Origin of the sequence: Caballeronia sp. LjRoot31, from assembly GCF_964253885.1 — a bacterium.
Taxonomy (GTDB): domain Bacteria; phylum Pseudomonadota; class Gammaproteobacteria; order Burkholderiales; family Burkholderiaceae; genus Caballeronia.
Genome location: NZ_CAXURX020000001.1, coordinates 1,373,779 through 1,603,246, shown reverse-complemented (window position 1 = coordinate 1,603,246; position 229,468 = coordinate 1,373,779). Strand labels below are relative to the sequence as shown.

At 60.0% G+C, this 229,468-nt stretch carries 216 protein-coding genes, 4 tRNA genes and 4 pseudogenes (1 of these 224 cut by a window edge); 79 read left to right on the top strand and 145 right to left on the bottom strand.

Features of this window, described 5'->3' with window-relative positions; translation table 11 throughout:
- The 11 genes and pseudogenes from ACSQ8V_RS07035 to ACSQ8V_RS06985 all read right to left on the bottom strand — a co-directional run.
- On the bottom strand, positions 1–20 hold the beginning of the coding sequence (locus ACSQ8V_RS07035) for a hypothetical protein (RefSeq protein WP_408149109.1). 1,711 nt of this gene lie to the left of the window's left edge; the window shows 20 of its 1,731 coding nt (coding positions 1–20); it begins with the start codon at positions 18–20; its stop codon lies beyond the left edge, outside the window.
- Positions 21–114: 94 nt separating this feature from the next.
- Positions 115–246, bottom strand: a pseudogene (locus tag ACSQ8V_RS07030) (DUF2274 domain-containing protein); the annotation flags it as partial.
- A gap of 238 nt (positions 247–484) precedes the next feature.
- Positions 485–7,060: a hypothetical protein gene (locus ACSQ8V_RS07025; RefSeq protein ID WP_436205286.1), complete on the bottom strand. Its 6,576-nt coding sequence runs from the start codon at positions 7,058–7,060 to the stop codon at positions 485–487.
- 141 nt (positions 7,061–7,201) lie between these two features.
- Positions 7,202–8,152 (bottom strand): nucleotidyl transferase AbiEii/AbiGii toxin family protein, encoded by a 951-nt coding sequence (locus ACSQ8V_RS07020; protein ID WP_436205285.1) that lies wholly within the window; start codon positions 8,150–8,152, stop codon positions 7,202–7,204.
- Entirely contained in the window at positions 8,136–8,957 is an 822-nt protein-coding gene (locus ACSQ8V_RS07015) for a type IV toxin-antitoxin system AbiEi family antitoxin domain-containing protein (RefSeq protein WP_436205284.1), read from the bottom strand. Before ACSQ8V_RS07015 ends, ACSQ8V_RS07020 begins: the two co-directional genes overlap by 17 nt.
- 174 nt (positions 8,958–9,131) lie before the next feature.
- Positions 9,132–10,388, bottom strand: coding sequence for a tyrosine-type recombinase/integrase (locus ACSQ8V_RS07010; RefSeq protein ID WP_436205283.1), 1,257 nt, complete (start codon positions 10,386–10,388; stop codon positions 9,132–9,134).
- A 327-nt stretch (positions 10,389–10,715) separates the two neighbouring features.
- The gene (gene guaA, locus ACSQ8V_RS07005) at positions 10,716–12,296 is read right to left on the bottom strand and encodes a glutamine-hydrolyzing GMP synthase (protein WP_436205282.1); all 1,581 of its coding nucleotides are present in this window, start codon (positions 12,294–12,296) and stop codon (positions 10,716–10,718) included.
- A gap of 238 nt (positions 12,297–12,534) precedes the next feature.
- On the bottom strand, positions 12,535–13,365 hold the full coding sequence (locus ACSQ8V_RS07000) for a hypothetical protein (protein ID WP_436205281.1): 831 nt from the start codon (positions 13,363–13,365) through the stop codon (positions 12,535–12,537).
- A 2-nt stretch (positions 13,366–13,367) separates the two neighbouring features.
- Complete coding sequence (gene guaB, locus ACSQ8V_RS06995; protein ID WP_213764118.1) at positions 13,368–14,828, bottom strand: IMP dehydrogenase; 1,461 nt, start codon at positions 14,826–14,828, stop codon at positions 13,368–13,370.
- Between the two features lie 234 nt (positions 14,829–15,062).
- Positions 15,063–15,392 (bottom strand): RnfH family protein, encoded by a 330-nt coding sequence (locus ACSQ8V_RS06990; protein ID WP_436205280.1) that lies wholly within the window; start codon positions 15,390–15,392, stop codon positions 15,063–15,065.
- Entirely contained in the window at positions 15,392–15,826 is a 435-nt protein-coding gene (locus tag ACSQ8V_RS06985) for a type II toxin-antitoxin system RatA family toxin (protein WP_031364028.1), read from the bottom strand. The genes ACSQ8V_RS06990 and ACSQ8V_RS06985 overlap by 1 nt, the downstream gene beginning before the upstream one ends.
- A 99-nt stretch (positions 15,827–15,925) precedes the next feature.
- Between ACSQ8V_RS06985 and smpB the strand changes: the two genes are divergently transcribed.
- Entirely contained in the window at positions 15,926–16,375 is a 450-nt protein-coding gene (gene smpB, locus ACSQ8V_RS06980) for an SsrA-binding protein SmpB (protein WP_031364027.1), read from the top strand.
- An 87-nt stretch (positions 16,376–16,462) separates the two neighbouring features.
- Here the strand turns inward: smpB and ACSQ8V_RS06975 are convergent, their stop codons facing one another.
- From ACSQ8V_RS06975 to ppsA, 3 genes are all read right to left on the bottom strand, one after another.
- Positions 16,463–17,404 (bottom strand): SPFH domain-containing protein, encoded by a 942-nt coding sequence (locus tag ACSQ8V_RS06975; protein ID WP_213764120.1) that lies wholly within the window; start codon positions 17,402–17,404, stop codon positions 16,463–16,465.
- A gap of 82 nt (positions 17,405–17,486) precedes the next feature.
- Positions 17,487–17,915, bottom strand: a complete 429-nt coding sequence (locus ACSQ8V_RS06970) for an NfeD family protein (protein ID WP_436181281.1) — start codon at positions 17,913–17,915, stop codon at positions 17,487–17,489.
- A 96-nt stretch (positions 17,916–18,011) separates the two neighbouring features.
- Positions 18,012–20,417 carry a phosphoenolpyruvate synthase gene (ppsA, locus tag ACSQ8V_RS06965; RefSeq protein ID WP_436205279.1) on the bottom strand — a complete coding sequence of 802 codons (2,406 nt, stop codon included), beginning with the start codon at positions 20,415–20,417 and terminating at the stop codon, positions 18,012–18,014.
- Positions 20,418–21,022: 605 nt separating this feature from the next.
- Here ppsA and ppsR point away from each other — a divergent pair.
- Positions 21,023–21,841, top strand: a complete 819-nt coding sequence (gene ppsR, locus ACSQ8V_RS06960) for a posphoenolpyruvate synthetase regulatory kinase/phosphorylase PpsR (protein ID WP_213764123.1) — start codon at positions 21,023–21,025, stop codon at positions 21,839–21,841.
- A 1,087-nt stretch (positions 21,842–22,928) separates the two neighbouring features.
- Here the strand turns inward: ppsR and ACSQ8V_RS06955 are convergent.
- The 16 genes from ACSQ8V_RS06955 to rpsB all read right to left on the bottom strand — a co-directional run bounded on the left by ACSQ8V_RS06955 (position 22,929) and on the right by rpsB (position 39,346).
- Positions 22,929–23,720, bottom strand: coding sequence for a TrmH family RNA methyltransferase (locus ACSQ8V_RS06955; RefSeq protein WP_436205278.1), 792 nt, complete (start codon positions 23,718–23,720; stop codon positions 22,929–22,931).
- Positions 23,721–23,731: 11 nt separating this feature from the next.
- On the bottom strand, positions 23,732–24,457 hold the full coding sequence (rnhB, locus tag ACSQ8V_RS06950; RefSeq protein ID WP_436181280.1) for a ribonuclease HII: 726 nt from the start codon (positions 24,455–24,457) through the stop codon (positions 23,732–23,734).
- The gene (gene lpxB, locus ACSQ8V_RS06945) at positions 24,457–25,623 is read right to left on the bottom strand and encodes a lipid-A-disaccharide synthase (protein WP_213763086.1); all 1,167 of its coding nucleotides are present in this window, start codon (positions 25,621–25,623) and stop codon (positions 24,457–24,459) included. Before lpxB ends, rnhB begins: the two co-directional genes overlap by 1 nt.
- Positions 25,624–25,634: 11 nt before the next feature.
- Complete coding sequence (gene lpxA, locus ACSQ8V_RS06940; RefSeq protein WP_213763087.1) at positions 25,635–26,423, bottom strand: acyl-ACP--UDP-N-acetylglucosamine O-acyltransferase; 789 nt, start codon at positions 26,421–26,423, stop codon at positions 25,635–25,637.
- Positions 26,424–26,485: 62 nt separating this feature from the next.
- Positions 26,486–26,974 (bottom strand): 3-hydroxyacyl-ACP dehydratase FabZ, encoded by a 489-nt coding sequence (fabZ, locus tag ACSQ8V_RS06935; RefSeq protein WP_213763089.1) that lies wholly within the window; start codon positions 26,972–26,974, stop codon positions 26,486–26,488.
- A 154-nt stretch (positions 26,975–27,128) separates the two neighbouring features.
- Positions 27,129–28,256 (bottom strand): UDP-3-O-(3-hydroxymyristoyl)glucosamine N-acyltransferase, encoded by a 1,128-nt coding sequence (gene lpxD / locus ACSQ8V_RS06930; protein WP_213763091.1) that lies wholly within the window; start codon positions 28,254–28,256, stop codon positions 27,129–27,131.
- Between the two features lie 16 nt (positions 28,257–28,272).
- The gene (locus tag ACSQ8V_RS06925) at positions 28,273–28,791 is read right to left on the bottom strand and encodes an OmpH family outer membrane protein (RefSeq protein WP_213763093.1); all 519 of its coding nucleotides are present in this window, start codon (positions 28,789–28,791) and stop codon (positions 28,273–28,275) included.
- Positions 28,792–28,988: 197 nt separating this feature from the next.
- Positions 28,989–31,301 (bottom strand): outer membrane protein assembly factor BamA, encoded by a 2,313-nt coding sequence (gene bamA, locus ACSQ8V_RS06920; protein WP_213763094.1) that lies wholly within the window; start codon positions 31,299–31,301, stop codon positions 28,989–28,991.
- 99 nt (positions 31,302–31,400) lie between these two features.
- A complete protein-coding gene (gene rseP, locus ACSQ8V_RS06915) occupies positions 31,401–32,786 on the bottom strand; it encodes an RIP metalloprotease RseP (protein WP_213763095.1) in 1,386 nt (461 codons plus the stop codon).
- 7 nt (positions 32,787–32,793) lie between these two features.
- Positions 32,794–33,999 (bottom strand): 1-deoxy-D-xylulose-5-phosphate reductoisomerase, encoded by a 1,206-nt coding sequence (locus tag ACSQ8V_RS06910; RefSeq protein WP_436205277.1) that lies wholly within the window; start codon positions 33,997–33,999, stop codon positions 32,794–32,796.
- A gap of 18 nt (positions 34,000–34,017) precedes the next feature.
- On the bottom strand, positions 34,018–34,851 hold the full coding sequence (locus ACSQ8V_RS06905; protein WP_436181276.1) for a phosphatidate cytidylyltransferase: 834 nt from the start codon (positions 34,849–34,851) through the stop codon (positions 34,018–34,020).
- Positions 34,845–35,627 carry a polyprenyl diphosphate synthase gene (uppS, locus tag ACSQ8V_RS06900; protein WP_213763101.1) on the bottom strand — a complete coding sequence of 261 codons (783 nt, stop codon included), beginning with the start codon at positions 35,625–35,627 and terminating at the stop codon, positions 34,845–34,847. The genes ACSQ8V_RS06905 and uppS overlap by 7 nt, the downstream gene beginning before the upstream one ends.
- A 64-nt stretch (positions 35,628–35,691) precedes the next feature.
- Positions 35,692–36,252: a ribosome recycling factor gene (gene frr, locus ACSQ8V_RS06895; protein WP_213763102.1), complete on the bottom strand. Its 561-nt coding sequence runs from the start codon at positions 36,250–36,252 to the stop codon at positions 35,692–35,694.
- Positions 36,253–36,346: 94 nt separating this feature from the next.
- A complete protein-coding gene (gene pyrH / locus ACSQ8V_RS06890) occupies positions 36,347–37,060 on the bottom strand; it encodes a UMP kinase (RefSeq protein ID WP_158936770.1) in 714 nt (237 codons plus the stop codon).
- A 378-nt stretch (positions 37,061–37,438) separates the two neighbouring features.
- Positions 37,439–38,320 carry a translation elongation factor Ts gene (gene tsf / locus ACSQ8V_RS06885; protein ID WP_213763103.1) on the bottom strand — a complete coding sequence of 294 codons (882 nt, stop codon included), beginning with the start codon at positions 38,318–38,320 and terminating at the stop codon, positions 37,439–37,441.
- Positions 38,321–38,593: 273 nt separating this feature from the next.
- Entirely contained in the window at positions 38,594–39,346 is a 753-nt protein-coding gene (gene rpsB / locus ACSQ8V_RS06880; protein ID WP_213763105.1) for a 30S ribosomal protein S2, read from the bottom strand.
- 474 nt (positions 39,347–39,820) lie between these two features.
- On the opposite strand from rpsB, the gene map reads away from it, so the two are divergent.
- From map to ACSQ8V_RS06860, 4 genes are all read left to right on the top strand, one after another.
- On the top strand, positions 39,821–40,630 hold the full coding sequence (gene map, locus ACSQ8V_RS06875) for a type I methionyl aminopeptidase (RefSeq protein ID WP_213763106.1): 810 nt from the start codon (positions 39,821–39,823) through the stop codon (positions 40,628–40,630).
- Between the two features lie 484 nt (positions 40,631–41,114).
- Positions 41,115–43,700, top strand: a complete 2,586-nt coding sequence (locus ACSQ8V_RS06870; protein WP_436181274.1) for a [protein-PII] uridylyltransferase — start codon at positions 41,115–41,117, stop codon at positions 43,698–43,700.
- A gap of 6 nt (positions 43,701–43,706) precedes the next feature.
- On the top strand, positions 43,707–45,908 hold the full coding sequence (locus tag ACSQ8V_RS06865) for a pseudouridine synthase (protein WP_436205276.1): 2,202 nt from the start codon (positions 43,707–43,709) through the stop codon (positions 45,906–45,908).
- A gap of 225 nt (positions 45,909–46,133) precedes the next feature.
- A complete protein-coding gene (locus ACSQ8V_RS06860) occupies positions 46,134–46,373 on the top strand; it encodes a hypothetical protein (RefSeq protein ID WP_213763111.1) in 240 nt (79 codons plus the stop codon).
- Between the two features lie 235 nt (positions 46,374–46,608).
- Here ACSQ8V_RS06860 and def read toward each other — a convergent pair whose 3' ends face one another.
- The 4 genes from def to smc all read right to left on the bottom strand — a co-directional run bounded on the left by def (position 46,609) and on the right by smc (position 54,379).
- Positions 46,609–47,142 (bottom strand): peptide deformylase, encoded by a 534-nt coding sequence (gene def, locus ACSQ8V_RS06855; RefSeq protein ID WP_213763113.1) that lies wholly within the window; start codon positions 47,140–47,142, stop codon positions 46,609–46,611.
- Positions 47,139–49,256: an NAD-dependent DNA ligase LigA gene (gene ligA, locus ACSQ8V_RS06850; protein WP_436205275.1), complete on the bottom strand. Its 2,118-nt coding sequence runs from the start codon at positions 49,254–49,256 to the stop codon at positions 47,139–47,141. Before ligA ends, def begins: the two co-directional genes overlap by 4 nt.
- 134 nt (positions 49,257–49,390) lie before the next feature.
- Positions 49,391–50,626: a cell division protein ZipA C-terminal FtsZ-binding domain-containing protein gene (locus tag ACSQ8V_RS06845; RefSeq protein ID WP_436205274.1), complete on the bottom strand. Its 1,236-nt coding sequence runs from the start codon at positions 50,624–50,626 to the stop codon at positions 49,391–49,393.
- Between the two features lie 237 nt (positions 50,627–50,863).
- On the bottom strand, positions 50,864–54,379 hold the full coding sequence (smc, locus tag ACSQ8V_RS06840) for a chromosome segregation protein SMC (protein ID WP_436205273.1): 3,516 nt from the start codon (positions 54,377–54,379) through the stop codon (positions 50,864–50,866).
- Positions 54,380–54,872: 493 nt separating this feature from the next.
- Here smc and dapC point away from each other — a divergent pair, with 493 nt between their 5' ends.
- The 6 genes from dapC (at position 54,873) to cls (ending at position 61,010) form a co-directional block, all read left to right on the top strand.
- Positions 54,873–56,123 carry a succinyldiaminopimelate transaminase gene (gene dapC, locus ACSQ8V_RS06835; RefSeq protein ID WP_436205272.1) on the top strand — a complete coding sequence of 417 codons (1,251 nt, stop codon included), beginning with the start codon at positions 54,873–54,875 and terminating at the stop codon, positions 56,121–56,123.
- 28 nt (positions 56,124–56,151) lie between these two features.
- Positions 56,152–56,979 (top strand): 2,3,4,5-tetrahydropyridine-2,6-dicarboxylate N-succinyltransferase, encoded by an 828-nt coding sequence (dapD, locus tag ACSQ8V_RS06830; protein WP_213763121.1) that lies wholly within the window; start codon positions 56,152–56,154, stop codon positions 56,977–56,979.
- 3 nt (positions 56,980–56,982) lie between these two features.
- Positions 56,983–57,345, top strand: coding sequence for an ArsC family reductase (locus ACSQ8V_RS06825; protein ID WP_436205271.1), 363 nt, complete (start codon positions 56,983–56,985; stop codon positions 57,343–57,345).
- Between the two features lie 115 nt (positions 57,346–57,460).
- Positions 57,461–58,600: a succinyl-diaminopimelate desuccinylase gene (gene dapE, locus ACSQ8V_RS06820; RefSeq protein WP_436205270.1), complete on the top strand. Its 1,140-nt coding sequence runs from the start codon at positions 57,461–57,463 to the stop codon at positions 58,598–58,600.
- A 28-nt stretch (positions 58,601–58,628) separates the two neighbouring features.
- Positions 58,629–59,513 carry a 50S ribosomal protein L3 N(5)-glutamine methyltransferase gene (gene prmB, locus ACSQ8V_RS06815; protein ID WP_436205269.1) on the top strand — a complete coding sequence of 295 codons (885 nt, stop codon included), beginning with the start codon at positions 58,629–58,631 and terminating at the stop codon, positions 59,511–59,513.
- A gap of 33 nt (positions 59,514–59,546) precedes the next feature.
- Entirely contained in the window at positions 59,547–61,010 is a 1,464-nt protein-coding gene (cls, locus tag ACSQ8V_RS06810; RefSeq protein WP_436205268.1) for a cardiolipin synthase, read from the top strand.
- Positions 61,011–61,052: 42 nt separating this feature from the next.
- Here cls and ACSQ8V_RS06805 read toward each other — a convergent pair whose 3' ends face one another.
- On the bottom strand, positions 61,053–61,532 hold the full coding sequence (locus ACSQ8V_RS06805; protein ID WP_213763128.1) for a glutathione peroxidase: 480 nt from the start codon (positions 61,530–61,532) through the stop codon (positions 61,053–61,055).
- A 169-nt stretch (positions 61,533–61,701) separates the two neighbouring features.
- Here ACSQ8V_RS06805 and ACSQ8V_RS06800 point away from each other — a divergent pair, with 169 nt between their 5' ends.
- A complete protein-coding gene (locus ACSQ8V_RS06800) occupies positions 61,702–63,639 on the top strand; it encodes an ATP-binding cassette domain-containing protein (protein ID WP_436205267.1) in 1,938 nt (645 codons plus the stop codon).
- 11 nt (positions 63,640–63,650) lie between these two features.
- Here ACSQ8V_RS06800 and ACSQ8V_RS06795 read toward each other — a convergent pair whose 3' ends face one another.
- The 3 genes from ACSQ8V_RS06795 to alr form a co-directional block, all read right to left on the bottom strand.
- A complete protein-coding gene (locus ACSQ8V_RS06795) occupies positions 63,651–63,914 on the bottom strand; it encodes a DUF2866 domain-containing protein (protein WP_213763131.1) in 264 nt (87 codons plus the stop codon).
- A gap of 169 nt (positions 63,915–64,083) precedes the next feature.
- Positions 64,084–65,472, bottom strand: a complete 1,389-nt coding sequence (radA, locus tag ACSQ8V_RS06790; protein WP_436181263.1) for a DNA repair protein RadA — start codon at positions 65,470–65,472, stop codon at positions 64,084–64,086.
- Positions 65,473–65,533: 61 nt separating this feature from the next.
- On the bottom strand, positions 65,534–66,604 hold the full coding sequence (gene alr, locus ACSQ8V_RS06785; protein ID WP_436205266.1) for an alanine racemase: 1,071 nt from the start codon (positions 66,602–66,604) through the stop codon (positions 65,534–65,536).
- A 525-nt stretch (positions 66,605–67,129) separates the two neighbouring features.
- Here alr and lplT (ACSQ8V_RS06780) point away from each other — a divergent pair.
- The 4 genes from lplT (ACSQ8V_RS06780) (at position 67,130) to thiD (ending at position 70,826) form a co-directional block, all read left to right on the top strand.
- On the top strand, positions 67,130–68,437 hold the full coding sequence (gene lplT, locus ACSQ8V_RS06780; RefSeq protein ID WP_213763135.1) for a lysophospholipid transporter LplT: 1,308 nt from the start codon (positions 67,130–67,132) through the stop codon (positions 68,435–68,437).
- A 133-nt stretch (positions 68,438–68,570) separates the two neighbouring features.
- On the top strand, positions 68,571–69,386 hold the full coding sequence (gene thiM, locus ACSQ8V_RS06775; protein ID WP_436205265.1) for a hydroxyethylthiazole kinase: 816 nt from the start codon (positions 68,571–68,573) through the stop codon (positions 69,384–69,386).
- Positions 69,386–70,012 (top strand): thiamine phosphate synthase, encoded by a 627-nt coding sequence (gene thiE / locus ACSQ8V_RS06770; RefSeq protein WP_436205264.1) that lies wholly within the window; start codon positions 69,386–69,388, stop codon positions 70,010–70,012. The genes thiM and thiE overlap by 1 nt, the downstream gene beginning before the upstream one ends.
- Before the next feature lie 7 nt (positions 70,013–70,019).
- On the top strand, positions 70,020–70,826 hold the full coding sequence (thiD, locus tag ACSQ8V_RS06765) for a bifunctional hydroxymethylpyrimidine kinase/phosphomethylpyrimidine kinase (RefSeq protein WP_213763140.1): 807 nt from the start codon (positions 70,020–70,022) through the stop codon (positions 70,824–70,826).
- A 53-nt stretch (positions 70,827–70,879) separates the two neighbouring features.
- Here thiD and ACSQ8V_RS06760 read toward each other — a convergent pair whose 3' ends face one another.
- From ACSQ8V_RS06760 to tsaB, 4 genes are read right to left on the bottom strand one after another with little or no spacing between them, the layout of a single operon-like run.
- Positions 70,880–71,848: a DUF1853 family protein gene (locus ACSQ8V_RS06760; RefSeq protein ID WP_346730466.1), complete on the bottom strand. Its 969-nt coding sequence runs from the start codon at positions 71,846–71,848 to the stop codon at positions 70,880–70,882.
- Positions 71,845–72,831, bottom strand: coding sequence for a uracil-DNA glycosylase (locus ACSQ8V_RS06755; RefSeq protein WP_213763144.1), 987 nt, complete (start codon positions 72,829–72,831; stop codon positions 71,845–71,847). Before ACSQ8V_RS06755 ends, ACSQ8V_RS06760 begins: the two co-directional genes overlap by 4 nt.
- On the bottom strand, positions 72,818–73,312 hold the full coding sequence (gene rimI, locus ACSQ8V_RS06750; protein WP_213763146.1) for a ribosomal protein S18-alanine N-acetyltransferase: 495 nt from the start codon (positions 73,310–73,312) through the stop codon (positions 72,818–72,820). The genes ACSQ8V_RS06755 and rimI overlap by 14 nt, the downstream gene beginning before the upstream one ends.
- A complete protein-coding gene (gene tsaB / locus ACSQ8V_RS06745) occupies positions 73,309–74,178 on the bottom strand; it encodes a tRNA (adenosine(37)-N6)-threonylcarbamoyltransferase complex dimerization subunit type 1 TsaB (protein ID WP_436205263.1) in 870 nt (289 codons plus the stop codon). The genes rimI and tsaB overlap by 4 nt, the downstream gene beginning before the upstream one ends.
- Positions 74,179–74,370: 192 nt before the next feature.
- On the opposite strand from tsaB, the gene ACSQ8V_RS06740 reads away from it, so the two are divergent.
- The 3 genes from ACSQ8V_RS06740 (at position 74,371) to aceA (ending at position 78,537) form a co-directional block, all read left to right on the top strand.
- Positions 74,371–74,649 carry an acyl-CoA-binding protein gene (locus ACSQ8V_RS06740; protein ID WP_218627207.1) on the top strand — a complete coding sequence of 93 codons (279 nt, stop codon included), beginning with the start codon at positions 74,371–74,373 and terminating at the stop codon, positions 74,647–74,649.
- Positions 74,650–75,157: 508 nt separating this feature from the next.
- The gene (locus tag ACSQ8V_RS06735) at positions 75,158–76,858 is read left to right on the top strand and encodes a DEAD/DEAH box helicase (RefSeq protein WP_436181254.1); all 1,701 of its coding nucleotides are present in this window, start codon (positions 75,158–75,160) and stop codon (positions 76,856–76,858) included.
- Between the two features lie 374 nt (positions 76,859–77,232).
- Entirely contained in the window at positions 77,233–78,537 is a 1,305-nt protein-coding gene (gene aceA / locus ACSQ8V_RS06730; RefSeq protein ID WP_436181253.1) for an isocitrate lyase, read from the top strand.
- 274 nt (positions 78,538–78,811) lie between these two features.
- Here aceA and ACSQ8V_RS06725 read toward each other — a convergent pair whose 3' ends face one another.
- Entirely contained in the window at positions 78,812–79,246 is a 435-nt protein-coding gene (locus ACSQ8V_RS06725) for a universal stress protein (protein ID WP_436181251.1), read from the bottom strand.
- A 72-nt stretch (positions 79,247–79,318) separates the two neighbouring features.
- Positions 79,319–80,221, bottom strand: a complete 903-nt coding sequence (locus ACSQ8V_RS06720) for a LysR family transcriptional regulator (RefSeq protein WP_436205262.1) — start codon at positions 80,219–80,221, stop codon at positions 79,319–79,321.
- Positions 80,222–80,365: 144 nt separating this feature from the next.
- Between ACSQ8V_RS06720 and ACSQ8V_RS06715 the strand changes: the two genes are divergently transcribed.
- Together ACSQ8V_RS06715 and aceB are read left to right on the top strand one after the other, a co-directional pair.
- On the top strand, positions 80,366–81,145 hold the full coding sequence (locus ACSQ8V_RS06715; protein ID WP_436205261.1) for a haloacid dehalogenase type II: 780 nt from the start codon (positions 80,366–80,368) through the stop codon (positions 81,143–81,145).
- Positions 81,146–81,204: 59 nt separating this feature from the next.
- Positions 81,205–82,800, top strand: coding sequence for a malate synthase A (aceB, locus tag ACSQ8V_RS06710; RefSeq protein ID WP_436205260.1), 1,596 nt, complete (start codon positions 81,205–81,207; stop codon positions 82,798–82,800).
- A 75-nt stretch (positions 82,801–82,875) separates the two neighbouring features.
- Here the strand turns inward: aceB and ACSQ8V_RS06705 are convergent, their stop codons facing one another.
- On the bottom strand, positions 82,876–83,292 hold the full coding sequence (locus tag ACSQ8V_RS06705) for a gamma-glutamylcyclotransferase family protein (RefSeq protein ID WP_436181247.1): 417 nt from the start codon (positions 83,290–83,292) through the stop codon (positions 82,876–82,878).
- Between the two features lie 127 nt (positions 83,293–83,419).
- Between ACSQ8V_RS06705 and ACSQ8V_RS06700 the strand changes: the two genes are divergently transcribed.
- The gene (locus tag ACSQ8V_RS06700) at positions 83,420–84,280 is read left to right on the top strand and encodes an AraC family transcriptional regulator (RefSeq protein ID WP_436181246.1); all 861 of its coding nucleotides are present in this window, start codon (positions 83,420–83,422) and stop codon (positions 84,278–84,280) included.
- On the opposite strand, the gene ACSQ8V_RS06695 is transcribed toward ACSQ8V_RS06700, so the two are convergent.
- The 5 genes from ACSQ8V_RS06695 to gltX form a co-directional block, all read right to left on the bottom strand.
- Positions 84,277–84,741 carry a GNAT family N-acetyltransferase gene (locus tag ACSQ8V_RS06695; protein WP_213763174.1) on the bottom strand — a complete coding sequence of 155 codons (465 nt, stop codon included), beginning with the start codon at positions 84,739–84,741 and terminating at the stop codon, positions 84,277–84,279. The genes ACSQ8V_RS06700 and ACSQ8V_RS06695 overlap by 4 nt on opposite strands.
- 264 nt (positions 84,742–85,005) lie before the next feature.
- A tRNA-Asp gene (locus ACSQ8V_RS06690) sits at positions 85,006–85,082 on the bottom strand.
- 72 nt (positions 85,083–85,154) lie between these two features.
- Positions 85,155–85,230 (bottom strand) — tRNA-Glu (locus ACSQ8V_RS06685).
- Between the two features lie 222 nt (positions 85,231–85,452).
- A tRNA-Ala gene (locus ACSQ8V_RS06680) sits at positions 85,453–85,528 on the bottom strand.
- Between the two features lie 167 nt (positions 85,529–85,695).
- Positions 85,696–87,102 (bottom strand): glutamate--tRNA ligase, encoded by a 1,407-nt coding sequence (gene gltX / locus ACSQ8V_RS06675; protein WP_213763176.1) that lies wholly within the window; start codon positions 87,100–87,102, stop codon positions 85,696–85,698.
- Between the two features lie 260 nt (positions 87,103–87,362).
- Here gltX and ACSQ8V_RS06670 point away from each other — a divergent pair, with 260 nt between their 5' ends.
- Entirely contained in the window at positions 87,363–88,334 is a 972-nt protein-coding gene (locus tag ACSQ8V_RS06670; protein ID WP_436183106.1) for a patatin-like phospholipase family protein, read from the top strand.
- Between the two features lie 40 nt (positions 88,335–88,374).
- On the opposite strand, the gene ACSQ8V_RS06665 is transcribed toward ACSQ8V_RS06670, so the two are convergent.
- From ACSQ8V_RS06665 to ACSQ8V_RS06630, 8 genes are all read right to left on the bottom strand, one after another.
- A complete protein-coding gene (locus tag ACSQ8V_RS06665; protein ID WP_436205259.1) occupies positions 88,375–89,622 on the bottom strand; it encodes a c-type cytochrome in 1,248 nt (415 codons plus the stop codon).
- A complete protein-coding gene (locus ACSQ8V_RS06660) occupies positions 89,619–90,191 on the bottom strand; it encodes a (2Fe-2S)-binding protein (RefSeq protein ID WP_436206605.1) in 573 nt (190 codons plus the stop codon). Before ACSQ8V_RS06660 ends, ACSQ8V_RS06665 begins: the two co-directional genes overlap by 4 nt.
- A gap of 29 nt (positions 90,192–90,220) precedes the next feature.
- Positions 90,221–93,052: a xanthine dehydrogenase family protein molybdopterin-binding subunit gene (locus ACSQ8V_RS06655; protein ID WP_436205258.1), complete on the bottom strand. Its 2,832-nt coding sequence runs from the start codon at positions 93,050–93,052 to the stop codon at positions 90,221–90,223.
- 626 nt (positions 93,053–93,678) lie between these two features.
- Positions 93,679–94,374, bottom strand: a complete 696-nt coding sequence (locus ACSQ8V_RS06650; RefSeq protein WP_436181242.1) for a C40 family peptidase — start codon at positions 94,372–94,374, stop codon at positions 93,679–93,681.
- Between the two features lie 136 nt (positions 94,375–94,510).
- Positions 94,511–96,109, bottom strand: a complete 1,599-nt coding sequence (locus ACSQ8V_RS06645; RefSeq protein ID WP_436205257.1) for an ABC transporter ATP-binding protein — start codon at positions 96,107–96,109, stop codon at positions 94,511–94,513.
- Positions 96,106–97,212: an ABC transporter permease gene (locus ACSQ8V_RS06640; RefSeq protein WP_436205256.1), complete on the bottom strand. Its 1,107-nt coding sequence runs from the start codon at positions 97,210–97,212 to the stop codon at positions 96,106–96,108. Before ACSQ8V_RS06640 ends, ACSQ8V_RS06645 begins: the two co-directional genes overlap by 4 nt.
- A 1-nt stretch (position 97,213) precedes the next feature.
- Complete coding sequence (locus ACSQ8V_RS06635; RefSeq protein ID WP_213763185.1) at positions 97,214–98,248, bottom strand: microcin C ABC transporter permease YejB; 1,035 nt, start codon at positions 98,246–98,248, stop codon at positions 97,214–97,216.
- A 34-nt stretch (positions 98,249–98,282) separates the two neighbouring features.
- Positions 98,283–100,172 carry an extracellular solute-binding protein gene (locus ACSQ8V_RS06630; protein ID WP_436205255.1) on the bottom strand — a complete coding sequence of 630 codons (1,890 nt, stop codon included), beginning with the start codon at positions 100,170–100,172 and terminating at the stop codon, positions 98,283–98,285.
- A gap of 229 nt (positions 100,173–100,401) precedes the next feature.
- Between ACSQ8V_RS06630 and fabI the strand changes: the two genes are divergently transcribed.
- Positions 100,402–101,199 (top strand): enoyl-ACP reductase FabI, encoded by a 798-nt coding sequence (fabI, locus tag ACSQ8V_RS06625; protein WP_213763187.1) that lies wholly within the window; start codon positions 100,402–100,404, stop codon positions 101,197–101,199.
- A gap of 105 nt (positions 101,200–101,304) precedes the next feature.
- Here fabI and ACSQ8V_RS06620 read toward each other — a convergent pair whose 3' ends face one another.
- Positions 101,305–101,700: a hypothetical protein gene (locus ACSQ8V_RS06620; RefSeq protein WP_346730469.1), complete on the bottom strand. Its 396-nt coding sequence runs from the start codon at positions 101,698–101,700 to the stop codon at positions 101,305–101,307.
- A 273-nt stretch (positions 101,701–101,973) separates the two neighbouring features.
- Complete coding sequence (locus tag ACSQ8V_RS06615; protein ID WP_213763190.1) at positions 101,974–102,294, bottom strand: hypothetical protein; 321 nt, start codon at positions 102,292–102,294, stop codon at positions 101,974–101,976.
- A 370-nt stretch (positions 102,295–102,664) separates the two neighbouring features.
- Between ACSQ8V_RS06615 and ACSQ8V_RS06610 the strand changes: the two genes are divergently transcribed.
- On the top strand, positions 102,665–103,045 hold the full coding sequence (locus tag ACSQ8V_RS06610) for a single-stranded DNA-binding protein (RefSeq protein WP_213763192.1): 381 nt from the start codon (positions 102,665–102,667) through the stop codon (positions 103,043–103,045).
- 81 nt (positions 103,046–103,126) lie between these two features.
- Here the strand turns inward: ACSQ8V_RS06610 and ACSQ8V_RS06605 are convergent, their stop codons facing one another.
- Positions 103,127–103,852, bottom strand: coding sequence for a nuclear transport factor 2 family protein (locus ACSQ8V_RS06605; protein WP_213763193.1), 726 nt, complete (start codon positions 103,850–103,852; stop codon positions 103,127–103,129).
- A gap of 142 nt (positions 103,853–103,994) precedes the next feature.
- Here ACSQ8V_RS06605 and ACSQ8V_RS06600 point away from each other — a divergent pair, with 142 nt between their 5' ends.
- Positions 103,995–104,783, top strand: coding sequence for a helix-turn-helix domain-containing protein (locus ACSQ8V_RS06600; RefSeq protein WP_436205254.1), 789 nt, complete (start codon positions 103,995–103,997; stop codon positions 104,781–104,783).
- 378 nt (positions 104,784–105,161) lie between these two features.
- Here ACSQ8V_RS06600 and ACSQ8V_RS06595 read toward each other — a convergent pair whose 3' ends face one another.
- The 4 genes from ACSQ8V_RS06595 to ACSQ8V_RS06580 all read right to left on the bottom strand — a co-directional run bounded on the left by ACSQ8V_RS06595 (position 105,162) and on the right by ACSQ8V_RS06580 (position 108,785).
- The gene (locus tag ACSQ8V_RS06595) at positions 105,162–105,512 is read right to left on the bottom strand and encodes a hypothetical protein (RefSeq protein WP_436181238.1); all 351 of its coding nucleotides are present in this window, start codon (positions 105,510–105,512) and stop codon (positions 105,162–105,164) included.
- Positions 105,513–105,524: 12 nt separating this feature from the next.
- A complete protein-coding gene (locus tag ACSQ8V_RS06590) occupies positions 105,525–105,665 on the bottom strand; it encodes a hypothetical protein (protein ID WP_436205253.1) in 141 nt (46 codons plus the stop codon).
- A 196-nt stretch (positions 105,666–105,861) separates the two neighbouring features.
- Positions 105,862–106,503 (bottom strand): hypothetical protein, encoded by a 642-nt coding sequence (locus ACSQ8V_RS06585; RefSeq protein ID WP_436205252.1) that lies wholly within the window; start codon positions 106,501–106,503, stop codon positions 105,862–105,864.
- Positions 106,504–107,528: 1,025 nt separating this feature from the next.
- Positions 107,529–108,785: a Shedu immune nuclease family protein gene (locus ACSQ8V_RS06580; RefSeq protein WP_436205251.1), complete on the bottom strand. Its 1,257-nt coding sequence runs from the start codon at positions 108,783–108,785 to the stop codon at positions 107,529–107,531.
- A gap of 183 nt (positions 108,786–108,968) precedes the next feature.
- Here ACSQ8V_RS06580 and ACSQ8V_RS06575 point away from each other — a divergent pair, with 183 nt between their 5' ends.
- Complete coding sequence (locus ACSQ8V_RS06575; protein WP_436205250.1) at positions 108,969–109,199, top strand: hypothetical protein; 231 nt, start codon at positions 108,969–108,971, stop codon at positions 109,197–109,199.
- A 126-nt stretch (positions 109,200–109,325) separates the two neighbouring features.
- On the opposite strand, the gene ACSQ8V_RS06570 is transcribed toward ACSQ8V_RS06575, so the two are convergent.
- Together ACSQ8V_RS06570 and ACSQ8V_RS06565 are read right to left on the bottom strand one after the other, a co-directional pair.
- Positions 109,326–110,240, bottom strand: a complete 915-nt coding sequence (locus tag ACSQ8V_RS06570; protein WP_213763201.1) for an NADP-dependent oxidoreductase — start codon at positions 110,238–110,240, stop codon at positions 109,326–109,328.
- A 9-nt stretch (positions 110,241–110,249) separates the two neighbouring features.
- Entirely contained in the window at positions 110,250–110,717 is a 468-nt protein-coding gene (locus ACSQ8V_RS06565) for a nuclear transport factor 2 family protein (protein WP_436181233.1), read from the bottom strand.
- A 107-nt stretch (positions 110,718–110,824) separates the two neighbouring features.
- Here ACSQ8V_RS06565 and ACSQ8V_RS06560 point away from each other — a divergent pair, with 107 nt between their 5' ends.
- Positions 110,825–111,283, top strand: coding sequence for an RrF2 family transcriptional regulator (locus tag ACSQ8V_RS06560; protein WP_213763204.1), 459 nt, complete (start codon positions 110,825–110,827; stop codon positions 111,281–111,283).
- Positions 111,284–111,347: 64 nt separating this feature from the next.
- On the opposite strand, the gene ACSQ8V_RS06555 is transcribed toward ACSQ8V_RS06560, so the two are convergent.
- Positions 111,348–112,301 (bottom strand): LysR family transcriptional regulator, encoded by a 954-nt coding sequence (locus tag ACSQ8V_RS06555; RefSeq protein WP_213763206.1) that lies wholly within the window; start codon positions 112,299–112,301, stop codon positions 111,348–111,350.
- 99 nt (positions 112,302–112,400) lie between these two features.
- On the opposite strand from ACSQ8V_RS06555, the gene ACSQ8V_RS06550 reads away from it, so the two are divergent.
- The 3 genes and pseudogenes from ACSQ8V_RS06550 to ACSQ8V_RS06540 all read left to right on the top strand — a co-directional run.
- Positions 112,401–113,834, top strand: a complete 1,434-nt coding sequence (locus ACSQ8V_RS06550) for an aldehyde dehydrogenase family protein (RefSeq protein WP_436205249.1) — start codon at positions 112,401–112,403, stop codon at positions 113,832–113,834.
- A complete protein-coding gene (locus ACSQ8V_RS06545; protein ID WP_436205248.1) occupies positions 113,831–114,238 on the top strand; it encodes a carboxymuconolactone decarboxylase family protein in 408 nt (135 codons plus the stop codon). The genes ACSQ8V_RS06550 and ACSQ8V_RS06545 overlap by 4 nt, the downstream gene beginning before the upstream one ends.
- A gap of 157 nt (positions 114,239–114,395) precedes the next feature.
- Positions 114,396–114,554, top strand: a pseudogene (locus tag ACSQ8V_RS06540) (IS630 family transposase); the annotation flags it as partial.
- Between the two features lie 95 nt (positions 114,555–114,649).
- On the opposite strand, the gene ACSQ8V_RS06535 reads toward ACSQ8V_RS06540, so the two are convergent.
- Entirely contained in the window at positions 114,650–115,264 is a 615-nt protein-coding gene (locus ACSQ8V_RS06535; RefSeq protein ID WP_436205247.1) for a TetR/AcrR family transcriptional regulator, read from the bottom strand.
- A gap of 150 nt (positions 115,265–115,414) precedes the next feature.
- On the opposite strand from ACSQ8V_RS06535, the gene ACSQ8V_RS06530 reads away from it, so the two are divergent.
- Positions 115,415–116,137: an SDR family oxidoreductase gene (locus ACSQ8V_RS06530; RefSeq protein ID WP_213763213.1), complete on the top strand. Its 723-nt coding sequence runs from the start codon at positions 115,415–115,417 to the stop codon at positions 116,135–116,137.
- A 57-nt stretch (positions 116,138–116,194) separates the two neighbouring features.
- On the opposite strand, the gene ACSQ8V_RS06525 is transcribed toward ACSQ8V_RS06530, so the two are convergent.
- The 6 genes from ACSQ8V_RS06525 to ACSQ8V_RS06500 all read right to left on the bottom strand — a co-directional run bounded on the left by ACSQ8V_RS06525 (position 116,195) and on the right by ACSQ8V_RS06500 (position 123,762).
- Entirely contained in the window at positions 116,195–116,665 is a 471-nt protein-coding gene (locus ACSQ8V_RS06525) for a hypothetical protein (RefSeq protein ID WP_436205246.1), read from the bottom strand.
- A gap of 275 nt (positions 116,666–116,940) precedes the next feature.
- Entirely contained in the window at positions 116,941–117,852 is a 912-nt protein-coding gene (locus ACSQ8V_RS06520) for a bestrophin family protein (protein ID WP_436205245.1), read from the bottom strand.
- A 56-nt stretch (positions 117,853–117,908) separates the two neighbouring features.
- Entirely contained in the window at positions 117,909–120,194 is a 2,286-nt protein-coding gene (locus ACSQ8V_RS06515; protein WP_436205244.1) for an FdhF/YdeP family oxidoreductase, read from the bottom strand.
- Positions 120,195–120,348: 154 nt separating this feature from the next.
- Complete coding sequence (cydB, locus tag ACSQ8V_RS06510) at positions 120,349–121,347, bottom strand: cytochrome d ubiquinol oxidase subunit II (protein WP_436206604.1); 999 nt, start codon at positions 121,345–121,347, stop codon at positions 120,349–120,351.
- A 17-nt stretch (positions 121,348–121,364) separates the two neighbouring features.
- The gene (locus tag ACSQ8V_RS06505) at positions 121,365–122,753 is read right to left on the bottom strand and encodes a cytochrome ubiquinol oxidase subunit I (RefSeq protein ID WP_213763220.1); all 1,389 of its coding nucleotides are present in this window, start codon (positions 122,751–122,753) and stop codon (positions 121,365–121,367) included.
- A 187-nt stretch (positions 122,754–122,940) separates the two neighbouring features.
- A complete protein-coding gene (locus ACSQ8V_RS06500; protein WP_436206603.1) occupies positions 122,941–123,762 on the bottom strand; it encodes an alpha/beta fold hydrolase in 822 nt (273 codons plus the stop codon).
- A gap of 807 nt (positions 123,763–124,569) precedes the next feature.
- Between ACSQ8V_RS06500 and ACSQ8V_RS06495 the strand changes: the two genes are divergently transcribed.
- Positions 124,570–125,043, top strand: a complete 474-nt coding sequence (locus ACSQ8V_RS06495) for a DUF1348 family protein (RefSeq protein WP_436181228.1) — start codon at positions 124,570–124,572, stop codon at positions 125,041–125,043.
- On the opposite strand, the gene ACSQ8V_RS06490 is transcribed toward ACSQ8V_RS06495, so the two are convergent.
- The gene (locus ACSQ8V_RS06490) at positions 124,967–125,923 is read right to left on the bottom strand and encodes a helix-turn-helix transcriptional regulator (RefSeq protein WP_213763223.1); all 957 of its coding nucleotides are present in this window, start codon (positions 125,921–125,923) and stop codon (positions 124,967–124,969) included. The genes ACSQ8V_RS06495 and ACSQ8V_RS06490 overlap by 77 nt on opposite strands.
- A gap of 416 nt (positions 125,924–126,339) precedes the next feature.
- Between ACSQ8V_RS06490 and ACSQ8V_RS06485 the strand changes: the two genes are divergently transcribed.
- Positions 126,340–126,486, top strand: a complete 147-nt coding sequence (locus tag ACSQ8V_RS06485) for a hypothetical protein (RefSeq protein WP_213763225.1) — start codon at positions 126,340–126,342, stop codon at positions 126,484–126,486.
- Between the two features lie 12 nt (positions 126,487–126,498).
- Positions 126,499–126,873, top strand: a pseudogene (locus ACSQ8V_RS06480) (LysR substrate-binding domain-containing protein); the annotation flags it as partial.
- 19 nt (positions 126,874–126,892) lie between these two features.
- Here the strand turns inward: ACSQ8V_RS06480 and ACSQ8V_RS06475 are convergent.
- On the bottom strand, positions 126,893–127,792 hold the full coding sequence (locus tag ACSQ8V_RS06475) for an AraC family transcriptional regulator (RefSeq protein WP_213763226.1): 900 nt from the start codon (positions 127,790–127,792) through the stop codon (positions 126,893–126,895).
- 165 nt (positions 127,793–127,957) lie between these two features.
- Between ACSQ8V_RS06475 and ACSQ8V_RS06470 the strand changes: the two genes are divergently transcribed.
- On the top strand, positions 127,958–128,713 hold the full coding sequence (locus ACSQ8V_RS06470) for an alpha/beta fold hydrolase (RefSeq protein WP_436181226.1): 756 nt from the start codon (positions 127,958–127,960) through the stop codon (positions 128,711–128,713).
- Between the two features lie 41 nt (positions 128,714–128,754).
- Positions 128,755–129,141, top strand: a complete 387-nt coding sequence (locus ACSQ8V_RS06465) for an MAPEG family protein (RefSeq protein ID WP_213763230.1) — start codon at positions 128,755–128,757, stop codon at positions 129,139–129,141.
- Positions 129,142–130,025: 884 nt separating this feature from the next.
- Here the strand turns inward: ACSQ8V_RS06465 and ACSQ8V_RS06460 are convergent.
- The 7 genes from ACSQ8V_RS06460 to ACSQ8V_RS06430 all read right to left on the bottom strand — a co-directional run bounded on the left by ACSQ8V_RS06460 (position 130,026) and on the right by ACSQ8V_RS06430 (position 137,562).
- Positions 130,026–130,119 (bottom strand) — tRNA-Ser (locus tag ACSQ8V_RS06460).
- 202 nt (positions 130,120–130,321) lie between these two features.
- Positions 130,322–131,572, bottom strand: a complete 1,251-nt coding sequence (locus tag ACSQ8V_RS06455) for an aspartate kinase (protein ID WP_213763232.1) — start codon at positions 131,570–131,572, stop codon at positions 130,322–130,324.
- Between the two features lie 487 nt (positions 131,573–132,059).
- The gene (gene tilS / locus ACSQ8V_RS06450; protein WP_436205243.1) at positions 132,060–133,499 is read right to left on the bottom strand and encodes a tRNA lysidine(34) synthetase TilS; all 1,440 of its coding nucleotides are present in this window, start codon (positions 133,497–133,499) and stop codon (positions 132,060–132,062) included.
- An 86-nt stretch (positions 133,500–133,585) separates the two neighbouring features.
- Complete coding sequence (locus ACSQ8V_RS06445) at positions 133,586–134,557, bottom strand: acetyl-CoA carboxylase carboxyltransferase subunit alpha (protein ID WP_213763236.1); 972 nt, start codon at positions 134,555–134,557, stop codon at positions 133,586–133,588.
- Positions 134,558–134,676: 119 nt separating this feature from the next.
- Positions 134,677–135,786: a DNA-3-methyladenine glycosylase family protein gene (locus tag ACSQ8V_RS06440; protein WP_436206602.1), complete on the bottom strand. Its 1,110-nt coding sequence runs from the start codon at positions 135,784–135,786 to the stop codon at positions 134,677–134,679.
- Positions 135,787–135,830: 44 nt separating this feature from the next.
- A complete protein-coding gene (cysS, locus tag ACSQ8V_RS06435) occupies positions 135,831–137,249 on the bottom strand; it encodes a cysteine--tRNA ligase (RefSeq protein ID WP_436205242.1) in 1,419 nt (472 codons plus the stop codon).
- Entirely contained in the window at positions 137,212–137,562 is a 351-nt protein-coding gene (locus ACSQ8V_RS06430; RefSeq protein WP_436205241.1) for a hypothetical protein, read from the bottom strand. Before ACSQ8V_RS06430 ends, cysS begins: the two co-directional genes overlap by 38 nt.
- Before the next feature lie 155 nt (positions 137,563–137,717).
- On the opposite strand from ACSQ8V_RS06430, the gene ACSQ8V_RS06425 reads away from it, so the two are divergent.
- From ACSQ8V_RS06425 to ACSQ8V_RS06410, 4 genes are all read left to right on the top strand, one after another.
- On the top strand, positions 137,718–138,584 hold the full coding sequence (locus tag ACSQ8V_RS06425) for a tetratricopeptide repeat protein (RefSeq protein ID WP_436205240.1): 867 nt from the start codon (positions 137,718–137,720) through the stop codon (positions 138,582–138,584).
- A gap of 108 nt (positions 138,585–138,692) precedes the next feature.
- The gene (locus tag ACSQ8V_RS06420; protein WP_031363942.1) at positions 138,693–139,274 is read left to right on the top strand and encodes a peptidylprolyl isomerase; all 582 of its coding nucleotides are present in this window, start codon (positions 138,693–138,695) and stop codon (positions 139,272–139,274) included.
- A gap of 152 nt (positions 139,275–139,426) precedes the next feature.
- The gene (locus tag ACSQ8V_RS06415; protein ID WP_213763243.1) at positions 139,427–139,924 is read left to right on the top strand and encodes a peptidylprolyl isomerase; all 498 of its coding nucleotides are present in this window, start codon (positions 139,427–139,429) and stop codon (positions 139,922–139,924) included.
- Entirely contained in the window at positions 139,921–140,730 is an 810-nt protein-coding gene (locus ACSQ8V_RS06410) for a UDP-2,3-diacylglucosamine diphosphatase (RefSeq protein ID WP_436205239.1), read from the top strand. The genes ACSQ8V_RS06415 and ACSQ8V_RS06410 overlap by 4 nt, the downstream gene beginning before the upstream one ends.
- A gap of 69 nt (positions 140,731–140,799) precedes the next feature.
- Here ACSQ8V_RS06410 and cysE read toward each other — a convergent pair whose 3' ends face one another.
- A complete protein-coding gene (gene cysE / locus ACSQ8V_RS06405) occupies positions 140,800–141,588 on the bottom strand; it encodes a serine O-acetyltransferase (RefSeq protein WP_436205238.1) in 789 nt (262 codons plus the stop codon).
- A gap of 240 nt (positions 141,589–141,828) precedes the next feature.
- Positions 141,829–142,644, bottom strand: a complete 816-nt coding sequence (locus tag ACSQ8V_RS06400) for an RNA methyltransferase (RefSeq protein ID WP_436205237.1) — start codon at positions 142,642–142,644, stop codon at positions 141,829–141,831.
- A 339-nt stretch (positions 142,645–142,983) separates the two neighbouring features.
- Between ACSQ8V_RS06400 and ACSQ8V_RS06395 the strand changes: the two genes are divergently transcribed.
- From ACSQ8V_RS06395 to ACSQ8V_RS06365, 7 genes are all read left to right on the top strand, one after another.
- A complete protein-coding gene (locus tag ACSQ8V_RS06395; RefSeq protein ID WP_213763250.1) occupies positions 142,984–143,784 on the top strand; it encodes an inositol monophosphatase family protein in 801 nt (266 codons plus the stop codon).
- A gap of 257 nt (positions 143,785–144,041) precedes the next feature.
- Positions 144,042–145,340: a lysophospholipid transporter LplT gene (lplT, locus tag ACSQ8V_RS06390; protein ID WP_213763252.1), complete on the top strand. Its 1,299-nt coding sequence runs from the start codon at positions 144,042–144,044 to the stop codon at positions 145,338–145,340.
- Positions 145,341–145,488: 148 nt separating this feature from the next.
- Positions 145,489–145,857, top strand: coding sequence for a DUF883 family protein (locus ACSQ8V_RS06385; RefSeq protein ID WP_089165653.1), 369 nt, complete (start codon positions 145,489–145,491; stop codon positions 145,855–145,857).
- Positions 145,858–146,245: 388 nt separating this feature from the next.
- Positions 146,246–147,013, top strand: a complete 768-nt coding sequence (locus ACSQ8V_RS06380) for a hypothetical protein (RefSeq protein ID WP_436205236.1) — start codon at positions 146,246–146,248, stop codon at positions 147,011–147,013.
- A 76-nt stretch (positions 147,014–147,089) separates the two neighbouring features.
- Positions 147,090–147,392, top strand: a complete 303-nt coding sequence (locus ACSQ8V_RS06375; protein WP_436205235.1) for a hypothetical protein — start codon at positions 147,090–147,092, stop codon at positions 147,390–147,392.
- A 306-nt stretch (positions 147,393–147,698) separates the two neighbouring features.
- On the top strand, positions 147,699–150,416 hold the full coding sequence (gene mutS / locus ACSQ8V_RS06370) for a DNA mismatch repair protein MutS (protein WP_436206601.1): 2,718 nt from the start codon (positions 147,699–147,701) through the stop codon (positions 150,414–150,416).
- The gene (locus ACSQ8V_RS06365; protein WP_436205234.1) at positions 150,403–151,812 is read left to right on the top strand and encodes a hypothetical protein; all 1,410 of its coding nucleotides are present in this window, start codon (positions 150,403–150,405) and stop codon (positions 151,810–151,812) included. The genes mutS and ACSQ8V_RS06365 overlap by 14 nt, the downstream gene beginning before the upstream one ends.
- 98 nt (positions 151,813–151,910) lie before the next feature.
- On the opposite strand, the gene ACSQ8V_RS06360 is transcribed toward ACSQ8V_RS06365, so the two are convergent.
- Positions 151,911–152,450, bottom strand: a complete 540-nt coding sequence (locus tag ACSQ8V_RS06360) for an FKBP-type peptidyl-prolyl cis-trans isomerase (protein WP_031363930.1) — start codon at positions 152,448–152,450, stop codon at positions 151,911–151,913.
- Positions 152,451–152,483: 33 nt separating this feature from the next.
- Here ACSQ8V_RS06360 and ACSQ8V_RS06355 point away from each other — a divergent pair, with 33 nt between their 5' ends.
- Together ACSQ8V_RS06355 and ACSQ8V_RS06350 are read left to right on the top strand one after the other, a co-directional pair.
- Entirely contained in the window at positions 152,484–153,716 is a 1,233-nt protein-coding gene (locus tag ACSQ8V_RS06355) for a JmjC domain-containing protein (protein ID WP_436205233.1), read from the top strand.
- A gap of 228 nt (positions 153,717–153,944) precedes the next feature.
- Entirely contained in the window at positions 153,945–154,229 is a 285-nt protein-coding gene (locus tag ACSQ8V_RS06350) for a hypothetical protein (protein ID WP_255631249.1), read from the top strand.
- A 228-nt stretch (positions 154,230–154,457) separates the two neighbouring features.
- Here the strand turns inward: ACSQ8V_RS06350 and ACSQ8V_RS06345 are convergent, their stop codons facing one another.
- From ACSQ8V_RS06345 to ACSQ8V_RS06300, 10 genes are all read right to left on the bottom strand, one after another.
- Positions 154,458–155,231, bottom strand: coding sequence for an MBL fold metallo-hydrolase (locus tag ACSQ8V_RS06345; RefSeq protein WP_436205232.1), 774 nt, complete (start codon positions 155,229–155,231; stop codon positions 154,458–154,460).
- A gap of 10 nt (positions 155,232–155,241) precedes the next feature.
- The gene (gene bamC / locus ACSQ8V_RS06340) at positions 155,242–156,384 is read right to left on the bottom strand and encodes an outer membrane protein assembly factor BamC (RefSeq protein WP_436205231.1); all 1,143 of its coding nucleotides are present in this window, start codon (positions 156,382–156,384) and stop codon (positions 155,242–155,244) included.
- A gap of 163 nt (positions 156,385–156,547) precedes the next feature.
- Positions 156,548–157,453, bottom strand: coding sequence for a 4-hydroxy-tetrahydrodipicolinate synthase (gene dapA, locus ACSQ8V_RS06335; RefSeq protein ID WP_436205230.1), 906 nt, complete (start codon positions 157,451–157,453; stop codon positions 156,548–156,550).
- 42 nt (positions 157,454–157,495) lie between these two features.
- Complete coding sequence (locus tag ACSQ8V_RS06330; RefSeq protein ID WP_436205229.1) at positions 157,496–158,131, bottom strand: class I SAM-dependent methyltransferase; 636 nt, start codon at positions 158,129–158,131, stop codon at positions 157,496–157,498.
- Complete coding sequence (locus ACSQ8V_RS06325; RefSeq protein WP_213763267.1) at positions 158,131–159,333, bottom strand: tryptophan--tRNA ligase; 1,203 nt, start codon at positions 159,331–159,333, stop codon at positions 158,131–158,133. Before ACSQ8V_RS06325 ends, ACSQ8V_RS06330 begins: the two co-directional genes overlap by 1 nt.
- A 4-nt stretch (positions 159,334–159,337) precedes the next feature.
- On the bottom strand, positions 159,338–160,003 hold the full coding sequence (locus tag ACSQ8V_RS06320) for a site-2 protease family protein (RefSeq protein ID WP_213763269.1): 666 nt from the start codon (positions 160,001–160,003) through the stop codon (positions 159,338–159,340).
- Positions 160,004–160,162: 159 nt separating this feature from the next.
- A complete protein-coding gene (locus tag ACSQ8V_RS06315; protein WP_213763271.1) occupies positions 160,163–160,801 on the bottom strand; it encodes an L-threonylcarbamoyladenylate synthase in 639 nt (212 codons plus the stop codon).
- 319 nt (positions 160,802–161,120) lie between these two features.
- On the bottom strand, positions 161,121–161,951 hold the full coding sequence (locus ACSQ8V_RS06310; RefSeq protein WP_213763529.1) for a 3',5'-nucleoside bisphosphate phosphatase: 831 nt from the start codon (positions 161,949–161,951) through the stop codon (positions 161,121–161,123).
- Between the two features lie 99 nt (positions 161,952–162,050).
- Positions 162,051–162,965: an alpha/beta fold hydrolase gene (locus ACSQ8V_RS06305; RefSeq protein WP_436205228.1), complete on the bottom strand. Its 915-nt coding sequence runs from the start codon at positions 162,963–162,965 to the stop codon at positions 162,051–162,053.
- Positions 162,962–163,825 carry a ferritin-like domain-containing protein gene (locus ACSQ8V_RS06300; RefSeq protein ID WP_436205227.1) on the bottom strand — a complete coding sequence of 288 codons (864 nt, stop codon included), beginning with the start codon at positions 163,823–163,825 and terminating at the stop codon, positions 162,962–162,964. The genes ACSQ8V_RS06305 and ACSQ8V_RS06300 overlap by 4 nt, the downstream gene beginning before the upstream one ends.
- A 330-nt stretch (positions 163,826–164,155) precedes the next feature.
- Between ACSQ8V_RS06300 and ACSQ8V_RS06295 the strand changes: the two genes are divergently transcribed.
- The 3 genes from ACSQ8V_RS06295 to ACSQ8V_RS06285 all read left to right on the top strand — a co-directional run bounded on the left by ACSQ8V_RS06295 (position 164,156) and on the right by ACSQ8V_RS06285 (position 166,169).
- Positions 164,156–164,680, top strand: a complete 525-nt coding sequence (locus ACSQ8V_RS06295) for a gamma carbonic anhydrase family protein (RefSeq protein ID WP_158936688.1) — start codon at positions 164,156–164,158, stop codon at positions 164,678–164,680.
- Positions 164,681–164,724: 44 nt separating this feature from the next.
- Positions 164,725–165,696: an Hsp33 family molecular chaperone HslO gene (locus tag ACSQ8V_RS06290; RefSeq protein WP_256983812.1), complete on the top strand. Its 972-nt coding sequence runs from the start codon at positions 164,725–164,727 to the stop codon at positions 165,694–165,696.
- Positions 165,697–165,809: 113 nt separating this feature from the next.
- The gene (locus ACSQ8V_RS06285; RefSeq protein WP_436205226.1) at positions 165,810–166,169 is read left to right on the top strand and encodes a hypothetical protein; all 360 of its coding nucleotides are present in this window, start codon (positions 165,810–165,812) and stop codon (positions 166,167–166,169) included.
- 125 nt (positions 166,170–166,294) lie between these two features.
- On the opposite strand, the gene ftsB is transcribed toward ACSQ8V_RS06285, so the two are convergent.
- The 7 genes from ftsB to ACSQ8V_RS06250 all read right to left on the bottom strand — a co-directional run bounded on the left by ftsB (position 166,295) and on the right by ACSQ8V_RS06250 (position 172,253).
- A complete protein-coding gene (gene ftsB, locus ACSQ8V_RS06280; protein WP_213763279.1) occupies positions 166,295–166,750 on the bottom strand; it encodes a cell division protein FtsB in 456 nt (151 codons plus the stop codon).
- A gap of 131 nt (positions 166,751–166,881) precedes the next feature.
- Positions 166,882–168,165: a phosphopyruvate hydratase gene (eno, locus tag ACSQ8V_RS06275; protein ID WP_213763281.1), complete on the bottom strand. Its 1,284-nt coding sequence runs from the start codon at positions 168,163–168,165 to the stop codon at positions 166,882–166,884.
- An 81-nt stretch (positions 168,166–168,246) separates the two neighbouring features.
- Positions 168,247–168,450, bottom strand: a complete 204-nt coding sequence (locus ACSQ8V_RS06270) for a DUF1330 domain-containing protein (RefSeq protein WP_436205225.1) — start codon at positions 168,448–168,450, stop codon at positions 168,247–168,249.
- Positions 168,353–168,553, bottom strand: a complete 201-nt coding sequence (locus ACSQ8V_RS06265) for a DUF1330 domain-containing protein (RefSeq protein WP_436205224.1) — start codon at positions 168,551–168,553, stop codon at positions 168,353–168,355. The genes ACSQ8V_RS06270 and ACSQ8V_RS06265 overlap by 98 nt, the downstream gene beginning before the upstream one ends.
- 77 nt (positions 168,554–168,630) lie before the next feature.
- Positions 168,631–169,485: a 3-deoxy-8-phosphooctulonate synthase gene (gene kdsA, locus ACSQ8V_RS06260; protein WP_031363912.1), complete on the bottom strand. Its 855-nt coding sequence runs from the start codon at positions 169,483–169,485 to the stop codon at positions 168,631–168,633.
- A complete protein-coding gene (locus tag ACSQ8V_RS06255; RefSeq protein WP_436205223.1) occupies positions 169,482–171,206 on the bottom strand; it encodes a CTP synthase in 1,725 nt (574 codons plus the stop codon). The genes kdsA and ACSQ8V_RS06255 overlap by 4 nt, the downstream gene beginning before the upstream one ends.
- Positions 171,207–171,404: 198 nt before the next feature.
- Positions 171,405–172,253: an alpha/beta fold hydrolase gene (locus ACSQ8V_RS06250; protein WP_436205222.1), complete on the bottom strand. Its 849-nt coding sequence runs from the start codon at positions 172,251–172,253 to the stop codon at positions 171,405–171,407.
- A gap of 541 nt (positions 172,254–172,794) precedes the next feature.
- On the opposite strand from ACSQ8V_RS06250, the gene ACSQ8V_RS06245 reads away from it, so the two are divergent.
- The 7 genes and pseudogenes from ACSQ8V_RS06245 to ACSQ8V_RS06215 all read left to right on the top strand — a co-directional run bounded on the left by ACSQ8V_RS06245 (position 172,795) and on the right by ACSQ8V_RS06215 (position 178,560).
- Positions 172,795–173,013 carry a hypothetical protein gene (locus ACSQ8V_RS06245; protein WP_436205221.1) on the top strand — a complete coding sequence of 73 codons (219 nt, stop codon included), beginning with the start codon at positions 172,795–172,797 and terminating at the stop codon, positions 173,011–173,013.
- A gap of 316 nt (positions 173,014–173,329) precedes the next feature.
- Positions 173,330–174,307: a DUF2971 domain-containing protein gene (locus tag ACSQ8V_RS06240; protein WP_436205220.1), complete on the top strand. Its 978-nt coding sequence runs from the start codon at positions 173,330–173,332 to the stop codon at positions 174,305–174,307.
- Between the two features lie 94 nt (positions 174,308–174,401).
- The gene (locus ACSQ8V_RS06235) at positions 174,402–174,680 is read left to right on the top strand and encodes a hypothetical protein (protein WP_436205219.1); all 279 of its coding nucleotides are present in this window, start codon (positions 174,402–174,404) and stop codon (positions 174,678–174,680) included.
- A 406-nt stretch (positions 174,681–175,086) separates the two neighbouring features.
- Positions 175,087–175,830: a hypothetical protein gene (locus tag ACSQ8V_RS06230; RefSeq protein WP_436205218.1), complete on the top strand. Its 744-nt coding sequence runs from the start codon at positions 175,087–175,089 to the stop codon at positions 175,828–175,830.
- Complete coding sequence (locus ACSQ8V_RS06225; RefSeq protein ID WP_436205217.1) at positions 175,805–176,266, top strand: hypothetical protein; 462 nt, start codon at positions 175,805–175,807, stop codon at positions 176,264–176,266. The genes ACSQ8V_RS06230 and ACSQ8V_RS06225 overlap by 26 nt, the downstream gene beginning before the upstream one ends.
- Entirely contained in the window at positions 176,263–177,054 is a 792-nt protein-coding gene (locus ACSQ8V_RS06220; protein ID WP_436205216.1) for an HNH endonuclease, read from the top strand. Before ACSQ8V_RS06225 ends, ACSQ8V_RS06220 begins: the two co-directional genes overlap by 4 nt.
- A 315-nt stretch (positions 177,055–177,369) precedes the next feature.
- Positions 177,370–178,560 (top strand): annotated as a pseudogene (locus ACSQ8V_RS06215) (PIN domain-containing protein).
- Positions 178,561–178,642: 82 nt separating this feature from the next.
- Here ACSQ8V_RS06215 and ACSQ8V_RS06210 read toward each other — a convergent pair.
- From ACSQ8V_RS06210 to ACSQ8V_RS06200, 3 genes are all read right to left on the bottom strand, one after another.
- Positions 178,643–178,933 carry a type II toxin-antitoxin system RelE family toxin gene (locus ACSQ8V_RS06210; RefSeq protein ID WP_436205215.1) on the bottom strand — a complete coding sequence of 97 codons (291 nt, stop codon included), beginning with the start codon at positions 178,931–178,933 and terminating at the stop codon, positions 178,643–178,645.
- Positions 178,920–179,162, bottom strand: a complete 243-nt coding sequence (locus ACSQ8V_RS06205; RefSeq protein WP_436205214.1) for a type II toxin-antitoxin system Phd/YefM family antitoxin — start codon at positions 179,160–179,162, stop codon at positions 178,920–178,922. The genes ACSQ8V_RS06210 and ACSQ8V_RS06205 overlap by 14 nt, the downstream gene beginning before the upstream one ends.
- A gap of 462 nt (positions 179,163–179,624) precedes the next feature.
- On the bottom strand, positions 179,625–180,125 hold the full coding sequence (locus ACSQ8V_RS06200) for a hypothetical protein (protein WP_436205213.1): 501 nt from the start codon (positions 180,123–180,125) through the stop codon (positions 179,625–179,627).
- Between the two features lie 314 nt (positions 180,126–180,439).
- On the opposite strand from ACSQ8V_RS06200, the gene ACSQ8V_RS06195 reads away from it, so the two are divergent.
- Positions 180,440–182,023, top strand: a complete 1,584-nt coding sequence (locus ACSQ8V_RS06195) for a GmrSD restriction endonuclease domain-containing protein (protein WP_436205212.1) — start codon at positions 180,440–180,442, stop codon at positions 182,021–182,023.
- Between the two features lie 183 nt (positions 182,024–182,206).
- On the opposite strand, the gene ACSQ8V_RS06190 is transcribed toward ACSQ8V_RS06195, so the two are convergent.
- Positions 182,207–183,166: an SOS response-associated peptidase family protein gene (locus ACSQ8V_RS06190; RefSeq protein ID WP_436205211.1), complete on the bottom strand. Its 960-nt coding sequence runs from the start codon at positions 183,164–183,166 to the stop codon at positions 182,207–182,209.
- A 573-nt stretch (positions 183,167–183,739) separates the two neighbouring features.
- On the opposite strand from ACSQ8V_RS06190, the gene ACSQ8V_RS06185 reads away from it, so the two are divergent.
- Positions 183,740–184,195: a hypothetical protein gene (locus ACSQ8V_RS06185; protein ID WP_436205210.1), complete on the top strand. Its 456-nt coding sequence runs from the start codon at positions 183,740–183,742 to the stop codon at positions 184,193–184,195.
- A 269-nt stretch (positions 184,196–184,464) separates the two neighbouring features.
- Here ACSQ8V_RS06185 and ACSQ8V_RS06180 read toward each other — a convergent pair whose 3' ends face one another.
- From ACSQ8V_RS06180 to ACSQ8V_RS06025, 32 genes are all read right to left on the bottom strand, one after another.
- Positions 184,465–184,839, bottom strand: a complete 375-nt coding sequence (locus ACSQ8V_RS06180) for a hypothetical protein (protein ID WP_436205209.1) — start codon at positions 184,837–184,839, stop codon at positions 184,465–184,467.
- A 117-nt stretch (positions 184,840–184,956) separates the two neighbouring features.
- Complete coding sequence (locus ACSQ8V_RS06175; RefSeq protein ID WP_436205208.1) at positions 184,957–185,361, bottom strand: hypothetical protein; 405 nt, start codon at positions 185,359–185,361, stop codon at positions 184,957–184,959.
- Positions 185,362–185,389: 28 nt separating this feature from the next.
- On the bottom strand, positions 185,390–185,950 hold the full coding sequence (locus ACSQ8V_RS06170) for a glycoside hydrolase family 108 protein (protein WP_436205207.1): 561 nt from the start codon (positions 185,948–185,950) through the stop codon (positions 185,390–185,392).
- Positions 185,950–186,216: a hypothetical protein gene (locus ACSQ8V_RS06165; RefSeq protein WP_436205206.1), complete on the bottom strand. Its 267-nt coding sequence runs from the start codon at positions 186,214–186,216 to the stop codon at positions 185,950–185,952. Before ACSQ8V_RS06165 ends, ACSQ8V_RS06170 begins: the two co-directional genes overlap by 1 nt.
- A gap of 123 nt (positions 186,217–186,339) precedes the next feature.
- On the bottom strand, positions 186,340–187,116 hold the full coding sequence (locus ACSQ8V_RS06160; protein WP_436205205.1) for a hypothetical protein: 777 nt from the start codon (positions 187,114–187,116) through the stop codon (positions 186,340–186,342).
- Between the two features lie 9 nt (positions 187,117–187,125).
- Positions 187,126–189,519, bottom strand: a complete 2,394-nt coding sequence (locus ACSQ8V_RS06155; protein ID WP_436205204.1) for a hypothetical protein — start codon at positions 189,517–189,519, stop codon at positions 187,126–187,128.
- 6 nt (positions 189,520–189,525) lie between these two features.
- Positions 189,526–190,242: a hypothetical protein gene (locus ACSQ8V_RS06150; protein ID WP_436205203.1), complete on the bottom strand. Its 717-nt coding sequence runs from the start codon at positions 190,240–190,242 to the stop codon at positions 189,526–189,528.
- A 94-nt stretch (positions 190,243–190,336) separates the two neighbouring features.
- Positions 190,337–190,759 carry a tail fiber assembly protein gene (locus ACSQ8V_RS06145; RefSeq protein ID WP_436205202.1) on the bottom strand — a complete coding sequence of 141 codons (423 nt, stop codon included), beginning with the start codon at positions 190,757–190,759 and terminating at the stop codon, positions 190,337–190,339.
- A gap of 30 nt (positions 190,760–190,789) precedes the next feature.
- Entirely contained in the window at positions 190,790–191,662 is an 873-nt protein-coding gene (locus tag ACSQ8V_RS06140; protein WP_436205201.1) for a hypothetical protein, read from the bottom strand.
- Positions 191,659–192,579 carry a hypothetical protein gene (locus ACSQ8V_RS06135; protein ID WP_436205200.1) on the bottom strand — a complete coding sequence of 307 codons (921 nt, stop codon included), beginning with the start codon at positions 192,577–192,579 and terminating at the stop codon, positions 191,659–191,661. The genes ACSQ8V_RS06140 and ACSQ8V_RS06135 overlap by 4 nt, the downstream gene beginning before the upstream one ends.
- Before the next feature lie 18 nt (positions 192,580–192,597).
- Entirely contained in the window at positions 192,598–194,076 is a 1,479-nt protein-coding gene (locus ACSQ8V_RS06130; RefSeq protein WP_436205199.1) for a hypothetical protein, read from the bottom strand.
- Positions 194,073–196,394: a hypothetical protein gene (locus ACSQ8V_RS06125; protein ID WP_436205198.1), complete on the bottom strand. Its 2,322-nt coding sequence runs from the start codon at positions 196,392–196,394 to the stop codon at positions 194,073–194,075. Before ACSQ8V_RS06125 ends, ACSQ8V_RS06130 begins: the two co-directional genes overlap by 4 nt.
- Positions 196,395–196,598: 204 nt before the next feature.
- Positions 196,599–199,475 carry a phage tail length tape measure family protein gene (locus ACSQ8V_RS06120; RefSeq protein WP_436205197.1) on the bottom strand — a complete coding sequence of 959 codons (2,877 nt, stop codon included), beginning with the start codon at positions 199,473–199,475 and terminating at the stop codon, positions 196,599–196,601.
- Positions 199,476–199,498: 23 nt separating this feature from the next.
- The gene (locus tag ACSQ8V_RS06115) at positions 199,499–199,915 is read right to left on the bottom strand and encodes a DUF1799 domain-containing protein (protein ID WP_436205196.1); all 417 of its coding nucleotides are present in this window, start codon (positions 199,913–199,915) and stop codon (positions 199,499–199,501) included.
- Positions 199,879–200,217 (bottom strand): hypothetical protein, encoded by a 339-nt coding sequence (locus ACSQ8V_RS06110; RefSeq protein ID WP_436205195.1) that lies wholly within the window; start codon positions 200,215–200,217, stop codon positions 199,879–199,881. The genes ACSQ8V_RS06115 and ACSQ8V_RS06110 overlap by 37 nt, the downstream gene beginning before the upstream one ends.
- Positions 200,218–200,332: 115 nt before the next feature.
- Positions 200,333–201,262 (bottom strand): phage tail tube protein, encoded by a 930-nt coding sequence (locus tag ACSQ8V_RS06105; RefSeq protein ID WP_436205194.1) that lies wholly within the window; start codon positions 201,260–201,262, stop codon positions 200,333–200,335.
- Positions 201,243–201,473: a hypothetical protein gene (locus ACSQ8V_RS06100; RefSeq protein WP_436205193.1), complete on the bottom strand. Its 231-nt coding sequence runs from the start codon at positions 201,471–201,473 to the stop codon at positions 201,243–201,245. The genes ACSQ8V_RS06105 and ACSQ8V_RS06100 overlap by 20 nt, the downstream gene beginning before the upstream one ends.
- 8 nt (positions 201,474–201,481) lie before the next feature.
- Complete coding sequence (locus tag ACSQ8V_RS06095; RefSeq protein WP_436205192.1) at positions 201,482–201,913, bottom strand: hypothetical protein; 432 nt, start codon at positions 201,911–201,913, stop codon at positions 201,482–201,484.
- Positions 201,910–202,212 carry a head-tail joining protein gene (locus ACSQ8V_RS06090; RefSeq protein WP_436205191.1) on the bottom strand — a complete coding sequence of 101 codons (303 nt, stop codon included), beginning with the start codon at positions 202,210–202,212 and terminating at the stop codon, positions 201,910–201,912. The genes ACSQ8V_RS06095 and ACSQ8V_RS06090 overlap by 4 nt, the downstream gene beginning before the upstream one ends.
- A gap of 4 nt (positions 202,213–202,216) precedes the next feature.
- Positions 202,217–203,221 carry a major capsid protein gene (locus ACSQ8V_RS06085; protein ID WP_436205190.1) on the bottom strand — a complete coding sequence of 335 codons (1,005 nt, stop codon included), beginning with the start codon at positions 203,219–203,221 and terminating at the stop codon, positions 202,217–202,219.
- Positions 203,222–203,326: 105 nt separating this feature from the next.
- Positions 203,327–203,665: a head decoration protein gene (locus ACSQ8V_RS06080; RefSeq protein WP_436205189.1), complete on the bottom strand. Its 339-nt coding sequence runs from the start codon at positions 203,663–203,665 to the stop codon at positions 203,327–203,329.
- Between the two features lie 3 nt (positions 203,666–203,668).
- Complete coding sequence (locus ACSQ8V_RS06075) at positions 203,669–204,790, bottom strand: head maturation protease, ClpP-related (RefSeq protein WP_436205188.1); 1,122 nt, start codon at positions 204,788–204,790, stop codon at positions 203,669–203,671.
- Positions 204,787–206,304, bottom strand: a complete 1,518-nt coding sequence (locus ACSQ8V_RS06070) for a phage portal protein (RefSeq protein ID WP_436205187.1) — start codon at positions 206,302–206,304, stop codon at positions 204,787–204,789. Before ACSQ8V_RS06070 ends, ACSQ8V_RS06075 begins: the two co-directional genes overlap by 4 nt.
- Positions 206,304–206,516, bottom strand: coding sequence for a phage head-tail joining protein (locus ACSQ8V_RS06065; RefSeq protein WP_436205186.1), 213 nt, complete (start codon positions 206,514–206,516; stop codon positions 206,304–206,306). Before ACSQ8V_RS06065 ends, ACSQ8V_RS06070 begins: the two co-directional genes overlap by 1 nt.
- 8 nt (positions 206,517–206,524) lie before the next feature.
- Positions 206,525–208,606 (bottom strand): phage terminase large subunit family protein, encoded by a 2,082-nt coding sequence (locus ACSQ8V_RS06060; RefSeq protein WP_436205185.1) that lies wholly within the window; start codon positions 208,604–208,606, stop codon positions 206,525–206,527.
- Positions 208,539–209,081, bottom strand: a complete 543-nt coding sequence (locus ACSQ8V_RS06055) for a terminase small subunit (protein WP_436205184.1) — start codon at positions 209,079–209,081, stop codon at positions 208,539–208,541. Before ACSQ8V_RS06055 ends, ACSQ8V_RS06060 begins: the two co-directional genes overlap by 68 nt.
- 146 nt (positions 209,082–209,227) lie before the next feature.
- Positions 209,228–210,031, bottom strand: coding sequence for a hypothetical protein (locus tag ACSQ8V_RS06050; RefSeq protein ID WP_436205183.1), 804 nt, complete (start codon positions 210,029–210,031; stop codon positions 209,228–209,230).
- Between the two features lie 187 nt (positions 210,032–210,218).
- Entirely contained in the window at positions 210,219–211,079 is an 861-nt protein-coding gene (locus ACSQ8V_RS06045; protein ID WP_436205182.1) for a hypothetical protein, read from the bottom strand.
- Positions 211,080–211,098: 19 nt separating this feature from the next.
- The gene (locus ACSQ8V_RS06040) at positions 211,099–212,163 is read right to left on the bottom strand and encodes a helix-turn-helix domain-containing protein (RefSeq protein WP_436205181.1); all 1,065 of its coding nucleotides are present in this window, start codon (positions 212,161–212,163) and stop codon (positions 211,099–211,101) included.
- Positions 212,160–213,533: a replicative DNA helicase gene (dnaB, locus tag ACSQ8V_RS06035; protein ID WP_436205180.1), complete on the bottom strand. Its 1,374-nt coding sequence runs from the start codon at positions 213,531–213,533 to the stop codon at positions 212,160–212,162. Before dnaB ends, ACSQ8V_RS06040 begins: the two co-directional genes overlap by 4 nt.
- A gap of 26 nt (positions 213,534–213,559) precedes the next feature.
- Positions 213,560–214,039 (bottom strand): phage regulatory CII family protein, encoded by a 480-nt coding sequence (locus tag ACSQ8V_RS06030; RefSeq protein WP_436205179.1) that lies wholly within the window; start codon positions 214,037–214,039, stop codon positions 213,560–213,562.
- A 327-nt stretch (positions 214,040–214,366) separates the two neighbouring features.
- Positions 214,367–214,702, bottom strand: a complete 336-nt coding sequence (locus ACSQ8V_RS06025) for a carph-isopro domain-containing protein (protein ID WP_436205178.1) — start codon at positions 214,700–214,702, stop codon at positions 214,367–214,369.
- A 49-nt stretch (positions 214,703–214,751) separates the two neighbouring features.
- On the opposite strand from ACSQ8V_RS06025, the gene ACSQ8V_RS06020 reads away from it, so the two are divergent.
- From ACSQ8V_RS06020 to ACSQ8V_RS05960, 13 genes are all read left to right on the top strand, one after another.
- Positions 214,752–215,510, top strand: a complete 759-nt coding sequence (locus ACSQ8V_RS06020; protein ID WP_436205177.1) for an XRE family transcriptional regulator — start codon at positions 214,752–214,754, stop codon at positions 215,508–215,510.
- A gap of 344 nt (positions 215,511–215,854) precedes the next feature.
- Positions 215,855–215,980: a hypothetical protein gene (locus ACSQ8V_RS06015; RefSeq protein ID WP_436205176.1), complete on the top strand. Its 126-nt coding sequence runs from the start codon at positions 215,855–215,857 to the stop codon at positions 215,978–215,980.
- A gap of 11 nt (positions 215,981–215,991) precedes the next feature.
- Entirely contained in the window at positions 215,992–216,126 is a 135-nt protein-coding gene (locus ACSQ8V_RS06010; protein ID WP_436205175.1) for a hypothetical protein, read from the top strand.
- Positions 216,127–216,134: 8 nt separating this feature from the next.
- A complete protein-coding gene (locus ACSQ8V_RS06005) occupies positions 216,135–216,338 on the top strand; it encodes a hypothetical protein (protein WP_436205174.1) in 204 nt (67 codons plus the stop codon).
- A 132-nt stretch (positions 216,339–216,470) separates the two neighbouring features.
- Positions 216,471–216,632, top strand: a complete 162-nt coding sequence (locus tag ACSQ8V_RS06000; protein ID WP_436205173.1) for a hypothetical protein — start codon at positions 216,471–216,473, stop codon at positions 216,630–216,632.
- 28 nt (positions 216,633–216,660) lie between these two features.
- Complete coding sequence (locus ACSQ8V_RS05995; protein ID WP_436205172.1) at positions 216,661–217,203, top strand: PRTRC system protein E; 543 nt, start codon at positions 216,661–216,663, stop codon at positions 217,201–217,203.
- A gap of 9 nt (positions 217,204–217,212) precedes the next feature.
- The gene (locus tag ACSQ8V_RS05990) at positions 217,213–217,608 is read left to right on the top strand and encodes a PRTRC system protein C (RefSeq protein WP_436205171.1); all 396 of its coding nucleotides are present in this window, start codon (positions 217,213–217,215) and stop codon (positions 217,606–217,608) included.
- Positions 217,605–217,784, top strand: coding sequence for a hypothetical protein (locus tag ACSQ8V_RS05985; RefSeq protein ID WP_436205170.1), 180 nt, complete (start codon positions 217,605–217,607; stop codon positions 217,782–217,784). The genes ACSQ8V_RS05990 and ACSQ8V_RS05985 overlap by 4 nt, the downstream gene beginning before the upstream one ends.
- The gene (locus ACSQ8V_RS05980) at positions 217,781–218,860 is read left to right on the top strand and encodes a PRTRC system protein F (RefSeq protein WP_436205169.1); all 1,080 of its coding nucleotides are present in this window, start codon (positions 217,781–217,783) and stop codon (positions 218,858–218,860) included. The genes ACSQ8V_RS05985 and ACSQ8V_RS05980 overlap by 4 nt, the downstream gene beginning before the upstream one ends.
- A gap of 14 nt (positions 218,861–218,874) precedes the next feature.
- The gene (locus ACSQ8V_RS05975; protein ID WP_436205168.1) at positions 218,875–219,591 is read left to right on the top strand and encodes a PRTRC system protein B; all 717 of its coding nucleotides are present in this window, start codon (positions 218,875–218,877) and stop codon (positions 219,589–219,591) included.
- Positions 219,592–219,599: 8 nt separating this feature from the next.
- Positions 219,600–220,391, top strand: a complete 792-nt coding sequence (locus tag ACSQ8V_RS05970) for a PRTRC system protein A (RefSeq protein WP_436205167.1) — start codon at positions 219,600–219,602, stop codon at positions 220,389–220,391.
- Complete coding sequence (locus tag ACSQ8V_RS05965; protein ID WP_436205166.1) at positions 220,388–220,525, top strand: hypothetical protein; 138 nt, start codon at positions 220,388–220,390, stop codon at positions 220,523–220,525. Before ACSQ8V_RS05970 ends, ACSQ8V_RS05965 begins: the two co-directional genes overlap by 4 nt.
- A 26-nt stretch (positions 220,526–220,551) precedes the next feature.
- Positions 220,552–221,244: a PRTRC system ThiF family protein gene (locus ACSQ8V_RS05960; RefSeq protein WP_436205165.1), complete on the top strand. Its 693-nt coding sequence runs from the start codon at positions 220,552–220,554 to the stop codon at positions 221,242–221,244.
- 67 nt (positions 221,245–221,311) lie between these two features.
- On the opposite strand, the gene ACSQ8V_RS05955 is transcribed toward ACSQ8V_RS05960, so the two are convergent.
- Positions 221,312–221,524 carry a hypothetical protein gene (locus ACSQ8V_RS05955; RefSeq protein ID WP_436205164.1) on the bottom strand — a complete coding sequence of 71 codons (213 nt, stop codon included), beginning with the start codon at positions 221,522–221,524 and terminating at the stop codon, positions 221,312–221,314.
- A 72-nt stretch (positions 221,525–221,596) separates the two neighbouring features.
- On the opposite strand from ACSQ8V_RS05955, the gene ACSQ8V_RS05950 reads away from it, so the two are divergent.
- The 3 genes from ACSQ8V_RS05950 to ACSQ8V_RS05940 all read left to right on the top strand — a co-directional run bounded on the left by ACSQ8V_RS05950 (position 221,597) and on the right by ACSQ8V_RS05940 (position 223,822).
- A complete protein-coding gene (locus ACSQ8V_RS05950; protein WP_436205163.1) occupies positions 221,597–222,283 on the top strand; it encodes a hypothetical protein in 687 nt (228 codons plus the stop codon).
- Positions 222,277–222,540 (top strand): DUF7446 family protein, encoded by a 264-nt coding sequence (locus ACSQ8V_RS05945; RefSeq protein WP_436205162.1) that lies wholly within the window; start codon positions 222,277–222,279, stop codon positions 222,538–222,540. Before ACSQ8V_RS05950 ends, ACSQ8V_RS05945 begins: the two co-directional genes overlap by 7 nt.
- A gap of 214 nt (positions 222,541–222,754) precedes the next feature.
- Positions 222,755–223,822 (top strand): tyrosine-type recombinase/integrase, encoded by a 1,068-nt coding sequence (locus tag ACSQ8V_RS05940; RefSeq protein WP_436205161.1) that lies wholly within the window; start codon positions 222,755–222,757, stop codon positions 223,820–223,822.
- Between the two features lie 41 nt (positions 223,823–223,863).
- Here ACSQ8V_RS05940 and ACSQ8V_RS05935 read toward each other — a convergent pair whose 3' ends face one another.
- The 4 genes from ACSQ8V_RS05935 to ACSQ8V_RS05920 all read right to left on the bottom strand — a co-directional run bounded on the left by ACSQ8V_RS05935 (position 223,864) and on the right by ACSQ8V_RS05920 (position 229,184).
- Positions 223,864–226,314 (bottom strand): ComEC/Rec2 family competence protein, encoded by a 2,451-nt coding sequence (locus tag ACSQ8V_RS05935; RefSeq protein ID WP_436205160.1) that lies wholly within the window; start codon positions 226,312–226,314, stop codon positions 223,864–223,866.
- Between the two features lie 92 nt (positions 226,315–226,406).
- Complete coding sequence (locus ACSQ8V_RS05930; protein WP_436205159.1) at positions 226,407–227,195, bottom strand: TatD family hydrolase; 789 nt, start codon at positions 227,193–227,195, stop codon at positions 226,407–226,409.
- Positions 227,196–227,230: 35 nt separating this feature from the next.
- Positions 227,231–227,938 carry a lipoprotein-releasing ABC transporter ATP-binding protein LolD gene (gene lolD, locus ACSQ8V_RS05925; RefSeq protein WP_213763293.1) on the bottom strand — a complete coding sequence of 236 codons (708 nt, stop codon included), beginning with the start codon at positions 227,936–227,938 and terminating at the stop codon, positions 227,231–227,233.
- The gene (locus ACSQ8V_RS05920; protein WP_213763295.1) at positions 227,931–229,184 is read right to left on the bottom strand and encodes a lipoprotein-releasing ABC transporter permease subunit; all 1,254 of its coding nucleotides are present in this window, start codon (positions 229,182–229,184) and stop codon (positions 227,931–227,933) included. Before ACSQ8V_RS05920 ends, lolD begins: the two co-directional genes overlap by 8 nt.
- Between the last annotated feature and the right edge of the window lie 284 nt (positions 229,185–229,468).

Here is a 229,468-nt window from a genome sequence, read left to right as displayed (position 1 = left end):
CCTGTCGCGATTTGAAGCACATGCCCTCCATATTTTTGGCGGATTCACAGCGGCAATTGTAACTTTTTGGATACCCGCCTTTACTTTCCTATTTTCCGTCGCAACAGCCCTCCCTCCCCGTCTGAATCCCCGATCGCCTGCCATGAATGCTTCCAGCATGTGCGGAATCAGTGTTGTCGCATCGACTGCCTCGCCGTAGGTCTGCGTGCGCAACATGGCGTAGCGGTCGAGGACGGCATGCTTTGACACAACCGGCTGCGGCAAGTCGGGGCGTAGCCCACCCCGCCGCCCATGGCGGTGGAGCGTCATTGATACCTCGCCCGCGCCAGCGGCGACCGATCGGCGTGCCGCGCCCAGACGCGTGGCGCGCGCGTCCCCTCGACGCGCGCAAGCACCCGCGCGCGGCGGCATTTCAAAACCGGATGTCCACCTACGAAAATCCCGCCCTGTTGGGCGGGCTCGCGTGAGGGGTGACGCCGCCCTCTTAGTCAGACGACAAACGTTCGATGATGATTCGATACTGCTCTTCGCTCATCGGTGGATCATTGCGCCGAGCTAGCCATTCATCGGGCAGGCCAGCGATCGCGCGGAACCGCGGATATAAATCGCGCCGCCGATCGGGATCGAGCGTCGCAAGCGCTTCCTTAGCTTGTCGAGAAAGGCCTCGTGGCGACCAAATCTGGCCGCGTTCATCGATGACGATCACCAGCGACCGATGGGTAAAGCCGCCGGTGTCTCCGGCACGTCCGCTCGACTTCCCTCGATGGTATTTCTGGAGCGTCAATGCAACGACAAGACGACGCTCGGAAACCTTGAGCAGGGCAAGCAATGTGCCAGGACTGACGAGCAAGCGGTATCCAGTCTCGCTCCACGCGTACTCACCCCGCCCGCCCTCCGCACCCCAGGCTTCGGCACGATAGGTGGTCCTACCGTCGACTGACCAGCGGCGGACCACCTCATCATCCGCGACCGTCCCCAACAGCTCTCGCGTCCAATCCGCTGGGAAAGGCCGATCGAGTGCGGTGGCGGCGCCATAAGGATCATACCGATCGAGTTGGCGCTCGGTGTTCGGTGTCTTCACGACCCACGGCTGAACCGTGTGACCGTCATCGCCGAACTGACGAGCGATCTCATCTTCATCGTCAGGCAACCATCGAAAGAAGGCTTCCGCTGACAGCACGGCCATAGTCGCCGCTCGCGCATCACCGGGGTTCGCCAACACGCTTTGCAGCGTGACCGTTATGTCTCGCCCGATCGACCAACGTCCTGCGACCGGAAGCCAATCCGCCGCCTCGCCGTCCTGCAAGCCGAGCAACGGTGCGAGCAGATTACTGTCTTCGCGGACGGTGCTTCGCTCACCGCTCTCCGGCATAGGCATGTTCGCCTCCGGGGTAAGGTCGAGCGGGAACGGATCGGTGAGATCGGCCAGCCAGAGACCGTCGTTTCTTGACAGGGTGTATTCCCTCAGGAACGCGGCCCAAGCATCACCGTTCCAGTCCTCGCCGACCACCGCCCTTGTCGCGAGCAACTCTCCCGCCACCAGCATGAGCGCGTGCCATCCGAGGTATCCACCGTATCGATCTCGGTCCGGAACATAGCCCGACGACCAAGACTCGTCATGGCTCCTGCTACGTGGGCAATCGTGCATTCCGCGAACAGTGGTGTCCCAACGTCGCACCCATGCGCTAATACGGTCTTCCACCTCCCACCCTGGACAAGCGAAGACGCGGCACAAGCGTTCGATCTGATATTTATTGAAGTCGTAGTCGAGATGGAAGCTATCCTCTGGTCGCGACGAGGCGTCTGGCCTGGAGGCATACCGGAACTCGCGACAATCGGCTCGGGGGGCCGCTGGAAAGGGCGACTGATTGGCGGAACCGAGCTTGGCGATAAGCGCTTCGCGCTCCTCGGGTACCAATGCATGCGCAAGCGCGCGCAGTATGTCTATCGCAAAGGCACGCATGACGACGTGCGGAAACTCCGCGGAAAAGGCGATTTGCTCGAAGAAGGCACGATGTGGGGCCAATGCCGGAGCAGCGTCTTTCACTACGCGAGCGAGCGCAATCAACAGCCAGAGCTGCGCGTGCATCGCATAGAAAGGCAGCTTCGCATCGCCGAATGGCACGCTCGATGCAGACCCAAAGCGCTGCATTAGTCGCTCAACCACATCGGAGCGTCCAGCCACCACCAGGCGCCTCACCGCATGGGCTGCGCGCCAGCGCATCGCGGCGATGGGATGGCCAAGCCTCGCCCACACGAGTCCCGCTACGAATGTCGCCTCGTCAACTGGAACGACAAAACTCGCGTCCCACGGTCCATCCCCAACTTCGGACGGCAGCTTCTCACCGGTATTGGCCAGAAACCGTTCGAGGCCTTCTGCCAGGGCGCTGGCACTGACGTCAGGCGCCAGTCTCGCGGCGAGGGCGAGCCAGGCATTACCACCAAGGCTATCCGCCGTGCTCCGGAGCGCTGCGACAACGTGCTCGACAAGGGTGGCGCGATCGGCATGAAAATGCTGCGCCAGCCCCCGCCAGCCGCCCCACGCGTCGGTGCTTGAACTGGCGAGCTCGGCGGCATGCTTGGTCGCCAGGCGCAGTCCCAAGGCAGGCAGCGCATCACGCATAGCCGCCGATGACTTACCCCACTCCTCCAAGTAGTCGTCCAACGCGTGGATCTTGTCGGCAAGCGTGGCAGCCGTTGCTTCCACGACGGCACGGACGAATCCAAGACGCTCGGCAGGGGAGTTGGCTTGCTTGGCCAAGTCGGTCAGTGTCCGAACTGGCCAGCGCCGCCCCGACTGGTCGATCTCCTGGTAGAGTATTTGACGGTCGATGTTGTCTGAGTCCGTGAGGTCCACCGGGAAGACGGGAGGTGGCTCTGTCGCCGAGGAAGGAAACATGACCGCTCGCGATTCAGATTTGGGCCCAAGGCGAGCGAGCAGACCCTCGATGCGCATTCGGGCACGAGAGGCGGCAGGCAGGCTGCGCTCAGCGAGGTTATGTAGCCTTTCGATTGTCTCCCGCGCGGGCGACAGTTGATCCTCGCGATCCATCTCGACCAGAAGGAGATCGAAGAGCCATTCCCGTCGCTCTTGAGGTAACCGGTCTATGACCTCCGACGCGAAACCCGCGATACGCCACGTCCACGTTTCGATTGGAGCAGCCAAGCCAAACAGAGCGACGGCCGCTTCAACAGAAAGCTTCGAATCGCGAACGAGGACCGTTAACGCGGGACCGAGTGACAGTCCGAGGCGCGCCGCGTCGCGATCGTCCAGCCGTGCCAGCGTCGCCAATGTCGCCCGACCAGCAATCGGCACCATCGATTCCGCGTATTCCGTCCAGGGGAATTTGCCGTCCTCGTTCTGATTCAGTTCGAGGATACGTGCCAGAGTGTGCGCCGCCGCCGGCGAAAGTTCGGGACCCGAATAGTGGCCGGTCAGCTCCAGCAAGTGATTGGTACGATCGAAGTCATCCGATCCAATGGCCTCGGCAAGATCGAGCGCACGGCGAAAATAGGCCGCCGCCTCTTCGGTGCTCACTCGCCAAGCTGCGCGAGCTAGATCACCGTACGATGAAATTCGGGATCCGACATCGGTATCGAGTTGGATCTTGCGCTCGATCTGGCCAGCAAGGAGGAGCGCAGCATCATGGCACGTGGGGTGACACGATAGTCGTGCAACCGCGTGGGTAAGTTCCGGCGTGAACAGTCCCGGCGCATTCGCTGCCCACTCGGCCATGCGCTTCGCAAGCTCGGCATTGATCGCACCTAGCGCGTCGGCAAGGTCAAAAATCACCCGGAATCCGGTTCGCGCGAGATAAGCCTTCTCATCCCGATACGGATAGTTGGATGCCTGCTCGACATCACGGACCAGTCGGTCAAAGGCGGCGGCCACCATCTCGTCCCGTGTCTTTCCACTCGGCGGAAGAATGATGTCGGCGACATCCTGCGCATAGTTCAGCATCGGCAGGATCCGGCCGTCGAGCGCGCGCTCGTAGTCCGATCGTCTGTCCTCGTCGAGGTCGCCGCGCCTCTTGCGTCGGCGCCGAGCTCCATCGAACTTAGGAGCCGCCAGCTTCTGCGTAAGCACCCGACTGAACGTCGCTGCGCCCCGCGATCGCGCGCTGGCAGGCACCAACCCGATGAATTCCGCCGGCGCCATGTCCATCAAGGCGGCGCGCTTCCGGCTCAAGGCGGCTCGAACCCCGGCAGCCAGTACAGCCACGAGGATCGCGTGGTCGCTCGGATACTGACTGGAATAGTCATAAACGCTAGGCGGTGTAAGTGCCGCTCCAGCGAGGATGCTTGCTGCCTCGCTCTCCATGCCGAGCTCTATCGCCCGTGCCGATGCCAGTACGCTGGCCATCGCCAAGCCTTCGCTTTTGCCATTCGCAGAAGATGCCGCAGCAAGTGCCGCGACAAGTCCTCTGGCGTGGGCTGCGTCACGGCCGACAAATGGAAGCGCGGCGGCGTAGAGTGCGCGAGATGGCAGTCGGCAGCGCAACAGCCGCGTTGCGATGCGCGTCTGGGGCGGATGCGCCGAACGCTGGTGTCGATCCAGAAGCTCGAACAAGTCCCGAAACTTGGCGAAGGCCATACCGTCGTTCCGACGGGCGAAGAACTCCGCAACGCGCACGTCATTGCCCGCCAGCATCTCGACATAGGCGAAGCCAATATCGTCCCACTGCCTTGAGGTGCTCGATTCGCTAAAGCGCGTGCTGCGTTTGGCATGCGCGGCCCAATTGTGCCAATCGATTGAGCGCCGAGCGTGACGACGGGCCTCATCTCGGTCGCCTGCGAAGGCGTTGGCCAGTGCTAGCGCGGCGTGTTTTCCCCCAGGCCAGCCAACCGTGGTTGCGGAAAGCCGTCGCAAGGCTTCGGGATCCCCTGCCACGGCGGCAAGATCAGGATGCTCGTATAGGAAGCGATCGGATCGCTCATGACCTGCGGCAACGAGCGACGCTTCCAGCAGCAGGCGCAGAAGATCGTCGCGCCGGTTCAGCTCGCCCACCAGGGCGATCGCGGCCGTGATCCGCGATAGCCGGATGTCGCGTGTGCTTACCTGTGAAGCGCCCCGGGGAACGCGCAGGTCGTAGGCCAGTTGGATGAGTTGGTCGGCATCGCGTAGCGAGGTAAGCAACGCGGGCAGTGCCCTGGCGGCATAGTTTGAGGTGAGCTGACGTTCTTGGAGCGCGGCGATAACGCGATCTCGACCGGCCTGACTCGCGCCGTAGCTCGATCGGATCAGGGTCTCGGTCGGTTCATCGCGGAACATCAGGCCGTGTGGCGTTCGCTCAAGCAAGGGAGCGAGGTCAGCCGCGAAGCTCTCCACCTGCTCCGCGATCAAGCCGTGAGCCGCAGCAAGCTCTTCAATGGGAACGGGCGGCGCCAGCAAGGCGATGCCCGTGAGCAGGAGGTCAATGTCCGCATCGCTAGCACCACGCGCGCGTGCCGTTTCGCGCGCGTCGGCAAGACGCTTGCGAAGCAACGCGTCGAGCAGATCGTGCGGCTCTTCCGGGGCGTCCGGGAAAGACACGGGATCAAACGGCCGTCCGGTCGCAATCAGGTTGTCGAGACAGCGTGGATTGCGACCGGACCGCGTCAGCAGCGCGGCGATCTCGTCGGCCGATGCATCCGGCACGCGTCGTTCAACGAGGGAACGTACTTCCGCGTCAGTGAACAGTGGAACCGTAAAAAGACGGTGTGAGGCATTGCCGGTCGCCAGCGCGAGCCGTTCAGTCCGGCACGATGCAACGACACGAACGCCATCGATGGGATCAACGCTTAGGCTGCGCATGAGCAGGTGTGCGAACGATGATGTCACCGTTTCCCGCGCGGCAAGCCCGGCGTGATCGATCGCATCGAGCACCAGTGAAACACAGGCATCGCCGCGAGTTCGCCGAGCCGTTTCCACCGATTGCGCGAGCCGTCGGCGGAATGCCCTCAGCAAGCCCGTGACATCCGCCAGAGGCAACAGAATGTCGCACAGTCCTTGCCCGGCCATGAGATTGGCAAGGTGGACAAGTGTCCTTTCCGGGAGGTGCCGACCGTCGGCGGGATCCCGCCAGCGACCGGCGCCGAAGCCATCGAAGAGCACCACGGGTCCATCGGCTCGCAATCGATCCGCGAGGCCTTGCATCAAAACGGTCTTACCCATGCCTCCTGCGGCGTGGACGATGAGAGGAAGACCCGCTTCACGGGCGAGGATTGCAAGGTCGTCGAGCGCGTCGCGCTGAATGACGACCTCAACCTCGGGGAACGCGTCCGGCGTGGGATACAGGCGGTCCTCATGCTCCACTTCCAGCTCAGCCAAAACCGCTACGCGATCAATGCGTTTGTCCGTCTCGCTACCGGGACCGGCCTTGATCCTGATGAGATTCCGCAACTTGAGCAGGCGTTTCTCCGCATCCGGATCCCCTGGTTCGCTCCATGCGGCGAGGATGGTTGAAATCGCTCGCTCCGCCTCGGTCAAGCTCCCCTTGCTGCCGACCAATTCCAATCGCCGCAGCAGATCAGAAAAGGGATGGGGATAGTCTTTCAGCGCTTCTGCGATCTGGCCGGCTTGACGGGCTACATCACCGGCTTCTTGCGTGCCCGCGATAACCGCGGTGATCGCCTTCCCAAGGTTCTGGTGGATGGGCCTGTTCGTCGCAAACTCATAGCGCACCACGGCGAGAACATGATCGTCGCCATGCGTCGCCCGAAGCTCGGCATCGGTCACGGCAAACTTGGCAAGCGTGGATGCAAGGTCCGCCGCTCGAACGGCCGTGTCGGCGCTTGCGATCGAGTACTTGAACTGAACGACCGAGACTCGATGCGCTCGAGCAACATCGGTGGCACCGTGGTACCGAACGAGATCGGCAATCTCGACCGCACCGGTTCCCAAGCTCTGCTCGTCTCGTTCATCGAATCCCTCGAGCGTGATCGCGGTAAGGTCGGTCGACGGCGGCAAGAGCTCAAGAGCGGTACGCGCGGCCCAAGCTTCATGAAAGGCATGGCCCGCCTTGGATGCGCGAACTTTGTCGATTTCTATCGGCGCTGTGCCCGTCTCGTTGTCATTCATGATCGGCTCCGTTCCCAGCCCACCAGGGCGACGGTGCACGCGCTGTCTGCCTGTCGGCACAGAGCATCATCGTGCAATCCATGCGTTTGCCTAACCCATAGGCCAATGTAAAATCATGAACCATCGCGCCGATCTCACTCGTCATCTGGTACCAGCGATCCGCGCCAGCGTTTCTTCAAGCGCCTGGCGATCCGCCGCACGCTTGCCTGCCGTGCGCTGCGCAAGGTTGTGCAGCTTACGCCGCACACCCGGCAACTCCGCCGCATGCGCAAGCCCGATCAGGCCAAAGTCCGGCTGCTCGCTCTCCACGGACCGCAGGAACGCGCACGACGGCTCATCCAGCCACGATGCCACGCGCGACACCAAACGCTCGCGACTCTGCAGCAAGGCCCCGACCTCAATGGGCTCGGTCGTCATGCCCTTAAAATGAGCCTCGAAGGTGGCCTCGAAATCCGCTGGTATCCGGGGCGCCAACATTTCCCAGGCTGGTTTGGGGCTGCACGTCAGGTATACGAGGAAGGTGCGCCAGAGCGCTTCGTCCGCCCGCTCGTCCTGCAGCAGTAGACCCACATCAAAGAGATCGCGCGGATGCTGCCGCGACAGTGCCGCCGCGATCTTGCCGGCATACAGGTCGGCGAAGTCCATCACCTGCACTTCGGCGAAGCCGAATGCCTCCTCTACCTTGGGGCGCACTACCATGCGACGCACCGGATGCACGGTGCCGCGCATTACCGGCGTCGTCTCGATCTGCACGCGCGCGCGGCCGCGGCTAGCCACCAGCCGAGTGACCGTTCCTGCACCTTCGCCTGCCGAAGTCTGGACCTGCAGTTGCAACGGACGGGCGCGCAGCACATCGGCCAATCGCCCAAGGGCTTCAGCAATCAGCCTCGCATCCTCGGCATAGTCGTGCACCGGCAGCCAAGCCAAATCGATGTCCACGGACAGACGTGGCAGATCGTGCTCGAACAGATTGATGGCCGTGCCGCCCTTGAGCGCGAAACGTGGCTCCTGCGCGAGCACCGGCAGGATCTCGACCAGCAACCGCACCCGGTCGACGTAGCGCCGATCCCAATGGTCAAACCAGGTGCTCATCGAGGTCTCCTGGCAAGGTGATCTGGTAGGTCGGATGCAGGCGACCGCCAGGCACGAGCGCGCGCTTGCCCCGGCCCAGATCGACGTCCTCCAGCGGCACGTGCGCCAGCCACGCATGCCGATGGCGATCGGCCAGCGCCAAGAACAGCCGCTTCGCCTTGATGCTGCGGCAGTGGCGCAGCAGCAGGCCGACGCGCTGCGGGCGCAATGTGGTCATGGCCTGCATCAGCGCGTCGGCCTCGTAGACCAACGCCGCGTCCGACACGCCGTCGCACAGCTCCAGCATGGCCCGCTCCGGGGTCGAGCACACCAGCGCATCGGTGCCGGGGCCGACCTGATACCACGCCAGCCCCTGCCCAGACAGCGCGGACTCCGACACCTCGGCCGTGAACGGCACGGCAGGCAGATCGAATGGCCCCTTGCCCAGGAACGCAAAGCGCTCCTGCAACGGTAGCTTGCTCACCCAGCCTGGCGGCCGCTCCGACCCATAGAGCGTGATTGTCCCGGCGTCGCCCAAGCGCAGGTAATGCTCGTGTCCCTGCAAGGTCAGCGCGAAGCGCCCCCCCACATGGAGCGGCATCCCCTCCCCGGCCTGCAGGCTGCGCACCACCCCATTCCACTGCAGGCGCCCGCCCTTGCGCATGTACACGCCACGAGACGGCGACACGAGCCAGCCGCTGCCCACATAGCGCGCGACGAGGCTATTGGAATAGCCATGCGCCCGTAGCCAGCGACTGGACACCAAGCGCGTATCACCTAGCTCAGCTAGCAGACGGTTTAATTTCCCTGAATTTTGGTCACCCATAGTGCTCAAAATATAACTTTCTCGAACTTCTGCCAAGACTCAACGGTTTGATAAATGAAGAATTAGATCACTTTAAGTGATCTTTTTGTTGAAAATATAAACCATTCGCCTTCCATCGCCAGTACCACGCGCCCTGGGATCTTCACGCTATCCCCCTCTCACACGGTCACACGGTCACACGGTCACACGCAGCACCGGTAGCACCACGTTCTCCGGCATAAGCTTCGGCACGTAGGTTTGCTCGTTGATCCAAGCATCAACCATGTCTGCCCATTCTTGCAGCATGTGGCGTCGTTGCTCGGCATACTCGGCTTTGTTGTAGATCGAACGCGAGGAGCGCCCTTCTTCATGAGCCAGGCACTTTTCGATCCAGTCCCGGTTGAAGCCCACTTCGTTCAGCAGCGTTGATCCGGTGCGGCGCAGATCATGGACGGTGAACGGTTCTAGAGCTAAGCCCGCGATTTTGGCTCGCTCCACCACAAGCTGTGTGACCCGGTTCAAGGTCGCATTCGACATGCAGCGATCGGCGTTGTAGCGCGATGGCAACACGAACTTGGAGCCCGCCGCACAGATATTGAGCGCAACGAAGATATCGAGAACTTGCCGCGACAGATAGATCATATGGGGCTTTCGCCCCTTCATCCGCTGCTTCGGAATCGTCCAGGTCGCCGCCTCGAAATCGACCTCATCCCAAGTGGCTTGAATCAGCTCGCTCTTGCGCACCATCGTCAGCAGGATCAGGCGTAGTGCCAGTCGGATCGTCGGATAAGTGGCCACAGAGTCCAATTGAATGGACATCAGGCGAATTTCTAGCGGCGACAAGGCACGATCCTTCGGCACGAACGTCGCAATGGACGCCGCACCCACGCTATCAGCAGGGTTTGCTACCTTCTCCCCATGTGTATTCGCGTAGCCATAGATCTGCTTCACGATGTCGCGAATTTGAACGGCGGTCGCTGGAGCATCTCGCGCTTTTACCCGCATACACAGTGAACGTAGATCCTCTCCGTGTATCTCGCTCAAAAGGCGTTTTTCGAAAGCCGGCAGGATGTCGCGATCCAATACGCTCTTGCGCATCGAGCGCGTCGACTCAGCCATCGTGGCCCCATAAAGCCATCGATTCGCATGATCGCTGAACGTCTGGGTCTCAGGCCCGCGAGCTTTCTCCCGCTGCTTCTGTAGCGCTGGCGAGATGCCCTCACCTACCAACCGCCTGGCATTCCGGAGCTTTTCCCGAGCAGCAGCGAGAGAGATGCCATCGAAACCATAGCGGCCAATGGTCAACGTCTCGCGTCGGCCATTGAGGCGATAGTCGTAGCGAAAGGAAATAGCTCCTGACGGAGAAATAGCCGCGTACATGCCGTCGCGGTCTGCAACTTTGTAAAGGGCGGCGCGTGGTTTGAGGTTCCGTAAGGCAAGGTCCGTAAGCATGTAACAGGTCTCCTAGTAGAGACGGCCGATTGCCGTCACCTACCAAGAGGCCTACATATCTCCGCGAACCCGCATGAAACCTATGCTTCTGAGATCAATCACTACCGTCACGGACGGTATTGCCATGTCGACAACAGTCGAGCCTAGCCAAAGGAGCTCACACGTCCCGTCAGTTTTACCGTCAAATTCTCCGCCTGGGGGCGCTAAAAAGCGGGAACTCATTCACGACGATCTTCAAAATCAACAACTTAAAGTAGCTACGCTCCAATCAACTATTCTTTGAGCATCATTCTAAGTTGATGATTTATATAGAAAAACAACTCACCCTTACTCCCACTCAATCGTAGCCGGCGGTTTCCCCGAAATATCATAAACAACGCGATTAATCCCGCGAACCTCATTAATAATCCGGTTCGAAACATGCCCTAACAGCTCATGCGGCAGATGTGCCCACTGTGCGGTCATGAAGTCCAGCGTTTGCACGGCTCTAAGAGCAACCACATACTCATAAGTCCGCCCATCGCCCATCACGCCGACGCTTTTCACCGGCAGAAACACCGCAAAAGCCTGACTCGTCAGTTCATACCACGACTTACCTGATTCCTTATCAAACGTATTCCTCAACGTTTCGATAAAAATCGCATCCGCATGACGCAGCAATTCAGCGAACTCCTTCTTCACCTCGCCCAAAATCCGCACACCCAAACCCGGCCCCGGGAACGGATGCCGATAAACCATCGCGGGCGGCAGCCCCAGCTTCACGCCCAACTCCCGCACTTCGTCCTTGAACAATTCGCGCAACGGCTCAAGCAACTTCAAATTCAGCGTCTCGGGCAAACCACCCACGTTGTGATGGCTCTTGATCGTGTGGCCCTTCTTTCCCTTGCCCGCCGACTCAATCACATCCGGATAAATCGTCCCTTGCGCGAGCCACTTCGCGTCCTTCAGCTTGTTGGCTTCCGTCTGGAACACTTCAACGAACTCGGCACCAATAATCTTCCGCTTCGCTTCAGGATCGGTCACCCCGGCAAGCTTCGACAAAAACACGTCGCTGGCGTCAACATGAATCACCTTCACGCCGAGGTGATCGGCGAAGGTCGTCATGACCTGCTCGGCTTCATTCAACCGCAGCAAACCATGGTCAACAAAAACACACGTCAATTGCGCCCCGATCGCACGATGCAAAAGCGCCGCCGCCACCGACGAATCCACACCACCCGACAACCCCAGAATCACGTGCTCATCGCCGACTTGCGAACGAATCTTCTCCACCGCTTCATCGATGTAATGCCCCATCTCCCAGTCCGGCCGCGCACCGCACAACTCGAGCACGAAGCGGTCGAGCATCGCGCGTCCCTGCACGGTGTGCGTGACTTCCGGATGCCACTGGAGGCCGTAGAAATGGCGCTCGTCGTCGGCCATCGCGGCGATCGGGCAAGACGGCGTCGATGCCATCAGCTTGAATCCGACCGGCATGTCAGACACCTTGTCGCCGTGGCTCATCCACACTTTCAGCATGCCGTGACCTTCGGCCGTCTGGAAGTCTTCGATGCCGTTCAGGAAGCTCGTATGGTTATGCGCCCGCACTTCGGCATAACCGAATTCGCGGACATTGCCGAGTTCAACCTTGCCGCCGAGTTGTTCGGCCATCGTCTGCATGCCGTAGCAGATGCCGAGCACCGGCACGCCGAGATCGAAGACAACATGCGGCGCACGCGGCGACCCGAGTTCGGTGACCGAGTTCGGGCCGCCCGACAAGATGATGCCCTTCGGCGCGAACTCGCGGATGAACGCGTCGTCGACGTCGTACGGATGGATCTCCGAATACACATGTGATTCGCGGATGCGTCGTGCGATCAACTGGGTGACTTGGGAGCCGAAATCGAGAATCAGGATCTTGTCGTGCATGGCAGCGGCCGGAAGGCGAGTGAACGGAAAATGGTTGGCAAAGGCGCAAAAACGATAACGCAAGCAGCAGGAACGAGGTCCCGCGCATCGCATCGCGTCACGCAGAAAGTTCAACGGCCGGCGCTGGTTGCCGACCGCAGCAAGACAGATTCATCGATACAACGAAACGCGATGCTCCGTTCCTCGATAGGTGTTCGACCAAACCGGCACAGTCGCGAGGAGCTATGCGCGCAAGCCGTCAGCGCGGATCGCGGCGAACCGGATCGATAAACTGGCCGGTAATCGGATCCACCGTTCGACCGGTGACCGGGTCGATCGCGCGACCGGTTTCAGGATCGAGCTTGTGACCGCTGACGGGGTCGAACGCGCGGCCAGTGGCGGGATCCAGCGAGCGCCCCGTGGCAGAATCGACGACATGTCCGGTCGCCGGATCAAACGCAGTAGCCGATGGCGCCGGCGCAGCGGGACGTGCGGGCGCGAGCGGCGGGATAGCCTCGCCCACGACGGGCTCGATCAGCTCACTATCCCAGCGAGGATTGGCCGGTGCGACGGGGTCCGACGACAAAGGCCGCGGCGGCGGAGTCACACGCTCTACACGCTCCTCCACCTTGGTCTTCGCCGCACGTTTCTCGGCACGCTCGGCCGCAGCAGCCCCGGCCAGCGCCGCGCGCTCACGCCGCCGCACCGCACCTGACAGCCGCACGCTGCCCAGCCCCAGCACCAGCATGGCCACGCCGACCAACGCCGCAATCACCTGACCAAACCCCGTCAACTCGGGCGTATGCAGCCCGAGCAGCCATACCATCATCACCAGGCCCGACAACCACTCCACATGTCCCGCCACCTTGGCGGCCGTCGCGGTCAAAGCGCCGTCGATAGCAGCATGAACCGCGAGCCACGCAATACCGATCAGCGCGATCCCGAACAACTGTCCGACAAACGGCGGCTGCACGGTCACGAGATGCATCGATGCCCACAAAGCTGTCCATGGCGTGAGCAGGAACAACACGCCAAACGCCAGGAAAATCAGTGCATTGATGACAAGAACAGCGCGCAGCAGCGGTTTCATGGTCATTCCACGTGGTAGTTGGGCGCTTCCTTCGTGATCTGCACGTCGTGCACGTGCGACTCGCGCATGCCGGCGCCCGTGATCTGGACGAATTCGGCCTTGTCGTGCATTTCAGCAATATTGCGGCAGCCGCAATATCCCATGCTCGCCCGGACACCACCGACCACCTGGAACAGGATCGCGTTGACCGAACCCTTATAGGCGACCTGCCCTTCGATGCCTTCAGGCACGAGCTTGTCGATATTCGCCGAGTTGTCCTGGAAATACCGGTCCGCGGCACCGTCCTTCATCGCGCCGACCGAACCCATACCGCGATACGCCTTGAACTGGCGGCCCTGGAACAGGAACACGTCGCCGGGGGATTCTTCCGTGCCAGCAAGCATACTGCCCATCATCACTGCATCGGCGCCGGCTGCAAGCGCCTTGCTGACATCGCCGGAAAAACGCACGCCGCCGTCAGAGATCACCGGTACGCCCGAACCGCGCAGAGCGTCCGATACGTTAGCCACTGCGGTAATTTGCGGAACGCCAACCCCCGCCACGATCCGCGTCGTACAAATAGAACCCGGGCCGATACCGACCTTCACGCCGTCCGCGCCGTATTCCACGAGCGCCTTGGCGGCCGCAGCCGTGGCGATATTCCCGCCAATCACTTCAATGTGCGGATAGTTCTGCTTCACCCAGCGCACGCGTTCAAGCACGCCCTGGCTGTGTCCGTGCGCCGTATCCACCACGATGATGTCCACACCCGCCGCCGACAGCAGCTCAACACGCTCTTCGTTCTCCGGACCCACGCCGACTGCCGCGCCAGCGCGCAGCTTGCCGTGTTCGTCCTTGCAGGCGTCCGGGTGTTCGGTTTGCTTGGTGATGTCCTTGACGGTCATGAGCCCGCGCAATTCGAACGCGTCGTTGACGACCAGCACGCGTTCCAGCCGATGGCTATGCATCAGCGCCTTCGCTTCGGCGAGCGGCGTGCCTTCCTTGACCGTCACGAGACGTTCACGCGGCGTCATGATCTTGCGCACTTCGTCGTCGAGACGTTCTTCGAAGCGCAAGTCCCGGTTCGTGACGATACCGATCAGCTGCTGCCCTTCGACCACCGGAAAACCGGAAATGCCGTGCTGTTGCGTGAGAGCGATCACGTCGCGCACTTTCATTTGCGGCGGAACGGTGATCGGATCGCGTACCACGCCCGATTCGAAGCGCTTTACTTTCGCGACTTCGCGGGCCTGTTCGGCAGCGGTCAGGTTCTTGTGGATGATGCCGACACCGCCGAGCTGGGCCATCGCAATAGCGAGCCGGCCTTCGGTGACTGTGTCCATGGCGGCGGACAACAGGGGCATGTTCAGCGAGATCTTGCGGGTAACCTGTGTTTTCAGGCTGGTGTCGCGCGGGAGAACGTTGGAAAACGCGGGCACGAGGAGCACGTCATCGAACGTGAGTGCTTTCTGGATCAGACGCATGGCAAATCCTATGGGCGCAAAACCGAATTATACCGATAGTTCCCCGGATTTTCACTGCCCGAACAGCAGGTTAGGTGGCGTTCCTCGTTTTCCGCCGCAATTTTCGGGCCTCGGCCGTGTAGGAGATTTATCTCGCCGTTTCGGTTTTTCGCTCGATTTGCGTTCGATACAAGTTCGGTTTTGCGGATGCCGGCAGGGATGCCGGCAACGAAGCGGATCGGCTTTGGATCGCCCTTACCGCGCTTCCTTGCGCGTCCACCGCCGCCCTTCAATGGACCCGCCGCGCCGCGTCTTCTCAACCCGCCTTTGCCGCGCCACCTTCGGATCAACCTTCAGCGGCCGATAAATCTCCACCCGATCGTGATCGGCAAGCACTGCATCCAGCGCCTGGATCTTTCCAAAAACGCCCACTTTCTGCACGTTCAGATCGATCTCGGGAAACTGTACGAGCAATCCACTCGCCTCAATAGCTTCCCGCAGAGTCACACCATCGCCCAGGGAAAGCGCACACACCGCGCTTTTCCCCTCCGGCAACGCATAACAAACCTCAACGGAGACCGTCATCACTTTCCATACCGCTGATCGGCGCGCTTCACGAACGAATCCACGAACGTATGCGCAATGTGACTGAAAACCGGCCCGATGATCTTCTCGAGAATGATGTTCGAAAACTCGTAGTGCAACGCGAACTCGATCTTGCAGGCATCGGCTCGCAGCGGCGTGAACCGCCAGTATCCGGTGAACTTCTTGAAAGGACCGTCCATGAACTCCATATCGATGGTGGTCGGCCGCGTATGCACGTTACGCGTGGCGAAATGCTGCTTGATGCCCTTGAAATTGATGTGGATCTTCGCTTCCATGCTGTGTTCGTCGTGCCGGCCTACTTCCACGCCTCCACACCACGGCAAAAAATTCGGGTAATCGGCGACATCGGTGACGAGGTCGAACATCTGCTCTGCAGAATGACGAATCAATACAGTTTTCTGGACATCTGCCATAAAGGGCGCAACGCGTGGCAAGAGTGGGAAGCTTTGCGGGCTTTACCTCGCCCGCGCTGCTAAAATCAGGATTTTAAACGAGTTAGGCACTTTTCATTCATGAGCATCATCGACAACAGAAAAGCCTTCTTCGATTACTTCATCGAAGATCGCTACGAGGCGGGGCTCGTGCTGGAAGGGTGGGAAGTCAAGGCGCTCCGGGCCGGCCGCGGCCAGATCAAGGAAGGCTACGTCATCATTCGCGACGGAGAATTGTTCCTGATCGGCGCGCACATCAGCCCGTTGCCGGAAGCATCGACCCACATCCATCCGGACCCGGTCCGCACGCGCAAACTGCTGCTGCACAGCGAAGAGATCTCGAAGCTCATCAGCAAGGTCGAGCAGAAGGGTCATACGCTTGTCCCGCTGAACTTCCACTACAAGGGCGGCCGCGTGAAATGCGAGATCGGCCTTGCGAAGGGCAAGAAGCTCCACGACAAACGCGAAACCGAGAAAAAGCGCGACTGGGAGCGCGAAAAAGCGCAAATCATGCGCGGTGCCAAGCATTGAGCACCACCAGCATGATAGTGAGCATATCCAAGCAAAAAAAGGGCGTCGACCATGTAGTCGACGCCCTTTTTTATATGGCTAGCTGAATCAGCTCTTACGAATCACGCCACCACCCGTTCCATCGCCCTTGATGATGCTCAGCGCCGACGCGATCATCGAACTCATCTCCGACAAATTCCCCGGCACGATCAGCGTATTACCCTGCTTCGCGATGTTCCCGAACGCAGTGACATATTGCTCTGCAACCTTCAGGTTCACCGCTTCCATGCCGCCGGCTGTTTGTATCGCCGCACCAATCTTCTCAATTGCCTGAGCATTCGCGACAGCCACCGCCAGAATGGCCGACGCCTCGCCTTCGGCCTGATTGATCTGCGCCTGACGCTCGCCTTCCGACTTGTGGATGGCCGCCTCACGCGCGCCCCACGCAATATTGATCTGCTCCTGCTTGCGACCTTCCGACGCAGCAATCACCGCCCGCTTCTCGCGCTCGGCCGTGATTTGCGCCTGCATCGCGTGCAGGATCTCCTTCGGCGGCGTCAAATCCTTGATTTCATAGCGCAGCACCTTCACGCCCCAGTTCGCCGCAGCCTGATCGAGTGACGTCACAATGCTGTGATTGATGTAGTCGCGTTCTTCGAAGGTCTTGTCGAGTTCGAGCTTGCCGATCACCGAACGCAGCGTGGTCTGCGACAACTGCGTGATGGCGTAGATGAAGTTGCTTGACCCATACGACGCCTTCATGGCGTCGGTCACCTGAAAGTACAGCACGCCGTCCACCTGCAACTGCGTGTTGTCGCGCGTGATACAGACCTGGCTCGGCACTTCCAGTGGAATTTCCTTCAGCACGTGCTTGTAGGCCACGCGATCGACAAACGGCACGACGATGGTCAGCCCCGGCGTGAGGGTCGCGTGATAGCGCCCGAGCCGTTCCAGCACCCATGCGTGTTGCTGCGGCACGATCTTGATCGTCTGCGCGGCAATCGCAATGACGATAATCAACAAAATTGCCCCGATGATAGTCACGTCCATCTCTACTCCTTGTTATGCGTGTCTTACTTGTCGACCGGCTTATGAAAACTTAAGCCCGGCCTTAAGCCCAATTTCCATCTTCTCAGCGGGTTGCCGCAACGACCAGCGTGTTGCCGGAAAACGCCGTGATCCTGTACATATGCGCGCCTTCAGTCTCCCCCGGCGCCAGTTCAATGTCCCATTCCGCCCCGCGATACAACGCCCGCGCGCGGCCCTCGTGCCACTCGTTCACCTTCAGCGTCTCGCCAATGTCCAGGTTCACGCCCGGATCATGCGATGCATCGCGCCGGGTAACGTGACCCAGCTTCGAGCGCCGCAATACGGTGACGGCGATCATCGCGACCAACGCGGCTATGAGCAGCTCGATCTCCAGTCCCGCTCCAAACAAATGCGCGATCCCGCCCGCGACAAAACCCACCGCCACCATCAACAGATAAAACGTGCCGGACATCAACTCGAGCAACACGAGCACCCCGGCGCCGATCCACCAGAAAAGTCCGTTAGCAGCCATGCGATTCTCCAAACAAAAACACCCCGGAACGTCCGGGGTGTTATAGCACGCTTACTGTTTTGAAAGCTTGATACTCTTTCGATACAGCCGCATGTTTTACTTATTCAAAGCTTTGGCCAGCGTCTTCCATGTGTCGATAATCGTGTCCGGATTCAGCGACATCGACTCAATGCCTTCCTTCGCAAGCCATTCGGCGAGATCCGGATGGTCCGACGGACCCTGACCGCAAATGCCCACGTACTTGTTCAGCCGCAGACAGGTTTCGATCGCGCGCTTCAGCATGAACTTCACAGCCGGGTCGCGTTCGTCAAAGTCGATTGCAAGCAACTCCATGCCCGAATCACGGTCCAGACCCAGTGTGAGCTGTGTCAGATCGTTCGATCCGATTGAGAAACCGTCGAAGAATTGCAGGAACTCTTCGGCAAGAATCGCGTTCGACGGAATCTCGCACATCATGATCAACCGCAGACCGTTCACGCCGCGTTTCAGGCCGAACTTCTCGAGCAGGCCAACCACTTTCTCAGCCTGCGCCAGCGTACGCACGAACGGCACCATGATCTCGACGTTATCCAGACCCATCTCTTCGCGCACCTTCTTCAACGCGACACATTCCATCTGGAAGGCTTCGGCGAAGTCCTCCGAGATGTAACGCGATGCGCCACGGAAGCCGAGCATTGGATTCTCTTCGTCCGGCTCGTAACGCGAACCGCCGATCAGCTTCTTGTACTCGTTCGACTTGAAGTCGGACAGGCGCACGATCACCGGCTTCGGATAGAACGCCGCCGCGATCGTCGCGATACCTTCGGTCAGCTTGTCGACGTAGAACGCACGCGGCGATGCATGACCACGCGCCACGCTTTCCACTGCCTTCTTCAGGTCGGCATCAATGTTCGGGTACTCGAGAATCGCCCTCGGATGCACGCCGATGTTGTTATTGATAATGAACTCGAGCCGCGCCAGACCCACGCCTGCATTCGGCAGATGCGAGAAGTCGAACGCGAGTTGCGGATTGCCGACGTTCATCATGATCTTGACCGGGATCTCGGGCAGTTCGCCGCGCTCGACTTCGGTCACTTCGGTTTCGAGCAGGCCGTCGTAGATCTTGCCTTCGTCGCCTTCCGCGCACGACACCGTCACCAACTGGCCTTCCTTCAGCACGTCGGTTGCGTCGCCGCAACCCACCACAGCCGGCACGCCCAGTTCGCGCGCGATGATGGCCGCGTGGCAGGTGCGTCCGCCGCGATTGGTCACGATAGCCGATGCACGCTTCATCACCGGCTCCCAGTTCGGGTCGGTCATGTCGGCCACCAGCACGTCGCCGGGCTGAACACGATCCATCTCTGACGGATCGTGAATCACGCGCACCGGACCTGCGCCAATCTTCTGGCCGATAGCACGGCCCGTGGCCAGCACGTTCGACTGGCCCTTGAGCTTGAAGCGCATTTCCGCCTTGCCCGCAGCCTGGCTCTTCACCGTTTCAGGACGTGCCTGAAGAATGAAGATCTTGCCGTCGCGGCCGTCCTTGCCCCACTCGATATCCATCGGACGCTGATAATGCTTTTCGATGATCACCGCGTACTTCGCGAGCTGGATCACGTCTGCGTCGGTGATGGAAAAGCGGTTACGCTGCTCGTGCGACACGTCGACGGTCTTCACGCGGCCGGCTTCGCCAGCGTTCGTGAATTCCATCTTGATGAGCTTCGAGCCGATCGAGCGGCGGATGATCGGGTACTTGCCTTGTTCGAGCGTGGTTTTGAAGACGTAGAACTCGTCCGGATTCACGGCGCCCTGCACGACCGTTTCGCCCAGGCCGTAGCTCGACGTAATGAACACGGCGTCCTTGAAACCAGATTCGGTATCGAGCGTGAACATCACGCCGGCCGCGCCCACGTCCGAGCGGACCATGCGCTGCACGCCCGCCGACAACGCGACTTCAGCGTGCGTAAAACCCTTATGCACCCGATACGAAATAGCGCGGTCGTTATACAGCGACGCGAACACGTGCTTCATGCGATCGAGCACTTCGTCGATGCCGACCACGTTCAGATAGCTTTCCTGCTGACCCGCGAACGATGCGTCCGGCAAGTCTTCAGCAGTCGCCGAAGACCGCACGGCGAATGACAGCTCTTCCGGCGAACTGGCCTGAAGCGTATCGAAGCCTTTGCGAATCAGTTCTTCGAGGCGCGGTTGCATCGGCGCGTCGACGATCCATTGGCGGATCTCCTTGCCAGCTTCGGCCAAGGCTTTCACGTCGTCGACGTCGAAGAGTTCCAGACGTTTGGCGATGCGATCGGTCAGGTTATTGTGATGCAGGAAATCGCGAAATGCCTGTGCCGTGGTCGCAAAACCAGTGGGCACCTGAACGCCGGCTTCGGCGAGCTGGCTGATCATCTCGCCGAGCGACGCATTCTTGCCGCCGACAATGTCGACGTCGGTCATTCGCAACTGCTCGAATGGAACTACATACGCTTGGTCCTTTGCAACGTTAGCTTCGTTAGTCATGTAAGCCCCTAAGGTGGATGGAATTCACGATCATGCAAGTGGGCTCGCAGCGGCGGCGCTCATTGGGGGCGCGTACCGCAACCTGCATAACCTGTTTGATAAGCACATGCCGCATGTTTCGATCCACGCGCCGTTTGGGGGCGGGACGTGTCGTGTAGCCATCGAACGTGAGCCCTTCCAAAACCGCGTTGCGATGCTGGAAAACACGACTTCGAAACACATCGATATCGGTTAAAACTGCCCATAAAATCTACGTTTTGTCTCGAAAACGCACGAATGGGCGGTAACTTCCGTGAATCGATGATTAATCGTCCGCAATTGCTTATCGAACAGGTTGCCGCTATTCTACCGTGCTACCTCTGGGAAATGTTTCATCGCGGGGCATAAAAGCGCTGCGTAATGAGACCCTTCACACGTGGATGGTGTGGCGGCGCACATCAGGTGTTTTAGTGGATGCTTAGTTTGGAGTTATTAGCCTGACGCCGCGCCCGGTGCGACGTAGATAAGTGTTCATGCCCAGGCCTTTTGCGTCAATCCGTCCGACCCATTAATCGACCATAATCAGCGTCAATTCATTTCACAACATTTCACGACCCTCAACGCCGATGCCGCCTACCGTATTCATCGTTTCCGATGGCACCGGGATCACTGCCGAGACCTTCGCGCATTCGATCCTGTCCCAGTTCGACCAGAAATTCCGGCTCGTGCGCGTGCCGTTTGTTGACTCGACCGAGAAGGCGCATGCGACCATCGCGAAGATCAACGAGGCGGTGTCACTCGATGGGCGTCGGCCGATTGTGTTCACCACGCTGGTGGACAGCGCGTCGAACGAGATCGTGCGGCGGTCGAACGCGCTGGTGCTGAACATGTTCCAGACGTTTATCGAGCCATTGGAACTGGAACTCGACATCAAGTCGACGCACGCGATGGGCCGGGTCCACCAGAACGCGGATACGGACGAATACAAGAACCGGATCGAGGCGATCAATTTTTCGCTGGCGCATGACGACGGCCAGTCGAATCGGAATCTTTCCGATGCCGATGTGATCCTGGTCGGTGTGTCGCGTAGCGGCAAGACGCCGACGTCGCTTTATCTGGCGATGCAGTACGGTGTGAAAGCGGCGAATTATCCGTTGATTCCCGAGGACTTTGAACGTGGGCGGTTGCCTACGCCGTTGCTTCCGTATCGGGAAAAGATGTTTGGCTTGTCGATCGATCCGCAGCGGCTGGCGGAGATTCGCAACGAACGGCGGCCAGGGAGCAAGTATGCGGCGCTGGAGAATTGCCGCTATGAGATCAACGAAGCCGAAGCGATGATGAAACGCGAAGGGGTCAAGTGGTTATCGTCGACGCATAAGTCGATTGAGGAAATCGCTACGACCATCTTGCAGGAAATCCGCTTGGAACGACCTTCGTACTACTAGTTTTCGCTCGCGCCGGTGGACGGGTTTTGGGGGCGGGTGGGTTTGGAGTTGGCGGTCGGGGTTGGTGCTGGGGTGGTCGGTTCTGGGGTTAGCGGTCGGGGTCTATGCCGGGTTGCTGCTTTCAGCGTTAGTGGTCTGCGAGAGTCGGATTTTCTCTTTATCACTATTAGCCACTGTGCGTGGCGGCACGTCATTTCTTTGTCCAAAGCGACAAAGAAACGAAGCAAAGAAAACGCTTTCAAACACGCTACCCTAAGTGTCCACAGCGTGCAGTTTCTATTCATAGGTGCCCCAAAAGCACGGTGCTCGCCAGAGCGGAGGATGTTTGAACCCCTCCTTCTCGCGAATCCTGACACGAACACGCTTCGCCCCCAACGCTCTCGGGCAAGCACCATTGCTAAGGAACCCGCACGGCCTTAAGGGTATTTGCTTCTGCGGTTCTTCGTGGATTAGCTACCTGGTCTGTGCGACCGAATTCATTGGCCACAGCTTCATGCGTGTTTGTGTTTACTGCTTCAGTTTTTTGTGAATTGGCTGCGCGTTCTGTACAGCTATTTTCGTCGGTTACGGCCACCCGCATCTTCGCGGCTTCGTTTCTTGGCGGGTTGGCGACGAGGTTCGAGGCGCGTACACATTGGAGGGAGGTTGTCCGCGGATAGCGCGGGGTGCTCCTTGGGCAGGTTCAATCACTGGTGGCGAAGCGTGTGGTTCCTTGACAATGGTGCTTGCCCGAGAGCGTACGGGGCGAAGCGTGTTCATGTCAGGATTCGCGAGAAGGAGGGGTTCACACATCCGGCGCTCTGGCGAGCACCGTGCTTTTGGGGCACCTATGAATGGAAACTGCACGCTGTGGACACTTAGGGTAGCGTGGTTTAAAAGCGCTTTCTTTGCTTCGTTTCTTTGTCGCTTTGGACAAAGAAATGACGTGCCGCCACGCACAGTGGCTAATAGTGATAAAGAGAATATCCGACTCTCGCAGACCACTAACATTGAAAGCAGCAACCCGGCATCAACCCCGACCACTAACCCCAAAACCGACCACCCCAGCACCGACCCCAACCACTACACCCCAAACCACCGCCACCCCCTAGCGCGAGCGAAATCCCTGCCGACATTGCTCAAAAAGGCAAACCGCGGCGGCGGCCGCCACATTCAGCGATTCCATGCCGCCCGGCTGGGGAATGGTCACCCGAAGCGTCGCGTGGTCGCGCCAAAATGGCGAAACACCCGCACCCTCATTGCCCATGATCCAAGCCACAGGCCCCGACAAATCCACATCGTAGATCGCCTTCGCACCGTGCGAATCAGTGATAGTCACCCGCACCTCGGGAGAAAACCGCGACAACAATTCCGCCGGTTCAACATCCTCGTAAATGCCGAGCAGGAAATGCGCGCCCATGCCAGCCCGCAGCACCTTCGATGACCACGCAAACACCGTCCCGGGCATGCAAAACACATGCTGAATCCCAGCCGCCGCGGCACTCCGCAAAATAGATCCAACATTGCCGGCGTCCTGGATGCCATCGAGAACCAGACACGTCCCGGTAATGCGCTCGGGCAACAATGGCGCAACCTTCTCGACCAGCAACACCATCCCCACACCATGCACGACACTCGATAGCTGTCCGAACAAAGCATCGGGTAACGTATAAACATGCGCAGGATCGATTCGCCCGACAATCTGCCGCGCTTCATCGTGCTGAAGCGCACCCTCGGTGACAACGCACGTCTCAGGCTGCCCACCCACATCAAGATAAGCACTGGCGAGATGCAGCCCTTCGAGCAACGCGTGACCGCTGCGGCGCTGCTGCGCGGTCGATCCGGCGAGCGCCTTCAGGCGCTTGTAAAGCGGGTTATCCCGCGAGGTAATGGCTTTCACTTGGGGAAAATTCAGAACGGAGGAGCGTCGATGCCCTGCTCCGCGGCAGCCGCTTCCAGCACCCCGGCTGCAACGACCGGCAGCGCCGTGCCCAATCGCGCATGCGCCTCGCGCACGGGCGCAAACGAACGCCGATGATGCTCGCAAGGCCCATGTTCAAGCAACGCCCTAAGATGCTGTGGCGTGCCGTAACCGGCGTGGGCATCGAAACCATAAACGGGGTGGACTTCGTGCAATTGCAACAGCATGCGGTCGCGCGTGACTTTAGCCAGAATCGACGCAGCCGAAATCTGCGCGATCAACGCGTCGCCACCAATAATAGCCACCGAACGCATCGACAATTGAGGACACCGGTTACCATCAATCTTCGCCACCGTCGGCGTAACCGACAGCCCTTCCACTGCGCGTTTCATCGCGAGCATGGTGGCGTGGAGAATGTTGATTGTGTCGATTTCCTCAACCGTCGCCGAAGCCACGCAATAAGCCAGCGCACGGTCGATAATCTTCTCGTACAACTCCTCGCGCTTCCTGGCGCTCAATACCTTCGAGTCGTCAAGTCCGCGAATCCTGGGTTTCGATGGATCGAAGATCACCGCAGCCGCAACCACAGGACCCGCCAGCGGGCCACGGCCAGCTTCGTCCACGCCGCAAATGACGTCGGACGGCGTATCGACATCGAAGTCGAACGCAGGCTGCCCCGCGCGCCGTACCACGCCTTTCGCGACGATCTTCGCCATTACCGCGGCCTCCTCGTTTCCAGAACCTGCGCCACGGCCTCGGCCGCGCGTTGTGCAGTGTTCTGACGCAGCGCGTGGTGCATTTCCGTGAAGATTTCCGTCAGTGTCGCGCGGTTCGCTTCGTCGTTCAACTGTTTGAGCGTGGCGTCGGCGAGCGCTTCCGGCGTGGCGAAATGCTGGAGAATCTCCGGCACGACAAACCGCCCGGCCAGAATGTTCGGCAAGCCGACATACGGCAAATAACCCTGCCGCTGCATGATCTGACCCGTCAGCCAGGGCACCTTGTACGAGATGACCATCGGCTTCTTAAGCAACGCCGCTTCCAGCGTCACCGTGCCGCTCTTGACCAGGATGGCGTCGGCGGCGGTCATCGCGACCTGGGCCTTGCCTTCAGTAATAGTCAGGGCCAGATTCGGATGGGCGGCCACCAGCGGCTGCAACAATTCGCGCAACGCGGCAGTCGCTGCCGGCATCACGAAACGCACACCGGGTTCGCGACGCTGCATCAATTCCATCGCGTCGAAAAAGGTCGGGCCGATCAGCGCGATCTCCGAACGCCGGCTACCCGGCAGCACGGCGATAATCGGTCCGCCTTCCGGCAAGCCCAATGCGCGCCGCGCGCCTTCAACGTCAGGCACGAGCGGGATTTCATCGGCGAGCGGATGGCCCACGTACGTGGACGCAATACCCGCCTTCTCCATCAACGCCGGCTCGAACGGGAACACGCACAGCATGTGATCGACGGCTTTGACGATCTTCTTGATCCGCCCGCCACGCCACGCCCAGATCGACGGACACACGAAATGCACCGTCGGAATACCGGCGTCGCGCAACGCATGTTCAAGACCGAAATTGAAATCGGGCGCATCCACGCCGATAAACACCGACGGCGGCTCCGCCAGCAGTTGCCGCTTAAGCTCGTTGCGAATGCCCAGGATCTCGGGAATATGCTTCAGCGCTTCGACATAACCGCGCACCGTGAGCTTGTCCATCGGCCAGTGCGCGTCGAAACCAACGGCCGTCATGCGTGGGCCGCCAATACCATTGAACTGCGTACCGGCCGGCAAGCGCTCATTCAGGCCGCCCAGCAGGGAAGCCGCGAGCAGATCGCCCGACGGCTCACCCGCCACCATCGCAACGCGCAGGGGGGCGGGGGCCAGCGTCATTGGGCGCTCGGTCAACGGATGATGCCGCGCTGCGACGCGTCGATAAAATCGGCCAGCGCCGTCACAGGCGCATCACCATCACCGCCTGCGGACGCGAGTTCGCGCAATTGCACCTTCGCTTCTTCAAGCGTCGCGCCGCTCTTGTACACCACGCGATACGCCGAACGCAGCGCCGAAATAGCCTCAGCCGAAAAGCCGCGCCGGCGTAGCCCTTCCACGTTGATACCGTGCGGTTCAGCCTTGTTACCGGCGGCAATCACGAATGGCGGAATGTCCTGCACGAGCGCCGAAGCGCCGCCCAGCATGGAATGCGCGCCAATGCGCACGAACTGATGCACGCCCGACATACCGCCGACAATGGCATGGTCGCCAATGATCACGTGCCCCGCCAGTTGCGCGTTGCTCGACATGACGATGTTGCTGCCGAGCTGGCAGTCATGGCCCACGTGCACGTATGCCATGATCCAGTTGTCGTCGCCGATGGTGGTCACGCCCGTATCCTGCACCGTGCCGGTATGAATGGTGGTGAATTCGCGGATGGTGTTGCGGTCGCCGATCACGAGCCGGGTGGGCTCGTCCTTGTACTTCATGTCCTGCGGCCGGCCGCCGACGGATGCGTAGTGGCCGATGCGGTTGTCGCTGCCGAGGACCGTATGGCCTTCGATTACGCTGTGCGAGCCGATAGTCGTGCGCGCGCCAATCTGCACGTGCTGGCCGACGATCGCGTACGGACCGACTTCGACGGATTCGTCGAGCTGCGCGCCCGGCTCGATGATCGCGGTAGGGTGAATCTTGCTCATGCGCCCTCGCTTGGTGTTCTGTTGCTGAGTTTGCTCTGCTCTGCCCTGATCAGCCGCGCCGGTTAAGGCGTGCCTGGCGTCTTCGTGTCGGCGGCCGTGTTCTTCACGGTGCACATCAACTCGGCTTCGGCTGCCACCGCACCGTCCACTTCGGCACGTGCGCTGAATTTCCAGATGCCGCGCATATAGCGCTCGAAGTTCACGTTCAGGATCAGCTGGTCGCCGGGTTCGACCACGCGCTTGAAACGCGCCTTGTCGATGCCCACGAAGTAATACAGGGTCGTTTCCGGATCGTGCGGTTCCTTTTCCTCGGCGAACGTCAGCAGCGCGGCCGCCTGCGCAAGCGCTTCGAGAATCAGCACGCCGGGCATCACCGGCCGTGTCGGGAAGTGACCCTGAAAATACGGCTCGTTGACCGTCACGTTCTTCAGCGCTTTGATGCTCTGATGCGGCGTGAGTTCGAGTACACGGTCGACAAGCAGGATCGGATACCGATGCGGCAGCAACGTGAGAATCTTGTGGATGTCTAGATTGATTTTTTCGGTGCTCATAGTCGTTCTGCTCGCGCGCTTCACAGCGCGGGTGTTGACTGCGAAACCGCTCGTCAGGAAACTTATAAGCTAACAAGCCTGCCAAGCGGCTTCGCGTGGGATGCCGGTTTTTACCGCGGGTTTTACCGCGGGTTTTACCGCGGGTTTTACCGTCTTAATGCTTGCCTGAAGTGCTGTCCGGGGTGTTATTCGCGGTGGTATCCGGGTTAATGCCTGCGGCTACCGCCGCTTCGAGCGTCTTGATGCGTTCCCGCAACTTGTCCAGATTACGCACAATGGCCGCGCTTTTGTTCCAGTCCGCGTGATTCACGGCGGGAAATGCGCTGGTGTACATGCCCGGCTTCAGCAGCGACTTCGACACGCCGGACTGTGCCGTGACAATCACGTAATCCGCCAGCGTTACGTGGCCCGCAATGCCCACCGCGCCGCCGATCATGCAATGCCGCCCGATATTCGTGCTGCCCGCAATGCCCGCACAGCCTGCAATCACCGTATAGGCGCCGATCCGGCAGTTATGCCCGATCTGGACCAGATTATCGATCTTTACGCCTTCCTCGATCACCGTGTCGGCCATTGCACCCCGGTCGATCGTGGTGTTCGCGCCAATCTCCACGTCCTGCGCCACGACCACGGCGCCGACTTGCGGGATCTTGACCCAGCTGCCGGTGCGCGCGTCGCCGTCGCCGGCAAAATCCGGCGCAAAACCAAAACCGTCAGCACCGATCACCGCACCCGCATGCACGATCACGCGCGCGCCGAGCTTACAGTCATGATAGACGGTCACGTGGGGATAAAGATGGACGTCGTCAGCCAGCTTCACGCCCCGACCGATAGTCACGCCCGCATCCAGCTTCACGCGCTCGCCAATCTCGGCACCGGCTTCCACGCTCACGTGCGGCCCGATCACGGCACTGGCGGCCACCTTCGCACGGGGATGGATAAACGCCGTGGGATGCACGCCGGGTTCGACCGGCGGCGTCGCGAGGTCGATGAAAACCTGCGCGACACGCGCAAAATAAGCGTAGGGATTCGCCGTGACAATAAAGTTACGCCCTTGCCGCGACGTCACTTTCTCCAGGTCCGCCGGCGAAATCAACACCGCACCGGCCTGCGTGCTTTCCACTTGAGACAAATACTTCAGGTTCGCGAGAAAGGCGAGTTGCGTGGGGCCGGCCTGGTCGAGCGGCGCGAGGCCGTTCACGCGATGCGCTGCATCGCCTGCTATGTCTCCACCGAACCGTTGTGTCAGTTCACCAAGCGTGATCGCGCTGTCTGATGCCATCCGGTACCGCTCCCGATCAGTTCGAACTACTAGCTGGATTGGCCGACAGGCTCGCCTGATTCGCGGCCAGCGCCTTCAGCACCTGATCGGTGATATCGATGCGCGGACTGACGTACACCGCTTCCTGCACGATCAGGTCGTAGTGCTGCGCCTCGGCAATCTGCTTGATGACCTTGTTGGCCCTGTCCAGCACGGCAGCAAGCTCTTCGTTGCGGCGCTGGTTCAGGTCTTCGCGAAATTCGCGCTGTTTGCGTTGGAAGTCCTGGTCGAGCTGCGACAAATCGCGTTGCTTGGAGGCACGGTCGGCAGGCGCCATGGCGGCGCCGTTCTTGTCCATTGCGTCCGACATGGTCTTCAGCCGCGCCGCCATGTCCTGCAACGCCTTGTCCCGCTTCGAAAACTCTTGTTCGAGCTTCGTCTGCGCCGCCTTGGCCGCTGCGGACTCACGCAAGATGCGATCGGAGTTGACGGCTGCAATCCGGGTCTCCTGCGCCTCTGCCTTGGCGGCACCCATCAGGCCGAGCGTCACCGACATAACAAGCGCCAACGCTACATGTTTCGAAAGCTTACCGGTTCGCAAAGTCTTCCTCACGTTACTTATTTACACCACTGACTGATGATGCCACCCAATCAGGTCACAGAATCAGATCACTAAGCCAAGCCTCTGCGTCAGGCGTCCCGGTTCCGCGACAAGAGCGGAAAACCGGGCCACCGACACATCCCGATCGCGGCTTAGAACGCCGTACCGATCTGGAACTGGAACTTCTGATACTGGTCGCCGGCATGCTTCGTCACAGGGAAGCCCAAGCTCAACTTGAGCGGACCAATTGGCGAAATCCACGCCAGACCGAAACCGTAACCATACCGCAGGCCGTTCGCACCCGTGCTGGTGCCGCCCTGACCCGGATCGCCCCAGACGTTACCGCCGTCAAGGAAGGTGAAGACGCGCAGCGTGCGGTCATAACCCGTACCCGGCAACGGGAAGGTCAGCTCGATGTTACCCACTGCCATGCGCGAACCGCCGATCGGGTCTCCCGTGGTCGTGTCACGCGGACCCAGTGAGCTCGGTTCATAACCGCGAACCGAGCCGATACCGCCAGCATAGTAGTTCTTGAAAATCGGGTACGTCTGGCCGTCCAGGCCCTTACCGTAGCCGCCCTGCAAGTTCAGGCCGAGCACGAAGCCGCGCGCGAACGAGTAGTAATACTGAACCTGGGCATCTGCCTTGATGTAGGTGGTGTTACCCGCCGGCGTACCGTATTCGAAGTTCGTCTGCGTGTAATACCCGCGGCTCGGGACCAATGCACTGTCACGATTGTCACGCGACCAGCCAACCGTCACCGGCACGTTGTTCACTACGCGGCCGAACTCGTTGACGTAGTCCTTGTAGCTCTGCGGCGTGTTGGCATCGACGTCGAGCGTGTTCTGCTCGAGGCCCGCGCCGAAGTACACCGTGTCCTGCTCCGAGAACGGAATGCCGAACTTCAGGTCACCACCAATGGTAACGATCTTGAAGCTCGAATCGGTCGAGTAATACAGCGGCTGATACGTGCGGTAGTACAGGTCGGTAATACGCTTGATGCCGTCGATGGTGAAATACGGATCGACTTGCGTCACCGTCAACGTCCGGTACGTCTTGGCCGTGTTGACATTGACCGAAAGGCTGGTACCCGAACCGAACACGTTGTCCTGCGACACGCCCGCTGACAGCACGACCTTGTCCGTCGACGAAAAACCCGCACCGAGCGTAATCGCGCCGGTCGGCTTTTCCGTGACTTTCACGTCCACGTCCACCTGGTCGTTCGTCCCTTCGACCGGAACCGTGGTCACATCGACATCGGTAAAGTACCCGAGACGATTCACGCGATCCTTCGACAGCGCCAGCCGGCTCGAATCGAACCATGAGCTTTCGAGCTGACGCATTTCCCGGCGCACGACTTCGTCACGTGTACGCGTATTGCCGGCGATGTTCACGCGCCGCACATACACGCGGCGGCTCGGATCCACATTCAGCGTCAGGTCGACGGAGTGATCGGCTTGATTGATCTGCGGCTGTGCGTTGACCTGCGCGAACGCGTAGCCATATTCGCCGAGCTTGTCGACGATGGACTTCGTGGTCGCCTGCAGCTTTTCGGCCGAGAAACGGTCACCCGGTTTGATCTTGATGAGCTTGGTCAGCTCCGCCTCGCGGTCAAGCAGATTGCCCGAAAGCTTGATCGCGCTGATCTTGTACGGCTCGCCTTCGTGCAGCGCGATCGTCAGGTACATGTCCTTCTTGTCGGGCGAGATGGACACCTGCGTCGAGTCGATGTTGAACTCGAGATAACCGCGATTCAGGTAGTACGAGCGCACGTTTTCAAGGTCGCCCGAGAGCTTGTCCTTCGCGTACAGGTCGTTCTTCGTGTACCACGAGAACCAGTTCGGCGTGGACAACTGCATCTCGTCGCGCAGCGTGCTCGTGCTGACCGCCTTGTTGCCGATGAAGTTGATCTGGCGGATCTTCGCGCTCGGACCTTCCGCCACCGAGAACAGGATCTGCACGCGGTTGCGGTCGACCGGCGTCACGGTAGTCGTGACTTCGGCAGCATAGAACCCGCGCGTCAGATACTGACGCTTGAGTTCCTGTTCTGCCTTGTCGACGAGCGCCTTGTCGTACGAGCGCCCTTGCGACAAGCCTACCGCGCGCAACGCCTTCGCCAGGTTGTCCTTTTCGAACTCGTGGATCCCGGAGAAATCGATTTGCGAAATGGCCGGACGTTCCTGCACCTGCACCACCACCACGTTGCCCTGTGTGGCGATCTGGACGTCATTGAAGAAGCCCGTTGCATAAAGCGCGCGAATTGCCTCGGAGGCTTTGTCGTCGGTGAACGTGTCGCCCTGCTTGATAGGCAAATAGGCGAATACCGAACCGGGTTCAATGCGCTGCAGGCCGTCAATCCGGATGTCCTGCACGACAAACGGCGTTGTCGCGTGCGCCGCCATTCCGGTTGCGGCCAATGCTGCGGCCACAGCCGACTTAGGAACAAAGCGATGAGGTTTGAACAACGTGCTTCCCCAGTGTGTATAGCTGCATCGAGCCGGACGGCGTTCGTTCAAGCGCCGCCAGACAAGATGAAAAAGGATCAAGGTTACGGCCAAGCCAGATCAAAAGCGGATCAGGCGGGCAAGGTCATTAAAGAGCGCGATCATCGACAAGGCGACGATGCAAACAAGACCCGCCCGCTGCAAAACCAACTGCCAGCGATCTGACACGGCTTTGCCGGTTGCGGCTTCAACCAAATAATATAACAGATGCCCACCGTCAAGAACCGGAATCGGTAACAAGTTCAATACGCCGAGGCTGATACTCACGAGCGCGAGGAACGACAGAAACGCCGACAATCCAAGCCGCGCGCTCTTGCCGGCGTAATCAGCGATCGTCACCGGCCCAGAAAGATTTTTCAGCGACGCTTCGCCCGTGATCATCCGCCCGAACATGCGCAGCGAATAAATGCTGATGTCCCAGGTCCGCCTGACGCCCAGCTGCAAGCTTTCGACCGGCCCGTAACGCACGTCCACCGCCGGAATCCGGGTCGCGAGCGACGCGCCGATCCGGCCGACATCGCGATGCGTGGCAGCGTCCTGCTTGAGCTCCGGCACGATCTGCACGGCGCGCTGCGCACCGTTGCGCTCGATTGTCAGCGAAACCGGCGTACCCGGACGATGCTGCACATAGTCGATAAAACCCATCGCGTTATCGATCTTTTTACCGTCGATAGCGCGCAACACGTCACCCGCCTGCAAGCCCGCTTTCGCCGCCGCGCTGCCCGCTTCCACGCCGGCCACCGCCAGCGTGCCGCCACCCGGCTCGAAGCCGAGTTTATCCATGAAATCCTGGTCGACGTCCTGATCGTCGATCTTGCCCACGCTCACCGGGAAATCGAACGTGCCCTCGTTCGTCTTGGCCGTCAGCACCACAGGGCGGTGATCGAATGAAGCATCGAGCAGTTTCCAGCGCAGATCGGACCACGAGCGCACCTTGTGCGTCTCGCCACTCGCGTCGCTGCTGCCCTGCACATCGCGCATTGAAACGATCGTCTCGCCGCCCTCGAAGCCCGCCTTGGCGGCGACGGTGTTAGGCGCGGGCGTCGCAAGAATCGCCGCCGGCTCAGACACACCCCCGGCAAACACGCCGGCGAACAACAAAATGGCGAGAATGAAGTTCGCCACCGGACCCGCTGCAACAATCGCGATCCGCTTGAACACCGGTTGACGATTGAATGCGCGCGGCAAATCGGCTTCGGGAATGCTCGCTTCCGCTTCCCGTTCGTCGAGCATCTTCACGTAGCCGCCCAGCGGCAGCGCGGAGATCGTCCACTCGGTGCCGGTGCTCTTGCTGACCCACTTCACGAGCGGCTTGCCGAATCCGACCGAAAATCGCAGGACCTTCACACCGCACAGTCGCGCGACGCTGTAATGGCCGAATTCGTGGACGACGACCAGCACGCCGATAGCCACCACAAACGCAACGATTTCAATCAGGAAGTTCATGGCGACCTCAGTGCAGGACGCGTTCGGCGTGCGGCGCGTCGGCTGTCAGCAAAGCGGCGAACTCGCCTGCCAGGCGACGCGCTTCGGCATCGGCGGCGAGCACTTCATCGAGCGTGGAGGCACTGCCGTTCGGCAACGCATCCAGCACGCGCTCGACCACTTCCCCGATCGCCATGAAGCCGATCCGGCGAGCAAGGAACGCCTCCACCGCGACCTCGTTGGCCGCGTTGAGCGCCGCGCTCGCGGTGCCGCCGGCTTCCAGCGCCTTCAGCGCGAGCGCGAGGCAAGGGAAACGTTTCAGGTCAGGCTTCTCGAAGGTGAGCGACACAATTTGTGCGAGATCAAGTTGAGCGACACCTGAATCCACACGTTCCGGAAACGCCAGCGCATAGGCGATCGGCGTGCGCATGTCGGGGTTGCCGAGTTGTGCGAGTACCGAACCGTCCGCGTAAGAAACAAGCGAATGAATCACGCTTTGTGGATGGATCAGCACTTCGATGCGCGATCCCGGCACGTTGAAAAGCCAATGCGCCTCGATCACTTCGAGACCCTTGTTCATCATCGTGGCGGAATCGACGGAAATCTTGCGGCCCATCGCCCAGTTCGGATGCTTGCAGGCTTCGTCGGGCGTGACGTGGCGCAGCGTTGACGGCTCGCGGGTGCGGAACGGGCCGCCGGATGCCGTCAAAATAATCTTCGATACCCCCCCGTGCAGCGCTATTTCACGCGGCATGCACTGGAACACCGCGTTGTGCTCGCTATCGACCGGGAGGAGCACCGCGCCATTGTCGTGCACCGCGTCGATGAAAATCTTGCCCGACATGACCAGCGCTTCCTTGTTGGCCAGCAGGATGCGCTTGCCCGCACGGGCGGCAGCCAACGTGGGCGCGAGCCCCGCAGCGCCGACAATAGCAGCCACCACCGTGTCGCAACCGGCGCTCGCCGAAGCGTCTACAAGCGCTTGCGGGCCGTAGCTCACCTCGGTCTTGCAGCCTTGGGCGCGCAGTGCGGCGGCGACCTTCGCGGCGGTATCGGCGTCACCGACCACCGCCACTTCCGGCTGGAACCGCACACATTGATCGACGAGCTTGTCGCCGTTGCGATGCGCGCTCAGCGCGTAGACCTTGAAACGGTCCGGGTGCCGCGCCACGACGTCGAGCGTGCTTTCGCCGATCGAGCCCGTGGAGCCGAGCAGAGTCAGACGTTTTTGCATAAATCCTTCTTTAGCCGATTAGCCGATTGACTGGGCAACAGGACCGAGCAACAGGAGTGCGATCGGCAATACAGGCAACAATGCGTCGATCCGGTCAAGGACGCCACCGTGCCCGGGCAGCAATCCGCTCGAATCCTTGACGCCCGCCTGGCGTTTCAGCAGAGACTCGAACAGGTCGCCAATTACGCTGAATACGGTCAGCACCGTCAACGAGAGGAGCGCCCCGGCCCAGCCGAGATGCGCCACCAGCGCCGAAAAAAGTGTCGGCGCAAAAACCAGCGTGGCCGCGCCCGCCGAACCTACGATCATCACCGCCAGCCAGCCACCCAACGCGCCTTCGCGGGTTTTGCCGGGGCTGATGGACGGTGCAAGTTTATGCCGGCCGAACGCTTTTCCGGCGAAGTATGCGCCAATGTCGGCCAGCCATACGACTAGGAGAAGCGATAGCACGAACGCCACCCCGACCGTACGGGCCGTAACCAGCGCGTGCCAGCAGGCCACGAACGTCACAATGCCGGCGAACAGCAGGAACACGCGCCACGCGCCGTCGGCAAGAGCGGGCTTGCGCGCAAGCGCGAACGGGCCGGCCAGCACCCAGAATATGGCCGCCATCTGATACAGCGGTTTGTAACCCAGCCCGAGTCGCGTACTGGCGATCAGCGCCATGCCGGCAATCACCGCGTACACCACCGGCGACCCGCCGGTCAGCTTGAGCAGCCGCCCCCATTCCCAGGCAGCGAAGATGACCACAACCGCGATCAATGCCGCGAAAACGCCCACCGGCGCGAACAACGTGATTGGCAGAAGCACTGCCAGCAGGACGATTGCCGTGATGACACGGGTCTTTAGCATGAAAGGGTGTCGGCCTTCTGCGATTGCGGTTCGAGTTGCGCACTGGTCCGCCCGAACCGCCGTTCGCGCTCAGCATACGATTCGATCGCGCGAGCCAGTGCTTCGGCGTCGAAATCGGGCCAGTAGGTATCGGTGAAATAGAGTTCTGTGTACGCCATCTGCCACAGCAGGAAATTGCTGATGCGCTGCTCCCCGCCCGTCCGGATGAACAGGTCCGGCTCCGGCGCATAGGCCATGGCCAGGTGCTGCTCGAACGCCGCTTCGTCGACCGGAACAACGCGGCCTTCCAGAACCGACTGCTCCGCCAGCTTTTTCGCCGCCTGCATGACGTCCCAGCGGCCGCCGTAATTTGCCGCGATGGTCAGTGTCAGGCGCGTATTGCGCGCCGTCTTGGTTTCGGCGCGCTGGATCAGCGCACGGATGCGCTCGTCGAACATGGAGGTGTCGCCGACCACGCGCAAACGGATGCCGTTCGCGTGCAGCTTGCCGACTTCCCGCTCCAGCGCCGTCACGAACAGGCGCATGAGGAACGAGACTTCGTCAGTCGGACGACGCCAGTTTTCGGAACTGAAAGCGAACAGCGTCACGAATTCGACGCCCTGGCGCGCACAGCTTTCGACCGTTGCCCGCACGGCGTCAACGCCGCGCGTGTGGCCGGCCACGCGCGGCAGGCGCCGCTGCGTCGCCCAACGGCCGTTGCCGTCCATGATGATCGCGATATGACGCGGGACAGCCGCGACATCGGGTACGCGAACGGTAGAGCTGGTATAGGTCATGGCCGCTGAATCTAAGTATCGACAGAGTGACGCGCCGGCACGACGCAAGAGACCGGAAACGGCCTCAAACCGTCATGATTTCGGCTTCTTTCGACACAACCAGCTTGTCGATTTCCGCGACGTTTTTATCGGTGAGCTTCTGGACGTCATCGCTTGCACGACGTTCGTCGTCCTCGGAGATTTCCTTGTCCTTCACGAGTTTCTTGAGTTGCTCGTTGGCGTCGCGACGCAGATTGCGCACGGCAATCTTGGCGTTTTCGCCTTCGCTTTTTACAACCTTCACGAGCTCGCGGCGGCGTTCTTCGGTCAGCGCGGGCATTGGGACGCGGATCTGATCGCCCTGGTTGGAGGGGTTCAGGCCCAGATCCGAATCACGAATCGCCTTTTCCACCACCGGCACCATCTTCTTTTCCCACGCCTGCACGCCAATTGTCCGGGCGTCGATCAGCGTCATGTTCGCTACTTGCGAAATGGGTACGCTCGAGCCGTAGTAATCCACCTGGATATGGTCCAGCAAGCCCGTGTGGGCGCGGCCCGTACGGATCTTTGCGAGATCGTTCTTGAACGCTTCGATCGATTTTTGCATCTTCTGATCGACGCTCTTCCTAATGTCAGCCAAACTCATGTGAGCCTCCGTACTTTTATTGCATGCAGTGCTGGCGGTGGCGGCGCGGTTCCTTGGGAGCGCGCCCGCCCTCACCTTTTGTCACCGCGAGAGTTTACACGTGGACGAGCGTACCTTCGTCGTCGCCTTGAACGATGCGCTTGAGCGCGCCCGGCTTATTGATCGCAAACACGCGAATAGGCAGCTTCTGGTCGCGGCACAGCGCAAACGCCGTCGCGTCCATGACCTGCAGATTCTTGCCGATCGCTTCGTCGAAACTGATCGTGCTGTAGCGGGTGGCGGTCGGGTCTTTCTTGGGATCGGCGGAATATACGCCGTCCACTTTCGTCGCTTTCAACACGACTTCCGCGCCAATCTCCGAACCGCGCAGTGCAGCGGCCGTATCGGTGGTGAAAAACGGGTTGCCCGTACCCGCCGCGAAAATGACCACTTTGCCTTCTTCGAGCTGGCGAATGGCGCGCGGGCGGATGTATGGCTCGACCACCTGGTCCATGCGCAGCGCGGATTGCACGCGCGCCTCGATACCGGCGTGGCGCATGGCGTCCTGCAACGCGAGCGCGTTCATCATGGTCGCGAGCATGCCCATGTAGTCGGCCGTTGCACGGTCCATGCCGGCCGCACCGCCCGCCACGCCGCGAAAAATATTACCGCCGCCGATAACAACCGCGAGTTGCGTACCCATGCGCACCACTTCCGCAACGTCTGCCACCATCCTTTCGATTGTCGCGCGATTGATGCCAAAGGCATCGTCGCCCATTAGTGCTTCGCCGGAGAGTTTGAGGAGTACGCGTTTGTAGGCTGTGGGCATATGAGGGTTCCGATCGCGCCGAGAGGGAGTGCAACAACGTAGAACTGTAGGGGTGAAACGATATTTCCGGCAAGCATCCCATATTGGACAAGCCGCGGCGGCGCAACGGATTCACCCGGGGGTTAACCTGAATCAACCCCGGTTTGCCCGTCCAGCGCGGTCTTGACCGCCATGAGGGCGCGAGACGGACGTTCCGCGTTGGGGAACGCCCGTCTCACATTTAGCTGCATTTAGCTGCTTTTCACTGCATTTTTGACTCGGAGGCCAGTGCGTCTGCGTCGAGCGGCCCGGTTGAACGGGCCGGCTGATGCTGCGCCGACTGCTACGCGCGACTGCTGTATCTAGCCAGCTGCGCAGTCCTGACCGCCGTTTGACGCTTTAGCCTTGCTTGGCGGCGGCAACTTGTGCGGCCACTTCGGCAGCGAAGTCATCCGACCGCTTTTCGATGCCTTCGCCGACCACGAACAGCGCAAACTTCTGCACCGACGCGCCTGCCGCCTTCAACATCTGTTCGATCGTCTGCTTGTCGTTCTTAACGAACGTCTGGTTCAGCAACGAAACTTCCTTCAGGTACTTCTGGACGCTGCCGTCGACCATCTTGGCGACGATCTCAGCCGGCTTGCCCGATTCCGCGGCCTTTTGCTCGGCGATGCTGCGTTCCTTCGCGATCAGTTCCGCCGGAACGTCGTCCGACGACAGCGAGACCGGCTTCATGGCAGCGATGTGCATGGCAACGTCCTTGCCGACCTGCTCGTCCGCGCCCGTGAACTCGACCAGCACGCCGATGCGCGTGCCGTGGAGATACGAAGCCAGCTTGTTGGCGGATTCAAAACGCACGAAACGGCGAATCGACACGTTTTCACCGATCTTGCCGACCAGCGCGAGACGCACGGCGTCGACCGTCGAGCTTTCCAGCGGCAGCGCGCCGAGGGCGGCGACATCGGCCGGGTTGCTCTTCGCCACGATCTCGGCGACGGTTTTGCCGAATGCCAGGAAGTCGTCGTTCTTGCCGACGAAGTCGGTTTCGCAATTCAGTTCGACGAGCGAGCCCACGCCGCCGTCGATGTGCGCCGTGATGATGCCTTCAGCCGTCACCCGCGACGCAGCCTTGCTCGCCTTGTTGCCCAGCTTCACGCGCAGCAGCTCTTCAGCGCGCTCCATGTCGCCTTCGGCTTCCGTCAGCGCCTTCTTGCATTCCATCATGGGCGCGTCGGTCTTTGCGCGCAGTTCTGCCACCATGCTTGCGGTAATTGCCGCCATCATTTGCTCCTTGAGTCTGTGCCGTGCTTTCACACGTTCGCACTATTGACACGCGCCGCCGGCGAGAAATGCCCGCGGCCAGAATGGGGGTGCTGCCTGATACTTCGATAACTTCGATACTTAACAGATACTTCACGACTGTTTCGCGCTCTGCTGCCCACGAATAGTGCCGTTGTTACTTTACGTTGCAGTAGCTGCCGGTTAAAAAAAGGGGGCCTTTCGCAAAGCCCCCTTTTTTGCCGAAACCATCATGTCGGCGTCTTCTGCAGAGACTTACGCTTCTGCGTTGACTTCCACGAACTCGTCGCCTTCGCCGCTGCGAACTGCCTGAACCACTTCGTTCACCGCGCTCGAACGGCCTTCCAGGATCGCGTCGGCCACGCCCTTCGTGTACAACATGACTGCCTTGCTGGCGTCGTCGTTACCCGGGATCACGTAGTCGATGCCTTCCGGCGAGTGGTTCGTATCAACCACGGCAATAACCGGAATGCCCAGCTTCTTGGCTTCAGTCACGGCAATCTTGTGGTAACCAACGTCAACCACGAAAATTGCGTCCGGAATGCCGCCCATGTCCTTCACGCCGCCAATCGACTTGATCAGCTTGGCCATTTCACGTTCAAACAGGAGCGCTTCCTTCTTGCTCATGCGTTCCGTTTCACCGGCTTCCAGCGCTGCTTCCATGTCCTTCAGGCGCTTGATCGATACTTTCAGCGTCTTGAAGTTGGTCAGCATGCCGCCGAGCCAGCGTGCGTTCACGAAAGGCATACCAGCGCGTTGCGCTTCTTCCGCCACCGTGTCACGCGATTGGCGCTTCGTGCCAACGAACAAAATCGTGCCGCGATTCGCTGCCAGCTGACGCACGTACTTCAGCGCGTCGTTGTACATCGGCAGCGTTTTTTCGAGGTTGATAATGTGAATCTTGTTGCGATGACCGAAAATGAACGGAGCCATTTTCGGGTTCCAGAAGCGAGTTTGGTGACCGAAGTGGACACCGGCTTCCAGCATTTCACGCATTGTTACTGCCATGAGAGTTCTCCGCGAGGGTTAGGTCTTAAGCCGGCTGCCGCATCGGGCGCCCCGTGTTTCTTAACTTTTCGGGGCGCCGGACACCCTGGGTGCGCCGGCTTGCGATTCAAGTCCACTCTTCCCCGCACCTTCTCTCCATGTGCTTTTCAGAAAACATAATTTTCAGAAAAAACGCATTGAGAAGACGATTACAAAGTAGATGCAGACTTAGCCAGCGAGTATATCACGCTCAAATGGCACGACTCAAGATGCCCGTTCATCCGGATGCGGGCCCGGGCGCCGTTGCTTGCTGTCCCGCCAAGCGCCGCGGACGGGACAGCAAGCAACAAAACGTCGGCAAAACAATCGCAGAATTCATGTGCCGGCTGCTCTAAAACCGCCGCGCCGGCCCGCCCCGGGTGCGGCGAGCCCTCTAAGGTGCGATAATGACCGATTGGCGCCCGCCGCCGCTTACACGCATTCTCGATACAAGTCATGTCCATTACGCTGAAAACCGACCACGATATCGCGCAAATGCGCGTCGCCTGCCGACTTGCCAGCGAAGTGCTCGACTTCATCACGCCTCATATTGTCGCTGGCGTGACGACGGGCGAACTCGATCGGCTTTGCCACGAGTACATGCTGAAAGAACAAGGCACGGTGCCCGCGCCGCTGAATTACCAGCCGCCCGGCTATCCGCCGTACCCGAAAGCAACCTGTATCTCGGTCAACGACGTGATTTGCCACGGCATTCCCGGCGACAAGGCGCTGAAAAACGGCGACGCGCTGAATATTGACATCACCGTGATCAAGGAAGGCTATTTCGGCGATACCAGCCGGATGTTCCTGGTCGGCGAAGGATCGATTCTGGCGAAACGCCTGGTGCAAACCACGTTCGACTGCATGTGGCTCGGAATCGACCAGATCAAGCCGGGCGCGCATCTCGGCGATATCGGGCACGCCATCCAGAAATATGCCGAAGCGCAAGGCTACAGCGTGGTGCGCGAGTACTGCGGCCACGGCGTGGGCCAGGTTTTTCACGAAGATCCGCAAGTGCTGCACTACGGCCGGCCCGGCACGGGCATCGAATTGCAGGCGGGCATGATCTTTACGGTCGAACCCATGATCAATGCCGGCCGCCGCGATATCCGCACCATGCCCGACCAGTGGACTGTCAAGACGCGCGACCGCAGCTTGTCCGCGCAATGGGAGCATACGGTGCTGGTTACGCCGACAGGCTATGAAGTGCTGACCGTGTCGGCGGGCACGCAAGCGCCTTCGGAATTGATCGCCGCAGCGGCTTGAAGCGGCTTGACCGAGAACCCGGCGCATGTGGTTCTACCGTTGACCGGCCGGGTTTTTTGACGCTGCAGGTTGTGGCCGAGTCGTGCACGTATCGTGTTTCGGCCTATATCAACCGGGGCGAATCTCGCTATTTGGGTTGTGCTCGGCCCGTCAGGCGCTTTTCGCGCCATGAATTGTTGTCGTTGAGTCGCGCCGGATCTTGAGTTGTGCCCGATCAAGCCAGAGTTATTTCGCCCGGTTTAAAGACGGCTTAAGCTTGCTGTATAGCGTGGCATAGGAAGCTTACGGCATCTCGCCTTGGTCCGCGTCCAACAACTCGGGCTCGTGGTCAAGACTGGTCAGACAGCACCTGCGTTGCCACGCCGCATCCAGCCCATGTCCGGGGTGCGCACTGACCGCATCGCGCGTGACCTGATTTAAAACCGGCGAACCGCCTGTTCGCCACGATCAATTTTCATCCACAGACTTGACGACCCGCCTGCCCATGAGCGTACCTGCCGACGCCCCGCCCCAAGCCGATTCGTTGAAAGCCTCGTACAAGACGGCCAAGGCCGCCCTGCTCGAGCGCTTCCAAAGCGCAACCAACGTCGATGGCCTGATGCATGCTCTCGCACGCGCCACCGACGAAGCGCTCCAAGGCGCCTGGGAAGCCTGCGCGATGCCGAAATCAGCGGCGCTGATTGCGGTCGGCGGTTACGGGCGCGGCGAACTTGCGCCCTATTCGGACGTCGATATCCTCGTCCTCCTGCCCGATGACGAAACGCCCGACCACACCGCTTCACTGGCCGCGCGTATCGAGCGGCTGATTGGCATGGCGTGGGATCTTGGCCTGGAGATCGGCAGCAGCGTGCGGTCGGTGACGCAGTGCATAGATGAAGCAAGCAACGACATCACCATCCAGACCTCGCTGCTGGAAGCGCGCCGCATCGTAGGCAACGAAACGCTGTTCGAGACATTCGAGGGGCGATATCGGCAGACGCTCGATCCGCGTGCGTTCTTCCAGGCGAAAGTCCTGGAGATGCGCCAGCGGCACGCCAAGTATCAGGACACGCCGTACAGCCTCGAGCCGAATATCAAGGAAAGCCCGGGCGGATTGCGTGACCTGCAGCTTATTTTATGGATCTCGCGCGCGGCCGGTTTCGGCAGCAGCTGGCGTGAACTGGATTCGCGCGGGCTGATTACCGAGCGCGAAGCCAGCGAACTGCGCCGCAACGAAGGTTTTCTGAAGACCCTGCGCGCGCGGCTGCATGTGATTGCCCGGCGGCGCCAGGACATTCTCGTCTTCGACTTGCAGACGGCGCTGGCCGAAAGCCTCGGCTACAAAGCGACATCGTCCAAGCGCGCGAGCGAACAGCTCATGCGCCGCTATTACTGGGCCGCTAAAGCCGTCACGCAGCTTGCCACCATCCTGATCCAGAACGTGGAAGCGCAACTGTTTCCATCGACGAGCGGTATTACCCGCGTGCTCAACGAGCGTTTCGTCGAGAAGCAGGGCATGCTGGAAATTGCCAGCGACGACGTTTTCGAACGCGAACCCAACGCCATTCTCGAAGCGTTCCTGCTGTACGAACAAACGCGCGGCGTGAAGGGTTTATCCGCCCGAACGCTGCGGGCAATCTATAACGCACGTGACCTGATGGGCCGCGACTGGCGGCGTGACCCCGAGAACCGGCGCCTGTTCATGGAGATCCTGAAGCAGCCTGAAGGCATCACGCACGCGCTGCGGCTGATGAACCAGACGAGCGTGCTGGGACGTTATCTGCTCAACTTCCGGCGCATTGTCGGCCAGATGCAGCATGACCTGTATCACGTCTATACCGTCGATCAGCACATCCTGATGGTGTTGCGCAACATCCGGCGCTTCGCGATGGCCGAACACGCGCATGAATACCCGTTCTGCAGCCAGCTGATGGGTAATTTCGAGCGCTCGTGGGTGCTGTACATCGCGGCACTTTTTCACGATATCGCCAAGGGCCGCGGCGGCGATCACTCCGTGCTCGGCATGGCGGATGCACGGCGTTTTTGCCGTGAACACGATGTTGGCGCGGACGACAGCGACCTGGTCGTTTGGCTCGTGGAACAGCATCTGACCATGAGCCAGGTCGCGCAAAAGCAGGACACGAGCGATCCGGAAGTCATCAAGCAATTTGCATCGATGGTCAAGACCGAGCGCCGGTTGACCGCGCTGTATCTGCTGACCGTCGCCGATATCCGCGGCACCAGCCCCAAGGTCTGGAACGCATGGAAAGGCAAGCTGCTCGAGGATTTGTACCGCGCCACGCGCGCCGTGCTCGGCGGCGCCGAACTGCACGCGCACTCGGAACTCAAGTCGCGCCAGGAAGACGCGCTCGCGTTGCTGCGCCTTGAAACCGTGCCCGAAAACGCGGAAAAAGTGTTGTGGGACAAGCTTGATGTCGGCTATTTCCTGCGCCACGACGCCGCCGATATCGCCTGGCAAACCCGCGTGCTTTATAAACACGTGGAGAGCGAAAAGCCGATCGTACGGGCGCGGCCTTCGCCGATTGGCGCCGCGCTTCAAGTGTTGGTGTATGTGCAGGACCGGCCCGATTTGTTCGCCGGGATCTGCGCGTATTTCGACAAAAACGGCCTGTCCGTGCTCGATGCGCGCGTCACAACGACCCGACACGGCTACGCGCTCGACAATTTTCTGGTCGCGCATCCCGACCATGACGGGCATTATCGCGACATTGCGAATCTCGTCGAACAGCAGTTGAGTACGCTGCTGACCGCCGAGGGCATTTTGCCGGAACCGTCGAAGGGACGTGTTTCGCGGCTTGTGCGCACTTTTCCGATCACGCCGCGCGTGGATTTACGTCCCGACGAACGTGGTCAGTATTACATCCTGTCGGTATCGGCTAACGACCGGCAGGGCCTCCTTTATTCGATCGCGCGGGTTCTGGCCCAGCACCGGATCGGCGTCCACGCGGCGCGGATCAATACGCTCGGCGAACGCGTAGAAGACGTGTTCCTGCTCGACGGCAAAACCCTATCCGACAACCGGACGCAGATCCAGGTCGAAACCGAACTGCTGCGCGCGATCGCAGCCTGAGAATATATGCGCGTCAAACTGACAGCGAAACACCCGCGCCCGGCATCGCCGGCACGTTCCCCCGTTCGTACCGGCAGCGCTGCCGGACGAAAAAAGCCCGCACGCGCTGAAATCGCGAGCGGCGATCGGCCAGTGCGTAGTGATAAACCGGCTGGCGGTGCACGACCGTCGGGGGCGGGTGAGCGGAAACCTTTCAAGGCGCGAAGTGATGACTCGCGGGGCGCGGGTGATCGCGGGGCGCGGCCATCGTTTGGTGATCGTGGCGCTCCGCGTGGTGATCGGCCTTCCGGTGATGGTGAACGTCGTCCGTTTACGCCACGTGGCGATGCGCCGCGTGGTCCGAGTAGTGATCGTGGTCCGCGGCCTTCGTTTGGTGATCGTGGGGCTCCGCGTGGTGACCGCCCTTCCGGCGATGGCGAACGTCGCCCGTACGCGCCGCGTGGCGATGCGCCGCGTGGTCCGAGTGGTGATCGCGGCCCGCGCCCTTCCTTTGGTGATCGCGGCGCTCCGCGTGGTGATCGACCTTCCGGTGATGGTGAACGTCGGCCGTACACGCCGCGTGGTGATGCTCCGCGTGGTCCGAGTGGTGATCGCGGCCCGCGTCCTTCGTTTGGCGATCGTGGCGCTCCGCGTGGTGATCGACCTTCTGGTGATGGCGAACGTCGTCCGTTCACGCCGCGTGGTGATGCTCCCCGTGGTCCGAGTAGTGATCGCGGGCCCCGGCCTTCGTTTGGCGATCGTGGCGCTCCGCGCGGTGATCGGCCTTCTGGTGATGGCGAACGTCGTCCGTTCACGCCGCGTGGCGATGCTCCGCGTGGTCCGAGTAGCGACCGCGGGCCCCGGCCTTCGTTTGGCGATCGTGGCGCTCCGCGCGGTGACCGCCCTTCCGGCGATGCTGAACGTCGTCCGTTCACACCTCGCGGCGATGCTCCGCGTGGCCCAAGCAGCGATCGCGGTCCGCGCCCGTCGTTTGGCGACCGTGGCGCTCCGCGCGGTGACCGCCCTTCCGGCGATGGCGAACGTCGCCCATACGCGCCGCGTGGTGATGCTCCACGCGGTCCAAGCAGCGATCGCGGCCCCCGTCCGTCCTTCGGCGACCGCGGTGCCCCACGTGGCGACCGCCCCTCAAGCGACAACGAACGCCGTCCGTTCAAACCCCGCGATGATTCGCGCGGCCCAGGCAGCGACCGCACGCCCCGCCCATCGTTTAATGACCGCGGTGACCGCAGCGCTCCGCGCGAGCGCAACCATTCGCACGATGGCAGCCCGCGCCCAGCCCCTACCGACCGCCAACGGCCCTCAGGCGACAGCCCTTACGTAGCACGCGACACATCCGGACGCTTCGGCGATGAGCACAAACCCGCCGCGCGCAAACCGGTATCGAAACCGTCAAAACCGCGTGACGTCGACGCTCCGCCCTCGCCCGCCCGCATCGCACGCGAAAACGAAGAAGGGCTCGTGCGCTTGTCGAAGGTGATGTCGGAACTCGGCCTGTGCTCGCGCCGCGAAGCCGATGAATGGATCGAAAAAGGCTGGGTTCTGGTCGACGGCGAGGTCATCGATACGCTCGGCACCAAGATTCGTCCCGACCAGAACGTTGAAATCGCACCCGCCGCGCACGCGGCCCAGATGCAGCAGGTCACCATTCTGATCCACAAGCCGGTTGGCTACGTGTCGGGTCAGGCGGAAGACGGCTATCAGCCGGCTGTCACACTGGTCAATCCGTCCAACCATTGGGCCGACGACCAGTCCGGCATCCGCTTCACGCCGCTGCATCTGCGCACGCTTGCGCCGGCAGGCCGTCTGGATATCGATTCGACCGGGCTGCTGGTCCTGACCCAGGATGGCCGCGTGGCGAAACAACTGATCGGCGGTCATTCCGACGTCGATAAGGAATATCTCGTGCGCGTGAAATTCGGCGAGCACGAAGTCGATATCGAACCGCACTTCCCGCCCGAAAGCCTGGCGCTGCTGCGCCACGGACTCTCGCTCGACGACGTGCCGCTCAAAACAGCGCAGGTCAGTTGGCAAAATGGTGAACAGTTGCGCTTTGTGTTGCGCGAAGGCAAAAAGCGCCAGATTCGCCGGATGTGCGAGCTGGTTGGGCTGGAAGTGGTTGGCCTGAAGCGGATCCGGATGGGTCACGTGACGCTCGGCGCCTTGCCGCCGGGCCAGTGGCGTTATCTGGGCGCGGACGAAGCGTTCTAAAACAGCTTCGCTGCCTTCTCCGCGCGCTTCAAAACGTCGCGGAAAAACGACGAAATTGTTACCAATCGATGCGAACGGCACCTGCCGATCGCATCGATTTTTTTTGGCCGATTTTTTGGCTAAAGAAAATATGACACATGACCGTTAGTCAGGTACACGCGCAATTTACCGCTTCAAGTCGCGTGTGCTTGGGCGAATGCTGCGAAGTGCTACTGGAGAATTGCCATGTCCGTTGAGATCATTGTTCGCGAAACCAAAACTGGCCTCGAAATCATCAGCGGCCGACGTCGACTCGACGCGCTGCTCGCCGTGCACGACGAAGTTGTCGTGATGAGCCCGGGCGTGGGTGAAGTGGTCATCGCGCGGTTGCCGGACGGACGCTTGCAGGCATCGGCGAATCCGGAGCACATTGCATTGTTCCGCCAGCCGGCCATGGCGTCGGGACCGAAGAAAAGCTTCGCCTGAGGATGAGGCCGCCGGGCTCCGGCGGTTCTTGCTTCCTTGATGCATGAATGATCCAGCTAAACGAAACGGCCTGATCCTGTACGGCACGGCTGAGCACGTCGCCAATTCATGCACCGCAACGAAAGCCGCATTTGGCCAAACCACCCCGCCAAACAAAAGGGCCGCGATTCTTCGCGGCCCTTATTCTTTCAGCGGCTGACCAGCCGGTCAAACCAGCCGTTCGCCCGTCGATCGATCAATCGTCGCTTTTCGGATCGAGTCCTGGAAACAGGATCTCGGTGAAGCCGAACTTCGAGAAATCCGTGACGCGCATGGGATACAGCTTGCCGATCAGGTGATCGCATTCGTGCTGCACGACGCGCGCGTGAAAGCCTTCGGCCAGCCGTTCGATAGGCGAGCCGTACTGATCGAACCCCTGATAGCGGATCATGGAATACCGCTGCACGGCGCCGCGCAGGCCCGGCACCGACAAACACCCTTCCCAGCCTTCCTCCATGTCGTGCGAGACCGGCGTAATGATCGGGTTGATCAGCACCGTTTCCGGCACCGGCTCGGCCTCCGGATAACGCTCGTTGTGCGCGAAACCGAAGATCACGACCTGCAAATCCACGCCGATCTGCGGCGCGGCAAGCCCGGCGCCGTTTGCGTGGCGCATGGTGTCGAACATGTCTTCAACCAGAGCGTGCAGCTCGGGGGTATCGAAGTGATCGACCGGCTCGGCGATACGCAACAAACGCGGATCGCCCATTTTGAGGATTTCGCGAATCATGGTGTTTCTCCCTCCAAAAGCTTGCGCATACCCTCTTCGTCGAGTACCGGGACGCCGAGTTCCTCAGCCTTCACAAGCTTGCTGCCGGCCTCCGCCCCCGCCACCACGTAATCCGTTTTCTTCGATACCGATCCCGCCACTTTCGCGCCCGCCGCCTCCAGCATCTCCTTCGCGTCTTCGCGCGACAGAGTAGGCAGCGTGCCGGTGAGCACGACCGTCTTGCCGGCGAGTATGCCCTGCGGCGCCTTCGGCGCGGGCGGGCCTTCGGGCCAGGTCACCTTGCCCGGCGCGCGCAATTGCTCGATCACCATCTGGTTATGCGGTTCGCTGAAAAAATTGTGCAGCGACTCGGCCACGACCGGGCCGACATCGTTCACTTCAAGCAATTCCTCGACGCTTGCCGCCATGATCGGATCGAGCGAGCCGAAATGCTTGGCGAGGTCTTTCGCCGTCGACTCGCCGACGTGACGAATACCCAGCGCGTACAGAAAACGCGGCAAGGTGGTCTGCTTCGCCTTTTCGAGGGAATCGTACAGATTCTGGGCGGATTTATCGGCGAAACGGTCCAGCGCGACGAGCGTTGCCACACCGAGATTGAACAGGTCCGCGGGCGTGCGCACGATGTTCTCATCGACCAGTTGGTCGATGATCTTCTCACCCAGCCCGTCGATATCCAGCGCACGCCGTTGCGCGAAATGCCACAACGCCTGCTTGCGTTGCGCGGGACAGATCAGGCCGCCCGTGCAGCGAGCAATGGCTTCGTCAGGAAGCCTTTCTATCTTCGATCCGCAGACCGGGCACTCGGTCGGCATCACAAACTCGCGGGCATCGTCTGGACGCCGGTCGAGGATCGCGCCAACCACTTCGGGGATGACATCACCGGCACGCCGCACGATCACGGTGTCTCCGATACGGATGTCCTTGCGCCGAACCTCGTCTTCGTTATGCAGCGTCGCATTCGTCACCGTCGCGCCGCCGACAAACACGGGCGTAAGACGCGCGACCGGCGTAATGGCGCCCGTACGGCCTACTTGTACGTCGATAGCCAGCAACTGCGTGAGCGCTTCCTGCGCGGGAAACTTGTGTGCAAGCGCAAAGCGGGGTGCGCGCGAAACGAAACCCAGCTTGTCCTGCTCGTCGCGCTGGTTGACCTTGTAGACCACGCCGTCGATGTCGTACGGCAAACCATCGCGTTGCTCTCCCGTCTTACGGAAGAACTCGAGCAGGCCTTCAGCGCCTTGCACCACGCCACGCTCCGCGTTGACCGGCAGGCCCATTTCCTTGTACCAGTCGAGCAGCGCCGAGTGCGACACAGGCATCTCCGCACCTTCCAGCACGCCAATGCCATAAGCGAAAAACGACAACTGGCGCTGCGCGGTCATCTTGGGATCGAGTTGCCGCAAACCGCCAGCCGCCGCATTACGCGGATTCGCAAACTCACGTTGTTCAGCCTCGCGCTGCCGCGCGTTGATCTTCTCGAAATCGCGCTTGAACATGAGCACTTCGCCGCGCACATCAAGCCGCTTCGGAATGTTCTTGCCCTTGAGTTTCAGCGGGATCGAACGGATAGTGCGGACGTTTTCGGTGACCTCTTCTCCCGTCGCACCGTCGCCGCGCGTGGCCGCCTGAACGAAGATGCCGTCGTCATAACGCAGGGAAATGGCCAGGCCGTCGAATTTCAGTTCGCACGCGTATTCAACGGGCGTGTGACCCAGCGTGTCGGCGACGCGTTTATCAAACGCGATAATGTCTTCATCGGCGAAACCGTTGTTCAACGAGAGCATGGGCACGTCGTGCGTGACCGGCTGGAAACCCGTTGCGACCTGACCGCCGACGCGTTGCGTTGGGGAGTCCGGTGTGATCAATTCGGGCTGATCGGTCTCGATCTGCTGCAGTTCCTTGAACAGGACGTCGTATTCGGCGTCGGGCAGATCCGGCTGATCGAGCACGTAATACGCGTAGTTGGCGCGCTCGAGTTCCGTGCGCAGCCAGACGGCGCGCTCAGCCGGCCGCTCGGCGCTGGCGATGGGCGCGCCGTGCGCAGCGGAAGTGGCGGAAACAGCGGAGTCCGCTTTGGAATCAGCCTTGGAAGCGGCTTTCGGTTTGGCAGACATGCGGCGAGACAGGCTAGAGAGTTAGAGGAAACCGGCCTGTTGATTGTCTCAGAGATCGGCTGATCGTGGCATCGACCGTACAGTCGATGCCTGACGAAAATCGCTAACTGTCCAACGGGCGTCGCCGTAAGATTTTATTGGCTGAACAATCGCCGCGTGGCGGGAGAACCTGCCGGAATGCCAGCCTGTTCGAGCTTCGCGTACAGCGTCATCAACTGCTTTTCGATAGCCAGCAGCGACGATTCCGGCAATGGCCGGCGCTGGTCGTCCACCACGCGCGCGCCGATGCGCTCGGAGAGCGACTTCGCGTAATCGCACATCAGGCGAAACGGCAGGATGTCTTCATCGGCCACCGGTACGTCCAGCACCAGCGTGATCATCTGGCCGCCCTTGTAGGTCAGGTCGTCGCGCAGGAAGTTGGTATCGCCGAAGAGCAGCATGAACACCGGGTTCTGGCGGGCATCGAGCTTGACGAAACGCGTACCGTCGCGCGACAGCAGCAAACCATCCTGCGAGGCCACCGCCTGCACGTAGTTGGCGGACCACGGCGCGCCGTCGGAGAGAATGTTGATCGACAATTGCGCGTCGCATTGAGCGGCGAACGCGTCGAGTTCGCGCGCCATGCCGACCGTTTCCAGCATGTCGGGAAATTCGGGCGAACCGTCGATCGTGTCGGCAAAACGCTGCACCCCCGTCACGAACTCCGAGAACTCCAGTTCGTTCAGCGGGCCGCCGCGATTGGCCAGTTGTGCCGCTGCGCGCAACTCTTCATAACGCGCGCCGTTCTTGAGCAATTCCCAGGTCGTGCCGCCCTCCGGCTTGCCTTCAATATGCACGGGCTTCGCGCCCGCGCGGCGCAACTTCTGCGCGCTCGGAATCAGCTTTTCGCCCGCGATGGGGGCAAGCAAACGGATGGGCACCACGCAATCGATCCGCCGATCCACGATAGCCGGCGGCGCCGATGAAATCGTGGTCGCGGCGGGCAAGACGGGTTCGTCATCGTCGTCAAGGATGGGGGACGAATCCGTCTCCTGGAAATCACCATTCACCGAGGTCGATTCAGCCTGGATATCGACTGCGGTATCGGCCGGCGCTACCGTGGAAAGCGGCGCACCGCCGAAACTCGGCTCGACCCGCGTGTCCGCCGCCTCGCCCTCGCCCATGGCGGGTTCACGCCGCACCGGGCGTGTAGGTTCGATGAACGGCTGCTCCTCGTCGGCGTCGTTGCGCGCGAGCGACTCCGCTGCTTCGTCAGGCATCGGGCGCGGCATCTTGCGGCGCACTTTGGCGCCCTGCCACGCGTTGTACACCACCACGCCGCCTACCACCACGGCTCCCGCTCCAATCAACCCGAGTGTCAACTCGTCCATGCACTCTCCGTCATACTTTCTGGTTGCGCTCTCGGCGCGCTTGGCGGCGCTATTGAAGGCATCCGGCGCTCATTTGAGCGCTTGTTGAGCTTACGCTGTGCGATCTGCGTCCCACGCGGTATCGGATTTTCATCCGATACCGCGTGGGTCACTCCGCGCCTGCGCGCCAGAACCGGCCTCCGGGGCCCGTTCTCCCTACTATCTTGCTGCCCGTTCTAAAAAAGCCCGGTCAAACGTTCAAGCATTTTGGGCGAAACCCGCCGCGGATTCCATATCCACGGCAACAATCCGCGAGACGCCCTGTTCCTGCATCGTCACGCCGATCAGTTGTTGCGCCATTTCCATTGCAATCTTGTTGTGCGAGATGAAGAGGAATTGCGTCTTCTCCGACATCGCACGCACAAGGTTCGCAAAGCGCTCCGTGTTGGCGTCGTCGAGTGGCGCATCCACTTCGTCCAGCAGACAGAACGGCGCCGGATTCAACTGGAACATCGCAAACACGAGCGCCGTGGCGGTGAGTGCCTTTTCGCCGCCCGACAGCAAGTGAATGGTCGAATTCTTCTTGCCCGGCGGTTGCGCGAGCACCTGCACGCCGGCATCGAGGATTTCGTCGCCGGTCATCACGAGTTTCGCCTGGCCACCGCCGAAAAGACGCGGAAAAAGCTCGCCGAAATGACGGTTCACTTCGTCGAACGTGCCTTGCAGCAACGACCGCGTTTCCTGGTCGATCTTGTGGATCGCGTCTTCCAGCGTGCCGATGGCGTCGTTCAAATCCGCCGATTGCGCGTCGAGGAAATCCTTGCGCTCACTGGCCGCGGCGAGCTCATCGAGCGCGGCCATGTTCACGGCGCCAAGGGCCGCGATCGCGTTGTTCAGCCGCGTGACTTCGCCTTGCAGATACGAAGGTTTCAGATCCGGTGTGAGCTTGGCCTGCAACTCGGCTTCATCGACACCCGCCGCCGCCAGTTGCTCGACGAACTGCTCGCCGCTGATGCGTGCCGCCTGTTCCTTCAACTGCAATTCGTTGATCTTGTCGCGCAACGGCTGCAGCGAACGTTCCGCGATAAGCCGCAATTCGTCGGCCTGACGCAGTCGCGCGGTGAGATCGTCGAGTTCGATACGGGCCGATTGCAACGCCGCTTCCCGGGCCGCGCGCAGTTCGAGCGCGTCCTGCAAGCCGGTGTGCGCCGTTTGCTCGTTGATCGTTTCGAGTTCGGCGCGGGCGTCTTCCAGCGCACCGGCCACGCGTTCGCTCTGATCCTTCGCCGTTTCAATGTTGCGCCGGTATTCCTCGATCTTCGCCGCGAGTCCACGCGCCGCAAAACTGGCGTCGGTGGCCGCGCGTTCGAGGTCCCGCGCTTCCTGGCGTGCGTTGGTCAAGGCTTCGTCGAGTGCTTCGAACGCCAACTGATGATCTTCGAAACGCGCCTGCAATTCGGCGAGTTCGCCGTCGTGGCGCTCGAAATTCGCTTCCGATTCAGCGCGCAACGCACGCTGTTCATCGATTTGCGCGGTAATTTCCGACAGTTCCTCGCGGATCTGCGTGCTCCGCTGCATGTAGCGTTCGTGCGCCTGCGCGAGCTTCAACACGTCCATTTGCAATGCGTGGACGCGTTGGGTCGCGCGTTCGGCGGAAGAACGGGCATCGCCCAGACTCGCCGATGCCTGCGTGTGCGCCGCTTCCGCTCGTACAGCAGCGGCTTTGGCTTCATCGGCGAGCAAGGCTTGCGCACGCACTTGCTTCGTCAGGTTTTCGATTTCCTGCTGGCGGGCGAGCATGCCGGCCTGCTCGGAATCGGCGGCGTAAAGCTGCACGCCAACGCGCGTCACCACATGCCCGGCCTTCACCACGAACGCAGCGCCGTCCGGCAATTGCGAACGCGAGGCCAGAGCCTGAGCGATGTCATCGGCGACAAAAACGTTGCCCAGCCAGTCGGTCAGCACGGCGCGCAGACCGGCGTCGTCAATACGGATCAGCGCCAGCAGCGGCCGTAAGCCAGCAGGCGCTTCCTGCGGACGACCGGCGTTGGGCGGTGCATAGAACGCGAGCTTGGCGGGCGGTGCATCGGTTGCAAACGCCTTCACCCAGTCGAGATTCGATACTTCCAGCGCCGCGATCCGCTCACGCAGAACCGACTCCAGCGCCGTTTCCCAACCCGCTTCAACGTGCAGCTTTTTCCAAAGGCGCGGCAACGAACCGAGCTCGTGTTTGTCGAGCCACGGCTGGATCTTGCCTTCGGTCTGGACGCTTTCCTGCAACTGCTTCAATGCCGCGAGCCGCGCTTCAAGCTGGTGAATCTGCGCGCTTTCGGCCTGCACTTTCTCTTGCGCCGCGCGCCGCTCGCCATCCAGACGCGGCAGCGTGTCCTGCGCGTCGGAGAGGCGGGCTTGGGCCTCAGCGAGAATTTCTTCGTGCTCGGCCAGTTGCATGCGCAACTCTTCGAGCTGCGCTTCGTCGGGCGCGTCCAGGCCGCCCGCTTCGCTTTTCAGGCGTTCGTGACGCTGCTGCAACTGCTGCAGTTGCTGATCGGCATTGCGTTGATGCGCGGCCTCGAGCTTCAACGCTTGTTCAGTCTGCGCGATACCGCCGCGTTCCGCGTTCAACTCGGCCTGAGCGTCGCGGAAACGCGCTTCGAGCGCGGGCAGTTCGTCGTGTTTCGCGGCAGCCGTTTCCTGCGCGATCGCCGCCTTTTCTTCGCCGATAGCCAACGCTTCTTCGGCATCCGTGATCTCGCCACGGGCTTTCTCGGCTTGCATCTGCCATTGTTCGCGCTGAGCGCTCAACGCGGCAATCTGCGCCTGCACCCGATTGCGCGATTCCACGATAAAGCGGATCTCCGCCTCGAGCTTGGCCACTTCCGAGTTCGCTTCGTACAGCGAGCCCTGAGCACCCTGCATGGCGTCGCTCGCGCTGTAGTGCGCCACGCGTAACGTTTCCAGTTGCGCTTCTACTTCTCGCAGCTTGGCGGTTTGTGCTTCGAGTTCAATCTGCGCGTCGCTGATCGCGCGCTGCTGGCGCTCCGACTCGTTGCCCGCTTCGTTCTTGCGCAACAGCCACAGGAGCCGTTGCTTTTCCTCTCCGTCGGCCTGCAGCGTCTTGTATTTCGTCGCGACGATCGCCTGGGCTTCGAGCTTTTCCAGATTCGCGCTCAACTCGCGCACGATGTCTTCCACGCGGGTCAGGTTTTCGCGCGTATCGTGCAGGCGGTTTTCGGTCTCGCGGCGGCGTTCCTTGTACTTGGACACGCCAGCGGCTTCTTCCAGGAACACGCGCAGCTCTTCGGGCTTGGCTTCGATGATCCGGGCAATCATGCCCTGCCCGATGATCGCGTAAGCACGCGGGCCAAGCCCCGTACCCAGGAAGATGTCCTGGATATCGCGGCGCCGCGCCGGCAGGTTGTTGATGTAGTAGCTCGACGTGCCGTCGCGCGTGAGGACGCGCTTGACGGCGATTTCGGCGTAGGTGCCCCACTGGCCGGCGGCGCGGCCGTCGGCGTTATCGAAGATGAGTTCGACGCTGGCGCGGCTGCCGGGCTTGCGCGCCGTGGAGCCGTTGAAGATCACGTCCTGCATCGACTCGCCGCGCAACTCGGACGCGCGCGATTCGCCGAGCACCCAGCGCACGGCGTCGATGATGTTGGACTTGCCGCAGCCATTCGGGCCCACCACGCCGACAAGCTGGCCTGGGACCTGGAAATGGGTGGGATCGACGAAGGACTTGAAGCCAGCGAGTTTTATCGAGGTCAGACGCACGGCGATATCGCTGATTGAAAAGAATTCGGGAGAACGGGCCGGCGGGCCTCCGAGCCATGATGCTTGTGCGGCAGGAGATAACGACTAACGCCGGTCGAAAACGCTCGGGCGGTGGGTCGAACCCTGTCGAATCGAAGCGACGGAGCGCAACCCGTGGTGCCATTGCCCGACGGCTTATGTATATAACTACAAGCAACCGCGGGCACGCAACCCGGCGAACGGTGACAATCATACCATCGCCCGTCTTGAATTCTTTTGGTTTGCTGACAGAGGGTTTCTTGCTCGCAACGGTGGGCGGGCCGGGGTTCTGCAAGGGCCAATGCTAGCCGGTTTCAGCTTGCCGGCGGCAGCGGCGGTCCAATGGCTGCGCGTGGCGCAAACCGGCCTTCCGGCTGGCGGCAGAACCGCCTCAAAGCGCCAGCAAACCCAACCAGGAGGCACGAGGGGGCTATAATCCGAGCCTTGTCGTTTCATCATTTGCACCGACTTCGCCGTGAATCCACTTCTCCAGAAACTTCAGCCGTATCCATTCGAAAAGCTGCGCGCGCTATTCAAGGGCGTCACGCCGCGCGCGGATCTGGCGCCGATCAGCTTTGGTATCGGCGAGCCGAAACATGCAACGCCGGCGCTGATCCGCGAGGCAGTCGTGAATGCGATGTCCGGCCTCGCGTCGTATCCCGCCACCGCCGGCAGCGAGCCGTTGCGTCAGGCCATTGCTGACTGGACGAAGCAGCGGTACGACCTGCCCGCGGTCAATGCAGCCACGGAAGTCCTGCCCGTTTCCGGTTCCCGCGAAGCCTTGTTCTCGCTGGCGCAAACCGTGATCGACAGCCGCAGCACCGTTGAACCGCCCGTTGTCGTGTGCCCGAATCCGTTCTATCAGATCTACGAAGGCGCAGCCTTGCTGGCCGGCGCCGAGCCGTACTTCGTGAACAGCAATCCGGCGCGCAATTTCGCCTGCGATTACGCAGCCGTCCCCGACGCCGTCTGGGCACGTACCCAATTGCTCTTCGTCTGCTCCCCCGGCAACCCGACCGGCGCCGTGCTGACACTCGACGACTGGCGCGAGTTGTTCGCGCTATCGGACCGGCACGGCTTCGTGATCGCCTCCGATGAATGCTATTCCGAGATCTATTTCAACGAAGCCACGCCTCCGCTGGGCGGCCTGGAAGCCGCGCACAAGCTGGGTCGGGGTTTCGAACGGCTGGTGATGCTGTCGAGCTTGTCGAAGCGCTCGAACGTGCCCGGCATGCGCTCGGGTTTTGTCGCCGGGGATCCGTCGATACTCAAGCAATTCCTGCTCTACCGCACCTATCATGGCGCAGCGCTCTCGCCCATGTTCCAGGCAGCGAGCGTCGTTGCGTGGAAAGACGAGGCGCACGTGCGCGACAACCGCGCGCTGTACCTCAAGAAATTCACGACCGTCACCCCCATGCTCGCCGAGGTGCTCGACGTCCGTCTGCCCGACGCCGCGTTCTATCTGTGGGCGAACGTGGCGCGCACCCGCCTGTCCGACACCGAGTTCGCCGCACGCCTTTACGCCGACTATAATGTGACGGTTTTGCCGGGCTCATACCTGGCGCGCGACGCCCACGGCACGAATCCCGGCAGCGGCTTCATTCGCATTGCGCTGGTCGCCGATGTCGATGAATGTGTGGAAGGTGCACGGCGTATCGTCGAATTTTGCGGCGCGCTCATGCAGCACGCGCGCGCAGCGTCGGCTGGCACAGTAACCCCTCCTTAAAATCGCAGCACTCACTTAAGTCACGACCATGTCGCAACAACTTCAGCAGATCATCGATACCGCCTGGGACAACCGCGCCGAGCTGTCGCCGAAATCGGCCCCCGCCGAAGTGCGCGACGCCGTCGCTCACGCCATCGAGCAACTCGACAAAGGCCTGGCCCGCGTTGCCGAAAAGCAAAACGGCGAATGGGTGGTCAATCAATGGCTGAAGAAAGCGGTATTGCTGTCGTTCCGCCTGGAAGATAACGCGCCCATGCCGGCTGGCGGATACAGCCAGTTCTACGACAAAGTGCCGTCGAAGTTCGCCAACTACACGGCTGAAGATTTCGCTGCGGGCGGCTTTCGCGTCGTGCCGCCGGCTATCGCGCGCCGTGGTTCGTTTATCGCTAAAAACGTCGTGTTGATGCCGTCGTATACGAACATCGGCGCCTATGTCGATGAAGGCACGATGGTCGATACCTGGGCCACCGTCGGTTCGTGTGCGCAGATCGGCAAGAACGTGCATTTGTCGGGCGGCGTGGGCATCGGTGGCGTGCTGGAACCGCTGCAGGCGAACCCGGTGATCATCGAAGACAACTGCTTTATCGGCGCGCGTTCGGAAGTGGTGGAAGGCGTGATCGTGGAAGAGAATTCGGTCATCTCCATGGGCGTGTATCTCGGCCAGAGCACCAAGATTTACGACCGCGAAACGGGTTCGGTCACGTATGGCCGCATTCCGGCGGGCTCGGTCGTGGTCGCGGGCAACCTGCCTTCGAAGGACGGTTCGCACAGCCTGTACTGCGCGGTGATCGTGAAGAAGGTGGACGCGAAAACGCGCGCCAAAGTCGGCCTGAACGAGTTGCTGCGAGGCGATTAATCCATGGCCGCGAAAAAGATCGTCGTGTATGGGATTCCGAATTGCGACACCGTGAGAAAAGCGCGCGTGTGGCTGGAAGAACATGACGTGCCGTTCGAGTTCTACGACTTCAAGAAAGCCGGGGTATCGACGGCCTTGTTGCAGGACTGGTTGAAGGACGTCACGCTCGACGAACTGATCAATCGGCGCGGCACCACCTGGCGCGGCCTGTCGGATACCTACAAGGACGAAGCCGGCTCCACGGCCGGCGCGATCGCGTTGATGATCCACAAGCCGTCGATCATCAAACGGCCTGTGCTCGTGATAAACGGCCGTGTGAAATCGCTCGGTTTCGATGCCGACAAGTACGAAACGCTGTTCGTTTAAAGATTGAGCTCTAAGCTTTTAAGCGCAGCATCGCGCGCCCCTTCGATAAAGGCGCGCGAATCTTGATCCCTGCCGGCCGCCGCGCCGGCTTTTTTATTGAAAGTGGCTCGAATCCATGTCCGGCACCCTTCTCCTCTCGGAACAACTCATCGCGCGCGCGTCCGTCACGCCCGACGACCAGCACTGCCAGAATCTGCTGATCGAGCGGTTATCGGCACTCGGCTTTGAGTGCGAAACGATCGCGTCAGGCGGCGTCACGAATCTCTGGGCCGTGAAACGCGGCACGGACGGGACTGACGGCAAGTTGCTCGCGTTCGCCGGCCATACCGACGTCGTGCCGACCGGTCCGCTGGAACAATGGACGTCGCCGCCGTTCGTGCCGACTCACCGCGACGGCAAGCTATACGGTCGCGGCGCCGCGGACATGAAAACGTCGATAGCCGCGTTCGTTGTGTCGAGCGAAGAGTTCGTCGCGGCGCACCCGGCACATCGCGGCTCTTTGGCGTTCCTGATCACCAGCGACGAAGAAGGCCCGGCCACTGATGGCACCGTCAAAGTGATCGAAGCGTTGAAAGCGCGTGGTGAGCGGCTGGACTACTGCATTGTGGGAGAACCCACCTCCAGCGCCACGCTCGGCGATATGGTCAAGAATGGCCGGCGCGGTTCCATGTCCGGCAAGCTGATCGTGAAAGGCGTGCAAGGTCATATTGCTTATCCGCATCTCGCGAAGAATCCCATTCACTTGCTCGCACCGGCACTGGCTGAACTGGTCTCCACGCATTGGGACGACGGCAACGAATATTTCCCGCCGACCACGTGGCAGGTGTCCAACCTGCATAGCGGCACGGGCGCAACGAACGTGATCCCGGGTCACATCGAGTTGATGTTCAATTTCCGCTTCTCCACGGCAAGCACGGTGGAAGGCCTGCAAAGCCGCGTTCACGCGATCCTCGATAAGCACGCGCTGGACTACGATCTCGCGTGGAGCGTCAGCGGCCTGCCGTTCCTCACGCCGCGCGGCACGTTGTCGAACGCGCTGGAGCAAGCCATCCTCGATGAAACCGGCGTGCGGACCGAACTGTCCACCACGGGCGGCACGTCGGATGGCCGCTTTATTGCGCGCATCTGCGAACAGGTGGTCGAATTCGGACCACCCAACGGCAGCATTCACAAGATCGACGAGCACGTTGAAGTGGCGTTTATCGAACCGTTGAAAAATGTGTATAGGCGCGTGCTTGAAACCCTGCTTGCCTGATCCGACTCACTCTTATAAGGAGCCTGCGATGGCGCTTCCCTTCACCACCGTTCGCGATCTGCTGCGTTTTGCCGTGTCGCGTTTTACCGAGGCAGACTTGTCGTTTGGCCACGGTTCATCGAATGCATTCGATGAAGCCGCGTACCTCGTGCTGCATACTTTGCACTTGCCGCTCGACACACTCGACCCGTTCCTCGACGCGCGCCTGCTCGACACCGAAATCGACGCCATCATGAAAGTGATCGAGCGGCGCGCGACGGATCGCGTGCCGGCGGCGTACATCACGCATGAAGCGTGGATGCACGGGCATCGTTTCTATGTGGACGAGCGCGTGATCGTGCCTCGTTCGTTCATTGGCGAGTTGCTGCAGGATGGTTTGCAGCCCTATGTGCAGGACCCTGACGAAGTATCGCGCGTGCTGGAACTCTGCACGGGCTCCGGTTGCCTCGCGATTCTCGCGGCGCAGGCTTTCCAGAATGCTGACATCGACGCCGTCGATATCTCCGCACCCGCGCTGGAAGTCGCGCACCGGAACGTGGACGACTACGACCTGGATTCGCGCGTCGCGTTGTACGAGGGCGATCTGTTCGCCCCGCTGCCCGTTGGCCGCTACGAGGTCATCATCACGAATCCGCCGTACGTCAACGCGCTGGCCATGCAGACCCTTCCCGCTGAATATCGCCACGAGCCGGAACTCGCACTCGCGGGCGGCGCGGACGGCATGGATATCGTGAAGCGGATCGTGGGCGAAGCGCGCAAATGGCTGACCGAAGACGGCGTGCTCGTGGTCGAAATCGGCAACGAACGGGCCAACGTGGAAGCGACGCTCGGTGGCCTCGACATTGTCTGGCTCTCGACCAGCGCCGGCGACGACAACGTGTTTCTCATCCAGGCAGCCGACTTGCCGGGCTGACGGCACAACCCCCGACTTCCAGGCACCGCGTACATGCACTTCGAGTGGCAGGACTGGCTTCATCTCGGCACGTTTGTGATCATCGCCCATTTGCTGGGCGCGGCCGCGGCGTGTCACGCGGTGCTCAACACGCGCACCTCGCAAGGCGCGGTCGCGTGGGCCGTGTCGCTTGTCGCCGTGCCCTACTTCACGCTGATCCCGTATCTCTTTCTCGGGCGCAGCAAGTTCGCCGGGTACATTGACGCACGTCGGCTGGAAAACGAGATCCTGCGCAAGAGCGCGCACCCGACGGAGTGGAATTTCCCCGATGAAGCCGCCCGTCTGCGCGGCGCGGCAGACGGCGATCCTGCAGAGTATCTCGGCCATCCGACCATACGCGCGCTGACGCGTTTGAGCGGCATGCCGTTCCTGCGCGGCAATTCCGTGCGCGTGCTGATCAACGGCGACGCCACGTTCGACGCCATCTTCAAAGCTATCGACGCGGCGAAGGTCTATGTGATCGTGCAGTTTTTCATCGTCCGCGACGACGACCTCGGCCGCAAGCTGAAAGACCTGCTGATCAAAAAAGCGCAGCAAGGCGTGCGGGTCTATTTTCTCTACGACAGCATCGGCAGCTTCGATTTGCCGAAACGCTATACCAACACGCTGCGCGCGGGCGGCGTGCAGACGCATCCGTTCGCGACCAAGCGCAAGTTCGTCAATCGCTTCCAGATCAACTTTCGTAATCATCGCAAGATCGTGGTCGTTGACGGTGAATGCGCGTTTGTCGGCGGTCACAACGTAGGCGTGGAATATCTTGGTGCGAATCCACGTTTGTCACCCTGGCGCGATACCCACATTGAAGTGCGCGGGCCGGCGGTCGCCAGCATCCAGTTTGTGTTCATAGAAGACTGGTACTGGGCAACACAGCGCATTCCAGAAGTGGCGGAGTCGAAGACATCGGCGGATGACATGAGCTGCCTCATCCTCGCGAGCGGCCCCGCCGACCATCAGGAAACGTGCTCGCTGTTTTTCGTCGAGGCAATCAACGCGGCGCGTTCGCGTATCTGGATCACGACGCCGTACCTCATCCCCGACGAAGCCGTGCTTTCCGCGCTGCGGCTCGCGGTTTTGCGCGGCGTGGACGTACGCATCCTGATTCCGAGTCGCCGAGATCATCGCGTGGTATTTGCCGCGTCCAAACTCTATGCCTACGATGCGCTGCTGGCAGGCGTGAAAATCTTTCGATATCGCCCGGGTTTCCTGCATCAGAAAGTGGTGCTGGTGGACGATATGTCCGCCGCCATTGGCAGCGCGAATCTCGACAACCGCTCGTTTCGTCTCAACTTCGAGATCATGGTCCTGACCGTGGACCGGCGCTTTGCAAGCGAAGTCGAAAAAATGCTGCTCGACGACTTCGCGCAATCATGGGAAATCAGCCGCGACGATTATCTCGGCGCCCCCGCGTGGCGCCGCATGACAATGCACGTCGCGCGCCTGTTTTCACCCATTCTTTGACAGGGCGACGTCCAGCCGGACGTCGCCCTGTCAAAACTGCCGTCAGAGCAGTTTTTCGATATCGCCGGAAAGCGCATCCGGTTTCGTCACCGAGCCAAACCGGGTGATCACGTTGCCTTCCTTGTCGACCAGGAACTTCGTGAAGTTCCACTTGATGCCTTCGGTCCCCAGCACGCCCGGCGCTTCCTCGGTCAGGTAGCGAAACAGCGGATGCGCGTTCGCCCCGTTCACGTCGATCTTCGCAAACAGGGGGAACGTGACCCCGTAGTTCTGCTCGCAAAAGCTGCCAATTTGAGCCGCATCGCCTGGTTCCTGCTTGCCGAACTGGTTGCACGGAAAGCCCAGCACCGCAAACCCGCGATCCGCGTAACGTTCGTACAGCTCCTGCAAACCCTTGTATTGCGGCGTGAATCCGCACTCGCTCGCGGTGTTCACGATCAACAGCACCTTGCCCTGATAACTGTCCATGCTGACGGTTTCACCGCCGAGGGTTTCCGCCGAAAACGAGTAGATAGGGTTCATTCGATGCTCCGCTTGAAAAAATCCAGTCTAAGCGAAACGCAGGTCAAAAAACACCCGACCGAACGGCTAACGGCGCGCCGACCTCACGCACCAACGTCAATGAGTCGGCGGCGACTACCCGCGCCAGTCTAAAATAGCGTTTTCCCGTACTTGTCTGGGTCTCCACGCCGTGATTCGCTTTAACCAGTTCAGCCTTGCCCGAGGCACCAAACCGCTCTTCGAACAGACCACGTTCGCGCTCAATCCTGGCGAAAAGGCGGGGCTCATCGGCGCTAACGGCGCGGGCAAGTCGACGCTCTTCTCCGTGCTACGCGGCGATCTGCACGCGGACGGCGGCGATTTCTCGATGCCGCCGTCGTGGCAAATCGCCCACGTCGCGCAGGAAACGCCGGCCGTGGACCGCACCGCGCTCGACTACACGCTTGACGGCGACACGCAATTACGGCGCATCGAAGCGCGGATTGCGGCGGCATCGGCGGCTCACGATGGGGCAGCCGAAGCCGACGCGCACGCCGCTTTCGCCGACGCAGACGGTTACACCGCGCCCGCCCGCGCCGAAACCCTGCTGATCGGCCTGGGGTTCACGCTCGCGCAAACAAAAGACCCGGTCACGAGCTTCTCCGGCGGCTGGCGCATGCGCCTGAACCTCGCGCAGGCGCTGATGTGCCGCTCGGACTTGCTGCTGCTGGACGAACCCACGAACCACCTGGATCTCGATGCCATCATCTGGCTGGAAGACTGGCTGCATCGCTATCCGGGAACGCTGATCGTGATTTCGCACGATCGAGAATTCCTCGATTCCGTCTGCAACGTCACGCTGCATCTGGAAAACCGGCAAATCAAGCGTTACGGCGGCAACTACAGCCAGTTCGAAATCCTGCGCGCGCAACAAATGGCGTTGCAGCAAAGCGCGTATGTGAAGCAGCAAAAGACGGTGGAGCATCTGCAAAGCTTCATCAACCGTTTCAAGGCGCAGGCGACCAAAGCGAAGCAGGCGCAAAGCCGCGTGAAGGCGCTGGAGCGCATGGAAATCATCGCGCCGGCGCATGCTTCTTCGCCTTTCACGTTCGAGTTCCGCACGCCAGATGCCGCGCCGAACCCGATGATGGTGATGGAGTCCGTGCGCTGTGGTTATCACACGGACGCCGGTGAAGTACCGATCGTGGAAGGCGTCACGCTGTCCATCCAGAACGGTCAGCGAATCGGCTTGCTGGGTGCGAACGGACAGGGGAAATCGACGCTCATCAAGACGCTGGCCGGCACGCTTGAAGCGTTGAGCGGCACGGTGCGCGAGGGAAAGGGCTTGCGGATCGGTTATTTCGCGCAGCATCAACTCGAAACGCTGCGTCCCCAGGACTCCGCGCTAGAGCATGTCGCCCGGCTCGCGCCCGACACACGCGAACAGGAATTACGCGATTTCCTCGGCGGCTTCAATTTTTCCGGCGAGATGGCGACCGCGAAGATCGCACCGTTTTCCGGGGGAGAAAAGGCGCGGCTCGCGCTTGCGCTGATCATCTGGCAGAAGCCCAATTTGCTGCTGCTCGACGAACCGACGAACCATCTGGATCTCGAAACGCGTCATGCGCTGACCATGGCGCTCGCGCAGTTCGAAGGCACATTGATCCTGGTGTCGCACGACCGCCATTTGCTACGTGCCACCACGGATAACTTCATGCTCGTGGCGAAGCACCGGCTGCAGCCGTTTGACGGCGATCTTGACGATTATCGCGACTGGCTGTTGCAACACGCGGCCGAACAGCGAGCAGCGGCCAAGGAAATGGCCAGCAGTAGTTCATCGGACGATTCGCCGGAATCAGGGCAGAACCGCAAGGAGCAGCGTCGCCAGGAGGCGCAAGAGCGGCAGAAACTCTCGCATTTGAAAAAGCCGCTGCAATCGCGGATTTCAAAGATCGAGAAGGAGATGGACAAGCTGAATGCCGAGAAAGCGCAGCTTGATATTTTCGTGGCCGATGCAGCCAGTTACGAGCCCGCCATGAAGGCGCGGCTCACGGAATCGATTCGCCGTCAGGCCGATGTGAACGGCCGATTGGAAGCGCTCGAAGCGCAATGGCTGGAAGCGCACGAGGAACTGGAGCAGATCGGCTGATCCGCCCTGGCTTAACGTCTCGGCAGGGTTTGCCGCGGCATTCCTTCGTCGTCGACCAGTACGTGCTTGCGGCCCTTCACGTGGCGCCGAATGGTCGCCACCACCTCATCTTCGGTCACGTCTTCCGCTACTACGCGACGCGATATCTGCCCTTCAGCGTCGATCCACTCGACAATCCGGCAACCGCCGCCCCATGGCTGCTGGATGGGCGCGGACACACGGCAGCCGCGCAGATGAAATGTAGGGCGAGACAAAGTTTGATCTGCGTGTTTCAAGGCGTAGTCCTTTTTCCTTTTCCGCTCGTATCCGGGTTTGTCGCGATACAAGGATAGAAAAAGCACGCCCCGCTTGGGTTACACGAATCTCGCGGTTTTTTACACGACATTACTAAGGGACCGATCGACGACGCCTCGCAACGCGACCCCAGCGCGCTGCCGAGTTGCTTCAGGCCAGCGACCGCACCCGGTCTATCGCCTCTTCAATCCGATCGACCGCAATCACTTCCAGCCCGTCGATAGGTTGCTTCGGCGCATTCGCCTTCGGAATCAGCGCGATCGAAAAGCCCAGTTTCGCGGCTTCCTTCAGACGGTCCTGACCGCGCGGCGACGGTCTGATTTCACCCGCCAGCCCGACTTCGCCGAACACGATCAGACCCTTGGGCAACGCCTTGTTACGCATCGACGAATGGATCGCGAGCAATACCGCCAGATCGGCCGCGGGTTCCGTGATCTTCACGCCGCCCACCGCGTTCAGGAATACATCCTGATCGAAGCACGCAATGCCCGCGTGCCGATGCAACACGGCCAGCAGCAATGCAAGCCGGTTTTGCTCCAGCCCCACGGCGAGACGGCGTGGATTCGGGACATGCGCGGTATCGACAAGCGCCTGCACTTCCACCAATAACGGCCGCGAACCTTCCTGCGTCACCAGCACGCACGAACCGGGCACGCTCTGTTCATGCTGCGATAAAAACAGCGCCGATGGATTCGCCACGCCACGCAAACCGCGCTCGGTCATCGCGAATACGCCGAGTTCGTTCACCGCGCCGAAACGGTTCTTGAACGCGCGCACCAGCCGGAACGATGAATGGGTGTCGCCTTCGAAGTACAGCACCGTGTCCACGATGTGTTCAAGCACGCGCGGCCCGGCGAGGTTACCTTCCTTCGTCACGTGCCCGACCATGATGATGGCCGTGCCCGTCTGCTTCGCGATCCGCGTGAGTTGCGCCGCGCATTCGCGCACCTGGGCGACCGATCCCGGCGCTGAAGTCAGCGCTTCGGAATAAACGGTCTGGATTGAATCGATGACCGCAACTTCCGGCCGTTCTTTATCGATAGTCGCCTGAATTCGTTCAAGCTGGATTTCCGCCAGCAAGCGCAAATCAGGCGCTGCCTTGCCGGAATCGCCCAACAAGCCGAGCCGCTGCGCACGCAACGCGATCTGCGCGCCGGACTCTTCGCCACTGATATAAAGCGCGGGCCGCTCACGGGCGATCTCCGCCAGCGATTGCAGCAGCAGCGTGGATTTCCCGATGCCCGGGTCGCCGCCGATCAGCACCACGCCGCCGGCCACCAGGCCGCCGCCCAGCACCCGGTCGAATTCGCCGATACCCGTGGTAAAGCGCGGCACGTCCGACGCTTCGATCTCCGACAAACGCTGCACCGGAGAGGTCTTCGCGAGTGATTGAAAGCGATGCGCCGACGGCGATTCCGCCACCGACTCGACCAGCGTGTTCCACGCGCCGCATGCGGGACATTGACCTTGCCATTTCGGCGCCTGGCCGCCGCAATCGGTACATACGTACAGTGTCTTGACCTTCGCTACTTTTGCCACTCGCCTTCCTGAATTCCGTCGTTATTGCGTCGTCGCCTACCCAAACAAGCCAGCGAACGCTCTATTCCGCCCGCATCGGCACGCGCGGCGAGACTGCGCACATCAACTCATAACCGATCGTGCCGCACGCAGCCGCCACGTCATCGATCAGCAGCTTCTCGCCCCACAACTCCACCGGCGTACCGATTCCCGCCGTCGGAACCGGGGTCAGGTCGACCGTCAGCATGTCCATGGAGACACGGCCGACAATCCGCGTCGGCACGCCATCGACGATAACCGGCGTGCCTTCAGGCGCCACTCGAGGATAACCGTCCGCATAACCGCACGCCACTACGCCGATCCGCATAGGACCTGTAGCCGAGAACACCGACCCATAGCCGACCGACTGACCCGCCGGCACCGTCTGCACCGCGATCAGCTCGGACGCAAGCGTCATGGCGGGCCGCAATCCGGTCGTGGCGATATCGGCCGTTTTGCCCGACGGCGAAGCACCGTACAAAATGATGCCGGGCCGCACCCAGTCGAAATGCGACGCCGCATGCCACAGCGTGGCCGCGGAGTTGGCGAGGCTGCGCGCGCCAGCGATACCTTCAGCACCGCGTTCGAACGCTTCGAGTTGATGACCGATGCCGCGCGGACCGTCGGCGTCGGAGAAATGGGTCATCAGCGTGATCTGGCCGACACCCTGTACTGCCCGCGCGCGTTCCCACGCTGCCCGGAAACGCTCCGGCGTATAACCGAGCCGGTTCATGCCGGTGTTCATTTTCAGCTGGATATTGACCGGCTTCGACAGTCGCGCCATTTCCAGCATTCGCAACTGTTCATCGCCATGGACTGCTGTGGTCAGGCTGTAGCGATCGATCACGTCGATATCCGTCGGTCGGAAAAAACCTTCCAGCAGCAGGATGGGGCCAGCCCAACCCAGCTCACGCAGCTTGACCGCTTCTTCGAGGTCGAGAAGACCGAAGCCGTCCGTTGCCCGCAATCCGGGGAACGCTCGCGCTACACCATGACCATATGCATTAGCCTTGACCACGGCCCATATCTTGGATTTCGGCGCATGACGGCGTGCGACGGCGAGATTGCTGGCAAGTGCGGCGGTGTGGATCGTGGCGGATATCGGGCGCGGCATGGGAGGTCGGTTGGAAAAAACAGGTGATTATGCAAGAACGGGATGCAGCTCGACGGTTGCCGGAACGCTGCGTGTCTACCCCGGCACGGAGGCGGCCGATCGTGCCCTATTCATTGGGCCACTCATTGGCCTATTCACGATCGCTCAGAAGCGATACCGGCCGCCTGGCGTTGATCAGCCAGCGATCGATCATTGCATCTGATGGCCACTTGGCAATAGACCGTGCACATGATGATAAATTCGAAAAGTATCGATAGCCAGGCCAATTGCTGAATCAGTACCCGAATCAATACCTTATCGCTACCTTGCAGACCGGTGACGTTCCGGCCTGAACGTCCGCGAATTGTCATGCAGGTTACTGCTAGTCAGAATGCGCCTATTTTCGTGTTATAAAGCCGTGCACACAACCCATTTCGAACAGAAATTGCCTGAACGGGAGCCTGAGCGCAAAGCCGGACGCGAGCGACGAGCGCGCCGTGTGCGAACGGGGCGGATTACCCGCAGTGCGGACTAGCATCGGATCAGATGAAAAAAGGTTTTTACACCATCATGGCCGCGCAGTTTTTCTCGTCGCTGGCCGACAACGCCCTTCTGATCGCTGCGATCGCCCTGCTGAAAGATCTTCACGCTCCGAACTGGATGACACCGCTGCTCAAGCTGTTTTTTGTGCTGTCATACGTTGTTCTGGCCGCTTTCGTGGGTGCCTTTGCAGACTCGAGACCGAAGGGCCACGTGATGTTCGTCACCAACTCGATCAAGGTCGTCGGCTGCCTGACGATGCTGGTCGGTGCGCATCCGTTGCTCGCCTACGGCATTGTCGGATTCGGCGCCGCTGCGTATTCGCCCGCGAAATACGGCATTCTCACCGAGCTGTTGCCGGCTGACCGGCTGGTCGCGGCGAATGGGTGGATCGAGGGCACGACGGTAGGTTCGATCATCCTCGGCACCGTCATGGGCGGTGCGTTGATCAGTCCGCACATCGCCTCGCACATTCTCTCCCTGCACATTCCGAAGGTCGATACCCCCGCCGAAGCGGCCATGCTCGTGATCGTGCTCATGTACATTGTCGCGGCCATCTTCAACCTGCGGATTCCCGACACCGGCGCGCGTTATCCGAAGCAGGAGCATCGTCCGCTCAAACTGATCACCGATTTCGCCGATTGTTTCAACGCGCTCTGGCACGACAAGCTCGGCCAGATCTCGCTCGCCGTGACCACGCTGTTCTGGGGCGCGGGCGCGACGCTGCAGTTCATCGTGCTCAAGTGGGCGGAAGTCTCGCTCGGCATGTCGTTATCGGAAGCCGCCATTTTGCAGGCGATCATCGCCGTTGGCGTCGCGGTCGGCGCTATTCTCGCGGCCGCCCGCGTGCCGCTGAAGAAGTCGCTTTCCGTGCTGCCGGTCGGCATCATGATGGGCGTTGCGGTGATGCTGCTCGCGTTCTATTCAAAGCATCTGTTTCCCGTGCACTGGGGCATCTATTTTGGCCGGATGCACATTCCGGGTTACCTGATCGTCGCGTATATCTTCCTGATGATCGTCGGCGGGCTGTCGGGCTTTTTCGTGGTGCCAATGAACGCACTGCTGCAGCATCGCGGCCACGTGCTGTTGTCGGCGGGTCACTCCATCGCGGTGCAGAATTTCAACGAGAACCTCTCGGTGCTCGTGATGTTGTGCCTGTACGCGGTGCTCGTCTGGCTCGACGTACCGATTCAATTCGTGATCGTGCTGTTCGGCACCTTCGTCTGCCTGATGATGTACTTTGTCATGCGGCGGCATCAGGCGAATCAGCGGGCCTTCGATTCGGTCGCGCTGATCGGCGAGTCGCGACATTGAGCGGTGGCTTCGGAATGGTCAGTGCGCGTGGATTGCGCCTGACCTGACCCAATAAAAGCTTGAAATCACACCGGGCGACCAGCCGCCCGGCGCGCGATAATCCTGTTACCACCATTTTCTTTACACCCTGCCCATGCCCGCCGCCGATCTCTATTCGTTCGCCGTGCGCGTGCGCGAACGCGCGCCGCTTGTCCACTGCCTGACGAATCTCGTTGTCACGAATTTCACGGCGAACGTGCTGCTCGCGCTGGGCGCCGCACCCGCCATGGTCATCGCCCGTGAGGAAGTGGGTGAATTCGTGCCGTTGGCCAATGCGGTATCGGTGAATCTCGGCACGCTCGACTTGCCGCAAAGCAAGGCGATCCGCGCCGCGGTCGAGGCCGCCAATCGTGCGCACAAACCGTGGGTACTCGATCCCGTAGCGGTCGGCCCGCTGAGTTTTCGCACGGCATTCGCCTTTGATCTGCTCGATGCACATCCGGCCGTGATTCGCGGCAACGCGTCGGAGATCATCAGCTTGTCGGGCGGCGAATCTAGCGCACGCGGCGTCGACAGCACCGCTTTCGCCGAAGCCGCGCTCGACGCAGCCCAGCTCCTCGCGCTGAATACGGGCGCTGTAGTGGCGGTCACGGGTCAGACCGATTACGTCACCGATGGCCGCCGCACGGTCGCGTTATCGAATGGATCGCCATTGATGACGCGCGTGACCGGCGTGGGCTGTGCGTTATCAGCGACGGTCGCGGCGTTTGTGGGCGTTGCCGATAACGATGACCGTTGGGCCGCAACGGTCGCCGCGATCGCCTATTCGAGCATCGCGGGCGAATTGGCATCGCGCGACGCTGCATTGCCCGGCAGTTTCGCGGTTGCGTATCTCGACCGGCTGGCATCGCTCGATGCAAACGAATTCGCCGCCACGCTCGTGTCGCGTGATGTCGTGCCCACCGCGTGATGAGCCTCGATCTCGCGCTGTATCTCGTCCTCGATCCCGTCCAGTGCGGCGGCCATGCACGCGCGCTCGATGTGACCCGGGCGGCGCTCGATGGCGGTGTCACGATCGTGCAGCTGCGCGCGCCCGAGTGGCATAAACGCGCGTGGCTAGACCTCGCGCTCGATCTGCTGCCGCTCACGCGCCGGTATGGCGTGCCGCTCATCATCAACGACCACGTCGATGTCGCGCTCGCGGCCGGCGCCGATGGCGTGCATATCGGCCAGAACGATTTGCCGCCGGATGTCGCCAGGAAGCTGCTGGGGGCGCAGGCTTTGATCGGACTATCGGTATCGACTGCCATGCAGGTCGATCACGCCAACACGCTGGGCGCCATGATCGATTACGTCGGCGTCGGGCCGGTATTCGATACACCGACCAAGCCGGACGCATCGGCGGCATGCGGCATCGACGGCCTCGCCGCGCTGTGCGCGCGCTCTGTTCATCCGACGGTGGCTATCGGCGGCATCCAGTTGCACAACGCCGCCGATGTCAAACGCGCGGGGCCGGGCGGTATCGCGGTGGTATCTGCGATCTGCACCGCTGCCGACCCGCATCTCGCCGCGCAACGATTGCTGGCATCCTCCTGAAAATCTCATGACCCATTCGATCCCCAACGTCCTCACCATCGCCGGTTCCGATTCCGGTGGCGGCGCGGGCATCCAGGCCGACCTCAAGGCATTCTCGGCGCTCGGCGCTTACGGTTTGTCCGTTATCACCGCCCTCACCGCGCAGAACACGCGCGGCGTGACGGCGATCCATACGCCCGACGCGTCGTTCGTCACCGCTCAGCTTGACGCCGTTTTCGACGACATCCGCATCGATGCCGTGAAGATCGGCATGCTCGCCAATGCCGATGTAGTGCGCGCGGTAGCGGCGGCGTTGCGCCGGTATCGGCCGGTGCATGTGGTGCTTGATACCGTGATGATTTCCAAGAGCAATCACGCTTTGCTTGCGCCGGATGCAGTGGCAGCACTGCGCGATGAACTGCTGCCGCTCGCGACGTTGGTCACGCCGAACTTGCCGGAAGCGGCTGCGTTATTGGACGTGGCATCAGCCGAAGACGAGGACGCGATGGTGCGCCAGGGCGAAGCGCTGCGGGCGTTGGGCGCGCGGGCGGTATTGATGAAGGGCGGCCATCTAAGTTCCACCGATAGCCCCGACTGGCTGATCGAGGACAGCGGCGCGCTGCGGCTTGGCGGGCCGCGCGTGCCGGTGAAGAATACGCATGGGACGGGGTGCACGTTGTCGTCATCGATTGCGGCGCTGCTGACCCAACGCGACTCGCTCGCTGCCGCTACCGCCGACGCCAAACTCTATCTGACCGGCGCGATCGAACAAAGCGCGCGGCTGGAAGTCGGGCACGGAGTTGGCCCGGTGCATCATTTTTTCAGGTGGTGGTGAGGGTCGCTTTGCTACACGCGAGCTCGACCCGGCTTAACGCTGTTTAACCCTGTTTACCCGGCAAAGTCAGCGGCGCGCGCCGGCCATTCATCGGGCACGATAAAACCGCGCGAATGCTCGCGCCAGACATTGCCGGCGGCGCAGTCGTGGCCGTCATAACGTTCATAACGAGCAACCATGACCGGCGACGACAGCGTTGCAACGCGCTCAGACAACACCGCAGCCTGCTCCACCAGCGCGTCACTCTCTTGCGCCGATAACGTTCGTTCTGCCATCCATCCCAACCTGGGCAACGAAGCAAACAATCCATCCGTCTTCGAATCCCGCCATTCCGAAGCCGTTTTCCACCAGCCTCGCAGATGATCGCCGGCAAGCTCGGGCGGCAGGTTCGACGCGAGAATGCGATAGTCATGGCCGTCATCGCGATAAAACAAGCGCCCTTTGACGAACAACTCGGCGCGCCACGGACCCTCGAAACCGAGCGATGCAAACTCATCGCGCGCACTTAAACCCAGTTGATGATTCAAGAGCCGCGCGTGCTTCAGGTCGAAGCGATCCTGCAGATTCGGACCGACGTAATGAGCGAGCGTAGCGGCCCCCTGACCCTCGCCAATATGCAGATAAAACTTCACTGCGAGTTCCCAGTGCAACCGCTCGCCACGCACGTTCTCCAGCAGGAAGTCGACTTCGCCTAGCGTACGCTCGGCCGTGCGCAATGGGATGTTCGCGGCGATCAACCGCGCGTGCGGGCCATGCATCAGGAAATATTCGAGCAACGCTTCGGCGTAAAAGCCGAGCCGCGTCAGCGACGGTTTGTGAACCTGCGCGTGCAGCGCTGCGGGGTCGCGGTCGAGTGCATCGAGCCAAACGAGTGTGATTTCGCGCTCACTCTCCGTTGCGGCGGGACGCGCGAGCGGCGCGCCCGCGCGCGACACGCTCAGCAAGTCCGGCGAGAACAGCAGCCACGCGAGATCCCGGACGGCGGGATCGTGGAATGACGTGATCCCGTTCGCGGCCGTCACGGGCCGTCTGCCGCCTGCAGCGACTTGCGGTAAGTCGCCTCTGCGAGACATAGATCGGCCCATGCCTTGGCTTTATCGGGGAGACTGCGCAACAAGTAGGCCGGGTGATACGTGACGATGACCGGCACACCTTGATAGTCATGCACCCGTCCCCGCAGCGACGCAATGCTCGCCTCGGTCTTGAGCAGGCTCTGCGCGGCAAACCGTCCAAGCGCAACAATCAGCTTGGGTTTGACCAGTTCGACCTGCCGCTTCAGATAGGGCTCGCAGCGCGCGACTTCATCGAGTTCCGGATTGCGGTTACCGGGCGGGCGACACTTGATCACGTTTGCAATGAACACGTTGTCCTCACGCGATAACGCCACCGCGTGCAGCATGCTGTCGAGCAACTTGCCCGCCTGGCCGACGAACGGTTCGCCCAGCTTGTCCTCGTTCTCACCGGGCGCTTCACCGATCAGCATCCAGTCCGCGTCCCGATCACCCACGCCGAATACCGAGTTCGTGCGACGCTCGCACAAACGGCAGCGTTCGCACACGGCGACGCGAGCGGCGAGCGTGTCCCAGTCGAGGGTCGCGATATCGGCGGCCGTGTCGTCGACGGTTTCCGAAACAGCCAGTGATTGCGGCGGTACATCGTCGAGCCAGGGGAGGTCATCGAAGACTGGCGGTTCGACGGAAGCGATCTTTGCAGGCGGCGCTTGATGCGCGTTGCCCTGGCTCGTCTGCGCGGCGGAAAGAGCGGCATCGAGCGCTGTCAGCGTGTCGAGTGGATCAGCTTTCCGGGCTACCGGCGCGTACGCTTCTTCGACCAGCACACGCGGAGCCGACCGGTGCACCTCGGCGGCGGCATGATCGTGCGCAATCGCCGTCGAGTCTGTCGATTGATCAGGCACGGCCACGGACGTTTCAACCGATGCCGGCCCCCGCCTCACCCAGACCGTTCCCAGTCCGAACTCTTCCAGCATCGACTTATGCAGCGCCATCCACGGCCTCCTTTGAAAACGTCAGACGCATGACGAGTGCATCCTCGCGCGAGCGGTGCCGCGCGGGGTAATAGTTTTTGCGCCGCCCGATGGTGGCGAAACCAAAGCGCTCGTAAAGCTGGATGGCGCGCGGATTCGACGGCCGTACTTCCAGCAGCACGCCCTCGAGTTTCTGATGCCGCGAGATGCGCACCGCTTCGCGCAACAACGTGAGCCCGGCGCCGGCATGTTGCGCCTCGGGCGCGACGCACAGGTTCAGCAAATGCATTTCATCGACAACCGGCATCAGCACGCAATACCCCAGCAAGGTCCCGGTGACATGGCGCAGGCACACGCCGAAATAGCCGTTGCGCAGCGAATCCTGGAAATTGCCACGGGTCCAGGGGAATTCGTAAGCGAGCTTTTCGATGGCGGCGACCTCATCGAGATCAGCTTCCGTCATCGACGACAGATAACGATCCGCCATCAACACGCCGCTCACCGTAGAGGCTCCGTCGCTTGAGCGATCGGAGCGGCGGGGTCGGCATGATCGGCTTGATCTCCCGCAGCAGCAGCGGCAGCTTTGGCGGCACGCGCGTCCATCCGCTCGGCGGTGGTCTGCGCGACCTTGTTGCGTACGTACTCCGGCGCGGCCTGATCGGGCGCGACCGTCCGGCCGGCACGCAGCGCGCGTAAGCCGGCAAGCGCCACGGGCAACGCATGCGGCAGCGCATCGAAATCGATGCGGCACGCCGGAGCGGCCGGCATGGGCAACCGTTCGCCGAAAGCCGCCGCCGCATTGCCCGCCAGCGTGAACGGCTCGTCCGGCAGGACGATTGCCTCGGGCAGATCAAGCGATGCCGCCTGGACCGTGGCCCACTCGCCCGCCGCTCCCGCCACTGCATCCCAGCGGAAATCCGCCCAGTACGCCTCGTTCATGCGGGCGTCGAGCGCCGCGAGCACGCGTGTTGCCGATGGGTCGTGCAAGCGCGCGAACTCCGCGCAGGCGAGCAAGGTGCCGACCGGCACCACCGGCACGCTCAACCCGAACGCCAGCCCCTGTGCGACGCCGGTTGCCGTGCGCAAACCGGTAAATGAGCCCGGCCCGGCGCCGAACGCGATCGCGGAGCAATCCTTGAGCGTCAGGCCGGCGGTATCGAATAATTCGCGGATCGCGGGCAGCAAGCGCGTGCTGGATACCGGTCCCGTCAATTCATGACTGAACCAGACGTGGACTTCGCCGGCAGAGTAATGAGGAGCGCTTCCATAAGCCGTCGGCGCGGCGGCGGCCGTCGGGTCAGCGATCAGCAGCGCGACTGAGCAGAATTCGGTCGAGGTATCGAGGGCGAGCAAAACGGTGCGTGTCATGGCCGCTATTGTAATGCGTGCCGTAATGCATGAAGTAACGCGTGAACCGTGACGCTGCGAGCGCTGCGCGGACAATGTCCGCTTGTGCCGGATCGGGCCTAGGCCGGGGAGTTCTGGAAGAAACCCTCGACAAGCCCGCGCAACCGGCTTGTTATGATCGTGAGACCTTAACCAGCCTGTCCGGAGAACTGAATGAGCGGAATCAACGAACTCGACGCGCAATTTGCGCTTGCCCAAGCGGAGGTCAAGGAACTGTCCGAACGGCCGGGCAACCTGACGCTGCTGCGCCTCTACGCGCTCTACAAGCAAGCGAGCCTGGGCGATGTGCAAGGCGACAAGCCAGGTTTCGCCGATATCGCCGGCAAATACAAGTACGACGCGTGGAGCGCACTCGCCGGCACGCCGCAGGACACCGCAAAGCAGCAATATATCGGGCTGGTGGAATCGCTGAAAAGCGGCGCCTCGGCGTAAAGTCCGGGAGGGCCAGCGCCGGACGCCCGCTGGTTTGAGCGGCCCCGCGGCGCTTTACCCGCTTTACCCGCTTTACCCAGACGCAGGCGAAATTCTGCGCCCCGGTAAACCGCAAGTTGAATCAAACTGTCTTAAAATCTGGCGCAGCGCAACAATTGCCGCTATACTGTTGCCTGCGCTTCACTGTGACCGGGTGAATTGATGGTTTTAGTCAATTCATTAGCTGATTAACCCGCGCAGCGCGGCGACTCGTAGCGTTTTGCTCCAATCCAGTTTAGAAACTGTCCCCTCCCTGCTAGGCCTTCTCTTCGGCCGATCATGCATCAGGCTGACGACAAAGCCGCCTCGGCCTGTCGAATCCGATACAGCTTCTAACGAAAAGCTCGCCTTTATTGTTGCGAGCTGCCCCCGTTTTTCGATTTGCTCGCTGCTTCTTTGCTCGCTGAATCTGACGACTTGGGTATGCCGATTGGCGCCATACGCCTTATTCCCCGTTTCAAGGATCGACATGACTTCGAGCAACACCCATAGCCCGCTGGACTCCATCGCTGCACTGGCACTCGGCGAAGACACACCCGCCGCGCCGGCAGCATCTGTTTCGCCCGCCGCATCTGCTTCACCCGCTATTCCCGCCCCCATTTCTTCAGTTGCGCCTGTCGCCGCTGCTATCGCTGTGCAGACCGGCCCGAGCTTCGAATCGCTCGGCCTGTCGCCCGAGATCATCGTTGCGCTGACCGCTTCTGGCTATCAAGTGCCGACGCCGGTTCAGCAGCGCGCGATTCCCGCAGCGCTCGCCGGCCGCGACTTGCTGGTTTCCAGCCCGACCGGTTCGGGCAAGACCGCAGCATTCATGCTGCCGGCTATCGAACGTTTCTCGCAACTCGAAAAAGCCAAGGCTTCCGCTCCGCGCGAGCCGCATGACCCGAACGCCCGCCCGGCCCGCCGCACCCAGCCGGTCGCTCGTCCGACCATGCTGGTTCTGACGCCGACCCGCGAACTCGCCATGCAGGTTACCGCTGCCGCGACCACGTACGGCAAGCATCTGCGCCGGTTGCGCACGGTCAGCATTCTCGGCGGTGTTGCGTATGGCCAGCAATTGATGCTGCTCGCGAAGAACCCGGAAATCCTGGTTGCTACGCCGGGCCGTCTGCTAGACCATCTGGAACGCGGCCGTATTGACCTGTCGCAACTCCAAATCCTCGTGCTCGACGAAGCCGACCGCATGCTGGACATGGGTTTCATCGACGATATCGAAACCATTGTTGCTGCTACGCCGGCCACGCGTCAGACGCTGCTGTTCTCGGCAACCATCGACGGCAAGATCAGCTCGCTGACCGGCCGCCTGTTGAAGAACCCGGAACGCATCGAGATCATCCAAAAGCTCGAAGCGCAGAACAACATTGCGCAAACCGTGCATTACGTCGATGACCGCGATCACAAGGATCGTCTGCTCGACCACCTGTTGCGCGATGCCGGCCTGGATCAGGCTATCGTTTTCACGGCAACCAAGAACGACGCTGACCAACTGGCTATCCGTTTGTCGGACGCTGGTTTTGAATCGGCTGCATTGCACGGCGATCTGCCGCAAGGCGCGCGTAACCGCACGATTCGTGCACTGCGCGAACGCAAAGTACGCGTGCTGGTGGCAACCGATGTCGCGGCTCGCGGTATCGACATCCCGGGCATCACGCACGTATTCAACTACGATCTGCCGAAGTTCGCGGAAGACTACGTTCACCGTATCGGCCGTACGGGCCGTGCTGGCCGCACGGGTACGGCAATCAGCCTCGTGCATCACGCAGAGCAAGGCGCGCTCAAGCGCATCGAGCGTTTCGTGCGTGTGCCGCTGAATGTGAGCGTGATCGCTGGCTTTGAACCGCGTCGCTCGGCTCCGGCCGGCGGTGGCGGTGGTCGTCCTGGCTTTGGCGGCCGTGGCCGTCCGGGCGGCGGTGGCGCTGGTGCGGGTGGTGCAGGTCGTCGTTTTGGTAACGGCGGTGCTGGCAACGGCGGCTCGGCTAAGCCGGGCGGTTGGGGCAACAAGCCGGCAAGCGCCGGTGGTGCTCGCGATTCGCGCGATGGTGGTTCACGTGACGGCTATCGTAGCGGCGGTGGATCGCGTGACGGTGGTTCGGGCTTTGGCGGCGGTTCGCGTGACGGCTATGCAGCACGTCGCAATGACGGCCCGCGCGCTCCGCGTCGTGGCAGCTAAGTCGTAATCAGTGCGGCGCGCGCTTCGTGCGTGTGCCGGCAAAAAGAAAACCGATGCCTCGTGCGTCGGTTTTTTTTCGTTCACGCTCTGAATTTCACAATGCGGAAAGGCCTTTTGTGCCACGAAATTGTTGGTGCATGGCACAAGTATTCACATCCCAACATGGGAAAGATCATTTTATATTGTGAAATATAAATACTAAACTATTGATTTAAAACGATAATTTTTATTCAAAAACCTCACTAAACGACTGGCTCCCCTATCTTCCTTTCCCTAGACTCTTATATAAGAGTTGAGCAACAAGAAGTACAAAGACTGCTCAACCGGACGACCATCCATTTAGTCATTAGTCAGGCAATCAAAGGAGAAACGCCATGTCGCGCCAACAACAAGCTCAGGAACTTCAAAAGCAATGGGACACGGATTCGCGCTGGAAGGGCATCAAGCGCAGCTACACCGCCGACGACGTCGTGCGGCTGCGCGGTTCGGTGCCAGTCGAGCACACGTTGGCGAAACGCGGCGCGGAAAAACTGTGGGCATCGATTCATGAAGAGCCGTTCGTCAATGCGCTCGGCGCGTTGACCGGTAATCAGGCCATGCAACAGGTCAAGGCCGGTTTGAAGGCGATCTATTTGTCCGGCTGGCAAGTGGCGGGCGACGCGAACGTTGCCGGCGAGATGTATCCGGACCAGTCGCTGTATCCGGCGAATTCGGTGCCACTGGTAGTCAAGCGCATCAACAATACGCTGACGCGCGCCGATCAGATCCAGTGGTCGGAAGGCAAGAATCCCGGCGATGAAGGCTATCTCGACTTCTTCCAGCCAATCGTGGCCGACGCTGAAGCCGGTTTCGGCGGCGTGCTGAACGCGTTCGAACTGATGAAGGCCATGATCGAAGCCGGCGCTGCGGGTGTGCACTTCGAGGATCAACTGGCATCGGTGAAAAAATGCGGGCACATGGGCGGCAAGGTGCTCGTGCCGACGCGCGAAAACATCGCGAAACTCACGGCTGCGCGTCTCGCGGCTGACGTTTCAGGTACGCGAACCATCCTGCTCGCCCGCACCGACGCGGAAGCTGCGGATCTGGTGACATCGGATGTCGATGAAAACGACCGGCCGTTCCTGACCGGCGAGCGCACCGTGGAAGGTTTCTTCCGCACGAAGCCGGGCCTGGAACAAGCCGTGTCGCGTGGCCTCGCCTACGCGCCGTACGCCGACATGATCTGGTGCGAAACCGGCAAGCCGGACCTGGCGTACGCGAAGAAGTTTGCTGAAGCGATTCATCGGGAATTCCCGGGCAAGCTGCTCTCGTATAACTGCTCGCCATCGTTCAACTGGAAGAAGAACCTGGACGACGCGACTATCGCCAAATTCCAGAAAGAGCTTGGCGCGATGGGCTACAAGTTCCAGTTCATCACGCTGGCCGGTTTCCATGCGCTGAATTACTCGATGTTCAACCTCGCGCACGGCTATGCACGCAATCAAATGAGCGCGTTCGTCGAGATGCAGGAAGCCGAGTTCGCGGCGGCCGAGAAGGGTTTCACGGCAGTGAAGCATCAGCGCGAAGTGGGAACGGGCTACTTCGATGCAGTGACGCAGGCGGTTGAAAAAGACGCATCGACGACCGCGTTGCACGGCTCGACCGAAGATGAACAGTTCTTCGAGAAGAAAGTGGCTTAATAAGCTGCAGTTGCTTTAAGCAGATAGAAGGCACATGGCCATTGGCCATGTGCCTTTTTTGCATTTTTAGAGAGTCAGCCAGCGGCAGTTGCCGACCATCCGTTGATAAAGCAGAAACGCATATCCATCAAGTCACCGGCAACTGAAACGCTCATTCTGTCTGCCGTTGGCGAAGGCGATTTTCCGGTGCTGTAATAGCAGGTGATTAAAGCAACGAACCTCGTGCAGCGCGTTTCGAATAGGTTGAGCGCGCCCGGATTGAGATTCACTCTCTTCACCGATAAACAATCACCGGAATCTTCGTGTGGGTCAGCACCCGTTGAGTCTCGCTGCCGATCAACAAACTCCCCAATCCCCTCCTCCCGTGCGACGCCATGAAAATCACATCGCAACCATCCCGCTCTGCAATATCGATAATGCCGATATAAGGCGCGGACTCAACGCTCGTGACGGAACTGCAGGAAACGCCGACGGCGGCAGCGGCCTTTTCGACAGCGCCAAGATGCTCGCGAGCCTCGCGCTCGCCGCGCTCATGAAAATCACTGGGCGGCTCGACGGCGACATCGGCGAAAGGTGAATACGGATACAGCGGCAAACACGCATAGGCCGTAATCCGTGCACCCACCGACTGGGCAAGATCGATCGCCCCATCAATGGCTTTCTGCGAAAGGACCGATCCATCCGTCGGAACCAGAATGTGCTTGAACATGGTCGACTCCTTGGGCAGTGGCCACCGTGCACTTTCATTGTAGTAACTGGATCGGGGCAAGCGGCCCGCAATTCAGCCCCAATATCCTGGCGCACCGAACGTATGTTTCAGCAAATCGAGAAACAGACGCACTCGTAGCGGCAAATGCCGGCGCTGCGGAAACACGGCGTGAATCCCGATAGGCGGCGCGGCGAAAGCATCGAGCACACTGATAAGCCGCCCTTGGGCGATGTCATCGCCGACTTCCCACCATGAGCGCCACGCCAGCCCATATCCTGCTAGGCACCACTCGTGCAGCACCGCGCCGTCCGAGCATTCCATGGTGCCGGACACGCGCATCTGAACGACCTTGCCGTCTTTCTGAAACACCCAGCCGCGCTGCTGATTCGAGCTCGCCCCAAGCGGCAGGCAGTTGTGCTGCGCGAGCGCGTCGAGATCGGCGGGCGCGCCGCGCTCGCGCAAATAGTCCGGTGACGCCACGCAAACCCGGCGGTTCTCGCCCAGCTTCAACGAAACCAGCGACGAATCCGGCAACTCGCCAAGCCGCACGGCGCAATCGAAACCTTCGTTGACCAGATCGACCATGCGATCCGTCAGGTCGAACGTGATCGATACATCCGGATGCATCGAGGTAAAAACGGGGACGAGCGCGGCAACGTGACGCCTCCCGAAACCCGCTGGCGCCGACACCCGCAGATGCCCGCTCGCCTTCACCCCACCCGCCGACACGCTCGCCTCCGCACTCTGCATGTCATGAATCACCCGCTGGCAATCCTCCAGAAATGCCGATCCTTCAAAGGTGAGCGTCAGCCGGCGCGTGGTGCGCACGAGCAGCTTCACGCCGAGCCGCTCTTCCAGCGCGTCCAGCCGCCGGCCGATCACGGCCGGAGCGACGCCTTCGGCCAGTGCCGCAGCGGACAGGCTTCCCTTCGCGACAACCGCCACGAACGTTTCTATTTGCTTGAATCGGTCCATGCGCGTGCGTTTGTTCGTTTATTCAAATGACAGGGCGCCCAGATTAGGCGTGAAAAAGTCAAAGATCAAGTGATCTGGATGCATCTTCCGGTCGTTCCAACGCACTAATAGAATGGTCGGAGACCTACTTACGGAGCGCCGGCCATGTCACCGACATCGATTTCGCCTCCTCGTGCCGTCATCTTCGATGCCTACGGCACGCTGTTCGACGTGCACTCGGTCGTGGCCGCCGCCGAGCAGTTATTCCCCGCCCACGGCGACGCGCTTTCGCAGTTGTGGCGCCAAAAGCAGATCGAATACACGCAGCTACGCACGCTCTCGGACCCCGCCGGCACCCGATACGAGCCGTTCTGGGCGATCACGCTCGACGCGCTGCGCTACGCCGCCACGCGCCTGAAGCTCGACCATGCCCTCACTCCGGCTGCGGAAAAGCGCCTGATGGACGAATACGCCTGCCTCGCGGCGTTTCCGGACACTGTCAACGCACTGAAAACGCTGCGCAAACGCCCGGATTTGAAACTCGCGATCTTGTCGAACGGCAATCCGCAAATGCTCGACATCGCGGTGAAAAGCGCCGGCATGTCGGGTCTCTTCGATCACGTCCTCTCAGTTGACGCCGTGCGGGCCTATAAACCCGCCCACGCCGCGTACGCGCTCGGAACGCAATCGATCGGCGTGGCGGCCTCGGAGATCGTGTTTGTATCGTCGAATGGCTGGGACGTGACGGGCGCAACGTGGTTCGGCTACACCACCTTCTGGCTCAACCGCATGGCGATGCCTGCCGAACAACTCGGCGTCCTGCCACGCGGCACCGGACGCGATATGACCGATCTGCTTGCTTTCATCGATGCAGGCTGCCCCCGGCATCAGCACGCGGCGCCATTCGATCTTTCAAAGCGCATGCCCCGCAGTCCCAACCACTAACCGATTCATCGATTCAACTAGTACGCAAAACCGTCTGACCGACCAAGGAGATGTAGAACATGGCGAACACGCTGACCCACGTGCCGCAGGGCATGACCATCACGGCCGACATCAAACCCGGCTACGAGACCATCCTGACGCCTGAGGCGCTTGAATTAGTGGCAACTCTTCATCGCGCATTTGAGCCGCGTCGTCAGGCGTTGCTCAAGGCGCGGAGTGAACGTACGAAGCGACTCGACGCAGGCGAACGCCCGGATTTCCTCAGCGAAACGCAATCCATCCGCGATGCCGACTGGACTATTGCACCCTTGCCGAAAGCGCTCGAATGCCGCCGCGTGGAGATCACCGGACCGGTCGAACGCAAGATGATCATCAACGCGCTGAACTCCGGCGCGGATTCGTACATGACGGACTTCGAGGATTCGAACACGCCGAACTGGGACAACCAGTTGACCGGCCATATCAACCTGAAGGAAGCGGTACGCGGCACGATTTCGCTTGAACAGAACGGCAAGTCATACAAGCTCAACGATAAAACCGCGACGCTGATCGTGCGTCCGCGCGGCTGGCATCTCGATGAAAAGCACGTGACCGTGGATGGTCAGCGTGTATCGGGCGGCATCTTCGATTTCGCGCTGTTCCTGTTCCACAACGCGAAGGAGCAACTGGCTCGCGGTACGGGTCCTTACTTCTATCTGCCGAAGCTGGAAAGCCATCTCGAAGCGCGCTTGTGGAACGAGATCTTCGTGGCCGCGCAGGAAATTGTGGGTGTGCCGCGCGGATCGATTCGGGCGACGGTACTTATCGAAACGATCCTGGCCGCGTTCGAAATGGACGAGATCCTGTACGAGTTGCGCGAGCATTCATCGGGGCTGAACGCCGGCCGCTGGGACTACATCTTTTCTGCGATCAAGAAGTTCAAGAACGACGCCAATTTCTGCCTCGCCGATCGCGCCAAGATCACGATGACCGTGCCGTTCATGCGCGCCTATGCACTGCAATTGTTGAAGACGTGTCATCGGCGCAATGCGCCGGCTATTGGCGGCATGAGCGCGTTGATTCCGATCAAGAACGATCCGCAAGCCAACGACACAGCCATGGGCGGCGTGCGCTCGGACAAGGCGCGCGATGCCAGCGACGGTTACGACGGCGGATGGGTTGCACATCCGGGCCTCGTGCCGATCGCGATGGAAGAGTTCGTGAAGGTGCTCGGCGACAAACCGAACCAGATCGCGAAGCAACGCGAGGACGTACAGGTCACGGCAACCGATCTACTCGATTTCCGCCCTGAAGATCCCATCACCGAAGGCGGCGTGCGCGGCAATATCAACGTGGGCATCCACTATCTTGGATCGTGGCTCGCGGGCAATGGCTGCGTGCCGATTCACAACCTGATGGAAGACGCGGCGACCGCGGAAATTTCACGCTCGCAAGTGTGGCAGTGGATTCGCTCGCCGAAAGGCAAGTTCGACGATGGCCGCAAAGTGACCGCCGACATGGTCCGCGCCTTCACGCAGGAAGAGTTGGTGAAAGTGAAGGCGGTCGTTGCCGGCGACACAGCGCCGTACGACCGGGCAGCGATCATTTTCGAAGCGATGTCGACATCGGATACGTTCGCGGAGTTTTTGACGTTACCGCTTTACGAAGAGATTTAAGACTTAACGCTCGTCATCTGTAAAACAAAGCCGCTCTGGAAATTCAGGGCGGCTTTTTTTACCGGCGTTGCTTATTCAATGCCGTGCTCTTCGATACTCAACCCAATCGCCGTTATCGATACGCGGCAAACCCTCCACCGCTTCCTCGCCGACCGGATAAACCAGGCAATCGATAACCTGCGCGCGCCCGTCTACGTGAACTGTCACGTGCAATCGCTCGCTGCGGTACAAGCCGATAACACCCGGCACGATCTCTTCGATTTCATCGAGCACGGGCACGAGCGTTTCATCGATTCGATAGATATCGCCATGCACCGGCCCCGCCGCGGAATCGAGCACTAGTCCGGGATACGCGCCGAAGTCGTACAGTCGGCCATTGATATGGCCCGAGCCAATTAGCACTGGCGCGGCGATCCCGTTACGCTCTGCCGCGAGGCGAATGTCATTGTTCTCGCCCGCTCGCAGCGTCCCGTAGACGAATACGTGTTGCATGCGTTCATTCCTTCCATGAAGATTCAGCGCGCATTATGCCAAGCGCATAGAACAGTCGTTAAGTCGTGATTCAAAGCCGATCCCGCCCGATGCATTTAATATCACGGAGGAGGAGCGATTAAAAACCATGTTCACGTCCATCGATCAACCGCTGCAACCGGAAGAAGTCGAGCATCTCGACATTCCCGCCGAGTCGTCGCCTACGCTCGCGCATCCCATTCGCGTGCGCTCGCGGCCCGTGCCGGCCGGCGTCCGGATTGCGCGGCACACGCACGCGTGGGCACAGGTCGCGTGCACGACACGAGGCGTGCTGCGAATCGCGGCGGAAGGGTCAACGTGGATGGTGCCGCCGTCGCGCGCAATCTGGGTCCCGCCGAACGTGACGCATGAAGTGGTGATCGTGGAAGACGCGTTCCTGCGGACTTTGTACATAGACGCGAGCGTGGTGCCCCCGGGGCTGGATGCGTGCCGCGTGGTGGAAGTGTCGCCGCTGCTTCGCGAGGTGGCGGTTGCGCTGGATGACCGTACGATTTCAAGCGAGCGTGAACGGCTGCTCGGCACACTTGCACTCGATGAAATCACGCGCTCGCGGCCGCTGCCCCTCTCCATCCCGATGCCTACCGACAAACGCCTGCTGGCATTATGCGAAGCCGTCCTCGCCGACCCTGCTTCCGCCGATTCGCTAGAGCATTGGGCAGCATTCGCCGGTGCAAGCACCCGCACGATCGCGCGCTTGTTCCGACGTGAACTCGGTGTGAGCTTTTCGCAATGGCGTCAGCAGGCCGTGCTGGCGCGCGCGATTCCGTTACTGAGCCAGGGCCGACCGCTGTCACAAGTCGCGTTGCTGCTCGGCTATCAAAGTCAGAGCGCCTTTTCCGCGATGTTCAGACGTGCGTTCGGAGAAAGTCCACGAGCCTTTTTTGTCCGCGACGGCGAGCCGCGAAACGATACTCAGAACGGCGTTGTCGAGCGAGCGCTGAAACGCTAAACGCCGCGCACCATATGCCGGATCGCGCCGAATTGCGCGAGCCGCGAACCCGCGGTTTTATAACCCATGCGGATATAAAGCCGGGCGGCGGGGTTATCGACGAATACGCGCAACTGAGTCTCCGTTAGTCCACGTGCACGTGCCCATCGGTGCGCGGTATCGAGGAGAAAGGTTCCCGCGCCCGTCCGGCGCCATCCTTCCACCACTTGTACGTCGCGGATGTGCAGCGACTGATCTTCTTCCGTCACGCGCATCACGCCAATAGCCTGACCGTCGCACTCGAGCACGAAGTTTTCCGACTCGCGCCAGCTACCCAGGAAAAGATCGCTGCGCCACACGAGATTGTGGCGGCGGTAGTAGCCGTTCATGTTGTTGCGCGTGAGCGCCTCGGCGAACGAAAAATCGTCCATCGACGCCAGGCGCAACTGAAACGGCGAGAGAGCTTCGGTGGGATCGAGCATTGCGCGATGAAAGCACTGAATCAAGTCATCAACACTAAGTCAGCCGGCGCGCGCTGGCAATGGAGAGTTTTACGAGCGTGCAAGTTCGATGTCATGCACGCCACACGTTCAACCAGATGCAACGCGATCGTGGTACGAAGAATAGCGGAATGAACCGAAAGGCGAATCGGGAAGGAGGAGGAAGGAAAGGACGAAAAACCGCGGGCACAAAAAACGTGGACGAAAAAAATCCAGCTTGAGCTGGATTTTTCTTTTACAACTTGTTGGCGGAGCGGACGGGACTCGAACCCGCGACCCCCGGCGTGACAGGCCGGTATTCTAACCAACTGAACTACCGCTCCACTTCTTTCCATCAGTTCGTGAGGTTGGTTGACTCATCAAACTTGCAGCGCTTCTCGCAGCCGCCGATGTTTTGGCGTCCCCAAGGGGATTCGAACCCCTGTACTCACCGTGAAAGGGTGATGTCCTAGGCCTCTAGACGATGGGGACATAAACTTTTCAGTTAATGTCTTTTACTCTTTTCGCTTACGTCCTGACTGGCTTCTGATTAACTTCGATTAACACTTTCTTAATCGTTTAAACCTTATTAATCAGTTTCGCGCAGTTTCTTCTTAGTCAGCAGCGAAGAACGACATTATAAACAGCTTTGTGATTCTTGTGAAGCTTTTTTTCCGATGCTCTGGCGCTTTAAAAAGCTTCATTTCTGTTCTGTGGTGGAGGTAAGCGGGATCGAACCGCTGACCTCTTGCATGCCATGCAAGCGCTCTCCCAGCTGAGCTATACCCCCCTTGCAGAACAGAAACGAGATTCTAAAGGGCACTTTTGAAGTTGTAAATACCTTTTAGCCCAGCATCTGAAAATAGTTCGTCCTTAGGGTGCAAACTTGGGGCGCAAACCGGACACCGTTCGCGTCGATGCCATGCGCCCGTCATGTACCTGCGGCGCGCCCCATGTTCAGGCAATGCCCTTGTCGAGCCGGGTCAGCACGGTCTCACGGCCGAACAGCATCAGCACCGCGTCAATGGACGGTGTGTGCGTGGTACCCGCGACCAGCAGGCGCACCGGCATGGCGAGATGCGGCATCTTGAGCTTATGGCTCGTCAGCGTGGCCTTGAACGCCGCCGAGATGGCTTCCTTGCTCCACTCCACTTCGCTCAACGCCTGCCGCAAGTCAGCGAGCGCGGGACGCACGGTTTCGGTGACATGCTGCGCGAGCGCAGCGGGGTCGATCACGGGCTCCTGATAAAACATGGCGGCGTTATCGGCGATCTCCTTTACCGACGATGCGCGATCCTTCAGCAAACCGATCACGAGCTCCAGCGGCGGCCCTTGCTCGATCATGGCGGCGTCGATACCCAGTTCGGCCAGGAACGGCTTCACGAGCGTTTCCAGCCGCGCGTTGTCGGCTTCCTTGATGTAGTGCGCGTTCAGCCAGTTCAAACGATCCGGATCGTATTGCGCCGGCGACTTGCCCAGATGGTCCAGGTCGAACCATTCGACAAACTGCTCACGCGAGAAAATCTCCGCATCTCCATGCGACCAGCCAAGCCGGGCCAGATAGTTCAGAACCGCTTCCGGCAGATAACCTGCGTCGCGATAACCCATTACGCTCATCGCGCCATGGCGCTTGCTCATCTTCTCGCCCTGCTCGTTGAGCACGGTCGGCAAGTGGGCGTACACCGGCACTTCGCCGCCCAGCGCGCGCAGGATGTTGATCTGGCGCGGCGTGTTGTTCACGTGGTCGTCGCCGCGGATCACGTGGGTGATCTTCATGTCGAGATCGTCCACGACCACGCAGAAGTTATAAGTTGGCGTGCCGTCCGGACGCGCGATCACGAGGTCGTCGAGCTCGTCGTTCGAAATTTCGATCGTGCCCTTCACCGCGTCGTCCCAACTCACTACGCCGCCCAGCGGATTACGAAAGCGAATGACCGGCGAGACGCCTTCCGGAATAGGCGGCAGCACCTTGCCCTCCTCCGGGCGCCACGTGCCGTCGTAACGCGGTTTTTCATTGGCCTCGCGCTGACGTTCACGCAATGCGTCGAGTTCTTCCGTCGACATGTAGCAGTGGTAAGCCAGGCCCTGGTCGAGCATCTGCTTAAGCACTTCGCGATAGCGGTCCATGCGCTGCATCTGGTAGATCGGACCTTCGTCGTAGTCGAGGCCGAGCCATTCCATGCCTTCAAGGATGGCGTCGACGGACGCGTCGGTCGAGCGCTCCAGGTCAGTGTCCTCGATGCGCAACACGAAAACGCCCTTCATCTTGCGCGCGAATGCCCACGGATAAAGCGCGGAGCGAATGTTGCCGAGATGGATGAAGCCTGTGGGGCTGGGAGCGAAACGGGTACGGACTTGGGTCATGTGCGGTGTGCTCGATAGCTCAAATGCGTTTGCCGGCACGGAAGGAGCCAGGCAAGCGATATATCGGGGACCGGCTTCGGCACGTCTTCTGGACGAACCTGGCGAGCGGTCGAAACGAGTGTCAATTATACCCGCCGGCGCTTTTGGCCCGCTTTCGGGGGTCATCATGTTTTATCATATGCGCCGTCACCGGATGGCTTGACCAGGCAGCTATCCAAGCTGCCCGCGCCGCCTCCACGCTCCACGCTCGTCCCCGCTGCATCGCAGGAGAACCCTTGAAAACATTGCCGCCCCCGCTTTCGTCGCTGCCTCAGTTGTCGCGACGCGCGTTCTCTCTTGGCTGCGCATCCGCCGTGCTCACGGCGTGCACCACGACGACCAGATCCACCACAGCAGTCACCCCGCCCGCGTCGCCAGTGCCGGCCGCCAGCACGCCCCAGCGGCCCGTGCGGATCGGCCTTGCACTGGGCGGCGGCGCGGCCCGGGGGTTTGCTCACATCGGCGTAATCAAGGCGCTCGAAGCGCGCAACCTGAAGGTGGACCTGCTGAGCGGCACAAGCGCGGGCTCGGTGATCGCGGCGTTATCGGCGTCGGGAATGAACGGCATTGCCATCAACAAGCTCGCGCTGACCATGGATGAAGCGTCGATCAGCGACTGGGCGATGCCATTCCGCACGCGCGGTTTCCTGCAGGGCGTCGCGTTGCAGAACTATCTGAACAAGACGCTCGACAACCGGCCGATCGAAAAGATGGCGAAACCGCTCGGCATTGTCGCGACGGACCTGAAGACCGGCCAGCCAATCCTGTTCCAGCGGGGGAACACCGGCATTGCCGTGCGCGCGTCGTGCAGCGTGCCGTCCATCTTCGAGCCAGTGAAGATCGGCGGTCATGAGTATGTGGATGGCGGCCTGGTGAGCCCGGTGCCGGCGGCGTTCGCGCGCAAGATGGGCGCGGATTTCGTGATCGCGGTGGATATTTCGGCGCGCCCTGAGACGGGGTTGACGCAAAGCTCCTTCGACGTCCTGATGCAGACCTTCACGATCATGGGCCAGACCATCAAGGCGTACGAACTCGATAAATACGCCGACTTCGTCATCCGCCCGAACCTTGCCGCCATGAGCGGCAGCGACTTCGGCCAGCGCAACGCAGCGATCCTGGCCGGCGAGGAAGCGGTCGCAAAGATCTGGCCGGAACTGCAGCGGCAAATGGCGGCGAAAGGCGCTACCGTTTGAATCAACGGTAGCGCCTTTCGCCCTTGTAAAACCAGGCGGCTTAGCGCAACGACTTGACGCGTGCCGCCGATACATCCCCCGGCTGGCCGCCCCAACCTGAGCGCAGGTAGTTGGCGAGGTTCGCGAGTTCATCGTCGGTGAGCGTGGCGGCGAATCCCGGCATTGCCTGCATGCTTTCCGTTCCGGCGAACTCGGCGGCAGCCACGCCATCGAGCATCGCAACGATCAGGTTATGTGAATCGGCCTGACGCAACGTCGAACTCCCTTGCATCGATACCGCGACGTGAGGCTTGCCCTGCCCCTCGAGCCCATGACACCCCGCACATACGGCGACATAGCTCGCCCGGCCGGCTGCCACTTGCGCGGCATCGGCGGAACCCGGTTGAACCGGCGTGGGTGGAAGCGGTGCGTCGCCGAGCAGATAGGTCGACAGCGCGCGCAGATCACCCGGGCTCAAGTGCTGGCTGCTCAGCATCACGACCGGATGCATCTCGCCGAACGCCGAGCCCTGGCGGCTGATTCCCGTTGCGAAGAATGTCTGCAAATCGGCGCCGGTCCAGCCACGCGCGGCGAGCCCCGCGGGCGTGATATCCGGCGGCACGACACGACCGAGCATCGATCCTTGCAAGGTCTTCGCACCGTTCATCTCCCCAAACACGCCACGCGGCGTGTGGCATTCGGCGCAGTGACCCAGCGCATTGGCGAGATATCGTCCGCGGATCCAGTCAGCCGAACTTCCCGCCGATGCATCCGGCAACTTGTCCTTGAGGAACAGGATGTTCCAGAACATCACGGCAAACCGCACGTTGAACGGGAACATCAACTCGGGATCCCGGTTCGGCAAGGCGGCCGGCTTTTGCGCCATCAGATACGCATAGATGGCGTCGCTGTCGGCGCGGGACATCGTCCGGTAAGACGTGTAAGGCATTGCCGGATAGAGATGCTTGTCAGGCGCCACGCCGTCGTGCAAGGTCTTGTAGAACTGCGCAGCACTCCACTTGCCGATGCCATTTACAGGGTCCGGCGTAATGTTCGTGCCATAAAAGGTACCGAAGGGCGACCCGAGCTTCACGCCGCCGGCAAACGGCGCACTGCCGGGGATCGTGTGACAGGCGGCGCAATCGGCCGCTTTCGCAAGATAATTGCCCCGCGCGATCTGCTCGGCGGCCGTTTCATGCGTGGGGGCTGCAGTTTCATCGGAACGGTCGCTGCATGCGGACAGCGCCGCGACGCATAGCGCAACCGACAGCGCAACCGCGCCGAGGCGAAAGGAAATTGCCCGGTTCATGCGGAATCCTTAACAAGTCCAGGCGTATTCAGCACGACGTCCTTGACCGCTTCGTAGTAACGCACGTAGCCGGTGCAGCGGCAGATGTGGTCGTCGAGTGCTTTCGTGATCTCCTGCTCCACCGACTCCCTGGCAATCGGCTCGCGTTTTAGCCGCTCGATCAGCACCGTCGCCGCATTGACGAATCCCGGCGTGCAATACCCGCACTGGAAGCTGAAGTGTTCGAGGAATTTCTGCTGCACCGGCGAGAGTTCGACCACCTCGCCTTGCTCGTTACGTTTGGCGTGGCCTTCGATGGTCCGCACCTTTTTGCCATCGAAGAAATGCGCGCCCGTGATGCACGAGCGCACTTCTTCGCTCGACCCGTCCGGCTTGTCGAGGATCACCACGCACGCGTGGCAGACGCCCTGCCCGCAGCCAAGCCGCGAGCCGGTCAAGCCCACGTACTCATGCAGGAAATCGATCATCATGAGCCCATCAGGGGTCTGGATCGGACCCACGGCGGCACCGTTGATCGTCAGCGAAATGGGCTTCATCTGGATCAGAGACTGGTGCAAGGGCTGAGGCATGAGCGGTGTCGGAGTTGGGTTGGCAGCGGTCATGCGAGCGCCTCCTGAATGTTTTGCGGTTTCACCGGCAAGTCGTTGAATCGATGCCCGATAGCGTGCGCGATACCGTTGACGATGGCGCCGACGACCGGAATCATCACCACCTCCGCAATGCCCTTCGGCGGATCGGTCTCGGACAGCGGCGGCAGCACTTCGCCGGTCTGGGCCCAGACAGCGACATCGCTTGCGCGCGGCACGTGATAGCGGTTGAAGTTCCAGGTGCCGTTGCCGGGACCCTCTTCGTAGAGCGGCAGATACTCATGCAGCGCATGTCCAATACCCATCGCCAGTCCGCCTTGCAACTGACCTGAGACGAGTTGCGGCGAAAGCATGTTGCCGCACTCCATGATCGAGTGATGCGAGAGCAGGCTGACACGGCCGCTCCCTTCGTTCACCGTGAGTTCGACTAGCGTTCCGACCGCGCTGTAGTAGGTGACCGCCGCGTTGTTACGGCTGACCGGCGCGATGAACACACGCTTGCGATCAAGGGCCCGATAAACGGGCTGGACCGGCGCAGCGTGGGTCGTGCTGGCATCGGTCTTGCCCGCGCCGTGAAGCAGCGACAGGCCGTCGATGGGCAGACGCTCGGTCACGCCATCAATGTTGAATTCCGCCTCGCTCCATTGCCATCGATTGAACACATGCACGATCGCGCCCGTGACGAGCCCGAGGTCATGCGCTTTTTTCGCGACCTGTTCGAGCGACAGTGGCTCAAGACCTGCCGCCGTCAGCTTGCCGTCCACCCAGCGCGCATCTTCACGACGCACGGTGAGCGGCGCAGCCTGACCACCGCCTATGCCACTGCTCCATAGCGCCATCGCCGCCGGCCACAAACCGTGCGTGAATACCACGCGTCCCGCTTCGTAGGTGCTATGCGTGAAATAGAAAGCTGAATTCGTCGCACTCGATGGCGATATCAAACTCGGCGACCAGCGCGGATTAGCCGATAGCTTGTCCTGCTCGCCCTGCGACATCAGGTATGGGTCGCCACTGGTCACGACCGGCAACTCGGGCCAGTCGACAATCGCCATGCGCACTTCGGCGGCCGGCTTGCCGAGCCACTTCGCGCACGCGATTGCTTGCGATGTAGACACGCCCGTGCCAATTTCCGCGGCCGTATGATGCAACGTGATCTTGCCATCGGCCGCGATCTCAACCTTCGCGAACGACGCCTCCGCACCCGTGCCAAAGTCTTTCCGCACGCACGCGAAGCCGACACCGTAGCGGTTGCCAGGATGCGCCAGTTCATACTCCGCTTTCTTCTGCGCGCGACCGGTCCAGAGCGGGTGAACCTTGGCCTTCTGCAGGACTTCATCGACACGAATCGCGCCGGCGGGAATCGCGCCCTGGGTATTTTTCATGCCCGAGCGCAGCGCGTTCTTCAGCCGTAAGTCGATAGCATCGACTCCAAGCTGCGTCGCAATTTCATCGATCAGCATCTCGGTCGCGGCCATGGTCTGCAGCGTGCCGTAGCCGCGTGCGGAGCCGGCGTCGATCGCGCGTGAAGCGATCGCCACGCCGGTCAGGTCGCTCTTCGGGAAATAGTAGATCGACTGCGCGGCGGATGCCCCCACCATGGCCACCGATGGCGAAAAGTTGCAGCGCCCGCCGCCGTCGACTTCGAGCTCGGCCTTGAACGACTGCAGGAGGTTCGTTTTCTTATCGATCGCAATTCGATAACGCATCTTCGACGCATGGCGTTTTATCGATGTCTGGAATTGCTCATAGCGGTCAAATGCAAGGCGTACCGGACGGCCGTCGCCATACATGGCCGCCACCAGTCCATAGAACGGGACCGTGAAGTGGTCCTTCGACCCGTAGCCGACCGTATAGACCGGATGCACGAACAGGTTCTTCACCGGGAAGCGGCACTTCGCCGCCATGCCGGCAGCGCTTTCGGCAACCTCGTTCGGCCCCTGCGTCGGGACAACCATGTGCAGCGATTGCGTTGCCGCGTCGTACCAGCAGTTCGTGTTGTCGGCTTCGAGCGCGGCGGTATCGATGGATTGCGTACTGTAGTTGCGCTCCAGCACAAGCCAGTCCGCGGGCGGATGGTCGAGTTCGCCCTGCATGTTTTGCGCATGGAACATGCCCTGCTCATCCAGCTTGCCGTCCTGCCGCCCCGCCGCCCACACAGGCTCGTGCTTGCGCATCGCGCTTGGGAACAGCATGCTGTCCTTCAAGCTCGAGAACGTGTCGTCGTCATAGGCCGTCGGACCGCCGACGCGCACAAAGCGGAACGTGCCCCACGGATCGCGTTCAAGCGGCCCGGTCTTCTCGCCGTAGCGGATGATTTCATCGCGGAACTGGAGCTTGTCTTTGGCGAACCGGAAGCGTGCGAAATCGTGATAGATCAGCATGGCAACGGCCTGGCCCAGATAAGCTGGCGTCTTGCCGGGCGGCAGCAGCATGTCGTCGCCATAAAAAGCGGGAAATGCGAGACCGTCGCGGGCAAGCTCCGCAGCCGTGACAATCCGGTCCGGCTGAAGGTCGTCGCCAAGCAAGCTCAGGTCGAAACCCTCATACGTCCGGTCGGCCTGCGTCGTGCGCAGCATGAACGCGTGCGATTGCTGGTTCGGCCAGTGCGGCATGTCGGCCGCACGCACGTCGCGCGCAAATACCTTGGCCCCCGTGACCTTCGCGATCCCGTCGATACGAAACTTCGCGCGGCCGCTCGTTGTATCCCACTGAATCGGCGTCAGGATTTTTTCTTCAAATAACGCAGCGAATGCGCGACTGCCGAGCGGCGCAATAATGACGGTCAATCCCGCAATTGCACTCGCCTTCAAAAAACCACGACGCGATCGGTCGAGTTCTCTCATGGTCCTCTCCTTGAATGATCGGCTGAGAGCTTCAAGCCACGCTGCTTCGGGTTTCGGTTTTTATTTTGCATTCCGAAATTATTACCTTGTTCGTATAACCGCTTGATCCGGTGCGTGATGACCAAAGACGACGATGAGATATCGGAGTATCCCCGATCGTAATCGCACTTCAGGTTCTTCAACGTACAAGGATTTGCACCAGCCTGTTTCAATGTTTGGCTGGCTTTTTCAGGCTTTGCCTTGAGCAGGGTTCTTGTCGCTGCGGAGCGCCCGGCACTACCCCGGGAAGGTTGGCGATTGTAAGTGCCAAGCTTGCCTGCAGGCAGCGTTCGGCATGTAAAGTTTTGTGCTTGGCAGGGATTGGCGAGGCGAGCGGAAATCCGTTGTGACGTGTGGCGTCAATGTCACTCGGAAGCATCCGAATGTACGAGGGTTTAGACCGGGTCCTGACGAAATACGCGGTGGGTTGCCTGAATCTGAAGTGGCTGTCCGGCGATGTGGCGAAGGTCAACCATCAGCAACACACACAATCCCCGCGGGAACGACAAAAGCCCGCCCTTTTTTGAAAGGCAGGCTTTTGTACACCGTACCGGTTACCAGCAACCGGTCAGATGAGAGACGACGACTTAGTTGCCGTTGTTACCAATCGTGGCGCTGACACGCTGACGTAGATCGACACCGTCAATCGGGAAGGTCGCTTCAACACGCCGAGCGCCCGTGTAGCGCTTTTCCCAATAGCTGTTGTCCATGTCGTCCACACGGATCGTGCTGCCCGTGGACGGCGAGTGAACAAACTTGTTGTCGCCGATATAAATCCCGACGTGCGAGAACGAGCGGCGCATTGTGTTGAAAAACACGAGGTCACCCGGCTTCAGCTCGCTCACGCGAACTTTTTCGCCAACCCGGCTCATCTCTTCCGCACGCCGCGGCAAGGTCATGCCCAACGTGTCCTGGAACACGTAGCGCACGAAACCGCTGCAATCGAGACCGGAATCCGGCGTATTGCCGCCCCAGCGATAGCGCACGCCGATCATATTGAGCGCGCCGACGACTACGTCGCCCGCCTTGCTCGCCATGCCGGAAAGAAAAGAACGCGTGCCGCTGGATGGGTTGCTTGTCACATTACCCGAGACATTGCCAGAGTCAGCAACGGGATAAATGTCGTTAGCTGCCTTGGCCGACGCGGAGATGCCATTGCTGGCATTTTGGCTTGAATTGTTGACTTCGTCGGCGAACGCACCGGAAGTTGCTGTCATCATCAGGCCGATCAACATGCTGGCTGCTGCACGCGCGCATGTTTGAGTCAAAGTTAATTGCTGCATCGGTCGGTAGTTTTGGGTGAAAAAGTCTGAAAAATCAGTGTCATGCGGAAAAGTTGGCTTGATACTAGCCAGATATTATTTACATGTCAAAAGGCATAGAAAAATACAATTGAGATACGCACCTAATTGGTGAAAATTAGGCCGCGATCGCGGCTTTCAGTAACTTTCTTGTGTATTCGTGGGACGGCGTCGCAAAAATATTCTCCACATCACCGGTTTCCACGATAGTTCCGTTCTGCATGACTACAACCCGGTGCGCCATCGCGCCGATCACCTCCAGGTCATGGCTGATGAACACATAGCCCAGGTTGTACTTCCGTTGTATATCGGCAAGTAGACGCAAAACTTGATACTGAATTGACACATCGAGTGCACTGGTCGGTTCATCGAGGATCAGGATGCGCGGTTCGAGCACCAGCGCGCGGGCGATTGCAATACGTTGGCGCTGACCGCCGGAGAACTCGTGCGGGTATCGATTCAACGCCGTACGGTCTATTCCGACTTCGCGCAGAACGGCCACCACCTTGGCGTGCCGCGCGGCAGCATCGAGTTCCGGACGATGCAGCCCAAGCCCCTCGCCTACGATCCGCTCAATCGTCTGGCGCGGCGACAGCGAGCTATAGGGGTCCTGAAACACCACCTGCATATTTGATCGCAACACGGTTTTTTCACGGCCACGATAGTCGGCAAGCAAGCGCCCTTGAAACTCCACCTTCCCGTGTGACGTGCGCTGCAAACCCAGCAGCGCCATCGCCAAAGTGGACTTTCCCGACCCCGACTCACCGACGATACCCAACGTTTCACCCTGCCGCACCGTCACGGAAACGCGATCCACCGCCTTGAACGCGCCGCGCCGGAACCAGCCGCCCACGCCTGGCGTCTTCGTGGCGAATTCCACGGATACCTCTTGCGCGTCGAGCAATACGGGCGACAGCGGCAGCACCGGCAACACCGTGCGCTCCGGCCTGCTCGCAAGCAAACGTACCGTATAGGGATGCTGCGGCGACGCGAATATGTCCTTCACCGTACCGCTTTCCACCAGCACGCCCTGCTCCATCACCGCCACGCGCTGCGCGAATTTACGCACGAGGTTGAGATCGTGCGTGATCAGCAACACGGCCATACCGCGGGAAGCGGCTTCGTCGCGTTGCAATTCCAGCAGCAATTCCACGATCTGCGCGCGGATGGTCACGTCGAGCGCGGTCGTGGGTTCGTCGGCGAGCAGCAGACGCGGGCGGCACGCGAGCGCCATTGCAATCATCGCGCGCTGGCGTTGTCCGCCCGAGAGTTGATGCGGATATCGGTCGATGCGCTTTTCCGGATCCGTGATCCCCGTGCGCGCGAGCAGGTCAATCGCTCGCCGGCGGGCGTCGCGAGCGGACACGCCATCGTGCAGCTGAATCGTCTCCGCGATCTGGTCGCCGATGGTGTACAGCGGGTTGAGCGCGGTCATCGGCTCCTGGAAGATCATCGCGATGTCCGAGCCCCGCAGCTTGCGCATCGCGGGTTCGCTTTTGGTGAGCAACTCCTCGCCGTCCAGGCGAATCGACCCACTCAGCTCGGCGTCGCGCAAAAGCCGCAGGATAGATAGCGCCGTCACGCTTTTGCCCGATCCCGACTCGCCGACCAGCGCCACGCGTTCGCCGGCTTCAATCTTGAGGCTCACGCCATCGACGGCCATGGTCTCGCCAAAGCGCACCCGCAAGTCTGCGATTTCCAGCAATGGCGCGCTCATTGGCCGCCCCCAGCTTTGACGGCGTCGGAGATGCGCGTGTCCAGCGCGTTACGCAGCGCGTCGCCCATGAACGTGAGCAGCAACAAGGTCGCAACCAGCACGCCGAAAGTGGACAGCGAGATCCACCACGCGTCGAGATTCGCCTTGCCTTGCGCGAGCAATTCTCCAAGCGATGGCGTGGGCGGCGGCACGCCCAGGCCCAGGAAATCAAGGCTGGTCAGCGCAAGGATCGCCCCGCTCATACGAAATGGCAGGAAGGTGATAACGGGCGTGAGGCTGTTCGGCAGGATGTGACGCCAGATGATCTGGGCGTTGGACAGACCCATCGCCCGCGCCGCCCGCACGTAATCCTGCGTGCGGTTGCGCAGGAACTCCGCGCGCACATAGTCCGATAACCCGATCCATCCGAACAACGACAACAGCACGACGAGCAGCAGCAAACTCGGCTCGAAGATGGACGCGAAAATGATCAGCAGATACAACTCCGGCAACGCACTCCAGATTTCGATCAGGCGTTGTCCGGTGAGGTCCGTACGGCCGCCGAAGTAGCCTTGAACCGCGCCGGCCAGCAGGCCGAGCACGGTGCCTATCGCCGTCAGGACCAGCGCGAAGATGACCGAGACGCGAAAGCCATAGAGCAATCGGGCGAACACATCGCGGCCGCGATCGTCGGTGCCGAGCCAGTTTTCACGCGATGGCGGCGCCGGGTTCGAGGCCTTCGAAAAATAGTTGAGCGTGTCGTAGTAGTAGTGGTTCGGCGGATAAACGGCGAAGTTGCTGCCCTCGCTGAAACGGTCGCGAATATACGGATCGAGGTAATCGGCGGGCGTTGGAAAATCGCCGCCGAACGTGGTCTCGGCATACGTTTTAACCAGCGGGAAATAAAGCTGCCCCTGATAACGAACGACCAATGGTTTGTCATTGGACCACAGCGGTCCCGCGAGACTGATCGCGAACGCGACTACGAAAATCACCAGGCTCCAGTAGCCGAGCCGGTTGCGTTTGAAGCGTTGCCAGACGCGTTGTCCCGGCGTGATCGAAACCGGCACGCTGAGCGGCTGGGCGTCGCTGTCTTGCGGCGTACGGAGCAGGGAACGGTTCAACTCAACGCTCCAGTTGTTCGAATTGAATACGCGGATCGACCCAGACATAGCAGAGGTCGGAGATCAGCTTGGTAGCAAGCCCGATCAGCGTGAACAGATACAGCGTGCCGAGCACGACCGGATAATCGCGCCGCACGACGGACTCGTAGGAAAGCAGGCCGAGGCCATCGAGTGAAAAAAGCGTTTCTATCAGCAAACTGCCCGTAAAGAACGCTCCGATGAACGCGCCCGGAAAGCCCACGATCAGCGGCAACAACGCGTTGCGGAACACGTGTTTCCACAGCACCCTTCTCTCCGACAACCCCTTGGCGCGCGCCGTCAGCACATACTGTTTGCGGATTTCATCGAGGAACGCGTTCTTGGTCAGCATGGTGACGACCGCGAAGCTGCCGACCACCGACGCAATGATCGGCAACGTGATATGCCACAAGTAGTCGGCTATCTTGCCGCCGAGGCTCAACGTTGCCCAGTTGTCGGAGGTGAGGTTGCGCAGCGGAAACAGTTGCCAGAACGACCCGCCGCCGAACAGCACAAGAAGCAGCACACCGAGCACGAAGCCGGGAATGGCGAAGCCGACGAGCACGAGCAGGCTGGTGGTGAAATCGAAGGTGGAACCGTTGCGCACCGCCTTCGCGATCCCGAGCGGCACCGAAATCAGGTAAGTAAGAAAGAACGTCCACACGCCAATGCTGATCGACACCGGCAGCTTCGACACAATCAACGACCACACGCTTTGATGACGAAAATAGCTGTCGCCGAGATCGAAACGGGCGAAGCGTCCGAGCATCAGCCAGTAGCGTTCTAGCGGCGGTTTATCGAAGCCGTAGAGCGCGCGAAGTTGCGCGACTTGCTGCGCATCCACGCCCGTGTGCATGCGCATGCCGAAGCTCGTGCCTTGCTCGCCGCGCCGCAATTCGTGCACGGCTTGCTCGACCGGGCCGCCCGGCACGAACTGGATCACGGCGAACGTCAGCGTGAGGACACCGAGCAAGGTCGGGATCATCAGCAAAATGCGTTTCAGGATGTAGCTCCACATGGGCGCGGTCCGCTTGAGTGATTAAGGCGTGGATTTACTTCTCTGCAGCCGTGGCCGACGCAGAGGCGGACGCGGCGGCAGGCGGCTTGAACCACCATGTCGATGTGATCCAGTCTTCGGCGGTGTAATACAGCGGCAAGGTCGCCGGATACGCGAGCGTGTTTCGATACGCCACCCTATGCGATGCCGTGTACCAATGCGGGATCACATAGTAGCCATGCATCAGGACCCGGTCGAGCGCATGGGTGGCATCGAGGAGCTGCTCGCGGGTCTGGGCGCCAAGCAAGGTGTGCACGATCGAATCCACGGCCGGCGACTTCAGCCCGTTCATGTTATCGGAGCCCTGCTGATCCGCGGACTTGCTGCCGAAACGCGTCTCCTGTTCCGTACCGGGAATCTGCACGTCGGGCATGCGCAGGCTGGTCATGTCGAAGTCGAACGCGTCGAGCCGCTTCTGGATCAGCGCAAAGTCAACCGTACGAAAATTCGCGACAATCCCGAGCTTCTGCAAGTTGCGCTGGAATGTGGCGACGACAGGTTCCATCGACGATCCGCTGGCCGAGTCGTCGAGAATCTCGAAGACGAACGGCTCGCCCTTCGCGTTGCGCAACGCACCGTCCCTATACGTCCAGCCCGCGTCAGCCAGCAGCTTGCGTGCCGTGATCAGGTTCGCGCGCAATGAGCCGGGTGGATCGGTGTCGGGCTGCTTCACCACGTCGCCGAACACGGCGGGATCGAGTTGCGCGCGTAACGGCGAGAGAATTGCGAGTTCGCCCGCGCTTGGCTTGCCCGTCGCTTGCAGGTCGGTGTTTGCAAAGAAGCTGTCGGTGCGCGTGTATTGGTTAAAAAACAGTTGCCGGTTCAGCCACTGGAAGTCGAACGCAAGATCGAGCGCCTGGCGCACGCGCACGTCCTGGAAGATCGGCCGGCGCAGGTTGATGAAAAAGCCCTGCATGCCGGTACCGTTGTGATTGCGAAATTCGCGCTTGATCAGCTCACCGTTGTCAAAACGTTTGCCAATGTCGCGACGTACCCAGTTGCGCGCAATATATTCGACCAGCGCGTCGTACTCGCCGGCCTTGAACGCCTCGAGCCGCGCGACGCCATCCGAATAGAGCTTGTACGTAATGCGCTCGAAGTTGAACGTTCCCACGCGCACCGGCAACGCATTGCCCCAATAGGCCGGATCGCGCTTTAAGGTGATCGTGCGGCCGTTGTCATATTGTTCGATGAGATACGGACCGCTTGCTATCGGCTTCTGAAACGCGAGTTGATCGAAGGGAACGTGGCTGCCGTCGGGCTTCATGCCCCACTTGCGCGAAAACACCGGAATCGCGCCCGCGATAAACGGCATCTCCCGCGTGCGCTCCCTGAAGTCGAAACGAATGGTCAGCGGGTCAAGGATGACCGCGCGCGAAATCTGGCCGAAATACACCGCGTATTGCGGCGCGGCCTGCGGGCTTTTCAGCGTATCGAATGAGTATTTCACGTCTTCGGCGGTGACGGGATCGCCATTCGAAAAATGCGCCTTGGGATTGATGTGGAACGTGGCAGAGAGGCCGTCGGGCGCGATGCTGATGTCGTCGGCGAGAAGCCCGTAAGCCGTCGATACTTCGTCAAGACTGCCGGTTGTCAAACTCTCGAACATATAACCGAGCCCGGGCGCGGCGTTGCCGCGCTGGGTGAACGGGTTGAATTTGTCGAAGCTCGTGAGCCGGTTCGGATTCGCCAGAACCAGCGTGCCGCCGCGGGGTGCGTCCGGATTGACGTAGTCGAAGTGCTTGAAGCCGGCGGGATATTTCGGCTCGCCATACTGCGCGATGGCGTACACGGCCAATGCCGCTTTCGGTGCCGCGAGCCCGCCAAAACCGATCAGCAAGCTGCCAAACAGAAGACCGAGGACCCGTCGGGAGCCAGTCGCCATGAGTGCCTTTATGAATACCAGTGAAACGATGATCGGAAAAACAGCCAGCCGTTCAGAGCCGGCTGAGGGGCTGCTCAGGGCCTCCTCAAAGCGCCCCAAGCGCAGCGGGCCTTAAGCGATGTGAGAGAATTCTACTAAAACCACTGTCCCGGGCATTGTAACGACGCGCGCACCGCTTGCGCGCGCTCGGTCCGGCGCATGTGCAATATCGACTTCTTAAGGAGCATTCATGGGATTTCTCGCTGGAAAACGGATTCTGCTGACGGGCTTGTTATCGAACCGCTCGATTGCCTATGGCATCGCGGCGGCTTGCAAGCGCGAAGGCGCCGAACTCGCCTTCACCTACGTGGGTGACCGTTTCAAGGACCGCATTACCGAGTTCGCGACCGAATTCGGCAGCGATCTCGTGTTTCCGTGCGACGTGGGTAGCGACGAGGAAATCGACGCGCTCTTCGTCTCGCTGAAAGAACGCTGGGGCACGCTCGACGGCCTCGTGCATTCCATCGGCTTTGCGCCGCGCGAGGCAATCTCGGGGAATTTCCTCGACGGCATGACGCGCGAGAACTTCCGCATCGCCCACGATATTTCCGCGTACAGCTTCCCGGCACTCGCCAAAGCGGCGCAATCCATGCTCTCCCCGGATGCGTCGTTGCTCACGCTGAGCTATCTCGGCGCCGAACGCGCGATCCCGAACTACAACACAATGGGCCTGGCGAAGGCATCGCTTGAGGCAAGCGTGCGGTATCTGGCGGTGTCGCTTGGGGACAAGGGCGTGCGCGTGAACGGCATCTCGGCGGGGCCGATCAAGACGCTGGCAGCAAGCGGCATCAAGAGCTTCGGCAAGATTCTCGAGTTCGTGGAAAACAATGCACCGTTGCGGCGCAACGTGAGCATCGATCAGGTCGGCAATGTGGCGGCGTTCCTGTTGTCGGATCTGGCTGGCGGCGTAAGTGCCGAGATCATCCACGTCGATGGCGGTTTTAATGCCGTGGTCGGCGGGATGACCGCGCAGGCGGTCTCGGAATAACGATCCGATAACGGCGGCTCTCCGCGGCTCTCCTTTGCCGCCGATAAAATCAAAAGCCGTCCCGCTTGCGCGGGACGGCTTTTTTAATGCGTCTGACCACGGTGTTTAATTGTGATGGTCGCCGTGACCGCCATTCCCGCCATGGTTGTAGTTGCCACCGTGATTGTAGTTGCCACCGTGGCCGCCGTATCCCGGGCCGCCATGACCGTAGTTCGGCCGGCCACCGTTGTGCCGATACCACTCGTCACGTCCCCAATAGCGATGGCCGTCATAGTAACGATTACCGTACCAGCCGATCACGATCTGCGGCTGCACGTACACCGGAGCCGGTTGATAAATGACGGGCGGTGGCGGTGGCGCGTAATAAGGCTGCGGCGCGACGTAAACCGGAGCAGGAATACCGATGTTGATCCCCAGCCGCACGCCGCTGGCGTGGGCAAAACCAGACATCGTGACGAGGCACAAACCAGCAATGCCAGTCAGAATCCGGATGCTTTTTATCTCATTCATGTAGCGCGCCTTTGAGCATCATTGTTCAGGTGGTAGCGAATATAGCGGATCGCCTTCAATCCGGTACTTCGACTTTGTAAGTGGTTCTTCGGCGCAGAGGTATCGTCTGCTGAAAGCTTACTCTTTGTTACATCATGAAAAACGGGGAATCAGGGTAGCACTGGACGGACGGCTGGCGGGATGCTGAAAAACCAAAGGCCACCCGGTTTTCGCCGGATGGCCTTTGGGCCAGCTACCTGACGGCTGCTGTATTACGGCTGGTATTTAGTACCCGCGATGGTCGTAATGCGGGCCGCCGTGATAACGGTACCAGTCGTTACGGTTCCAGTAACGGCGGCCGTCCCAGTAACGATCGCCGTGCCAACCGATTACCACGACCGGCGCTGCAGCATACACCGGTGGCGGCGGTGCGTAGACGACCGGGGGCGGCGGCGGTGCGTAGACCGGCTGCGGCGCAACGTACACCGGCGCGGGCACGCCGATATTGATACCAAGACGCACTTGGGCCATCGCCGCGCCGGACATTCCGAGCGCTCCGATTGCAATCGCGCCGGCAAAAATGGAAGTCTTCAGTTTGTTGTTCATTTGAAGTGCACCTCAACGGAGTAGGTTTGTTGAGTAAATCTTAGCCGAACGAGCCGGCCTAGATGTTTCAAGTTGGTAACTCAGAATTACGATCGCCAACAGGGTGTGACACAACATTTCCTTAGCTGATTTGGCGGCCCCTCATCTCTCGTCGCGGAGGCTCGCTGGGATTGGGCACGCGCCGCGAGCAGTTCGAAGCGCGCGATAGAATCGGACTAGTAAAGCACGTATCGTTCTACCGTTCATCAATCACCGTAGCCCGCTACGAACCGCAGGCCAAGGCCGCCCGATTTAAATCCCGCCTGACCCGTGCAACCGCGAAACGTCTGCTCGCGAGTGAGACAATTGCTGAATTTTGGAGAGGCACATCATGATCGACGGTCTGGTTTCCGGACGTCTCTACGGCACGGCGCAAGTGCGTACGGGTCAGCACGGCACGCATTTCGTGACATGCCGGGTTCGCGCCTCGGCCGGCGACGGCGAGAGCCTGTTCGTGAACGTGATTGCCTTCGACGACACCGTCAAGGACGCGCTCCAGGCGCTCGATGACGGCGACAGCGTATCGCTTGCCGGCGCACTCACGCCGAAGACCTGGACGGACAAGCAAGGTAACGCGAAACCCGCGCTGGATATGGTCGTGCACGCTGTACTGACGGCGTACCACGTGCAGCGCAAACGCCGGGCTGTACGCGGTGAAACGGGACCAGCGGACCTGCAAGGCCCCGATGACCTGGACGACGACGAAGTCTGAGTTCGCTTGGGCGCTCGCGCCGGCATGTCGGCCGAGCGAAGCGCCCTATTCGATCGAAGAAAAACGGGGGCACCGATCCCGCTAGCGGTTCAATTCATGAATCAGCGGATGGTCGCAGTAGATCCGGTTCTCATAAACCTGGCCGTTGCTGTGACGCACGCAGTCGACCCCTTCGAAGCGCAGCGGCACATCGCCGTGCGTCCCCGTGGCAATCCATCGGATGAAGACTGTATCGCCGCGACTCGCGTGGTCGGCGACTTCCAGCCTGAAATCCGGAACGTGGCGCAACAGTTCGTGCAGCGGCCGCACATAGGCCTCCACGCCCTTCAACGGCGCGTGCAATCCCGGCCAATATCCTTCGATATCCACCGCCAGTTCATCGCTCGGCCGGTTGAAGTCCGGCGCGGCCCAGAACGCGGCGTACTTTTCCACGCACCATGCCGGGCCCATCAGGGTGCTATCGAGAAAACCGGTAATGCCGGCAAACCGTCCGTCGAAGGAAAATTCGCCAACGTCCGTCCCGCTCGCCAGTTGCCGGCCAGTGGCATCGATCAGACGCCAACTGAAGCGGACCATCGCGCCCGTTGCATCAATCCCACCAACCCGCTCGAACCTCAACCCAGGCATCTGCGACTGAAACGCGCCGATCATCTCGGCGAACCCTTTCGGGCCGGTGCTGCTCATCATCGGGTCGGTGTAGCGCGCGCCGTCGAGCAAAACCCGCTCTGCGAGCGCGTTCCGTCGCGACGAATCTGTCTCGTTCCATGTATCGATATAGCGACCCACCAGAACGTCATGCTCAGTCATGATTCTCTCCTTCGATAGTCTTCGGGGCTATGGCCGGACTGGATTTAGCGCGGCCTGGGAGCAATCATCGGGACGAGCATGTCGTGCGTCGATTACCTGGCGGGTAATGGAACGGCGTGCGGTGGTTTGATAAGGTACGGCCATGAACACACTGACTGCGACGGCTGTGGGTATCGGTATCGGCCCAATGATCAGGCACTGGCGCGAACGACGGCGCATGAGCCAGCTTTATCTGGCCAGCGAAGCGGAGATTTCGAGCCGGCATCTGAGTTTTATCGAAACGGGGCGTGCCGCGCCGAGCCGCGCGATGGTGCTGCGGCTGGCTGAGTACCTTGAGGTGCCGCTGCGTGAACGTAATGAGTTGCTGACCGCGGCGGGGTTCGCGCCAGTGTTCCGGGAACGCGCGCTCACAGATCAATCAATGCAGCCCGCGCGAACCGCAGTCGAGCAGATATTGAAGGGGCACGAACCGTATCCGGCGCTGGCTATCGATCGGCATTGGAACCTGGTGTCGGCGAATGGTGCGGTGGCTGCGCTTATCGCCGATGCTGATCCGTCTTTGCTCGAACCACCGGTGAATGTGTTGCGCTTGAGTCTGCATCCGCAGGGGTTGGCGTCAAAGATCATGAATCTCGGGCAATGGCGCGCGCATTTACTTGAACGGCTGGAGCGTCAGATCGCACTCACGGCGGATTTGGAGTTGAGCGCATTGCGCGATGAGTTGAAGCGATATCCGGGGGGATCCGGTTGGAATGACGCGGGCGAATCTTCTATCGTGATCCCATTCGTGTTGAGCACGGCTGCGGGACCGTTGTCGTTCATCAGTACAACGATGATGTTCGGTACGCCGATTGATATCACGTTGTCGGAGCTGGCGATCGAGTTGTTCTTCCCGGCGGATGAAGCGACGGCGGCTGCGTTCAGATGGTGACGACTGACGCTTAAGCGGCTTTGGGTGTGCACGCCCGGACGAGCTGGAGTAACTTTCGGAATGGCCTTCGCACGAAGTTGCCACATGTCGCATTTAACTTGCATCGCAACCAGCCGAGCGCGGATGGTTCCGTTGTCGACTGCTCGATCCTCGCAGCGATCTCAGAACTGAAAGCGGCGTGCTCGTTCATAACGCCTAAGAAGGTTGCGCGAGACACACCGAGTTGTTCGCCTGCGCTCATCGTAAGGCCCAAGGCTGGAACTGACGATGCCGACCACCACCGTCGATGATCCGTTGCACCATCCGCGAGAATGAAACAGCAACGGCAGACCAAAGGCGCGCTTACTCGCGTCACTCCTGAAGGTGGAGATGGCTAAATTACGTCGATTCGATTCGCAGGGACCCGAATTCAACAACTATCTCGGCGCCTACCGTTGCCGCGACTAGCGCGAGATGCTTCGGTTGTTTGTCGGAGAAGCGGTCAGATTGGTTGAGCGCTCTCAACGCTTTCTCATAGCACGGTGTCCCGGGTTCCAAAAATTTTATGTCATAGACGATATTGAGAAGCCCGTAATGCTCTATAACGCATCGGGTTGTCCCGACAAAAGTTACAGTAGCGCGTCGCTCGTCCAATTTAAGACCGACTGTCAAACTATCTCCGTCATCAGTAACAGCGAGGATATCGATGTACCAGTCGTGAAAAAACGTAAATGCCTTGAGGTCATCCATGATTGCCTCGCATCAGTAAGGTAAGAGAGAAAAGGCGTTGCCTTTATCACGGATGTTGCCGTCCCAGTTGTGGGCACGCGGTGCACCGAATCCATGATCATGATCGAAGTCGAAATCGACTGCTGCGTTTCCAATGCCATCATAGAGCCGCATCTGTTTGCTTCCGGACGGATTCTCAACCCACGCACTGGCGGGACCTCCCGTTCGGGGCAACCATGCGAGCTGACGAACTTCCGTTGACGAGCCGGTTTCGGACCCGTATTCAAACGGTGTACTCCGAGTGATGTTGTCATGCCAGCAGAGCTATCGTCGCCTGCGACAACATTCACACGGTCAAAGCCAACGCCGGTCATGTCAGGCAGCTGTACTTGCTGATCCAGCCTGCTCGGGCGAATACAGGCAACGAGAGTGCTGGCGCAGCCAAGATTGCCGCGTGCATGAATTGCGTGTTCATTCTGTCGTTCATCGACTGGATTTCCGACCACGGTATTGGATCGGCATTCATCTTTTCGAGTTGCGCCTGATATCGTTCCTTGGTCGCCTTGTACTTCGGCACGTCATAGTCCGAAACACGCCGAAACGACGGGTCGGCGTTCTTCGATGCTCCTGTAGCGCCGCCGCTGCGCATCGGTTTTTCAGGAATAACTACGACGCTACCACCCCGCACCATCTCCATTAGAGCCTGGACAACATCCGAATCCGAGCCGCTCTTTGCAAGGCGATCATGCCAGTGGAAATTCTTGCCAAGAAACTCGCGCACCCGTTTGAGCAAGCCTGCGTCCTTGGCCCATATGTAGGAGTCCGCACCTAGGCCGTATTTTTTGCCTGCTTCGATGGCTTGCGTTTCTTCAGGACTTGGAAAGACACTGGGCGCATAGTCCTTCTTCCGATATAGCACGTAGCTGTGCCATGAATCCGTTTTCAGTTCTGTTGCCATGTTTGCCCGGTTTCGAAATCCATCAGCCGCCTGAAGCAATCCTTGTGTTTGCATAAGAACGGAGCATCGTTTTTAACAATGCAGAATCTTTCTAACAATGTCGATCCGAAGGCGTGACATTTGACTAAAAGTTACAAGCATGAAGGACGCGAATCGCCCCGGATACGCGGCTCAAGACAGTTCAGATATGCGTGCCGCAGGATCGCACGTACTAACGCGTTTAATTGTCCAATGGGGACGGCTCGGCATATTTCTTCTACTTCGTTCGCCGGAACCCGCACCACAATGCCGCTGCCACCGGTACCGATAAACGACCTGGTAAGCTTGGACGGTTGCGCAACTGTGGTTCTCTCACGGCTTCGTCATCGCGACGTCGTAAGGCAAACCTCGCAATTCGCTGTGTAAGTAAGGGATTGGACGCTCAGACTCAGGCATAGCAGAACCGCACGGCGTCATTCGGACATCAACAGAATAAGGAGACGCTGTATCGCACGGGAACTGAGTCGGCATTGCGACATCGGCGGGATCGGTCAAACGATGGGCAGAAAAAACAAAAACCCCGCAAGTCGTTAGACCTACGGGGTTTTGCATTCTTCTGGCGGAGACGGAGGGGTTCGATATTGCCCGGAAACCAGCGTCGGGTTTGACTCCCGGTCTTGGAGCACAACCTCACCCCCACTCCTACCCCTACATCGAGACAAAGACAATTTTTCACATTATAGAATATTCGGCCACAACGGAACCACAGTGACCAACCCAAATCGACTCGCGCGGAATCGCAATCATCGCTATACGATCCGCCAGTCGATCGCATCGGGTAGCCCGCGCTATCCCGTAGCGAGATCCACTATGCCGCACGCTCCGCAGGAAGCTGAGGAATATGGAAGCGCTGAATGCACCGAAGGACCCTGATCGACCGAAGCGAAAGCTCGGGGCTTGCTCAGCGAACGACCGGTATTTAGCGCAACCGGTCGCACGGCTGAGGGGCCTTCCAGCTTGCCGTTTCGTCTCCAATCCGGCCATTGAATCTCTGACGTCCAGCCGTGGCGGCTGGGAGTTACAGCCGGCAAGTTTAGGCCTCAGAGCCCAGCGCGCAGCTTGTTCAGTACCGCTTCGAGGCGCCGCAGCAGATCATCGTAGGTAACGATATCGGCTATGTGCTTATAGTGCCGTCTTGTGACCTCGAAGTCGCCACGTTGGTCCGGCGTCATGTCGGCATCGCGGCCCATGATCACGAGGCCGCTAGGGTTCACCACGCGGATCTTGAATCCAAGCGGCAGCCGCGATGCGTAGCGTTTGGTCAGCGTATCTTCGCCCTTCTGGCCCCACCGGGTCAGGTGCAGCAGGTACTTCTCGACTTGAATAACCGCGCCAGACAGCTCTCGCATCGGTACGTGGTTCTTGCGATAGCGCCGCGGAGTGACCATGGCCTCTCCGAATGGCTGCTTTATCTCAACTACGTCGATGTTGCCTGATGCATCCAGCAGCAGGATGTCCAGAATCCGATAGCTGCCGCTATCAAAATCCTTGACCCGCACGCCAGTAAACGCCTCTATGTACTTGGGGTTCAGCAGGCAAATGATCTTAACGATCTCGGCCTGCCATTGCGCTTCCTTGTATTCATTCGGCTTGGTCAACATCCTCTTGAGGTGCGCAAGCAGGTATTCAAACTTGCGCACGTCCGCTTCACGAAAGGGCGCCGCGAGATCCTTTGGCGTGCTCTTGACCTTTCGTGAAACTGTCTTTCTAAGCTGTTCCTCGCCGTCAATCTCTGCGTCCGTGTATTCGCGAATTACCCCGCTGATCCGTGCAATAACGTATCGCTTCAGCTCGTGCGTCGTCGGAAACTGGGCGATGAGCTTTTCGAACTCGGCTACGGGAATCGCGTCTGGCTCTGGCCCGCCGATCACGATACGGCTCATCTTTAGCTGGGCTACGACGCCTAGAATGGATGTCTTTCTCTCGGCGCAAAACCATTTCCAGGTAGGTCGCGCCTGGCGGTGCAACAGCACCGAGACTCCAACGGGCAACGCCTCTGCGTTGAACCAAAAGTAGTCACCCTTTGCCGATGCGATGACGAAGTCCATCCGATCCTCGCCACCCAGGTCGAAGTCGAATTCGTCCGGGTCGGTTCTAGGCTCCCAACCATCGATCTCGGTCCACTCATCGACGTCGTCCTTGACAAGGATATGGCGCGTAAGGCGGAACGTGCCCTTGACGGTGACGTCGTCGCCTACTTTGAATTTCCTGTAGACCCATTGCGTGCCGTCGTGCGGTCGGTAGATCAGATGGAGCTTGTTGCCGATAGCTTTGAATTCGATCGCAGGTTTTTTCATAGGGTAAGAGTTGCATCAGCCGCCGACGGATCCTGCAAGCGCCGAGCACTGGTCTCCCGACCTTATGGGCTGGTGTCAAAGCACTATCATCTAGGCAAAGACCCGCCCCGTAGAAGTGATCCAGCTCAATGCGATGCCATCTCAGTAGTAGCTGTCGTTGTGGTCCATCTCCCCCAGCACGGAATGGATTCCAACCGGCAGCATGAACGCGCTGTCCATGACTTCGGAGAGGTGCCTTATCCGACAACGTATGCCAAAGACCACGCCGTGACATCGTCAGCGAGCCTGTACAAGCTGGCGACGGAACTGAACTTAGCCCGCGGCGCAGTGGCGACCGGTGCCTGGATTTTTGTGCATGACAACAGCTCGCCTGCCATCGACGCATCGATACATACCAGTGTGATTGATGATTGAAGGTTGGTCGGGCATCCCAGTCTTCGATTTCGGCACCTTCGATCCTCAACACGGACATTCTGGTCTGACCTCGCCACCCGTACCGTTTTGCCTCGGGACAAGGCGAAGGAACGCCGCGGGTGTTCGTTATGGCACCAGGACGATCTTTCCAGCTCTGCGCCGACTGGAGAGTGCGCGCTGGGCATTTGCAGCGTCGTGGAGCGGGAACACCTGTGCGACGATCACGCGGAGTGTGCCCTCGTCCATAAGCTGCGCGAGGCGCCTCAGGATATCGGGGTCCTGGCGTGCAAAGACGGTGACGATCCCGGGTCCCGCATCCGCCACCGAGCAGACGCGTGCGTTCGCACGATTCACCGCCGTGGTCGCGAGCAGCGTTCCGCGTCCGACGCAGTCGAGCACCGCTGTGATACCTTCCGGCACGATTTGTCGGACTCGTCCAACCAGGCCCTCGCCATATTCGACAGGCTCAACACCGAACGTCCGAAGCACATCGTGATTGCTCACGGCCGCGGTGCCAATGACACGTGCGCCCGCATTCCGGGCGAGCTGGGCTGCCAACAAGCCAACACCACCACTGGCGCCGTGGATCAGCACAACGTCTTGTGACGTGACCGCCAGTGTCTGGACGATAGCTCGATAGGCCGTGAGTCCCGCCAGCGGCAAACCGGCAGATTCTTCCCATGACGCCCTGGCGGGCTTTCGCACCACAGCATAGACAGGCACGGCGATCAGTTCGGCGTAGCCGCCGTGATGCAGAATTTCCTCGCGGACGTAGGACATCACCTCATCGCCCGGGGAAAACTCCTTGACGCCGGGGCCGACGGTCTCGATGACGCCGGCGACATCCCATCCGGGTATAACGGGAAACCATACGGGCATATGGGAGTCGCCGAGTCCGGCCTGCAGCGCGACGTCCGCAGGATTAAGCGCAGCAGCTTTGATACGAATCAGGACGCTGTTCTGGCTCAGTTTGGGATCGGGGACCTCACGATAGTCGAGCACGTCGGGTCCACCATATCGGTCATAAACGATTGCTTTCATCGCCGGACCTCAAAACGCTGCCGGCAGATCAAGAATGATCTGGAGGGTCTCGATCATCCAGCGACCGTCAACCTTTTTCAAAGTGGGGCGATAGTAGCCGGACTCGATCGGCGTCACCGTCCCTTGTGCCCCCGACGCGCCTTGCGGCCAGCCACCTTCGGGCTTCAAGTCTCCGACAACGTTATAGACGATGAACTGCGCATCGAGCGTCGCAGTATCGCCATCGACGTCGATGATCGCGTCATGTGTGGTGTGATGGCTCCAGCCCCTTGGCGGGTGAGGTTTCATCATGTTTGTGACGGCATCGGCAATGGCCTCGCGCCCAACGAGTTCGCCCAGCGGTTCCGGGGTACCTGCGTCGTTGTAGAAGATCTTCACCCGGCCTTCGGGGAGGAACAATTCGGCCATCGCCGTCCCGTTTCGCTGGTCGGCCGCGCGAACGTAGCGGGCCAGAACCTTCGCGATGTCGTAGTCCACTGACATGGTTTCCTTCATCCTATAAAATGCGCCTATGAAAAGCATATATGGGTTGAGCAATAAGTGCAACATTGAAAAGCGCATATAATGCTGCAAAGGAGATTCCCGTGATCGATGTCCGGTTTGCAACAGCCCTGCAACTGATGTTGGGCCTCACGTTGGCGAGGTCCGTGTGCGCCGAACCCGTCAGCTCGACGCGCCTGGCCGAGGGCGTGGGGTCACATCCCACCTTCGTCCGGCGCCTGCTTGTGCCTTTAATCGAAACCGGACTGGTCACTTCCAGCATGGGCCGCGCCGGGGGGCTGGCGTTGGGAAGAGCCTCGGAAGAGATCACGCTTTGCGACATCTACGACGCAGTGATGGGGGAGAAGGAACTGTGGTCGCCGCGCAGCGACTATCCTCATCAGTGTCTCGTCAGTTCGAACTTCAGTGCTTTCTTCGGCAATCTTGCTGCCGAGGTGGACACTCACGTGCGAGCAGCACTCGCATGCCAGACGCTGGCCGACAGTTTCGCCATGTTGGGCAAGCTGGATCAAGAGCGTGTATCCGCGACCATGGGTATCTGATCGTGGCCAATTTCTTCAAGGAAGCATCAAGAGTGCTCTTTACGATTCTTCCGGCGCCGATACATCAACGCGTCTTGGGCGATGCAGCGCCAAGTGCTTGACCACGCGGGTGAAGTGGGTCGCCCCGGGAAACAGGTTCGCGCAGCAGTTCGATGAACGCCCGCAACGCCGCCGGCACGTTACGCCGATCCGTGTAATACAGACACAAACCGGCCGAGGTGACGGTCCAGTCCTTTAGCACGGCAACCAGCCGCCCCGCCGCGAGGTCGTCCGCCACGGTTGCGTCCCAGAGATACGCGATGCCCGCGCCCGCGATCGCGGCATCGCGCATCAACGTAGGCTCGTCAAGCGTCAGATCGCCAGGTACGTCGAGTACAAGTTTCTCACCCCGTCGCTCGAACTCCCAACGATACAGCGTACCGCTTGGCCAGCGCGCACGTATGCATTGATGCGACATCAGATCCTGTGGCGTACGCGGCTTCCTGTGTTTCGCAAAATACGAGGGTGCGGCGACGACGGAAAAATTCAATGCCCCGCCAAACGGCACAGCGATCATGTCGCGTGGCACGGCGTCGGCGGTACGGATGCCAGCATCAAACCCTTTGCCAACGATATCGACGAAGTGCGCTTCGGTGACGATGTCGACGCTCATCGCGGGGAAACGGCGTAGATATTCCAGCACGACCGGTACGAGGACGGCCCGCGCGGCGCCAACCGCGCAATTCAGTCTTAATGTGCCGGTTGGCGTCGCACGACGATCGTTGACGGCGGCCATCGCCTGCTGGATTTCGGACAGGGCCGGACTGACCGCTGCGACGAACTGCGCGCCCGCTTCCGTTAGCGCAACGCTTCGCGTCGTCCGGTTGAAGAGTCGTACGCCAAGCCGCTTTTCAAGTTGCGCAATGGCGCGGCTCAGCGCCGTCGACGACATGCCCAATTCGCGTGCCGCTGCACGAAAGCCGCCAAGTCGCGCAACAGCGAGCACGACCTCCAGTTCGATCAAACCTGATTTGTACATTGTCCCGATTTTCGGATCACATCGAGCAAGTTTATACGGCTTATCAACGAAGATGCAATTGACTACGCTGAGAACCATGACAACCTGATTGGAGCATTCATGTACAGCATCGAGCGTATCTATATCGATGGCCAGTTTGTGCAGCCACACGGACAGGAGTGGTTCGACCTCCATAACCCTTCGACGGGCGACGTCATCGGCCGAGTACGTCTTGCCGACGCGCAGGACGCGAAAGATGCGATCGCCGCCGCGCGCCGTGCATTTCCGGCGTTTTCGCGCACAGCCAAGGAACAGCGCATTGCGTGGCTTAAGCGTCTGTATGAAGCCATGCTCGCCAATGTCGATCGCCTCGCCGCTGCGACAATCGAGGAATACGGCGCGCCCTCGACGCGGGCCGTATGGGGAGCGCGTTACGCCGCCGAGTCTTTTCTGAACGCGGCGCACACGCTTGAGGGGTATTCGTTCACGCGCCAGATTGCGTCGGCGGAAGTGGTGATGGAGCCGGTCGGCGTCGCTGCACTGATCACGCCATGGAACGCAAACGCCGGTTTTATCTGCAACAAGCTCGCAACGGCGATCGCCGCGGGTTGCACGGCGGTCGTCAAGCCAAGCGAAATGAGTGCTGTCCAGACGCAGATCGTCACCGAAGCCTTACACGATGCGGGTCTGCCGGCAGGCGTGTTCAACATTGTGACGGGACGTGGCGATATCGTCGGTGAGGAGCTGAGTACGAACCCGCATATCGCGAAGATCTCCTTTACGGGGTCGACCGCGGTCGGAAAATCGATTCTGCGTGCGAGTGCGGACACAATGAAGCGCGTGACGCTCGAACTCGGCGGTAAATCGCCGACGCTGATTCTTGACGACGCCGATCTTGAGACGGCGGTGCCACTCGCAGTCACGTCCGGGTTTCAGAACAGCGGGCAGGCGTGCATTGCGGGTACGCGCATTCTTGTTCCGGAAGGTCGTCTTCAGGATGTCATCCGGTTGGCGAAAGAAGCGGTATCGGCGGTCAAGGTCGGTCACTTGCAGGACGCTGATTCGGCCATCGGGCCGATGGTCAGTCAGCGGCAATATGAACGCGTGCAGGGGTATATCCTGCGCGGCGAGGAGGAAGGCGCGACACTCGTGATCGGCGGCGAAGGACATCCGGACGGGCTCGCGGGTTACTACGTGAAACCCACCGTGTTCGCAAACGTGACCAACGACATGGCCATTGCGCGTGAAGAAATTTTCGGGCCGGTGCTGTGCATCCTCACTTATCGCAGTGAAGAAGAAGCGATCGCGATTGCGAACGACACCGTCTACGGCTTGCAGGCGTACGTGATTTCACCGAACGTCGAACGGGCACGCGCCGTGGCGTCGAGGCTGGAGGCCGGCCGCGTGATCATCAACGGCGCGCCCCATGAACCGTTCGCGCCCTTCGGCGGTTACAAACAGTCCGGCATCGGTCGGGAATACGGCACGTTCGGGCTCGAAGCGTTTCTCGAGACCAAGGCCGTGCTCGGCGCGACGACGAAGGGGCCGCAATGAAAGAAGCCACGGAACGAGGACTTGCCGTGTACGAGCAGTTGCGCGGCGTGGAGCGAGCGCAGAACATGAAGGCTTCGATTAACAGTGGGAGGTTCGGCGCATCGATGACGGCCCTGTCGATGGACTTCGTGTTCGGGAGCGTGTGGGCTCGCGAGGGTCTTGATCGCCGCGCACGCAGTCTGGTCACGCTCGGTATCCTGATTGCGTTGCGCCAGCACGACGAACTGAAAAATCACATTCGCATCGCGTTGACCAACGGGTTGAGCGTCGAGGAAATCGAGGAAGTCATGCTTCAGGCGTCTGTATATGCAGGGTTTCCGGCGGCACACGCTGCCAGCAATGCCACGGCAGCGGTGCTCGAGGCGCTTGAACTCGAGCGAGGCAGTGTGGCGGGCGAGAGATGATACTTCCCAGAGGCCGTCGAGTTCAGCGCTCGCGGACTTTGGGAAAAGCTGTGCTGGTTACGGGCGCATCCGTCGACTTCGGCGAGGTAGTCATGAGGCCAGCTACAGGCGCCGAGGTTCGATTGAACGTTCTCGTCCAACAATTCAGTAGCGATTAATCGACCACTGCACGCCCAAGCACCTGAGCCTGCATCTGATCGTGGACAACTACGCCATGCATAGCCACCCCGATGCGCAGAAGTGGCCGGCCAAGCACCCGTGCCTTGTCATGCATTTCACGCCGACCAGCGCGTCGTGGCTGAACATGGTTGTCCGAGAACGCCTCAATGGCAACACGCCCTAGACTTAGAAAAGCCCGACTAAGATTCCTTGGTTTTCTTGGCATAGTACTACTCACCGTCATACAGGCCATCAAATGTGCGGAAGAGACGGGTAGCGAACGGTTGCGGGTGACCCCACCAACAACGCAATGAGTGAGTCCGAGGTGGCTAACATGCGTGCCTTGTCCTGATACACACGCTCGATTACCACAAGGCCACGAGTAAACGTGACGATCAAATGCGCAGCGTCCTCGGGAGAGCACATCAGGCGAACACCCTTCTCCCCCTTCTGAAGCCTGTCGAGAAGAAGCATCTCGAATGCGTCGAGCATGCCCTGCAACGCTTGCTGAACCGGCGGGTCGATAACGTTGGAGCCAAACGCAGATTTGGTCGTCAGGCATCCGCGCGTCGGTTCGCCCGTTGTCATCGAATCAATCACAGTCTCGAGGAAGCTTCGTAGGGCGTCGCGCAGCTTGGGCTTGTCCAGCGTATCGCGCAACTGCGCTAGGAACCGGTCCTTGTACACATCGAACACGCGTAGAAAGAACGTCCCCTTTCCTTTGTACGCGTTATAGAGCGAGCCGCGCTGCACGCCGGTCGCTGCAGCGAGCTCCTGCATCGAGGTTTCCGCAAAACCCTTTTGCCAAAAAAGCACCAAGGCCTTTTCGAGCGCCTCGTTTTCATCGAATTGACGAATCCCAGCCATGCCACCGCTCCGCTTTCCAGTCTTCGAAGCTCTATGTAAATGATTCTTGTCATGCCTGTCAAGGTTGGCTATAGTGCCAATCTTGACAAGTGTGTCAAACATGCATGGAACTGGGTCATCCCTTTCTGAACCATTACGTTTAGGTCAAAGATGAATACACGCACTTTCCTCATTACTGGCGCGAGCAAGGGCATCGGCCGCGCACTGTCCGACAGGCTTGCCGCCGCAGGTCATGTCGTCGTGGGCATCGCACGCAACGCGGACGATCCGACTTTCCCCGGCACGCTCGTCTCCGTGGACCTGAGCAACCGGCAGGCGACCGATCGAGCACTCAAGGAACTGACCGAGCGGTTCTCGTTCGACGGGGTTGTGAACAACGTCGGTTTCGTTCGACCCGGCAAGATCGGCGAAATCGACCTTGACGCATTCGAAGATTCGTTCCGCAGGAACCTGACGCCTGCGGTGCAGGCCGTTCAGGCGGTACTACCCTCCATGCGCGCGAAAGGTTGGGGCCGCGTCGTCAATGTGACGAGCCTCACCATTCTCGGCGTCATCGACCGTACGTCGTATGCCGGAGCGAAAAGCGCACTGACGAGCTTCACGCGTACGTGGGCGCTGGAACTTGCCCTGGAGGGCATTACCGTCAACGCAGTGGCTCCGGGCCCGACGGAGACGGAATTGTTCCGTGCAACGAGCCCCGTCGGAAGTGTCGGCGAGCGGCGTTATCTGTCGATGGTTCCGCTCAACCGTCTCGGACAACCCGATGAAATCGCTGCAGCGATCGCCTTTCTTCTCTCGGAAGATGCGGGCTTCATGACGGGTCAGACGCTGTTCGTCGATGGCGGCGCATCGATCGGCAAATCTCAGGCCTAACGGTCCTCATGGGCCGAATGATGAAATGACATACGGAGGTGCGGAGCCAGCGTCTGGTCAGCGCTGTCTTGACGCGTCAGCTTGGCTCGGACGATCGGGCGAAGGCAACCGGTCAGCTACTGCTTGCGGCAGCAGCTCGCCGCGGCGGCGGACTGGATGATCGGCGATGACGCCGATCACCGCACGTGATCGAGAAGGAAGTGCACTGAAGATGACCTTGTCCGGCCAGCGCGGCTGCTGTTTCACCCATATGATTTCTTTTCGATGGTTCGCGACCGATCGATCGAGCTTGTAAGAGATGGGGGGCTGACTGCCGTCCTGGAGAGCATAGAGCTCGACGACGCACAGGCGGTCCTTAAAACAAACCTGAACGTCAGGGCTGCGCGGCCGCCCCGGCTTACGGAAAGTGAGATCTCCGAGTTGGCCATGAAACTTCCGCACGTCGTCTCGATTATTGACCTGCGCATTCTCCGACTGGCCGAAAACCGTGGAGTCACCGAGCCTTGCTGCGAGAGGCTCCGCATGCAATTACCGCCAGATTTTGAACGGAAAGGACGAATACCCCAACTTTGGCATTCGCATCTCCTTCCAATTTTCGCGGCGCAACTGATACCGTGCGACTTGGATTGCGGCGCAGAACGTCGCCAAACGGACTGTGTCAAAACGCGTCGTGGTTTGGCGACCGCCGATCATTGTCCGAGGCCTTTAGCAGACCTCGCGGTAAGCGACCGGACATGCACGGGTAGCACTCGAACAGCTAACATAGGGGGACTGTTTAACACCTAAACCGCCGCCGCGGCGATTCACGACACCACGAAATCCCTGCGCCGTGTGAGCGCGATTTCAATACTGTCGCCCAGCAGCGCGTGCACCGCGTTTTCGATGCCAATGCACAGTGCGCCCAGCGCCAGATCGTTGGGGTCGAGCCCAAACGGCTCTTCAAGCTCTGCCGCGAGCGACTCAATGGCCATGAATGTGTAGGCAACGAATACTGAAAAAAGCGGCGTGAAACTACCTAAACTGCCAACCAGACTAAACGGCAGCAACGCGCAAAAGAAATGGACGGTACGGTGGATCATCACCGAATAGGCAAACGGCATCGGCGTACTGTCGATGCGCTCACAGCCGCCAAGAGCCGCCGAGAGTCGGTTGAAATTTTCGTCAAACGCGAGCATCCGATAACCATCGAACGCGCCCTCCCGAGCGCGTGCCTGCACCCAGCCGCTGAGTTCAAGCAGCAACACCGCGGGTCGCTGGGGCGCGGCCTCGATACGCATCGCCAGTTCGGTGGGCAGCAGACGATGCAGATCGTCATGCGAGTCGGTGCCTCGTAACTGATGCCGCAGCGCGTGCGCGAATGCGACCAGCAATGCGCCGAATGCCTGCGCATCCGGGCTCGCGCATGCCGGTTGCGGAAAAGTGAGCGCCTGGCGCATGAGCGAACGCGATGCGATCAACAGTTGCCCCCACAGCTTGCGCCCTTCCCAATAGAGGTCGTAGGCGGCTTTGTTGCGAAAGCCCAAGAACACGGCGAGCGAAATGCCGATCAGCCCGAACGGCTCCGGGCTCAAAAGCCAGTTGCGGTGATCGTGCAACCACAAAGCCACCAACGATAAGGCGAAGACCAACGACAACCGCGGAATCAACCCTGGCAGCACGGACCCCCGCCAAGCCGTCAATGCCCTCAGCCAGTGCAGCGGCGGTCGTACGATCATAATCGCCCCGAGAACTTACCATCGCAGTGCCGGCGCCAAACCGACGCCGGCCCTCATCAAACCGCCCGGCGCGAGATGCGAACCGGGATCGACTTATAAGACGGCGTGCCGCAGGCCTTATCGAAGTAGTCGAGCGGCAAGAGCACGTTCGCTTCCGGATAGTAGGCCCCCACAGAGCCGCTGGCGATCTTGTAGGCGATCACCGTATATCCAACCAGCCGTCTCGGGCTATCGGAAGGCAGCGCCGTCTCGACATCGACGAGATCTCCGTGCTCCAGGTTCTGCGCGGCCAAATCCTCTTCACTCATGAAGATCACGTCGCGCCGCCCGAACACGCCGCGGTAGCGATCGTCAAGCCCATAAATCGTGGTGTTGTATTGGTCGTGGCTGCGCAGTGTCGTGAGCTTCAGCACGTCGGCACCACCGGTTTGCGGATCTTCGATCACGCCTTGGAATGCAATGAATTCCGCTTTGCCTGAGGAGGTCGGCCAAACACGCTCGGTAGGTGGCAACGACAAACGAAAGCCGCCAGGCGTGCGGATACGTGCGTTGAAATCGGCGAAATCGGGGAAAACCGCTTCGATCCCATCGCGAATCCGGTCGTAATCGGCGACCATCCCCAGCCAGTCGACCTTGCTCTGCGGCAGAGTCGCATGGGCCATGCCACCGATGATGCCGACCTCGGAGCGCAGATGTTCCGAAGCCGGCGGCAGCTTGCCGCGCGAAGCATGGACCATAGACATGGAATCCTCGACCGTGATCGATTGCGGCCCCTCCGACTGCACGTCCTGCTCGGTGCGTCCCAGGCACGGAAAAAGAATCGACTCCCGGCCCACCAGCAGATGCGTACGATTGAGCTTGGTGCCGATATGCACGGTGAGGTCCAGCGTATGCATGGCCGGGAAACATTGCTCGGCATCGGGCAGCGCCACCACGAGGTTGCCACCCAGGCACACCAGCACCTTGGAACGCCCATCGATGATCGCCTGCATGGCCCGGACCGCGTCGTGGCCATGCGCTTCAGGCGGCTTGAACCCGAATACTCGTTCGATCCTGGTGAGCATGTCCGCCGACGGTTTCTCGGTGATCCCGACCGTGCGATCGCCTTGCACGTTGGAATGGCCGCGCAGAGGGCAGATACCGGCTCCCGGCTTGCCGATATTCCCGCGCAGCAAAAGCAGGTTCGCGATCTGATGCACGTTCGAGGTGCCGGTACTGTGCTGCGTGATCCCCATGCCGTAGGTCACGATCGTAGCGTTCGATTTGGCATAGGCCTGCGCCACCGCTTCGAGAGCCGCTTTCGGCAATCCGCTGGCGGCTTCGATATTCGGCCATGGCGTTGCGCGCAGATCCTCGGCGAAGGCCTCATAACCGTGCGTGTGGGTCGCGATAAAATCATGATCCAGAACCGTGCTGCCCGGACCCGCATCGGCATCGAGCGCAATCAGCGCCTTCATGATGCCTTTCAACGCGGCAGCGTCCCCACCGACCTTCACTTGGTAATAAGACGAAGCGATCGGCGTGGAGCCGAAGGTCACCATCTCCATCGCGTTCTGCGGATCGGCAAAACGTTCGAGCGCCCGTTCGCGCAGCGGGTTGAATACGATGATGGGCACGCCGCGCCGCGCGACTTCATGCAGCGTGCCCATCATGCGCGGATGGTTGGTGCCGGGGTTATGGCCCATCGCGATGATCATCTCGCACTGGTCAAAATCGTCGAGCGACACCGTGCCCTTGCCGATCCCAATCGACTGGGGCAGGCCCACGCTGGTGGCCTCGTGGCACATATTCGAGCAATCGGGAAAATTGTTCGTGCCGTACTCACGCGCAAACAATTGATAAAGGAACGCGGCTTCGTTGGAAGCACGACCGGACGTGTAGAACTCAGCCATGTTCGGGTCGGGCAACGCTCGCAGCACCTCCCCGATGCGGGCAAAAGCCGCGTCCCAGCCGATGGGCTTGTAGGTGTCGCTGGCGCGGTCATACGCCATCGGGTGAGTCAGCCGGCCTTCATTTTCCAGTTCGAAGTCGGTGCGCTCCAGCAGTGACGAAACCGTATGCGCGGCGAAGAACTCGGGCAGCACGCGCTTCTTGGTCGCCTCCCAGGTTACTGCCTTCGCGCCGTTTTCGCAGAATTGAAAGGTCGACGTGTGCTCCTTGTCCGGCCACGCGCAGCCAGGGCAATCAAACCCGTCGGGCTTATTGGTCCGAAACAGCGTGATTGGTGCCTCGATGGTTTCCATCTGCTCGCGCACCGCTTTGGCGGTGGCTCCCAAGGCACCCCAGCCGCCCGCCGGACTATCGTATCGTTTGATTCCTCGAACATTGCGTTGCTCAGACATTTCAGCCTCCACTTAGCGCATTGCCATATGCATCAATACTTCGAACGGTAGTGCCAGCAGCAGCGCGCCGCCGACACCGATACACCATAAGGCCACGAACCAAAAAGCCCGGCGCAGTCTGGGACCTTTAAGCATAGGCGGGAATGAATACGCGTTAATGATATTGAGCGCCCTGTTGCACTTTCTTCCTGAAGATCCAGTAGCCCGCCGTGGTATAGACTAGGATCATGGGCAGGATGACGACCGCGCCGACCAGCGTGAACACTTGGCTTGAACGCGGTGCCGCCGCATCCGCCAGCGTGATCGTGAACGGTATGGCGTAAGGCCAGACACTGACCAGTAAGCCGATGTAGCCGAGCAGCACCAGCAGCAGGGTCAGGACAAAAGCGGTTTTTTCAAGACGCCTCCGAATCGCGATAAACATGCCGATCGCAACGATCGCCACCAGAAATGGCACTACGATCAGCCGCGAAAACAAGCCGGACTGGAACCACCGCTGCATGATCTGCACACTGATCATCGGCGTCCATATCGACACCCCTATGATGAAGACCAGCAACACCACGGTCAGCGGCGCGACCAGGCGATACAGGCGCCGTTGCAGGTCACCTTCCGTTTTCATGATCAACCAGCACGCACCGAGCAAAGAATAGGTGGCCATCAAGCCCAGGCCGGTAAGCACGTTGAACGGCTGCAGCCAAAAGAACGAATCACCAGAGAACGATGCATTCGTGACCGGGATGCCTTGCAGGTAAGCCCCGAGGATGACCCCTTGGAAAAAAGCTGCGCCCGCAGATCCGGCGATGAAGGACAAATCCCAAAGCTGCTTGGTACGCTTCGCCTTACCGCGGATCTCGAACGAGACGCCGCGAAAAATCAGGCACACCAGCATCATCACGATGGGCAGATACAACGCCGACAGCGCGACACCATAGGCGACCGGAAACGCTGCATAGAGCGCAGCGCCGCCGAGCACCAGCCAGGTTTCGTTGCCGTCCCAGACGGGTGCAACGCTGTGAATCATCATGTTGCGTTCGTCTTCGTCGGGGAAGACTGGGAAGATCAGTCCGATCCCCAGATCGAATCCATCGAGCGCCACATAGACGAACAATCCAAAAGAGATGATCGCGGCCCAAGCTGTCGTGATGCCCATCATGTGACTCCGGTGTGTTACTCAACCGCCGACATCGGCCGGCGACCGCTGTGGCCAGCGTCGAGGTCGCGGATCGACGAGGGCAGAGCTCGGCTCGGCGACGGGCCCTGCAAAAGCAGCCGGAATATGTAATAAATGCCCGTGCCAAAGACCACGCAGTAAACGACGATAAACGCCATCAGCGCCAGGCTGACCGCTTGGGCCGAGATCGGAGATAGCGCATCGACCGTCCGCATCACGCCATACACCACCCATGGCTGGCGTCCCATCTCGGTCGTCACCCAGCCGGCGAGCAGCGCGATCAGGCCCGTTGGTCCCATCAGCAATACGAAGCGTTGGTAGAGCCGGTTCTCGAACAAGCGTCCACCGCGTCTGAGCAGCAAGCCGAGTAGCGCCAGTAGCGCCATCAGGATCCCAAGCCCAGCCATCAGACGGAAGGTCCAGAAGATGACCGAGGAGTTCGGCCTGTCCTCTTTAGGAAACTCCTTGAGGCCTTGAATCTCGCCATCCCAGCTATGCGTAAGGATCAGGCTACCGAGATGCGGCACCTGTATGGCGTAGCGCGTGACCTCGGCATTCATGTCGGGAAAGCCGACGAGGTTCAGCGCCGTGCCGCCATGTTCAGTTTCCCACAGCCCTTCGATGGCGGCGATTTTTGCGGGCTGGTATTTGCGCGTGTTCAAGCCATGCTGGTCGCCGACCAGTATCTGGATGGGAGCCAGCGCGAGGAGCAGCCAAAGCGCCATTGAATACATGGTTTTTACCGCGGGGTCGCGCCGCCCTTTGAGCAGATGCCAGGCACCGGTGGCTGCCACGATCAGCGCCACCACGATGAAGGTCGCGATCGCCATGTGGGACAGGCGATACGGAAAGGACGGATTGAAGATGATCTTGAACCAGTCCTGTGGCACCACGTGACCGTTCTCGACCGTGAAACCCTGCGGCGTTTGCATCCAGCTATTGGACGAAAGTATCCAGAAAGTCGAAATCAATGTCCCGATAGCGACCAGGACGGTCGCGGCGAAATGGGCGACGCGACCGACTTTCTCCCACCCGAACAGCATGACGCCGAGGAAACCCGCCTCAAGGAAAAATGCGGTCATGACCTCGTAGGTCAGCAGAGGGCCTGTGATAGGTCCGGCGAATTTCGAAAACCCCGCCCAATTGGTGCCGAACTGGTAGGCCATGACGACGCCCGACACGACACCCATACCGAAACCGATCGCGAATATTTTCGACCAGTACAGGCAGAGGTCTTTGTAGTGCTCCTTGCCCGTCTTCAGCCAAGCACCTTCGAGTACAGCGATAAAACTAGCCAAGCCTATGCTTATCGCCGGGAAGACGATGTGGAACGAAACCGTGAACGCGAACTGCACTCTCGAAAGGTCTAATGCGCTGAGGTTCATGACTGGGGTTCCGGTGAACACGCACATCAAACATGCGTCACATCAACGTGCACTGCTGATCATCGAACTCCACTCACTGCATCGGTCAAATGGCGCCGTGCATCGGTTTCGGGCAAGCGCCCGATCGGCGCACAAGTACCGACCGGAGCGGGGATGTTTGACTAAGCCTCGCCGCTGCTGACGAACCTCAGGTCGACAGGAACGTGAGCAAGTCCGCGTTCACCTGATCCGCGTGCGTCGTACACATGCCGTGCGGCGCGCCCGGGTAGATTTTGAGTGTGGCGTTCTTGATGATCTTCGCGGACTTGCGCCCCGAAATGTCGAGTGGCACGATCTGGTCGGCGTCGCCCTGGAGGATCAGCGTCGGCACATCAATCTTCGCTAGATCGGGGGTGTAGTCAACTTCGGAGAATTGCTTGATGCACTCGTATTGCCCAAGGATCGAACCCAACATGCCTTCGCGCCAGAACTCGTCGATAACGCCTTGCGAAATCTTCGCGTCCGGGCGGTTATAGCCGTAGAACAGCCCGGCGAGATCTCGGTAGAATTGTGAGCGATTGCCTGCGACGCCCGCGCGAATGCCGTCGAACACAGCGATTGGCAGCCCGTCGGGATTCGCCTCGGTCTTCAACATCAGTGGAGGCACGGCGCCGATCAGGACCATCTTTGCCACGCGCTTCGAGCCGTGCCGCCCGACATAGCGTGCAATTTCTCCACCGCCGGTCGAGTGCCCCACCAACGTGACGTCCTTCAGGTCAAGCGTGTCGATAACAGTCGCGAGGTCGTCCGCGTAGGTGTCTATGTCGTTGCCGTGACCAGGTTGGTCCGAACGGCCGTTACCTCGGCGGTCATGAGCGATCACACGATAGCCCTTCTGCACGAGAAAGAGCATCTGGGGATCCCATGCGTCCGCATCCAGCGGCCACCCGTGAGAAAAGACAACAGGACGACCGCTACCCCAATCCTTGAAATAGATTTGCGTACCGTCTTTCGTCGTGACTGTGTTCATTTTATGCGTGCCTTTTTGGTGAAGGGAATGTGCGTTGTGTGCCTCGGCACTCTCCCCCGTCGCTGCAAATACGGGCGTGCCGACAACTGCGGCGGCGGCACCCGCGCCAGCGCTGGCGAGCAACATCCGGCGACGGCCTGAGGAAAATGCGTTTTCAATCGAGTCGTTCATGAAGCTCTCCATACTGAACACATGGGTGAAATACAAGCCTGTCTGCAACGCCATTGCACCCATTGGCGGCGGTGTATCAGGGAAACCAACCAGTTGAAGATCGCACGACGCCCGAACGGTCCGCGGCCACCTACGGATCACTCGCCTGCACAGCGCGGCAGCGTTCCGATTCATTCAATTCGGCATCGCCGCGCAATCGGAGACCCGTTAGCTGCGCTGTCCCGCAGCTTCCAAGATGAGTGGGGTGATCTCGTCGGATGAGAGATCTTAGAGTAGGGATACCGCAACTGATGCTGCGCGTGTGTTCTGAAACAGGCACAACGATTTCCTGCTTCGTGCTTCCACAGCTTGCATTAAGTTGATCGCCCCGATGCGTGGCAAGCTATGGATCATTAGCTAGGACAAGTCGGATTTACCGGCCATGCATCGTGTGACGTCGCGGGTGCTCGCATTTCTCGAACTTAATTTCGGGACAACCCCTGGCAACCGTCGTCGACTGTCAGACGCAAATACGCCTGTTGCGTATTTGCGAGGCCGGGCCGGCAATCCATCGCGTTGGCTATATTTAGGGCTTTCAACGGATCCGCTTGTGGGGTGAAACCTCAACAGACCCATTCTTCACCAAGGAGATTTCTCATGTCGAAGGAACAACACCCCCTGCTCCCGCCCTTCAACGAAGAGACGGCCAAGCAAAAAGTTCGGATGGCCGAAGATGGCTGGAATACGCGAGATCCCGAAAAGGTTAAGCTGGTGTACACCCTCGACAGCCGATGGCGGAACCGCGCCGAATTTGCAACGGGGCGCCCGGCTATCGTCGCCCTGCTTACCCGCAAATGGCAGCGTGAACTTGATTACCGCCTGATCAAAGAGCTTTGGGCATTCACAGGCAACCGGATTGCGGTGCGGTTCGCTTACGAGTGGCACGACGACGCACAAAACTGGTTTCGCTCGTATGGTAATGAAAACTGGGAGTTCGACGAAACCGGTTTGATGGCCGTCCGACACGCTTCCATCAACGATCTTCCAATTGAGGCTAAAGACCGCCTGTTTCATTGGGCGCTGGGGCGCCGCCCCGACGACCATGAAGGCTTAAGCGATCTCGGTCTTTAGAATCCGGAGAAACCGCAGGGCATTGAGATGCGAAGTCCGAGGGAGACATCCCGAATTCCCGCCTGAAAACATGGCAAAAATGTGAGGTACTGACAAACCCGCAACCAAATGCGATTTCCTTGACCTGACGATTCGTTTCGGTAAGCATCTGCGACGCAAGCTCAAGGCGCAAGGACATCAAATAGCGCATTGGCGTTTGGCCGGTTGTTCTAAACGCGCGAGTCAGGTAGTTCGGCGATATGTTCATCTCCCGTGCGATCCTGGACATGTTCAGATCGGGATTTCGGGCGAGGCGCCTGATTACCTGCTTCGCGCGCAGTACCAAGGTCATTGCGCTGGTTCGTCTATGTCCGGACTTCGATCCCTCATTGAATATCACGTCCAGCAAATCGAGACACAGATCCGACATGCGTTTCCCCAGCTCGCTGCTAATCGCCCCCCGCTGCAGCGCGAGCAGAAGGACAAAGTCGCGCACGGCCAGGACGTCCGGTGAACTCGAATCGCCAAGATGAACATCATGAAAGCTATAGGGCAATCCGCGATCACGCAAAGCCTGCTTCGGTAGTCGCAGCACAGTGACCGATGACTGCTCGCCAAAATATTCAGCGTAGGCGTGCAGCGGATCGACAGCGAGCACACTCTGCTGGCCGAACGTTCGTGTGCTTCCGTTCTGCTCTATTGAAATGGAGCCGCGCTTGATCATCTTCAGAAAAAGGTGCTCCCCGTTCCAGCAGGCGTTCTCCTGAAGAGTAGGCGATACGGCCTGATGCGCCATGTCCAGATCTAAAACCAGGAACTCCCCGAGTTGCCGCTGCTGGATCTTGCAATCCGCTGAACGAGAATCGTGGAGCCGACACTTCATTCCATAGCGATGCAGCATGGTAGATGTCCACCGATGCCGGTGAGCCAGGTCAGTTGTCTGCTCCGTATTCAAGCTGATGATATTTTCTAACACGATGGCTTTCCAATAGACGTTTCATAAGATGATTTCAGCCCCGCAATTCCGACACGCCGTAGCTTTTCCGCCTCCCCGACTCGTCGCCAGCGTGTGCAAGAACGCGAAGGAAAAACGTGTGCGCTTTCCTTCGATGGTCGACCAGATGGATCGCTGAGCAAAGCATGTGCAGCTTCATCGATGGCTGTCACCCTGAAACGCGAAAAGGCAATGATAGGCTTCAACAAAAAGGTTTTGACACACTCTTAGGTGAGTAGCCTACGGGAATCGCACCCGCAAGCCCTCGCAGGTAGGGTATCGAGAACTGGCGCGCACACTGGTACCTGCGCCGACACCCGCACATGTGCATCGACCTCGTCACCGAAGGCGGACTGATCGAAATCGTCGCGGATGGCTTCGACGCGGGAATCCGCCGCGCCGATCTCGTGCCACGCGACATGGTCGCGATTCCGATGGGGCAACCGTTCCAGATGGCCGTCGTGGGATAACCGGCGTATTTCGCCGGTCGCGAGAAACCGTCATCGCCGGGCGATCTTGCGGCGCATCGCTGTATCCGCGCGCGGCAGCCTAGTGGTGCGGCCGTCGGCTGGGAATTCGTCCGTCATGGCGAGCCGTTGACCGTCAACGTGAACGACCCGCTGCTGCTGGACGAACCCACGCTGATGCACACCGCGGCGCGTGACGGCCTCGGCCTCGCAATGCTCGCGGACTGGTACGTTAAGGACGATCTGGAGCGCGGCACGCTCGTGCGCGTGCTGGGAGATTGGTCGCCGACTTATCCCGCACTTTGCCTTTATTACTCGGGATGCCGGAACCTGCCTCTGCCGTTGCGGGCGCTAGTCGACTTGATCCGGGAAATGGGTGGAATACTCTGACAAGTCGATAGCGAGCCAACTACGCCTGCCAATTGATATCGCTGCGCTGCCTGTAATCGACGCGTGGCGAATGACCGAACAGCGCCTTATAAGCGCGGCTGAAGGCGGCCTCCGACTCGTAACCGATACTGAGTCCGATTTCACCGACTCGGGCCTCGCGCTTGGCCAGCAAATCCTTCGCAAGCGTCAAACGCCATTCGTTCTGGTAACGCAGCGGAGATCGGCCCACCAGTGCGGCAAAGCGCTCGCAGAAATTGGAGCGGGACATGCCGGCAATGGCCGCAAGGGTCTCGATGCTCCAGCGCTGCATGGGTTGTTCATGAATGGCTTTCAGCGCACGGGCGATGCGCGCATCGGACAGTCCGCCCAGCCATCCCGACGCGGGCCCTTGCTGGATCCAGCTCCGCAATGTGCGGATGACTACCAGATCGATCAGCCGGGAAACCATCAAGGCGGCGCCCGGCTGGACATCGCCGGCTTCGATCATCAGGAAATGCACGATCCCCTCGAGCCATCCCGCGCTCTCCTCACGCCTGATGTGGATGCACTCGGGTAGCGCGGACACCAGGCCCCGAAGGCTGTCGGTGTCAAACAGGAAGCGGCAAAGGATGATGGTCGTCGGTACCTCATCGGCGGTCAACCTCAGATCACCCGCGCCGCGCTGCAACATCATCAGATCGCCCGTGTCGATGGTCATGGTTCCATTTTCTGAACCCTCGATGCGCAGCGCGCTCTGCGTCACGATGCAAACATGCGCCACCCCGGTTTCCAGCGCCAAGCGCTCCCCCGGCGCGAGGGTACACGCGTAGACGAGATCTCCCGTGAGACGGATTTGTGCCAGCACGTGGGACAGCAGATCAGGCGATGCAGTGTCGCCAATTTTCGGATGAATGGTTAAGTTTTTCGGCAATTCCATCATGGTATGAATCGTCTCTCATGAATATGATTCTACCGTGCAGATGCGCTTTAACACGGAAATATAAGCGTTTCTGTAGGAAATCACCATCACATTCTTGCATTGGAAGCGATTGACAAGAAATGTTCCGATTTGCCGGAACCCTCATCATATCGAAAGGTCATCCAGATGAAAATCACTGCCATCAGTACCGCCCTTGTCGCCATGTTGGCGGTGGGCGCTCCTCTCGCCGCATCCGCCGCGACCGCCCATAACGTCGTGCTCGTGCCCGGCGCCTTCACCGACAAATCAAGCTGGGATCAAGTCGCGCACCTGTTGCGCGCAAAGGGTTTCAAGGTCACGGAAGTCGATATCCCGCTGACTTCGCTCGACGCCGACGTTGCCGAGACCCGGAAGGTGCTGGAAGCCCAAAAGGGTGAGACCGTTCTGGTCGGCCATTCCTGGGGTGGCGTCGTGATCGGTGAGGCCGGGGACAGTCCGAAGGTCAAGTCGCTGGTCTATGTTGCTGCCTTCGCGCCGGACAAGGGTGAAACCTTGCAAGCGCTGACGTCGAACGGCCCGCCGACTGAAGGTCTGAAGGCGATTCATCCCAACGACAAGGGCTTCCTTTCCATAGATTCCGCCGCCTACGCGCACGTCTTCGTCGGCGATGTTCCGGAGGCCGAAGGCGAGGCGCTGGCGGCCAAACAGAAGCCGATCAGCGGTGCAGCTTTCGGTGCTCCGGCGACGGTCGCGGCTTGGCATCTCAAGCCGACGTACTACGCGATCTCGGCCAACGACCTGATGGTGCCGCCGCAAGCCGAAGCCTTCTTCGCCAAGCGCATGAATGCCACGACCGTGACGCTGCAGTCGAGCCACGCGTCGCCGGTGTCGCATCCCGACGAAGTCGCTGCACTTATCGAACAGGCCGCGAAGGGACAGTGACCCGAGTCGGACCAATAACTAACTAATGGATAGGATGCAGAATGAACAGTGAATTGTTGGCTCTCGTAGATTCGGGTGTGCTATGCCTTGTTCTGCCGCTGATCTACGTGGCTCTCTATGCGAAGCAGGTTGGCATGCCGGTTATATCCGGCAATCGTGAAGGCGCACCCGAGCCGACCGGTATGGCTGGCCGCGGAATACGCGCCCACCGTAATCTGCTGGAAAACCTCGTGCCTTTCGCCATCGTGGTTTTGGTGGCGCGCGGAATCGGTGTATCGAATGCGATTACGGTAGCTGGTGCGTGGCTGTTCCTTGGCGCGCGTATTGTTCACGCTATTAGCTACCTAGCTGGTATCAAAGGAATTCGTACCTTGGCATACCTCGCTAGCCTCGTCGGTACTGCGATGATCCTTAGCCAGTTGCTCTAGCGCTTTCTTTGTCATGCACATGAATGCCACGACGATTACGGTGCAGCGGGTTCACACGCCTGCGGCATCGCATCCCGAAGAAGTAACGGCATTCATCGAGTGGTTGGTCTGCGTTCGATAGCAGTTCTACCTGCGCGATCACATCGACGTCTGCTAAGGCCGATCATGCAACGTTCGCCATCGCGAATGGCCGCTGCCTGTGTGGAAACGACTTCTGAATGTCCAAGCGACGCCGCGGGCGAATGACGCTTCATGGCCGAGGCCGTGTGAAACCGCGTGCTAGACATGAAGCTTGCGCAGGTCGACCTTTCAGATCGCGCCATATCGGCTTGGTAGCGCCTCGGGAAGGGTAAAGCGACACCCGAAAACCGATTGTTTTTCCGTTTTCACACGGCCTCGGCCGGTCCCTGCCTAACGGCAATTGACGCGACCCGACCCAAAGCGAAAGTTCGGCTGTAAAGACCGATGACTGCGTCGCAGCGTCAGCCGTCCATCTCCTGATCAAGGTCGATGCCCGAGACCATCAGTGGATATGCCAGCTGTCTTCGATGGAGGGCTTGGCCGCCGCACAGAAACTGCTGTCTAGCGCTGAGGCTAGATCATGGCGTTTGAGTTGCGCTCGGGATGACGGGCGGCGCATGGCAACACAACAGCGAGATAGGCCGCGACTCGCAGCCCGTCAACAGAAACATCTGTTAGCGTGCGAAGGGCTCAAAAAAAGATTCCTTTTCTGCGGGTCCGGTGATCCGCATCACTCGGTGCGTATTCCGGAAGGTACCGCTAACGGCCTGTAAAATCCGACACTATTTTGATGGTTGATTTGTAGGTCGTAGAAAACAAAAACCCCGTAGAACGTTGATTCTACGGGGTTTTTAACCATCGACTGGCGGAGACGGAGGGATTCGAACCCTCGATCCAGGTTTTAGCCCAGATGCTCCCTTAGCAGGGGAGTACCTTCAACCTCTCGGCCACGTCTCCTGCACTTTTTGTCACGCGGGAGGCAGCGCGACGAAGCCAAGATAATAGCGGGTTAGCCGACGCGGGTCAATTTCATGAGACAAAATTTTTCATCTCGTGAATTGCATCGAACAGCGCTTCGACGCCTATTGCGCCGCTTATTTCGACTACAGCCATAAAACACCCTGCAAGCTGTCACACCCGCGCCGTTTCCCGCGTACCCTTAGCCGCGATCGAGTTCAAATACCTTATGCAGCGCGCGCACGGCGAGCTCAGTATATTTTTCGTCGATAAGCACCGAGATCTTGATCTCCGACGTCGAGATCATCTGGATATTGATGCCCTCTTCCGCCAGCGTACGGAACATCGTGCTCGCGATACCCACGTGCGAGCGCATACCCACGCCGACCACCGACACCTTCGACACCTTCGGATCGCCACGCACCTGCTCGGCCTTCACGTGGTCCTTCACCTGGCTCGTCAGGATCTCCATGGCATGCGCGTAATCGCCGCGGCCAACCGTGAACGTGAAGTCGGTCTTGCCGTCCACGCTCGTGTTCTGGATGATCATGTCGATGTCGATATTCGCATCGGCCACCGGTCCGAGGATCTGGTACGCAATACCCGGCTTGTCGGGCACGCCCATCACGGCAATGCGCGCTTCGTCACGCTGAAATGCGATGCCCGAGATAACAGCTTTTTCCATGGTCTCGTCTTCTTCAAAAGTAATCAGGGTGCCCGAGCGCATTTCGGTTTCGAGCGGAATCAACGGGTCCGTCAGGCTCGACAACACGCGCGTCTTGACCTGATATTTACCGGCGAATTCCACCGAACGGATCTGCAGCACCTTCGACCCGAGGCTTGCCATTTCCAGCATCTCTTCGAACGTCACGCGATCCAGCCTGCGCGCTTCTTCGACCACGCGCGGGTCCGTGGTGTAGACACCGTCAACGTCCGTATAGATCAGGCATTCGTCCGCTTTCAACGCCGCCGCAATCGCGACTGCCGACGTGTCCGAACCACCGCGTCCCAGCGTGGCGATATGCCCGTCAGGATCGACGCCCTGGAAGCCCGTGACCACCACGACCTTGCCTGCGTCGAGATCGGCGAGCACACGCGTGCCGTCGATGTCGCTGATGCGTGCTTTCGTGAACGCGCTATCGGTTTTGATCGGCACTTGCCAGCCGGCATAGCTGACCGCTTCGAGACCCTCGGCTTGCAACGCAATCGCGAGCAGGCCGACGCTGACTTGCTCGCCCGTGGAGGCAATCATGTCGAGTTCGCGCGGGTCGGGATGAGCGGTAATTTCGCGCGCGAGGCCGAGCAGGCGGTTCGTTTCGCCGGACATGGCCGACGGGACGACGACCATCTTGTGGCCGGCCCTGTGCCATTTCGCGACGCGCTTGGCGACGTTCTTGATGCGCTCGACCGAGCCCATCGAAGTGCCGCCGTATTTATGTACGATGAGTGCCATTGTCGTTTTGAACAGGAGGAAAAGCCGCGCTGGCGCGCCGTTTGATGCGCCGCGTACTGCACGACTGCACGTGTTTCACGTATTGCATCAGAAGCCGGCTTGAAGAAACACAAGCAAACCCTGGATCGGTGCGATCGACGACTTAAGCGTGACGACGAAGCGCGGTAGCCGCACGCGCAAGGTTGGCTCGCGCGCAAAATGCAATTCTGGCGGCTAAAAACGCGTCTTCTGGACGGAAAAGCTGCTTGAAAAGCGTTGCGGGAAACCGGTAAACGTACCCGATCGAGGCCCAAAACACAAGCCGGAACGGGCGATTCGACGCGTTTGCGGGGCGCTGGCAGGCCGCGCGCAGGCCGCTTACAGGCGTCCACAAGAAAAATCGACCGGGATTTGTTCCCGCGTATAAAGTACTGAAAAATCGGGGCAGATTGAGTTTCGCACGCCGGGACCGGCGCAGATGCAACGCGCCAACGCACCGGCTAGCCGTTCAGGCAATAACCAGGTCCGGCTGCCACTCGATCCGCCTATACCTAAGCTCGCCACCCTCACCGCTGACTTCGACGCACGCCCGATTGACGCCGATGGAAGGCACGAACAGCAAGGTTTCGCCGAGAAACACCAACGGGACGTCGCGTTTCCAACCCGGCACGCCGCGCTCCTGAAACAGGTTTTTCAGGGTCCGGCCGGGTCCATCCGCACTCAAGCGCAAGCGCTCGCCGCCCGCGCGCGAACGCGCGCAAAGCGGCGCGGCGCGCAGCGTGGCTTCGGAAACCGCGTCTGCGTCGCTTGACTGCGCGGGCTTGAACACGAACGTCCCGCGCCAATGCGGCAGGCGCCAGATACTTTCGCCGTCCCAGTTCAGCACGCTCGCCATGCGCGCGGGATTTGCGCCATCGTCGAGATCGGCGGGGTCCGCGCTATCGCCCTTTTCCCAGAAGATCGCATCGCGATACGCCCGCAAGCAAGACCCGGCGTGATCGATGCGCAACGCATGGCCGTCGCGGGAAACCGCGGCGTCGCGCAATTGCCGCAGCACCTCGCCAATACGCGCCGCCGATGCCGCCTGCAATCCGAGCGAGCGCATCCAGTAACGCAGCAGGTTGATCGCGCGTTCATCGTCGAAAGCGAGTACCGCTGACAAGGCCAGCGCGCCCTCATCGTTACCTTGCGCCGAGGTCATGTCGATGCGCGCGAGTTCATCGAGCAACCTTTGCGCCGATGCCGCATGCGACGCGGTCCGCGCGAGCGCATCGCGAAAACCGGGAAAATGCACAGCGAGCGCCGGCAGCACGTCATGACGCAGCGCGTTGCGGGCATAGCGGGTATCGGCGTTGGATTCGTCGTCGATCCAGCGCAGATCGCGCTCATGTGCGTAATGCTCAAGTTGTGCGCGCAACAGATGCAATAACGGCCGCACGCGAGGCGTGGAGACACCGTCGGCGCGTTGCGGCGCCATTGCGGCAAGCCCGGCCACGCCCGCGCCGCGCAGCAATTGCAGCAACACGGTTTCCGCCTGATCGTCGGCATGATGCGCGAGCCAAAGCGCGCTTGCGCCCTGCTCGTCGCACAGCGCGTCGAGCGCGCGATAACGCGCGTCGCGTGCCGCCGCTTCGAGACTCTCGCCGCCTTCACGCACCACGTCGACCTGACGCGACGCGAACCTGATGCCCAGCGCTTGTGCGAACGCGTGACAATGCGCGGCCCAGGCGTCGGCGTTCGGACTCAAGCCGTGATGAATATGCAACGCAATCACACGTGACGCCCCCCCACATCGAACCGCAGCATCGAGCAACGCAGTCGAGTCGAGACCGCCGCTGAACGCAACGGCGATGAAGGGTCGAGGAGAGACCGGCACATCGGCGAACGCCGCACGCACCGCATCGATCACGAGGCGGCTGGCGGGAGTGTCAATGTCGGAGGATGTCACGGGAGTCGGCTTGTTAAGCTGCCTTCAAGGCAGCAGCCTGTCAGGGCAAACTGCACAGAGGAAACCGTGAGCGCCGCGCTCAAGCTTTACGCACCCGGCAGGTTTTCCTTGAACTTGCCGTACGCCATCAGCTTGTCGAAGCGGCGCGCACGAACGTCTAGCGCATTCATGCCGTGGAACTGGCGCAGCGTATCGGCTAATGCACGGCGCAGCAATGCAGCCATGCCTTTCGGATCGCGATGCGCGCCGCCCAGCGGCTCGTTGACGATCTTGTCGATCAATCCCAACGCCTTCAGCCGGTGAGCCGTCAAACCCAGCGCTTCGGCCGCTTCCGGCGCCTTCGCCGCGCTTTTCCACAAGATGGACGCGCAGCCTTCGGGCGAAATCACCGAATACGTTGAGAATTGCAGCATCAGCACGCTGTCAGCAACGGCAATAGCCAGCGCACCGCCAGAACCGCCTTCGCCGATGATGGTCGCCACAATCGGCGTCTTCAGTTCGGCCATCACATACAGGTTACGACCGATTGCTTCCGACTGCCCACGCTCCTCTGCCCCAATACCGGGGTAAGCACCCGGGGTGTCGATGAACGTGAAAATCGGCAAGCCGAATTTCTCCGCAAGCCGCATGAGCCGCTCAGCCTTGCGATACCCCTCCGGGCGCGGCATGCCGAAATTGCGCGCTGCGCGCTCTTTCGTGTCGCGGCCCTTCTGCTGGCCGATCACCATGCAGGGCTGGCCGTTGAACCGCGCCAGGCCGCCGACGATAGCCAGGTCGTCCGCATAAGAGCGGTCGCCGTGGAGTTCGTGGAAGTCGGTGAACAGCTCATTCACATAGTCGAGCGTGTACGGGCGCTGCGGATGACGCGCGATCTGCGAAACCTGCCAGGGGGTCAGATTGGCATAGATATCTTTGGTGAGTTGCTGGCTCTTCTTCGACAGCCGCTCGATTTCTTCCGAAATATCGACAGCGGAATCGTCCTGAACGAAGCGCAATTCTTCGATCTTCGCTTCGAGTTCAGCGATAGGCTGTTCGAAATCCAGAAACGTGGTCTTCATATGTTCGAATCCTAGAGCATCGGGCAGCGCGTATTCTAACCGCGCCGGCCTCACTAAATTTCGGGTCGCAACTATCGATTATAAGATATCAATAGCTCAGCAACTGCGACCGGGGAATTTTAGTGATCGGCGGGGACGGGATAAAGGCTGCGCCACATGTACCAGGTCGCGACGGTGCGCCACGGTTCCCAGTTGGCCGCGACTTCGCGCGCTTCGCTGCGGGTCACGGGCTCGCCGCTGAAATAGTTGACGCTGATGGCCTGGATCAGGCCGAGGTCATCGAGCGGCAAGACGTCTGGGCGCGACAAGTTGAAGATCAGGAACATTTCAGCCGTCCACCGGCCGATGCCGCGAATCTGCGTCAACTCCGCGATTACGGCCTCGTCTTCCATTGATGTCCAGCTATCCACGTGCAATGCGCCCGAAACGAAATGCTGCGCGACGTCGAGGATATATTCGGACTTGCGCTTCGATAACCCGCACGACTGCAACTTCGCCGGTCCCACCTTGATGAACTGCTGCGGCGCGAGCGTCGGGCACGTACCTTCCACGCGCTTCCAGATGGCCTGTGCAGCCGTCACGGAAATTTGCTGGCCGACAACCGAACGCGCAAGCGTGGTGAACGGATCGTCGCGATTGATCAGATGCACCGGGCCGAACTTCGGAATCAGCTTCTTGAGAATACGGTCGCGCTTGACGAGGTCGGCGCACGCCTTGTCCCAATACTCGGGACGCGCCGCTTCCACCGATAACCCGGGCGTCTGCACCGGCACGGTTTTCTCGGCGGTGATCGCACGCGACTTGCGGACGATCTCGCCGTCGTTCTGCGGCGCGCGCACGAGCGCCTGCGTGGCGTCGGCGCCAATGTCTACCTCATCGGTTTTCACGTCGAGCACGCCATTAGTGTCGCCGCTCACCTTCTTGGCAGACACCTTGGATGACACCTTATGTGACCCTGAAGGCGCAGTTGCCCGCACTGTCTTGCGTGCACGAACGAGACCGTTCGTTTTAGCCGTTTTCGCGACAGCGTCATGGACCACGCCATTGACCGCACGTTTCTTCGACACCGTCTTGCGTTCTCCGTCGTGGCCAGCACCGTTGACGAGCTTCGCCTCGGGCGTCGACACCTTCGACGTTTTCACTTGCGCGCGCCGCGCGACCTTGCTCGCGGGCGCCGCGATACTACCGGACGCGGCTCGTTTAGCCGGCGCCTTTCTGGCCGTTGCCATCATGCCTCCTACCTGGCGAATCGATCAAAGGGAACGAGAGGCGCTTAAGCGCGGCGCCATTCGGTCAACCCGCCCGGTTTGTCCTCAAGTGCAATCCCGGCTTCGAGCAATTCGGCGCGAATCCGGTCTGCTTCGGCATAGTTCTTCGCCTGCTTCGCAGCAACACGAGCGGCGATCTTCATGTCTATATCGGCAGGCGTGAGGTTTTCTGCACCCTCTTTGCCACCACTTTCGCGACTGCTGCGCGGTGTGTCCTGAAGAAACGCACGCGGCTCACGTTGCAACAACCCGAGCACAGCGGCCAGTTCCTTCAATTGACGTGCGAGCACGGTGTCCTGCGATCGATTCACTTCGCTCGCCAATTCGAACAACACGGCGATCGCAACCGGCGTGTTGAAATCGTCGTTCATTGCCGCGCGAAAACGTTGCGCATGCGCTTCGTTCCAGTCGAGCGGCGCGACATCCGGCGTCACGTCTTTCAACGCTGTATACAAACGTGTGAGCGCTCCACGTGCGTCTTCTATATGAACGTCGCTGTAATTGAGCGGCGAACGATAGTGTGCCCTTGCAATAAAAAAACGCACGACTTCCGCATCGAATTTTTCGAGGACTTCACGAATGGTAAAGAAGTTGCCCAGCGACTTCGACATCTTTTCGCTGTCGATCTGCACGAAGCCGTTGTGCATCCAGTAGTTCACGAACTGAACGCCCGTTGCAGCCTCGCTCTGCGCAATTTCATTCTCATGGTGCGGAAACTGCAGGTCCTGACCGCCGCCGTGAATGTCGAAACGGTCCCCCAGCAAGGTGCAGCCCATGGCCGAACATTCGATATGCCAGCCCGGCCGGCCGCGTCCCCATGACGAGTCCCAGCCCGTGTCCGGCGGCTCCCCTTCCTTCGCGCGTTTCCACAATACGAAGTCGAGCGGATCTTGCTTCGCGTCGTTTGCAGCCACGCGCTCGCCCGCGCGCAGGTCTTCGATCGACTTGCCCGACAGCTTGCCGTAGCCCTCGAACTTGCGCACCGCATAGTTCACGTCGCCGTCTTTCCCCTGATACGCGTACCCTTTCTCCACGAGCGTCTGGATCATGCCCAGCATCTGCGGAACGAAGTCGGTCGCACGCGGTTCGAGATCGGGACGCGCGACGCCGAGCGCATCGAGGTCGTCATACATGGCCTGGATGAATCGCCCGGTCAGCGCCTTGATCGACTCGCCGTTTTCAACTGCGCGGCGAATGATCTTGTCGTCGATGTCTGTGATGTTGCGCACATAAGTCACGTTGTATCCGAGCGTGCGAAGCCAGCGCTGGACAATATCGAACACGATCATCATGCGTGCGTGCCCGACGTGACAATAGTCATACACTGTGATTCCGCAAACGTACATGCGCACTTCTCCGGCACGGAGCGGCACGAAAGGTTGCTTGTCACGCGCGAGCGTGTTGTAGATGCGCAATGAGTTCATAGGCGATGGTGCGTGGGCCGGGACATCCGTGTTTCGACTGCTGGCTAATGTGTTGTGACGGCTGTGTTGTAACGGCTTGTGCGGTTGTGACGGCGTGCTGCATGTCCGCGTTGTTCGCATTCCGTTCGCGTTCGTTTCCGGCTGCCAATATCGACGGTGACAGCGGTGCTTTCTGCACTGCTGCGGCCCATGCTACAGGTAGCCGTGAAACGACAGCAACATCGAAAACGACAATGAGACCGGCAACGAGAACGACGTCGACGCGAACATCAGCGATGTGACACGTTCCAGCAAGTTCCAGCACGTCCAACATGTTTGACCCGGCCCGGCTTCGAACTTGAAGCGCTGCGAACCGTGCGCGCCGTCGCGAGAAACATGACGGTCACGCTGCGATCAAAACGGAGGCGGCCGCGAGTGGCGTAAAGACTGTCTGGACGTTCAGCGGAACGTTGCAGACGTTTTGTTAGAATGGGTCGGAGTATAACATCCAGACCAGAGCCTATGAAACCTTCAAGCGGCCGCGCATCAAGCGTTGCCAAGCTAGCGGCGACCGCCCTTGCAACCGTCACATTCGGACTTGGTGCAACTTTTTTGCCAGTTGCGCCGGTGCTTGCACAAGTCTCCACCGCCACTGCGGACGACACGCCCGCCATCGACCTGGCTATTGCGCAGAAGCAATGGCCAAGCGCGCTCGCGCAGCTCGACGCACGCCTGAAGACCAACCCGCGCGACGTGCAGGCCAAGTTCAAGCGTGCGACCGTACTCGCGCGTTTGAACCGGGACGACGAAGCCATAAGCGCGTTCACCGAGCTTACCCAGGCCTACCCCGAACTGCCCGAGCCATACAACAATCTTGCCGCGCTCTATGCCAAGAAGGGCCGCTATGATGAAGCACGCGTAGCGCTCGAAACGGCGACGAAGGCCAATCCGAGTTACGCGCTGGCGTACGAAAATCTCGGCGATCTGTATCTGCGGCTCGCGAGCGAATCGTATAAACGGGCGCAGGCGCTTGGATCGAAGAGTCCGTTGACCACACAGCGCGTGGGCGACATTCAGAAGATCGTGTCGCCTCCGCCGCGACGTCGTCCGGAAGCCGCGGCGGCAGCGGCAGCGGCCGCGTCGGGTGCGTCGAATGGTTCGGCCGCTTCGGCGCCGGCGGCGGCTTCATCGGCAACGGCCGCGTCTTCGTCGAGTGCAACCTCTAATGACTGGACGGCGCCGACATCGGGTACCACGTCCAACACTAACGACATGTCGTCGCCGCTTTACTCGCCGTTCGGCGGACCCAGCGTGCCGCTTTCGACCACGCCTTACTTCGCGCCCACGAATCCATAATTCCGATAATCCGGCAGGATCGAACGTTCAGACGGCCAGGCAACTGAATAATTTGAACGTTCGACAAGTCTTCACCCGTAGCTGCTCCAACCAGAGGATCGATTACTCATGAAAAGTTTGTTGTTGGCGCTCGGCAGCGCTGCACTCATCGCCCAGGCGCCCGCCTTCGCTCAGTCGTCGCAGACTGCTGCTCACCCGACCGTGCTGCTCAAGACTTCGCAAGGCGACATCAAGGTTGAGTTGTATCCTGAGAAGGCGCCGAAAAGCGTCGCCAACTTTCTGGACTATGTAAAGTCAGGCCAGTACAACGGCACGATTTTTCATCGCGTGATTCCGGGCTTCATGATTCAGGGCGGCGGCTACACGACCAGTTTTGTCGAGAAACCCACGCGCGCGCCCATTCCGCTTGAAAGCAAGAACGGATTGAAGAACGCGACCGGCACGCTCGCCATGGCACGCACGAGCGATCCGGATTCGGCGACGTCGCAGTTCTTCATCAACACGGTCGACAACACCGGCCTCGATTACCCCAACGGCGACGGCAACGGTTATGCCGTGTTCGGCAAGGTGGTCGCGGGCATGGACGTAGTGAAGAAGATCGAAGGCACGCCGACGACCACGCGCGGGCCCATGGGCGATGTGCCGCAAACGAACGTCGTGATCCAGTCGGCTAGTGTGGTCGGTAAGTAAGCTCGCGAATAAGCCTGGAAGCGGGCCACAAAAGCCCAAGTCGGGGAACAAGTCGTAGCCGCTCGCCTTCACGGCGAGCCGGCATGAAGCAGGCATACGCCGTGCGCATCGCGTATTGCTCCATCTACTCTTGAAAAGGAAAGGAACTCATCATGGTCGAACTGCATACGAATCACGGCATCATCAAGATCGAACTGAACGCTGAGAAGGCGCCCAAGTCGGTCGAAAACTTTCTGAACTACGTAAAGAAAGGCCACTACGACAACACCGTGTTCCATCGCGTGATCGACGGCTTCATGATCCAGGGCGGCGGTTTCGAACCGGGCATGAAGCAAAAGCCGACGGACGAACCTATCGACAACGAAGCGAACAACGGCCTGAAGAACGAGCACGGTTCCGTCGCGATGGCGCGTACGAATGACCCGCATTCGGCCACGGCGCAGTTCTTCATCAACGTCGGCGACAACGAGTTCCTGAACCACTCGTCGCCGTCGCCGCAGGGCTGGGGCTACGCGGTGTTCGGCAAGGTCGTGGAAGGCCTCGATATCGTCGACAAGATCCGCAAGGTCAAGACGGGCTCGAAGGGTTTCCATCAGGACGTGCCGGTGGATGACGTCGTGATCGAAAAGGCTGTCGTCGCCGGGGAATGATCGACTCGACGCACAGCGTGATCGAAACAGCCGAAACAGCGGGCGCGACAGATACAGCGCGCCCGCTGTTTTTCATTTCCGATCTCCATTTGAGCGACGCCATTCCGCACACGGTGGCGGCGTTCGAGCATTTCATCGAGGTGACGGCGAACGATGCCGACTCGGTGTTCATCCTCGGCGACTTGTTCGAATTCTGGGTGGGCGACGATGTGCTGGATGCGTCGGTACCCGGTCCGCGCGCCGCGTTCGCGAGGCGCATGACGGCGTTGATGCATACGTTGTCCGAACGCGGCATTGCGTTGTATGTGATGCACGGCAACCGCGATTTCCTGCTCGGCAAGCGTTTCATGCGGGCCGCCGGGGCGCTGCCGTTGCCCGATCCTTTTGTTATCACCGCCTTCGGCACGCGTATTGTGGTGGCCCACGGCGATGCGCTTTGCACGGCCGATCCCGCGTATCAGCGCTTTCGCCGGTTTGCGCGTAACCCGGTTGCGCAACAACTCTTCTTGAGCTTGCCGCTGAAGCTGCGCTTATCGATTGCGGAGCGCATGCGCTCGACCAGCGAAGACGGAAGAATGCGTCCGGCGCAGGCGAAATATGACGTGACGCGCGACGCGGTGGCAAAGCTGTTCGCGAGCACCGGCACCCACACGATGATCCACGGCCACACGCATTTACCCGCGCGTCATCGGGAAGCAGATGGCGTTCGCTGGGTCATGCCTGATTGGGAACTGGATCACGGCGAGCCACGCGGCGGATATCTGCGCGTGGATGCTGATGGTATTCGGGCATTGCCGCTGGAATGAATTCAGGCGGGAGGTTTCCTGCGTGCTTTCGGGCTTTTGGGCCAATGCCCGATGAACCCGCCCTCGCTTTCAGCGACGCGCTGCTTCGCCTTTCATTGCATCGGAGAGGCGCTTCAGGTCGATAAATGCGGCATTCTCGACGCCGCTGATCGCATCTATGCGCGTGCCCAGTTTCTCAAGCGCCGCCACAATTTCATCCACACGATGCGCTTGCGTAGACGCGTGATCGATCAGGCCGTGGATGGCAAGCGACACCGGATCGTCGGCGTTTGGCGTGATGCCGTATGCGCAGAACGCCGCGCGCTCAGGCATAGCGGAGCCTTTTTGCACTGGCTTGACGGCTGCCGGCATGACCACGCGAGCCGGATTACCCACGGCCGTTCCGCCCGCCGGAACCGGCTTCACCACCACCGCGTTCGAACCGATCTTCGCCTCCGCGCCGACCGTGAACCCGCCGAGCACTTTCGCGCCCGCCCCGACAATCACGCCGCGCTCAAGCGTCGGATGCCGCTTCGCGCCGCGCGCGAGCGACGTGCCGCCAAGCGTCACACCTTGATAGATCGTGCAATCGTCGCCGATTTCCGCCGTTTCGCCGACCACCACGCCCATGCCGTGATCGATGAAGACCCGCCGTCCAAGCGTTGCGCCGGGATGGATCTCGATGCCCGTCATGAAACGCCCGAACTGCGAGACAAACCTCCCAAGCCAACGCCAGCCCGCGCGCCAGCAAGCGTGCGCGATCCGGTGCAGGACGACAGCATGAAAGCCCGGATAACACGTCACGACTTCCCAGGCGCTGCGGGCGGCCGGATCGCGCTCGCGGATGGCGGCGATGTCTTCGCGGAGTCGGTTAAACATGGCGGTGGCTCTGTGGGGTGACCGGGTGCCGACTCTCGGATGCGCGGCTCAGCACGGATTCGGGAATCGATAGTTCAATTTCCGCAGATTGTAGGACGAGCCGTGGAATTCCGCTGCGATGCCCCCGCTGGCAAAGCGGTCAGGCGTTGGGGGCTCGCGTTGATCACAAGATGCGCGAGCGGCGAAACGCGGACAACGCGCGACGCGTCTTCGCCATTGCCGTGCGGGATAAAATCCTTCCTATCGCTTGATCTTTAGAAGAATATGCTTGGCGATACCCCGAAGAATGTTCACCTCCTCGTGCTCCAGTCCCGAGCGCGAAAAAAGCCGTCGCAACCGCGACATCAGTTTCTTCGGGTTGGCCGGATCGAGGAAATCGAGCTCGACCAACGCCTGTTCCAAATGCATGTACATGCCTTCTATCTCGTCGCTGGACGCGCTTGGGACGGACGTTGTCGGGCTCGCCGTCGCGGGAATGGCTGGCATTGCGTCCCCGCGACCGAGCAGCGCCAGCCGCAGCTCGTAGGCCAGAACCTGAATCGCCTGCGCCAGATTCAGCGAGCTATAGGCGGAATTCGCCGGAATGTGCGCGAGCGCGCTGCAGCGCTCCACGTCGGCATTCGACAAGCCCACGCGCTCATTACCGAACACGAGCGCGATGGTGCCCGAATTTCCGACGTGCCCCCGACCCACGAACTCGCAGGCTTTCTCTGCTGCGGCGCGCGGCGCCATCTGCGGCGGCCCATATTCCCGCGAACGCGCCGTCAACGCGATCGACCAATGCACGCCAGTCAGGGCATCGGCGAGTGTTTCGACAACTTGCGCCGACGCGAGCACGTCGTCGGCGCCGCTCGCCATCGCAATCGCTTCCGGCTCGCGCGTGACGAACGCGATTTTCGGCGCGACGACGACCAGCCGGGAAAATCCCATCGTCTTGAGCGCGCGCGCAGCCGCGCCGACATTGCCGGGATGGCTCGGTTCGACCAGCACGAAGCGGGTCGACGCAAAAGCGTCGTCCGGGCGATCCGGGGAGTTTGATGAGGGGTTCAGGTCCAAGGGGAAACGCTTGCCGGAAGGTTGAAAGAGACGTCATGGTATCGCCGCGCGGCCCATCCGGCGACCTGTCCGGCGACATAAGCTGCGCGAGGCATGACGCGCCGGCGGCCGACTCGGGTAAAATACGCCGTTCGCGCGTGTCCGCTGTTGCAAGTCGCTGTAATCAGGCGCTATTGCAGGTTCAAAGAAGGCACGCGCCCCGCTCTTCTTCAATTCGTTGCCGTCGACATACGTCGTTTTTGCCCGCTGGTTTGGGCCGTTTTCCGTTCGGGGTTGAGACTTCGTGTGCGGCTTCAAGCGCGTGCGTGAAGCGCAGCCGCCGGCCAAAGGACTATTTTCATGCATCCGATGCTCAATATTGCTGTCAAGGCCGCTCGCCGCGCCGGACAGATCATCAATCGCGCGTCGCTGGACCTGGACCGCATCCAGGTCAGCAAAAAACAGCATAACGACTTCGTGACGGAAGTCGACAAGGCCTCCGAGGCAGCGATTATCGAAACGCTGACCACCGCCTATCCAAAGCACTCCATCCTCGCTGAGGAATCGGGCGTGCAGGACAAGGACTCGGAGTTCCAGTGGATCATCGATCCGCTCGACGGCACGACCAACTTCATCCACGGTTTCCAGTATTACTGCGTCTCCATCGCGCTCGCCCACAAGGGCATCATCACCCAAGCGGTCGTGTACGACCCGACCCGCAACGACCTGTTCACCGCGTCGCGCGGCAGCGGCGCTTATCTGAACGAGCGGCGCATTCGCGTGGCAAAACTGGATCGCCTCGGCGATGCGCTCGTCGGCACGGGTTTCCCGTTCCGTGACGGCGCGGGGCTTGACGCGTATGCGAAACTTTTCTCGCAGATGACTGAAGCCTGTGCCGGCTTGCGCCGCCCCGGCGCGGCCGCGCTGGATCTGGCAAATGTGGCCGCAGGCCGGCTCGATGCGTTCTTCGAGCAAGGCATCCACGCATGGGACGTGGCGGCGGGCAGCTTGCTGATCACCGAAGCGGGCGGGCTGGTGGGTAACTACACCGGCGAATCGGATTTCCTGCACAAGAGCGAGATCGTCGCGGGCAATCCGAAGGTCTACGCGCAGATGATCAAGATCCTCGATCCCTTCACCACCACGCGCCAGAGCGCGTAACGAGGGAAAAGCGGGTTGAAGAAAGGCGGCTGCGGCCGCCTTTTTTGTTTGAGCGCGCAGTCCTCCGAGCCAAGCTCCGTGAGGGGCATCGCAGCGGCTTCCAGTCGGCTTTCGCACCCCTGCCGAAGCACGCTGCCAGCGCCCGAAAGCCTGACGTTCCCCGCGCAATTCTGCGCGTCGTCGCCGGCTCCGCTAAAGTGTCCTGCTAGCCGTCCGCGGCATTCCTCATCCTTTCTGCCGCCGTTGCTCTCCATCTAATGAAAAAAGGCTTCTATACGATCATTGCCGCGCAGTTCGTTTCGTCGCTCGCCGACAACGCGCTGCTGATCGCCGCCATAGCGATGCTGTCGGTGATGCATTCCGCATCGTGGGTCACACCGCTCTTGCAGATTTTCTTCACGGTGTCGTACGTGCTGCTCGCGCCGTTCGTGGGTGCATTCGCCGATTCCATCCAGAAACGCTACGTCATGTTCGTCTCCAACGCGTTGAAGGCCGGTGGCTGCGCGCTGATGATCCTCGGCGTGCATCCCATGATCGCTTATGGGGTGGTCGGTCTCGGCGCCGCAGCGTATTCCCCGGCGAAGTACGGCATCCTCACCGAGCTTCTGCCGCCCGAAAAGCTCATCCCGGCCAACGCGTGGCTTGAATCGGCAACAGTCGGATCGACGATTCTCGGCACTGTGATCGGCGGTGCGCTGGTCAGCCAGTACGTTCAGCACTTTGTGAGCGGCGCACATCTGATACTGATCCGCTCGGCCGCCGACGCCGCCATGTTCGCCGTCATGGTTGTGTATGCAGCGGCCGCGCTAATCAATATCGGCATTCCGGATACCGGCGCGCGATACCCCAACCGGCTGAAGGAACCGTCAAAGCTCGTCGGCGATTTCACCCATGCATTCAAGGTGTTATGGGGCGACAAGCTGGCGCAGATCGCGTTGTGGGTCACCACCTTGCTGTGGGGTGCGGCGGTCACGCTGCAACTGTTGGTGCTCAAATGGGCGGCGGCGAACCTGGGTTTGTCGTTATCGAAAGCGGCTGTGCTGCAGGGCGTGACGGGGCTCGGTATTGCGATGGGCGCGAGTGCGGCCGCCGCGTGGGTGCCGTTGCGCAGTTCGCTCAAGGTCCTGCCGATCGGCGTGGTGACGGGTGCCGTTGCGGTCGGCATGGCGTTCTATAACAAGGACCTGTTTCCGGCGGGTTCCGGCGTGCATATCGGCCCGCTGTTCGTGCCACTTTTTATCCTGGGCGCGTATCCGCTGATGATTCTGCTGGGCGCGCTGTCAGGCTTTTTCATCGTGCCGATGAACGCCATCCTGCAGCATCGCGGTGCGACGCTGCTGTCCGCCGGGGCATCCATCGCGGTTCAGAATTTCAACCAGAACCTCGCCGTTTTGTCGATGCTCGGCGCGTACGCGCTTTTGCTGACGACCAACCTGCCGGTGGAATGGATTATCGTGGTGTTTGGCGTGTTTATCTGCGTGATGATGTGGCTTGCCATGCGGCGCCATGCCCGCAATGAGCGGACCGTGGATCTGGGTGCGTTGGTTGAAGAGTGATGGAGTGACGCGGATCAGGGTGCGGGAATGGAATCTGCTGCATCCTTTGTTCGGCCGGCAAGAAAGCCGCGCTCTTCGCGGAGTGTGTGGATTGAAACGCGAGGAGCGCGGTCTGAAACAAACAAACGACACGTCAAAGGAGCTGCAAATGGGTCTGTTCACACGTTCCACACTCGATAGCAACATCAATGGCGCGGCCAAAGTGGGCCATCGCGCAGTTCAGGGCGCAAGCGACGCGGTCGATACCGCCAGCACGCAGTTGCGCGGCCTGCTCGACGACCTCGACAGCTCGATCCGCGATGCGAAAGACATCGACGTGGACAAGCTGCGCAAAGACTTGCAAGCCAAGCTGAAGACGGCGCGCGCCCAGTTCGACGGTTCGTCTTCCGCCATTGCCGGACGGCTGAACGACGCCGCCGGTTACGCCGATGAATTCGTCCACGACAAGCCGTGGCATACGCTGGGCGCGGTGGCAGGACTTGCGCTGCTGGTCGGGTTTCTGGCGGGAAGATCCTGATCGGCCTTGCGTTGGATTCCGAGGTAAAGCAAAAACGCCGGCATGCCGGCGTTTTTGCTTTTGGACGCGTGCTTTTTAACCGCCCCCTAACGTCTGGTCTGCGGTCTGCACGCACAAGTGGAAATCGCGCCTGTTTCCGCGTTAGCCATCCAGTCAGGGTTACCACGCCGGGCCAACGCGCTAGCCTTATGTCTTGGCACTTCCGCGATCGAACGACCACACGTCCGCAGCACTTTTAATACGCCCAATACCTGGTCCTACCGCCCATAGAAGCTGTCAAGAACAACTTGCACGGATAAGCAAAAAATTTATTTCTTCACACGTCTCAGTTTGACAGGCGAAGAATCCCCAACCAGCGTACGCTCCTGACGTCAGCACAGTAGGACTAATGAAAGCGATAGCTCAACCAAAGACAGCGCAAATTTTCGACCGGATCAACGCTCTCCAGTCAACAACTTCGCACTACTTCAACTCATCGCAGTTGACGCCTTTCGTGCGCGAATGGCGGGAGATCAAGAACGAGATTGATTCACTAATGAAGGTAGACGCGTGCGCTGCTTGGGAAGCAGCCGGCGCATGGAAGGGTCTCGCTGGAGACACGGCAGGAACTGAAATCGCATTTGCGAACAGCGTTCGACTGGGAAACTCCGGTTCGAACCGTGAAAACTGGATGATCACTCGCTTGAACCTCGGCCTGTTTTCTGCCGCCCAGAGCCTTTACACGGCCATAGGACATCCGAAAACGGGTTACTTCACACTGCTGCTCGAGGACGGCTATAAAACCGGCGCGATTGGGCAAGCAGCTTCGTTCATTGAGAGGGCTAGAGAAATGCGCATCAAATGGGGTGAGAATCAAGTCCAGGAAGTTATGAAGGCCGACGCCATCCTTCGTCATGCCGGAGTTTCGGATCAACAGATTGGACGGCAGCTCGACGTGGCAGGCGTGGTCCTTCGACGTCACCAAATCCGGCCGAACGTGTCAGTGCTCGTAACCTCGGCGGACGATTTTTTTAGCGGCGTCACTTATTCTCTCGCGGTACCCGTGGGGGCCGGAAAAGCGTTCGACATGAACGTGGAATTGGCGAGAGCAGAAGATAAAGCCGGCATCGACAAGAACGTTGCATTCGACGTCGTCTTCGAAGCGGTGGCATCTTGAGTTCCACGCCCCGAGAGCTGGTTGACTGCGCTGCTGAGTTGCTGAGGCAGGCCTTGGGGAGCCGCAGTATCGCGCGGTGTGCAGTCGCGCGTACTACGGCGCATTTCATGCTGCCAATGCGTTTCACAATGCGCTTTCCGCGCCAGGATCGGTGGGCGCCGCGCGGGGACGCCATCAGCAGTTGATCGCTCAGTTGTCAAATCCGACATGCAGCAAACAAAACGACAATTACTTTGTCTCCCAAGCGCTCAGCAAAAAGCTCCGTCCGCTGATCGATGCCCGCGTGAAAGCCGACTATCTGATCCATTCCGAGGTAAGCCTCGCGCTCGCCACGGCTGCAACGGCTAGCGCCGAGGCGATAGTACAGAGGGTAATGTGACCCTTGGCATGCAACCACCCTTTCGACGGTTCTCCCCGCTCGACGCCGTTGCAGAACCCGCCCTGCTGGTCTGATTCCCAACGGGGTGACCGCGATTCGTCTTGCTTGAGATTCCCGAAGGAGTAAAACCGCCGGCATTTCCAGCGCTTTTTCTTGTCCAGGCGCCGTTTTGTGATGGTCAACCGTACTGGCCACGCTCAGGGAAATAACGTTCCATGCCGTGTTAGCCAGTCGGCTGACATTCCCGCGACCAGCCAACGCGGTACACTCGTGCCCTTAGGACTTTCGCACATTCACGCACGCAAGATGGGTACGCATATCTCCGTTTCGTCTACCGCTCAAGACTTGGGCCCCGCCGCGCAGGAACCCGGCGCCGCGGTCGATCTGTCGCACCACACTCCCATGATGCAGCAATATCTGCGCATCAAAGGGGAGCATCCCGGCACGCTCGTGTTTTACCGGATGGGCGACTTCTACGAGCTATTCTTCGACGACGCCGTCAAAGCTTCGCGCCTGCTCGACCTCACGCTGACACAGCGCGGGGCGTCCGGCGGAAACCCGATCAAGATGGCCGGCATCCCCCATCATTCGTGCGAGCAATATCTGGCGAAGCTCGTGAAGCTTGGCGAATCCGTCGCTATTTGCGAGCAGATCGGCGACCCGGCGACATCGAAGGGACCGGTCGAGCGCAAGGTCGTGCGCGTAGTCACGCCCGGAACGCTGACTGATGCCGCGCTTCTCTCGGACAAAAACGACGTCTTCCTGTTAGCGCTCTGCCCGGCGCATAACCGCCGCGGCGTGCTCACGAGCGTCGGCCTGGCGTGGCTGAACCTGGCGAGCGGCGCATTGCGCCTCGCCGAAGTCGCGCCCGATCAACTGAGCGCGGCGCTCGAGCGCATTCGCCCAGCGGAAACGCTGGTGGCTGACTCGTTTTCTACGACCAACGCGCCGTTCGAAGTACCAAACGCAGGGGCGACAACACGGGCACCCGCGTGGCATTTCGATATTGAATCGGGCACGCAACGTCTGCGTGAGCAACTCGATGTCGCCAGCCTCGACGGCTTCGGTGCGCACTCGCTAACCTGCGCGTGCGGCGCCGCCGGCGCGCTGCTGCTGTACGCAGCCGCCACCCAGGGCCAGCAGTTGCGGCACGTGCGCAGCCTGAAGGTGGAGTACGAGTCGGAGTACATTGGTCTCGACCCGGCCACGCGGCGTAATCTCGAACTGACCGAGACCTTGCGCGGAACGGAATCGCCCACGTTGTGCTCGCTGCTGGACACATGCTGCACGACCATGGGCAGCCGTCTGCTGCGGCACTGGCTACATCATCCGCCTCGCGACTTCACTATCGCGCAAAGCCGGCAGCGTGCAATTGGCGCATTGCTCGACGCGCCTGCAACCGCGAGCCTGGATGGTTTGCGCGCAGCTTTGCGGCAGATTTCGGACATCGAACGGATTACGGGACGGCTGGCGCTGCTGTCGGCCCGACCGCGCGATCTCTCCAGCCTGCGCGATACCTTTGCGGCACTCCCCCAACTGCGCGAACGGCTTGCCGCCGTGAAGATGAATGCGGCATCGCTTGAACGTATCGACATATCACTCGAGCCACCGCCCGAATGCCTCGCGCTGCTGAGCCGCGCAATCGCGCCGGAACCCGCGGCGCTGATCCGCGACGGTGGGGTGATCGCGCGCGGTTACGACGCCGACCTTGACGAGCTCCGCGATATCTCCGAGAACTGCGACCAGTTCCTGATCGACCTGGAGACCCGTGAACGCACGCGAACGGGCATCGCGAACCTGCGGGTCGAGTACAACAAGGTGCATGGCTTTTATATCGAAGTCACGCGCGGTCAGACGGACAAGGTTCCCGATGACTACCGCCGTCGCCAGACACTGAAGAACGCCGAGCGTTACATCACGCCGGAGTTGAAAACCTTCGAAGACAAGGCGCTGTCCGCACAGGACCGGGCATTGGCCCGCGAGCGTTTGCTCTACGACGCGCTGCTGCAAACACTGTTGCCGCACATTGGCGACTGCCAGCGCGTGGCGGCGGCGCTCGCTGAACTCGACCTGCTTGGTGCGTTCGCGGAACGGGCGCTCGCGCTCGACTGGATCGCCCCGGCATTCGCGGCCGATGCAGGTATCGATATCGAGCAAGGACGGCACCCGGTGGTGGAAGCGCAGGTCGAGCAGTTCATCGCAAACGATTGTTGCTTGAATACCGAGCGCAAGCTGCTGCTGATCACCGGACCGAACATGGGCGGTAAGTCGACGTTCATGCGACAGACCGCATTGATCGCGCTACTGGCTTTCGTGGGCAGCTATGTGCCCGCGAAACGCGCATGCTTTGGACCAGTCGACCGGATCTTTACGCGCATCGGCGCCGCCGACGACCTCGCCGGCGGCCGTTCCACCTTCATGGTCGAGATGACGGAAGCGGCGGCCATTCTGAATGACGCCACGCCGTCGAGTCTTGTACTGATGGACGAAATCGGCCGCGGCACGTCCACGTTCGACGGCCTCGCGCTCGCATGGGCCATCGCACGGCATCTGCTGTCGCATAACGGCTGCCATACGTTGTTCGCGACGCATTATTTCGAACTGACGCAGTTGCCGGCTGAGTTTGCTCAGGCAGCAAACGTGCATTTGTCGGCGGTCGAACATGACCACGGTATCGTGTTCCTGCACTCGGTAAGCGAAGGTCCGGCGAACCAGAGCTACGGCTTGCAGGTGGCGCAACTGGCGGGCGTGCCGCCAGCCGTCATCAAGGCCGCGAGGAAACACCTGGCGCATCTGGAGCAGCAGTCGATCGGCCAGCCGTCGCCGCAATTCGATCTGTTCGCGGCACCTGTTGTGGAAATAGCCGACGCCTACGAACGTGACGAACCGGTCGAAGCGCCACCGCACCCCGCGCTCGACCGGCTGCGCGCAATCGATCCGAACGAATTGCGACCACGCGACGCACTCGATCTGCTCTACGAACTACATGAGCTGGCGTCGAACGCTCCGGATGCGTCGCGTTAAAGCGGACTTTGCCACCGGCTGGCCGGGCGCGCGACGCATGGTGCGCACCCGCGTCATCGTTACTGGCTTATGCGCCCTCTTCCTGCTGGCCGGAAGACCGCAGCGCGCCCAAGCTGAAGCGCCGCCACTCGCGCCAGTCACGCCGCTGACATTCGCGATTGCTTCGAATGTACTCGACAAGCCCGCCGGCGAAACTGCGCTCCAGCATCTGATCAACGCCATCGGGCAAGAACGAAACACGTCGTTCATCGTCTACGATGGCAACCTCAAAGGCGAAACGGAACCGTGCCGGGATTCGCTCTACAACACGCGCCAGCAAATCTTCGATAGCTCCCGCAAACCGGTCGTCCTGCTGCCCGGTGGCAGCGACTGGGCATCTTGCGGTCTCGCGCAAGCAGGCAGTTACGATCCGGTCGAGCGGCTGGATTTCATCCGCCAGTTGTTCTTCGGCGACTCAAGTTCGCTCGGTCAGACGCCTATGAACGTGATCCGCGAAAGCGATGTCGCTCGCTTTCGGCCGTTCCGCGAAAATGTCCGATGGCAAACCGGCGATATCGCGTTCATTGGTTTGAACGCGCCCGCGCCAAACAATCACTATCTGACCGCGGGTGGGCGCAACGGAGAATTCGAGGACCGTTCCGTCGCCAACGCGTTCTGGCTGGAACATGCCGTTGAAACCGCGCGGCGTTCGGACATGCGTGCGGTCGTCGTGATCCTGCAGGGTGACCCCGACTTCGCGCGTTACGAGCGTCGCGATCGTTTCGCATGGCTGCACTTTTCTCGCGGCGAACCGTCGCGCGATGGCTTTCTCGAACTCAAGCGCAGCCTTGTCAAAGCCGCCGAATTGTTTCGTGGACCCGTGATCGTGATCCACATGTCGGATACACCGATACCCAGGGGTTTTCGCATCGACCAGCCGCTGCGCAACGACAAAGGCACGGTGGTCGCCAATCTGACGCGCATCGCGATCGGCTTGAAGAAACCGCAATCGCAATGGCTGGAGGTGGAGTCCGACTTCGCCTGGCGGCCGCCCTTTCGAGTGCGCGTACGCGACGTGATCGTGCGGCCGGTGGCGCCCGGGCAAGCACCGGCGCCGACCGTGCCCGGGTCTTCGCCAATACCGTCGTCGGCACCTTCGCCATCTTCCTCGCCTTCTTCGATCCCCGGCGTTGAAAACGAGACCCCCGGGCCGTCATCGTTTTTCCAGCAGATGCAGCCAGTGCAGCCGGCGCAGCAAATGCAACATTCCGCGCCGGCACTTCAACCAGACACCGGCGTGCCCGCGTCTTCAGTACCGCCCACGCTGAACTTGAACTCGCCCGCGAACCTGCCGCCAATCCTGCCGGAACCGGCGAGTCCCACGAGCGGCGCATCGGGCGCAGGCACGGGCCAATAAGCCCGTTCACGGATCAACCGCGCGAAAAATAAAACAAAGGCGCAGCAACCTGCCTGCGCCTTGTTTCACATCGCTTGGGCTCGCCCCCTACACACGCCTCAATGCAAGGTCGGGCCAGCGTCCTTGCCCGGCTCTTCGTCGTCCTCGTCGAGGACTTCGAGACCGTCAAGGCCATGCGCGTGCTGATGTTCCTTCTCGTCCTCGGTGGCTTCCCGGACTTCCTGCACGTTCAGCGCGAAGCGCAGCGCCATGCCCGCCAGCGGATGATTGCCGTCGAGCACGACCTTATCTTCAGCCACGTCGGTGACCGTGTAGATCAGCGAATCGAGTTCGTCCTCGCCGTCTTCCGGGGTGCCCTCAAACTGCATGCCGACTTCGAGCGGTTCCGGAAAGCGGCCACGCGCCTCCACCTTCACGAGATCGGGATCGTACTCGCCGAACGCATCCTGCGGTTCGAGCTGCAACTGCGTTTGATAGCCGGCTTCCTGACCGTCGAGTGCTTCCTCGATCTTGGGGAACGTGCCATCATAGCCGCCGTGCAGATAGACCATCGGCTCGTCGCTTTCCTCGATCAGATTGCCATGAGCGTCCGAGAGCTTATAGGCTACTGATACGACGGTGTCTTTTGCGATTTTCATTGGATTCTCCAAGATACAAGCCTCAATTATACGATGCCAACGCGGTCCCCTAACGTTCCCTCAAGTCCTTTCGCGGTGCCGCTTCCCGACGAACCTTCAACCCTGCTCGGCAACCTCACGCCAGCGCAATTCATGCGCCGGTACTGGCAGAAAAAACCGCTCCTGATCCGTCAGGCGATTCCTGACATTCAAGCGCCGCTATCCCGCGACGAACTGTTCGAACTCGCCGATAGCGAAGACGCAGAATCGCGCCTTATCACGCATTTTCGCAAGTCCTGGGCAATGGAGCACGGGCCTTTTGCGCCCGACGAATTGCCATCTGTGAAAAAGCGTGACTGGACGTTACTCGTGCAAGGGGTGAACCTGCACGACGACCGTGCGCGCGCGCTGCTGGATCGCTTCCGTTTCATCCCCGACGCCCGCGTCGATGACCTCATGATTTCGTACGCCACCGACGGCGGCGGCGTGGGTGCGCACTTCGATTCCTACGACGTGTTCCTGTTGCAGATCCACGGCAAACGGCGCTGGCGCTTCGGCGCCCAGCGCGATCTCTCGCTAAAAGAGGGGTTGCCGTTGAAAGTTTTACAGCACTTCGAAGCAGACGAGGAATGGGTGCTGGAACCGGGCGACATGCTTTATTTGCCGCCTCACATCGCTCATGACGGTGTGGCCGAAGGCGAGTGCATGACCGCTTCGATCGGCTTCCGGGCACCTTCTGCAAGCGAATTGTCAGGCCAGTTCCTGTATCACCTCGCGGAGCGCCTGGACGATGCCGGCAGCGCTGGCGCAAAAGGCGCCAAGGCTGGCGCACAGCGCTACCGTGACCCCTCGCAGCCGGCGGTCAGCCACCCGGCGTTACTGCCACCGCTCATGATCGAACGAGTTGGCGCGATCCTTGCGAACATTGAATGGAATGAGAAGGACGTCGCTTCGTTTCTCGGAACGTACCTGAGCGAACCGAAGCCTAATGTTGTATTCGATCCGCCGCGGCGCCCTTTGAATGAGACGCGGTTTATCGAACGCGCGAAACAGTCCGGTTTGAAGCTCGATAAAAAGACCGGGCTGCTTTATGACAAGCACGCTTATTTTATGAATGGCGAGCAGGATTTATTGTCGGGAAAGCTCAAGAAATGGCTTCCTGAACTCGCCGACAAACGGTATTTGGAGGGGAAACGCTTTGTAACACTCTCAGGCGATTCGTCAATGACAGTGCTACTACACGAGTGGTATTGTGCGGGCTGGATACAAGTCGACGCAAACGCCTAGTGTTTGGCCTGTCTTGCTGTTCCGCGGGTTGAAATGTATGAGAAAGACAACGTATTGTCCCCTGATTTATCGACGGTCGATACGAAAGTGCATATAATTTCCGCCCAAGCCGTAGGAAGTCTCACAGACATACATAATGTGAGTCCACAACGGCCCGGGTCGGTGTTGGAGCACACATTACCGGTACTTTGCGCTGTTGCTTACCTTTAACCATAAAAGGACGTGATCATGAAGAAATCTCTCCTCGTAGCATCCCTGTTGGCTGCTGTTGCGCTTGCTGCATGCAACAAGTCTAGCGATACGGCTGCTCCGGGCGCTGCTAGCGATACCTCGGCTGCTGCTAGCGATACCTCGGCTGCTTCGGCACCTGCTGCAGCTGCTTCGGATTCTGCAGCTGCTGCTAGCGACGCAGCTTCGAGCGCTACGGCTGCTGCAAGCGACGCAACTGCCGCTGCTGCATCGGCAACGGACGCAGCTTCTGCAGCTGCTCCTGCTTCGGGCGCAAGCCAGTAAGCACCTAGTCAGGGGTCTAGTTTTCCGCTCTTTTAGCTGTTTCATCTAGCTGAAAACGAAGCCTCCGCAATAAGCCTCGCAGGATGTCATTCTGAGAGGCTTATGAAAAAACCGGCCCGAGGGCCGGTTTTTTTATGTCTGCTGGTTCTTGGCGTGAATACGCGGAATGCCACTATGCGGCGTTATGCAGTGTTTATGCAGCGCGCTATAGGGAAACGCAAAGTGGCGTCATAACGACAGCCAGTCGAACCCATCGGCTTGCGTAGCCACCACGACATCGGCCGGAATGCCACCCAGCACGGCGGCCAGCGCCGCCTGGGCCAACTCAGGCAAGTTGTTCTGTTGACTCAGGTGAGCGGCCACCAGATGGCGCAGCTTCGATCGATCGAGCGCTGCGAGAATCCCTGCTGCAGCGTCGTTGTTGAGGTGTCCATGCATACCGCCAATCCGCGCCTTGAGCGACGCTGGATAGCGGCTTGTCGCGAGCATCTCGACATCGTGATTCGACTCGAGCACCAAGGCATCGCAACCGCTCAGTACATTCGTGATGTGGGCAGTAGCGCCCCCGACATCCGTCAGGACGCCCAAACGGCTTGTGCCGTCCGAGAACACGTACTGGAGAGGCTCGCGCGCGTCGTGGGGCACAGTATAAGGGAGCACTTCCAGGTCCCCTACCACCACGCTCTCGTCGCCCCAGAGCACCCGAAGATCTACCGGCGCGTCATCGGCACCCACTGCGCGTGCGGTGCCCCAACTCATGTGCAACGGAATAGACCATTTGCGCGCCAGCGTCAGCGCACCGCCAATGTGATCCGTGTGCTCATGCGTAATGAGAATGGCGTCGATCTGGTCTGCCCGCACGTCGAGCCGCGCCAGGCGCCGCTCGACTTCCTTCGCGGAGAAACCACAATCCAGCAGCACGCGCGTAGTAGTCGTACCGCTGACCGACTCGACCAGCAACGCGTTGCCTTCGCTGCCGCTGCCGAGACTGGCAAAACGCATCGGCGAAAACCTAGTTCAACTGCGCGTGCAACAACGCAACAATCCGTTGCGCGTCAGTGGATGTATCCACCGCCCCGTTGGCGTCGACCACCGCGATCTCCGTAATCGTATCGGCCTTCGGACGCACGTTGACCATGAACTCGCGCGCAGGCTTGGGTGTGCCGCCGCCAAAGAACTTGCCGAGCAATCCGTCCTTCTTCAACTCCTGCATGGAGTCCGAGAAGCGCACGTAATACAGGCCCTTCGCGCGGTCCCGATTGTCGACGGTGAAGTTCGTCCGGTCGAGTGCAAGTCCCACACGCAACCAGGCGCTGTCGAACGGCTCGGAGAGATCGAGCGTGGACGGACCACCGGTCGGATCCACGCTTGCCGTTGCAGTCGCCGGGGTTGCATCGGTCAACAGTTGCTTCGCCTGTGCGTCAGTGAGGCCGAACTTCTCCATCAGCTTCGCGAGGAACGCGGCTTCGAGAGCCGGATTACGTGGCCGCTCGACCCATTTCGACGAGGTCTTGTCCTGGCCCGTCAGCATTTCTTCCATCGCGCTGTGGCTGATGGAGATGTCGGTGGAACCGCTCGAACCGCGCTCGACCAGCGTACGGAACTGATCGCGCGTACCCGATGAATACGCAAAGTCGACCAGCTTGCCAATGCTCTTCCTGAACCAGTCGTCCGGAATGTTCGCGCGATTTTCGGCCCAGTCGGTCGTCATGATGCCGGTAGCGGCGGCATCGGTCTTGAGCGTGAAACCGTTCTCTTCCCAGAACTCCTGCAACTGCGGCCAGAGCTGGTCGGGGGAACGGCCATCGACGACTAGCCAGCGGCGATCGCCGTCACGCTCCACGTGCATGCCGAACGGGTCTTGCGGCGTTGGCACGCCCACGGTTGCATTGCCTGCAGGCGTCAGCGCCCGCGGCGCGGCGCCGCCAAGCGTATTCAGCTTGGGCGGTGCGGCATAACGCTGGCTAATGTCCGCGGTACTGAGATCCGATGGCACGGCCAGCGTAGGCGCCGTTTCAGCACCCTTGTAATTGACCCGATCCGGCGCGAGCCAGTCGTTCAACGTGTCACAACCGGCAAGCGAGATCAGCGTGCCGATTCCAAGCGACAGCACGCTCAGGGTGCGAGCGTGATTGAATAAGGCGGAACGTTTCATGAGGTCCTTCGTGATGCTGAATGCGCGTTGCCTGGAAGCTAAGCCGGGAACGGGTCGATGAACGACGGGTTGATGACACTCGCTGGCTGGCCAAACGGTAATAAGGCCGAAACCACTGCATTGCAGTGAGGCGCATGTTTTAAATGCGCCCCGCCGCCGGCCGTCAGGCCAGAAGTCCTGTTTCGCGCAACGCGTCGCGCACGACATCGTGGTAGCGCGCGTCGAGCGGCGTCAGCGGCAGACGAATCCCGCTTTCCATGCGCCCGAGCGCAGCAAGCGCCCACTTCGCGGGAATCGGATTCGACTCGCAAAACATCTGCTTGTGCAGCGACAGCAAGCTCAGGTGAATCTTGCGCGCGGTAATCGCGTCGCCCGCAAGCGCCGCGCGGCAGAGTTCGCTCATCGCTCTCGGCGCGACGTTCGCGGTCACCGAAATGTTGCCGTGGCCACCGAGCAGCATCAATGCAATCGCGGTCGGATCGTCACCGCTGTAGATCGCAAAATGCGCCGGCGCGTACTTGATCAGGTTTGCCGCACGGTCGATATTGCCCGTTGCCTCTTTCACGCCCACGATGCCCGGCACGTCGGCGAGACGCAGCACGGTGTCGTGGTTCATGTCCGCAACGGTCCGGCCCGGAACGTTATACAGGATGACGGGCAGGTCGACGGATTCCGCGATTCGGCGGAAGTGCTGGTACATGCCTTCTTGCGTCGGCTTGTTGTAGTAAGGGACTACTTGCAGCGTGGCGTCGGCGCCGACTTCCTTCGCCGCTTTTGCCAGCTCGACCGCCTCCGACGTGGAGTTGCCACCCGCGCCGGCGATGATCGGAAAACGCTTGGCCGTGTGTTCAACGGCGGTTTTCACCATCAGGATGTGTTCGTCCACTGACAGCGTGGCCGACTCACCGCTGGTGCCGACCACGACGAGGCCGTTCGAGCCCTCTTCCACATGCCAGTCGATCAGTTTTCGAAACGCCGGCAGATCGAGACTACCGTCCTCGTGCATCGGGGTAACGATGGCAGGAATGCTGCCGCGGATCTGGATGCCGCCGTGTGTTCCGTTTGTCATGAAACGCTATGAAATTGGTCGGTAAACCGCGATTGTAGCGGATTAGCCCTGCAGTACGTAACGAACGGGATCTGATGCATTGTTACGTTCCGTAAGGCCTGTTGGCATGGGCCGCAACGGGGCGGCAGCGACAATGCGCTGTACGCAGGATGCGCGCGGCGCGTTGATAAAACCATCCTGATAAGCGATGACCCGCAAGCGGCCCCGCACGGCGTCGAGCAGTTCGCCGGGATTGAGCAGGAAGTCCGGATTCGACGGCTTGCCAAACCCAACCCGTTCGTTGCCCACCGCGAAGGTCTCGTACAGCAGCACGCCGCCGGGTGCGAGGGCATCGAATAAATAGGGGAACAGCGGCCGATGGAGGTAATTCGTCACCACGACCGCAGCGAATTTCTCGTCGTCCCGCAGCGGCCAGCTCGCGTTTTCCAGATCGGCGCAGCGCGTGGTGACATGCTGCACGGCAGCGAGGCTTGCCAATGCGGTTTCATCGCGATCCAGCGCCACGACCGGATGCCCGCGCAACGCGAAATAACGCGCATGGCGGCCATTGCCCGACGCGACGTCGAGCACCGCGCCGCCCTGCTCCACCAGATGCGACCAGTGCTCGATCCATGCACTGGCGGTGGTGGGTGGCGTGGGTGGCGTAGCTGAGTGTTCGGGCGCTGACATTACGATCATCAGTTATACGAGAGGCCCATTGCGTCGCGAACGTCGCGCATGGTCTCTACCGCAAACTTGCGCGCCTTGTCGCAACCGTCGGCCACGATCGCGCGCAACAGCGACGGATCGTCCATGTATTTCTGCGCGCGTTCCAGCATGGGTTGCTGCTCGTGCAAAATGCCTTCGATCACCGGTTGCTTGCATTCAAGGCAGCCAATTCCCGCGCTGCGGCAGTTCGTCTGCACCCACTTGTGCGTGGTTTCGTCGGTATAGACCTGATGCAGTTGCCACACCGGGCATTTGTCCGGATCGCCCGGATCGGTGCGGCGAACCCGCGCCGGATCGGTCGGCATGGTGCGCACTTTCTTCGCGATTGTCTCGGCGTCCTCACGCAGGCCGATGGTGTTGCCATACGACTTCGACATCTTCGCGCCATCGAGGCCCGGCATGCGCGACGCTTCGGTCAGCAACGCCTGCGGCTCGACCAGGATGATCTTGCGCGCGCCTTCCAGATAACCGAACAGCCGTTCGCGATCGTTCATCGACAGGCTCTGCGATTCCTGCAGCATAGCCTGCGCCTGTTCGAGCGCTTCGTCGTCGCCTTCCTGCTGATACGCAACACGCAGTTCGTGATAAAGCTTCGCGCGTTTGCCGCCGAGTTTCTTCGCGGCATCGAGTGCTTTCTCTTCGAAATCCGCCTCACGCCCATACAGATAATTGAAGCGTCGCGCGATCTCGCGCGTCATTTCCACGTGCGGCACCTGGTCCTCGCCGACCGGCACGAGCGACGCGCGATACAGCAAGATATCTGCCGCCATCAGCACCGGATAACCAAGAAAGCCGTACGTGGTCAGATCCTTTTCCTTCAGCTTCTCGATCTGCTCCTTGTAGGTCGGCACGCGTTCGAGCCAGCCAAGCGGCGTGCTCATGCCGAGCAGCAGCGCAAGCTCGGCGTGTTCCGGCACTCGGCTCTGGATGAAGAGCGTGGCCTGCGCCGGATCGATGCCGGAAGCGAGCCAGTCGATCAGCACTTCCCAGACGTTCTTCTCGATGACTTCAGGCGTTTCGTAGTGGGTCGTCAGCGCATGCCAGTCGACGACCGCGAAAAAGCACGGGTACTCGGACTGCAGCCGCACCCAGTTCTTGAGCACGCCGTGATAGTGGCCTAGATGCAGCGAGCCGGTCGGCCGCATGCCGGAGAAGATACGGTCAGGGAACATGGATTTATTGTAAAAGCGAGGCAAGTGGATTCAGGACGGCCGACACCGCGACATACCCGGCGCTCACCAGCGGCCCGAGCCAGAAACGCGTCAAAGTGCCGGTCATGACAAGCGCCATCACGATGAAAAAACCATAAGGTTCAAGCCGCGACAGCATGATCGACGCGCGCACGGGCAGCAGCGCCATCAGTACGCGTCCACCGTCGAGCGGCGGCAAGGGGAACAGGTTGAGCACACCGAGCACGAGGTTCACGCCAACGCCGGCTGCCGCCATGCGCGTAAAAAACGGTTCATCGATGTTGAACGACGCCAGCAGCACCGCGATCACGCCCCAGATCAGCGCCTGGACGAAATTGCTTGCCGGTCCGGCAGCCGCGACCCACAAGCTGCCCCAACGCGGATTGCGCAGGTTGCCGAACGCCACCGGCACTGGCTTCGCATAACCGAACATGAACGCGCCGCTGGTGACGAAATACAGGATCAACGGAATAGCGAGCGTACCGACGGGGTCGATGTGGCGCATTGGGTTGAGCGACACGCGGCCGAGCACGTAAGCCGTGTTGTCGCCCAGCAGGCGGGCCGCATAGCCGTGAGCGGCCTCATGCAGCGTGATCGCGAAGATCACGGGGAGCGCGTAGACCGCGATGGTTTGTATCAGGGAGGAATCCATAGCTCGCTATTGTATCAAGCAGTTGTGGCGCCACTCGTTGGCGGACGGTTTGGCGTTCGCCCAGGGCGATGGGGCGCGAGCGTCGAGGCGGTGAGTTTGCGCCCGGCGCTGTTCGCCCGAACGCAACTCACTGCCTATTGTGTCATCGTGCGGGGTTTTTCAGGCGTTTTCAGCGGTAAGGCCAAATGGTTCCAGACTGCCTCGGCCGGGACGCACCAGCACGGGTTCGTCGCCGGTCAGGTCAATCACCGTGGAGGGTTCCATCGCGCACGCACCGGCGTCGATGACCAGGTCGATCTGTTTTTCCAGCCGCTGGCGAATCTCTTCGGGGTCGTTGAGCGGATGGGTGTCGGGCGGCAGGATCAGCGTCGAGCCGAGCAGCGGCTGACCCAGCGCTTCCAGCAGCGCGAGCGTGATCGCGTGATTCGGCACACGCAGGCCAATTGTCTTTCGCGACGGGTGCGACAGGCGCCGGGGCACTTCCTTCGTCGCCTGAAGCACAAACACGTAAGGACCGGGCGTAACCGATTTGATCAGACGATAGTTGCGGTTATCGACGATGGCGAAATTCGACAATTCGGATAAATCGCGCACCAGCAGCGAGAGTAATTGTTTCTCGTCGAGTCCGCGAATCCGGCGGATCCGCTCAACGGCGTTTTTATCGTCGAGATGACACGCGAGCGCGTAGCTGGAATCGGTCGGCAACGCGACAATGCCGCCATCATTGATGATCTGCACCGCCTGGTTGATCAGGCGCGGCTGTGGGTTGTCAGGATGAATTCGAAAGAATTGAGACATGACCAGATGACGTAGATAGGTTGTCCGAAAGCTTGCTGCCAACCGGCGCCAAGACGCAGGGCGCTCGCGTTGCATTTTTATGTTTTACGCATCAGGCATAACACCCGCGGCTTCAAACTGGATTCAAGCTGTATTTAAGCCGGATTTCAGATAAAAAGCGCCGGGGCGGTACCCATGCGGACACGCGAGAATACCCGCAAATGCACGCAGTTGCGCGACAAACAGAAGTGGATGAAGACCAAGGATCGTGCGCAGCTTTTTCACGCGGTTCAACGCGGCGCTATATAAGGCCGCGCGGCGCACCTTCGCAGCACACCTTTTAAACCAGGCACTCCCACACGGGCTTGAGATCGGCGGGAAGCGGCGGCAACTGGCCGAGGTCGATACGCCCCTCGCCTGCCGCATGAAAATCCGAGCCGCGCGATGCGAGAAAGCCGTATCGCCGCGCGACGTCCGCGTATTCGCGATACTGGTCCGGCGTGTGGCTACCCGTCACGACCTCAATAGCGCGGCCGCCGAGCTGGATGAATTCATCGAAAAACGCGGCGAATTCGACTGGCGAGAAATCATAGCGCCCCGGATGCGCAATGACCGCTTCGCCGCCCGCTGCCTTGATCCACTTCATGGCATCGGCCAGTTTGGACCAGCGATGGCCGACATAACCCGGCTTGCCGTCGCCGAGATATTTCGAGAACACGTCCGAGGTCGATTCCGCGTAGCCCTTTTCGACCAGATAGCGTGCGAAATGCGTACGCGAGATCATGGCTGGATCATTCACATAGTGCAGCGCGCCTTCATAGGCGCCCGGGATGCCGATGCTGGCTAATGCCTCGCCTATGGCTTCACCGCGCGCCTGGCGGCCGCTGCGCGTGGCTGCCAGGCCGTCGATCAGCCCCTGGTTTTCAGCATCCACGTTCAGCCCGACGATATGCACCGTCCGCCCCGCCCACGTCACCGAAATCTCCACCCCGCCCAGATACCCCATGCCGAGCGCTTGCGCAGCTTCACGCGCCTCGCGCTGGCCGCCAAGCTGATCGTGGTCGGTGAGCGCCCACAGCGTCACACCGCCCGCGTGAGCGCGCGCGGCAACCTCGGCTGGAGCGAGTTGGCCGTCAGAAACGGTGGAGTGGCAATGCAGGTCGGCGTTCATCATGGAAGCTCTGGGAATTAATTATCATTCTACTGCAACGCGTCAAACGGGTTACATCGCTGACCGATCGTTCCATTGCACGATCCAGGACCGCCGGGCTCAGGCACAAAACGTCTCGATCAGCGCCGCCACGCGTTCGGGCTGATCGTGATGAAGCATATGGCCGGCGTGATCGACGATCTCCTCGCGCCAGTCGGTGAAAGCCTTGAAACGCTGCTTGAATTCGTCGATTGGAACCTCGCCGGCGATCATCGCGAGGGTCGGCGAAGCCAGCGCTTCAACGTGCAGGACCTTCGCCCGCACCTTCGACCAGACGGCCATCACCTCGTCCAGCCGGTACAGCAATGGCCCGCGTATTTTGTGCGCGGGGTCAGCGAGCAGATGGAAACGGCCGGTATCGTCGGGCTTGGCCCACTGCTGGGCCAAAAAACGTGCTTTCGCCAACGGCAGGCGCGAATTCGTGCGGATCAGCCGCTGGGCGACGTCATCGAGCGTGGCGTAGGTGTTGAGCGTTGGCGGCGCGCGCAAATCGTCCAGCCATTGCCCGAGCCGTTCGGGCGAACGCTCTGGCTTGACGGCGGCCATGCCGAACCCCTCCAGATCGACCACGCGCCGCACCCGTTCCGGCCGCACGCCTGCATACAGGCAAACAACGTTCGCGCCCATGCTGTGGCCCACCAGGTTCACGGGCTCGCCACGCAGCGACGCCGGCGCAATGTTGTCGTAATGGTCGAGCAGCGCATCCAGATCCGCCAGATAGTCCTGGAACCAGTAATGGCTGCTCTCGCCCCGCGCGACCGGCCAGTCCGACAGCCCGAAGCCGCGCGCATCGGGCGCGATCACCTGCCAGTCACCGGCGAGGGCATCGACGACAAATTGAAACGATGCCGAAATATCCATCCAGCCATGCAGCATGAACAACGTGGGCGCGTCGGGCGATCCCCATCGGCGCACATGCAGCCGCGTGCCACGCGTGGTGACGAATTCGGAAACGGGCGTTTTGAGAGGGGTCATCGGGGATTGGGGACAGCTTGAATCGAATCGATCGGGTCCAGACCTGCGAGCGTGCGTAATTCGGCTTCGTCGAAACCGGCATCGCGACGCGCTTCGAAGTTGAACGGACCGCGTAGTTTGGGGGCGTGATACTGCTCGGCGAGTTGCGCGTAGGTGGCGTGCGGATCGGCGCCGGACTCGCTGCACAAGTGCCGGAACCAGTGATTGCCAATCAGCACGTGGCCGATTTCATCGTGGAGAATCACATCGAGAATGGCCGCCGATGCGTGGTCGCCCGCTTGAGCCAGGCGGCGGCGAATGGGCGGCGCAGCGTCCAGACCGCGCGCCTCCAGCGTGCGCGGCACGAGCGCCATGCGGGCGAGCACGTCGCCACGCGTGCGCTCCGCCATTTCCCACAGGCCATCGTGCGCGGGAAAATCGCCGTACCGATGACCGAATTCCGCCAGACGCGCGCTCAGCAACGAAAAGTGGCGCGCTTCCTCGGCCGCGACCTTGAACCAGTCGCGATAAAACGCGTCGGGCATGGAAGGGAAACGCCAGACGGCATCGAGCGCGAGGTTGATTGCGTTGAACTCGATATGCGCCAGTGCGTGCAGCAACACCGCACGCCCCGCGTCCGACTGCATGCTGCGGCGTTTCAGCGATGACGGCGCGACCAGTTCCGGCGACGCCGGGCGGCCGGGTAAATCGAGCGGATCGGAAATGTGGGTTGTGGCGTCAAGCGTGGTGTCCCCCGATAGCAAATGCTCGTAGAACCGCTGGGTAGCCCGCGCCTTGATGGCGGGATCGCGCTCCCGGAGCAACGCCAGGGCGGTCGGACGGACGCCATTGGACGCAGAATAATCGAGCTGTTCGGACATGATTCCGGTTTGCTTTGGGTTACTTATGAGGGGTGCTTTTAAACCATAACGGTTGGCTGGCAACCCCGCCGAGGGCGCCGCCGCCCGGGCTGGCCGGTTCAGAAACGCCGATTTTGGAATGGCCGTTTCAGAACCCATCGATCAGTCGTGTAAAAGCCGGGCCGCACGTCGCTTTTGCGCAACCGGCTAAAATAGCACTTTCCACGGAAGATTTTTGGCTTGAGGCGGCCGCGCGCCGCAGTCTATAGCATCGACGGTACCGGCCACGCCCCAGGCGCCGGTGGTCCGACCGCGCATCATGGCTCAAGTCAAGCCCTCACAGGAGACACAGTGGCAATCTATAAGCTCGGCGACGCCGCCCCGACCATCCACGAAAGCGTATTTGTCGCTGATACGGCGACCATCATCGGCCGTGTGACGCTGGAAGAAAACTCAAGCGTCTGGTTCGGCGCCGCCCTGCGCGGCGACAACGAACCCATCGTGCTTGGCCGAGGCAGCAATATCCAGGAAGGCGCGGTGCTGCATACCGACCCGGGTTATCCGCTGACCATTGAAGCCAACGTGACGATCGGCCATCAGGCCATGCTGCACGGCTGCACGATCAAGGAAGGCGCACTGATCGGAATTCAGGCTGTGGTCTTGAATGGTGCGGTAATCGGCCGCAACTGCCTGGTTGGCGCGGGCGCCGTGGTGACCGAAGGTAAAACCTTCCCAGACAATACCCTGATCCTCGGTGCACCCGCGAAAGCCGTGCGCGAACTCACGGAAGCGGATATTGCCCAGATGCAGGCGGGGACGCGTGGTTACGCGGACCGCCGCGAATTTTACAAGGCGCAGCTCGTGCGGATCGGCTGAACGCCGGTTGACACGCGTTATGCCGTCGATCAAAGGACTCAAGCGTGGTTAACGACCAGCTGCAAAAATTCATGTTCAACGCGGCGCCGGTGCGTGGCGAGATTGTCTCGCTGCGTGACACCTGGCAGGAAGTGCTCACGCGCCGCTCGTACCCCACGCCCGTGCGCAACGTGCTCGGCGAAATGATGGCCGCGTGCGCGCTGCTGTCGGCGAATCTCAAGTTCGACGGCACGCTCATCATGCAGATCTACGGCGACGGGCCGGTGACCATGCTTGTCGTGCAATGCAATTCGGACTTGTCGCTGCGGGCAACCGCGAAGCTGGCGGAATCCATTGAAGGCGCGAGCGAAGCACCCGTGCCAATCACGGATGACATGACGCTCCCCGACCTGCTCAACCGCAACGGCCAGGGCCGCTGCGTGATCACACTCGATCCGCGCGACAAGAAGCCCGGGCAGCAGGCTTATCAGGGCATCGTGCCGTTGAGCGGCGAGCATGGGCCGCTGGCGTCGATGGCGGAAGTGCTTGAACACTACATGCACCACTCCGAGCAACTCGACACGCGCATGTGGCTCGCCGCGAACACCGAGCGCGCCGTGGGCATGCTGCTGCAAAAGCTTCCCGGCGATGGCGGTATCGTCCCGCATCCGGGCGAACACGACGCCGATACATGGCAGCGCGTATGCCACCTCGGCGGTACGCTCTCGAACGAGGAGTTGCTGAAGGAAGAACCGGAAGTGGTGTTCAAGCGGCTCTTCTGGCAGGAAAACGTGCAACATTTCGAGCCGGCGCAAGCGCGTTTCGAATGCACGTGTTCGCGCGAGAAAGTGGGCGGGATGCTCAAGATGCTGGGACGCGGCGAAGTGGACAGCGTGGTTGAAGAACGCGGCAGCGTGGAAGTGCACTGCGAGTTCTGCAACCAGCGCTACGAGTTCGATCCCGTGGACGTGGCGCAACTTTTTGTGGCTGGAGAACTCTCCCAGGGTGTGAGTCCGGCGCCGGATCAACGGCATTAAATCCAACTGCGCTCTCTGGCTCTCTGTAACAAGAGGTCGCAGGATAACCCTCTGCTGTGCCGCGGCGTGTCATGATCCGGTTCCGTTTAGTGTCCGGCCCGCTGGAGGTCGAAATGAAATCCTTGGGATGTATATCGAAGAAACTGGTCGTGGCGTTGTCCGGCGCGACGCTGCTCGCTCTCGGCGGTTGCATGATGGATCCGCCGGGGCCTTCGCCCATTTACAGCCGCTTGCCGGCCGCGCAGAACCAGGCGCCGCAGCCGCTTTCGCAGGCCGAGCAGCAGCGCTATAACCAGATCGACCGGCAAGTGCTGGCCGATCAGCAGCAGGCAATGGCTGCAGAGGCCGCCGCCCAGGCCTACTCGCAGTACTATCGGCCGCCGGTTACGGTGTACGGCGGATATTCGAGCGGTGGCTGGGGTAACCGATGGGGAACGGGCTTTGGCTACGGATACCCTGGGTATTATTGGTAGCGTCTCAGACGCGCGTCGTTCGCCGCAAAGTGGCCAAGCGCAATAAAAAAGCTGTTTCAACTCACGTTGAAACAGCTTTTTTTACATCCGTTGCCGGTCGATTACTTCGATTGACGCGCCGCGCGCTAACCACCCTGCTTCTTCTTCGCCGCGTCCATCTTGTCCTTCGTCGCTTGCCGTTCGAACGCCCGGCGCTCTTCCTTCGAACGCGACACCGGATTAGGCACTACACGCAACGGCGCGGCGGACACTTGCCCGCGCGTGGAAGCACTCGATTGCGCGTTCACCGAGTTAGCAGGCGCCGGCGAATTCGGCGAGACGAACTGCACGAAGACCTCGCTGTCCTTCATCATCCCCATTTCGTAACGCGCGCGCTCTTCAACAGCCGATGTGCCGTTCTGCAAGTCCGCCACTTCACCCTGCACGCGTTCGTTACGCAGTTTCAGGTCGGCGTTTTTCTTTGTCTGGTTGACTAATTGCTGCTGCAGTTCGTGGACACGTAACCAGCCGCCGTGTCCCCACCACAGTGGATACTGGATCATCGCCAGCAGCAGGATCAGAACAGAGGTGACAATCCGCATTTAAGAGGCGAGAAAAACGCTAGCACTGCAACTGTATTTGGCGCTGCCCCGGATTCAAAAGAACACGAGGCAGCGGACTGAGTAAATCGACAACCGTCCGGACTCACTAACGTCCCAATCCGGCCGAAGCTTTAGCGCAGATTGTAGAACGCCGATTTACCCGGATAACTCGCGATGTCACCGAGATCTTCTTCAATGCGCAACAACTGGTTGTACTTCGAGATCCGGTCACTACGCGACAACGAACCCGTCTTGATCTGACCAGCATTCAGGCCGACCGCAATATCCGCAATCGTCGTATCTTCAGTTTCGCCCGAACGATGCGAGATGACCGCAGTGTAACCCGCGCGCTTCGCCATTTCGATTGCCGCAAAGGTTTCCGTCAGTGTGCCGATCTGGTTGATCTTGATCAGGATCGAATTGGCGATGCCCTTGTCGATGCCTTCTTTCAGGATGCGCGTGTTCGTCACGAACAGGTCGTCACCCACGAGCTGGATCTTCTTGCCGAGTTTATCGGTGAGAATCTTCCAGCCGTCCCAGTCGCTTTCGTGCATGCCGTCTTCAATCGAAACGATCGGGAATTTATCGGCGAGCGTGGCGAGGTAATCCGTGAATTCCGCCGACGACAACTGCAAACCCTCACCCGCGAGCTGATATTTGCCGTCGTGGTAGAACTCGCTTGCCGCGCAGTCCAGAGCAAGCAAGACGTCTTCGCCCGCGCGGTAACCCGCCTTTTCGATCGCCTGGACGATGGTCGACAAGCACTCGTCGTTGCTGCCGAAGTTCGGCGCGAAACCGCCTTCGTCGCCCACCGCCGTGCTCATGCCGCGGTCGCTCAGGATCTTCTTCAGCGCGTGGAACACTTCAGCGCCGCAACGCAGTGCCTCGCGGAAGGTCGGCTGGCTGACCGGAACAATCATGAATTCCTGGATGTCCAGGCTGTTGTTCGCGTGCGCGCCGCCGTTCACGATGTTCATCATGGGAACGGGCAATTGCATAGCGCCCGAGCCGCCGAAGTAGCGGTACAGCGGCAAACCGGCTTCTTCTGCTGCAGCCTTTGCAACCGCCATGGAAACAGCCAGCATGGCGTTCGCGCCCAGGCGCGACTTGTTGTCGGTGCCGTCGAGTTCGAGCAGGGTCTTGTCCAGGAAGGCCTGTTCCGATGCATCGAGGCCCATGATGGCTTCGGAGATTTCGGTATTGATGTGTTCGACTGCCTTCAACACGCCCTTGCCGCCGTAGCGGCCGGCTTCGCCGTCGCGCAATTCGATCGCTTCACGCGATCCGGTGGATGCGCCCGACGGCACCGCAGCGCGGCCCATCGTGCCCGACTCTAGCAGGACGTCACATTCGACGGTGGGGTTGCCTCGCGAGTCGAGAATCTCGCGACCGATGATATCTACGATAGCACTCATGGTTTCCTCAAGAAATGACGTTGAATCAGGTCAGACAGCGGGTCGGTTTTTAACATCTCGCCGGGGCGCGAACGCCCGGCTTCAGAGGCCTTCTACGACCATCATGTTCAATTCTGCTGCGCCCGCTCTCACGTGGCGCGCCGCTTCATATTGAGCGGAGTGATTCCATTGTGTGGCAGTCTCGTCGTCAACGAATGGTGTCGACGAACTCGAGTACGACCGAGGGTGGGCGAATGGATACTTCAAACGCCTCGCTCCGTCCGCTGCGCACCAGAAACTTACCACCGTATGCGTCAATCGCGTGCATTGCTAACGGCTGATATGCGGTGAATTTATCGGGGTCAGTAGGGTTCGCGTTCATGGAGATGTAACCCTTTCGCCATGACACTTCCCTGCCGGTACGTCGCGGATGTGGATGCTTAAGCGAGCGCCTGTGCTTGAATACACACAGCGCCCGCAGCGTCCTTAACTGAAATCGTTCTCGAGAAACGGTCCGCGCTTCACGGCCCGATCCAGCGCAACGAGTGTCTCCAGCAGTGCTTCCATTCTGTGCAGCGGTACGGCGTTCGGCCCGTCGGATTTCGCGTTCGCCGGGTCCGGATGCGTCTCCATGAACACGCCCGCAACGCCAGTTGCAATCGCGGCGCGTGCCAGTACCGGTACGAATTCGCGCTGTCCGCCGGAGCTCGTGCCCTGCCCGCCCGGCAACTGGACGGAATGCGTGGCATCGAAGACGACAGGTGCGTTGGTTTCCCGCATGATCGCGAGCGAGCGCATGTCCGAAACCAGATTGTTATAACCAAACGACACGCCGCGTTCGCACGCCATGAAACGGTCGTCGGACAAGCCCGCTTCGCGGGCAGCGTCGCGGGCTTTATCGATAACGTTCTTCATGTCGTGCGGCGCGAGAAACTGGCCCTTCTTGATGTTGACCGGTTTCCCCGAACGCGCGCATGCGTGAATAAAGTCAGTCTGGCGGCACAGGAACGCGGGCGTTTGCAGCACGTCCACGACCGACGCAACCGCTTCAATCTCATGCTCGGAATGAACGTCGGTGAGGACGGGCAGGCCGAGTTGCTTTTTCACTTCGCCGAGAATCCGCAGGCCTTCGTCCATGCCGAGTCCGCGGAACGACTTGCCGGAACTGCGATTGGCCTTGTCGTATGACGATTTGTAGATGAACGGAACACCTACCTTCGCGCAGATTTCCTTGAGGCGGCCGGCGACGTCAATGGTCATTTGCTCCGACTCGACCACGCACGTGCCCGCGATCAGGAAAAACGGCTGGTCGAGACCCACTTCGAAATCACACAGCTTCATGCTTGCGCTCCGACGGAAACCGCCACGGCTGGTGCGGGGGCGTGTTCAGCAGTAGCGCCCGCCTGCCCGTTCGCCTTCAGCGCCAGATGATGTGCGCGCGCCGCTTCGACGAATTCCTTGAACAACGGATGGCCATCGCGCGGTGACGATGTGAATTCCGGATGGAACTGCACGCCGACGAACCACGGGTGCATGGATTCCGGCAGCTCCATCATCTCCGGCAGATCTTCGCTCGGCGTACGCGCGCTGATCACCAGCCCGCCCGCCTCGAGTTGCGGCACGAAGCGGTTGTTCACTTCATACCGGTGCCGATGGCGCTCGTTCACATCCGTACCGTAGATGCGTGCGGCCATGGTGCCCGGCTTGATCGGACATTTTTGTGAACCGAGGCGCATCGTGCCGCCCAGATCCGACTCTTCCGTGCGCTTTTCAACGTGACCTGCACGGTCGTACCACTCGGTGATGAGCGCGACAACCGGATTGGTCGTCGATGTATCGAATTCCGTGCTGTTCGCATCGGCCAAGCCGGCGACGTCGCGAGCGAATTCGATCACAGCCAGTTGCATGCCGAGGCAAATGCCCAGGTACGGCGTCTTCGACTCACGTGCGTACTTGATCGCCTTGATCTTGCCTTCTGTTCCACGCGCACCGAAACCACCCGGCACTAGCACGGCGTCGAGATGCTTCAGACCGGCCACGCCGTCCGTTTCGATCTGCTCGGAATCGATGTACTCGATGTTGACCTTCGTCGACGTATGAATGGACGCGTGCTTGAGCGCCTCGATCAACGACTTGTACGATTCCGTCAGTTCCACATACTTGCCAACCATGCCGATGGTGACTTCGTTCTGCGGGTTTTCGAGCTTCTGGACGAGGCCGGCCCACATGCTGAGGTCAGCGGGTTTCGCCGTGAGCTTGAGCTCTTCGCAAATAATGTTGTCGAGACCCTGGTCGTGCAGCATCTGCGGGATCTTGTAGATGCTGTCCACGTCCCATACCGAAATGACCGCGTCTTCCGGCACATTCGAGAACAGCGAAATCTTCGCGCGTTCGTCGCCGGGAATCGGACGATCCGCGCGGCACAGCAACACGTGCGGCGAGATACCGATTTCGCGCAGTTTCTGCACGCTATGCTGCGTGGGCTTGGTCTTGAGCTCACCCGCCGTCGCGATGTACGGCACAAGCGTCAGGTGCACGAAACACGCGCTGTTGCGGCCGAGCCGCAGGCTCATCTGGCGCGCGGCTTCAAGGAACGGCAGCGATTCGATGTCACCCACCGTCCCGCCGATTTCCACGATTGCCACGTCAGGCTCGCCGCACGTGGCCGCAGCCGCGCCGCGTTGCAGGAACGCCTGGATTTCGTTGGTGATATGCGGAATGACCTGAACCGTCTTGCCGAGATATTCGCCTCGGCGTTCCTTGCGGATCACCGACTCGTAGATCTGACCGGTCGTGAAGTTATTGGCCTTGCGCATCTTCGTGCTGATGAAGCGCTCGTAATGGCCTAAGTCGAGGTCCGTTTCCGCACCGTCTTCCGTCACGAACACTTCCCCGTGCTGAAACGGGCTCATCGTGCCGGGGTCGACGTTGATGTAGGGATCGAGCTTTAAGAGGGTGACTTTCAGACCGCGCGATTCGAGGATCGCTGCGAGGGAAGCGGCGGCAATACCCTTGCCGAGGGAAGACACTACGCCGCCGGTGACGAATACATATTTGGTCATCGCTAGGTGCTCGCGGGAAAAACGGATTATACCCGAAAGGCGCCCCATAACCCAGAGCGGGAGGGACCCGCGTTGGGACCCGATTTACCGCGAGCGGCGGGTTTCGATCGTGCGTTTATCGGCGGCCTGAATGCGGTTTGAATGGCGTCTCGCCGGGGTGTGCATTACTCATATGCGCTATTGATGTGCATTAGTGCATCAAGCCCGCAGCCCGTTAAGCGTGCGCTGCAATGCGCGTGCCGTTTCCACCGGGTGTTCCATTGGGAACAGATGACTGCCCTCGATCCATTCGAAATGCCCGCCCACAATACGCCGCGTCATTTCCAGCCCGACGTGGCGGACTTCCTTCGAATGCGTTCCCGCAATAAATCCGACCGGCACCGGCACGCCATGCGCAACCCGCGCACCCAGCGTGCGCGGCAACGTCTTGTAGATGCGAAATTCCACCTCGCGATCGAAAGCGAGCTTGCGTTGGCGGTTGATGGCGCCGGCCGCTTCATCGATACCGCCAATGCCACCTCCGTTATGTGCCTCCGCCGGAATCGCGAAATCGATGTAATCCGACAGCATCCGCTCGTCCCAGCGGGCAAACGCCGTTTTCGCGTGAAAGTGACGCCAGGCATCTTCGCGGCTCGGCCAGTGCATGCGCCGGTTTTTAGTGGCGGCGGCAGGCGAAAGCCGTGTGTCGAGCCCCGTCCATTGCGATAAACGCAGCACACTGCTGCGCCAGCCGGCGATCACCGGTGAATCCAGCATCACGACGCCTTTCACCCATTGCGGCCGTTTGAGCGCCGCCATCAGCGAGAGGTAACCGCCCAGCGAATGCCCGACCAGCCACACTTTCACGTCGGCTGGACGTCTGGCGTCAATGTCTTCGAGCAGTTGATCCACCAGATGCGGCCAGTCGCGCGTCACGGGGAAACGCGGATCGTGACCAAAACGTTCAACCGCGCGAATCTCGTAGTCATCGGCGAGTTCGGCGAAGATCGTCCGGTATGTCGATGCGGGAAACCCGTTAGCGTGCGAAAAATGCAGGATGTCTTTCAAGCGCCGTGCCCTCTCTTTTTTACAACGTCTCTTTCCAGCGTCTCATTATTAACGTTCTGTTCACCGCCCCATCCAGTAACGCGCGTGAGTCTGCCTGAAACGTTCGATGGACACCTCAGCCGACACGTCCATGCGCGCCGCGCCGTCTTCGTCGCTGCGCGATAACTCGATATGACGTAATCGATACCGCTCGAAAACCGTCGGATGCGGGTGGTTAAATCGGTTGCGGTAGCCTAGCTTACTGAAAAACGCGAAAAGTGATGGTAACTATCTGATTTTCAACCAATAGTCTCGCGCCGGTCAGCAAACAGATTATTGCCGTTTTCTTTGTGTTTTCGTTGGTCTAGCCGATGTGCGGTCACATCTTGGGCACCCATCATATACAGAAGTGGTCGGAGCTTTAGCTCTTCCCAATTGACGAGCACGACAAGGTTCTATGTATCTTCTGTGAGTCGACGACCGCTGGGCTCCCAAGTTTAGGAGGTGTACGAAGACCGCCCTTCACCTATTGTTGACGTGACTGTGACCAAGAGAGGCCACCATGACCGAGTTGGAAGTCACTGAACTTTTCGACGACGAGATTGCTTTAGGCAAGCCATCTTCCCTTATGCTGCGCGGTGCATGCGGCTCGCTCGCTGACTGGATCGCTCGCAATTGGGATCGACTTTCGCCCGACGACCGTGTCGAGTTGATCGCGATAGGTGCCGTGTTCCTTCGGCTGTCCATTCGAATGACGCGAGGCCGAGACGACTATCATTAAAGTCGCCATGACGAAAATTCATATTCGCGAATTGCAGCTCCACGACCTTCCGCCCTCTAGTTCAGGGGATGGAATGACAGATGAGAGCCTTGTCAGATAAGCCCCCTGCTCGCTGCTATAGCAAATCTGTAGCACGCAAAAAACCCTAGCAAAGCATCAGCGGACTACTCCCAGTCCCTCCGTTTCGTGCACCCGTTCGACGGCAATCGGCCAGTTTCGGCCGTTCGACATTGTGGCATGATCGTTGACAATCCCTATAACTCGTCACGCGGCTTGCATTGCCAACAACTGCCTATATATCGCGACTACACGATCTATGACCGAACAGATGCTCTCTTACGATCCAAACGCGCCAGATATAGTGCTGCACGAGCACTGCCAAGCAGTTCAGCACAAATTTCTGACGCAACACGAAAAGGCTTTGATCGATCTAGAGGGCCTCTTTCACTACACCACAGCCGAAGGATTCCAATCTATCCTCAGTGGACGTTCATTTTGGGCGACGCATATCAGTCACCTCAACGATTCGTCCGAACTTGAATACGGCTGCGCTCTATTTGTAGAGCGGCTCAGCGTTCTCGCAAACAAATGGCAAAACGATTTTGTCACCCGCTTCGTCGACCGCACAAAGGAAGAGTTACAGTTTCCGAGCGGCTTGCTCTTCGAGACCTACGTCGTTTGCTTCTGCACAGATGGGAACTTGCTTAGCCAGTGGCGTGGATACGGCAGCGGCGGGGGCGGTTACTCCATTGGGGTTTCACCATGCAAGACGATTGACGCTCAGCTTGGCGCCGACGCCTTTATGCTCGATGAATGCGGCTTGGTGCACCTTCGTCAAGTAATCTATGACCGCCTGGAACAGGTTGAGTGGTTCGACGAATTTCTGGAAGGCATAGCGAAAGTGGTCGCCGAACGCGGCCCGTCTATGCATTGGGAAGAGTTCCGCGAAAATGTGCTGAATTACGCAACTGGACGCGTACAAATGATGCTTGCGGACTTCCTACCTTGCTTCAAGAGTTCCGAGTTTAGTGGGGAACAGGAATATCGTTACATCTACTTTCCCCACAGCCGTCCGATCGCAAACCAAGAATTTCGCATCAGTAAAGGAAATTTTGTCCCATATGTGTCGCTACCCCTTCTTGCGGCTCAGGCAGGGCCACTACGCGTCTCCCGGGTTTACTGTGGGCCAACGCTCAACGCCGAGTTGACGGTGCAGACCGTAGGTCAGTTAATCAGCTCTTTGGGACATGACAACGTGGAAGTTCGTAAATCTGGCATTCCACTGCGGTTTTGAGACGCAATATAGGACTCGCGCCATCGAAACGATTGTCGACGAGCGTCGCAATTTGCCGCCAGCGGGATACTCACCCCTAAGCCAAGGAGAGGACATGAACACTGATTGGCAAAGCTTGCGCAACACTATGTATTCGGCCGATCGGCCACCGGAGTGGCCTGATGGTGTGCGCGCCATATCCATTGATGGGACATCATTCATTGGGGTGCACACGGAAACTGGCGAATTGTATTGGGATGGCAAGAAAGTGGTTACTCAGAAGCCAGTCACCTTGGGGTCATTTGAACGCGCTCTTGCCATCTTGGCAGCAGTAGGCACCTTCGGCGTATTCATTCTCGAATTGGGCCGGTCGGTCGGATGGTGGAAAGGCTGATGCGTAGTGCGGTCGCAGCCGCGGCTTCAACGGCCGCTACTGAATGACGTGAATCGCTGCTGTGGGTCGCGTGCTGCCGATTACAGACGTGTGCGGTTCAGCTCGCGTATGCCCTTTGTATGAGACAGCACGCGGCCATAACGGGACATTCGACAGCCAGCCCTCGATCGTCGACAATCTTCGCTGCTGCATGAACGAAGACAAAGGACCTGACGCCGGTCTGAAACGATGGGACGTTTTCGGCGGCGGAGGGTGGACCGGCCGCGCTTGGTGCGCCCGGCAAATGATGCAGGCGCGCATCGTACGGGAGCGGCTACCATATTGACGCGCGAGTGCTAAAGATTTGCGTATACTTTGCCGAAAACGCAGGCAAGATATTTCTCCGGTTCGATGTTTAGGAGGCTATGTGAGTTGGTGCGACAAATTGGCATCACGGCCCACCGTGGGCTTTACGTTTGACAAGCATTTTCGCCCTAGTGGCGACCTGCTGACCGCGGTGATTCCCGTTTTGGACAAGCTTGCGGGACCGATCACCGACAAGTTCACTTTGTCGAAACAGGACTCCTTTTCTGTTGAATTCATCACAGAAAGCGGGTTCAAATATGCGATAGATTCGTCAAAAGTGGCCGTTGAATTCCAACACCGTTTAAAGATAAAAAATACCAGTGGCGGAATGCCCACGACGGAATTGATCTCGCGACAGGAAGCTTACACAGTTTTACTGCAAGAAGTTGGTAATCGTGCGATTGAAGCGGCCGAGTTATTGACTGGCTCTCAACGTGTCCTAAAACGAGTCGGCGTGGTGTCCGCAACGATCGTAGACGAGTCTGACGCACCGCCGGGGATCATTCGCTGTATCGACTACCTGAAGGGGCCATGGAAAAATGTGCCGCACTATAACTTTCAGATCGTAAGCTCCATCGCGAACACCGAGGATTGGGAAGATCGATGCGTCCACGTCATTTCCAAACCGGAATCCGACGAGGGCTTCGTCAATTTAATGTTTGACTACCAACGCATCTTCAAGACGCAAAAAGACAAGAATTCCATGCGGGCTTCTTTGAGCGGTGTTGAGGAAGCGGCGCTCGAATATCTTGAAGATCTGGCGCAAGGAGATATGTTTAATGCATATGACAATGTCTCAACCTGATACCAACGAAATAGTCTCGGTTGGCTTGGATAGTCCGCAATCTTTTGCAACCGGAACTTCGATATCCCTGCGTGAGGAGGAATCCCGTTTTTCCTTTACGGGATTCAACGTGCAGGCAAGTCCGGAAATGCGGTTGGAAACAAAAGCGTTGGCGCGCTCGATAATAAACAATAATTACGGCGAAGACGAGAGGCAAAGATTACTCGAAGAGAGGCAAAAACTTATAGATAGGAAGCTTTCGGGAACGCTTTCGCAAAGCGATAGAAATCGATATGAGTATGTCCTTTGGACGCTAGATCAAATTGAAGACGCACGCCATGGGGCGGCCCTCGATCGCCTTGAAATGTCAATTGCACGTTACGAATCATTTATGGAAGGAGTAGAACAACTCGCCAAGGACGTTCAACGTGTATCGCTGACGCAGCGAAAAAGATGAGCGAAACATCTAAAAATCCAAGCGGCGTTCCCGCGACGACTGGCTCCTCCTCGTTAATTGTCCGTACACCAGATGTGCCGGCACAAACGGAATATGGAAAATATCGTAGATATTTGCGCTACGATTTCTATTATTCCTGCGCTTATTGCAGGATGACAGAAGCGGAGGCGGAGGCCGTTCGATTCACGATAGATCACTACGAACCAGTAAGTGCCCGGCCCGATCTAGAGGTTACTTATAGCAACCTCATGTATGCGTGCGATGAATGCAACTCGCGGAAAGGGGATAGATATCCGCCGCCGGACGCACGAAGCGATGGATATCGATTTTTCCGCCCGGACACCGATTTATTTGAAGATCACTTCTCGGCGGAAGAAATGACATTAAGTTCTAAATCCAATACAGGTGAATATACAATTCTTACACTTTCCCTTAATCGAAAGTTTCTGAGACGATTAAGGGAGCTTCGCCTTCGACTGAATGCTTGCGACAAATATGTTAGCGAAGGCATTACTGCCTTGCGCAGTTTAAGTATTGATCAACTACATCCACAAATGCGATCACGGGCCGCACGATGGATAAAGGAAGCAGTTGAAGTTAACCAACAGATAATGAACGAAATCGATGATGTTCTGAGAGCAGCGGCGCGATCGGGATTAATCGAAGAACAAGACGAAGATGACTCTCCGCACACCGTGGAACGTCAAAAGGCGATTAAAAAAATAGAAGGATTGTACCCGGGGCGGCAATGGCGCGGTCGGGGGCAGAAATCTAAAAATCAAAAATAAGTTGTGAGAGCGCAATCTCGCTGGTGGAAATCGTCGGTGATAATCTCGATGTGGTTGAGCGATCCGGCATTCGTTTTGCCAACGACTAAAGGTCCGCTTTCGAGCGACCCAGATGTCCCTTGTGGGTCGATTTCCGACGCTCGCACAACCCGCGGCGTTCGAGCGCGTTAGGCCGCCCCCGTCACCATCCGGGCCGCGACTGGTAACATATGCTGATGATGCAGCAGTATCTGCGGCTTTACCCTATTACTTGCTGATACCAACCTACGCTAAAAACCACGCCGACGTTGGCGTGACATCGACATTCCCAACACCATGCGCAATCAATTCGCTGGATACTTTCGATTAACCGAGGCACAGATCGCGGATGTTTGGGCTAAGGCGATCTTTGTGTTTGACACCAATGCGTTGCTCAACCTATATCGATACACGGACGCTACGCGCGAACAACTTTTAGAGCTACTCGGGTCACTTTCGGACCGCGTTTGCATACCGTATCAGGTCGCGCATGAGTTTTTCCTAAATCGCGCCACGGTCATTTCTGAGCAAGTGGCTGCATACACAGAAGTCGTAAAGTTACTCCAAACCACGCACGATCAGTTGAAGTTAGGTTTACAAAGATTTAGCCGCCATTCGCAAATCGACGCAATTCGCTTAATTAAAACGTTCGATTCGACGTTTATGCAGATACGTAAATCCATTAACAAATCGGGTGAAGAACATCCCGACCTTTTGCGTGCGGATGACCCAGTTCTATCGAAATTGGCAGAAATACTGGAGACGCGTATTCGTCCCAAGCCCTCCGCTGCCGACAAGCGAGAGTAGGAAAAATGGGCCAACGATCGGCTCGATAAGCGGATCCCGCCGGGCTTCGCAGATGCCAAAAAAGACGGTGAGAAATCCTTAGGCGATGGTTTGATCTGGAGAGAGATATTGCAGATTGCTGAAGAAACTAAATTGCCTCTGATTTTTGTCACCGACGATGTGAAAGAGGATTGGTGGTTAAGAATTTCGGGCAAGACGGTCGGGCCGCTGCCTGTGCTTCGTCAAGAAATCCATGATATCGCGCAACAAGGATTCCAGATGTACCAAGTTGATCAGTTCATGAAGTATGCAAGCGAGCACTTTGATGCGAAAGTTTCTAACGCTTCCATTAACGAGGCTACCGCCGTTGGATCAAACTTAAACTTGCGCTTGCGAGCGTTAAGAAAGAAGTTAGACGATGCGAAACTTGGACCCGATCCAGACGGACAGACGTTCATGCCCGCAGAGGCCGCAGAAGGTCAGGTTTTGTTTGAAAAGCTCAACATAGTGAATAGGCATATCTCTGAGATCAAACGCGAAATATCCTTTCTGAGGGAGCGAATGGAAGATCGTAATGTTGTTCCGGACCCTACTATAGGAGTTCGGATTCGGGATCTGGAGGAAAGGATGCGCGCTCTTGCGCACGAGCGCGGGTACATCACTCATCGACTTGTTAGATTGCCCCCTCCGAGGGAGGGATGATCGTCCGGACAGAAGGAAGAAAACGCGCTGCCATGGCGCTTGTGGATCCGCAGTATAAAAAAGCCCGCCAAGGCGGGCTTTTTCATTTAAGTCGAGCTATCGCCGCAGCATACACGGCGCTCCGTTCACGCTTTCCAACCGACACCACGGTAACAGTGACGGTGCTATCGGCCACCTGATACACAAGCCGATAGCCAAGTGCGGTAAGCTTAATTTTGTAGCAATCCTGCATCGTACTTAAACGCGCCGACTCGACATGCGGATTTTCCAATCTTTCCGCCAGCTTACGCTTGAACTGCCCGCGCACTGTGTTATCGAGGTTGTCCCACTCTTTTCGGGCGGACGGCAAAAACTTCAGATCATAGGTCTTCAAGTTCCACGCTCACAGCGGTTTCGCCGCTGCGCGCCCTGACGATTTCCGCCAGCTCGATGTCTTCAAGTCTGTCACAAATCGCTTCCCAGTCGGCTGCTGGGATCAGGTACGCGACCGGCTTGTTTCTATTAAGCACCGCGACGGGACCGTCGGCTTGCTCAATTGCAGAAGTCGGATTGACTTTGAGCTCGCTGATCCCGATCGAAGTGCGGGCCAGGATGCTTTCCATATCTATTCACCCGTGAAGGCGTCGCCCTTCGATAAGATGCGGCCGACGCCTATAGCTGTCATGACGATAACGATAACGATAACGATAATTAAGAGCTGTCGGCACGACGCCAATCGCACCAGCAGTACACCAAATATTAGGTCATTTAATAGGTCATGTCAACCGAGTGCGGACCCTGAGGGCCAACCGGCTGGATGAGCAGAATCATCCCAACTGAAAATGATTACCTCCTTGCGTTGCCTCCCGGCCGCCGCCAACCGTGTACTTGAGTCGACCGTTTCGTTATGAAAACCCGACACATCATCCTGTCAGGTGGCGCACTTATGCGCAGCGTCGACCCGTCGACCCTGAAGAAGCGTCCAGTTCCGTTCCGGACTTCTCGCCGCGTCTGTCCGGGCAGCGCTCTGTATTGTGTGACCAAGTGACGAACGCTAGGCGACAGCCTACACCGGGCGGTTACTGTTATTCTCTCGGGCGCATCTGCGCGGCTGTCAGCACTACTACCTCTTGATGCCTTTGGCGGCGCGCCTCATCATCTGCCAAAAGCTCTCCACGATACTTCTCGATCAGCGTAAGCAAGCTTGCCTTTATCTTATGAGCGGCCACTATCTCTGACTCTAGTTGCTCTGCGGACAGCGCGGTGAAGTCGCCACCTTCGCTCCGGAGGGTTGCTGCTATCGCCTCCAGTCTGACACGGTCAGCCGCTATGCTCTGTTCCCACGCCACCATATTGCCCGATCTACCAAGCCCTCTCATAGCCAGCACGCAAGGTCTAGAGTTGGCCGCAGCTTCCATCACGGCTCGAAGAGTAGAAAGCGCTTCGTGCGCGTCGCCTAGTCCCTTCTTAACTTCGAGTCGCAAGTCTAGCTTCTTGATCTGATCGCTTCGCACGTACGCTGCGATACCGACGAATGTGCCGATTAGCCCCGTCAATATTCCTATATAGCCAGCTAGCTCCGCCATCACAGATTCCCCTTTTTGGATTTGGTATCAGTAATGTGGCAGCAATTTCCCGTTTTGCGGCTAAGTACTTGAGGCGTTCTAAGGCGTTCGAGTGATAGTGAAAGGAGAGATGGAAGGGTGGCGCGGCGAGCGGCCTAGCAGGCGTCTTTTCGTACACGTCGCCTCGCGCTCGTTCGACCTACTCCCCGCCGTTGCGGCTAGGCAACCGCTGCATCTTTTCCGGTCAGTAGCGGTTTGGATTCGAAACATCCCGCGACGTGATACTTTCAGTTACATTTACACGATTAAAAACCGCACACGGAGATGGACCTAGCATGGAATATCAGCACTATTCAATTCGAAAAATGCTCGATGCGGTTGTGAGCGGAGAAATTCGAATTCCCGCCTTTCAGCGGGGCTTCGTATGGGAAATGGACCGTGTGGCCTACTTGCTTGACAGCATCTACAAGGGCTATCCGTTTGGTTCCCTGCTTTTTTGGCGCACCAAGCAGCAGTTGACGACAGAACGCAATTTGGGCGAGTTCACATTGCCCGACCCGCAGGTCGACTATCCAATCGACTACGTGCTCGACGGGCAGCAGCGTCTTACGTCGATCTTCACCGTATTCCAGACCGAATTGGTAGCACATGCGAACCCCGATTGGGCAGACATCTATTTCGATCTTGACGCGAATGACAACGCCCAGGACAGTGTTTTCGTAGCGATTTCGGAAGGAGACGAATTCGATAGAAATCGCTACTTCCCAATGAATGTCCTATTTGATTCAGTGAAGTACCGTGCGAGTACAGAGCATCTTAAGCCGGAGCAAATCGCGCTTGTTGACAGGCTCCAAGAGAAGTTCAAAGAGGTTTCGATTCCGGTACAAGTGTTAAAGAGCGAAGATCGATCAATCGTTGCGATTGTCTTCGAAAGAATCAACCACCTCGGAGTTGCTCTCGACACTCTGCAATTGCTATCCGCATGGACGTGGAGCGATGACTTTGATCTCTTGGAGAAATTTAAGGAACTGCGTGAGGAATTGTCCGACTTTGGATTCGCAGGCGTCGGCGACGATGCCGACTTAGTGTTGAGTTGTGTCGCCGGAATTTTAACGCGGGAGCCGGGGCCCGAGAAGCTGCTGGATCTGAATGGTGCCGAAGTGAGGGCGCAGTTCCCAACTGTTGAAAACGGGATTCGCGGAGCAATCGATTTTCTAAGGACCCAACTTAAAGTTGTCCATTTGAAACTGCTTCCGTACCCATCGATGCTAGTCCCATTGGCGGTTTTCTTCGCAGAGCCCGACGGAAAGGAAGTGGTCTATGGGGGCCAGACCTATCAAGCAATCAAGCGTTGGTTTTGGCGCACCTGCTTTTCCGCGCGATACACGAGCCAGACCCGGAAAACCACCATCAACGACATAGAGCAGATGATGCGCCTGAAGACCGGTCATCCAAATACGTTGGATAACATTGATGTTACGGTAAAGCCGGAATTCTTCCAAAGCTCGTTTCGGGTAGGCGCTGCTGCGACGAAAACTTTCGTATTGCTGTTGGCCAATAACGACCCGCGAAGCCTTCTCTCCGGAAAAAACATCGAACTTGACAAAGTACTACAGCGCTATAACCGATCGGAGTTCCATCACATTTACCCGCGCGCGTATCTTCGGGAAATCGGCGTTCCTGACACGGAAATCAACGTGCTCGGGAATTTTTGCTTCCTCAGCGCGGCAGAAAACAAGAATATTGGTCGAAAGCGCCCTTCGGCGTACTTGGGCGATCTTGTTGGCGACGAGAAAGCACGTGCGTTGACGCTTGCGACGGCGTTTTGCCTCGATAATGAATTCAACGACGACTACCATCCTTTCCTCACCGCAAGATGTGCCCGCCTTGCAGAGTTTGCGAACGGATTGATGGTTTGACGTGCCGGCTAGAGCCTAGCGCTACGAGGTGCACCTACGCGCGGATAGCGGCTTTCGGGCCGCTTGAATCCGAACAACACAAAGCCCTAAACCAGCGGTTACTTGAGGGCCTTCAGAATTGCCTCCGGCACCGGCACGCCCCCCCTTCCAGATCATTCATTCTCGACAGGCCAGCGGTTTAGTTCAGGCCGCCATTCGGTACTCGTAATACGGCCGGTTGCGGTCGTCGAGGATGGCGTACTGCGCCGCGAGATTCGCAGGGTCTGGATTGAGCCACGCGTCGATGTGTTCGGGCTTAATGGGGATGATGCAACGGTCGTGGCCGGCAAGAGCTATCTCCTCCGGCGGGTCGTCCGTAATGGCCGCGAACGACAGCAGGTCAGGTTCATCCTTCCCTCGCCAGTGAGACCACAGACACGCAATCAGCATTTCCTGGGGTGGGTTGGGCCTAAACTCCAGGACCACGTTTTCATGTTTCTCCCCCTCAAGCGGAACGCGATTTTCGAGCCGAAATCGACTGACGTTTTCGTAGAATGCGGTCACCAGCATCAGTCCGTGCGTATAACCGAAAAGCCCCTTCCAGAAACCCTCCAGGTTGTCCCGCCGCGCGTTATAGGTTCCGGGGTATTTCACGTCGTAGATCGCGGGCTTACCTGCCGGCCGGCATTGATAGCGCATCGGCTTAATGACGCGCCGGCCGTTCTCCATAACCATGACGGGAGCGTATTGGCCGGGGAAAATCCGGGAGTCGCGCTCCGCTGGTTCCGTTCGTCGCAAGTCATCACGCCGGCGTAGCGTTGCCTCGATCTTGCCAGTGGCAATCCGTTTGCTCTCGATGGCTGCTTTTGTGGTTTTAGCTTGGAGGATGCGATCGGCGTCCGCGAGCCGCGTACGCTGTTTGAACAGTTCCTGTTCGAGCTTCGTCATCTGAGCCGCGTCATATCGCTCAATTAACTCCTCGATGCGGTGCTCCTCTTCTGTTTCCGGATTCATGAAGGGCACATCCATACCCCTTGGGACCTTCGCGCCGCTGCCCTCGACGCGCTCCCAATAGAGCCGTGCGAACTCCCTGATGTCCATGTCGGGACCGAACATCTTCACGTACTTGCGGTAGTCCGCCACGATCTGCGCCGAATAGCACATAGTGCGACCTCTCCTTTGGAATCGTCATCGCATGATGGAACGTTCCGCGCCCTGTTGTCACTCCGAAATCTACCGGACTGCTGGGCGACACCACCAGTTTTGAGCGAACGCGATAGAACCTACCAACTCAACGCCAGTGAGAACGAAGCCGCCGTGCCCCATGTGGGAAAGCCGGCAATCGTACAGTGCGGGCAAGAGTTGGTCCCGGCCGTCACCGGCAGCGCTGGCCCTCGCGACGTCCGAATATCGCCCCAAGACATTCGAGTTCTCGTGGGCTATTAGTACCTCAGCCCGCACGGCCTCAGCAGTCCGGATTTGGGTCTGATCAAGTGCTTTGCCGTGAAAGCGCATGGCGACGATATGTACGAACATTGCGGCAACCACTGTATAAAAACACAGTATATCGCTCCCGCGAGCGGCGATCGGGATTGCATTGTCTGGACGCACTCCGAGCCCATGCATGAAACACGATCTACCAGATTGAACATTAAAAATTAATATTTTTGTAAGACTAATGACAGGTTCGAGCAGGCCGCGCTATTCTCTCGTTTTTTCACGTTACAAGGGGTTTTGATGAAACTGGTAATCGAGCAGGCGGTCTACCCATCAGACATTCGTGCGGGCAATTGCGTGGTGATTGTTGCAGAACACGTCGGGGACTATGGGTACCATGGAGTCGAGCGGTACATACTGCTCAAGGGGAGCAAGGAGGTTGATTGCAAGCGAGGCCAATTCGAAGTTGTGCAGGACGTGGAGGCGCTTTGGCCCGAGGTGATCGCCCAGTCGAGGCATGCTTTGGCGGAGCTGGCAACTGACCACATAGCCAACTGGCCCGGGGCTCACGCTATCCGATTTGAAAGGCTCGAAGAGCCGGCAATGGCGGCACTTTACCGCTGTGGCGGAATCGAGCAAGGCCATCTCAATTCGATTGCGATATTAACCGGAAACGATGAACTGAGAACCATCGTACGTGGGATCAGACGACTGAGCCGATTGACGTGGAGCGACATAGCTCAGGATGAAATTTAATTGTCGACTTAGCGGCATCGGAAGCCCCTCGCCGTCTTCAAGCCAATTCTGCGAGATTCAGGAACGTGCCGCCACGCCCTGGGCTTCACACGCCGCGGAGCGTCGATAAAAGCTACTTCGCAGACGACTGCTGCGGGCTGGGAAATACCCAACCGCAGCGTTTTACGCCCATCCGGTTGTGGTTTGTAACCTGTCGGGCCAAACTCATGCTAATCACGTCGACGTCGACATCTTCTGGATAGATCGGCCTGATCCAGTCGCAGCCGGCATCAACGATTCGGATCTGCGCTATCACCGGCTGCGTTTCGACCGGTGCCGCGACCTGGCGAGGCCCAACCGCGCAACTCGTTACGCACATCGTTGTCAGGCTGGCCAGCAGTATCGTTTTCAACATCCCTTCTCTCCTTGATTGCCTGGGCGCCGGCCTGCGCGGCCGTCGCGTTCGCTTGGGCGGCTGTATCGCGCACCTCGGCGGTTTGCCTCTGGGCGACGGCAACATCCGCCCTCGCCTCCGCTGCCTGTTGATTGGCCTGAGCCACCTTTGCGTCGGACGTTTTCTTCGATACAAACGCGATCACGCCGGCGGCGATCAACGCAACGAAGCCTGTGAGCGCCGGCCAAATGGCTTTGAGAATTGCAGTCATCGCATACCTCTAATGCTTTCACCAACCACTACGCCACTGGCAGCCAGAGCCATCGCTAGCGCCCGGCCCTCCAGACGACGAGCCAGGCCCTTCAAACATCGATCCTGTATCCGCGATTTAGTGAGTTTCATTGAGCTTCTCCCTAAGACTTTGCACTTCACAGCGCAACGACCCGAGCTCCGTGTTCTGCTGTTCAATCAACGCGGCCTGCTGCTTCATGCGCTCCTCCATTGCCGCCATTGCACGCGACACCACGCCGATTTCCCGGATCGTGTCGTTACGTTCCTTGTAGGCATCGTCAGCGCGTTTCTCGGCGAGGGCCGCACGCGCATTGGCCTTGTCAAGCTGCTCGGACAGCGTATTGATCAGATCCTTCTCAGCGGAATCGCGCCGTCGATCGACGCCATCGCGCGACAGCCACTTGCGCAACTGCAGCGCGGTGATCCCGAGCACACCGAGGCCTCCCCCGCCAATCCAACCCCAGATGCCGGCCGACTTCGAGCCGATCTCGTTCAAATCCATCGTGTTGCCCTCGCCGTGTTTTCTGCTCTTATGCGCCCAGCATCGCACGCTGCACCTGCCAGCCGTACTCGAACGATTCCTGCGTTTCCTTGCGCTCGGCCAGCTCGATAAAGAAAGTCGAGCGCAGTGAGCGGACCATGAACCGAAGCACATCGAGCCCGCGTGGCCCGCGCGTGGTCACATAGGCTCTAAGCGCCGCAAAGGTCATCGGCCCCAGGCCACCGTCAGCAGAGATGTCGGGAAACGCTTTGGCCTGGTTGTTCAGGACGTTCAGCGCGCGTTGCATGAATTTCACGCCCGTCGCTGGGCCGCTCGTTACCGCCGTGTCAGCCAGATAAATCGCAAGATCCGGATCGATGGCATGCAGCTGATCGAATTTCGGGCTGAACCAAAAGCGCAGGTTGTAAAGCGTGATTGCTTCGTCATGCGTCATCGTGTCGACGCTTCGCTTAAATCCATAGGCGCTCGCCGTTTTTTGGGTCCAGCCCCAGCGGGTCAATCCGCCGGCGTCGTTCGGATCATTGGTCACCTTGCCGCCACCCTCGCGCACCAACAGATCTTCGAAAATCTTGTCCACGTCGGCCGTCATCACTGATCACCTCGCGGCACCACGCGGATCTGCGTCAGGCGAAAGAGGATCACCAGGAGCGACGAGATTGCCGGAACGACGCTCGCGTCCGCGCTAGGGAAAAAGCGAATGACCCACGGCGCAACCAACGGCCAGTGCTCGATGGCCAATTGCAGAAGTTGCGGCATAGCCAGCCACAAGGCACTGAGGACCAGCGACGCACGTACGCACGACCAGGTCAGCGCCTTGCGCCAATCCTCCACCAACTCGACTTTCAACTTGTTCATATAGTCACGTCCTCGAAAATGAACGCCGCTGCTCAAGCAGCAATAAAAAAACCGCCCGATTGGGCGGCTTGCGCAAAGTTGCTTTGATGCTTTAAAAACTAACCGTATTGCCCTAAGCCTCGCTCAAATTGCGATGTTGCGCCGGGCATAGAACTGCTTGAGGAAGGTGTACAACGTCGTCACTTCCGCGAGCGTCATCCCCCTGCTGTACAGCGCCGCCATCGCCATGTCACAGATCCCCTTGAACTGCTGACCCCAGCTACTGCCGATCCGAAACTTGGCCGATGAGATGTCATCGAGCATGTTCGCGGGCTGAAACCACGAGTTGGACGCGTTACCCGTCAGGTCGTAAAGGATGCGCGTCGCGCCGATCTTGCTCACCACGACACAGCGCCATTGCGTCATATCCGCGATAGTCAATTGACCAAAGCCAGTCTGTGACGCCCCTCCGGGCGTTCCGTCGTAAATGCCGGACATGCCTTCGAGGTGCCCGACTGGCGCAGCGCTCGGAGTCATATCCACATATAGCGACACTCCCACGCAGGGGACGGTGTCATTGAGCCGCGTGCCACCGTAGTTCGAGATAAACATCGGTCGGTGACTGTCGTCGGCGAACGTATCAGTCGAGCGCATCACGGCGATGATCGTGAAATCCCCGGTCTGCGATACGGGGGTTTGCAGGTAGTTCGTCACGCCTTTGAACGATGCATAACGCGGCGACAACACGGGCGAGCCGACAACAACCGAATCAGGCGCACCCACAACGAGATTCTTCCCCAACGGCCCGGCGGCCGATCCGAAGAAGTGCCAGAGCTTGAGCGACGCGTCCGCGATCGGCGGAATGAAACCGATATTCGATGCCTCGAAGCTGGCGCCTGGAGATACAAGAGCAAGAGTCATAAATTTCCTTTAAGCAGTGGTGACGGCGTACTGGCCTGCAACGAGCCAGTTCTGAAGTGGGTATGGACTGTCGAGCAAGTCGCCGACGCGCTCCGTCGCGGCCTGACCGTTGTTATCCGCGTAGTAGTACTTTTCCATCGAGGTAATACCGTCGCTGTCCTGCACGCAGGTGCGACCCCGGCAGTTGGTCTGATCGGCGATGCGCAAGCTCAGCGAACCCGAAGGCGGCCGAGGCAAGGTAAGCAGGATCTGCGTATCGCTCACCACCGTCACTTTGGTCGGCAACATGACGCCCGACGCATCGACGCATGAGAACCCCTTGCCGGCAATATCGGCACGCACCCCGCCGACGAACGGCAGTGCGAGACGAATCGGCGGCTCCGGCACAGTGAAGTCGAGTAGCACCTGCAGCCCTCGCCGCGTCGCGGTACGCAAGCTCAACGGCTGCCAGTCCTCGCCACGCAGCATCCGGTACGCCACTTTTCCGAACATGCAGCCGAACCAGCGAGCGCCGTTCGCCTCGAAATGGCCGTCATCCTTCACAGGCAGCGGGTAATAAGGCGTCGCCAGCCTGACATTGGCGTTCTGCTGACCGAGCTCGGCCTGCGCGGTGCCGATCGAGAGGTTCGTGGAGTCCACCGTATAACCCGCACCGGTCTGGCCGAGCAACGTGAGAAACGGCAGCGACTGTTTGGTGATCGCCGAGAGGTCAGCCTGCAGATTGCGGATCAGCGTCAGAAGTAAATCTTTGTAGGCTGCCTTATCGCGGGTTGCACCTCGCACCCCGCCGTAGTTCCATTCGCCCTGGTTATAGTTCAGGACCACCACACCGCAGGTCTTACCCTGCGCGGTGGCGATGTTCTTCACTTGCGTGACCGCATCGATGACCCGGGCGTACAGGTTGATATCCGCGCCTTTGGACAGCTCCTCTACGCTCTTGCCGTCGACGCCGCAATTGACGACAACGAATTGCGGACCGCTGTCATCGCGCAGGTTCATCTGCCGGGCGGTCATGATCTTGATGAACGACGCCTGCGCCTCGCTGAGCGATTCCCCCATTGCACCGCCAGTCGGATCGAGCGTCGAATAGTCCGTGATGACCTTGCCGCTGTAGTCCTGCACGGAAGCGGCCAGCGGTTTGAGCGTCGAGACGCCACCTACGGGCTGGAAACGCGTGTCGCCGGTCACGCCGATCGGCCGCACCGAATCGCCCAGCATGTAAAGCCCTTGCGCGCGAGGCAATACAGAGATCGCAGGGAAGCTGCGGAACCCATTGGACAGCGACTGGCCGTAGGTGACGATAATGTTGTAGTCGAATACCGGCTTCTGAAAATTGGTATTGATCTGGCTCTTCAGCTTCTGGCTGTACACAAGGTTCTGCGCGTTGCGAGCGTCGATCTCTTCCTGCTGGAACGACGATTCGTCCTCGCGCTTGGCACCGAGCGGACCGGCCGGCGTCAGAATGGAGCCATCGAGACGCACGGCTGTCAGTACAAAGCCCTCGCGGTCGAGCGTCACGTTCACTGGCTCATCGCCGTGAGATGGCGGCCATGCCATTGCCTCGATCCACCGCGCACCCAGCGTGCCCTCAGGCGTCAGGATTGTCCCGTCAAGCATCGCTGCGGTAAGCACAAAACCTTCGGCATCCACGGTGACGTTCACCGGCTCGGCACCATGACAGGATGGCCACGCGAGCGCCTCGAGCGACTTGTCCGCAACGCCGAGCGACTTCGAAGCAATGCCACCGACGAATTTAAGCGGGATGCTGTTGAACGTGCCGTCACGCCCGATCGTTGCGAGCACGTAGCCATCCGAATCAACCAACCGGAATGCGATATCCTGATCGACGCTTGGCGCGACGACAACGGCCGATTGCAGCGTGGCCACTGCCTGCGCTGCCGGATAGGACGCAATCAACGTCGACGGCGTGGCGGCGTTCACGCGCCTGTACTCGTATGCTGCGACCGTGGTGCCATCGCCCTGCACCTTGAACGCCTGCCCGTCGGCCACCGCTGCGCGGCCGATCGGTTCGCTCACGTACACGCCCGATTGAATCAGCGCGGCATCGCGTGCCAATTGAGCCGCCGTCGCACTGCCGGCAGCGCTGGCCGCCGACCCACCAGCCTCGGTTGCTTTCGCCGTTGATATATCAGCCGCAGACGCAGAACGCGCCAGAACGCCGGATGCCAGCTGATTAATCTCGACGTCCTTTTGCGCAATCAGATCAGTCTTCGCCTGGTCAAGCGCCGTGGTCGCGTCCTGCACCACCTTCGCGATGACGGGCGTATCCCCCGCACCCGTCTCGACCGTATCAGTCGGTCCGCCCGAAACGAATTTGCCGATGATCGGCCAGTTATTTGCAATCCCCTCGATCGCTTCTTTTAAGTTATCGATTGCCGCCATATACCCTCAAGAATGTAGTGTTGCATCCAGCTGTGCGGACAGCGGGATAAAGAAGTCGCCATACGTTTCTGCGAGGAAAGCCTCCATGTCGGTCCACTCATCGCCGGGCACGAGTGCAGCGAGCTCGCTCTCGCTAGACGCAGCGCCGAGGTAGCGCAGCAGCCTCACCCGCGTGTCGATTTGCCTGGTGGCCGTGAAGGTCTCGCCGAGTGCGACGTCGGTCACGCGCTTGACGCGCGCAGCGCTTAACTGCCCGACGATCCCGTTGCGGGCGACGCGCACACCGTTCGGACCAAACGCGACCGCAACGGCGGTCACGACGCCCGCCAACGCTGTATCGAGTGCCACGCGGATATCACCGCAGTAGCCGACCACATCGCCGTCGATGACCTTGATGCCGAAAACAAGCGGATCGGACACGAGCTCGATGACCGTGTGCTCGCCCGCGCTGGGGTACTCGAATTCCACGAGCCACACGCCGCTCGCCGCGTTGAACCAGTCGGCGTTCAAAGTGACTTTGGTGTTGTCCGGTGCACGAGGGCTTCCGTCCAGGTTTGCACCCGCTGATTCCAGAAGCAGGCCGCGAGGGTCGAGCGTCGCGGGGTCATAGTCAAAACGCGGCACGTTCGCGGGGACCGACTCCAGGTGTCCCGCCTCATTCACACGCGTCGCAGCACTGCCCCGGCTAAACGCGACCAGGTCAGAAAATGTGCTGTCACTCATCGGATTCCCATCTCAAAATACGGACGTAAAAAAACCCGCACGTGGCGGGCATGGATCTTCGAATTGAAGGTGAGACGATTCGGGAGCACGTCGCCTAAACTGGCTTCTCCGGCCAGACGACGCTCGACGGGAAACCGTCCTGCTGCTCGATTCGATTCAACGCGATCGAATACAGCTTCCAGCTCTTAAGCGATGCGATCTCGGCGTTGGTCGCAACCGATTCGTCCACCGCGTACTGCAACGGCGCGATGCGTCTTGCCGCCTCGGCCATGCGCTCATCGCGGCTTAACTTGGCCTTGGCTTCGAGCTCGCCATCGGCCGGCGGCACGTACTCGCCGATCGGGCCGAAATCTCCCGCCGTGCAGCGCTGGAAGATTTCAATGCCGTGCGCCTCGCTGTCGCCGGGCGATGCGGTGAAAGGCACCGGCGAGAACAGTTCATCGAAAGTCACCGTGCACAGCACCGCAGAGGTGTTTTCATCGGCCCATCTCGGGTCTTTCACTTCCGAATATTTCATTGCGTCTTGATCCTCAAGGAAGCGCTCCCATTAAGCGATGCGGCAAAACAGATGATCGTTGCCCGCTCCGCCCGTGCCGCCGCTCATGCAGCGCCACGTGCCGTTGAGTCCTGGCAGGTTGACGACGTCGCCAATGGCTTGCGGCCGAACGACGACCGTGTACGAACCCACCCCGCCGTAGTCCATCAGCGATCGATTGGCGAACGTTCCGCTCACCCAAACCGTATCGGCCTTTTGCGCCACGGCATTGTTCGTGACGTTCAACGCGTCCTGGCTTGCCTTCGTGGCCAGCGCATTGTTCGTGTTGATCAGATCACTTTGATTGGCCTTCTGGTTCAGACCGTTCTGCACGTCCAGCGCGTTCGCTTTCGTTGCGATGGATTGCAGCAAAGAGTTCGTCACGGAATTCAGAAGGTCATCCATAACGACGTTGCCGAGGTCGGTGTTATCGACCGTGACCTTCAGGCGGCCGCCGGATGACCAGCCGATGTACACCTGACTTGTCGCCTGACCGATGCCGCCGCCCTGCCTGACGAACGGACCGCCCCAGACCATCGACAGGCCGTTCGGCGCGACCACGAGCGCCCGACCGCCGTTACCTGCCAGCAACGGAATGCTCACGCGTGCCGCATCAACGCGAGCGGCGTCCGCCGAATCCTTCGCCGCGTTCCTGTATGCCAACGCATCGGCCGCGCTATTCGCCGAATTGGTCGCATCCCGGTTCGTGCCGGTCTTGATCGAACGCTGCTCGAGGATCCATGCGGCCATCTTGTTGTAAGCGGCAATGGCCTCGCCGGTCAGCGGCAAGAACCACAGTGCATGGCCACCGTTGAGCATGTCGCGATCGGTGCTGCCGTCATCGCTATAGCTATGTCCCGAATCCGGGAACGTTACTGCCGTCATGTGAGCTCCTCGATCTCGAAGGCATTCGTAAAATTATTGAGAAACGACAACTGAATCGGATTGATTTGCCGCATGCGACCGACGAACGAATGGCGGATCAAATTGACCGGATCGTCGCGATCCCACACGAGCATGACCTCCCGGTCTGTGCCGGCGCCGCGCTGCATTTCGAAGACCTTTCCGTAGGCTTCATTCGGGTCCAGAAAATCGAGCCCGAACTTGTGCACCCGCCGGCCTGTCTTTCGATCGAAATACGGCGTACCGTCAAGCGCCCGATCCATCGTGGTGTCAAATTCCCAGCCAAGCGATGGATTCCAGCTCGCGTTGTTGTGCGGCGACCAGCCTTGCGACAGGAACAGCCGGCCGAGCTCGATGTACCCGTCCGGGTTATCCGGATCGTCGAATTCGATGCGCACATAGCGCCCGAAGGCGGGTTCCGCCAGCACCTGCACCAAGAGCCCCGGATACCCCTTGCGATCCTCTTCAGGCAGCCGCCCGTCCCACCAGTTCGGGTCCTCCCAATCGAGCATGGCAGTCGAGTACAAGCGCGGCCACGCATCGCCCCACACACGTCCCTCGACGAAGTACTGCTGCGCCAGAAAGTCCATCAGCACGGCCGGCGTGCGCGGCAACACGGCCGAGTCGTAGACGACATTGGTGAACGCCGCGTCGAGCGCGATGCGCACGCGATATTTTGCGTTCAGCCCCAGGTTGTGCCGCACGATCGCAATGAGCGAGAGGCGTCGCGGCACGACCAGATCGACGTCAAACTGGGTCGAGCTCCGAGCAAGTGACGCCGAGCGCGCAACGCGCGACAGCCGCCGATCCTGCAGGTTGGTGATCGGCACCTGCCACTGGCCGCCCGAGAGCACTGCGGCGTCCGCACGGTTCGGAAAGCCCAGCATGATGTTTGCCATTGATTCCCCTTGCCTTGTTTAGCCCCAGAGGACCAGTGCTGCCCGGCCGTGCGCGAAGCCGGTATTGATGCCGATGACACGCAGCAGCCGGCCACGCAGGCCGAAGCGCGGCGTGTCGAGCGCCACTACCTCGCCCAGATCCACCGTGCCGAGCTCGGTCACCGGAATGTCCACATCAAGCGTCACCCGCCGCACGCTGTACAAAGCAAGACGCCGCTGCGATTCCGCAACGGCGTCCGGTTCATTCACGAGTCCTGTATCGAAGCTCAACTCATCGGCATGCGGCCAAGGCACCTTGATTGCCGGGTTCTCGCTGGTCGATGTTCGAAACTCCAGAGCAAGCCACGCGGTAGTCCGAGCAGCCGCTCCCGCCACGTCGCTTTGCGTGGTGTAGTTGCGTGCATAGTTCACCGCCACGCTCCAGGCCGGCACGCCCGCCGAGCGCATGGTGAGCGCCATCTGTGTGTCACGCCCCCAGACGACAATTGGCACACCGGACGGCGCATCGAGACGCCCCATCCGCAAGCGGCTGAATCGATCAAAGCCGTACCATGCGCCGATCGATCCCGCGACCTCGTCCAGAAGCGTTTGCGGCGTCGCATCGTCGTCGGCCCACACGCCCAACACCGCGCCATTGACCGCGTTCAGCGCGGCGACGTCCGCCATGACGATATCGGCGTCAGGCACACCAGCGTCCCGCGCAATGGCGACCATGACGTCCGCCGCGCGGATCGCAGCGCCCTGAGCGTCGCAGGTGACCGTTCCCGCCGGCGAGCCACCCAGCCGAAAGAGACCCGCGAAGCACCGGAACTGCCCGATCGCAGGCGCGTTCGCTTGCATGTCGTCGGTGCTCGCATAGTCACTGCCCCGCGCGAGTGCGACACCGCTGTCATACACGGCGAGGATCGAACATGCCGCGTCACTCGCCTGATAGATCAGCTTCGACGTGTTGACGCATTTCGGCGAGACGTTGAGCACCAGGCCGTAGACCCGGGGTTTCAACTGATCCTTCAAGCTGTCTTTCGTGCCCTCGATACCAGCCGGCAATGCGTTGTCACCGAGGTACTTCGGACGATTTGAAATCGTCAGATCCGCGAGCCTGTCCTCGATGACGACAGATAGACCCGCGTCCTGCACCGCGATATCCGACAGCGTGCCGGTCATCACCACCGACCACTGCGCGTACGGCACGCCGAGCTCTCCCATCTTGACCACGAAGCGCCGGCCAGAAAACGCATAGTCGGTGGCAAGCGCATCGAGGTGACCGTCCTGATTCACCAGCAGCACGTTGCCGATGGTGACCTTCGTCGCGCCGAACGTGGCCGCGCCGTCGAAAAGCAACCGGTCAAGCGTCGGCGCCGTCTTGATGACCGGCTCGAAATACACGTTCGGTGGCGTGTCGTCAGGCCGCGTCAGAAACCCGGCCTCCGAGAAATACAGCGTCACCACCTGCCCGCTCAGCAGGTGGTACGCATCCGCTTCCATCGCAATGATCATTTCTGACCCGGCCTCCGTTGTTGTTGCAGCAAAGCGGTCTGCTGATCCATCTTTTCGGAATCGCTGCGCGCGGTCATATCGGCGTGTTGCAGTTGCGCCGAAAGTAACTTTGCGATCAATTCCGCCTGCTTCGCGTTTTGCTCCCGCGTTACCTTCAATTCCTTCAGCACCGGATCGTTATCCGCGCGCTGATAACGACTGAAATCCACCGCCGGCGCAGGCATCACGCGGGCGGAGGAAGAGCGCGCATCGAGCTGACGCGCCTCCTGCGCGGTCAACACCCGTTCGTCTTTGTGCAGCTCCGCGACGTAACCATCGAACGGCACGCGGTACAACCCGGATGCATGCGAACCGTTGACGGGGGACCCAGACTTATATGCCTCGATCGCCTGCGCAAGGGTCAACACCGACGTGTTCAGATCCAGAATGCCGGCGACCTGTTGCTTCATGAGATCAAGCTGCTGATCGGCCGAGGAGACGGCCGAATCGACCGACTTCATGACGTCCGCCAGATCCGCCTGATATTGCGCGGAACTGGCGTTGTAAGCCTTCGACGCATTAAGAAAATCCTGCGCCGCCGAGCTCAGTCCGCCCTGCGCCGTTGCATCGCCCGCATTTGCCTTCGCGAGCAGATCCTCATACGTCGCTCGACTCGCCGCGTACTTCGCTTCCGGCGACAGGTCCGACATGTCACCGGCCGCAAGCGACTGGCGAAACGACACCAGCTGATCGCGAAAGGACGTGAGCGCCTGAGACTGACTGTCATAGGCCGCCTTCACAGCAGCCTCACCCGCTCCCGCGACCGCATCGAAGGCGGGCGCAAGTGCGAGCAGCGACACGTAAGCCTTCTGACCCGCATCGGTCGACAGGTCCAGCGACTCGACAAGCGACTTGAACTGGTCACGCGTGTGGATGCCCGCGTAACCCAGGCCGCTCATCTGGTCATTGAGCGCCTTCGCCTGGTCAACCGCCTGCTGCTCGGCGGAGACAAAGTGCTGATAAAAGAACGTCGCGCTCGTGTTGAACGCATCAATGCCACCCGCCAAATTCAGCACCGCGAGTTGCGCGGTCGACGATGCATTTTTCAGGTTATCGAAGTCAGCTCCGAGATTCGTGAACGAATCGAACAGGCTCTTGAGCGACGACAACTGCCCGAGCAATGCGGTGACGTCATCAGCAGACAGCTTCGATGCATCGATACCCTGCAGCACCGACGCGTAAGGCGTATCCAAACCCGCCTTCTGCAGCCCGCTGATCACCGAGCGCTGCAACTGCAGTTGGAAGTCCGCCAGCACGGTCTCGCTATCTTTCACGCCACCGAGATCCTGGCGATCCGGATACCAGTCGTCACCCGTTGTAAAGCCAGCCGAGACGAACGAATTACCCTTCTTCGGGCTGATTTCATAGCTCGCCTTGTATTGCCCAAGGCCATCGACTGACCCACCCAATTGGTCCGCCAGCGACTGGATGCTGGAGTACGTCGATTTGATCTGGTTCTGGACATCGCCGGACGCAGGATCGCCCCCGCTCGGTCCCGCAAATTTCGAGACGTCTTTCCCGTCGCTGGTCGCGTAAGAGCCGCCGTACCGCGTTTCACCTCCACCGATAAACGAGCCAAGCAACGAACCGAGTGCCATGCCCACCACGGCACCTATAGGACCCGCCAGCGAGCCAAGCGAAGCGCCGATGGCCGTGCCGGCAACCGCCGACGATGCGCCTAATGCCAAGCCGCCCACGGCGCCAAGCGATCCGCCCATGCTGCTGTAGCCCTTGTTACCGAAGAGCGCCCCGCCCGCCAGACCGCCGAGCAGCCCCGCCCCGCCGTACCACAGCCCAGCAGAAGCACCGAGACCACTGCCAAGACCAAGCCCACCACTTGATCCGGCTGCCGCGCTAAAGCCGTAGCTATTCGCACCCACCAATCCCGCGCTGTAGGTGCCGGCACCGGCCGCCACGTTACTGCCGATGCCGGCACCCAATCCGCCGAGCGCCGCACCGCCGCTTGCCAGCGCGCTCGATCCCGCACCTGCGATCGCCGACGACCCCAGTGCGGACCCGGCCGAACCGTATCCGCCACCGAACCAGCCGCTCACCGTGTCGTAGAGGTTCGACCCGTTTTTCAGCATGCCAAGCACATCGTTGCCTGACCCACCGCCCGATCCCGCCTGCGCGTTGTTCACGCCCGCAAGATTCGCAATGACGCTGACGACGAACGGCTTTGCGAACTGCCGGTAGATCTCATCAGCCACCGTCGTTTTGAAGGTGTTTTTGAGCGACTCCGTGAAGCTGGACCAGCTCGCACGCCCGTTGGTGAGCATCTGCAGGAAACCGTCATGGAAATCAGTGCCGATCTGATCGACCGTCTTGCGCCACCGATCGATCGCCGGCTTGCCCAGCTGATTCGCGTACCACTGGTCGTATTGCTCGGTCAGCTCCTTTTGCGCCTGCGTGCCCTCGCCCGCATTCGCAATCAGCTCTTGCCACTTCCTCGCATCAATGGCCAGGATGGCATCGGCCCGCTTCTATTCATCAAAGATGCTGTCGGCGGCGAACCGTTCGTTTTCCTCGCGCAGCTTTTGCGCACCGGCGAGTGCCTCGCGTTGCGCCTGGATGCTCGCCACCGTCTTGCCACGCGCGCTCGCCTCAGCAAGCAGGTCCTTTTGCTGTTGTTCGGAAAGCGGGTGACCATCGCGCAACGCTTTAGCGATGGTAGTGCGCGCTTCAGACTCAAACTTCAGCTGCGACGCTATCAGTTTGCGCGCTTCGCCAGTCGTCCCGTACAGCACAAGATCCTGTTCGAGCGCTGCCTGTTCCGACTCCACCGCGCCGGTCCATTTGTCGACCTGCGCGGTGTATGCCTTCAGCGCCTCGCCCTCGCGCGTTCTCGCCTCGATCTGCTTTTCGATCGCCGCAAGTTGCTTTGCATAACCGAGTTGCTCTTTCAACTGCGCATCGCTCACCTTGCCGGTGCGATCCTGCTGCGCCAGGGCGAGCTGCGACTCGATCTGGAACACTTTCTTATCGCCCTCGCTCACCTTGGCCTGCGACATGCCGTACTGATCGATCAGCGAGAGTTGCTGCTGGCGTGCGGCAATATCGGCCTTCAGTGATGCCACTTCGCGGTTGCCGGTCGATTCCGCGTGAGTCGTGCGTGACTTCTCGTCGTACCGCTTATTGATATCTGCGACGAGGTTGTCATAGAGACCTCCGGACACCGTGTAGCCAGCGGCATCGTCGCCTGTGACCTTGACGCCATTGAGCTTGTCGGAATTCGGGTTCGCTTTGAATAGATCAACGAACTCGGCTTTGCGCTTCTTCAGCTCCTCGCCCTTCTGAAATGCCTTATCGTATGAATGCAACGCCTTCTCAAGCGACTCCGCCGCGCGAATCCCAGCCTTCTGATTCACATCTTCCTGCGCCTTCGCAAAGGCTGCAACCGCGCTGCTATCCGCTTCCATCTGGGCCGCGTAGAAGTCTTCGGTATCGGTCCCGCGCCCCTTATTGACGGCGTACGCGTCGTCCTGAAAAACCACCGGAACATTTCCGCTGGATTCGTCGCGCTGCCTCGCTGCGATTTTTGCCATGCGCTTTTCCGGTGTTTCCTCCCGGCCGACATCTTTCAGCGCGTCCCAGCCGTCCTTGATGGCGAGCGAAACCGATCGCCAAGCCGATTGGACCCAGCCAAGCTTTTCCTCTGCCTCATCCGCAAAGTGCTTGTGCAGCAGCGTCAAGTTCGCCATCAACGCGTCTTCGGTCTTGCCCGCGTCTTCAAGCGTTTTGATGCGCTCGTAATCGGCCTCGCTCATGTAGTTGAGCTGGCGGTTATGCTCCGCTGCCCACTTGGTCACGCCCTCCGGCATCTTGGCGTAATCGGCGACGACCTTCTCCAGGCTTTCGCCCGACAACTCCGCGAACTTGACGACGTCTTCGCCGGCAAGCGCGAGCGCCGCACCCGTAAATTCGCCGGTCGACACAAGCGCTTGTAACGCTTCGCGCGCCACGCCCATGCTCTTGCCCGTATCGTCGGCGATCGCACGCGCGAGTTGAGTGACACCGCCCGCCGTGACGCCCGCCGCGCCCCCGGTCAACTTCAATGACTTGGTTAGCTCATCTGATTCGTGCGCGCCCAGCGCAACTGCCACCGCCATGCCCGCCACGGCCGCGCCCGCTACCCCGATCGTCGCACCCAACGGGCTCATGATCACGCCCAAGGCATTGGATTGCTCTGCCATCACCATCAGCGAGCTGCCGAAGTTGGTCCAGCTCCCGGTCGCGGCCTCGTGGGCGAGCACGACCATTTCCCGGCGCGCAGCGTTCGTGCTCAGGCTAAAGCCGTGCATCGCCTTCGCGCCCTTGTCCGCACCGCCTGCGATCTCGCTCAGCGCACTTCGATTGCTTCCGATCTCCGCGAGCGCGGCCTTATAGTCTCGCGACGAAACCGTGCCTGCCTTAAACGCCCGCCGCAGCTCCGCTTCCTGATCGGCCAGGCGGCGCAACTGGACCACCGCCTGGTCCGCCTTGATCCCGGCGAGCGCCTGCTGATACTGCGCCGTGGTCAACTGACCCGACTTATATGCGTCGTCGAGCAACGCCTGGTCGTCGGCGAGCTTGCGTGTCGCCGCACCCAGCGGATCGTATTTCGAGGTCAGCGTGTTGAGCGACTGCAGCCGCTTATCCTCATCCTTTCCGATCGCCGCAAGGGCAGCATCGTATTCCTGCATCGACAGCTTGCCGGTGGCCATCGCGCGGTCCAGCCGGCTGTATTGCTCGCCGAGCGTCGCAAAGCTCGCATTGCCCTGCGCGAGAGTCGTGCGCAGTGCTTGCATTTCGTCGTTCATGAGCATGCTCGCGCGCTGAGCGTCGATCATCTCCTTGTTTTGCGCAGCAATCGTTGCGCTCACCTGCGCACCGGATGCACCCAAAGCGTCGGCACCGCCCGCAGCGTCACGTGAAGCACTGGCTGTTTGAGTAAGCGCCCGTTGCGCCTCCATGGAGCGCGCAACCATCTCTTTTAGCCGAGCGCTCGCCTCAGCCTCGGATTCGCCAAGGCCGACTGCCTCAGCGCCCGTGCGGCTCACCGATGCGCCCACTTCCTTGAGCCGCGCGATCAGCGGTGCGGCTTCGGCCGCCATACCGAGCTGCGCCGCACGGTACTCAGCGATCTCTAGCCTGGACATGCCAATCGTCGCAGCCTGGTCGCGCAAACCGTCGATGAATTTCCGACCTTCGCGATCGAGCATCGTGAGCGACGTGGCCGCCGCTTGCGCGGGCGCGCTGATGCCAGACAGACCGTTGCCGGTTTGCGTGGTCACCTGCCCGAGCTCCTGCATCGAGGCAGTCGCCGACGAGGTGTCGCCGCGAATCTTGATTACCAGGTCCACGAGTGGATTAGCGGCCATACATCACCTATAAAAAAAGCCGCTCACTTGCGAGCGGCTCGTTCGATCTCGACCTGCATCACCCCGTCTTCCATCAACTGGAGCGCGGCGAACGTCTCTGCACGATCTTTGGATTTGACGCCGGTTAGTCGAAACACGGACTCAACCGCTGGATAGTCGAGGCCCAGCCGGATCGGCGGACCCATGCCGCCGGCCACCCACCGCCACTGCCGGGCAAGCGAGAGGAACGTCGCGAGGATCGGCCAGTTTTCCGGCCACACCTCGAACTCGTGGTCCGACTGTCTCGCCACGGCCGCAGCGATTGCGACTTCGGACGTGCCGAATGCGCGCATCGCCTCGATATGCGCCTGGTCGATTGAAAATGGGTTTTCACGCCAGCCGGCCCAGTGCTTCGCGGCGTCAATCAGTTTTTTTGTTTGCCCAGGCGCACGCTGTCCCAATACGCCTCGCGCAACGCGAACCGGGCTTCCGGAATTTCGAACAACGCGGCACGATTTGCCTCATTGAATTCCAGCGGCTCGTTATCGGCATCAATCAGCCCGTCCCAGCCGAGCAGCACGCGGGCCATCAGATCCTCGAACGTCAGGCTCTCCGCGCTCTGTACAAGCTCAGTGATCTCGCTTTGCGACAAGCGCTTGAACATGACGTTAAACGTCGATTTTTCCTTGCGGCCGCTTTCCGTATTCGTTTCGATTTCGACCTTCACCTTGTATTTTTCTGACTGCGCGACCTTGAACACCATGATTCGCTTCCCCAATAAAATAGCCCGCACTCGGGCGGGCCATGGACTACATTAGATATAGGCTGGCCGCGCGGACGCGCGGCCTACTGTGATGCAGCGACTGCCGACTGTGGCCTTAGCGAAGCGTGATCACCAGCTCGTCGTTGCCGGCGCGAGGAACCAGCGTGAGCGCGGTCTGCATCTGGGCGATGCCGTCCTGATCGCTATATTGAGGCTCGGACAACTGCACGCTTGGCGAGTCGATCTGAATGATGTTGCCGGCGAGCGTGCCGTGCGTGATCGACAACTCGCCAAGCTGCGCCTTGAGCACCGCATCCCACCAGTCTTTCGACAGGACGGTGCCCAGTTCGAACGTCGCGCTGCCGGTCGCCTTGCGGTCGGTCAACTCAGCGCCTTTACCGCCGATCAGGTTGCGGTACACCAACTGATTCGCAACATCCAGCGTGAACGCCGCAAGCTTGCCCGTGAAACCGTGCAAGCTCCAATGCGGGGTGTAGTCAGCACCCACGGCTTGGGGCGTGATGAACGCGCTGAAATCGACGTCTGCCGGCGGTGCCGCATCTGTCACCGGCTCATAGTTGCCGATGAAATGGAACTTGATGGTCGGTACAGCTTTGGGCGTCAAATCCAGTGTGAACGTCCCGACCGCATCCACCATCTGATGCCGCAAGCCATCGAGGAAATACTGTAACGTCACCCGTTCCGGCGTACTGGAGATCGGCGCATAGACCACGCTTTTGCCTTCGCTCACCGTCGCAGAAAACGCGCAAGCACGAATGAGAGGATCCCACGGCGGCACTTCGCCCGGCGTGCCCGAACCGGTCAGCGCGACCTCGAAATCCAGTTCCTGGTAGAAGTTCGTAACGAGCTTCTGGTTATTGCCAAGCCAGGGCCGGATGAAATCCAGATCAGCGGATTCGGTCGTGATCGGCTTCGAGCTGATGTTTTTAACATTCATAGCCGCCGTGCCGTCGAGCACTGCCGCCGTACCCGCAGCAGCCTGAATCGCCGCGAGCACAATCGATTTACGAGTCAGAAAAGTCACTTTGGGTGGCTCCGTTGTCGGGCGTATCTGACTGCCCAGGTTCATGGTCGACCTCGATGGCCGGCGTCACCGGCTCATCAACATCGGGGGGATTGGTTGAGCACGACGAGCCGGTCAGCGGTGTGCGCTGGCCGGTAGAAGGATCGAACCGGTAAACGCCTGCGCGACCGGCATGCTGGTCGTGCAGGATTGCCCGCAATACAGCGTCCATGCGCCTCCCTATTTGGAAAGATCGTCGCGGCTCGTGCGGTAGTGCATCAGGTAGTGAGTGGTGCACAGACACAGCGAACCGTTATTGCTCGCGTACACCGGCGGGTCAGTGCCGTCCTCCATTTCCTCAATGTCGATCAGTTGGGGACCGGTCAGGCGCATCACGATCGGATGCGCCACCTCGAGTATTTCGTCCGCAAGCACATCGGGTCGCGAATCACGCGTGACGATGGTGATCAGCAGTTCGCAAAAGCGATCCACATAACCGATGTACTCCTCGCGTTTGCGCTCGCCCGCACGGTGCGCCACGATCACAGCCCGATCGTTCAGGTCCATCGCATCGATCACCGAACGATCGACGCGCGCGAGCTCGGTGAGCGCGGGCGATTTAGAGAAGGCTTCCAGCAGCGATTCCACATAAATCTGTCGCAGAATCGTCATGGCACCTTCTCCACTTCAACGGTCGCATGGAACCCCGAGTCGCCCGGGCGCGGATCACGCTTGCAGCGATAGAGCACGCCCTTGATGCGCAGTTGACTGCCGCGTTTCAACTGCGCATCGCAGACCTGATACTCGATTGAGTAATCGACTGTTTGCGCGATGCCGTCGAACACGATTTCGCCGTCGATACGAAAGTCCACCTGGATATCGAACGGCTCGCCCGCCGCAGGCACAATCGTCGCGGTATCGAGCATGCCCGCGCCGCTGAAGGCTCGCCAAAAAACGCCTTCATCGAACATCGCTTCAGGCCGCCTTGCCGAGCGTCAGCTTGATGACCGAGCGCGGACGCGTGCACAGATGGATCGGGTTGGACTGCGCCTCGATCTCGGTGCCCTTGTCAAAGCGCAGGTTTTCTTGCTTGGCGTAATACGGCAGACCGTTCGTGTTGACCGCTTCCATGTAGTCGGCCGGCGCAAATCGCGTGATGAAAAGATCCGGCACACCTTCGGGCACCGCATACGCCTCATCGTCGGCGATGTAACCAGTGTTGCCGATGCGGCCGCGATAACGCTCCCACGTGACGCCGCCGAAATCGATGGTGTCACGCGGATCGCCACGAAGGCTGGCCGCCATTTGCGTGGCCACGTAGGTTTGTCTGATGTCGTCGAGATCGATCAGCGTGCGCCAAAAGCTTCGACCACAGAAAACGCGCACGCCCGAGAACGGGAGCGATCCCAGCGTGTCTTCGATCATGTCGAGCAAATCCTGGATCTTTTGCCGGAAGCTACCGTCGGCGCCCAGCTTCATCGCTAGCACTTGCTGCTCCAGCCCGAATCTGTCGAACAAGTCAACAATGACACTTTTGCCGTCAGCATCGAGGACCTGTCCCTTGATCGCGCCAATACGATGAAACTCGTGCGTGGCGTCAAGCTGACGGCGCATCTTGCCGAGCCGCTTGTCGATCAGTGACTGAATTGCTTCCAGTTCAGTCTCACTGCCAAACGCGCGCAGATTCTGGATTTCATCTGCAAAGATCGTGGCACGTTCCGGCAAATGAACCGTGTTGAACGGAATCAACTGGCGCTTGGTACCGACAACAATTTGACCTGCTCCGCCACGCGGCTTGGATTCAACCAGCGCAAGCGTCTCGCCGTCGCGCTCGATTTGCACGGTGGTGGTCGTGACACCTTCTTCAGCGAAAAGGCCGAGCGTCGCGATACGGCCAGGAACAAACGGTGCATCGTTAATCGACGCGGTGAGCGACGAAAGCGAAAACGCTTCGTCGTTAAGCAGGGCGATGTCCGCCATATGTTTTCTCCTGAAAACGCAAAAAGTCCGCGACACCCAAAGGCGTGGCGGACTCGATATTCAAAAAGGGGAATGGTGCGACTACAGCAATGCTAGCCGCGAGGCTTAGCGAACGACAATGTGCTGCGCGACGAGCGCTTCGTGCGCGCCGTCATCCAGCCCCGTCAACAACGATCCGATGACTTCAGCCAGGCGCACGATGCCAACTGCACGGCGCACGGTCGTGGACCCGTCGAGCTGCGCATACAGCACGCCCAGCTTGGCCAGATCATCGTCTTCCGCTGTGGGATCGTAAGGAACATAGACGCCGTCCTCGCCCTTGGCGAGAAGCTGGCCGGCCGGCAACGCATCGCCCGCTTTGACTTCGATGTTCTCGCGCGAGATCTGGCCTGCGCCCTCCGAAAGGAGGAACTCGGCGGTGTGAATACCTTCAGTTTTAATCATGGTTCAGCTCCTTTCGGGGGCAGTGGATTGTTTCGCCCCGGCCTTGCGGGCGGCATAAATGGACGTGCGGTGCGGGCCGCTCGCCTGTTGCTGCAAGTCGACTACCGGCTGGCGATTGTTCAGCGCGGTCGTCGATTTGTTGGTGACACGGTCAAAGAGGCGCGCACGCACCTGCTCGGTGGTAAGCCCCGTCGCTACGAACTCTGCCGCGAGCTCGGGCAATTTCGCCGCCGCGCACACGCTGCTGATCTCGCGAGCCGTAACCATCGCCGCGTCGATCGTCACTCGGTCTCTCAGGCCGGTCGATGCAACGATGCCTTCTGCAAAGCTCAAGAGCCCGGCTTCGCGGCACGCGCTAAAGACGTGCGCTGCCAGCACGCCTGGCGCTTCCTGCTGCATGACGGGCTCTTTCGGCGGGGGCGGCACGGGATCTTTGGGTTCCGGTACCGGAGGATCACCGGCAACCGATACGTCTGGAACTTCCGCTGAATCGATACTCGCCTGCAGGTCCGTTGGCGTGCTCTTGAACTTCGCGACCAGCTCAGCCGTTCGAACCGACGCGGAAAATTTCACGGGCTGCTCGATCACATCCGCAAAACCCAGCGCCTGCGCCTCCAGTGCGGTCATCCACGTTTCGGCATCGAGCATGTCGATGATGGCCTGGTCGTCCAGGCCGGTTTTGTTCCGGTACGCGGCAACCACGCCGTCACGTGTCTTATCCATCAGATCGGCGGTGGTGCGCAATTCATCTGCCGTACCCGCCGTGACGGTCCACATGTTGTGGATCATCATCATGGCGTTTTCAGGCATGACAATCTGGTCGCCTGCCATCACGACCAGCGACGCAGCGGAGGCTGCGACGCCATCGACACGCGTGGTCACCTTGCCCGCGTAGCGACGCAGCGCGTTGTAAATGGCGAAGGCGTCGAAGACGTCGCCGCCGGGCGAGTTGACCGCGACGACGATCTCCGCCGCACCGGCCGCGACCGCTTCCAGTTCGGCAATAAAACCTTGGGCGGTAGTGCCCCAGAAGCCGATCTCGTCGTAGATCCGGATTTCGGCCACCGCGGCGCCGGCCGCATTGGTCAGTGCCCGCATCGAGTACCACTGGCGCTTCTTTGTCATGGAAGAATGTCCTTCGTTGAGTTTGTTGGGTCGCCTGCCGCATCGAGAACGCGAGCGTCAGAGTCATAGCGAAGCTGCTGCGCATCTGCACGCGCGTTGTCCACCGCGTTTTCTTCATCGATCGTTTCCGGGTCATCGCCTTGTTCGAGAACCACAGCCGAGCGGCTGGTGAAGCCGGCACGCACCGCCATGCGCTTCGCCTGCACGTCCTGCACGGGCTGCATGTACGGCCAGCCCTGCGGCACCCAGCGCACACGCAGATATTCGCGGCGAGTGCGATAGAAGTCGGGCATCGGCATGGCGCCCGACAAAGCCAGCGCATCGATCCATGCTGCCCACACGCGGCGGCAATACTGGTGAATAAAAATGTTCCATTGCACTTGCTCAACGCCGCGCCGGAACTCGTTCAGGATCACGCGTAGCACGCGATCGTTGACATCGCGCAGATCGCCCGTGAGCACCTCATACGGAAAGCCCACCGACGCGGCCGCCGCCATCAGTTGCTGACGCATGAACGGGGCGTAATCGGTTCCCGCGCCGGGTGGCGTCGAGAACTTGATCTCCTCGTCATCGCCGAGCTGCTGCAGCGTGCCGGGCTCGAGTGACGCGATCGGCGTAAAGCCGTCGCTATCGAACTGCTCATCGGCTCCGGTCAACTGGTTCAGTGGTGGCACCCCTTCGCCACCGTCTTCGTGCTTGCGCGTGATGAAGCCGGCGAACAGGTTGGCCAGCTCCTGACGAAAGAGCACCGCGTCATCGAAGTTGTCGAGCGACTTCAGCCGCAACAGAATCGTGGCGAGTTCCGTGACACCCCGCACCTGACCAGGCCGAACCGGCTTGAACACATGAATGATCTCGTCGGCCAATACACGAACGGTGCTCTGGCCGGCCAGCGGTGCGCGCCCGTATTCGCCCGGATGACGCCGCCACATGTGATAGGCCACGCGATTTGCATCCGTATCAAACTCGACGCCGCTCACGATCTCGGCACCGTTGGCAAGCACTTGGTTCTTTTCAGCAGGCACGAAATCGGACTCGAACTGGCGAAGCTGCAGCGGCACCGGGAGATCCGCCGATGGCCTGCGCAATACCAGTCGCGTGAACGCTTCGCCATCGGTAAAGAACGAAGTCGCCGCAAGCGTCTGCAGTCCATACACGTCGAGCAGGCCATCCGCGTCAGCTTCCGACGCCCAGTCATCCCACCACTGCTTGAGCGCTTTGCGTACAGCCGGGTCAGGGTGTTTCGGGTGAGGCTGGATGCCCGTGCCGATGACATTCGACACGAACCGGGCGACCGATGTTTTCGCCCACGGGTCATTGCGTACCGCATCGCGCGCACGGCCCCGCATGAGCGGCAGGTTTTGCGCCGCCGCGAAATTCGGTCCCACACCCGAGCCCTGCCAGTTGCGGGTCCGGCTGCCCGACGAGCTCCCGGATTCATACGCGGCCGACGCCTTGAGCCGGGTTGGCATGACAAATCCGCGTTGCGTCAGGGATGGATAGGCTTTTCCCATCACACCCCCTTGCCGGCGTTGCGCAGACGGATCGAACGCGAACGGCGACGCGGACTCGACGCTTGCAATTCGCGCACAATTTCATCCTTTACTGCGAGGAGCTCGGCGATCGACCGATAGCGCACGCGCTTATCGCCCTTCTGAATTTCGATCTCGGCGCCGGCGGCAATCGCCGCACGCACGCGCTGGAGATCGTCCTGTGTATAAGCCATATCCGTCCTCAGCGACGTTTGAGATAAGTAGAGCGGCCGATGCGACGCGCCGGTAAACGCGAAACCCCGCCGGGTGGCGGGGTTTTCAAAGGTTGCGGCAGTTCGCTATCGGTGTCGTGGTCCGGATCGTCAGCCGGCGGCGATTCGCCGTGCTCCAGCGGCGTGATGGAAGGGCCGCTAAGCAAATCGCCCTGTCTGGGCGCGACACGTTCGCGCAGCGCGGCCCACATCGGCAAGGTGTAGCGGTGCAAGTCCAACGCATGTGCAGCAAACATCGCGTACACCGTGCAATCAAGCGTCTCGTTACGCGAGTTCGGTTTGCGTTTCATCCAGCGGTGCTCCTCACCGCGCGGCCCTTTCTGTATGACACGCACTTCCGCGGTGAGCTGCTCGTAGAACACAGGTTGAAGATCGCTGGCAAAGTGAACATAGCCGGGACCAGGACGATCGAGCTGCAATCGACCGAATACAAGATCCTTCGCGGTATCCGTGCCAACGTGCCAAAGCCGCACACCACGTTTGATCGTCTCACCCTTGTAGTTCACGTCCTGCCGCGACGGTTTGCCCTTGATCGGCTTGCCTGCCACGGGATCGCCACGGATCGCGAAGATCCGGCGCGCAACGCGTGTGCGGCAAAAGTTATAAACGTGGTGCGTGAAGTGACCCTGCGTATCGATCGCAGTGGCTTCGATACCGAGACGCTGACCACTGGCGTGCGCAAAGGTACTTTGCAGATATGCGTCAAGCTTCGCCCAGTCGTTCTCATCTGCTGGGTTCGCATCGAACACGACGTGATCGATCACCCACGACTCCTCGCCCACACCCCAGCCCCACACCACCACTTCGAAACGATCGTCCTGAACATCTACGCCAGCGGTCAGCACCAGCACGCCCATCGGCAGAAAACGCAGCAGGTACGCATCGGCACGCTTCATGAGCGCTTCGTGGTCGGTCTCTTCGACCTCTTCCTCCCACGTCTCGCCAAGCGTGGTGTTCACGAAGGTCTTCAATTCAGATGTGTCGCCGGTCTTGGCTTTTTCGTTTGCCGCCGCGAACTCGCGCACGATCTTGGCCCAACTGACTTGCGGGCTGTACGCTGTCCAGATCATGAAGGCGACTGACCGGGGGATCGGCGCAACTCGCCCGTCGACGTAGCGGAATCGGCCGGCGTGATCGATCCACATGCCGTCGCTCGCTTTCCACCGCCCGAGCTCCCATACAGTCAGGTATTCGGCCTGCGAATATCCGACGCCGCACAGCGGACAGTGATGGACCACGCCTTCTGGGTCGGCGACGGAGAACTTGAAACCGTATGAGAGCTTCTTGCCGCCCCACCGCATGACGTGTTCACCGCTGCAGTGCGGGCACGGAATGTAAAACAGAAACTGCTTATCGCATTCGTCGTGCCGCGACTCGATCAGCGAGAAGCCCTTGAGTTTGGGCGTGCTCCCGAAAATCATCTTCGGGAAGGTCGCGCCTTCCACCCGCTTGGCCGCGAGCATGCCGGGCGAACCTTCTTTCTCGATATCGCGGTCGAAACCATCGGCCTCGTCCAGATACCCGACGTCGACGGACAAGCGCCGATAATTCTTCGCGGCCTTGCCGCCCCGGATGTGCAGCGTCGAGCCGAGAAACGTCTTCTGGCGCAGCGTGTTGTGCTTGCTGCGCTGCATGTACGACGGAAAGACGTCCTTCATGACCTCGACGTCTCGCAGCATGGGCTCGATTTCGGTCTTCACGAATTCGGCTGCGTCGTCATCGGTCGGTTGCCACACGCACTGGTTGCGCCGGCGGTGGTGCGCGAAGTACCCCATCGCCGCCATGATCATCTTGGTGTAGCCGACGCGGGCCGATTTCTTGAACACCACCTCCTCGATATCGTCGTTCGAGATGACATCGAGAATCGCGCGCTGGAACGGGTACGCAGTCCAGCGCTGCTCGACGTAACTCGATTCGGCCGACAGGTAGAAGTGCTCTTCCGCCCACTTCGACAACGACATGGGCGCGGGCACGGCAAGCGAGCTAAGCCCCTTCGAAATCGCCTTCTGAATCTCCGCTCTCTGGATCTCCGTCTTCTGCGTCTGTTCCATCAATCGCCTCGTCCAGTCTCATCGCCGCAGCGGTATTGCGCGCCCGGGTGATCTCGGTCTCGATCGCATCGACATCCGATGCTGGCAAGTGAGGAAGGCGGCGTTTAACCTGCGACGGGATCGCCTCCAGGATTGCGCTCACGCGTCGACCGACGCGCGCGCAGGTTGCTTCGAGCAACGCGACCGGCGCCAGCTCGCGCCGACGCTCAGCGTTCACCATCTCGATCTTGATACGCTGCTCGCGCGCCAGCATCGCACGCTCTTGAGCCAGGTCCAACTCGCCAGCCGCGTAGCGACCCGCCGCTTGCTCGCGTAGGTTGCTGCAGTACTCGTGCAGCCATTCGCGCACCGTGCCGCCCGGCGACAGCACGCCGCGAGTCAGCAGGTCGCTGACCGCCGGTTGAGAGATACCGACCATCGCGCCGAACTGGGCCTGAGTGGCGGTGGCGTCGATGCTGATCTCAGTATGGGTCACGGTATAACCCCCTTAGGAAAGTCTCGTGAGTAGTTTGCGAACAGGGTTCGAATTACCCGTGAGTGCGCCTGTTTTATAGGGTCCCCGGCACCTGTCCGACCGCCGTCGATGCCCGGGCGGACGGGTAGCCGATGGCCTCGCCGGACCTACCGGGCACTGCCCAGCGCCTGGTCAAGTGCCGTCTGCATTTCGTCGGCCGCGACTCGCTCGAACACGTCCTGCGCGGTCTCAAAGAACGGCAGGCGCGAGGCGTACTGTGGGGCCGCCTTGGTTTCAAGCAGCACGGGCTTGATCGACCAGCCGCCAGCGAGCGGCGTACGAATCCAGATACCGGGCGCAAGATGTCTCGCCTTGTACAGGCCGGCGACGAAGTAACGCGGCTGCGCACGTGCCCTGACCTTGTTCACACCCACCGCCTTGCCTTCGCGCCGGTCACGCGAGCGTGGCGTCTCGTTCGCGTACCGGTCGTTCTGGCCGCCAAGTTGCGAGAGAATTTTCGAGAACTGACCACGCACCATGTTGCCGTAGCCATCGAGTTGCGCGCCCGCACCAGGCACGAAGTAGCTCGTCACGCCCACACGCTGCATCAGCTCATGCACGCGACCGACGTTATAGGCCAGCGTCCGTTCGAACCGTTTCACCGACCGTCCGCCTCCCGACACTTCTGGCGAAAGGTACTTTGCGGCAGGCGTGCCCTTCGACGTAGCATCCTTGAACCTGACCTGCGCTTCAAGGTTTTGCTTCGTCGATCGCTGCACGTACAGCGAGTTCAACGTGTAATCCGTTGGGGCGTTGAAGACCTCGCGCATCTTGTCTTTGAGCGCGGTTTGGGTCTTGCCCGCGATCGCGTTCAATGCGCGTGACGTGGCGTATGGGATCTGACGCTCTACCTGATCTTGAAGGCGAGCGCTCAGCGCAGACGTGTCCAGCTCGACTTTAATTTCGGCCATCAATTCCCCGCACGCAATGCAAAAAGCCCTGAGGCTTTCGCAATCAGGGCTTCGGAAGATTTCGTTTTCTACAGGCGAGCGAACCCGCCGTACCTAACGAGCTCCACTTATAGTTGTTCTGTCTCGAAAGGGTTGCACGACTAACGCGCGGTGCCAGCGAACTACATGGAAGCGGAGTCTATGCGAATCATTTTCCGACTGCAAGCATTTTGTCACCCAACTGTCGGCGAAGTTGCAGGTTTGTCCATTCGTCCAACGCAGACAGCATGCGCAGCGATGTCTCGAAGCGATCATGCCAAAACTCGACGTATTGGCCGAGATTGACGCCCATCGCGTGTGCGCGCTGGGCGGGCACTTGCCAGCGCTTGCCCTTGCCTTGGCAAACTGCGCAAACGGTTTTCGAAACCGCCTCGACACGTTCGCTATTCCGACCGAACCCATTGCATGCACTGCAGACGTCCGACCGCGAACGCCGCAGCATCTCACCGTGGATTTCGCCATCGGCCGGCGGGAGATAGTTCCGCCCAGCCTTAACGAGATTCTCGCGCTCCATGCCGAAAGGCCAACGACAAAACACCGTGCTGTCGCATTCGACTGTGACTCGGCCCGTAGCATTGCAGGCCGGGCACGGTACGGACCTCAAATCTGACGTTGCGCGCTGACTGACGGTTCCCCGCCCTGTACACGCTCCGCACTGATCGTCCAGCCAAGCATCGAGCACCGCTGCGGAAAACCGCTCAACGACATCGGACATAGGCGCACGCGGCTCCTTGACGCGCGGATCACGCACTTCCCGTTTGAACGCCGAGTACTTAACCCGCTTGAAACGCGTGCTGGAACGCTCCCGCTTGGCGAGAAGCAGGACCGCTCGGTGCCAGCAGCTGCGCCGCTTGTCATCGCCGTACTTCATCCGCACCAGCAGCGCCCCGAGTTCATCGACCTTCGCCAACGCACCGATTTTCATCGCAACGTCACCGACCGAATCTGCGGTCTGCGAACGCGGGTTCAGCGCGACGCCGACCTGCTCTTTCAACTCGATATCGAACATGGATTTCCCTTGCCTTGACTTAGTCTTCGTAGATGCCGATGTGCTCTCGGCAATAGCCGCGCCGCGATGAACCGGCGCCGATGATGGATGTTGCGATGTGCGTACAGCGGCAACCGTGCTCGATGTGCATACATTGACGATCGTCGGCTGGAGGCGTCGGTGATGATTGCAACGGTGCAACGCGCTTAGCCGCGTTGCGACGAATCACGAGCTGGTCCCACTTCTGGCGCAGCGTGGCTGGCGAGAGCACCACTTTGTGCCAGAAGCCATCCTCGTTCGCCCACCGGAAAAGCACGGCCATTTGCGGATGCGTTCGTCCGTCGACGGTGCGCATAGCCGCGATCTCGCTCGCCCACGCCTTCAAATCCGGTTCCCGGAAACCCGAATTCAACAGCCTCAGCCGTTCGAGCATCCAGCTTGCGAGCATTTCATCTTTCTGCTGAAATTCTCTTTCTGCCTCGCTGTACCCTTCGTTAACCGCTGTGGTGTGCTGTAGAGAGGGTTTACTTGTATTTCTGTTTACTGGTGTATTAGTTGGCAAATGGTTCCAGTGGTTTGCGTCATCACCGGCAGATTTCGACACAGGTGCTTGCTCTTTAGGCAACTTGGTGGCACCTGTTGCAGGTGGCGCAGACGCCATTGCTGGTCCTGCGCATGGCAATTCGCTTTCATCGGCAAATGACGGCAACACGTATGCGCTTTCATCGGCAAATGACGACATTTCATGCGTCGAATTGGCGCTGGACTCGTCGCTAGCCAACTCGAAATCGAGCTTCGTGCGAAACTGCTGCGCGACTTGATCGGGCACCGACAGTCGATAGCTGCCATGTGCCCACCGGCGATTGGCTCGGCGAGATCTCCACCGCGTTAGCCAGCCACCTTGTTCGGCAATCTTCAGATGGTCCGACACGCACCGCACCGAGAGGCCCGCGTCAGATGCGATCGTTTCGAGTGATGGCCAGCAAACGTCGTCCATCGCGTTCGCATAGTCCGCAATGACGAAGAGAACCAATCGCGTGCTAGCAGGCAATTCGCTCTGTTTTATGGCTTTGCGCCAGGTGAAAAATTGAGTGGATGTTTTCATGCCGATTGAAAGCCTTGGTCCGAGGCGTAATTCTCAAACCGGGTTAATGCGCTCTGGAACGCCAGGCGATGCGTGCCAAGCGAGCCGTTGCGTTGCTTGGCGATGATGATTTCGGCACAGCCCTTGTCCTGACTGTCCGGGTTGTAAACCTCATCGCGATAGATAAACAGGATTACGTCCGCGTCCTGCTCGATCGATCCCGACTCGCGGATATCGGACATGACCGGGCGTTTGTTCGGGCGCTGCTCGACGCCGCGATTAAGCTGCGACAGGGCCATAACAGGCACCTTCAGATCCTTTGCCAACACCTTGAGCGCGCGCGAGATTTCAGAGATCTCAATCGCCCGGTTATCACCGCTACCGTCACCAGACATCAGCTGCAAGTAGTCGACGATAACGAGGCCGAGCGGACGCTTGAGTGTGCGGCGCAGACGGCGAACCTTTGCTTTCATACGCAAGGGCGTGAGCGCCGATACATCGAGCGTATAGATCGGCACGTCGACCAATGACTGCACACCGTGCGTCAGGCGCGGCCAATCGTCGTCGCGAAGATTGGCCGTACGAAGCTTATGTTGATTGATGCGCGAGTTCGACGAGAGCAACCGTTGAGCCAACTGATCCGCCGGCATTTCGATCGAGATAACGGCGACAGGCAAGCCAAGTTTGGCTGCAACGTGCTCGCCGATATTTAGCGCGAACGCAGTCTTACCCATCGATGGGCGGCCGCCGACGACGATCAGCTCACCCGGATGCATGCCGTCCATTGCGCGGTCAAGATCGATGAACCCGGTCGCGACGCCACCAATCTTGTCGTCGCCGCCGTTCTGGTAACGGTCATCGATGTTTTCCACAACGCGCGTGAGCGCTTCGCTGATCGGCCTGAATTCCTCTTCATCCTGCCGCGCCCCCTCCGCGAGCTTCAGCAACCTGGACTGCGCGTCATCAAGCAGTTCCCCTGGATCGCGGCCAGCTGGCTTGTGCACGCTCTCTATAATCTCGCTAGCGACGCGCAGCAGTTCGCGGGATATCGATCGATTCCGCACGATCGTCGCGTAATGCCGGATATTTGCCGCGCTCGGCGTGTTTTGCGAAAGTTCGTTGAGATAGCGCAGCGGTTCTTTCAGCCTCGCCCCGGTCACATGCAGGCGCTCGAATACGGTGATTGGATCTGCCACTCGCCCCGATGCAATCAACTCCGTGATGGCAATGAAAATCAGCCTATGTTCATCCGTCGTAAAGTCATCTGCCGTGACAACACCGCTGATCGCGTCAAGTCCATCGTTGTTCAGCAGCAGCCCGCCCAATACGCTTTGCTCGGCCTCGATGGCCACGATAGGGCCGCGCGTTTCCACTGGGTCTTTTGCACCCATCTTTCCCTCGCATGGAATTCTTTGATTTATTCGCTGCTGAGACCGGCCGCGGAGCGAGCGGTAATAATCGTCTTTTCGATTTGCCGTTGCCCTTCCCGACCGACGAGCTCAATGGCGTCAGCCTCGTGAGGTTCGATCTTTCCATCCTCCGCTGCCTTCCAAACCTCCTGTGCGAGCTGGCCGGTTTTATCGCTAACGCCGAGCGCAGAAGCCACCAGCGCATTCACCCCATCCCGCGCGGTCGGGTGTTGAACCGGAGATGCGACCAGGCCAAAGCGGGCATTAAAGGCATGGACAGCATCAAGCGCATGCGGCTGATTTTTCTCAAGCATCCACTCGATTAGCAGCTCAAACATCTCGGCAGAAACGCGCGCACCTTCAACCTCGCGCAGCTTCAGCCGTAGCGATTCACCCCCGATCTTGATGCCACGTCGCTCAGTGAGAAATCGAGCCGCATCCTCGACTTTCCCAGGCGTTTTAATCACGGACGTGTAGAGCACGTCCATCCAACTAATTTCGCTATATCTGCAGGTCACGCGGAACCCCTTGTGGATAACTATTTTTCATGCTGTTTACGCGAAGCGAATTTCTCTACGATTCGGCCATCAACAACCCGACAGGCGAACCTTCATGCGCAAGAAATTCAGATCTACTCGATCGCCGGTTTATTGCTTTCCACGACGAGCAAAGGATGCAATCGGACAACAAGTGGCCGCCCAAACAATTCGGAGGAAGTTCGATGTGTTTATGGAAGCGATCGTCTATCCGCGAAATTTGCTAGCCGATGCTCCAGCGGCACTGCGAAACACGGACAGTGGCAATGGCCGCCCCACTCATTTCGACTCGGTTCCATTCGCGCCGGGGTCTGAAGGTGGATTACCATCGCTGTCATGGCCAGCATCACCGACTGGCGGCTGCACATCATCGGTGGCTTCAATCGATTCGATAGCAGCAGTAGGTGGCCAGCCGACCAAGTCTTCGCGACGCTCGCCGGTTAATCTAGATAGCTCGGGACAGTACTCAGGCGGAACCCGCCCCGAGCGGCGCCAATGTTGAATTACCTGATAACCGGATAAGCCGAGCTCCCGCGCCATCTCGGATAACGTGTCGAAGTGCGCGATTGCACGCTCAAGCGACGCATTCTTTGGGGTAGGTTTAGTTGAGTTCATACCGGCCGATTCTATGCTAGTTAAACTAGTATCACAAGAAAATCCTGCAATGACGCAAGAAAACCTTGCGGATACGATCCCGCGCATGAACATTCACCGACGAATCAAAGAGCGGCGAGAAGCGCTCGGCCTTTCGATGGAAACCTTAGCTGCGAAGGTGGGGGTAAAGGCTTGGCAAACGGTCCAACAATGGGAGAAAGAGGATGGCGGGACCGCACCGAAACGCGATCGATTGGCAGCCGTTGCGGCAGCACTTGAGACCACACCCGAGTGGCTAATGTTCGGACCTGCGGCAGAGAACGACGTAGGTAAAAAGGACACCGAGCCACGGAAACAACCCGTCAACCTTACAGAAAAGTCACGGCATGCATTACCATTACGTTACTCGGTAGACGTCAAGAATTTTCGACGTGTCTACGTGGTGGGCCGCGCACAAGGCGGTTTGCCGGAACGCATTTGGACGGATGGTGACTATCCAGTGGGCGCAACAGATCAATACGCGGAGTTGGCGACAACGGATCCGCACGCATTTCTAAGCCCCATCGTGGGAACATCGATGGTGCCTAAGTTCAATCCGGGGGATTTCGCATTCGTCGAACCCGGCACGGCGGTTGAGATCGAAGATGACGTTTTGGTTCGGCTCGTGACTGGCGAAACCATGCTGAAACGACTGATCTCCAGGCGAGGGGGAATTCAACTAGGCTCGTACAACGAAGCGGGATCGCTGTTGTACCAACCGGAAGAAATCACCTGGATGTACTACGTCCCACACTACGTACCGGCACGGAAAATCAAGACGCGGTTTTAGGCCATAAGCAAATTCCGCCGTCCGTTTCTTACATTTATTTCTTTCAGATTACATATTTTTGCCCGCCATGCGCGGGCTTTTTTCCCAAAAATACTACTAGTTTTTCTTGCATCACTAGTTTGACTAGTATAAAGTGCCCTCACGCTGGAGCTAAACGCGGCGAAATTCGTGAGGGCATGATGAAGAGCTATCGCTGTTTTTACCTGATGAAGGGCAGCGCGTCCGACGCGCAAGCATCCTTCGTGCAATTCAAATCGACAGATGCAAAGCGGGCCGCGCAAATTGCCCGCATGGTTACTGGTTGCGAAACCGTGACTGACGTCGTTCGTCTCGAGGACTGAACGATGAATTCTCACGTCCTCGAAAAACTCGCGTCCGGCTGGCCGTTCAAACGCGACTGGCATCCCTTCGTCGTGATCATTGCGCTTTACCTGATCGCGTCGGGCATTGCTGCCCCCTTCGATCTCTGAGGGCGCACACTATGAAAATCAAAAAGCCCATGCCGCTTTGGCAGATTTGGCTCGTGATCATCATCGCGATTCTGGCCACGTGCACGGTCGACTCGGACGAGACCGACGCCCCCGCTGCGCCGGCCAGCGCCAGTCGTTCGCTGTGAGGCACGCAATGCCACAAAGCCAAATTCCTAATCACCTGCTGCGCGTCGAATGGCAACTGTTGCATATGGTCGGCAGCTTCGATTCGGCGATCAAGCGGCCCGAGGTGCGCAGCACGCTCGAATCGTCGGCGCGTGCCCGCGAGCTGCGCGACGCGCGTCGGACGCGCGAGCGCGGCGATGTCAAACGACGCGCTGCGGGCGACGACGAATGACCTATGTCGCGATGCCATGTCCGCTGCTGCGCGTGCGCCGCACGCCGATGTCTGCCACGCCCGCCCGATCGCTACGACCGGCTTCCTTCGTGCCGAACGTGCGGCAAGCGGAAGTACCGCGTCGATGGCTGGATGAACCAGCGCGACACGCGCAAAACGCGGTGTTTCTGCGCGGGCTACTGGTTCCCCCACCGGCAAGGCTCGTTCTACTGCTGGTACCGCGTCGACGGTACCGATCGATTCCCCGGCGATCCTGATTTCGCCGATCGCAATTACGACGGCCTCGCGGCCTGACCCACGCTTTACCCACTAAGAGGCGCACATGTCCTTGTTCTCTTCGCTGCACCCGCTCGCCCAAAAAGCAACGCTGATCGTTCTGATCACGGCCGAGGGCGACCAGCTTCGCGTCAACGTCACACCCCAATCGAAGGACGAAAAGGCCAGCAAGAAAACGCTTTATCCCCTTTCGATTCTCGCTGCACCCGACGAGCTTGATCGGGATTTCGCTAAAGCCGTTTCGATCTATGAGCCGGGCGCGCTCTCGGTAATCGATCAAGCATATCGTGCGAATGCGGCCAATCGCGGCAGTAATGCCAGCGAGGCTGCTCTGCCCGCGCCATCCAAAAACAAACCGGGCCGCAAGGCCAAGACTGCGCCCGTCGACGATCCAGCCGGCAAGCAAGAGGCGCCCGAGGAAAACGCTGAGCCTGACACGCTGGAGACCGATCCACGCCAGACGAGCATTCCGGGAATTGATCCTTTGGCGGCACCGCCTGTCGAGGAACTGACGCCCGCACAAGCCACAACCGAATCGCCCGCTGCGCCTGTCACCGCTTCCGCCGACGAAGCTCTGGATCTGATGTAAGGACCGACGATGAAAACCGAATCTCTTAGCCGCGAATTTCGCTACAACGGCGCGAAGCTGACCGACCCAGCACCCTCTTTCTCATTGCCGCAGGTGCGCGACTTCTATGCGAACACCTATCCCGAGATCGTGAACGCCGAGATCGAAGGTCCGGAAGTGCTCGCGAATAAGAACGTCTACACGTTCCGCCGCGCTGTTGGCACGAAGGGGGCAGTCGAAGCTCCGGCAACGGCGCACGAGAAGATTGACCAAATCCTCACTTCGGGCCGCCTCCTGCCGCCAGCGATCCAAGCGTACCTCCGCGAGGTGGAACAAATCGCAGCGGCCCACGCATTTGCGTTGCTCGATGACGAAGTTACGTTCATTGACGCGCTGCATGTGCGTTATCAGCCAATCAAGCCATGACGCTGGAACAGCTTCGCGCCGATATCGCACGCGGCTCGTTACCCGCCGGCACTCACACCGTTGATCGCTCCCTGATCGATACGCCGCTGGCGAACAAGCTCTTCCGAATTGCGGAGCAGCGCCACAACGGGCCTCGACTGCAACTGCCGCACAACCACATGCCGATCCTGCCATGACCTTCAGCGCCCTTTCGCTTCCGTCGCTCGCCGGCATTCCAGGCGTATTTACAGTGCCGACCAAGTCATCGTTTGCGCGCCCGTTTCTCCTGTCGCTGATCGACAGTGGAATCGTCACTGAGACTGATGTCGGACGCCGCCCGAAGTCCGAACTCACGATCGCCAAAACGGCGCTGTCGCGCAAGTGGAACGATCTGACCCAAGGCATGACCGTTTTCGACTGGCGACTTCGGATCGAACAGCAGTCTCAATCGACACATTTCGGCAGCCTCACGGACATGGAAGTCTTGTGGGCAGTGATTCAGACGACAGGGGGCCCAGTATCGTGCGACGAGTTGTGCATCGCCGGCCCGATGACCAAGCTCGAAAGCGTTCGCGAGGGATTGGGGCAAACCGTTCTCGCCACGCTGTATGACGCCTTCCGCATGCTGCCGAATGTCTGCACGCCTTTCTGGGCGGTGGGCTTCGCCGAGTATTTATATTGGTACGGGCACGACAACGAGCAGGATGCGCTGGAGGAAGCGGCCGAGATGGCTGGCTGCACTTCCACTGAAGAATTCCTCAAGGACCACGAGTTTTTCACTCGCGCTCAATTCTTTACCGGGATGCCCGAATGGGCGGCGTTCCCAAAGCGTGTTCTGACCCGCCGACAAGTCCAACTATCCGCGAAGCGCGACGAGTACGCCACAGCCGTCTTTGAAGCCATGGAATCGTTGTGGAACATCGTGCGGTTCTACGGGCCTTTCGCAGACGTTCAATCTGCCGATGCGGGCGCAGATCTGGTGGACTTCACCTTGTTTGTTCGATGGGATCACAGCGACGCAATGGCACGCGTGTTGGACGACTACCTGCAACACGCGGGCGAAGGCGAAGCGGTTGTGGCCGCATCGGTCACGCCGATTAATGTGGTCGGCGGCGATCTCGCCGAATGGCTCAAGCGTATGACATCGACCGCCATGCTCGCAAAAGCTGTCGAGCGCGTCATCGGACTTTTCAAGATGGACGAGGTCCAGCCCGCCAAGACCCTGGTCGAAGTGTTCGCGCCGGTCGAGCAGCGCGCCCGCGTGACCGTCTGACTGGAGCTCACGACATGAACGACGTTGTCATCGAATGCGCCAGCGATATCGAACTGGAACTGGAAAGCGCACTGCTTTTCTACCGGTCGCAAGCGGGCAGCAACATCTACGCAACCAAGCATAACGCACGTGTGATCGACGGCACGCCGGCACTGATGCCGGGCGTACCGCTCACGCTCGACCAGCTCGCCGACATCGCGGAGGTGGCAGCTAAGCGCACTGCGTTTAGGGGATTTGTGCATGAGCGCGTCGTGTATCTCGCGCCCAACCAGATTGCGTGGTGGGTTCCGGCTCGCACGCGACGGGTGTGGTTCGCGACGCAGGACGAACTTGGTACGCGCTCGGGTGAAACCGCCCACCCGCCGCTTCTGTTCGTCGTCAATAAAACGAGTTGGTTCGTGTTTGCGCTTCGTCAAAACACACGGCCAGATCCATCGACGAAGTTGTACGTCGCGCCTTACTACAACGTGTGGGAAGGCGGCGAGATCTGCACGGGCAACGTCGAAACACCGGACACCATCAATTCAGACGCCATCAAGGTGTTTGAGGACGCATTTTTTCGCAGCCGCTTCACCCACTCCAACGCCACGCGGCTGATCAAAAGACGCGGCGGCGCCGAGCAACTCTGGCTCGATCTCCTCGACGGGGCCGCGTTTCCGATGAACGCACTTGTCGACAGTAAGACCACCTTGCAGCAAGCCATTAACCGAATCGCCAACGAGCGGAGCTAACCGTGAGCATGAAAGAGATTTTTGAGAAATTCGACGCATCTAACAACCAGAACGTGAAAGCGATCGGCGACACCCTCTCGAGCTTTTCGAGGGACGTCGCGGCCGAGCTCGAGCGCCTGATCACGCGCCCGATCGCTGCGACCGAGGGCGATGAAAACCTTGCGCTAGACGTCGCGCTTTACGACAGCGCCCCGACCGTCGTTGTGCCGGCACATGCCAAGTTCGCGCCGCTCGTTGATATCGGGCACCGCTTCCTGATGGCAGCCGAAGGCGTGTTCGTCGAAGTGCGACGTCCTTGGTTGCATGTGATTCAGCAGATCGCGAAGCACGGCTCCACGGGTCCTCGTCCGCCTTGCGGAACCGTCGACCCAAAGGTTGAACTCGCGTTCGGAAAACTCGGCGTAGCGATCCCGTTCATTCAGGCATTCGCCGAGGAAGCACGCACCGCCCTGCCGAACGAGCATGCCGCATGGATCGTCTGGAACCAAGAGCGCAAAGCATTGGCTTATCGCCCCCTGCGCGTGTCCTCGGCCACTCCCGGCGCCATCACCTTCGAGCGTCCAGCACTTCCCGCTAACGAGAGTCTAGTAATCGATATTCACAGTCACGGTGCCGGCGCTGCATTCTTCAGTGACCAGGACGATGCCGACGATGCGGGAGAAGTGAAGATATCGGCCGTGCTCGGCGGCCTTGCGGACGGCGGCACGCCGAGTGTCGCTTTCCGGCTGTGCGTCCTTGGCATGTTCATTCCGCTGAAGGTTCCGGCCGAAGCCGTATTCAACGTGACGGAGCCGGCATGACGGTTCTCTTAATCGTCTTGGCCTTCATCACTGGCGGTTGCTTCGGCTTCATTGTGCACGCGATCCTGGCGGCCGGCACGCCACTCGACATGGGCGAACATCGAACAGAGGCGAATACCCAATGCCGCACGTAACCCCGCCTGAATTTCTCGAGCGTCGAGTGAACTTGATCCTAATCGGTTGCGGCGGCAACGGCTCGCAAATGCTGACGGGCCTCGCACGGCTGAATCACGCGCTAGTGAATCTCGGGCACCCCGGCCTGCACGTCACTGTGTTCGACGGCGATACCGTCAGCGAAGCCAATATCGGCCGGCAAATGTTCAGCCCGGCCGACGTTGGCCAGCACAAGAGCGTCGTGCTTGTTCATCGGCTCAATGCCTTCTTTGGCCTCGATTGGTGTGCGCGCCCGAAACATGCCGGCGCCGATGAACTGGTTCGTGCCGGTGGCGCACTGGTTGTGATGTGCGTCGATAGCGCCGCCGCACGCGCCAAGCTCGCGCCCCTGCTTCGAAAGACTGCGGGTTACGTGCTCGACCTTGGCAATCGCGCGAGCGACGGTCAAGTCGTCTTCGGCTGCGATCGCAAATCCGTCGCCGGCAGTGCGCCGCTGCGCTGGCCGTATGACGTCCTGCCCGAGCTGGTCGACACGAGCGTGCCGGAAGACGACACGCCGAGCTGTGGTCTTGCGGAAGCGCTCGAGCGTCAAGAGCTTTTCATCAATCAGGCGATCGTGACGCCGGCACTCGGAATTCTTTGGGAATTCTTCCGGCACGGCCAGTTGACCTGGTGCGGCGCGTTCGTGAACTTAAAAACCGGCCACGTGCGGCCGCTACCTGTGGATAACTTGAAATGACCCAGCCCCAAGACAGCCTATTCAGCGAACTGCGCGCGGCGCACTGTACGGTCGATCGCGCCGTGATTCAGTCTCTCTTCGGCCCAGGACCGAAAACATCGCGCAGCGGCGTATCTGGCGGAAAGTTGTCTTCCATAGCCATGACCATGATCGCGTCGACTTCCTCTTCGCTTAGGTCATCGACCTCGATCCCGCGCATTTTGCATAGCACTTCCATCATCTCGCCAGCGGCTTCGATGACGTCGTGCGGGTTCGGTAGTTTCGGGTTTGTAGGTTCCATTTACCCCATATCGGCATTGTCAGAACGAAACTTTAGGCGAGATTCGATCCGCTCCTTGACAGGAGCACCAGCATGACCGAAGAACTGAAAATCAATCAGGAACGAGCCCTCTCGAAGGGATTGGCCGCACTGGAAACCATGGCCACGATCTGGGCCGCGCAAGCGAATCTCGACAAGATCGCGCAAGCGCTCGCCGCTGTGCCGGAGGTAACTCGCGCCAGTCGGATCCGGGAAATGATCAAGCAAGGCTTTATGGAGGGCGCTTACCAGCACTACCGCGACCGCGACCCCGCAGCGCAAGCGGCAATTACGGCGCCGCCGATGGACGGGGCGTACTGTGATTTTTGCGAGCAGGAAAAGCTCGTGGCCGCGCACGACTCAACGTACATGAGCGGTGTGTACCGCGGATTCGTCGGAGCTTGGAATCGGCTCCCGCAAAGCCTGCCGGCCTGGCGCGACGTTGTCGAAGAAAGACAGCGCCAGATCTCGGTTGAAGGGAAGACCACCGATCACGATGACGCTAACAACGCTGGAGATCTCGCGGCCGCCGCATCGGCATACGCGTTGAACGCCGCGTGCCAGCTTAATCCGTACTCGCAGCAACCGCTCGCCGAATTTCCGCTTATGTGGCCTTCGGATTGGGCCGCGAAGTGGTGGAAGCCGAAGAAGCCACGCGAAGATCTGGTCCGCGCCGGCGCACTGGTACTCGCCGAGATCGAGCGTATCGATCGCGGGACGGAAAAAGGCGCTGCATGTTGACCGGCGCCAAGCTCGACATGTGGATGTCGGAACGCACTCACCGCATCTACATCGGCCACTGCCGCGAGGTTCCGGAAGGAATTGTGTCTCGCGAAAAGAAGGACGTGACCGCGCAGTGTATTAACGGCGCGGCTGCTCACCTAGTTGCCATCGGCGAGACCGACGTCATCGTGACGCTCGACGATGGCAAATACCGAATTCAAATAACGAGCGCTGAGCCTCACCTGCTCAGCCCGAAAGCGAGGAAGTCACGATGAACGCAGTACCGACTGTCATCGGCACGCGAGCACTAGATCTGAAAGAGGTAGCGCAATTACTTCGCGTTTCTTATAGCACTGTGTACGCCCACAAGAAAGAGTTGGGATTCTTTCAAATCGGCTCGGTATGGCGCGTGTGGCCGGAAACACTTCAAACCGCATCAAAACACTACAATGAGCGTCGACCGGCGCAGACGGAACCGAAGGAAGAAACATGTCAATCCGAAAGCGCAATGGCTCTGACGTCTGGCATATCGACATCCGCACGCCAGGCGGCGGCCGAGTTAGACAGACTACTGGGACAACCAATCGCAAGGAGGCGCAGGAGTATCACGACAAGCTGAAGCACGACCTGTGGCGCGTAGCGAAGTTGGGTGAAAAGACTTCCCGGACGTTCGACGAGGCAGTGCTGAGGTTTCTAACCGAGCACGCTGGCACGGTGGACGTCACGAACAAGACGATCCACCTCAGGCATTTTCGGGAGGTTTTCGACGGACGCAAGCTCGACTCGATCACGCGCGACGAGATTTTCGCTGCGCTCCCTGTGGCAAGCAAGCGTTCCAAGGAAGTCACGGCGGTATCGAACACGACAAAGAATCGATATCTGGGCACCATGCGGGGCATGCTGAATACCGCAGTTCATGAGTGGGAATGGATCGACAAGGCACCGAAGCTGCCGGAGCTACAAACGGGTCAGAATCGGATCCGGTGGATCACGCGGGAAGAGGCTCAGCGGCTGCTCGCATCGATGCGGACAGAATGGATGCGCGACGTGACGATCTTCGGCTTTGCAACGGGCCTGCGTCAGGCAAACATTCTCGGGCTCGAATGGTCGCAGGTCGATCTGGTGAAGCGTCGCGCGTGGATTCACCCGGATCAGGCGAAGGCACGCAAGCCGATCGGCGTGCCGCTGAACGCGGAGGCCGTAGCGGCGATCCGGCGTCAGATCGGCAAGCACGATGCGTTCGTCTTCACCCGGCGCGGCAAAGAGTGTCTGAAGTGGGATCTAGAACAGTGGAACCGGACTTGCGAGCGCGCGGGGATTCAGAAATTCCGGTTCCACGACGTGCGGCACACGTGGGCAAGCTGGCACGTGCAGGGTGGAACGCCGCTGAATCGCCTGATGGAGTTGGGCGGATGGTCGAAATACGAGATGGTGCTGCGCTATGCCCACCTCGCGCCTGACCATCTGGCACCGCACGCCGACGCGGTCACAATTTGGGCACAGGATGGTTCAGGTATTTCTGGCGCAGTCCCGCCAAGAGTTTTAAAGGCTGGCTGAAAGCCTTGCTACATAAGGGTTTCAGCGCAACGGCGGGTCTCCTAAGAAGTCGGGGCGCTCGCTGGATGTTTAAGGTAGCCTACCTGAAATACCGCGACGCGCGGCCTCACGGCGTCGAGGAAAGGCTCGGTAGACGACGTCTTGCTGCCGTGATGCGGCACGATCAGCACGTCTGCCTGCAGCCCGGCGGGCTCGCGTTGCCCGAGTTGCCCGAGTTGCAATAGCTGGCGCTCGACGTCGGCTTCAATGTCGGCGGCCAGCAGCGCCGAGCGCCCCGCCGCGCTGGTCACTTTCAGCACGCATGACGTCGCGTTCGGTTTGGCCGCGAGCGGCCCGGCCTGCGGCCACAGCACGTCGAACACCACGCCGTCCCACTGCCAGCGCTGCCCCGCGACGCAGCGCAACAAAGCGCTGCCGTGATCCTGTGCCGTCTTCCACAACGGTTCACGCGGCCGCAGCGACGCCACGAATTGCCGGACCTGAATACTTTCGAGCACCGCGGGCGCACCGCCCGAGTGATCGGAATCCGAGTGGCTGATCATCAGCGTATCGAGCGTGGAAAGGCCGTGGGCGAATAGATACGGCACGACAAGCCGTTCACCCGCGTGCGTGGATTCGGGGCCCGGACCTGCGTCGAAGAGCAAGGTGTGATGCATGGTTTCGATGACGATGGAAGACCCCTGGCCAATGTCGAGCGCCGTTACGCGAAACGTGCCGTTCGGAGGCGCTTGAGAAACCGGAAGCGCGAGCGGCAACCAGGTAAGCGGAGCAGCGAACCGCAGCGGCCAGCCGCGCGGAGCCAGCGCCCATATCACGCCAAACGCCGCTGCCGTCAGCGCAAACCCGTCCGGTTGCGGCAAACGCCAGAGCGTCCATGTGGGTCCAGACAGGTGGGCGAGCGCGTCGAACATCGGGGTCAGCATGCCATGCGCCGCGCGGTAGGCGAAACCATCGAGCGGTGCGGGCAGCAAAACGGCCACCAGCACGGTCGGTGTCACGAGAAAGCTGATCCACGGAATCGCGAACGCGTTGGCAAGCGGCCCCAGCAGTGGAATCTGGAAAAACCAGTACGCGGTGAGCGGTGGGAGTCCGAGCGTTATGGCGTACTGCACGCGCGCACTGGAGGCGATCCCGCGGCCGACGCGCCGTGCCGTAGGTCTGAGCCACGCCAGCGAGCGAACCCGGACTCGCGTGATCATGTCGCCAAGCCGGTCGCGCATGTGGCGACGTGGTTGACTTCCAGCTTCATCGGTGGGCTCGCTCGCAGCAGGATCTTCGTCTGCCTGATCGTCGGCCTGGGGCGCCGCGAACTCCTCCGCGAAGCCGACCGATGCTCGCCGTCCACGCGATGCGATCGCGAACAGAATGGCCGCCACCGCGCAGAACGACAACCAGAATCCCGCCGCCGTCACCGCCCAGGGATCGGCAAGCAGAACAAGCCCCAGTGCCCAAGCGAGCACCAGCGAAGACGCCGGCCGGCGGCCGCTCAACACAGCGAGCGCGACGAAGCAAAGCATCCACATCGATCGTTGCGCGGGAACGTTGAATCCGGCGAGCGCCGCATAGAAAGCCGCGAATATCGCTGCGCCGGCTGCTGCCGCTTTTTGCGCCGATACGATCAGCGGCGCCGGCAACCCGCGCCATCGCAAGCGTCGCCATAACCCGCCGCACAAAAGCGCCGCGAGTCCTGCGACAAAGCCAATATGCAGCCCCGAAATCGCCACGAGATGACTCGTCCCGGTCGCGCGCAGCAAGGTCCAGTCGGCGTCGCTGACCACGTCTTGGGCGCCTGTAGCCAATGCGACGATAATTCCTCGATGCGGAGCACCATCGAGTGCCGTTAAAACCCGCTCGCGCAACCGCGCACGCCAACGATCGATCGTCAGCGCGGAACCGTGCGCATCCGTGGGCAAACGCCGAGCCACGCCCGGCATGGAAACGTAACCGGTCGCACGAATGTTGCGAGCGAGCAGCGCCACTTCAGCATCGCGGCCCCGAAAATTGGCATTGCCATGCGGACGTTTCAGTCGGGTGACCAGCGTCCATCGTTGCCCGGCCCAAAGAGCAGGTGGCGGTGCGACGGCAGGACCGCGTTTGGACGCATCCACCGCCATCCACGATAGCTGCACGACACGCGGAAAGTTCGTCAACGCGGCATCGTTCGATTCGACTTCAAACAGGAATCGTGTGCCGTCCGCGCCTTGCATTGGCAGTCCGCGCACGAATCCGGTCAACTCGATGTTGCGATTCTCGAACGCAACGGGCAAAACGCGTTGCAATCGCGTGTCTGCGCGCCAGGCGGCGTAACCGAAGCCAATAACCAATGCAGCCGCAATCAGCGACGCCGCGCGAAACCGCGGGAAACAAGCCGCGAGCGCGCAGGCAAGCCCGAGCAGGAGCAAAAGCGCCCATAAAACAAGGGCGCCGGGCAACACAGCTTGCTGCTGCAAACACATGATTCCCAACGCAAAGCCGATCAAGATACCGCGCACGCACGCTCCTCAAAAACTCGACGCGAGCGCAGACGCATCGAAGGAAAGAACTGCCCTTCAATGCCTACGATCGAACGAAAACAAGGAACTGATTATGCGGAGATAAGGCCAAGCCGCGGCAGCGCGGCGTGCGCGTTAGCCGTTGTGCCTAAGGAAAGCGTCTCTTCGTCAATGCCGCGCAACTCAGCAAGGACCCGCGCGATGCCAGGCACCTGATCCGGCGCATTGCGATGCTTGTAGAGCCATGAAGGCGCGATATCAGGCGCATCGGTTTCAAGCACGATCGCGTCCATGGGCAACTCCGCGGCGAGGCGTCGAATCTGGCGGGCGCGTTCGAAGGTCAGATTGCCGCCGAAACCCAGGCGCATGCCATGCGCGATGAACGCTTCGGCCTGCTGAAAACTGCCGTTGAACGCATGCGCAATACCGAGTTTGACGGAGAACACGCGCAGGCCCTTGAGCACCTTGTCCTGCGATTTGCGCACATGGCAGATCACCGGCAAATCGAACTCGCGTGCGAGCTTGAGCTGCTCGTAATAGAAGAAAGTTTGGCGCGCATCGTCTAGGCCGGGTACAAAATAGTCCAGCCCGATCTCTCCAATACCCACAAACCTCGGATCCCCCATACTCGCGGCAATCTGCTCGCGCAACACGCGCAGATCGTCGTCGTGCGCACGCGGCGTGAACAACGGATGAATGCCGAGCGCGTAAGCACCACCTTCAATGCGATGCGCGAGCTCACGCACGCGGTCGAAATTCTGGCGCTCCACGCCCGGAATCACGATCCGCGAGACACCCTCCTTCAACGCCGATGCCGCGACGTCATCGCGGTCGGCATCGAATTCGGATGCATCGAGATGGCAATGCGTGTCGATCCACATGCAAGGCCTCCAGCATTCCAGCGATTATCCAGCGATCAAACAGGGACGACCGGCTCCTCGAACAACACGCCGTCACGCAAGCGCATGATGCGGTCGCAGCGTGCGGCGAGATCGGGGTCATGCGTGACGATCACGAAGCTCGTCTCAAACGTCTGGGACAACTCCAGCATCAGGTTGAACACCGTATCCGCTGTGGCGCCGTCGAGGTTGCCGGTCGGCTCATCGGCGAGTACGCATGCCGGGCGCGTGACGAGCGCACGTGCAATCGCCACGCGCTGACGCTCGCCGCCCGACAATTCGCCCGGCCGATGTTTAGCCCGATGGCCAATCCCCACGCGTTCGAGCACGGCCATGGCCTCCTTGCGCGCGTCCGTTTCGCTCATGCGGCGAATGCGCAGCGGCATCGCGACGTTATCGAGCGCGGTGAATTCGGCAAGCAAATGATGAAACTGATACACGAAACCGAGCGCACGATTTCGCAGTTCATTGCGTTCGCGTTCACGCAATGCGGTGAACGGTTTGCCCAACAGTGAAACCTTGCCGGCGCTGGGTTCATCGAGACCGCCGAGCACGTGCAGCAACGTGCTTTTACCCGATCCCGATGCGCCGACGATCGCCAGTTTCTCGCCACGCCGGACCTGCAATTCTGCGTTATCGAGCACTTGCACGTTGAAGCCGCCTTGCACGAACGTCTTCGAAATCGCCGATGCTTCGAGCACGATGTTGCTGTTGTTATCACTCATAGCGCAGTGCCTCCGCCGGACGAACCTTGGCGCCCCGCCAGCTCGGATAGAGCGTTGCGAGCGATGACAATCCGAATGCGATAAGGCCGATCCGCGCGACGTCGGCGGGGACGAGTTCGGACGGCAATTCGCTGATGAAATACACCGATGGCGGCAGGAACTGCACGCCAAGCAGATGCTCGATCATGGGCACGAGCCACGGAATGCTCCACGCGATAAGGCACCCCAGCGTCACACCAAGCGCCGTGCCGATAAAGCCGATCGTCACGCCCTGGATCACGAATATCTTCATGATCGAGCCGGGTTGCGCGCCAAGCGTGCGCAGGATGGCGATGTCCGCTTGTTTATCGGTCACGGTCATCACCAGCGACGACACCAGGTTGAACGCCGCCACGGCAATAATCAGCGTCAAGATGATAAACATCATGCGTTTCTCGATCTGCACGGCCGAGAACCAGGTCTTGTTCTGCTGCGTCCAGTCACGGATATAGAGGTCGCCGGAAAGCGTTCGCGACAGTTGCCGCGCGACTTCCGGCGCACGCTGCATGTCCTTCAGCTTCAGGCGCACGCCCGTGGGCGCTGGCAGCCGGAACAGCGCCTGGGCGTCGGCGATGGAAATCAGCGCCAGCGTGGAGTCGTATTCGTAATGCCCCGACTCGAACACGCCGACCACGGTGAACTGCTTGAGCCGCGGCAGCATGCCCGCCGGCGTGATCGTGCCTTCGGGCGCGACCAGTGTGATCTTGTCGCCCGTTGTCACGCCGAGATTGGTCGCCAGATCCGCGCCGAGCACAATGCCGAAGCCGCCGGGCACGAGATCTGTGAGCTTGCCGCCCCGCATCTCCTTGCCGATATCCGACACTTCCGGTTCCAGCGACGGCTCCACACCTCGCAACGCCACGCCGCTGACCGCGCCTTGACGCGTCAGGAGCGCCTGGGCGTCCACGTAGGGTGCCGCGCCGATCACTTCCGGATTCTTGCGCGCTTCCTGCGCGGTCAGTTGCCAATTGGGCATGGACCCGGTCGGCGAGAATATTTCGACGTGCGCGAGCACGGACAACATGCGGTCGCGGACCTCTTTCTGGAACCCGTTCATTACCGAGAGCACCACGATCAGCGCCGCGACGCCAAGGGCGATACCAGCCATCGATACCAGCGCGATAAACGAGATGAAACCGTTGCCGGTGGTGCGTTTGCCGGCGCGGGTATAGCGCCAGCCGATCTGCCATTCGTAGGGAAGTTTCAAGCGATTCCTTTTCAGCGTTCTAACGTTCTTCGATCTTTACATCGCGCATTCGGCGCACGGCTGGAACCTTGCGGCTTGCGGCGTTTTTCTGACCCGAGCCAGGTCAATCGGGTGGCGGTCACAACGCCTTTTCTACCCTTACCGCATCGATCGAACGCAACCGGATGCACCGATCCGTCTGCAATCAAGCGCGAAGTTTGCCACACAATTCTTAGCCGAACCTTTAGCCCACGCTTTAACCGGGATGTCGCGGCGGATGGGGAAACGACGGCGCAAGCCAGCAT

Bases quoted from the DNA above. Each gene is read 5' to 3' on its own strand.
- aceA (WP_436181253.1), top strand. From the start codon at position 77,233: ATGTCGCGCCAACAACAAGCTCAGGAACTTCAAAAGCAATGGGACACG.
- ACSQ8V_RS06575 (WP_436205250.1), top strand. From the start codon at position 108,969: ATGGATTCCAACCGGCAGCATGAACGCGCTGTCCATGACTTCGGAGAG.
- thiM (WP_436205265.1), top strand. From the start codon at position 68,571: ATGCCCGCCGCCGATCTCTATTCGTTCGCCGTGCGCGTGCGCGAACGC.
- ACSQ8V_RS06395 (WP_213763250.1), top strand. From the start codon at position 142,984: ATGCATCCGATGCTCAATATTGCTGTCAAGGCCGCTCGCCGCGCCGGA.
- ACSQ8V_RS06925 (WP_213763093.1), bottom strand. From the start codon at position 28,791: ATGTCGGTGACGCTCGGCCTGATGGGTGCCGCCAAGGCAGAGGCGCAG.
- ACSQ8V_RS06520 (WP_436205245.1), bottom strand. From the start codon at position 117,852: ATGATCGTACGACCGCCGCTGCACTGGCTGAGGGCATTGACGGCTTGG.
- ACSQ8V_RS06175 (WP_436205208.1), bottom strand. From the start codon at position 185,361: ATGGATTTGAACGAGATCGGCTCGAAGTCGGCCGGCATCTGGGGTTGG.
- ACSQ8V_RS06145 (WP_436205202.1), bottom strand. From the start codon at position 190,759: ATGAAATATTCGGAAGTGAAAGACCCGAGATGGGCCGATGAAAACACC.
- ACSQ8V_RS05955 (WP_436205164.1), bottom strand. From the start codon at position 221,524: ATGGAACCTACAAACCCGAAACTACCGAACCCGCACGACGTCATCGAA.
- ACSQ8V_RS06100 (WP_436205193.1), bottom strand. From the start codon at position 201,473: ATGGACGCTGTATTGCGGGCAATCCTGCACGACCAGCATGCCGGTCGC.
- ACSQ8V_RS06660 (WP_436206605.1), bottom strand. From the start codon at position 90,191: ATGCCTCAGCCCTTGCACCAGTCTCTGATCCAGATGAAGCCCATTTCG.
- rseP (WP_213763095.1), bottom strand. From the start codon at position 32,786: ATGAACTTCCTGATTGAAATCGTTGCGTTTGTGGTGGCTATCGGCGTG.
- ACSQ8V_RS06975 (WP_213764120.1), bottom strand. From the start codon at position 17,404: ATGGACGTGACTATCATCGGGGCAATTTTGTTGATTATCGTCATTGCG.
- ACSQ8V_RS06025 (WP_436205178.1), bottom strand. From the start codon at position 214,702: ATGAACTCAACTAAACCTACCCCAAAGAATGCGTCGCTTGAGCGTGCA.
- ACSQ8V_RS06170 (WP_436205207.1), bottom strand. From the start codon at position 185,950: ATGACGGCCGACGTGGACAAGATTTTCGAAGATCTGTTGGTGCGCGAG.
- tsf (WP_213763103.1), bottom strand. From the start codon at position 38,320: ATGGCGGCAATTACCGCAAGCATGGTGGCAGAACTGCGCGCAAAGACC.
- ACSQ8V_RS06090 (WP_436205191.1), bottom strand. From the start codon at position 202,212: ATGTTCGATGAAGGCGTTTTTTGGCGAGCCTTCAGCGGCGCGGGCATG.
- ACSQ8V_RS06310 (WP_213763529.1), bottom strand. From the start codon at position 161,951: ATGAACGCCGACCTGCATTGCCACTCCACCGTTTCTGACGGCCAACTC.
- frr (WP_213763102.1), bottom strand. From the start codon at position 36,252: ATGAGTTTGGCTGACATTAGGAAGAGCGTCGATCAGAAGATGCAAAAA.
- ACSQ8V_RS06470 (WP_436181226.1), top strand. From the start codon at position 127,958: ATGAAAATCACTGCCATCAGTACCGCCCTTGTCGCCATGTTGGCGGTG.
- dnaB (WP_436205180.1), bottom strand. From the start codon at position 213,533: ATGGGTGCAAAAGACCCAGTGGAAACGCGCGGCCCTATCGTGGCCATC.
- ACSQ8V_RS06085 (WP_436205190.1), bottom strand. From the start codon at position 203,221: ATGGCGGACATCGCCCTGCTTAACGACGAAGCGTTTTCGCTTTCGTCG.
- ACSQ8V_RS06225 (WP_436205217.1), top strand. From the start codon at position 175,805: ATGCATATGACAATGTCTCAACCTGATACCAACGAAATAGTCTCGGTT.
- ACSQ8V_RS06305 (WP_436205228.1), bottom strand. From the start codon at position 162,965: ATGACCCCTCTCAAAACGCCCGTTTCCGAATTCGTCACCACGCGTGGC.
- eno (WP_213763281.1), bottom strand. From the start codon at position 168,165: ATGAGTGCTATCGTAGATATCATCGGTCGCGAGATTCTCGACTCGCGA.
- guaB (WP_213764118.1), bottom strand. From the start codon at position 14,828: ATGCGTCTGATCCAGAAAGCACTCACGTTCGATGACGTGCTCCTCGTG.
- ACSQ8V_RS06700 (WP_436181246.1), top strand. From the start codon at position 83,420: ATGTTCACGTCCATCGATCAACCGCTGCAACCGGAAGAAGTCGAGCAT.
- ACSQ8V_RS06205 (WP_436205214.1), bottom strand. From the start codon at position 179,162: ATGGAAAGCATCCTGGCCCGCACTTCGATCGGGATCAGCGAGCTCAAA.
- ppsA (WP_436205279.1), bottom strand. From the start codon at position 20,417: ATGACTAACGAAGCTAACGTTGCAAAGGACCAAGCGTATGTAGTTCCA.
- ACSQ8V_RS06825 (WP_436205271.1), top strand. From the start codon at position 56,983: ATGGCCGCGAAAAAGATCGTCGTGTATGGGATTCCGAATTGCGACACC.
- ACSQ8V_RS05950 (WP_436205163.1), top strand. From the start codon at position 221,597: ATGACCGAAGAACTGAAAATCAATCAGGAACGAGCCCTCTCGAAGGGA.
- ACSQ8V_RS07015 (WP_436205284.1), bottom strand. From the start codon at position 8,957: ATGGGTGACCAAAATTCAGGGAAATTAAACCGTCTGCTAGCTGAGCTA.
- ACSQ8V_RS07000 (WP_436205281.1), bottom strand. From the start codon at position 13,365: ATGAAACCGCTGCTGCGCGCTGTTCTTGTCATCAATGCACTGATTTTC.
- ACSQ8V_RS06185 (WP_436205210.1), top strand. From the start codon at position 183,740: ATGAAACTGGTAATCGAGCAGGCGGTCTACCCATCAGACATTCGTGCG.
- ACSQ8V_RS07020 (WP_436205285.1), bottom strand. From the start codon at position 8,152: ATGAGCACCTGGTTTGACCATTGGGATCGGCGCTACGTCGACCGGGTG.
- ACSQ8V_RS05940 (WP_436205161.1), top strand. From the start codon at position 222,755: ATGTCAATCCGAAAGCGCAATGGCTCTGACGTCTGGCATATCGACATC.
- ACSQ8V_RS06420 (WP_031363942.1), top strand. From the start codon at position 138,693: ATGAAAAGTTTGTTGTTGGCGCTCGGCAGCGCTGCACTCATCGCCCAG.
- ACSQ8V_RS05990 (WP_436205171.1), top strand. From the start codon at position 217,213: ATGAAAACCGAATCTCTTAGCCGCGAATTTCGCTACAACGGCGCGAAG.
- prmB (WP_436205269.1), top strand. From the start codon at position 58,629: ATGGCGCTTCCCTTCACCACCGTTCGCGATCTGCTGCGTTTTGCCGTG.
- mutS (WP_436206601.1), top strand. From the start codon at position 147,699: ATGGGTACGCATATCTCCGTTTCGTCTACCGCTCAAGACTTGGGCCCC.
- ACSQ8V_RS06650 (WP_436181242.1), bottom strand. From the start codon at position 94,374: ATGCAGCAATTAACTTTGACTCAAACATGCGCGCGTGCAGCAGCCAGC.
- rnhB (WP_436181280.1), bottom strand. From the start codon at position 24,457: ATGGCGAAGATCGTCGCGAAAGGCGTGGTACGGCGCGCGGGGCAGCCT.
- lpxD (WP_213763091.1), bottom strand. From the start codon at position 28,256: ATGGCATCAGACAGCGCGATCACGCTTGGTGAACTGACACAACGGTTC.
- ACSQ8V_RS06135 (WP_436205200.1), bottom strand. From the start codon at position 192,579: ATGGCAAACATCATGCTGGGCTTTCCGAACCGTGCGGACGCCGCAGTG.
- ACSQ8V_RS06120 (WP_436205197.1), bottom strand. From the start codon at position 199,475: ATGGCCGCTAATCCACTCGTGGACCTGGTAATCAAGATTCGCGGCGAC.
- ACSQ8V_RS06030 (WP_436205179.1), bottom strand. From the start codon at position 214,039: ATGGACGTGCTCTACACGTCCGTGATTAAAACGCCTGGGAAAGTCGAG.
- ACSQ8V_RS06705 (WP_436181247.1), bottom strand. From the start codon at position 83,292: ATGCAACACGTATTCGTCTACGGGACGCTGCGAGCGGGCGAGAACAAT.
- lolD (WP_213763293.1), bottom strand. From the start codon at position 227,938: ATGAGTGATAACAACAGCAACATCGTGCTCGAAGCATCGGCGATTTCG.
- ACSQ8V_RS06155 (WP_436205204.1), bottom strand. From the start codon at position 189,519: ATGGCGGCAATCGATAACTTAAAAGAAGCGATCGAGGGGATTGCAAAT.
- ACSQ8V_RS06345 (WP_436205232.1), bottom strand. From the start codon at position 155,231: ATGCGTTTTGCCAGTCTCGGCAGCGGCAGCGAAGGCAACGCGTTGCTG.
- ACSQ8V_RS06720 (WP_436205262.1), bottom strand. From the start codon at position 80,221: ATGGACCGATTCAAGCAAATAGAAACGTTCGTGGCGGTTGTCGCGAAG.
- cydB (WP_436206604.1), bottom strand. From the start codon at position 121,347: ATGGGCATCACGACAGCTTGGGCCGCGATCATCTCTTTTGGATTGTTC.
- ACSQ8V_RS05995 (WP_436205172.1), top strand. From the start codon at position 216,661: ATGTCCTTGTTCTCTTCGCTGCACCCGCTCGCCCAAAAAGCAACGCTG.
- ACSQ8V_RS06550 (WP_436205249.1), top strand. From the start codon at position 112,401: ATGTACAGCATCGAGCGTATCTATATCGATGGCCAGTTTGTGCAGCCA.
- ACSQ8V_RS06445 (WP_213763236.1), bottom strand. From the start codon at position 134,557: ATGAAGACCACGTTTCTGGATTTCGAACAGCCTATCGCTGAACTCGAA.
- ACSQ8V_RS06180 (WP_436205209.1), bottom strand. From the start codon at position 184,839: ATGACTGCAATTCTCAAAGCCATTTGGCCGGCGCTCACAGGCTTCGTT.
- fabZ (WP_213763089.1), bottom strand. From the start codon at position 26,974: ATGAGCACCGAAAAAATCAATCTAGACATCCACAAGATTCTCACGTTG.
- tsaB (WP_436205263.1), bottom strand. From the start codon at position 74,178: ATGACACGCACCGTTTTGCTCGCCCTCGATACCTCGACCGAATTCTGC.
- bamC (WP_436205231.1), bottom strand. From the start codon at position 156,384: ATGAAACGTTCCGCCTTATTCAATCACGCTCGCACCCTGAGCGTGCTG.
- gltX (WP_213763176.1), bottom strand. From the start codon at position 87,102: ATGACCCAAGTCCGTACCCGTTTCGCTCCCAGCCCCACAGGCTTCATC.
- ACSQ8V_RS05985 (WP_436205170.1), top strand. From the start codon at position 217,605: ATGACGCTGGAACAGCTTCGCGCCGATATCGCACGCGGCTCGTTACCC.
- ACSQ8V_RS06455 (WP_213763232.1), bottom strand. From the start codon at position 131,572: ATGGCACTCATCGTACATAAATACGGCGGCACTTCGATGGGCTCGGTC.
- ACSQ8V_RS06045 (WP_436205182.1), bottom strand. From the start codon at position 211,079: ATGTTCGATATCGAGTTGAAAGAGCAGGTCGGCGTCGCGCTGAACCCG.
- ACSQ8V_RS06440 (WP_436206602.1), bottom strand. From the start codon at position 135,786: ATGGCAACGGCCAGAAAGGCGCCGGCTAAACGAGCCGCGTCCGGTAGT.
- ACSQ8V_RS06495 (WP_436181228.1), top strand. From the start codon at position 124,570: ATGTCGAAGGAACAACACCCCCTGCTCCCGCCCTTCAACGAAGAGACG.
- ACSQ8V_RS07010 (WP_436205283.1), bottom strand. From the start codon at position 10,388: ATGCTTACGGACCTTGCCTTACGGAACCTCAAACCACGCGCCGCCCTT.
- ACSQ8V_RS06010 (WP_436205175.1), top strand. From the start codon at position 215,992: ATGAAAATCAAAAAGCCCATGCCGCTTTGGCAGATTTGGCTCGTGATC.
- ACSQ8V_RS06165 (WP_436205206.1), bottom strand. From the start codon at position 186,216: ATGAACAAGTTGAAAGTCGAGTTGGTGGAGGATTGGCGCAAGGCGCTG.
- ACSQ8V_RS06500 (WP_436206603.1), bottom strand. From the start codon at position 123,762: ATGAACACAGTCACGACGAAAGACGGTACGCAAATCTATTTCAAGGAT.
- ACSQ8V_RS06430 (WP_436205241.1), bottom strand. From the start codon at position 137,562: ATGTTGGACGTGCTGGAACTTGCTGGAACGTGTCACATCGCTGATGTT.
- ACSQ8V_RS06140 (WP_436205201.1), bottom strand. From the start codon at position 191,662: ATGACGGCAGTAACGTTCCCGGATTCGGGACATAGCTATAGCGATGAC.
- ACSQ8V_RS06150 (WP_436205203.1), bottom strand. From the start codon at position 190,242: ATGAGTGACAGCACATTTTCTGACCTGGTCGCGTTTAGCCGGGGCAGT.
- ACSQ8V_RS06330 (WP_436205229.1), bottom strand. From the start codon at position 158,131: ATGATCGTAATGTCAGCGCCCGAACACTCAGCTACGCCACCCACGCCA.
- ACSQ8V_RS06005 (WP_436205174.1), top strand. From the start codon at position 216,135: ATGCCACAAAGCCAAATTCCTAATCACCTGCTGCGCGTCGAATGGCAA.
- uppS (WP_213763101.1), bottom strand. From the start codon at position 35,627: ATGACCTATACCAGCTCTACCGTTCGCGTACCCGATGTCGCGGCTGTC.
- ACSQ8V_RS06415 (WP_213763243.1), top strand. From the start codon at position 139,427: ATGGTCGAACTGCATACGAATCACGGCATCATCAAGATCGAACTGAAC.
- ACSQ8V_RS06320 (WP_213763269.1), bottom strand. From the start codon at position 160,003: ATGGATTCCTCCCTGATACAAACCATCGCGGTCTACGCGCTCCCCGTG.
- fabI (WP_213763187.1), top strand. From the start codon at position 100,402: ATGGGATTTCTCGCTGGAAAACGGATTCTGCTGACGGGCTTGTTATCG.
- ACSQ8V_RS06020 (WP_436205177.1), top strand. From the start codon at position 214,752: ATGACGCAAGAAAACCTTGCGGATACGATCCCGCGCATGAACATTCAC.
- ACSQ8V_RS06075 (WP_436205188.1), bottom strand. From the start codon at position 204,790: ATGACAAAGAAGCGCCAGTGGTACTCGATGCGGGCACTGACCAATGCG.
- ppsR (WP_213764123.1), top strand. From the start codon at position 21,023: ATGCCGCCTACCGTATTCATCGTTTCCGATGGCACCGGGATCACTGCC.
- kdsA (WP_031363912.1), bottom strand. From the start codon at position 169,485: ATGAAGCTGTGTGATTTCGAAGTGGGTCTCGACCAGCCGTTTTTCCTG.
- ACSQ8V_RS05980 (WP_436205169.1), top strand. From the start codon at position 217,781: ATGACCTTCAGCGCCCTTTCGCTTCCGTCGCTCGCCGGCATTCCAGGC.
- ACSQ8V_RS06300 (WP_436205227.1), bottom strand. From the start codon at position 163,825: ATGTCCGAACAGCTCGATTATTCTGCGTCCAATGGCGTCCGTCCGACC.
- ACSQ8V_RS06645 (WP_436205257.1), bottom strand. From the start codon at position 96,109: ATGAGCGCGCCATTGCTGGAAATCGCAGACTTGCGGGTGCGCTTTGGC.
- lpxB (WP_213763086.1), bottom strand. From the start codon at position 25,623: ATGACGCTGGCCCCCGCCCCCCTGCGCGTTGCGATGGTGGCGGGTGAG.
- ACSQ8V_RS06240 (WP_436205220.1), top strand. From the start codon at position 173,330: ATGACCGAACAGATGCTCTCTTACGATCCAAACGCGCCAGATATAGTG.
- ACSQ8V_RS06865 (WP_436205276.1), top strand. From the start codon at position 43,707: ATGCGCGTCAAACTGACAGCGAAACACCCGCGCCCGGCATCGCCGGCA.
- ACSQ8V_RS06555 (WP_213763206.1), bottom strand. From the start codon at position 112,301: ATGTACAAATCAGGTTTGATCGAACTGGAGGTCGTGCTCGCTGTTGCG.
- ACSQ8V_RS06050 (WP_436205183.1), bottom strand. From the start codon at position 210,031: ATGGCCGAAATTAAAGTCGAGCTGGACACGTCTGCGCTGAGCGCTCGC.
- ACSQ8V_RS06040 (WP_436205181.1), bottom strand. From the start codon at position 212,163: ATGAAAACATCCACTCAATTTTTCACCTGGCGCAAAGCCATAAAACAG.
- ACSQ8V_RS06315 (WP_213763271.1), bottom strand. From the start codon at position 160,801: ATGTCTCAATTCTTTCGAATTCATCCTGACAACCCACAGCCGCGCCTG.
- ACSQ8V_RS06695 (WP_213763174.1), bottom strand. From the start codon at position 84,741: ATGCTCGATCCCACCGAAGCTCTCTCGCCGTTTCAGTTGCGCCTGGCG.
- ACSQ8V_RS06515 (WP_436205244.1), bottom strand. From the start codon at position 120,194: ATGTCTGAGCAACGCAATGTTCGAGGAATCAAACGATACGATAGTCCG.
- ACSQ8V_RS06380 (WP_436205236.1), top strand. From the start codon at position 146,246: ATGAAAGCGATAGCTCAACCAAAGACAGCGCAAATTTTCGACCGGATC.
- ACSQ8V_RS06475 (WP_213763226.1), bottom strand. From the start codon at position 127,792: ATGATGGAATTGCCGAAAAACTTAACCATTCATCCGAAAATTGGCGAC.
- lplT (WP_213763252.1), top strand. From the start codon at position 144,042: ATGAAAAAAGGCTTCTATACGATCATTGCCGCGCAGTTCGTTTCGTCG.
- ACSQ8V_RS06585 (WP_436205252.1), bottom strand. From the start codon at position 106,503: ATGCAAACACAAGGATTGCTTCAGGCGGCTGATGGATTTCGAAACCGG.
- ACSQ8V_RS06530 (WP_213763213.1), top strand. From the start codon at position 115,415: ATGAATACACGCACTTTCCTCATTACTGGCGCGAGCAAGGGCATCGGC.
- ACSQ8V_RS06615 (WP_213763190.1), bottom strand. From the start codon at position 102,294: ATGAACAACAAACTGAAGACTTCCATTTTTGCCGGCGCGATTGCAATC.
- ligA (WP_436205275.1), bottom strand. From the start codon at position 49,256: ATGTCTGCCAAACCGAAAGCCGCTTCCAAGGCTGATTCCAAAGCGGAC.
- ACSQ8V_RS05970 (WP_436205167.1), top strand. From the start codon at position 219,600: ATGAAAGAGATTTTTGAGAAATTCGACGCATCTAACAACCAGAACGTG.
- thiE (WP_436205264.1), top strand. From the start codon at position 69,386: ATGAGCCTCGATCTCGCGCTGTATCTCGTCCTCGATCCCGTCCAGTGC.
- ACSQ8V_RS06160 (WP_436205205.1), bottom strand. From the start codon at position 187,116: ATGACTCTTGCTCTTGTATCTCCAGGCGCCAGCTTCGAGGCATCGAAT.
- ACSQ8V_RS06505 (WP_213763220.1), bottom strand. From the start codon at position 122,753: ATGAACCTCAGCGCATTAGACCTTTCGAGAGTGCAGTTCGCGTTCACG.
- ACSQ8V_RS06610 (WP_213763192.1), top strand. From the start codon at position 102,665: ATGATCGACGGTCTGGTTTCCGGACGTCTCTACGGCACGGCGCAAGTG.
- cysE (WP_436205238.1), bottom strand. From the start codon at position 141,588: ATGTTTAACCGACTCCGCGAAGACATCGCCGCCATCCGCGAGCGCGAT.
- ACSQ8V_RS06740 (WP_218627207.1), top strand. From the start codon at position 74,371: ATGAGCGGAATCAACGAACTCGACGCGCAATTTGCGCTTGCCCAAGCG.
- ACSQ8V_RS06805 (WP_213763128.1), bottom strand. From the start codon at position 61,532: ATGAACCCTATCTACTCGTTTTCGGCGGAAACCCTCGGCGGTGAAACC.
- ACSQ8V_RS06360 (WP_031363930.1), bottom strand. From the start codon at position 152,450: ATGAAAATCGCAAAAGACACCGTCGTATCAGTAGCCTATAAGCTCTCG.
- ACSQ8V_RS06130 (WP_436205199.1), bottom strand. From the start codon at position 194,076: ATGATCATTGCGATGGAAGCGGATGCGTACCACCTGCTGAGCGGGCAG.
- ACSQ8V_RS06245 (WP_436205221.1), top strand. From the start codon at position 172,795: ATGACCGAGTTGGAAGTCACTGAACTTTTCGACGACGAGATTGCTTTA.
- ACSQ8V_RS06580 (WP_436205251.1), bottom strand. From the start codon at position 108,785: ATGAAAAAACCTGCGATCGAATTCAAAGCTATCGGCAACAAGCTCCAT.
- lplT (WP_213763135.1), top strand. From the start codon at position 67,130: ATGAAAAAAGGTTTTTACACCATCATGGCCGCGCAGTTTTTCTCGTCG.
- ACSQ8V_RS06235 (WP_436205219.1), top strand. From the start codon at position 174,402: ATGAACACTGATTGGCAAAGCTTGCGCAACACTATGTATTCGGCCGAT.
- pyrH (WP_158936770.1), bottom strand. From the start codon at position 37,060: ATGCCCACAGCCTACAAACGCGTACTCCTCAAACTCTCCGGCGAAGCA.
- aceB (WP_436205260.1), top strand. From the start codon at position 81,205: ATGGCGAACACGCTGACCCACGTGCCGCAGGGCATGACCATCACGGCC.
- ACSQ8V_RS06870 (WP_436181274.1), top strand. From the start codon at position 41,115: ATGAGCGTACCTGCCGACGCCCCGCCCCAAGCCGATTCGTTGAAAGCC.
- ACSQ8V_RS05930 (WP_436205159.1), bottom strand. From the start codon at position 227,195: ATGTGGATCGACACGCATTGCCATCTCGATGCATCCGAATTCGATGCC.
- ACSQ8V_RS06325 (WP_213763267.1), bottom strand. From the start codon at position 159,333: ATGTTCCCTGACCGTATCTTCTCCGGCATGCGGCCGACCGGCTCGCTG.
- ACSQ8V_RS06655 (WP_436205258.1), bottom strand. From the start codon at position 93,052: ATGAGAGAACTCGACCGATCGCGTCGTGGTTTTTTGAAGGCGAGTGCA.
- def (WP_213763113.1), bottom strand. From the start codon at position 47,142: ATGATTCGCGAAATCCTCAAAATGGGCGATCCGCGTTTGTTGCGTATC.
- ACSQ8V_RS06545 (WP_436205248.1), top strand. From the start codon at position 113,831: ATGAAAGAAGCCACGGAACGAGGACTTGCCGTGTACGAGCAGTTGCGC.
- ACSQ8V_RS06570 (WP_213763201.1), bottom strand. From the start codon at position 110,240: ATGAAAGCAATCGTTTATGACCGATATGGTGGACCCGACGTGCTCGAC.
- ACSQ8V_RS06015 (WP_436205176.1), top strand. From the start codon at position 215,855: ATGAATTCTCACGTCCTCGAAAAACTCGCGTCCGGCTGGCCGTTCAAA.
- ACSQ8V_RS06220 (WP_436205216.1), top strand. From the start codon at position 176,263: ATGAGCGAAACATCTAAAAATCCAAGCGGCGTTCCCGCGACGACTGGC.
- ACSQ8V_RS06600 (WP_436205254.1), top strand. From the start codon at position 103,995: ATGAACACACTGACTGCGACGGCTGTGGGTATCGGTATCGGCCCAATG.
- ACSQ8V_RS06635 (WP_213763185.1), bottom strand. From the start codon at position 98,248: ATGTGGAGCTACATCCTGAAACGCATTTTGCTGATGATCCCGACCTTG.
- ACSQ8V_RS05965 (WP_436205166.1), top strand. From the start codon at position 220,388: ATGACGGTTCTCTTAATCGTCTTGGCCTTCATCACTGGCGGTTGCTTC.
- alr (WP_436205266.1), bottom strand. From the start codon at position 66,604: ATGCCGCGCCCGATATCCGCCACGATCCACACCGCCGCACTTGCCAGC.
- ACSQ8V_RS06990 (WP_436205280.1), bottom strand. From the start codon at position 15,392: ATGACGGTCTCCGTTGAGGTTTGTTATGCGTTGCCGGAGGGGAAAAGC.
- ACSQ8V_RS06845 (WP_436205274.1), bottom strand. From the start codon at position 50,626: ATGGACGAGTTGACACTCGGGTTGATTGGAGCGGGAGCCGTGGTGGTA.
- ACSQ8V_RS06200 (WP_436205213.1), bottom strand. From the start codon at position 180,125: ATGGCGGAGCTAGCTGGCTATATAGGAATATTGACGGGGCTAATCGGC.
- ACSQ8V_RS06715 (WP_436205261.1), top strand. From the start codon at position 80,366: ATGTCACCGACATCGATTTCGCCTCCTCGTGCCGTCATCTTCGATGCC.
- rpsB (WP_213763105.1), bottom strand. From the start codon at position 39,346: ATGGCAGTAACAATGCGTGAAATGCTGGAAGCCGGTGTCCACTTCGGT.
- ACSQ8V_RS06595 (WP_436181238.1), bottom strand. From the start codon at position 105,512: ATGGATGACCTCAAGGCATTTACGTTTTTTCACGACTGGTACATCGAT.
- cysS (WP_436205242.1), bottom strand. From the start codon at position 137,249: ATGAACTCATTGCGCATCTACAACACGCTCGCGCGTGACAAGCAACCT.
- ACSQ8V_RS06285 (WP_436205226.1), top strand. From the start codon at position 165,810: ATGAAATCCTTGGGATGTATATCGAAGAAACTGGTCGTGGCGTTGTCC.
- ACSQ8V_RS06410 (WP_436205239.1), top strand. From the start codon at position 139,921: ATGATCGACTCGACGCACAGCGTGATCGAAACAGCCGAAACAGCGGGC.
- ACSQ8V_RS06665 (WP_436205259.1), bottom strand. From the start codon at position 89,622: ATGAACCGGGCAATTTCCTTTCGCCTCGGCGCGGTTGCGCTGTCGGTT.
- ACSQ8V_RS06605 (WP_213763193.1), bottom strand. From the start codon at position 103,852: ATGACTGAGCATGACGTTCTGGTGGGTCGCTATATCGATACATGGAAC.
- ACSQ8V_RS07025 (WP_436205286.1), bottom strand. From the start codon at position 7,060: ATGAATGACAACGAGACGGGCACAGCGCCGATAGAAATCGACAAAGTT.
- ACSQ8V_RS06590 (WP_436205253.1), bottom strand. From the start codon at position 105,665: ATGCGGCTCTATGATGGCATTGGAAACGCAGCAGTCGATTTCGACTTC.
- ACSQ8V_RS06905 (WP_436181276.1), bottom strand. From the start codon at position 34,851: ATGCTAAAGACCCGTGTCATCACGGCAATCGTCCTGCTGGCAGTGCTT.
- ACSQ8V_RS06080 (WP_436205189.1), bottom strand. From the start codon at position 203,665: ATGATTAAAACTGAAGGTATTCACACCGCCGAGTTCCTCCTTTCGGAG.
- ACSQ8V_RS06365 (WP_436205234.1), top strand. From the start codon at position 150,403: ATGCGTCGCGTTAAAGCGGACTTTGCCACCGGCTGGCCGGGCGCGCGA.
- ACSQ8V_RS06910 (WP_436205277.1), bottom strand. From the start codon at position 33,999: ATGCAAAAACGTCTGACTCTGCTCGGCTCCACGGGCTCGATCGGCGAA.
- ACSQ8V_RS06125 (WP_436205198.1), bottom strand. From the start codon at position 196,394: ATGCTCACCAACGGGCGTGCGAGCTGGTCCAGCTTCACGGAGTCGCTC.
- thiD (WP_213763140.1), top strand. From the start codon at position 70,020: ATGACCCATTCGATCCCCAACGTCCTCACCATCGCCGGTTCCGATTCC.
- dapE (WP_436205270.1), top strand. From the start codon at position 57,461: ATGTCCGGCACCCTTCTCCTCTCGGAACAACTCATCGCGCGCGCGTCC.
- cls (WP_436205268.1), top strand. From the start codon at position 59,547: ATGCACTTCGAGTGGCAGGACTGGCTTCATCTCGGCACGTTTGTGATC.
- ACSQ8V_RS06350 (WP_255631249.1), top strand. From the start codon at position 153,945: ATGAAGAAATCTCTCCTCGTAGCATCCCTGTTGGCTGCTGTTGCGCTT.
- ftsB (WP_213763279.1), bottom strand. From the start codon at position 166,750: ATGCGGATTGTCACCTCTGTTCTGATCCTGCTGCTGGCGATGATCCAG.
- dapA (WP_436205230.1), bottom strand. From the start codon at position 157,453: ATGACAAACGGAACACACGGCGGCATCCAGATCCGCGGCAGCATTCCT.
- ACSQ8V_RS06065 (WP_436205186.1), bottom strand. From the start codon at position 206,516: ATGGCTTATACACAGGACGATCTCCAGCGCGTGCGTGCGGCGATTGCC.
- ACSQ8V_RS06095 (WP_436205192.1), bottom strand. From the start codon at position 201,913: ATGACGATTCTGCGACAGATTTATGTGGAATCGCTGCTGGAAGCCTTC.
- ACSQ8V_RS06735 (WP_436181254.1), top strand. From the start codon at position 75,158: ATGACTTCGAGCAACACCCATAGCCCGCTGGACTCCATCGCTGCACTG.
- ACSQ8V_RS05975 (WP_436205168.1), top strand. From the start codon at position 218,875: ATGAACGACGTTGTCATCGAATGCGCCAGCGATATCGAACTGGAACTG.
- ACSQ8V_RS06485 (WP_213763225.1), top strand. From the start codon at position 126,340: ATGTGCATCGACCTCGTCACCGAAGGCGGACTGATCGAAATCGTCGCG.
- ACSQ8V_RS06755 (WP_213763144.1), bottom strand. From the start codon at position 72,831: ATGGCGCTGCATAAGTCGATGCTGGAAGAGTTCGGACTGGGAACGGTC.
- ACSQ8V_RS06970 (WP_436181281.1), bottom strand. From the start codon at position 17,915: ATGGCTGCTAACGGACTTTTCTGGTGGATCGGCGCCGGGGTGCTCGTG.
- smpB (WP_031364027.1), top strand. From the start codon at position 15,926: ATGAGCATCATCGACAACAGAAAAGCCTTCTTCGATTACTTCATCGAA.
- ACSQ8V_RS06060 (WP_436205185.1), bottom strand. From the start codon at position 208,606: ATGGAACAGACGCAGAAGACGGAGATCCAGAGAGCGGAGATTCAGAAG.
- ACSQ8V_RS06465 (WP_213763230.1), top strand. From the start codon at position 128,755: ATGAACAGTGAATTGTTGGCTCTCGTAGATTCGGGTGTGCTATGCCTT.
- ACSQ8V_RS06000 (WP_436205173.1), top strand. From the start codon at position 216,471: ATGAACCAGCGCGACACGCGCAAAACGCGGTGTTTCTGCGCGGGCTAC.
- ACSQ8V_RS06355 (WP_436205233.1), top strand. From the start codon at position 152,484: ATGCCAACGCGGTCCCCTAACGTTCCCTCAAGTCCTTTCGCGGTGCCG.
- ACSQ8V_RS06070 (WP_436205187.1), bottom strand. From the start codon at position 206,304: ATGGGAAAAGCCTATCCATCCCTGACGCAACGCGGATTTGTCATGCCA.
- ACSQ8V_RS06535 (WP_436205247.1), bottom strand. From the start codon at position 115,264: ATGGCTGGGATTCGTCAATTCGATGAAAACGAGGCGCTCGAAAAGGCC.
- dapD (WP_213763121.1), top strand. From the start codon at position 56,152: ATGTCGCAACAACTTCAGCAGATCATCGATACCGCCTGGGACAACCGC.
- ACSQ8V_RS05945 (WP_436205162.1), top strand. From the start codon at position 222,277: ATGTTGACCGGCGCCAAGCTCGACATGTGGATGTCGGAACGCACTCAC.
- guaA (WP_436205282.1), bottom strand. From the start codon at position 12,296: ATGCACGACAAGATCCTGATTCTCGATTTCGGCTCCCAAGTCACCCAG.
- ACSQ8V_RS06255 (WP_436205223.1), bottom strand. From the start codon at position 171,206: ATGACCAAATATGTATTCGTCACCGGCGGCGTAGTGTCTTCCCTCGGC.
- lpxA (WP_213763087.1), bottom strand. From the start codon at position 26,423: ATGAGCAAGATTCACCCTACCGCGATCATCGAGCCGGGCGCGCAGCTC.
- ACSQ8V_RS06425 (WP_436205240.1), top strand. From the start codon at position 137,718: ATGGGTCGGAGTATAACATCCAGACCAGAGCCTATGAAACCTTCAAGC.
- ACSQ8V_RS06985 (WP_031364028.1), bottom strand. From the start codon at position 15,826: ATGGCAGATGTCCAGAAAACTGTATTGATTCGTCATTCTGCAGAGCAG.
- ACSQ8V_RS06190 (WP_436205211.1), bottom strand. From the start codon at position 183,166: ATGTGCTATTCGGCGCAGATCGTGGCGGACTACCGCAAGTACGTGAAG.
- map (WP_213763106.1), top strand. From the start codon at position 39,821: ATGTCCATTACGCTGAAAACCGACCACGATATCGCGCAAATGCGCGTC.
- ACSQ8V_RS06490 (WP_213763223.1), bottom strand. From the start codon at position 125,923: ATGCTGCATCGCTATGGAATGAAGTGTCGGCTCCACGATTCTCGTTCA.
- ACSQ8V_RS06385 (WP_089165653.1), top strand. From the start codon at position 145,489: ATGGGTCTGTTCACACGTTCCACACTCGATAGCAACATCAATGGCGCG.
- ACSQ8V_RS06195 (WP_436205212.1), top strand. From the start codon at position 180,440: ATGGAATATCAGCACTATTCAATTCGAAAAATGCTCGATGCGGTTGTG.
- ACSQ8V_RS06860 (WP_213763111.1), top strand. From the start codon at position 46,134: ATGTCCGTTGAGATCATTGTTCGCGAAACCAAAACTGGCCTCGAAATC.
- ACSQ8V_RS06725 (WP_436181251.1), bottom strand. From the start codon at position 79,246: ATGTTCAAGCACATTCTGGTTCCGACGGATGGATCGGTCCTTTCGCAG.
- ACSQ8V_RS06630 (WP_436205255.1), bottom strand. From the start codon at position 100,172: ATGGCGACTGGCTCCCGACGGGTCCTCGGTCTTCTGTTTGGCAGCTTG.
- ACSQ8V_RS06110 (WP_436205195.1), bottom strand. From the start codon at position 200,217: ATGGTGTTCAAGGTCGCGCAGTCAGAAAAATACAAGGTGAAGGTCGAA.